Source organism: Idiomarina seosinensis, assembly GCF_003987275.1.
Taxonomy (GTDB): domain Bacteria; phylum Pseudomonadota; class Gammaproteobacteria; order Enterobacterales; family Alteromonadaceae; genus Idiomarina; species Idiomarina seosinensis.
Genome location: NZ_PIQF01000002.1, coordinates 343,124 through 573,809 on the forward strand (window position 1 = coordinate 343,124; position 230,686 = coordinate 573,809).

Below are 230,686 nucleotides of genomic sequence, written 5' to 3' on the forward strand. Positions count from 1 at the left end.
TCACGCCGCCCTTGGCGGTACCATCAAGCTTGGTCATAACAATGCCCGAAACACCGACTGCTTCGGTGAACAGCTTTGCCTGACTGATAGCATTTTGTCCGGTACCCGCATCGAGCGTTAACATCACTTCGTGTGGCGCTTTAGGGTCAAGCTTTTTCATTACCCTTACAATTTTTACCAATTCTTCCATCAAATTAGCTTTGTTTTGTAAGCGCCCGGCTGTATCAGCAATCAACACGTCAATTTTTCTAGCCTTGGCCGCTTGCAAAGCGTCAAACAGTACCGAAGCGCTATCCGAACCGGTCTGCTGAGCAATTACCGGAATATTATTGCGTTCTCCCCAAATTTCTAATTGCTCGACCGCTGCTGCCCGAAAGGTATCGCCGGCGGCTAACATTACCGACTTGCCTTCCTGTTTAAATTGCTTTGCCAACTTACCAATAGTGGTTGTTTTGCCAACCCCGTTAACCCCGGTCATTAAAATGACAAACGGACTATCTGATTGCGGGATCTCTAATGGCTTATCAACCGGAGCCAGAATTTCAGCCAGTTGCTCTTGCAGTAATTCGTACAGCGCTTCGGCATCGTTAAGCTGCTTCCGATCGGCCTGTTTGACCAGGTTATCAATAATTCTGGAGGTGGTAGCAACACCAAGATCCGCCATTAATAACTGAGTTTCTAGCTCTTCAAACAGGTCGTCATCAATTTTCTTGCCACGAAAAACACCGAACAAGCCCGAGCCAATGCTGCCTGAGGTTTTTTTCAACCCACTGGTCAGGCGCTGCCAAAAGCCTTTTTTCTCAGGTTTCTCCACGACTTCTGCTGGTTCTTCTGCTGTGTCTTGCTTTGGTGCCGAGCTGTTAGCTGCTGACTCTGCCGTCACTTGAGCACAGTCTTCAGCGGCCGACGGTAAGTCCTTACTCACCTCAGTTGCTGACGGTTGCTCAGTGTCTGCGGACTCAACTTTGTCTTCATGCTGCTTAGTAGTTTCTACATCTTTTTCTTCTTCATGCTTTTTCTTTTTAAAAAGCGAAAATAACGAACCCTTTGCCATATTGGTTAACCTTGGAACTAATGGTCACTAGTGAGTAAACTATACACTAAGTTTACCACGCTCTTTCCAAACTGACGATGGAGCATGATTGATAAGGAACATTAGTTTGAAGAAAGGACAAGGGCAATTCAGAGTTATTGCCGGGCAATGGCGAAGCCGCAAGTTTGCTGTCGCTGATAGAGAAGGTTTGCGACCGACCACAGATCGTGTCCGCGAGACTTTATTTAATTGGCTACAGTTCGATATCCCAGATGCAACGGTGTTGGATCTGTTTGCCGGGAGTGGCAGCCTTGGATTTGAAGCTGCCTCCCGCGGCGCTCGACAGGTTATTCTAATAGAAAAAGACAAGCATGCGGCGTTACAAATTAGCGAGAATATGTCACGGCTAGGTAGCGACTCATTAAGTTTGATTGAAGCGGACGCACTGCAAATTTTGGCGCAACCGCAGCGATTACCCAGCGCAATCGATGTGATTTTTGTCGACCCGCCTTTTCATCAGGGGCTAGCTGACCAAGCTCTTAAAATTTTACAAAGCGCCAGCTTCGTGACCGAGCAAAGCTTGGTTTACCTGGAGGTTGAGCAACAGGCAACACTTGAATTAGCTCCACACTGGGATATCCTGCGCGAGAAAAAGCACGGCGCGGTGCGTTTTTTATTACTTCAACGGAAGACTTAAAAATGAAGATTGTAATTAACTTAGGGAAACTGGTATTTGCCATTATATGGCTGGCACTGTTCGCAGTACTCGCTGGCCTGTTAGGCGATCTGGATACACAAACTTACGGTCTGGTTGCTCTACTTCTGGCTATTATGGTGATCATGCACCTATTATTACTCGGCTTATTTGTCGCTATGATGAAGCCGCACATGCTGTGGAAGCGCGGCGACAGCTGGCAAATTCTGGCGTTCGGTATTTTTGCCTGGTTAGCTATTTTTAAACGGACCAACGAGCACAATCAGGCTAACTAATCTCGTCTATCTCGAGCCCCAGGCTCGAGACTCCCTCGTCTTTGACCATCATACGTACTTGTTTAATCAACGGCGGAGAAACTTCCGGTTGTGACAATAAAAAGTTAATCATCGCTTGCTGCATGGCAAGTTCGTATTGATAAAGTTCATGCTCTGCGACGTACTGCTGGAGCTCTGCGGCGGGTACTTGCTCTGCATCATTTAGCTCAATAAACTTAACCACGCATGCCTCAGAGACTTTTGCCACATCCGTCAGGTTATCCGGGGCTTTATCGATCAGGCCCTGCAACATAGTGCTAATTGCGGTACAGGCATCCATTGCCGGATAGACTCCCAGCATGTCATGGCCGTACTCACTGGGCGTTACATCATCGACCTTTTCTTGCCAGCGGCTGTAATTGACTTTGCTTTTACCGCCTTGCAGCAAGTCATCCCAGCACGCGTTAAGCGCCCCGCGTAATGGTTTACTGTCGCCAAACGCCGTTATTTGATGAAAAAACTGATAGTTTGGCAGCATCCGCTCGCACAAATAGAGCGCGAGTACAATTTGTTGTTGCCAGCTGAGTGATTGAACTTGTTGAGAGGTATCCACTGGTTTTAAGTCGCAAAAATGTCGGCGTCGCTGTTAAAGGTTTTAAACTCTAACGCATTACCGCAATAATCGTAGAAAAACATCGTGCCCTGCTCGCCGGGTTTCCCCTTAAAGCGAATGTAGGGCTCAATAGCAAATTCAACGCCAGCTGCACGCACTCGCTCAGCCAACTGTTCCCAGTCATCACGTAGTAATACCACACCAAAATGAGGAACCGGAACACTGTGACCATCGACACCGTTGTGGTTTTTCATACCAGCAACGTCAGGAGCCAAGTGAGTGACAAATTGGTGTCCAAAGAAATTCCAATCGATCCAGTGGTCGCTACTACGACCAGACTCTAATCCAAGAATTTCGCCATAAAAACGACGTGCGTTTTCCAACGAACTTACAGGAATTGCAAGGTGAAAGGGACGTACTGCAGTCATTACCGTCCTCTATTATTAATGGCTTAAGTGTGTAGCGGAGCTAGAATTCCCAGCAGCGGTTTGAGGTGAACGCTTCCACATTCTTACCGCAATCCCGGTCATCAGTAGAATCCAGTTTAACGGGGGCACAAAGCCTGCTGTTAACACCGCTAATAAATTCCAAAGTGGCTTTTGCTGATACTGTCCTACCAATCCGTAGAACAACAACGCAGCTACGAGTCCCTGTAGTACCAGTAGGCTCAATAGCATAAGTTTATCCTTTTTGCTGTTTCTGTTTGTATCGTTTTTTCTTGTAATTGTGTCAGCTAAACGCTGATACAGTAAGACTACTCAATTATGACTAAACTGTAAAACTTTGTATAACTTTATGATTTATAAGGAAAAAAGCCGACCCTTTGGCCGGCTTTTTGAATCCTTTAACGTTAGCTTAATCGCAGTTGTCGATTAAAACGCCGATAACGCGCGATCCAGGTCCGCCTTAAGATCGTCAAGATCTTCAATACCAACAGACACCCGCACGAAGTTATCCAGGATACCCAGCTTTTCACGATTCTCTTTCGGTACTGACGCATGTGTCATAATTGCCGGGTGTTCAATCAGCGACTCAACACCACCCAAGCTTTCAGCCAAGGCAAACACTTCAACTGTTTCCAGGAAGGTGCGTGCTGCTTCCAGATCGCCTTTCAACAGAATAGAGATCATGCCGCCAAAACCCTGCATCTGCCGTTTAGCGAGCTCATGTTGTGGATGGCTTGGCAGTCCGGGATAGATAACTTTTTCGACCTTTGGATGTTCTTCTAACCATTGCGCCAGCTCCAACGCAGCCTCGTTATGGTGACGCATCCGCAATGCCAACGTTTTAACACCGCGCAATGCCAGATAAGAGTCAAAAGGACTCGCTACTGCACCCACCGAATTCTGTAAGAACAACATCTGTTCAACCAACTCATCGTTATCACCAACCACAGCAATACCACCAACCATATCAGAATGGCCGTTAAGGTATTTGGTCGCTGAATGCATAACCATATCAGCCCCTAACTCCAATGGACGCTGGTTATACGGTGTAGCAAAGGTGTTATCGACGACGACTATGATGTCTGGGTTTTTTGATTTAGCCAGTTTAACGATCGCTTCAATATCGACCAGCTTCATCATTGGGTTACTGGGAGTCTCCACCCAAATCATCCGGGTTTCCGCTTTAATTGATTGCTCAACCGCGTCTAAATCGGCCAAATCAACATAAGAGAACTGCAGACCCGCAGAGCGCCCACGCACTTTATCAAATAATCGGAAACTACCGCCGTATAAGTCATCCATAGCGACAACATGATCGCCGCTATCCAGTAATTCTAAAATAGTCGATGTAGCTGCCATGCCTGAGGCAAAGGCTAAGCCCTGCTTGCCGCCTTCTAAGCTCGCTACTGCGCGTTCCCAGGCAAAGCGAGTTGGATTGTGCGAGCGCGAATACTCAAAGCCCTTGTGTTGACCCGGGCTCTCCTGAGCATAGGTTGAACTGGTAAAGATCGGGGGCATTACCGCGCCAGTTACCGGCTCTGGTGCTTGTCCACCATGTATTGCCTTTGTCGCAAATTTCATTGTCTTTTGGTTCGCCATGTTCAACCTCTTTTACAGCAAATTGTTTTCGCGCATCCAGTCGTCATTAAACAACTTGGATAAGTAACGGTTACCGGTATCACACGCCAGCGTAACCACACGTTTTTTCTCAGTCTGATCCTGGCAGTAACGCAGTGCAGCAGCAATTAAGGTGCCGCTCGATGAACCGACCATAATGCCTTCTTTCTCTAATACCTGACGCGCCATCTGCATGCCGTCCTTATCAGAAATAGCGTAGGCTTTATTGGCAATACTAATGTCACAAGTATCCGGGACAAAATCCTCACCAATACCTTCGGCTAGCCAGCTGCCGGCTTCGACTTCTTCACCCCGGTTTACCAATGGCTCCAGAATCGATCCCGTCGGATCCGCCAGCACCATATCAATATCGGCTTTTTGTTCACGCAAGTAGCGACCAACACCAGTCAGCGTCCCGCCTGAACCGACACCACAAACAAACGCATCGACATCGCCTTCCATCTGTTGCCAAATTTCAGGGCCGGTTGTTTTGTAATGAGCCGCAATATTTGCTGGGTTCGCAAACTGATTAACGTAAAACCAGCCATTTTCTTTGGCCATTCGTGCAGCCATATCCTGGTAATATTCAGGGTGTCCTTTTTGCACATCAGAACGAGTCTGAACAACTTCGGCACCCATTGCCCGCAGGTTATTCACTTTTTCCTGACTCATTTTATCTGGCATGACGATTTTCAGTGGGTAACCTTTTGTTGCAGCTACTAAAGCCAAACCTAAACCCGTATTACCTGCTGTAGCCTCAATAATGGTATCGCCTTGCTTGAGCTTACCTTCACGCTCAGCGGCATCAATCATTTCTACGGCTATACGGTCTTTTACAGAGCCACCCGGGTTTTGTAATTCCAGTTTTAAATAGAGTTCACATGGGCCTGTGTCCAGGTTGTTAACCCGAACCATAGGAGTATTGCCTACCATTTCCAGAGCATTATCAAAAACTTTCATAATCGGTCGCTTTTTACTTGAGTGTCTGATTGAATTAACACCATTATCCCTATACTTTGCCGACATAACAACCACGAGCTTAGAATGGTTTGCTTGACGTTATAACGGTCACTAACGATGGAGAGATGTTTTGAATCGTTTAGATTTACGCAGCGATACGGTAACTCAGCCAACAGCTGGCATGCGCGCGGCAATGGCTAACGCCGGTGTCGGCGACGATGTCTATGGTGAAGACCCCAGTATTATTGCTTTAGAGCAGCGCGTGGCCCAACTACTGGGCAAAGAGTCGGCATTGCTTTGCAGTTCGGGTACCCAGAGCAATTTGTGTGGGCTGTTAAGCCACTGTCGTAACGGCGAAGAATATATTGTCGGACAGGAATACCACACCTATCGCTACGAAGCCGGAGGCGCCGCCGTTGTCGGTGGCATCGTGCCACAACCGCTAGAAGTGCAGGCAGACGGGACGCTTGACCTTGAGCTGTTAGTCAGCCGCATTAAACCCGATGATCCGCACTTCCCAATTACCCGCTTGCTGGCCTTTGAGAACACCCATGCTGGGCAAGCCATTGATCCGGACTATTTTCAAACCGCCCGCCGTATTGCAGATCAACACAGCCTATCGATGCATTTAGATGGCGCGCGACTGGCAAATGCAGCGGTCGCTTCCAACCGCAGTATGCTTGAGTTAGCCGCCCCTTTTGATAGCGTCTCGATATGCTGCTCCAAAGGTTTAGGCGCCCCTGTCGGTTCTTTGTTGGCAGGCTCTGGCGAGCTGATCGGCCGTGCCCGACGTTGGCGTAAAATGCTGGGCGGCGGCATGCGTCAGGCTGGCATCATTGCGGCTGGGATAGATTACGCCCTGACACATCACTATGCTGGACTACAGCAAGACCATGAAAATGCTCAATGGCTTGCTTCTGCTCTTAAATCCATTAGCAATAACAACAATGTAGAAGTTTCCAACGCTCAGACGAATATGGTTTATGTTCAATTTGATACTGCAGACACTGGTCGTAAGCTACAGCAGTTTATGGCGGAGCAACAAATTATTGTTCCCGCTGGTAAAAAAATAAGACTCGTCACACACTTAGACGTGAGTCGCCAGCAGCTTGAACATTTTGCCGAGCTGTTTGCACATTTTTTACACAAGTTTGTCAGCAAATTTTAATCTTTATAGCTATGCTCTTTATTAGCAGTACATTATGAACAACAAGAGGATTCAATCATGAGTAAGTCATTTAAACCTATTATCGCCTCCGTCGGCACCGCATTTGCAATTGGCGCATCCATGCCTGCCGTTAGTGCCAGCGACAATCCGTTTGCATCGGTTGAGTTAGCGTCAGGCTACGAGACTAGCATAGCTCAGGAAGGTAAATGTGGGGGCGATAAGAAAGAAGAAAAGTCAGAGAAGTCCATGAAAGAAGGTAAGTGTGGTGAAGGCAAATGTGGCGAAGGTATGATGTCTGAGAAAGCCCACGAAGCCAAACATGCGGCAGAAGAAAAAGCCAAAGAAGGTAAGTGCGGCGAAGGCAAATGTGGCGAAGGTATGATGTCTGAGAAAGCCAAAGAAGCTAAGCACCAGGCAGAAGAGAAAGCCAAAGAAGGCAAGTGTGGCGAAGGCAAATGTGGTGAAGCTATGATGTCCAAAAAAGCCAAAGAAGCTAAAGAAGCCAAGGACAAAGCGGAGCAGAAAGCCGAAGAAGGTAAGTGTGGCGGAGCAGCTTGATATACGAGGCGTAGGGCTAGGCTACCGTCGTTCAATGTACCAGGAGCTGGTCGAAAACGATCAGCTCTCTTTGGACTTTCTAGAAGTAGCGCCCGAAAACTGGATGAACGCGGGGCCTCGCCACCAACATCAGTTGCGCGAGTTAACCGAGCGTTTTCCATTTTCAACACACGGCCTCTCACTGTCGATTGGAAGCCCGGTTCCCCTCGATATTGAGTTTGTTCAGCGGGTTAAAGCGTTTCTCGATGAACACCAAATCGATACCTACACCGAGCATCTGAGTTTCTGCTCAGATGAAGGTCATTTATATGACTTACTGCCAATTCCTTTTACCGAACAAGCAGTCGACTATGTCAGCGAGCGGATCCGCAGAGTCAGTGATGTCCTTGAACGGCGTATTGCTCTTGAAAATGTGTCATTTTACGCCATGCCGCCCGGAGAGATGAGCGAACTTGATTTCATTAACTCGGTATTGGAAAAAGCCGATTGCGACCTGCTACTTGATGTCAATAACGTCTACGTCAATAGCGTTAATCACGGTTACGACCCGCTACATTTTATTAATCAATTACCAAGTGAACGTATTCGGTACCTGCATATTGCCGGCCACTATCAACAGGACTCTGACCTGATTATTGATACTCATGGGGCGGATGTTATCGACCCCGTTTGGGAACTCCTAAAAGCAACATATTCACGCCATGGCCAGCGGCCAACTTTATTAGAGCGCGACTTTAATATTCCATCGCTGGCAACGCTGGATAATGAACTCTCTAAGATCCGTCAACTGAAATCACAGGCGGCAATAGCTCCTGCTCAAACGAGTCTGGTATGAAGCAACCGCCAACCCACGAATTCGATGAAGTACAGCGCGCCTTTACCAACTACGTGCGCGATCCTGACTCCCATGCTATCGAGGAAAACCATTTAGCGGGCATCGAACCCCGCCGGCTGGAGGTTTATAAAGAGCTGTTTTTTAACAACCTGCACAGTTTTACCCGAACTGCGTTCCCGGTGGCTTACTCGATTATGGGTAAGGAGTGGTGGTCACAGGCGGTAAGAATATTTTTACAGGAACATCGATGCCACAGCCCCTATTTTAACGAGATCGCCGGCGAGTTTTTAGGTTTTCTGCGCGAGCGGCAACAGCCGATTGGTGATACACCAGACTTTTTACCAGAACTCATGCATTACGAATGGGTGGAATTGGCATTGGATAACGTACCTACTGATACCAATAAATTAGCAGCGACTCTAAGCGACGATCTGGTGAGCGGAAAACCTGTCATTTCACCGGCCGCATGGTTACTGAGTTATGAATACCCCGTTTACGAAATAACGGTTGATAACCAGCCCTCACCAGAACAGAAAAAACCAACCATTGTGCTGGTCTTTCGTAAGCCCGACTTCAGTATCGGCTTTCGCCTACTGACGCCTGTATTTGCAATGCTTTGGCAAGCACTGCTAGACACTGAGGTAAAATCCGGCAAAGAGGCTATTGCCGCAGTCGCAAAACAGCTTCAAGTTGAATGCAATCCTCAATTCGTTAACCACGCCAGCGATGCACTAACCGAGTTGATGGAATGGGGCGCCATTCTTGGTGCCGAGTCGGAAAACTCATAAAGACTGTACCTGCTGAATCAACTGGTCGAGCGCGCGGTAGCCCATTGCTTCTGCTAAGTGCTTTTTCGCAACAATTGGCGACTGTTCTAGATCGGCTACGGTCCGGGCTAAACGCAGCGTGCGATGGTAAGCCCTATGCGATAGCTTTAATTTTTCTATCGCTGCAATTAGAAACTCGTGATCCTGATCGGTCAGCTGGCAATAACCGAGCAAGTCCTTGGCTTTCAGTTCGCTATTTAGGCAGCCTTGTCGTTGATGCTGGCGTTGGTGCGCGCTCTCGACCTGAGCCCTTAGCTCGGCGCTGGTTAATCCCTCTTTAACCGTTTTTTGCTGACGTAAACTGTTGGTCTCTCTGGGTACCGACACCTGGATATCGATGCGATCTAACAGTGGCCCCGAGAGTTTGTTTAAATAGTTAATAATTTGGTCGGGCGTTGAACGACAGCTTGCCAGTGAACCATCAAACTGCCCGCAGGGAGATGGGTTAAGCGCGCACACCAGCTGGAAGTTAGCTGGAAACTGGACTTGATGAGCAGCACGGCTGATCGTTACCTGGCCACTCTCCAGCGGTTCCCGTAAAGAGTCTAAAACGTGACGAGAGAATTCGGGAAGTTCGTCGAGGAATAAAATCGATTCGTGAGCCAAACTGATCTCCCCGGGTTTTGGCGGCGAGCCCCCACCAACTAGTGCCGCGGCAGAACAAGAATGATGGGGATTTCTGAAATCCCGGCGACGCCAGTCTTGTTGTTGCTGAGCAACCTGGGCAATCGAGTGAATTGAAGCCAGCTCCAGTGCTTGCGACTCGGTGAGAACAGGCATTAGCCCGAGTAGTCGCTGTGCGAGCATCGTTTTCCCGGTCCCCGGGGGACCAACAAAAAGAATATGGTGGCGCCCCGCCGCGGCCAGTAATAACGCTCGTTTTGCCTGTTGTTGGCCCATTACATCGGCAATGTCACCAATATCCGGCTGTTGATATTCCTGCCACGCGAGGCTTTTGGTTTTTCGTAATTGCTGATGTTGATGCAAGTGCTCAAAAATACTGACTAAATCCGGCACCAACCAGGAAATCTGATGGTTAATCAACGACGCTTCCTGCTCGTTTTTTAAGGGAATAAACGCCTGCCTCTTAGCCTTGCGGCACGCTAGCAAAGCGGGAACCAAGCCCGTCACTGGTAACAATTCAGCATTTAACGCAAGTTCACCATAAAATTCGGTATCTTTTATTACGGTATCGGAAATTTGCCCGGAGGCAACCAAAATGCCAATCGCAATAGCCAGTTCATACCGAGCCCCCTGCTTCGGTACATCGGCGGGCGATAAATTGACTGTAATTTTAGTCGCGGGAGGAAATTCCAAGCCGGCATTGGTTAACGCCGCTTTTACCCGATCTTTAGCCTCGCGGATAGTCGCGGTCGGCAGACCAACAATCGCGAAACCTGGTAGCCCTCGAGCCAGGTCAACTTCTACGCGGATTTCCGGTGCCTCGATACCCATACTCGCGCGGGTAAAAACGGTTGCTAAAGCCATAACCACTCTCTGTGCAAAGCTTCAATTATAAACCCGGGCCTTATAAACAGTTATTGCAAACACCTATTCTACTGTCGCCGATCCGCTATTTATTTCTTTACCGGCTTCTGTCATTATCCTGCTCTTAATTCAGAATCAAAGCGATTCGCCAGAGGTCTATTAACACCAATGTTCCATCAACTGAATCAACAGTGTCGAAAAACTCAGTATGTAGCACCTTTGCTATTGCTGATTTTTACGTTGTGTTGGGGGCAAAACTTTGGTTGGCTGGAGGGCTGTCCTAAACATCAGGGCGCGCCAGCGGCTGAACAGCTTGCAGGAAGCCATGCGGACCTGGGTACAAAACAAGAGAGCAGCAAAGCCGACTGCGACAAGACCACGCATTTATTGCAGCAGTTCCAGTCCGATATCACCTACGCGGCGCTGTCTTTCTTTATTCTTTTGACTTTGGTGCTGAAAACCTCTGTTAACAAGCAATTAGCGCCCCCGCTATTTTTCTTTTTCTGTAAAAGGCGACCCCACGCCGTATTTTGTTGCTTTCTGGAGTAGCGCTTCCAACCGATTTGCATCGTTGGAATACTAACTTCAGGAGTAATGTATGAATAAAATTTTACCGTTATGGCTGCTATCGCTGATTGCAGCGCTGCTGCTTTATAGCGCTCAAAGTTTAGCGGAGACACCGTCTACCGGTTGGTTAAGTCATAAAGACCACCCGCCGGTATCTGTAAAGCTGGAACTCACTGGCAATTATGAGACTGAGCGCAACCTAATACCCGCCCTGCTACATGTTGAGCTGGACGAGGGCTGGAAAACTTACTGGCGTTCACCTGGCGAAGGTGGCATACCACCGACCTTTGATTGGTCTGAGTCATCCAATATTAAGAATATTGAATGGCACTGGCCGGTTCCTTCACGCTATAGCATTCAGGGTATTGATACCGTCGGGTATCAGGGCTCGTTGACCTTTCCGTTAATGATACAACTAAGGCCCGATGCCCGACGGGCGCGCATTCGTGGCACGCTGACTATGTCGTCGTGTACCACCGTTTGTGTTCTCACCGACTACCCTATTAACTTAAAAGTTGAGCTGGACACCCTGATCGTCGACAGTGACCGTGCCTTTGCCTTTAATCAGGCCATGGGTAAAGTGCCTCGAGAATACGATAGCAATAAGGTCAAGCAGGCTATTTGGTCAGACAAAAGCCAGCGCGTTCAACTGACTATTGAACGTGACAGCGGTTGGCAAGATCCTCAGCTGTTTATACACAGCAACGACGATGCGCTGGCCGATGCAACCTTTTCATCTCCCGATATTCAAGTGGAAGGAAATAGACTCACAGCGCATGTTGATGTAACCCACTGGCTGGAGCTGCCGGATCTTAGCGGAGCTGAACTCATCGCCACGGTCAGTGATGAAAACTTCGCCGCCGAATATAAGGTTCCACTAGCGGCAGGGACCATTGCTGATAACTCACTTCCGCTCTGGGCCATTCTACTTATGGCGCTAGTCGGTGGGCTTATTCTGAACATTATGCCCTGCGTGTTGCCGGTATTAGGCTTAAAAGTGCAAAGTCTTATGTTGTCTGGCGCACAAGAACCTAGAGTCGTGCGTAAGCAGTTTTTTGCATCGTCACTGGGTATTATCAGTTCGTTTCTTATCATTGCCCTGGGACTTATTGCGCTTCGCTGGGCAGGCGGCTCTGTCGGCTGGGGAATTCAATTTCAGAACCCTTACTTCATTGCCGCATTAGTCGCTATTACCTGGGTATTCGCACTGAACCTAATGGGCGCCTTTGAGTTTAAATTACCGTCCTCTATAAACACCAGCGCCGCTACCGCCGGTGACGACAGCTACAAAGGACACTTTCTTCAGGGCATGCTGGCTACGATACTGGCAACACCTTGTACTGCGCCCTTTTTAGGTACCGCGGTAGCCTTTGCTTTGGCCGCTGAGTCATCGGTAATTCTACTGATATTTGCTGCTCTGGGCATTGGTATGGCACTGCCATGGTTACTCATAGCGGTTTTCCCGAAAACAGCGAAGTTACTGCCCAAACCCGGCCGCTGGATGCAATGGGTGAAGCCAATTTTCGCCATTATGATGCTGGCAACGACCGCCTGGCTGACAGCCTTGCTGAAAAACTTTATCAGTCATGAGTTGTTCCTGGCGCTCGCCGTCGGTTTATCGGTTCTAACATTGCTTATTATTGGTAAAATTCATGGCCGCAAAGCGCTGTTTTTATCCATTGGCGGCTTCTTAGTATTGGCTGCAGTTGTCGGCACGACGTTAATACTCACCGCTGACCGTTGGGTCAACAAACTGCCCCAGGACCACCAGTGGCAGGTATTAACGCAGGAGCGTATTGATGCAGCTGTTGCTAACGGTCAAACCGTATTTGTGGATGTGACCGCGGACTGGTGTATCACTTGCCAGGCCAATAAAGTGGGTGTACTGCTACAAGACCCGGTATTTACTGCCCTGGGGCAGCAGCATGTTACTCGCCTTCGCGGCGACTGGACGAAAGCAAACGAGAACATTACCCAATACCTGAAGGCCAACAACACCTTTGGTGTACCATTTAACAAAGTCTATGGACCCGCTGCCCCGGACGGTATCCGCCTGCCTGTGGTGCTTAGTAAAGGCAAAGTAATGGACACCCTGGAGGATGCCCGTGCGCAACAATAAATCGAAAGTGTCATGGGTAAAGCGATTAACAACGGCAGCCCTCTACGTATTGTTGTTCTCGACGGTGGCAGTGGTTGTTGACGCCTTCCGCAATAGTGATGTACCGGAGTCTGTTCCGGCCGAGCTTTCTTCGCTAACGGACATAAACGGCGAACAGTTCAACTTACGTGAAATGAGCAAGGACGGTCCGGTTGTGCTGTATTTCTGGGCAACCTGGTGTCCGGTCTGTCCAGCGGTATCGCCTACGGTTGACTACGCTGGACACTACTACCCCACCATAAGTGTGGGCTTGCGCTCTGGCAGCAACGAAAAGCTAACCCAGTATGCGCAGGCAAAAGGGTATGAGTTTCCTATTGTTAACGACAACCTCAACCGCATTTCTAGTGGCTGGCAGGTCTCTGCTACGCCAACCATTATCATTATTAAAAACGGTGACATTGTCTCGGCGACAACCGGAGTCACGACCCCTCCGGGTTTAATTATTCGCCTTTGGTTTCACCAGTTTTTTAAGTAGGAAAATAGTATGAATTTTATTTATAAAATGTTTTTCATTATTGCTGTTGTGTTTACCAGTAATGTATTAGCACAAGATTTAACCCCGCAGCAAGCAGAGGAATTGGAGAAAGTCGAGCAACTATTACGCGAAAATCCGCAGCTGATTTCAAATATCCATCAAGGCTTGCAGCGCTTTTTAGAGCAACAAAGTGATCAGCAAAATGCATTTTCTGACCATCAGGAGTGGTTATATCAGTCAGCGGCACATCCGATTTTAGGCAACAACGATGCAATGCATAAAATCATTGTCTTCACCGACTACAATTGCCCATTCTGCAAAAAATTAGAGCCCAGTCTGCATAAACTGGTTGAAGAATATCCGTCGATTCAAATAGTGAACGTGTTTGTGCCTTTACGGCAGCAGCAAGTGGATGGTCTTAAAACTAATTCGACGCTATATGGATTAAACCTGTGGCGCAATCATCCCGATGCCTTCTTTGAGGCTCATAATCTGATGATGAAAAAATCGGGCATGCATACGGCTGACTCATTGCAAAGTGTTGCGCAGGTAACCGGTACCGAAGCGTTTTTATCACCGTCCGATGAGAGCGAAGCCGTTATTCGAAAAAACATGTCAGCGTTTCGCGACTTAGGTTTTCGCGGCACGCCGACTATTATCATTGGGCAGCAAGTAACTCCAGGCTACATTCCGTATGACAAGCTTGAAGCTATAGCCACAAAGCAATTTGAATTAGATTAACTGGGCTTTACCAGTAATTCTCAGAAGTCACGTTGCCGGGCTTACGCCGGGTGTTTTTGGCAAGTCCAAGCTCGGCGAAGGCAGAGCGTGACTCTTGGATCATGTCAGGGTTACCACACAGCATCACTTGCGCCGTTGTATCCAACGGCGTTTTTAGCGCGGTTTCTAACTGACCGGACCGTATCAGTTCCGGTATTCGTTCAGCCAGTGCTCCAGGGATAGTCTCGCGGGTAATCACCGGTTGGTACCCTAATCGGTCTGGGTATTGCTGCTGCCACTGCTGTATTTGGTCCTGATACGCAAGATCTGCAGCATGACGTACCCCATGGACCAGATTGATTCGTTTAAACCGGTTCCACGGTTTGTCGGTATGCAGCATCGAAATAAACGGCCCAATACCAGTTCCTGTTGCCAGCATCCATAAGCTGTCACCATCAGGGACCTCATCCAGTGTAAAGAAGCCACTCGCTGGTTGAGTTAGATTGACCGAATCGCCGGGCTGTAACTTAGCCAGGCGCGAACTGACCAGCCCCTCGTGCACTTCAGCAATCACGAAATCTAAAATTGACGCGCCCGGTGGGCTCGCCAACGAATAGGCCCGCAACAATTGTTCGCCACCAACGGTGATACCCAGTCGCACAAATTGCCCAGCCTTAAAATCAAAAGGCTCAGCAATTACTCGTAAACTAAATACCGTATCGCTCCAGCGGTAATTCTCTACCACTTTTCCACTAATCCACTGGATCATAGGGGCTTTAGTCCTTATCGGTTTGAGAGTCTTTCTCTGCTAGCTGCTGTTCAAGCTGAACGACGCGTTCACGCAATCGCAACAGCATCTGTTGCTGCACGTCCATCTCTTCGCGTGTCACCAAATCTAACTTTGACAGCTGGGTTTGCAGCGTCTGTTTCACGCGCTGTTCAACGTTATCAGCCACTTCTTTTACGCCTGCTGGCATACTGTCACTAATTTGCTTCGCAATATTCTCGATCGTCTTGTTGTCCATAATGGTATCCTTTGGGTAGAATCCGATGTCTTTCTAGTCTACCACTCCTTTTAAGGTCTGTTTAATGTTAAACGAACGCCAGCGACAAGCAGTTCACTATATTGAAGGACCACTATTGGTTCTGGCCGGCGCTGGCAGTGGTAAAACGCGCGTTATTACAGAAAAAATTGCCTATTTAATTCGGCAAAAAATTTATACCCCGCGGCAGATTGCAGCGGTCACCTTTACCAATAAGGCCGCTCGGGAAATGAAAGAGCGGGTGGCACAAACGATGGGCAAACAACAGGCCCGCGGCTTAACAGTATCTACCTTCCATACTTTAGGACTTAATATCATTCGACGCGAGCTTGCAGCGTTAGGCTTAAAACCTGGCTTTTCCCTGTTCGACGACCAGGACACTTTTGCTCTGCTGAAAGCGCTGACCGAAGATGAGTGGGAAGGTGACAAACAGACGATTCAAGCCTGTGCTCATCAAATTAGCAACTGGAAGAACGACATGCTAACGCCGGAGCTCGCAGCTAATAAGGCAGCCAGCGATACTGAGCAGGAGTTTGCCCGAGTTTATACTGACTATCAAAGGAACCTAACTGCCTGCAACGCAGTGGATTTTGATGACTTGATTCGGCTACCAACGATGCTGCTCGCCAGCAGCGAGACATCGCTAAAACGTTGGCAAAAGAAATTTCAGTACTTATTGGTCGACGAGTATCAGGATACCAATACCAGCCAATATCAATTAGTTAAGTTACTAGTGGGAGAACGCGCCCGCTTTACTGTGGTTGGTGACGATGACCAGTCGATTTATTCCTGGCGGGGTGCGCAACCCCAAAACCTGGCGCTACTACAAACTGACTTTCCCAATCTCAAGGTGGTGAAGTTAGAGCAAAACTATCGATCACACGGCCGTATTTTGAAAGCCGCTAATATACTGATTGAAAACAATCCCCATGTATTTGAGAAAAAGCTGTTCTCGGACATGCAGTACGGGGTTCCAATGCGAATTATCTACGGCCGTAATGAAGAACATGAGGCTGAACGTGTTGTAGCAGAAATCGTAAAACAACGTTTCTTAAAGAAAACCGACTACCACGACTTTGCTATTTTATATCGCGGCAACCACCAGGCAAGGTTATTCGAAAAGGCGCTAATGAATAACCGTATCCCGTACAAAATAACTGGGGGTCAGTCATTTTTCGCCCGCGCCGAGGTAAAAGATATAATGGCTTACCTGCGGCTGCTGGTGAATCCGACCGATGACACTGCGTTTTTACGCATTATAAATGTTCCTCGTCGCGGCATTGGCCCACAAACTGTAGAACGTGTTGGTGAGCTATCCAAGCAGCTCGGCTGCAGTCTGTTCGAGGCAGCACAATCACCTCATGTAAAAACCTTGCTCGCCAGTAACGTGTTTAATTCGCTGGACACCTTTGTCCAGATGATGAGTTCGCTGGCACGAAAAGCGGATCACCAACCCGATGCGCAAGAAGCGGTTCGGCAACTACTTAATGAAATTGCTTACGAAGACTGGTTGTTTGAGCAAAGCCCTAGTGCTAAAGCCGCTGAGATGCGAATAAAAAATATTTACGAACTGCATCGCTGGGTAACAGAAATGCTCGCCGGTGACGATGAACACGATGCAATGACGCTCGATCAGGTCGTCAGTCGGCTTTGCTTGCGCGATATGATGTCGCGCAATGAAGACGATGACAACTTTGACCAGGTGCAATTAATGACGCTGCATGCTTCCAAAGGCTTAGAATTTCCTCAGGTATTCCTGGTCGGAATGGAGGAAGGCTTATTGCCGCACCAAAGCAGCATCGATTTGGAAGATGTCGAAGAGGAGCGCCGACTGGCTTATGTCGGTATTACCCGCGCTCAACACCAATTAATATTTACCATGGCACGAGAAAGACGCCAATTCGGCGAAGTGATCCAGCCTCAAGCCAGTCGTTTTTTACACGAATTACCGCAGGACGATCTCGAGTGGGAGCATCAACGCAAAGAGAAGTCTGAGGATGAAAAAGAAGAACAGCGTAGCAGAGGTCTTGAGATGCTTAAAAACGCGTTAAATAAGGGAAGTTGATTAGCCAGCTGATTCCGAATTGGACTGGGTTAAGGCGTGTTCATACTGCTCAACAAACTTTCCCTGACCGGCATAAACGCCTAAATCCTGAATATGGGAAAACTCCTCTTGAGTATCAATACCCGCAGCGTATAAAGAAATACCCAGCTCATCACACAAAGTCACTACGTGTTTTAACATAGCGCGGGCGCGTTCATTACTTTTAAGACGCGAGACATAGTTTTGGTCGAGTTTCAAAATAGAAAATGGGTAATTATATAAATATTGCAGTGGACCTGCCCCTCGGCCAAAGTCGTCTATGACTAGAGTAAAACCTTTCTCCGCAAGACGCCGTAAGCTGGCAAGAGAGCGGCGATCGTTCTGTGTTAGTGCGGTTTCCGAAAACTCAAATGCTATCGCTTCAGGAGCAATCTTGTAACGCTCGACGGTTTCGATAAGTTGATTAACATAGCCGGTTTTTATCAGGTGCCGAGCCGATAAATTGACATGCAGTCGCGGCAGTCGATTATGCCGTTCTTTTGCAATTCTCTCGCAGCAGCGTTTCAGTACATAACGATCTAGTTTAATAATTTGCCCGGTTTTTTCCGCCAATGGTAAAAACTCATCGGAACTTAGCGCCTGACGCTCATCATTCCAACGGAGATGCATTTCCACTCCAACGCGTTCATTCGAACGGAAATCGACAATGTCTTCATACTCTATATCAAAGTCTTCTTCTATTTTCGCATGCCGCAGCGCTGTCTCTCGGCGCACAGAATCAACCAATGACTGGTGCATCTGCTCATCAAACAATACATACCGTCCACGACCTTGGGTTTTCGCTTGATACATTGCTGCATCTGCATCGCGCAACAAACGCTCGACCGTATCTTTATCGTCTCGACATAAAGCGATACCAACGCTAGCTCCGGAGTAGTGCTCCTGCCCATTTAAGTTGAATGGGTCACTTAGACTTTTGATCATTCGCTTGGCAATCTCTTTGGCATCTTCAATCGACGACATGGTATCTAGCAGCACCACAAATTCATCACCACCTAAGCGGGCAACCATGTCATTATCGCGGACACAGTCGGTGATGCGTTTACTGACATCTAATAAAAATTCATCGCCTGCGGAATGGCCCAGGGTGTCATTAATGTTCTTAAATCGATCAAGATCCAGAAATAATACCGCGAAATGATGCTCTACGTGCCGCCGTTTATGGGCTAGTGCTTGTTGCAATCGTTCCGTAAACAACGCCCTGTTCGGCAGACCCGTTAAGCTATCATGATGTGCATCGTGAAATAGGCGCGCCTCAATTTTCTTACGTCGCTCAATTTCCGAGACTAACTCTTCGGTCCGCTCGGTCACTTTTTTCTCAAGGAACTGATTAACCCGCTGAATTTCATCAGCCGAACGTTTACGATCGATAGCCACTGCAACATGCTGCGAGACAAAATTTAACAGCTCAAGATCATCGGCTTTGTACAAAAACTCGTTATCGTAGGTTTGTACTGCTATCACCCCAAACACTTCACCATTCAGCATTAGCGGAGAACCAAGCCACTGCTTAGCAAGCTCACCGCCGCCAGTTCCCGGGGTGACTTCGCCGTCTTCTATCAGTTGCTGTCGGTGTCGGGCGTTAATAAAAACAGCTTCTCTTTTTCTGAAAACGTATTCGGTCAAACCGCGGCTAACACGACGACGTTCTGCTTTAGCCCCAGTCTCATCCACATGATAAGGAAAGTGGAGGTGCTTTTTATCGGGCGATAACAAGGCAACATAAAAGTTATCCGCGTGAATCAACGTACCAATCTCTTTGTGCAAGCTCTTATAAAACGTGGTCATGTTGTCAGAGGTATTGGTAAGCTCAGAGATTGCAAATAGCACAGCTGTCTGCTGCTCGGCTTTTTCGCGTTCAGTGATTTCTTTCATCAGGCTTTCGTTGGCATGACGCAGCTCAGCAGTCTGGTGCTCAATTTCATTTTGCATCAACTCTTGCTGTTTTAATCGCTCTAAGGCATTGACCACGTGTTGCGAAACGAAAGTCAGTAAGTCTTCGTCTTTTTCGCTATAACGGCATTCGTCGTTATAGCTCTGCACCACCATCACGCCGATAACCGTGTCCTGACTCTTTAAAGGAACCCCTAGCCAATCGACAGGCGCGGCGCCCATTTCCTTAACTTCGCCATCTTCAATTAATTTTCCAAACACTTCCGGTGGGCATAACAATGAACGACCGGTGCGCAGGATGTAACCCGTCAGACCGCTACTTAATGTTTCTACCGGCAACTGTTCAAAGATGGTGTCCTGATCGACTTCATCAACAAAATAAACAAAGTTAACCACTTCCTGTTGAGAATCGTGTAAGCAAATATAGAAGTTTTTAGCAAACATCAGTTTGCCAATAATTTCATGAACAGATCGGTAGAAGCTATCCATATCGCGAACTTCAGCTGCTAGCTCTGAAATTCTGAACAATGCGTTTTGGATAACTTCGGCGGAGCGATACTGGTTGGTAAGATGTTTTAAGCGACCCACAACTTTACGCAACTTGAGGTTTTCTTCCTCAAGCTGTTGCTGTTGTTCAGACATACGCTCTTTCGCCAACTAACAACTCTCCAATAGAGTGATAAGCCGTGTGTCATAGGGACTTTCGGCCGAATGTTATCATTTATAACAATGCCAGAGTATAAACACCTGTTTTCAACTTGCAACCACTGTATGCAATCTAACCTTGAACTTTCAACACAGGACACAAAAAAAGCCACCTACAGGTGGCTTTTTTGCTTTACGCTAAAAATTAGCAAAACATTCATTATATATCTTCAATCATATAATCAATTGCAGCCTGAATTTCATCTTCAGAACAATCTGAACAAGTCCCTTTCGGCGGCATAGCGTTGTAACCTTCGACCGCATGGCGTAAGACTGTTTCCATGCCCTGTGCCAGCCGTGGTTCCCAGTCACTTTCATTATTTAATTTTGGCGCACCCATAACACCCGAGGTGTGGCAAGCCGCACAGAACTGGTCATAAACAGCCTGCCCTGAACGTGGATCGCCACTTGCTGCCTGCTGTTGATCGCCGTTCTCACCAGCCACATAATGTTGGCCTAATGGCTCAATACGCTTTTCGATGGCGTCTCTGGTCATTTCGTCTTGCACAGAGGCCGCGCCTGCCGCAACCGCAAACAATGCTGCTATAGAGGCAATAAGGCCTTTCGAGGCTAGAGATTTAATACGTTTCACTGGTTTCTCCTAAAATGGCTGGTGATATACATTCCCAGTTTGTGGGATGATTATAACCACAAATGCAGACAGGATAAACAGTTGGTTGATGTAACTCGAAAAATTGCTTTATTGGACTTAGACGCTTTCTTCGCCTCCGTTGAAGTGTTGCGCGATCCGAGCCTGCTACACAAACCTTTTGCGGTCGGTGGCGGTGGCGATCGCGGGGTTGTAGCAACAGCAAACTATTTGGCTCGGCGCTACGGAGTAAAGAGTGCTATGCCGGGCAGTCATGCCCGCAGACTTTGTCCTCAGTTACTGTTTGTTAAACCCGACCAGGCACGTTACCGGCAAATGTCGAATCAGGTTCTTAATCTATTATTAGAAGTAACCGATACCATCGAGCCGGCTTCTATCGACGAGTTTTATCTGGATTTAACCGAAAACACGTTATTTAAAGGCAGTGCCTCCCTAACCATGCAAGCCTTACGTGAAAAGATAAGTTCTTTGGGGATTACCGGTTCCGCCGGCATTTCCAATCAAAAAATGGTCGCTAAAATAGCTAGTGATGAAAATAAGCCCAACGGGCAATATCTGGTGACCCCCGAACAAGTGGTCGATTATATTGCTCAGCTGGAGCTAAAGCGAATACCGGGAGTTGGACCAAAAAGCCAACAACTGTTAGCCAATCATGGGCTACAAATGGGCGCCGACATTCAGCGCACTGAACTACAACAGCTGCAGCAAATTATCGGGGATAAAGCAGGATATGTTTTATTTCAACGCTGTCGGGGCATCGACGAGCGACAAGTTATTACTGAACGGACACGTAAAAGCGTTGGTGTAGAGCAAACATTAACAGCGGATATTACCCAACTAAAAACAGCCCAGGATTATTGCCAGCAGCAGTTACTGGTAAAATTAAAACAACGACTAAAAATAACCTCCTGGCAAGAACAACCGATTCGAACGCAAACGGTTAAATTAAAGTTTTCTGACTTTACTCAGACTACTGTCTCTAAATCCAGTCAGCGAGTGTCACCCAGTTTGTTTTATCAATTATTGGAAGAGGCTTGGTCAAGAGGCGGTCAAAAGGGGGTGAGGCTGATTGGGGTTAGCGTTAGTTTACCTGACCCCAATCAGCAACAACAACTTGAACTCGACCTTGATTAATCTTCTTTAACGGTTACCGTAATTTTTTTGGACATAACAGCCGGGTCATGAGGCACATGATTCTTGTCACCCAGAATCAACTGTAACGTATGTTCACCGGGCTCAAGAGTCACTGTTGTCTCAGTCTGACCTCCGCCAAAGTGAATCACATCACCACCCATAGGTTGGCCCATTTCTGGCATTTCCTGCTTATCAATCAGCAAATGGTGATGCCCGGTGTGCTTGGCATCAATGCCAGCCGGTGCAACCCCCATACCTGACAGACCAAATTTCACCTTAAATGTTTTACCGACGACTTCTCCGTCCTGTGGAGAAATAATATAAGCCTGCGCCCCTTGCGCTGACTCAGTACGAGACATTTCCTGTGCTTCGGCTGTTGCCAGTACCGGCCCTCCCAGCATAGCCAGGGCTCCAATTACTATCGCGCTCTTCATGGTTGTCTCCTTAAAGGGTTTAGTTCAGTTTAAACTTACTGACTAATGATTCTAAACGATCAAACTCCTGTTGTAATTGTTGGCATGCCTCATTGGTTTGCTTCAGGTTCGTCTGATTCTTATCATTTAGCTCGCTAACACTTACAATGTCGGCATCCAGCGACTTAACCACTTTGTTTTGCTGCTCCGTCGCGGAAGCTACGGAGTGGTTCACGTCATCTATTTGTACGATGATTTCATCTATTTCGGTCATGTGTCCGGTTGATTCACCAGCAGACGCGACACATTCCTCGCTAGTCGATTCACTCTGCTTAATAACACCCACTACCGCTTTTGTACCCTGCCTGACACGCTCAATCATATTTTCAATTTCTTCGGCTGAGTCCGCGGTTCGTTGGGCTAAGTTCCTAACTTCATCCGCCACAACAGCAAAACCACGTCCCGCTTCTCCGGCTCGAGCCGCCTCAATAGCTGCATTAAGTGCCAATAAGTTAGTCTGTTCAGTGATGCCTTTAATGACCTCAAGTATCTGACCAATATTTTGCGTGTTTTCATCGAGCTCGCGAATGGCTTCTGCTGATTCTTTCATACTGCTCGATAGTTGCTCAATTTGCTCCATATTATTGCGTAGCGCAGTACGCGCAGAAGTTGATTTGCTGTTCGCCAGCCCCGCCTGTTCAGAGGCCGTTGATGCGCTTGTAGAAATATCATTGGCACTGGCACCTAACTGATTGATTGCCGTAGCAATGGCGCTCGTTCGACTTGCCTGCTCGTCACCTAGCTGTACAGAGTCGTTGTTAGCTCGAACCATAGCGCGAACGTTTTTTTCTAAAGCAACAGATGCTGTTTTAACATCACTTATGGCCGCGTGAATCTTCTCGATGAATTCATTCATACGTTGCGAAAGACGCCCAAACTCATCATCGGACTCAACCGGTAGCCGCTGAGTAAGATCTCCTTCACCTCGGGCCATATCGGTCACCGCGTAATGCAAACGATCCAGTGGCCGCATTAGCAACTTAAGTAACCAACTTAATAAAATAACCACGGCTACTATACCAACCAACAAGTAGATCGCCGCGGTCCAGGCAAAGCTAGCAACACCGGCATAGGCTTTTTCTTCATCGATCGCTACCGCCAGATACCAGTTAACGCCCTCGATACCTTCAACTTTACGAAAAGATACGAGTCGCTCCACTCCGTCTACTGAATAAGCCTGAAACTTACTGGAAATACCAGCTCCTTCACCCAAGTATTGGCTAATCGATGAGTCGATGAGACCAGTATCCGGATGACTCAAAATGCTACCCTGCTGGTCAACTAAAAAAGCGAAACCGAGCCCCATAAAATCGACATCATTAACAATGCCCGAAATGGTATCCAGCATCATGTCGCCACCGGCAACGCCTGATAAGCGGCCATTCTCACGCATTGGCACGACTGCAGAAATTGTCAATTCATTGGTAGTAACGTCAATATAAGGCTTGGTATAAGTGGGCTGTTGCTGTTCCACAGCCAGTTGATACCAAGGACGCGAACGTGCGTCGTAATCATCCGGCAGGTCAATCGAGGTATCGTCAAGAATGAAGGTTCCATCGACCAAACCATAATAAACATTTTTAAAGTTGCCCGCGGCTTTTGACTGTTGCACTTTTTTCAGTGCCTGCGAATTAGAGTCTTCCGCCTGGTAAGCTTGAGCCGTCGCTCTCACAATACTCATACGGTCATTCAACCACTGAGAAATATTGCTCGATACTGATCCCGAAAGCGCCTGCATTTGAGCTTGCAAATCGGTGCGGATCTGCGCTGACATTTGATAAAAGTTAGTCAGTGTAAATACACCAAGGACCAGCACCAGTATCAACGATGCGGCAATAATCACTTTTTGGGTAAACTTAAGCGACTTCAACATGGCTTAGCTTTCTCTCATTATTGTAGTAGTTCAACCGACCTGTATGTCAGTTATCGGGTATCGTACGTACCGCTTCTTAGGTGTCGCTACAAAATATCCCAGGGTCAATGGGCCCAGTCGTCCGGCAAACATTAGAAAAACCAGAATGAGCTGACTCGCACTCGTAACTTCTGCGGTGATACCGCGGGATAACCCAACCGTCGCGGACGCTGACAAAACTTCAAACGCTATATCTATAAACGGCAGCTGGTTCAAAATCATTAATGCAAATATACCGCAGAATATTAAACCAAGGTAAACAATAGTGACCGCCAAAGCTTTCATAACAAGGTCTTGCGGCACGGTACGATCAAATAAAGTGACCGCCTCACGCCGGCGTAAAAACGTGTACGTTGCCATTAACAAAATAATGAACGTGCCAAGCTTTATGCCTCCGGCAGTGCTCATTGAGCCACCACCGATAAACATCAGTAACAACGTAAAAACAGCACTGGATTCTGTCATTGCTCCGGTATCCAGGGTGTTAAAACCGGCAGACCGGGGAGTGACTGCATGAAACCAACTATTCACCGCCTGATCGTACCAAGGCATTCCCGCAATCGTGGCTGAATTGTTTAATTCTAATAGCCACAATATGCCCATAGCGGCGAGATTAATAAATAATGTAGCCAGCAAAATAGCTTTGGTGTAAACGGAGAACTTGTACCAGCGTCGTTGTTCGTAAATATTATATATGACGGAAAAACCCAGCCCGCCAATCACAAATAAAACACTGACCAACAGTGTAATAAAACGCTGCTCCTGATAATCGACCAGCCCGTTGGGGCTTAACACAAAGCCAGCGCTGTTAAACGCAGAAACTGCGTAAAAGGTCGATTCCAATAATGCGTCGGTAAAACCTTTATCTGCTACCCAATAAATTGTCATTGCAATCACAGCAATCGCTTCAGCAACTAAGGCTAACACGACTACCGCGAGGGCCGTCTGTTTAATCGATGCTAAACTGGTCTGCTGCATAACTTCTTTAGCCAGCATTTGCTGCTTCAAGCCGATTTGTCCACCCAGTGATATTGCGGCCAATACAGCAAAAGTCATAAAGCCCAGTCCGCCGGCCTGTATCAAAAGCGTAATTACCGTTAAGCCAAATCCAGAAAAGGTAGCTCCGGTATCGACCACCACCAAGCCTGTCACAGTAACCGCGGAGGTTGCTGTGAACAAACTCTCCAACCATGTGATCGGCTGTTCGGTAGCAAACGGCAGCTTTAACAATAAAGTACCCACTGCAATAAGCGCAGCGAACCCGGCCGATAAAATAACCGGCGGACTAAATTTAACGGTTTGCCTACGATTGCTACGAGGTCGTTTCCGATAAAAGAAGTTTAGTTTCGGTAGCCACTGTTTCATTACTTGTCTTGGCTTAGCTTAGGAGCCATTGATTTAAGGGCTTGCAAGCTACCTGCTAGCACTAGTGTTTCATTCCCTTCAAGAGTCACTGAAATAGATGGGTTGGCAGTTACCTCATCGCGACGCTTTAATAACAGTAAATGAAAATGCTCTAGTTCATCCGGTAAAATATCTTCAATTTTTGTGTCTTTAAGGTTGTCGCCAACATCTATTTCAACACAATACCAGTTGTGGCCAAGCGACATATATTCATTAACCATCGGGTAATTCAACGCTTGCGCCACACGGATCCCCATTTCTTCTTCGGGATGAATGATCCTTGATACTCCAAGTTTGGACAATATCTGGTGATGCTCTTTTGACGTTGCTTTTGCCCAAACTTCTTTTACGCCAATACTCTTCAGATGTAATACACAAAGCAAACTTGACTGCAGATCTTCGCCTATCGCCACCAATACCACGTCACAGTCTTCCAGGCTGAGTTCACGCAGCGCTTTTTCGTCGGTCACGTCGGCTATCGCAGCGTGAGTTAATTGGTCGGCTAATGCATCGACACTTTTTTCATCAGAGTCGACACCAATAACTTCATGTCCCAGGTCCAACAGCTCAAGCGATGTTCGGGCGCCAAACCGTCCCAACCCAACAATTCCAAACTGTGCCATCAAATTTCCCCTCTATTAGTCGGCGATAACTCTATTTCGACCTGCGTCTTTGGCTTGATACAAACGTTGGTCGGCTCGCTCTAGCCAATCGGTCCAATGCTCGCCTTGCTTTAATTGAGCAACCCCAATTGATAATGTCATTGATGCCTCGGCACCTTTTACTTTAAACACTTTTTGCTCAAACTCAGTACGTAATGTTTCTGCCGCCACTACAGACCCGCTTAAATCGGTATCATGCAAAATAACCAGAAACTCCTCACCGCCGACACGGAATACGCTGTCGGTAGCTCGCACCGATTGCTTAATCGTTGCTGCGGCCTGAATTAATAATCGGTCGCCCTGCAAGTGACCGAATTTATCGTTCAGGGGTTTAAACCAATCAATATCACAAATCATGACCGAAACATCGCCCTGACTGCGCTTAAACAATGCCAATATTTTATCCAATTCAACGTTAAGTCGTTTGCGGTTGTAGACCCCCGTCAAGGTATCGGTCGTCGCCAGATCCGTAAAGTTGCGCTGCATGCGCTGTAGTAGTACCAACAAAGTGATCGTTAAAACCACCATGGCGCCCAACGAGAGAATACCACGCCACGCCAAATCAAGAGGCATAGAAACTAACGCGGCCAAGCTGATTAACAGATAAAAAATAAAGGCACTAACGAACGCTAATTTGCGTTTTAGCAAAAACACAACTGACGCCATCACCGGAAAACTCCAGAGAAAGCCATGGATACCATTTATCCAGGTTGAATACGTAGCGGCTAAAGCCAACATGGTGACAAATATTAGCAGGTGAGTCTGCTCTAAACTTGCTTGCCGTGAGCGCACCGCAAGCGTGAGGGAGTATGTGCAAAAGGCCGCCAGCCAAGCGGCCATAAGCCAATTGTTCGCATATGCCTGGACTATCGCCAGTGGTAGCACAACCGCAAATGCTCCCCACTGGGTCCGGTTAGCGACTTTACGAGTAAAAACAGACACGACATCCTCTGTCGTGTGCTGGGTTTGATCGGCACTCTTTCGGAATAGATCCATGCGATTCCTTATCCCCGCATTTAGCGAGTGATGGCTGGTGCCATGAATAACGCGTTCATAAGCACTGTATTCAACCCATCCATGTAAGCTCTATAGGTCGGTTCTTGGGTAAAACTTATAATCATTCCATCCGCCATTGGCTGCCACATTAACAAAGGCTTATAGGGCAGCTGCTTTAAAGTTTCGTCCCACAAAAAGCCGCTGGCAATCAGATCATCCTGACCAGCGAACCAAGCAATATTACGCCCATCATTAATATCTATTGGACTAAAAATATCATTACCATTAAAAATGCTTACCAGATTCCCTCTGAGCCCAGCACTTAACCAATGAGCAGTATCAACTTCAGCATTAACTAGCGCTCCGGATACCCAGTCTGGATCCGCTTTATGCGGTTTAATTTCGGACATAAATTGCTGTCGTGAACTAATAACTGTGCCGTCTACTTTTGTTGTGTCATTTACCTCTTTTGCCTCACCCTCTACTACGGCACGTTCAAGCTTGCTCTTCAATAGGCCTGCTTCCACTGCCCAGGCAGATGCATTACCCAACGTAATCAAGACTCCACCGTCAGCGATCCAGTCTTTTAATTGACTAACTGCAGCTTCGTCCAGATAGCCATCGTAGCCATAGCTCTCCGGCAGAATAAACACATCGAAACCATCCAGACCCGCTGTTTTTATTTGACCGGTACGCACTGCGGTTACCGGGTAACCGATTTGCCGCTCGATGACAAACCGCGTATGACCAGCATTATATTGGCTGACTGGCTCATCCCAGGCCAGCCCAATTTTAGGCGCAAATAAGTTGTGCACATTCTCAGAGCCAAAGTTCGGCCCATCAGTGACCCAGCTGGTATCGACACCTTGTAGAGTCGCTCCCGTTTTTTCCGCTAGCTGCTGCAATAGGACAATCAAGTCTTGTTTTTCAGTATTGTCAGCTTGGGTTAAAATTAGAGAACCACTGTCAAATCGGCCTGCAGTTTCATGAGTAAAGGCTAACTCGCTCTGTTTAACTTCAAGGCCGTGCTGTAATGCGGCAGCCAGAAACCTCCCCGCATTCATATCACCCCAGTCAACCAAATAAGCAACGCTGGCATTAGGATTAATGACCTCACCGGGGCTCACTCTGCCCTCACTAACAGCGACCGTTTCTACTGACGGTAAGTCATCACAAGCGTCAACCTGAACATTAAACATCAACGGCAGTGACCAGCCGGTCACGTCGTATATCTGATCCGGTAAATTGTTGCTGCGGCGTTGTTCTTGCTCCTGCAAAAAGTCACTCGCCATATCAACCTGTTCATCCATTAAGGTTCGGATCATCCGGTAACCCGGTTGAGCCATATCGACAATAAAACTGCCTTTTGGATACTCAACATCACAAACTTCAAACTTGTTTACCGATGCGTCCACATCTATTCCCTGCTCCACCAGTAGCGAGGCCAGTTTGCGGGCTGCAGCAGGGTCATCTTTACCTGCAACCAATAGCGCTCGGCGTTCGTCATTCTGACCCGCTTTCACCGCGCTTTTGCGGTAGTTCCAGAACTTCTGTAAAAGCGCCTGCCGCCGCTCAGCAACCGTCTCGATAGTTGATAGTGATGCAATAAAATGTTGCTGGACACCGTCTGCATAAGTGAGTATCGAACCATCTTCACGCTCAAATCGGTGTCCTCGTGCTGACGCCATTTCGTAAGTCATTGCAACCGAACCGTGGTACAACGGCCAACTTGCACCATACCCCGGATAAAAGGCATCAAAAATTTCACGGGTAAAATAATGAAAACCTTTATCATCAAACCAAGTCGCATTATTTTTCCCAATCCAGTTAAGAGTTTCTCGTTGCTGCTCGGTTATCAACGGGTTATACGGCCGCGCTTCTGGCGTAAAGTAATAGGTTGAATCACCACTCATTTCATGCAAATCAACAAAAACCAACGGGAAATAGGTCAGCAGTGCGTCTACCTGGCCTTTGATCTCAGGCTGAGTCAAAGCAATCCAATCTCTATTCATATCAAACAAATAATGATTGGTGCGGCCACTGGGCCAAGGCTCATTATGTTCGGCACTGCGCCGGTCAGCCGAGTGCTCTAGCCCCACAGTCATATAATAACGCTGTACAAAGCGTGCCCGCCCATCTGGATTCTGTAATGGGTCGATAAAGACAACAGTGTTATCCAACCATTCTTTAGTCTCCTGCCTTTGATCATGCAACAAGTGGTAGCCGGTCATCATTGCCGCTTCAGGAGAAGAAATTTCGTTCCCATGGACACCGTAAGACAGCCAAATGCTAGCCGGCATTTCTTCAATGAGCTTTTCGGCGTCACTATCGCTCAATTTCCTTGGGTCTGCTAATAATTGCATATTATTAGTAAACTGATCGAAGTTGCGGATATTATCTGCACTTGAGATAACTGCGTAATACAGTGTCCGACCTTCCCAACTTTTTCCGTATTCAAGCAGTTTTACCTGCTCCGGAAAAGCCGCAGCTAAAGCTTCGAAATATTGGCTCATCGCTTCAGGTGAAGTTATTTTGGTTCCTATCGGGTAACCTAGTACCTGCTCTACGGATACTGAATCACTACCATAGCTGGCTTCCTCTAACATCGAAGCCTCACCCTTAAGAGTATCGGCTACTGCCCCTGCTGCTGTCAGAGACAACGCAAGAGAAATGGTCAATTGCTTTAATACGCGCATTATTTTGCTCGGCCTAATCATTTTTTAGTATATGTAAGACTAATGTAAAAGCAGAGCGGAACGAAGTGAAGGTTTATTTAATCATTGCGGTAAAGCAGCCAATAAAAAAGCAGCTGTTAAGCTGCTTTTTTTAACACGTTAAAAAGCAAGTTACTGGCAAGAGCCGCAACAAAAGTCTTCCCCGTGTTTTGGCACAGTATCTGAGTCGACAAACAGCACAGTATTTTCTAATTCAATATGATCGTTTAAATCCTGAACTAGTTCCCGCAATCCGCGATACAGCTCCTGCCAAGTGCCACAGGCCCCTTCGGGTGGGGTTAAGTCGTTAGTTATTGCCAAAATATGCTGCAGCTCCTGGTCATGTTGTACATGCTCCTCCTCCATCACAGAGATAGGGCCACTTGGATAAATACCACGCACTAACATTGGAAATAAGATTTGTTCTTCTTTCATCATATGGCTTTCTAATTCATGTAGCATGCTGTCCAAATGCTCAGCCAGGCCAGCTGGCACTTGCGGATGGTCGTCGTGCACCTGCTCCACTTTTAAAGCCAGTTGCTTTAGCTCAGGAATTTGTGCACGATGGCGTTGATGAAAACGCTCAACAACGTACTGCACTAATTCAGTGTTACTTTTATCCCGCCATTGATTTACAATTTCTTGTGACATGTTGACCTCGTCGTCGAATTAAAATGATTTGTAAAATACTTCGTTGACAAACAACACTGCACAAATCAGGCCAACATCTACCCCCTTAGAGTTATTGAGCTACAGCGGCATCCGGGTATTATTAACCCTCCGTTTTTGGGTTTTATTAACCATAAGTGTAAAAATCACCATGCTGCAACAAAGTTTAATGGCTGACCTTGTCACCGATGTTCCCGCTGCCGTCCGTCTGCAGAATTTAGTAAAAACATTGCGCCAGCACTTCCATTGCGGTGCCGTGGTGCTGTTAAAAAAAGAAGATGAGGCGTTGCAGCCAGTAGCAATGCATGGGCTGGTTAATGAAGCCTTAGGCCGGCGTTTTGTCGTTGCGCAGCATCCGCGATTAGCAACCCTTATGGCCTCGCGCAACGCGGTTCTGTTTGAGCCTGGGAGCAGCCTGCCGGATCCCTATGACGGTTTATTAGCTGAGCAGCCGGGAAACGCTATGCCAGTTCACGACTGTATGGGGATTAGCTTGTATATTGAAGGCCAATGTTGGGGGGTGCTAACCCTGGATGCGCTAACTCCAGGTACCTTTAATGATCAATCAACCGTCGAACTACAGCGATACAGCTTAATCGTCGAAGCTGCAATTAGGGTCGGTTTACTCGAACAACAAGTAAGAGCGTTGCGGCAGGGTCAACAACAAACCTCCGCTGGAATTTCCTCGGCTCCTAATCAAGATTCTGAAATTATTGGTAAGAGCCAAACCTTACACCGCGTACTGAAAGAGTTACATGCGGTTGCGAAAGCGGATTTGCCCGTGTTGTTACTGGGCGAAACTGGAGTCGGCAAGGAGCTGTTTGCTCGTGAACTACATCGTTATTCAATCCGTTCTGGCAAGCCAATGATTTACGTCAACTGTGCAGCGCTCCCCGAGTCTTTGGCGGAGTCAGAGCTGTTTGGCCACAGCAAGGGCGCTTTTTCCGGCGCGACCAGCGAACGCGGTGGCCGCTTTGAAGCCGCTCACCAAGGAACGCTATTTTTAGATGAAGTCGGTGAATTACCCTTGTCTATTCAAGCCAAGCTTTTGCGCGTCTTACAAAATGGTGAAGTGCAGCGGCTCGGTTCCGATAAACCCCGAAAAGTTGATGTTCGAATCGTTGCCGCGACCAATCGAGACTTACAGCAGCAGGTTCGCGACGAGCACTTTCGGGCTGATTTATATCATCGCTTGTCCGTCTATCCGCTGCCGATTCCTCCATTAAGAGACCGAGGTGACGATATCCTATTATTAGCCGGCCATTTTCTTGAACTAAACCGGAGCCGTCTTGGACTTCGCGCATTGCGCCTATCCGGTAACGCAGAGCTTGCTTTAAAACAATACCGCTGGCCCGGTAACATCCGCGAACTTGAACATGTTATTAGCCGTGCCGCGATAAAACTTATTAGCACCGGTATCGACCCAAATAGTATTAGCACTATAGAAGACAGTACACTAGACCTAACAATGCCGGTTAGTGCACAAGCACAGCGTGAAGAGCTTAATGACTTTACCGCTAACGGCGCGGCCGATTCCTTGCAGCTACTATCTTTGCGTGACGCGGTTGAGCACACGCAAAGACAGTCGATTAGACAGGCATTAATAGCAGAAAATGGGAAATGGAATAGAGCCGCAAAACGCTTAGGTGTAGACTCCAGCAACCTTCATAAGTTAGCTAATAGATTGGGTATTAAACAATAATGCAATGGGTGTCGATTGTTTTCTGGCGTTGTTTTGCGCTGGTATTTGTTGCTTTGGGGTTTGTTGGCCTATTACTTCCAGTGATGCCAACTGTTCCTTTTTTGATTGCTGCGTTATGGGCAGCCAGCAAAGGCTGGCCCTCGCTAGAAGCCAAACTCTTAAGTCACCCCAAATATGGCCCCGATATACGGGCCTGGCGAGAGCGTCGTTGTATTCGGCGAAACGCGAAGTGGGCTGCCACGATTATGATGGCCGGTGGCTATATTGTGCTCTGGTTTATGAAGTTTCCGCCCACTTATCTAAAAATTATTGTCGGTATAGTGCTGACAACTGTTGCCATTTGGGTATGGCTAAGACCGGAGCCTCAAATACTGCCAAAAACGTCTGGAGTTGCCGATGAAAACCCTAAATCATGAGCAAATGCTTCGCTATAACCGCCACATTGTTCTGCCGGCAATTGACCTTGAGGGTCAAGAAAAACTATTGAACAGTCACGCAGTAGTCGTAGGCGCCGGCGGACTTGGCTGCGCAGCACTGCCCTATCTTGCGGCTTCGGGGGTTGGCAAACTGACTATTTTTGACCACGACCAGGTTGAACTTAGCAACTTACAAAGGCAACCGCTTTACGGTGAGCAGAACGTTGGCCAACCAAAAGCTGTGGCCGCCATGGAACGACTTAAACAACTAAACTCGGGGCTGCATGTTAGCTGCTACACAGAAAAAGCCGATACTTCTTCATTGCACCGATTGGCAAGCAGCGCAACGCTTGTTATCGACTGCAGCGATAACTTAACCACGCGTAACCAACTCAATCAGTTTTGTTATCAGCATAAGATTCCACTGATATCAGGCGCGGCAATTCGCTTTGAAGGCCAGGTAATGGCTTTTTCTATGCAGCACAACAGTCCCTGTTATCAGTGCCTTAGCTTACTATTTGGCGAGCAGGCATTAAGCTGTGCCGAGTCGGGGGTGGCTTCTCCACTGGTCGGCATCATTGGGGCAATGCAGGCGTTAGAGGCTATCAAGCTGCTATCGGGCGCCGGGACACCGCTATTCAACACGATGCTAATGTACGATGGCCTGGCAGCGGAATGGCAGCGCTTTAACATCGCCAAACATCCACGCTGCCCTGTGTGCCATTAGCGTACTTAGCCCGGGTTACCGTCTGCTCTTGGGGTTATAAAGATCTTAAAGTAGACCACGACAAAAATAGCTAACGCCACAGCCCAGCTAACACTGCTCCATAACAGCCAATCGATGGTTAATTCGGGCCATACAGATACAAATATTACTCGTAAAATAGCAGCAACAGCCATTAGCAAAAATGCGACCGACATAATCGGTTTTGGCTTCAAAGGTCGCCCACTATGGCCCAGAGAAACTCGTGCCATCATCGCCAGAATCATGTTACCCATAGCACCAGCCGTTAGCGCGTGCATAGCTGTGCTGCGGGAGAGATCAGCGCCCCAGTAGTGAGCAGCCAATAAACCAAAGCCCAAAGGGATAAACCAATAGCCAATATGCAGCGACCACAACAACGGCACACGCCAGGTTAGCCAAAATTTCCAGCGAGCAGCCCGAACGGCATTAGCTACGGCCGCAGCAGCAAACAGTACCCCCAAACATAAATCAGGAATAAATAACGTTAAATTAAAGAAGTGAACGATGAATATTGCCCAGACGGATCCAACCGAGAGGCGGTCGAGCCATAAGATAGGCGCCACTTTTGGAGTCATTGTACCGTTTGCAGTAAACATCGGCATAACCCGACCGCCAATAATGACCATTAATAAGGTCACCAAAAATATTCCAGAATAAGCGCCGAGCACTTGCCATTCGTATTGGTTAAGGGCAAGCCCCGCATGCATTAGAGCGCTCGTTACGGCAAGCAACAGTAAGATGGGTATAAAAAATAAATTCCGTGTTTGGTTGGCTTTTAAAACCAACCGCGCAAATAACACCGCTGCAACCGGTAATACAGCAACATCAACCGTGATGACTAACCACCAGGGCAACCCCTGCCCAAATAACATGACCAGTCGGCCAGCGCTCCAGAGCAGTGCTAGTATTAGCAGAGTCGGACCATGGGGAGCCCTGAGCCCGGTCCAGTTTTGCACGGCCGTCAACAAAAAGCCTAAGACAATGGCAACCACAAAGCCGTACAGCATTTCGTGGCTGTGCCAAAATAAAATATTGCCATACACCGGCAAGCTAATGGTGCCTAACAGCGCCAGACCCCATAATAAAATAGCCACCGCACTGAAGGCCGCGCCCAGCAAAAACAATGGTCGATACGCTTGTCTGAGAATCGGAGCTATCGCCATTTCTCGTTGTTGGTGAGTTACTTGCATGGCACACACTTTAGTTGTCTGAATTTGCTATATAGTACATTCCAAATGCATTATTTAGCCAGCCCTTTGCGGTAAAAATAAGTTAGTACCCCAAAGTTTATGAGCACTAATCATTCGCGGTAAAAAATACCCATAAAGAGATAATAAAGGCCTGCCCAAAGCTCGTTGGAACTCTCTTTACCGCTACCCCCATTTAGGCAGAGAGCGGCAATCGGCTTCTTCTGTAGCCTTCTGATAATAAAGTATTTTTAGAAAAAACCTCGTAAAGTGTCGGCAACTGTCGTAGGGCTTATTACGGAGGTTTTCATGAACCAGTCCCTGTCAGCGTCCTCAGGTCAGCGCAATTACGCATTGTTGTTATCCACTCTTGCGTTCACATTGTGTTTTGCCGTTTGGACCATTTTTTCAATTATCGGTATTCAAATAAAAGAAGATTTTAGCTTAACCGATACACAGCTTGGTCTGTTAATGGCCACTCCGGTTTTAACAGGCTCTATCAGCCGGCTATTCCTGGGTATCTGGACCGACCGTTACGGCGGCCGTAAAGTATTCAGCCTGCTTATGTTGTTAACTGCAGGGTGTGTCTATCTTCTCACCTTTGCGAATAGCTACATCATGTTGCTCATCGCAGCACTGGGTGTTGGTCTTGCTGGTGGTTCATTTATTGTGGGTGTTACCTACACCGCAGCATGGTTTAACGATGCAAAGGAAAAACAGGGCACAGCACTGGGGATTTTTGGTGCAGGTAATGTCGGTTCGGCAGTAACCAACTTCGGTGCACCGTTTCTGCTCATCGCCATAGGTTGGCAAGGTACTGCACAGATTTATGCGACCGTATTGGCGATCGCTGGTCTGGTTTTTCTGTTTCTCTCCAAGGAAGACCCATTACAAAATACTCGCAAAGAACTCCAGCAACGGGGATTTTGGGAGCAGCTTTCTCCTCTCGGTGATTTAAGGGTCTGGCGCTTTTCGCTTTACTACTTTTTTGTATTCGGTGCTTTCGTCGCATTAGCATTGTGGCTCCCCCACTATCTAATGGGTGTCTACAATCTGGATATAAAAACAGCTGGTATTATCGCCGCTCTTTATACCATACCTGCGTCACTATTCAGGATTCTCGGTGGCTGGATGTCAGACAAGTATGGCGCTCGCCGGGTCATGTACTGGACCTTTATCGCCTCGGTTATTTGTACGTTTTTACTCAGCTATCCCAGCACCGAATACGCTGTTCAGGGTATCGACCAAACTTATAACTTCCACTTAGAAGTAACTCTGATTGGCTTTGTCTTTTTGACTTTCGCGCTCGGCTTCTTTATGTCTCTGGGTAAAGCCGCCGTGTTTAAACATATTCCAGTGTACTATCCGAAAAATGTCGGTGCCGTTGGTGGTGTTGTCGGCATGATCGGCGGCTTTGGAGGCTTTTTACTGCCGCTAACGTTCGGTATGTTAAACGACGTTATTGGCGTCTGGCAAAGCAGCTTTATGCTGTTATTTGTTATTGCTTCAGTGGCTCTGGCCTGGATGCATTTCGCCATTCTTAAAGCCGAACGCGTGGAATATCGCGAGGATCGGGAAGAACGTGACCTACCTGAGTTTTCAACACCAAAATCGATGGTGCTTGACGACTGGCGTCCAGAGGATAAGACTTTCTGGGAAGAAAAAGGTAAACGCATTGCCACTCGTAATCTGTGGATCTCGATCCCTAACCTGTTCCTGGCGTTCGCTGTTTGGACCATCTGGAGTATTCTGGTGGTCAAAATGCCGCAGCTTGGCTTTCCCTATAGCTCTAACCAGCTATTCTGGTTAGCGGCGCTGCCGGCTTTATCCGGTGCAACGTTACGAATATTTTATAGCTTTATGGTGCCGATATTCGGCGGCAGACGCTGGACCGCCATATCCACGGCTTCTTTATTGCTGCCCTGTATCTGGATAGGCGTTGCGGTGCAGGATACCGACACTTCTTACATCGTCATGCTGATTTTGGCCCTGCTATGCGGCTTCGGCGGCGGTAACTTCTCATCCAGTATGTCTAACATCAGCTTCTTCTATCCGCAGAAAGAAAAGGGCGGCGCACTGGGCATGAACGCAGGGCTTGGTAACCTTGGTGTATCGGGTATGCAGCTGCTGGCGCCTTTGGTGATTGCTGCGAGCGTATTTGGTGGTATTGAGGGCGACCCTCTGATTATTCAGGAAGGCGCGAATGCCGGCCAGAAGATCTGGCTACAAAATGCGGCGTTTTTGTGGGTACCGCTAATTGTTATTGGCTCCATCGCTGCATGGTTCGGCATGAATGATATTTCCTCGGCGAAAGCATCATTCAGTGATCAAGCGATTATCTTTAAACGCAAGCATAACTGGATTATGTGTATTCTGTACTTAGGTACTTTTGGTAGCTTTATTGGCTTTGCGGCAGGCTTCCCATTACTATCCGGTATGTTATTCCCTAAAGTTGACCCAACCGCTTACGCTTTCCTCGGTCCGCTAGTAGGAGCTCTGGCGCGACCTATGGGAGGAATTGTGGCTGACAAACTTGGCGGCGCGCGCGTTACCTTCTGGAACTTCCTGCTAATGGTTGCCGGTGTTTTGGGCGTTATCTACTTCCTGCCGATTGCAGGTAGCGAAGCTAACTTCTGGGGCTTCTTTGCCGCCTTTATGGTGCTGTTTATTGCAACCGGTATTGGTAATGGTTCAACTTTCCGTATGGTGCCGGTTATCTTCCTGAACCAGCGCAGACGAGAGCTTGGCGATACCGATGAAGCTATAAAACAGGGCAATAAAGAGTCTGCCGCCGTCATCGGGTTTATTTCAGCGATAGCGGCCTATGGTGGTTTCTTCATACCAAAATCTTACGGCACATCGATTGATTTAACCGGTGGTGTTTCGGCGGCGCTAATAGGTTTTATCGTTTTCTATGTTATCTGCGCTGCGATAACTTGGTGGTATTATTCTCGCAAGCACGCACCCGACCCCTGCTAAAAGCAGCTTTAGCAGACACAAAAAACCCGGCTAATGCCGGGTTTTTTATCAATCATTTGGCCTTGGGGCGAAACGGCTTGATGACCGCTTCATCACATTCAAGATAGGGCCCATCCATTAAATCAATACAATAAGGAACTGCCGGGAATACCGCATCCAGACATTGTCGAATGGCTTTGGGTTTGCCGGGCAAGTTTATAATCAACGATGATCCGCGAAGCCCGGCTGTTTGCCGAGACAAAATTGCGGTTGGTACATACTTTAAGGATTCCTGCCGCATTAACTCGCCAAAGCCCGGCATCATTCGGTCGCACACGGCTTCCGTCGCCTCAGGTGTGACATCCCGTTTAGCGGGACCGGTACCGCCGGTGGTTACCACCAAACAGCAGCCTTGCTCGTCAACCAGGGTTTGTAACGTTTCCTCTATCAGATCCTGCTCATCTTCAATTACCCGGTATACCGGTTGCCAATCCGAGCTCAGGTAATCGTTGAGAGTATCTTCAATCGCAGGGCCAGAGATGTCGTCATATTGACCGCGACTGGCCCTGTCACTAACGGTTAAAATTCCAATTTTGGCGGTTTTATTTGCGCTCATAAGCTTCCTACTCACGTCCGTAAAAGTTACCCTGCTTGTACCATACCGGCCAATTGCAACCAATAGCCATTACTTTCATCGGCGGCTAGTTTTACCGGTGAGCTACCATCCATATTATTGTTGAAACGTTTAACCCATTCTAGGGTTCCCTCTGGTTGCGGACTTAGCCGAACAGAGTCGACCAATCCTTGCATACCCGGTAGCTGATTAATCAGGTTATAACGACGACCAGACTGGGTTTGAATGCCGTTTAGCACAAATATCTGTTTATCATCCTGACTCGTTACTTGGCGCCCTTGTGGATACTTTATACAACACAGCTCGCATTGGTCTTTCTCCCGATTTTCTGAACGGGCGGTAAAACAGCGGCCCGACCAGGCCAGGGGTAGGTGACCAAAGGAAAATACTTCTGTTTTAAATAAATCGCGTACAGACTCTATTATCGGCTGTTGTAATATCTCTGTAAGCCATTGCTGAGACAGCTCGTACGGCACGGCCCAGTGATTCATTCCCATATCGACAAAGCGCCGCAATGCTTCATGATTATAAACATTGATCGCCGAGCCGAGGCTGAAGTTAACACCAAGCTCACGTAGATAAGGAATGGCTCCAACGTCATTAGCCTCTACCTCAAATTCACCGTTATGACAGTACTTTGCCAGTTGCCTGAGCTCTGCTGGTGCTTCTAACAAGGTCATCGTCGACAGACAGACCTGTTTACCGGCTTCCCGTAATTCGTGCGCAATCGTCATGTAGTCGTCCAGCGACAACTCACGACGCTTGCTGCATACGGTTTCGCCCAGATAGACTCGGTCAACATCGGATTCCGCTACCTGCTGATAAAAAGACTTAACCTTTGCTTTGGGCCAAAAGTATAAAATCGGACCTAATGATATTTGCATAACTTACTTCCATTTCCGGTGATACGCACCAAGAGTTGTCTGGCTCCCCTCCGAGAGAGAGGCAAGCACGTTATCCCACTCAGCCGCGACTTCAAACTGGTCAGGGTTAGCACAAACAGCGTCGATTGCTTGCCGCCAGACACGAGTGATTTGAGCAACATAGGCAGGGCTCCGCTGCCGTCCTTCAATCTTTAACGAGGCAATTCCTTCCCGATGAAGCTGCGGCAGCAGAGTGAGGGTATTTAGACTGGTTGGCTCCTCCAATACGTTATACAGTTCGTCGTCAACATTAAAACGCCCTTTGCAAAGGGTTGGGTAACCGGCGTTCTCTCCTTCTGCAAAACGATCAATAACCACCCCGTTTAAACGCGACTCTAGACGGTCCCCTTGGTGTTCCCACTCAACATAAGCTGCCGGTGAACAGGCACCGGCGGTATTCGGAGACTCTCCGGTCATATAAGAACTTAAATAACAACGCCCTTCTGCCATGATGCAAAGGCTACCAAAGGCAAAGACTTCGAGCTCAATATCGGTGGTACGCGCCAGAGCACGTACTTGCTGCATCGATAACACTCGCGGCAAAACGACGCGCGAAATTCCATACTGACGATAGAACTCGATAGCACCTGCGTTAGTAGCAGAGGCCTGTACACTAAGGTGTAATTCAACCCGGGGGTACCGCTCAGCGGCATAACCCAACACCGCGATATCTGAAATAATCAGCACATCAGCGCCAGCAGCCACTGCATCATCAACCGCCTGCCGCCAACGGTGCCAACTGGCGGCATGAGCAAAGGTATTAATTGCAACGTGCAGCTTCTTCCCCCGTCGATGCACATAGTCAGCAGCATCCGACAACTTCATTGCATTTAAATTTAAACCGGCGAAATGTCGGGCGTTGGTCTCGTCCTTTAGCCCCACATAAACAGCATCGGCACCATTCTCGATAGCTGCCTTTAACGCCGGAATGCTTCCGGCCGGACATAAAAGTTCCATTAACACCTCAAACTTTTAGTTAGATTAACTATTTGCTGAATCAGTTGCCGTATTATAAGTATCAGGCGTTCCGATTTGTTTGATTTGGAGAGATATAAGTGGATACCAATAAGTGGGTAATAGGATTACCAAAGGTCATTGCATCGACGCATGAGCTGCTACCGGCAGCCGTCAAATTTAAGCCGTTTCAGTTGATTTTGAACAAGCTGTTTCGTAACGAATTAGCACAGGGTGAATTGGACTTTTTGACGGCTAAAACAGTCACCATAGAAGTGACAGATATCGCGCTCTCGTTTGATGTCAGCATAGTAAACCAGCGCCTTGTAGTGACATATTCGGACCATACTTCGGATGCCAAACTCAGTGCAGACAGTGCTGATTTATTACTCCTGATACACAACAAAGTCGACCCAGATACGCTGTTTTTTAGACGTCGTTTGAAGGTCGAAGGCAGTACGGAACTTGGATTATCCCTTAAGAATTTTTTAGATACTATTGAGGTAGATCAAAAACTGCCAGACCCTCTATATCGCCTGGGTGATAAACTCGCGAGCTACATTCAACAACAAAAAGATGGGATAATAATCGCATCTTAAAACGTTGTGCTTTGATAAGCATCAAGAGGTCAGCATGTCAGCTATTCAATGGGATAAAAAATTAATCGATAAGTACAATATTAACGGTCCTCGTTATACATCGTATCCCACCGCGTTGATGTTATCTGAAGACTTCTCAACGCAGCGTATAGAGCAGGCGTTGAGTAACGCCGATGACGGGCTTTGCCTCTATCTGCATCTGCCATTCTGTCACAAGCTCTGCTATTACTGTGGCTGCAATAAAGTGATTACCCGGCACCAGCATAAAGCTGATAAATATCTCGATTATCTGGCACTTGAAATGGCAATGTACCAGCCAATGGTTGCCGATAAAAAGATTCGGCAAATTCATTTAGGGGGCGGTACGCCAACGTTTTTAACCGAAACACAGTTAACTCGACTGATGTCATTAGTTCACCAGCACTTTAACTTCGCCGATTCACCCGAAATAAGTATCGAGATCGATCCCCGCAGTTGCAGCGATGACAAACTCCGCCACCTGCGTGAACTCGGTTTTAATCGCGTCAGCTATGGGGTGCAGGACTTTGACAAAAAGGTACAAATTGCAATAAACCGGGTTCAGGATGTGGATCTGATCGTGCACCAGCTCAAATTGAGTAAAGAGCTTGGCTTTGATTCAATCAATCTCGATCTTATTTATGGTCTGCCCTATCAGCGCCCGGAAACCTTTAAAAAGTCGATTGAACAAGTTATCGAAATGGATCCAGATCGTATTTCGGTGTTTAGCTATGCTCACCTGCCGCAGCGGTTTGCCGGCCAACGAAAAATCCCTGAAGAATCGATCCCACAACCTTCGGTTAAGTTAAGTCTGCTTGAACAGGCCATTACCCAGCTGAGCGAGGCTGGTTATCAATTCATTGGCATGGACCATTTTGCCAAGCGGGATGACGGACTTGCTATTGCTCAACGGGAAGGCCGCTTACAACGTAATTTTCAGGGTTATACCACTGACGGTCAGGATGCATTATTAGGGTTGGGCGTGTCGTCGATTAGCCAGGTTAATGGCGTACTCTGGCAGCATGAGAAAGAGCTTCCAGCTTACTATAAAATGATTGATAGTGGGCAAAAGCCGATTATTAAAGGTATGGCCTTAACTGAAGAAGATAAGCTGCGCGCTGCTCTAATATCTCAAGTTATCTGCCACTTTACACTAGACATTGAAGAATTCAGCCAACAATGGGAAATAGCCGATTTTTGGGCTCATTTCGCCGAAAGTATCCCATTATTAAAACCCTTTATTGAAGACGGTCTGGTCGACGTATCCGATAAAAAGTTACGTGTTACTGAGCTAGGACGGTTGTGGGTTCGCAGCATCTGCGCCTGTTTCGACGAGTACCTCGATCATGGCCAGACCCGCTACTCCAAAGTGGTTTAGTATTTTTTTGGCGCCAGGGATGGCGCCATCCAAATTAGATATGAAACGTCGCTTCGTTAAGCCATAGATGCAGCAAAATACTGGCTACGTAACCTAACGCTATCACTGGCGTCCACTTTAGATGTGACGCAAACGTGTAATAACCTCGTGCCTGGCCCATCAATGCCACCCCCGCAGCGGAACCAATAGAGAGCAAACTACCACCAGTACCTGCAGTAAGGGTAATCAGCAACCATTGCCCATGAGACATGTCGGGTTCCATTGATAACACAGCGAACATCACCGGAATATTATCGATGACGGCGGACACGACGCCCAGAATACTATTTGCAAGAGTAGTGTTCATCCCGCCATACAACGATTCTGATAGTAGGCTTAAATAACCCATAAAGCCTAGCCCGCCGACACAAAGAACGATGCCGTAGAAAAATAAGAGCGTATCCCACTCTGCTCGTGATACGCGGCTAAAGACATCGAAGGGAACTACACTACCCAGTTGTTCCAGCCGCTTTTTATCACCTGCCTGTTCGGCCATAGCCCGTTTTCGGGCTAAGGAGCCAGGTAACGTCATACGAAGGAAGTAGCCGAAAAACTGCAGGTACCCGAGACCCATCATCATTCCCAGTACCGGCGGTAAATGCAACCAAACGTGACAGGCAACTGCCGTTGCAACCGTGAACAAAAAGAGTGAGGTAATTCGTAGAGCACCGCGCTTTAGCTCAACGTCTGTGTATAAAGTGGTCGGCCGTCTATTTTCAATAAACAGGCTCATAATCAGTGCAGGCACTAAATAATTGACGACTGACGGTAAAAACAAGCGCAGAAACTCAGTAAAGGTGACTTGCCCGGCCTGCCACACCATCAAAGTGGTAATATCACCAAATGGACTAAAGGCACCGCCAGCGTTGGCAGCAATGACAATACTCACGCAACAAAGCGCGACAAATTTCTTATCATCCTGTGCCACTTTCATTACCACCGCGCACATCAGCAAGGCAGTGGTCAGATTATCTGCAATCGGCGAAATAAAGAAGGCGAGCACACCTGTTATCCAAAACAGTTTGCGGTAACTAAAGCCCTTTTTTAACAGCCAGGCTCGCAACGCATCAAACAAACGACGCTCTTCCATTGCATTGATATAGGTCATCGCAACCAGCAGAAACAACATAAGCTCGGCAAATTCAAGTAGGTTGTGCCGAAAAGCGGATTCCGCCAGTTGCGCTTGTTCGCCAGTGTAGACAAAGCCAATAAGGATCCAGATAGCTCCAGCTGCGACTAACACCGGCTTTGACTTTCGCATATGCAGTTTTTCTTCGCCCATAACTAAGATATAAGCTAACGCGAAAATAATCAGGGCGGCATAACCGACAGTAGAGGAGGTTAAGTCGATGCGGCCAGCGGAGGGCTCCGCTGCCAGAGCTGATACCGAAAAAAGCAATAACGTAACGGTAAACAGTAATTTTTTCATGGCGCTTATTCAGCGCAGGCCATGTATTGTCACATAACCTGCACCAACTCTCCTTGTCGGTTAAGAGTTAAAAAGTGTTTAATCATTCCTGCCTGGATTTGCTGAACCATCATTTCTAACGGCTGAGAAGCTTCATCACTAGAAACTGGATGCCCACCACGACCATCCATCGCTGTTACAAAAGCAATGTCCCAGTCAACCTTGGTGTGCTTTGACTCATCCACTAACACGTCAAAGCTTTCAACCTCTTCGGGCAACTTATCAACGCAAAGAACTGGCTCTAAGTTACCACCGGCTTGTTGTTCATACTGCTGTTTTTGAACATCGGTTGGCTGTTCTGGCAGCTGTGCTTTTGCTAACACAAATAATAATCGCTGTGGCTCCGGCTGTTGCTTGGCCATTGCAATAAAATCTTGATAACTGGTTATTTCCATGGCATCACCTGAAAGATCGAAAGTGCGCGCGGAGCATAGCACGATTATGGCAGGCAATTGCATAGCAAAAGAGGGACCCGGGGTCCCTCTTAAGTGGTAGCTCAACCGGCTTTACGGAACCCCCTATTAGCCTGCGCAGCACCCACCGCCACTTCTGCAGGTTGCTTACGGTGGTAATGACGCAGATGGTGTTCTTTTCGACGCCCCGCACTAAAGGCAGAAACGCGCTTTAGATAGCCAATAACACGAGTGCCGTAATCAATGTCCGGCGAACCACAGCTGGAGCATTCACTTAGCGTGCGTTTGTCGATTTGTTCACAGGCGTTACAAATCGTGATTTTGACGTTGATGCAGAAGTAATTACAGCCACTTTTCGCCGCAAGGTTAAGCAGTGATAAATACCCGGACGCATTCAGCCGTTCGTCCAAATTGAGGTGCAAGGCAGAGCCGCCATCTAGGTATTCCACTAACTCCTTACCGTGCAGGACAAACTTATCAACGGCATTAGTTTGTTCGTCTTCGACCACGTAAAAGTACGAATTGTAGCAATCGCGTTCTACCTTGTAGCCATCCGCCCGATCCCACCTAGCATTCTTAACGCCCAGATTTTCAGCCGGGACGAATTCCGTGTTAAACATGTAGCCGTAGGTTTTCTTAGCTTGCTTATTAGCATCGTAAATCACTTTTAGGTGGCGTTGTACAAAGTCCTTATAACCCGCATTATTACCTACCGTTAACCCCTGGGATTCAGCCGCCTCTGCCATGCCGTTAATGCCGATGGTTAAAAATTGCTTATCCAGACTAATGAAGCCAGCGTCATAAACGGTCAACAAACCGGCTTCTTTGTATTCTTCCATTAGTTTGCGGTAAGCAACCTGGTATTTATGAACTTTGGCAATTTCGTCGTCCAGGTCACGACCGTCCTGAACCAGCCGGTTCATGTTAACCGTAACAACATTAATGGAGCCGGTGGCCACACCGCCTGCGCCCAAGGTATAAGAAAAGGTGTTATCACTAATCTCGCTGCGTAAGCGGCAGCAGGAGGCCAAGGAATCAGCATTATCGGATAAATACACAAAGAATGAGTTCCCATCAGCTAATTCACTGGCCATTTTTTTCGCAAACGTCTGATCTTTGCATTGCCCTTGTTCGGTTAACATAGCAACAGTGACTACCGGAAAGGTTAGGATCGTTTTCTCGCGCTCTTTATTGAACCAATTTAAGAAGAAGTCCTGGAGCGCACTAACTGAACTCCATTTGGGTTTGGTAAAGTCCGCCGGAAAAACAAAGTCGCCAAACATGCTGTCAAAGTAATGTTCATCATAGATTGAGATATTCCAGAAGACACTTTGGTAACCTCTCGCTGCAGCGGGCTGATTTAACGCATAGACGACATGTTGCAGATGATTTTCTATTTGATGACGATGGGTGTTTAAGTAGTCATCACCATAGTCTTTGCGGGCAAAGTAATCAAAGTAGGCCAAGAACTCAACCGTCGCGACAGCGCCGGCAAACTGCGAACTGACCGCAAACACAAAGTTAACGAAAGTCCCACAAAAAGACTCCAAATGCTTAGGTGCCTGAGATTCGCCACCGAGCTTTGTTAACCCATCACGCAGAAACGGATACATAGTTACGGAAACACAGTAGGGCTTCAAGCTGGTTTCGTCGTGCACATAAATTTCGTGATCTTCGATTTGCCGAACATATTCATGCGCTAAATCACGACCAAATAATTCAGTAATTTTGTTACTCACTTGCTTGCGATTGACTTGCACAAAAAAGTCTTTCATTAATTCGGCTTCTAACGTCGCTACATTCTTCTGAGTGACGTTCGCGTTGGCATCCATTTTCGAGCCATCCGCAGCATTTTGAGCGCGCAGGTAATCTTGTATAAAGTCTACTTTGCCATTAACTTGTTGTTCTGATAGGCGCAACATGGTGGTTCTCCTTATTGAAATTCAATATTCAGTAATTTTTCCTGAGTTAAATCATAGAACCGTTGGTTCGTCTCAGGGCTATCAAGACCCCCTTGCTCTGCTACCCAGGGTCCGGTTTTTAGATAACTAAGATGTTTTCTTATGGCCAGGGATATGCTTTCCCTGCCTGTATAAAGGCAGGTTTTGAGACCCAACTCCCGTGCCATTTGCAGGCTTTTGATCAATGCTTCTGGGCGCCACTCCCCCCCCATAAACAAGACACAGGTCACAAGCCCTTGATATCGATTAAGCTGCCCGGTTAAATGCTCTCGCGTTAAAACAATACCGCTTCCTACGGGCCAACTGTCTACACTGTGGCAGCCTTTACAACCAACCGGGCAACCGGTCATGGTATAAGCCAATGACACTTCTCCAGGAACCTCCTGAAAGACCACATCTTCACTACAGTAGCGAAACAAGGCATCGTTCATAAAACACCATATATGGTTATCAATCTTTTAATAAGCACTACATATTGTGTTTAAGCCTATTCCTTCTTGAAGCTGTTGCGCTGATCCAGATCAATAAGCTGCCACGCTGAACGTGACTCCTTGATTTGTCGGACTTTTTCTTAAATGGTTCTTTTTACCTTCATGGTCATTTCGACCCTTATTCACTAGGGTTTTTTGAACCCAAAACTCAATTTGTCTTTATTAATCAATAGTTTAATAGTTGGCCTAAGAATTGCTGTAAGCATTGTGTCCTGCAATTTAACTGGAGAGTCAAACAATGATGCAGTATAAGGAGGTCGTGAATGGCCGGTTATCGTAAGTTATGGTGGATACTGATCGCTATTTTAGCGATTACATTTGGGGTGCTTGGCTATTTCGGTACTGAGGTTTACCGGGAAGCGCCACCGATCCCTGACAAGTTTCAAACGTCATCGGGCAAAGTTATTGCCACTGAAACAAGCATTCTTGATGGCCAGACTGCCTGGCAATCGGTTGGAGGAATGCAACTTGGTTCGATTTGGGGGCATGGTGCCTATCAAGCTCCGGATTGGTCGGCCGACTGGTTGCACCGGGAATTAGTTACCTGGTTAGATATCAGGGCAGAAGAAGTTTTTGGGCAAAGTTACGATTCTCTCAATGCTGCACAGCAAAACCAACTGCAGTTTGAATTAAAGCAAGAATACCGCACAAACACTTACGATAAACAGTCCAATACGGTTACCCTGAGCGACCGACGAGTACAGGCGATTGAACAGACTGCCGAATACTATTCGAAGCTATTCAGTGATGATCCCGAGCTAAAGCCAACTCGTGTTAGTTATGCAATGAAGGAAAACACATTGCCGTCGGCGGAGCGCCGCGCAGTGATGACCGACTTTTTCTTCTGGACCGCTTGGGCTGCCTCAACAGAACGCCCTGGGGCTGACATTACCTATACCAATAACTGGCCTCACGAAACACTCATCGACAACGTTCCCAGTGCCGAGAACATCATTTGGTCAATTGTCAGTGTTATCTTGTTAATCGCTGGCGTTGGTTTGTTGATTTGGGCTTGGGCGTTTTTACGCGATAAGGAAGAAGAAGAGCGTATCGCCCCGGAACATGACCCGATCGCTAAAATCAAGCTGACCCCTTCGCAAAAGTCGCTCGGTAAATACCTGTTTATTGTCGTTGCCTTATTTTCCCTGCAAGTATTACTGGGCGGTATGACGGCGCACTACACCGTCGAAGGGCAAGAGTTCTACGGCATTGATCTTTCGCAATGGTTCCCATACTCATTAACCCGAACCTGGCATATTCAGGCTGCTATGTTTTGGATTGCAACCGGGTTCCTGGCGGCGGGGCTATTCCTTGCGCCCATAATAAATGGCGGTAAAGATCCTAAATATCAAAAATTAGGCGTTGATATCCTGTTCTGGGCTCTTGTGTTGGTGGTTGCCGGCACCTTTATTGGTAACTATTTGGCAATCGCTCAAATCATGCCAGAACACCTTAACTTCTGGTTGGGTCATCAGGGTTATGAATATGTCGACTTAGGCCGTCTCTGGCAGATTGGTAAGTTCCTCGGTATCGTCTTCTGGCTGGTATTAATGATGCGTTGTGTCGTTGGTGCCTTCAAAGTTAAAGGTGATAAGAACTTACTCGCCCTATTTACCGCTTCTGTTGTGGCCATTGGCTTATTTTACGGTGCCGGCTTCTTCTATGGTGAACGTACTCACATTTCAATCATGGAATACTGGCGCTGGTGGATTGTTCATCTGTGGGTCGAAGGCTTCTTTGAAGTATTCGCGACAGCATCATTGGCATTCATATTCCACAGCATGGGCCTAGTTTCAAAGCGCATGGCAACGGTTGCCGCACTCGCATCAGCATCACTGTTTATGCTAGGTGGTGTACCCGGAACCTTCCATCACTTGTACTTCTCAGGTACAACAACACCGGTCATAGCGGTTGGTGCAACCTTCTCCGCGCTGGAGGTCGTGCCGCTTATCGTATTGGGCTACGAAGCTTGGGGAAACTACAGCTTGCAAAAACGAGCTGACTGGATGCAACGCCTTAAGTGGCCACTGCTGTGCTTTGTTGCCGTTGCCTTCTGGAACATGCTCGGCGCCGGTGTCTTAGGCTTTATGATTAACCCGCCTATTTCGCTGTACTATGTGCAAGGTTTGAATACCACCCCGACTCACGCACACGCAGCACTGTTTGGTGTGTACGGATTCCTTGCCCTTGGCTTCGTCCTACTCATTCTGCGCTACATCAGACCGACACTTAAGTTTGATGAAAAGCTGATGAAGATGGCGTTCTGGACAATGAATATTGGCCTTGCACTGATGTTGTTTACCAGTTTGCTACCGGTTGGTTTTATTCAATTCTATGCCGCAGCTACTGAAGGTTTATGGTACGCACGCAGCGAAGCCTTCATGCAGCAGCCGCTACTGCAGAACCTACGCTGGTTCCGTACCGTCGGTGATATGGTGTTCATCGTTGGCGCACTCGCCATCAGCTGGCAGGTGGTGAAAGGCTTAAAACATAAATCCGTTTAATCCCCGACTAATCAGGCTTCTGCATATTGCAGAAGCCTGCTTTTGTGTTTAGGAGCTGCCATGCGTAAAAAGCCGAATACAAGAACGGCCATGTATCAGTTACTTGAGGTCATTCAGGAACACATCCCTTTTGGTCTAAAGGAAGCGGATATGTGTCAGGGGATCTGTCGCGGTTGTTCTAAAAAAATGATGGAGATGCTGGATGCTGAAGTCAGTCAATGGCGGGCGGATTTGGACAATCAACTTGCCGAACCAACCCTCGCCGATCTGGTCTTCATGGAAAAACTAGCGCGCCGCACCGAGAAGGTTTTGCGACGCAATCATTTAGTCGATTAATCCAACCTGTAAACCTGTTCAGTAACAGGATTATCTTCTGGCTTTTGATCGTTAATAACGCCTTCACCAGACTCTATCTGCTCGATACTAAAACGCTGGCCATAACCTGCTTCAACCTCGCCTTCCAACACCGAAAAAGGAGGACCATCTTTATACCCAGCAGGATACTGCAGCGTAATCAGTAAGCCTTTTGCAGACCCCGGTAGCTGTTCACACAACTGCTGCACATAGTGGCGTCGCATCTCAGGCGGTAATGCAATCATTGCAGCCCGATCATACCAGGCATCCACACCGGCAAGGTCGTTCTGTTGCAACTTGAAAAAATCACCGACCCATATCACCAGTTCGTCGACAGCATACTCTTTAAACTCTCCTCTCTGAGTAATTTCAGGAGTTAACTGGTTGTCTTCAAAAAACTGCTTCACCGCAAGTTCACTAAGCTCTACACCGAAAACTCGGTAGCCTTTTTGCAACAGCCACAGCAGATCCTTTGATTTGCCACAAAGGGGAACGAACACCGTTGCTGGTGCTTTAATACCATTTAAAAAATGCTTTTTTAGTAATTCGTGTGGCTCTGGCCGGTGAAAACCGATTTGCTGGTTCTCCCAACGTTCGTGCCAAAACGACGCATCCATATTTGCTTTTCCCCTATAAAATAAAAAAAAGGCACCCGCATGGGTGCCTATCGTATCAGAAATGGTTCTCCCCTACTGCAATAGAGGCGAGCCTGTATTGGCAAAATCAAAGCCTTTAATATCGGCTTCGTTAGCCAACGCTTGTATATATTGCGATACCGCTTTACGGTGAACTTTCTCTTCTAAATATTCCGCTATCTTGTCCTTTACCACATCGTAAGGTAACGGTTTTCCGTCAATTTTATGGTCGATAGCCACCACATGAAAGCCATAACGGGTCTCAACGGGATATTTCATCACACCTTCTTCAGCAGCGAATAACTGACGTTCAAACTCAGGTACCGTTTGACCACGGCTCAACTGACCTAAATTGCCACCGGTTTCTTTAGAAGGACATGACGAGTACTGGCGCGCTAACTGGCCCAGATCGTGACCCTGGTTAAGCTGTTCAATCAGTTGTTCCGCAATACGCTTTGCGTTAACTCGCTCTAAATCATCGTCCGGCGCCGCCGCTAACAAAATATGACGGGCCTCGACGATCGGCGATGTTTTAAATCGCTCGGGGTTCTGTTCAAAATACTGGCGGCAAAATGCTTCGTCTGCCGATGGCCGATCAACTTCCTGTTCGATCAGCACCTCTATAAAGTCATCCTTACTGCCATCTTCTGCGTCATCAAGAACCTTGATTCCTAACTCTTTAGCCCGTTGTGTAAACAGCTCACCAATGACTAATGCCTCAGCTGCCTGAGCCATCGCTTGTTCATGGCTGTCCGCGGGGTGGTACTGCATTTCGGCTAAAATATCCTTTTCTGCAATTTCCACACTATTTACTTGTATCATCGTTACCTTCCTTGAGAGGGCTATTATTGCCCTCTCACTGCTATAGGATTATCGAGCGAAACGTTTCCGCACAACTTGGTGCTGACGGGTCAAATACTGTATTGGTGCGCTGAACATGTGTACTAAGCGGGTAAACGGAAAAACTAAGAAAATTGTCATTCCGATAAACACATGCAGCTTAAACACCCACTCAATTATCGGGTTGCTAATAGCCGCCACAGCCTCAACAGGATCCAAGGTAACAATGTTCTGAGCCCACGACATGAGCATCAACATTACCCCTGCTTTTTCACCCTCAGCTCCATATACTACGTGAGAGGTCGAGTAGTAAATTGAGATGAGGCCTAATACTAACTGAAATAACAACAGCCACAGCAACAGAATATCCATTACACTGCTGGTCGCGCGGACCCGGACATTATTCATACGCCGATTAATTAGGATCACCAGGCCGTATAAGCAAATTAATCCAAAAATACCACCGGCAATGATAGCGAGCCATTGCTTGGCTTCGTTACTAACACCCAGTATGTGCCATACCGGCTTAGGTGTTAACAGTCCGACCAGATGACCAAAGAAAATGCCCAGGATACCGATATGGAACGGCAAGCTCCCTTTGCGCAACTGCTTGCTTTCCAGCATTTGACTGGATGACGTTTTCCATGTGTATTGCTCACGGTCATAGCGAATCCAGGTTCCGATAAAGAAGACGGCCAGGGCAATAAAGGGATATACGCCAAAGGCCAACATATTTATATAACTCATGGTACTCTCCTTAAATACCCGATACTTTACGAGGCTGCGACAAGTCGTCCGTATTTAACGGCACATACTGGTCACGACGCTGACCTTCAGATGGCTTATTCTGCGCGGTTGGACAACCTTGCATCTGGTCATTTCCGGTAAAGGTGACCGCCTCTTCTTCCCAAACCTTATCCAACTCTTTCGCCGTATCATCGCGTTTTTCATTAGCAATCTGTTGACGCACATCGTCTAAATCAATTTGAACACCCGAGGCATGCAACAATGTTTCGAACAATAGTGAGTAATTACTTCCTCTTTGATCTAGGCGTGCGGTTAACAACGCTAAAACATGCGCGACTTCTTCCAGACCCAGCCGGGCATTTTCATCGCCTTGAGTCGATAAAAACTCGAGATAAAGCGGAATGTAATCGGGCAGCTCTTTAACGCCCAGTTCCAGACCAGCTTCCTTATACTGGTTGTTCAAATTAACCATCGCCTGACCCCGATCACGCGATTCGCCATGAACATGTTCAAACAACAGTAGTGACAAGGCCCGGCCACGCTCAAATAAGCTGTCATATTCAGACTGCCAATCCATCAAGCTCATTGCACCGCGAGTTTCCAAAAACTCCATCAAGGCGCCTTTGTCACTTTCGGCTAAAGGTGACTGTTGAATGAACGCTTCCAGATCCGCCCGAGCTTCAATAAGCTCGGGTTTCGGGTAATCCAGCAACACTGAGATAACCTGTAGTACTTGCATGCTGATTACTCCTTCATTGTCACTGGGATAACTTGGCGAACAGTCTGCTTCTTCGCGCCAAATAGATTTACGTCGTTGTTACCGTCACTACAGCCGTTGCCAAAACTGAAACCGCAACCACCTTTTATGTCGTACGCATTTTCTGCGTAAGCACGGTGACTGGTTGGAATAACGAAACGATCTTCGTAATCAGCCAGCGCCATATAGCGATACATTTCTTCAACTTGGTTTTTACTAAGCCCAACCTGTTTCAATACATCCAGGTCCTCAACACCATCAACATGCTGTGAGCGCTTGTAGGAACGCATCGCAATCATTCGCTCTAGTGCCCGAACAATCGGCTTCTCGTCCCCTGCGGTCAGCAAGTTTGCTAAGTAGCGCAGTGGGATACGCAGTGATTTAAGATTTGGAATCTCTCCGTCCATACCCACGTGGCCTGCTTCTACGGCACTTTGAATCGGTGATAGCGGTGGCACATACCAAACCATGGGCAGCGTACGATACTCAGGGTGCAGTGGCAGTGCCACTTTCCATTGCATCGCCATCATATAGACTGGCGAACGCTGGGCCGCCTGAATCCAGTTTTCAGCAATGCCTTCTTTGCGTGCCGCTTCCTGTACTTCAGGATCATGCGGGTCAAGGAAGATACCTAACTGCTCTTCGTACAAATCCTGCTCATTAGGCGTATTTGCCGCTTCTTCAATGCGGTCGGCATCATAAAGCAACACACCTAAATAACGGATACGACCAACGCAGGTCTCTGAACAAGTCGTCGGCTGACCCGCTTCAATACGCGGGTAACAGAAAGTACATTTTTCTGACTTACCGGTTTTCCAGTTATAGTAAATCTTCTTGTACGGGCAGCCCGATACACACATCCGCCAGCCACGACACTTGTCTTGGTCAATCAGAACAATACCGTCTTCTTCACGCTTATAAATCGCGCCTGAAGGGCAAGCAGCCACACAAGCCGGATTCAGACAGTGTTCGCACAAACGTGGCAAATACATCATGAAGGTCTTTTCAAACTGACCATACATGTCTTTTTGCACCACATCGTCGAAGTTTTTGTCTTTCTTACGCTTCTCGAATTCGGTACCCAGGATTTCTTCCCAGTTTGGACCCCACTCGACCTTTTCCATCCGCTTGCCGGTGATCAAAGACCGTGGACGCGCAGTTGGCTGGTGCTTGCTCGGCTTAGCCGTATGCAAGTGCTGGTAATCAAAGTCGAACGGCTCGTAATAGTCGTCAATTTCAGGTAAATCCGGGTTACCAAAAATATTGGCCAGCACGCGGCGCTTACTACCAATTTTTAGTTCCAGGTTACCCTTTTTATTGCGCGACCAACCGCCGTTCCATTTGTCCTGGTTTTCCCATTCTTTAGGGAAGCCAATCCCGGGCTTGGTTTCAACATTGTTGAACCAGGCATATTCGACCCCTTCACGCGAGGTCCATACGTTTTTGCAGGTGATGGAGCAAGTATGACAGCCGATACACTTGTCCAAATTCAGCACCATGCCAATTTGAGCTCTTACTTTCATCGTGTTGTCCTCACTCCGATTTATTCAGTATCCAGGAAGTCGACTTTGTCCATCTTGCGGACCACCACGAATTCATCGCGGTTACAGCCTACTGTCCCGTAGTAGTTAAACCCATACGCCTGTTGCGCATAGCCACCAATCATATGAGTTGGCTTCATCACCACGCGAGTCACCGAATTGTGAATACCGCCACGGGTACCGGTTAACTCAGAGCCCGGCATGTTGATGATTCGTTCTTGAGCGTGATACATCATGCTCATGCCTTCTGGCACACGCTGTGAAACCACCGCTCTCGCACAAATTGAGCCGTTCACATTAAAGATTTCCATCCAGTCGTTATCTTCAATGCCTGCCGCCTTAGCATCAATTTCACTTAACCAGACAATGGGTCCACCGCGTGACAGCGTCTGCATCAGCAAGTTGTCAGAGTACGTGCTGTGAATACCCCACTTCTGATGCGGCGTTATCCAGTTCAGTACGATCTCTTTATTACCGTTCTGACGCTTATTCAGCACCGGTGCCACAGTTTTCAGGTTAATTGGCGGTTTATAAGCACAAAGTGTTTCACCAAAGTCACGCATCCACTCATGATCCTGATAGAACTGCTGACGACCGGTGATGGTGCGCCATGGGATAAGCTCATGAACATTGGTATAACCTGCGTTATAGGACACATGCTCGTCTTCCAGACCCGACCAGGTTGGCGAAGAAATAATTTTACGCGGCTGCGCGACAATATCGCGGAAGCGAATCTTTTCTTCTTCCTTTGGCTTGGCAAGATGCGTGTGCTCGCGACCGGTCAACTTACCGAGCGCAGCCCAGGCTTTAACCGCAACATGACCGTTTGTTTCCGGCGCCAGCGATAAGATGGTTTCACACGCATCAATCGCTGATTCAATCTTGGGACGTCCTTGATTAATGCCTTCCTCAACGTGTGTACGATTCAACTTACCGAGAAATTCAACTTCCTCTTTAGTATCCCAGCTAATACCTTTACCGCCGTTACCCAGCTCTTCCAACAGTGGCCCCAACGAGGTGAAACGGTTGTATGTATTCGGGTAATCACGCTCAACCACCGTAATGTTTGGCATGGTTTGGCCTGGAATGGCTTCTACTTCACCCTTCCACCAGGCTTTTCCACCATAAGGCTGGGCCAGTTCACCCGGAGAGTCATGCTGCAGTGGCACGGTGACTACATCTTGTTCAACACCCAAGTGTCCTTCAGTGGCGCGCGAGAACTCTTTCGCGATGCCTTTGAAAATATCCCAGTCACTGCGCGCTTCCCAGACGGGATCGACTGCAGCAGTTAGCGGATGAATAAACGGATGCATATCCGAGGTATTCATGTCGTCTTTCTCGTACCAGGTCGCAGTCGGCAAAACAATGTCTGAATACAGACAAGTCGTCGACATGCGGAAGTCGAGTGTGGTTAGCAGGTCAATCTTACCTTCCGGCGCTTCATCAACCCATTCCACGTCTTCTGGCTTCTTACCGCCAAACTGACCCAGGTCTTTACCGAGTAGACCATGTTTCGTCCCCAGTAAATGCTTCAGCATGTACTCGTGACCTTTACCTGAAGAACCAAGCAGGTTCGAGCGCCAGATAAACATGTTACGCGGGAAGTTTTTAGGATCATCCGGCTGTTCACAAGCAAAACGAACGTTGCCGCTTTTCAGCTGCTCAACCAAATACTCTTTAACCTCTTTACCGGCAGCTTTAGCTGCTTCAACAACGCGTAGTGGGTTTTGACCCAGTTGCGGCGCCGAAGGCAACCAACCCATGCGCTCAGCACGTGTGTTGTAGTCTAAGATGGTGCTCTGCCATTTGTCTTTGTTCGCCAATGGCGAGACAATTTCACTCATATCGAGTTTTTCGTAGCGCCACTGATCCGAATGGTTATAGAAGAACGAGGTACCATTCATATGGCGTGGTGGACGCTGCCAGTCCAGCGCAAAGGCCAGCGGTTGCCAACCCGTCTGCGGCCGCAGTTTTTCCTGCCCAACATAGTGCGCCCAACCGCCACCCGATTTACCGATACAGCCACACATCATTAACATGTTAATCATGCCGCGGTAGCTCATATCCATGTGATACCAGTGGTTAATGCCAGCACCAACGATGATCATCGAACGACCTTTGGTTTTATCTGCGTTACGTCCAAACTCAGTTGCAACACGAATCACATCAGCAGGTTTTACCCCGGTAATATGCTCTTGCCAAGCTGGTGTGTAAGGCACATCATCGGCGTAATCTTTAGCACGATTTTCATCGTTAACGCCGTTGTCCACACCGTATTGAGCCAACATCAGGTCAAATACCGTGGCCACATAAGCGCTTTCGCCGTTTGCCAGTTCAACTTTCTTAACCGGTACTTTGCGGATCTGAATTTCGTCATGGTCCGTGTGCTGGAAGTACTCGTATTCATGCGGAGCGCTGCCAAAGTATGGGAAGCCAACCTCGACCAGTTCATCGCGGCTGTCTTTAAGCGACAATTGCAGATCGACATCGCCATCTTTATCTTTTTGTTCCAGGTTCCATTTGCCGGACTGGCCCCAACGATAGCCAATAGAGCCGTTCGGGCTGGTCAGACGGTTGTCTTTAGCGTTAACAGCAATGGTTTTCCAATCCGGGTTATTTTCTTCACCCAAGTTGTCGACCAGGTCGGCCGCACGCAGGAAACGACCTTGGTTTAGGGCTTTTTCACCAGGCTCCAGCATAACCAGCATCGGCATGTCCGTGTAACGCGTTACATAGTCATGGAAGTACTGGCTTTGCTTATTAATATAAAACTCTTTCAGAATAACGTGACCAAAGGCCATCGCCAGCGCCGAGTCAGTACCCTGGCGAGGTGCTAGCCAGGTATCACCAAACTTAGAAGCTTCTGAATAATCCGGAGTAATTACACAGGTTTTGGTTCCTTTGTAACGGACTTCGGTGAAGAAGTGTGCATCAGGTGTACGAGTCTGCGGTACGTTAGAACCCCAGGCAATAATATAGTTAGAGTTGTACCAGTCAGCAGATTCCGGTACATCTGTTTGTTCACCCCATACCTGCGGCGAGGATGGAGGCAAATCACAATACCAGTCATAGAAACTCAGGCAGTTTGCGCCAATTAATGACAGGTAACGCGCGCCAGCAGCGTAAGACACCATTGACATCGCAGGAATAGGAGAGAAACCACTAATACGGTCTGGACCATATTCTTTGGCGGTATAGACATTCGCCGCCGCGATGATTTCATTCACTTCTTTCCAGTCCGCACGGATAAAGCCACCCATACCACGCGCTTCTTTGTAGCTTTTAGCTTTTTTAGGATCGCTAACAATAGACTCCCAGGCTTTAACAGGGTCTTTGTGTTTTTCTTTAGCTTCGCGCCAAAGCGTCATGAGCTGCTGGCGTACTTTAGGATATTTCAACCGGTTAGCACTGTAGATATACCAAGAGTAGCTAGCCCCGCGAGGACAGCCACGCGGTTCATGGTTCGGCAAATCAGGGCGTGTCCGAGGATAGTCGGTTTGCTGAGTTTCCCAGGTAACCAAACCGTCTTTAACATAAATTTTCCAGCTACAAGACCCGGTACAGTTTACTCCGTGTGTTGAGCGCACGACTTTATCGTGCTGCCAACGCTGGCGGTAGCCTTGTTCCCAGGTACGATCTTGATCAGTGGTCACACCGTGACCATCAGCAAAGGGTTCTTGGCGCGTTTTAAAAAAGCGCAGTTTTTCGAGTAGACGACTCATAATCAGACTCCTAGTCCACGTCTAGCAGGCAATTTGTAATGGATGTCACGGAGTTTGCTGGATAAAGTCCCTTAAAACCAGAGGGTGAAAATGCGTGGGAATCAACAGGAGATAGAAAAAATACCTATTTTGGTAGATGGGGGTAGTTTTTTATCTTATTGAATTAAATGACTTTTTATTTTTTTATTTGATAGTGATTCTTATTAACACAATTGTCGGATAAAAAAGGGGTAGCCCAAAGTTACTTATTCTATTGTGTCTTATTAAATATGCATTAGACTTACATCTATTAACTTAACAAGCAGACGTTGCAGGCCAGTTCAACTGACATGAAGAATACGTCAATTATCAATTTGTTTCGTGTCTCACTCGCGATTATCGTTATTGTCGCCAGCGGGGCTGCGATTACCGGCTTTTTACTACTAGAAAAATCAGAAAAAGATGCTGCTGTCATCAATGCTGCAGGCTCGCACAGAATGCTGGCCTATAAGCTTCTCAGCGCTCACCAGGCCGGTAACAAGGAGTTACAAGACCAAGTAATCACCGATATCAGTGAACGCTGGCAGGATCCACTTTTGACCTTTCACACTAAAGAGCCTGCGTCTAATACTGCAACAACTGCGGTTATCGCCCGGCAACTTTGGCAGCGAATTCAACGCCAACTCGATAGCAGTCAGCAGCTTGAACCAGACTCAATTCATCAATATGTAGACAAACTGCAAAACTTTGTGCGATCTCTGCAACGGCAATCAGAGCAACGCATGACGGTTGTCCGTGGGTCGCTAGCGATTTCCGCATTTATCATTGTCGCCGTGTTCTTTTTCCTGTTAAGCATTTTACGGCGCCGTATAGATGATCCACTCAGTCATTTAATGAGTGTCTGCCGGCGACTCATCCAGGGCGACTTTACCGCTCGTTCTAAAATTGAAAGCAATGACGAAATAGGCCAGCTATCAAAAGCCTTGAATAAGATGTCAGAAACGGTAGGTTATTTTTACGGTGGCTTAGAGCGCAGAGTCGAACAACAAACGGCAGAACTAAGCCGAAAAAACAAAGTATTGTCATTTTTGTATGACACTGCACGTTCAATTATCGTACACAGTTATGATTACTCGAACTATCAAGAAGTTATTGAGAAGCTGCATGATGTCGGCGAAGTTGAGGATATTGAGCTTTGCTTGCTAACCGAAGAGGGAAGCCGCCCCTTCCTGCAGCTTCAACCCCGACCTAATGCAAAAGACCCTTGCAGCGGAGCCAACTGTGCAACTTGTATCAAAGCCGGGCCCGGAGCTTCAATTATTGACGAGCAGCTGGTTTACCGATTTATTCTTAAACGCGAGGAACAAGAGTATGGCGTATTGATTGTTCGCTGTCAGCCAGCACAGCCTTTAGCGGCATGGCAGCAGCAGCTAATGAGCTCTACAGCCGATCAACTGGCGCTATCACAGAGTTTAAAGTCAGAAGAGGAGCAAGTCAGGCGTCTAGCATTGATGCACGAACGTACCGTGATCGCACGCGAACTTCACGACTCTTTGGCTCAGGCCCTGTCTTACCTAAAAATCCAGGTCACTCGTTTACAAAAGGCAGTAGAAAAAGACGACCGCGAGATTATCGATGACGTATCCACTGAGCTTCGCGAAGGCCTTAACTCTGCTTACAAACAATTGCGCGAACTGTTAACCACCTTCAGACTAAAAGTAGATGGATCCGGCCTTTACAGCGCGTTACAAACGACCGTTAAACAGCTGTCTGAACAAGGCAGCTTAACCGTTCACTTAGATTATCGGCTCAATGACATTCCTCTTGCGCCGCACGAGGAAATACATTTACTGCAAATTATTCGCGAAGCCAGTCAAAACGCTGTGAATCACAGTCAAGGCACCGAACTACACATTAGTCTAACCCAGCCAGCAGGCTCTGACATCGAGCTCAGCATCGCTGACGACGGCGTAGGTATTCCGGATAACGCGGAAAAAATTAACCATTATGGTCTTGCTATTATGCAGGAGCGCAGTCGAAATTTAGGGGGAGAATTAAACATGCAGAGACGACCGGAGGGAGGTACTGAGATTGTCTTCCGGTTTACCCCAGATTATTTGCTACAGTAAGTGGATATCAAGGATTATAGAAATCACCGTGTCGGCGAAAGTATAACCAATAATTAGCCAGAAAACCCAGTGAAAAAAAGCCGGTTACTTCAATAAAAATACTATCCACATTGCCGTTTGCAAAAGCCAACCCAAAACGTAGCGGCAAATAAACTGCGCCGATCATAGCAATACTGCCTGCCCAGCTTAAGGCTCGGTTAATGTGGGCCGCGGGAAATATTTTATTGAGGGTTACGACAACCGAGCCATTGCCCATGGCAGAGGTGACTATCAGGCCAACCATACTAATAAAAAATACATCAAAATAACGCATATCCTGTGAAGTTTCAGATAAGCTAATTTGTTGTCCGGCCATCGCCGCAAATAACGCCATTAACAATAAACAGATTTGGGTTACCACAGTGCCGCCAAATAAGGTTCCTAGCCAGTGTCCCAATGGTCTGGAAAGGATCGCCAAAAATGGGGCGATCCATACCAGCATTAGAGTGCTATGACCGTACATCACTTCCAGCACTAACGGGAAGATAAAGCTAAAGCCAATAAAACTGCCTAACGTCATGTTATACAACACACTGCCATACCAAATGTGCCGGTTTTTCGATAGTAATGGCTTTAGTGAAAGTCGGTTTTGAAGCTTAAACGAATAGACAGAAGGTCCCGTCACCCATTGTTTGAGGATAAACAATAAAAATAGAGCAGCTACTACTGTGGGAACTATCGCTAAGGTAATGCCGTCGCCCGCCTCTAGCCGTGAAAAAACATGCCCGCTTGCAACCGTCAAAAACCAATAGCTCTGGTCTATCGGTAACGGTACCATAGTGACTAAAGGCGCCAATAATTGTGCGATAAAGGTGGTCAAAACGATAAGGCCTATAACCCAACCGGCCGGCATCGATTGTCCTGATAGATCAACGGTCGAACCGACCAGACTTAAGTCAAAACCTCGCGAGTAAATAACGCAGCCATAGCCGGAGGCGAAAGCCGCAAAATAGAACCAGGCTATGTCGATTTGCGGTGATAGCATTGTTGTAACACCGATTAAAGCAACCAAAAGCATGGCTAGGCTGTGATACCGCATCAGAACGGTAGACCAATACACACTTGCCAAGGTACCTAGCAACCGCGAACATACCGCTCCGCTACCGGCACATAGCAGTAAATAAAAGCCCTCAGTAACGGTCAAATAACTCGTTTTATAGAGCAGCACCACTAATACCGGCCAACTCGCCCAGTAGCTAGCGCCAACGATTAATTGCAGCCAAGTGAATCGACTTTCTCTATTCAAAATAGTAGGTTCCGATGCTGTTTACACACGTTTCTATTGGTTTATTAACTGTGCTATCTGGCTCAATGTTTAACAAATGATTTTATGTATTAGTAATTGATTTTTATGGGGTAATGGGCTACCCATAAAGGGGTATTTTGAATGTATTTTGTGCCCAATTATGGCACCCTGTGTAGTGACTAATTAAGTTTAAATGGAGAAGACCAATGGCCACCGAAGCAGCGACTATTATGCTAGTCGATGATCACCCCTTGTTGCGCAAAGGGCTAAAGCAACTGATTGCCCTAGAGGATGACATGCAAGTCGTTGCCGAAGCCAGCAACGGCCAGGATGCATTGCGACTCGCGCCCGAATATGACCCTGACCTGATTGTGTTAGATCTCAACATGCAGGGTATGGACGGCATCGAAACGCTCAAAAAGTTGCGTGATGCAGGCGTAACCTCACGTATTATTATGCTGACAGTAAGTGACGCAGACGATGATGTGGTCGCAGCTATTACTAACGGGGCTGATGGCTATCTGTTAAAGGATATGGAACCAGAACAATTGCTTGAGCAAATACATCGCGCGGTTACCGGTAAGATGGTATTGAGCGAAGCGATTACCGAAATTCTGGCAACCGCCTTACGGCAACCTGCAAAAACTCCATCCTCCCAATTAAGCTCTTTAACCAATCGCGAGTACGAGATTCTGAGTTTAATCGCTAAAGGAATGAGCAATAAAGTCATTGCCCGCGAACTGGATATATCTGATGGCACGGTCAAAGTTCATGTTAAACATTTATTGAAAAAACTAGGCTTACGGTCACGTGTTGAAGCCGCGGTATGGATGGTCAACCAGCAAGGGGAGAACTAATGAGCAATATGATATCTGTCCATGACGCAATAACTCGCATGCTTGATCAGGTTGAAAGCCCCTCAGTTCAATACCAACAGGTTTCATTAAATCAGGCTTTAGATCGTATCTGCGCTAAAGATATTACTTCCCCTATCGACGTACCAGGGCACGATAATTCGGCCATGGATGGTTACGCGGTAAACGCCAGCAATTTAAATGTTGGCGATACACTAAAAGTCGTTGGTGCATCTGCTGCCGGCCACCCTTTTAGTGATCAAATAGGGTCCGGCGAATGTGTCCGAATAATGACCGGCGCTACCATTCCAGAGGGCTTGGACGCAGTGGTTATCCAGGAAAACACGGCGATAGACAACGAGGCCGGAACAATCACTCTGCAAAGTCCGGTTTCGGCTGGCGATAATATTCGTTTACAGGGAGCCGATGTGCGCAAGAACAGTACCGTTATTGCCGCCGGCTCTCGCTTATCGACAATTGATATTGGCTTATTAGGCTCTTTGGGAATTGCCGAGGTTCCGGTTCAACCGCAGCTATCGGTTGCTATTTTTTCAACCGGTGATGAGCTGGTGGCTCCAGGAAGTCCGTTAGAAACCGGTCAGATATATGACTCAAACCGCTACCTTATAGACGCTATGCTGCAACGCCTTAGTATTAAGGTTATCGATTTCGGCCATTTGCCCGATGATTTGGAGCAAATAAAGGGCGCCCTGGTAGAGGCCTCTGAACAGTGTGATGCCATCATTACCAGTGGTGGTGTTTCTGTTGGCGATACTGACCATACCAAACAAGCACTGGAAGCGCTGGGGGAAATTGGTTTTTGGAAAGTTGCAATGAAACCCGGAAAGCCTTTTGCCTTCGGACAGCTGAACAGAGCTTGGTTTTTTGGTCTACCGGGTAATCCCGTTGCTGCGGCAGTTACTATGGATCAGTTAGTTCAGCCGGTATTAGCAAAACTTGCCGGTGAGAGTTTTAATCAAGGAAACGCTCTGCAAGTGTCAGCGGCTGAGTCTTTAAAGAAACGTGCAGGCCGGGCAGACTTTCAACGCGGTTACTTTGAACAAACGACAGACGGACAGTTAACCGTAAAAAGCGCCGGGTCGCAGAGTTCAGGGGTGCTAAGCACCATGAAATCTGCAAACTGCTTTATTTATTTAGAGCGCGAACGGGAAAGTGTTAACCGTTCGGAAACCGTCTCTATCTTGCCATTCTCCAGGTTATTCTCTTAACCCTTAATGTAGAGCGGCTGCTTTAAAGGCCGCGTAGACGCAGTAGCCGGCTCTTAAATTGAGCCGCTCTATCGATGCTTTGGTAACTAGCGCTCTCAATTGCTGCTCACCTACAGCGAGCTCTACGACCATTTCTGCATCATGTTGCGCGCGTTCAAAACCTACTATTTGGGCACGCACCTGATTGTTTAACGAGGTATTTTTTAACGGTCCGGTAGCCAGACTAACATCCCGCGCCCACACCAATAGCCTTTTCGAATCTGAGTTAGCTGGTAACCCTGTCGTTGGTAGCCACAGCGTTTGCTGCCCAAGTTGCCAAGCCAACAATCCGTCTTTCTGGTTGTTATCACCAGGTGATATACTTAACACCGAAAGCGGTCCCTCATCGTGCAACGACAATTGACCCACTTGTTGTTGTAAGGTCCCCGTCGATAAGAGCTTCCCTTCACGCATAATCACCACTTCATCGGCCAGTTGTACCACTTCATCAACATGGTGCGACACCAACAATATCGGCAACGCAAACCGCTGCTGAATACGTTTTAGATCCGCCATGATCTGCGATTTTGCTGCTTGGTCCAGGCCGTTCATCGGCTCATCCAGCAATAGCAGTTGTGGTTGCGACAACAACGCTCTCGCAATAGCAACCCGTTGCTGCTGCCCTCCGGATAGTTGGGCAGGTTTACGCTGCATAAATGGTTGCAAAGATAATAACTCGATAATGTCTTCAAACTGCATGGCACAGGCTTTTAACACGCTTGCTCTAGGCATTCCGTAACGTAGATTCGCCTCAACGGTTTTGGTGGTAAACAGGTGAGGCTGCTGAAACACTAGTGCAATACCTCGCTGCTCTGTCTTAACGATACGTTCCTGCGCATGCCAAATATTATTTTGCCAACACACCGTTCCTCTTAAGCCAGGCTCAAGTCCAGCAATACTTCTTAGCAAGGTGCTCTTGCCACAACCAGATGGGCCGAAAATCGCTGTCACTTTATGCGCAGCAAACTGATGCGCTAATTGCAGCCTGAAATCCCCCCGTTGTAATTCAATATCAACGTGCAACATAACGGGCTCCCCCCGTTGGCCTTTTTTGCCAAGTGTAAACGGCCATCAGCACTACAAATGAGAAAAGCAGTAATCCAAGTGAAAGGTTTTCAGCAGCCTGGTAATTCATCGCTTCGGCATGGTCATAGATTAGGACAGATAGCACCTGCGTTTCGCCGGGTATGCTGCCACCCAACATTAGGATGACGCCAAATTCACCCAAAGTGTGAGCAAAGCTTAACGTCGCCGCGATCAAGAACCCTCCTTGGCAGGATGGTACCACTATGGTCCAGAACCTTCGCCACCAGCCGGCTCCAAGAGTAGCCGCAACGTCCAGTTGACCCTGACTGATTTGTCGAAATGACTCTGTTAATGGTTGCACCGCAAACGGCAACGAGTACAAAATTGAACCAATAAGAATGCCTTCAAAGCTAAACGCCAGATGCTGCAACCCGAGTGATTCAAGTGTTGCGCCAACAAAGCCCTCAGGGCCTAGCCAAATTAATAGATAAAAACCCAACACCGTCGGCGGCAATACTAAAGGCAGGGCAACTATCGCCTGTACCGGCGCACTTAACCAACTGCGCTGACGTGCTAACCACCAAGCCAGTGGAGTTGCTATAACCAGCAAAATCAAGGTGGTATAACCCCCCAATTGTAAGGTTAATGTCACTGCCTGCCAGTCGCTACTATCCATTAGTTTTTCACCCGCTCTGGCTCAATACCGTAATGACGTTTTACCTCATCGAATTCTTGTCTTTGTACAAAACGGCTAAACTCATTGGCTAAATTCTTATCTTTAGCTGACTTAAGTACAGCATGCGCCTGGCGAAGCAATGCCTCATTTTCTAGGGCGATTCGATACATTCGCGTTTCGCTTTGCTGCTCTAACGGGATAACAGATAACGCGACAAAACCAAAATCGGCTGCTCCTGAATGCACCATGTGCACGGCCTGAGCTACATTCTCACTGTAGACAAGGTTGGGCTGTATCTGATGATAAATGTGCTGCTGTTCCAAATAGCCTTTTGCGGCCTGGCCAAACGGCGCATGCTTTGGTTGCGCTATAGCCACTCGTTGCTGCTGCAGGAGTTTAACGAGATCTGTCTCGGCCGTTAATTGAGCTTCAGACTTTGACCATAATACCAACTGGCCGTAACCATCAGTAACTACCTCACCAGCAAGCAGATCGTTGTCGCTCAACGCTTTAAGGTAAGCCATATTCGCAGAAAAAATCAGGTCAAACGGAGCTCCGCGTATTATCTGCGTCGCGAGTTTTCCGGATGAACCAAACACGAAACGAACCTGGTGTTGCTGCCGCTGTTCGAACTGCTGCGCGAGATGGTTTAACAGGGGCCGGTAGCTTGACGCTGCCGCAATAGTAAGTTCCGCAGCACTTAACCCAGGAGTCAATAACATCAATAACAATAATAGGCGCTTCACCCGACTACTCCTGCCAGCGTTCTGCAGCTTGCTGATCCGATGCTTTTGCAGCTACCCAAGATGGTTCGCCATGAACGCTATGCTCCTTTTTCCAAAACGGCGCCCGTGTCTTTAAATAATCCATAATAAAATTGGCTGCCTCAAATGCCGCCAGACGATGAGCACTAGCAACGCCAACAAACACAATTTGTTCGTTAACCTTAAGGTATCCAACACGATGGATAACCGTTACCGCATGTAACGGCCAGCGTGCCTTAGCGACATCGACAATATTAGACAATGCCTTTTCGGTCATCCCAGGGTAATGTTCCAGCTCCAGCCCGAGCAGCTGTCCTTCCTCGTCTCGCACTAAACCACTAAAGGTAACCACCGCTCCACTGGCATGCCCATCATTCAGCTGCCTATATTCTGCTTCCAAATCGAAATCTTCGGTCTGGACTTTGATACGCTTTAGCACTGCCCTAGCCTCCCGTTACCGGCGGGAATAGCGCTAATTCATCGCCTTCTTTTACCACCGTCGAGTGATCAGCAAACTCTTGGTTAACCGCACATAACAAATCATAGCGTGATAACTCTTTATGCCAGAGCTGAGACTGCTGTTTTAACTGCTCAACGACTTCACTAACCGATTTTGGTTGCTCTAACGGTAACTGCATCCGGTCGCTGCTCAGGCGCTCTCTTAAAACCGCAAAAAATTTAATCGTCAACATAATTAGACTCCATTAGCGTCATCAAACTGCCAGTGCCCGCGCTTACCACCCTTTTTCTCAAGCAAATGCGTAGCATTTATCACCATGCCAGGATCTACCGCCTTGCACATATCGTAGAGTGTCAGCGCAGCGACAGACGCAGCGGTCAGTGCTTCCATCTCAACGCCGGTATTGCCGTTAACTTTGCATTCTGTGGTGATTCGGATACTGCCTTTTTCTTCGCATACTTCGAAATCGACCGAAACACCGGTGAGCGCCAGCGGATGACACAGTGGAATCAGATCACTGCAGCGTTTAGCCGCCATAATTCCTGCAATCCGAGCGGTCGCCAATACATCGCCTTTTTTATCCGCGGCCTTTTGTAACAGCTGCAATACGTCGGAGCGCGTTTCAAGCGTGCTGGTTGCTTTGGCAACACGCTCTGTTATCGACTTACTGCCAACATCGACCATGTGCGCAGCGCCTTCCTCGTTGACATGAGTAAGTTCATTCATTAAGCACCCCCTTTCAGTAAATGGCCGACGAAATTACATGGTCCCTGACGCGAATCCAGCTGCGGCTTTAATAGTTGATTCCAGGCCAACTGAGCCGCTCCACCTGAGCCTGGTACTGCCGCAATAAATGTTCTATTGGTAATCCCCGCAAAGGCTCTGGACTGCAGCGATGACGAGCCAATATCCTCATAGGAAAGCATCCGGAACAGTTCTCCAAAACCATCGACTTTTGCATCCAATAACGGCTCTATAGCCGCTTGAGTGACATTATCCGGGGCAAAGCCAGTACCGCCATTAGTCAACACCACGTCAATCTCATCAGCAGCAATAAGTTGGCATACTGCGGCTCTTATTAGGTGTTGGTTATGTACAATAACCTCTCGGTGAGCAACGTTATGCCCTGCTTGCTCGGCCCATTGCTGTATCGCGTCTCCGGTCGAATCATTGCTGCTATCCCGCTTATCCGAAAAAGTTAGCACTGCTATATTTAATGCTTTGAATGATTTATTCGCTGCCATTTATAAAATTCCTTGCTCTTCAGATTCTTTAACACTCTGCCACTGCGCTGGAGTATTGGTGTTCATTAAAAGCGATGGTTGTTCTGCGGTTAGCTCTACACTGTTCAAATATCGTAATAACGAGCGTATCGAAAGATCCGAATCGGAGGTGGTTAAACGTGTCTGCAGATAATCAATAGTTAACGAACTACAGGGCAGCACACAAGGCAACGCCGATACCTGATAACAGGCCGCCCTGTTTGACTGAGAAGGTGCGATAAGTCGCTTTAATGTCGGAACGTTCAACTTGGGCATATCAACAGGCACGATCAGCACTTGTTGCACCGTTTGAGATTTCAACGTTATTAACTGCTTAAGCCCGGCATGAATGCCGCCTAATGGGCCTTGTTCTGGATATTCATCAGCAATCCCGCCAAATTTCTCAGCACACACGATAATAGGATTACAGCCAACGGTCTCCAGTACTCGGCGAGTCCGTTCTAGCAATGTGGTTCCATGAATACGAAGTTGAGCCTTATCCTCGCCCATACGGGAGGACTTACCGCCGGCTAGCAGCAATGCCGCAATGTCTGACATCGCGGCTACCCTCCAATCATCGCGAGATTACGGGTTGCTCCGCTATTGCCGTCATGCAATCCATGAGTCGCTTCTTTAAACAACACATTGTTTTGCAATGCCTGCATCAACGGTTCGGGATCGTCGCTTTGTAGGTAATCCCTTATATCCTGATGTTTTTCAGTAAATAAACAGAGGAAAAGCTGACCCCGGCTAGATACACGAAGACGGTTGCAATCATCACAAAAATCGCGGCTGTAAGGCATAATCAAACCCATTTGGCCCGCATAGTCAGGATGAGAAAACTCCTGCGCCGGCCCATCGTTATTGGCCCTTTGTTGCTGGCTCCAGCCTTCGGCTAATAAGCGCTGTTTTATATTTTCACCACTAAAGTGGTGTTTATTATAGTAAGCGACGTTATCTGAGGTTCTCATTAATTCGATGAAACGCAGAGCCACATTACGCTGTTTTATAAAGTCCAGAAATTGAGGTAGCTCGCCACCATTGTATTGGCGTAGTAAAACGGTATTCACTTTTACTTTAGCGAAGTCCATTGCCACCGCTTGATCAATTCCCTCAATTATTTGCTCTAGCTTATTTTGGCCGGTAATTAAATGGAACGTCGAAGGATCCAGACTATCGATGCTAACGTTTATCGCATCAACACCAGCCGCCTTCCAGTCCGGTAAATCGCGCTGCAGTCGATAGCCATTTGTTGTTATGGCTACTTTCTCGATACCAGGCACTGACTTGCAGGTTTCGATAACTTCGGTTAAGTCACGCCGCAAACAAGGTTCGCCACCGGTTAGTCGAATTTTTGTGGTGCCTAACTTAGCGAAGGCTGTTACCAACCGGCGAATTTCGGGCACAGTAATTTCGTGTTTCCGAGAACTACAATCCGGTCCATCCGGTAAGCAATAGTCACAGCGGAAGTTACAGCTTTCTGTAAGAGATAAGCGTAAATACGTAAAGCGCCGCGCAAATCGGTCTTGCAACGTTTTCATAATTGTCACCTTTCCAGGGTCGGGAGGTGAGACCGTTTCCAGTCGCACCCGGTGGTCTGGCTTGACCACGGCTCACGGTTCGTATCTTTCTTAGAAAAGACGTAGATCCCGTCGCTCGGCGAATGTGGAACTCAGAATACGCAGCAAAACGACTGAACGAAATTCCCTTGAATGGGGGGGTGAGATACCTAATCAGGGGTAGTTAACATGAGGGAACATTGACCCAAATCAAGTTTTTATTAGCCTGACTTTGATAATCTCTGCGCGAATTTTCAACAATACTGATCTAGGTCAACCTGTACATGGACTCATACCGGAAACCTGAATTGCTCTGCCCAGCTGGCAACCCCGATGCTATGAAGATTGCGTTCGCATACGGAGCCGACGCAGTCTACGCTGGTGAACCCCGTTATAGCCTGCGCGTGCGTAATAACTCTTTTACGATGGATAATATGGGCGAAGCCATTGATTACGCACATCAGCTGGGTAAACGATTTTATGTCGTCGTCAATATTGCCCCGCATAACTCTAAACTCACTCATTTTGTTGAGCATATGGGCAAAATTATAGAACTAGCTCCAGATGCTCTCATCGTTTCTGATCCCGGTGTGATTTTATTGTTGCGCGAACATTATCCAGACCAGTCATTACACCTTTCAGTACAAGCCAATACGATTAATTGGGCCGCATTAAAATTTTGGCAAACTCAAGGCATAGAGCGAGTCATTCTGTCTCGTGAGCTGGCCATTAAAGAGATTGCAGAAATGCGTCAGCAAGTGCCCGAGCTAGAGCTTGAGGTGTTTGTTCATGGTGCTTTATGCATGGCGTATTCAGGGCGCTGTTTGCTTTCCGGTTATATGAATAAGCGCGATCCAAACCAAGGCGCCTGCACCAATGCCTGCCGCTGGGGGTATGAAGTTCACGAAGCAACAGCCGACGAAGTGGGTCAATATGTCCCGACACAACAAGACCTGGACCCGGTGCTGCTGGGGGACCCCAAACGCCCTGAGGACTTGATGCTGCTGGATGAAGATATGCACGGCAGTTATATTATGAATTCGAAAGACTTACGTGCTGTGGACTTGGTCGAAGATTTAGTCAAACTGGGTGTTCATTCTCTAAAAATAGAGGGGCGCACTAAATCCGACTATTATGTTGCTCGCACCGCCCAGGTTTACCGTCAGGCGATAGACGACGCTGCAGCCGGTAAACCGTTTAATACAAGCCTGTTGAACGATCTTAATGGCATGGCCAATCGCGGGTTTACTCATGGTTTTTTACAACGCCATAGCGCACAGGACTTACAAAACTATCAGCGGTCTCACAGCGAAGGTGAGCAGCTGTTAGTTGGCCAGCTAATACGCGCTATTGAACCCAATCGTTACCTGGTCAATGTAAAGAATGGCTTTGCAGTGGGCGATTCAGTCTTGTTAATGACGCCTTCAGGCAATCAGTCATTTGAAATCGCCGAGCTACATGACGAAAAAGACAATCAGGTCATTCGTGCGCCAGGGTCGGGTTATCAGGTAATAGTGCGAACCCCTTCGCCGATTGCCGAGGATGATATTCCGTACTCTCTTCTCATTAAACAATAAGTGGTTAAACAGTGAGCAAGTCGATATGATAGTCATAAATGAAGATTGTATTAATTGTGACATGTGCGTTCCAGAATGCCCGGTCGAAGCGATTGATATGGGCTCGGAACACTATGAGATCAATCAGTCGGCTTGTGTTGAATGCGAAGGCTATTATGACCAGCCAAGTTGCTATGCGGTTTGTCCGGTCGATGCCGTTGATCTAACCTCAGACTAGGGTGAATTCTCATGCACACAACCAATAAATCAAAACCTGAGGTAGCCATGCGCAACCCAATCCAATGTAATCATTGCAGTATGCAGTCGATTTGTGTACCGGCAGGTCTGGTCTCGAGCGATGTTGAACTGCTCGACAAAAGCAGCCGCGAACCTCATGTTTATAATAAACGGACGATGGTTTACAGCCCAGACCAACCGATGCATTCTTTGTTTGCGATCAAAAGCGGTTCGGTAAAATGCTATACCATAGACAGTGAAGGTAAACAGCAAATCACCAGTTTCCATTTGGCTGGCGATATCATTGGTATGGAGTCGATAGCGCGTGGTGCCGCAGTCACTTACTGCGAAGCACTGGAGACATCAATGCTGTGTGAAATTAAGTTGAGTCGCTTATTTGCACAAAATTTTACCGGTGTTGACAAAAATCTACTGCAACTATTAAGTAAGCGTTTAGGGCAGCGCAATTCGCATTACCTTAATGTGGTGAATACCACAGCAGAGCAAAGAGTCGCCTCATTTATTATGGCAATTAGTGACCACTTTGCCGAGCATGGATTTTCCCGCAGCGAGTTCCGTTTACCAATGACTCGAACCGATATAGCCAATTATCTGGGTCTGGCGGTCGAGACCGTTAGCCGAATTTTTACCTCGTTAAAGCAACAAGGTGTAATTGACACACAACAGTCGATATTAACGATAAAGAATACACCCGCACTGGAGAAGTTAATCGCTTAGTGCGCTTAGTACCTAACAACAAAGCCGGAGAGCTCAATGTCACAACCCGCATTTAACTGGCAAGATCCACTCAACATGAACTCATTACTGAGTGACGAAGAACGCATGGTACAAGACAGTGCCTACCAGTACGCTCAGAAAAATTTGATGCCCCGGGTTCTCGACGCTAATCGCCATGAGCATTTTCATCGTGAAATAATGACTGAGCTTGGCGAAATGGGTCTGTTAGGCGCTACATTACCAGAAGAATATGGCGGGGCTGGCGTTAATCATGTCTGTTACGGATTAATTGCTCGCGAAATTGAGCGCGTAGACAGCGGTTATCGTAGCGCCATGAGTGTCCAGTCTTCGTTAGTGATGCATCCTATTTATTCATTCGGTAACGAACAACAAAAACAGAAATATTTACCCAAATTGGCGACCGGCGAGTGGGTTGGTTGTTTTGGCCTCACCGAACCGGATGCCGGCTCTGATCCTGCCAGTATGCGCACTGTTGCCCGCAAAACTAATGACGGTTACGTGTTAAGCGGCAGCAAAATGTGGATCACTAACTCTCCCATTGCCGATGTTTTTGTTGTTTGGGCAAAACTTGATGGTGAAATACGCGGGTTTATCTTAGAAAAAGGCATGAAAGGACTTAGCGCTCCCAAAATAGAGGGAAAATTCTCGTTACGAGCCTCTATTACCGGCGAAATTGTGATGGACGAAGTTGAGGTATCAGAGGCACACCTTATGCCCAATGTCAGTGGTCTCAAAGGCCCATTCAGCTGTCTTAACAAAGCTCGTTATGGGATTGCCTGGGGATCGATGGGGGCTGCCGAGTTCTGTTGGCACGCGGCGCGACAATATACATTGGAACGCCACCAGTTCGGTCGCCCGTTAGCCGCCAATCAGTTAATTCAAAAGAAGCTGGCTGATATGCAAACTGACATTAGCCTGGGCCTACTGGCCGCTTTGCAAGCGGGTCGCGAGCTGGATAAGGGCAGTCTTAATAGCACCGCTATTTCATTGATTAAACGCAACAATTGCGGAAAGGCACTGGATGTTGCTCGCCAGGCCCGTGACATGCACGGCGGTAATGGCATTGCCGACGAATATCACGTTATCCGCCACGTGATGAACCTAGAGGCTGTCAATACTTACGAGGGCACACATGACGTCCACGCGTTAATTCTAGGCCGCGCTCAAACTGACATCGCTGCTTTTTAAAACAACATAAACAACAGGGAGTCGCGACGATGATGCGGACGGACTTCGAAAGCTGGCAAGCAGACTTTATTGAACGCCTTCAAACTGGTCAATTGCCCCAAGCACACTCTCCCGTTACGACAATTTCAGATTCCATGGTGAGCAGTTGGTACAACAGTCAACTGCTCAGTCGCTTCGCTGATCTCGAGTCTCGACGACTACAAAAACAAGGCAAGAGTTTTTATACTATTGGCAGTGCCGGCCATGAGAGCAACGCCGCAGTAGCGGCCGCACTTAAGATAACCGACCCGGCGTTTTTGCATTATCGTAGCGGCGCCTTTTTTTTACAAAGGGCACACCAAAAGCCGGGGACTCAGCCTTTATACGACCTAATGCTCTCGTTTTGTGCTTCAGCCGAGGACCCAATTTCTGGCGGGCGTCATAAAGTCCTTGGCAGCCTCGAGTTAAATATCCCCCCACAAACCTCAACTATCGCATCTCATTTACCAAAAGCCATGGGTACGGCTCACGCAATAGCAATGAGTAAACGCTTGAAGCTGGCAGGCACATGGCCAAATGACTCCGTCGTTTTATGCAGCTTTGGAGACGCCTCGGCAAATCACTCGACACTCTTGGGGGCATTAAATTCGACCGCGTGGGCAGCCTATCAGGGCATTCCAATGCCCATAATGTTCGTCTGTGAAGATAATGGCATAGGGATTTCCACCCGCTCTCCGAAGGGCTGGATCGCGCAACGATTACAAAGCTTCCAGCCAATTAAATATTTTTACGCAGACGGCCGCGATAGCCAACAAGTATTCCTTACTGCTCAGGCAGCTCGACAATATATTAAAAAATCGGGTAAGCCAGCCATTTTACATCTACAGACAACACGCTACTTCGGTCATGCCGGAGCTGATGCGGAAGTCGCTTATCGCGACAAATACCATATTGCGGCAGACTTTGAGAACGACGTACTGCTGTTCAGCGCTGCGCAGTTGGTAAAGCGGGGAATAACCTCTGCACCTGAACTAGCCAACCATGCCCAGTCAATCAAAGAACGGGTGGCCCGCGTCGCTGAACAGGCGTCGTTGAGACCACGACTAACAACGGCGAAAGCTATAAGTTCGTCGGTTGTCGCGAAAGCCAGGAGTGGAGATGCAAAAGTTCGCAGTGAAACCTCCATCAATCAGGCTTTAGCGTTTGATAAGCGTAATATGCATACACCTCAGCCGCTGGGTAAAATGCTTAACTGGGCGTTACATGAAATTATGCAAGAGCACCCAAATGCACTGATTTTCGGAGAAGATGTCGCCAAAAAAGGTGGTGTTTATCATGTGACCCATCATCTATGCGAACAATTTGGCCCAAACCGGGTCATGAACACGGTACTTGATGAACAGACCATTCTTGGCTTAACCATTGGTGCAGCACAACAGGGTTTCCTACCGATCCCCGAAATACAATTTTTAGCCTACATGCATAACGCAGAGGATCAGCTACGCGGCGAAGCCGCCACCTTGCCGTTCTTTTCCAACGGCCAATATGATAACCCAATGGTTATTCGTATCGCCGGCCTAGCCTACCAGAAAGGTTTTGGTGGCCATTTCCATAACGACAATTCTTTTGCTGTCTTTCGCGACATTCCGGGCGTTATCGTCATGTGCCCGAGTAATGGTCGCGACGCCGCGCTGTTAATGCATCATGCCGTTGACCTTGCACAACGAGAGCGGCGTGTCGTAATTATGCTGGAGCCTATCGCTTTGTATATGGCCCGCGATTTACTCCAGGCTGGTGATAACGGCTGGCTATTTGATTACCCTTCAGCTAAAGAAGCCATACCGAAACTGGGCCAACCAACAGTTCACGGTTCCGGTAAAAAAGTTGCTGTCATTAGTTATGGCAACGGCTATTACCTAAGCCGTCAAGCCTGCGCAGAACTGCAGGCAGAGGACCAAGTCCGTATTATCGACTTACGGTATCTAGTGCCACTAGCTATGGATAGCGTCATGCCTTTTATTGAAGAGTGTGAAAAGGTATTGATCGTCGATGAATGTCGCCAACGAGGATCGCTTAGCGAAGAAATCATCACCTATCTACAGGAACATCAACCAAACCTGTTCAGCCAGGTATCACGGTTAACCGCTGAGGATTGTTTTATTCCGTTAGGTAAAGCCGCTTACGATATTTTGCCATCAGCAAATCAGATAAAAGATCGTTTGCAAACAATGGGAGTACTTAGGCAATGACGGCAATAAACAGTAAGCCCACTGCGGTTGTGGTCTGCCCGGGCCGGGGTGGCTACAACAAGCCCGAACTTGGCTCTATTTTTCGACATCATGAAAAGCAAAAGCCATTAATCGACAAATGGGACGCTCGGCGTGACGCATTGGGGACAGCTACTGTATCGCAACTTGACCAAGCCGATAAATTCGACTTTAACTGGCATCGGCAAGCCGATAACGCAGCAGCGCTGATCTACGCAGCGGGTTACCTGGATTTTAACGCGATTAGAGATGACTACAATATTGTGGCAGTAACCGGCAACTCGATGGGCTGGTACACAGCTCTTGCGTGCGCTGGCGTATGGGACGCAGAACATGCCATGGACATTGTTACCGACATGGCAGTTAATACAGCCGAGGCCGAAGGAGCACAGTTAATTTATCCGTTGGTTGACGAAAACTGGGTTTGGCACGCACCTTATCAACAGGCCATAACCGATGTACTGAAACAGCACCAGGGTAAGCTGTTTGAGTCTATTCGTTATGGTGGCTATATCTTACTTTCCGGAACGCAGGCTGCGATAGCAGCCGCCGCAAAAGATTTGCCAGTTATCGAACAGCGCTTCCCAATGATTTTGCCAGGTCATGCAGCATTTCATTCTTCGCTAATGCAAGCAGCCTCAGATCGGGCATTAAAGAAATGGTCAGTAAAACAGTTTCAGCAGCCGAAAACCCCATTGATTGATGGCCGTGGCTTTTGCTGGCAATTACCTGGTATCGACCTTGACGCGATAAGACAGTATACGTTTCAACACCAAGTGACCGAAACGTATGACTTCACTCGCGCGCTACAAGTTGCAATCCATGAGTTTGCACCCGACCACCTGATCCTGCTTGGACCCGGTAATAGTCTTGGCGGCGCGGCGGGACAAGTCGCATCGATGCTAAACTGGCAAGGCATTACTAATAAAAGTAGCTTTAATAATATACAAAAAAGCGACACCAGAGGAACTCCGATGCCACCTATTGTGAGTTTGGGGATTAACTAGTTAACAATCTGCTCTAGCTCACCCCACGCTGATTCAAATGCTCTTTATACGCCATATCGCTTCCCATGATATGGCGTGTCAGCCATGCTTTGACAAATTCAAGCAGCTCATCAATAACGTCTTCATTGTTATCAACGCGCTGTTTAAAACGCATGACGTCAGCAACTAAGTCTTTGTGCTTCTGCTTGTGATTTTCTAAATCATCGTAGCCGTGGCGCTCCATTAACAATTCTTCATAATTAAAATGGGTGGCGGTGTAATTAATTAACGAATTCACTAAGCGCTGCACAGCATGATGATCGCCGCCGCGCTGCTTAAGCCGGAAGATCTCGTTAGCAATATAAATTAGCCGCTGGTGTTGACGGTTAACCTCCTCGATGCCGACATCCAGCTTATCACTCCATTCAATCAATTTCTGTTGGCGGCGGATACGCTCAGCAATCACATCATCTTCTATGTAATAACGGTCTCCGAGTGACTTAATTTCCCCCCCCAGCGTGGTCAGTTGAGCAGAGCTTTCTAATGCCTCCTGGGAGCGCTGGTCAACCACTTTCGCACTGGCAGATAGCGAGTGAATAGTATTCTGAATATTATAAGTCACTGTCGACTGTTCTTCTGCGGCCGAAGCAATTTGAGTATTAAAGTCGCTTATAACGCAAACATTACTCACAATATCGCGCAGCGAACTTTCAGCGCTCACTGCGTGTTCTACATTATCCGCAGCCAGTGCTTTATTGCTCTCCATACTACTCACGGCAGTTTCCGTATTCTTTTCCAGCTTTCCAACCACGCTCTGGATTTCGCCAGTTGACGCCTGCACTCGCTGAGCCAGTTGCCGGACTTCATCAGCAACCACTGCGAAGCCACGACCTGATTCACCTGCCCTGGCCGCCTCAATAGCAGCATTCAACGCTAACAAGTTGGTTTGATCAGCGATATCATTAATGGTTAACAAGATCTTGGAAATCGCTCTGCTGTCTTCAGACAAAGACTTTATTACCTGTTGTGACTCAGACACCTCGTGTTCCAATTGACGAATTGCGGTGACCATTAGCTGAACCTTTTGTTGACCGTGCTCCGCCGACTCCAGTGTTTTATCAGCCTCCGTCGCGGCTTTCTGCGTCGATTCTGACACTTCACTAATAGCCGCTGTCATTTGTTCAACTGCCGCTGCCGCGCTCTGCATCTGTTCTGCCTGTTCATTAGCTTTTCGAGCCAACTCGTTGATCGCCTTGTAATTTCTGGCACCAAGATCATCCATACCACGACTTGATGCCCGTATCGCATCTACCGAGTAGCTGGTCTCAACCGCGATAGAATTAAGATATTCAGTAATACGTCCAAGCTCATCCTTACTAAAACGCTCACCCAGACTGTTCAGGTCGCCGTTTGCCAGTGATTTAGCCATGTTGATATTGGCATTAACAGCACGATAAATCCCCAGATACATGCTGGTGAATAGCAATAGCTGAACAATCACCATTACTACCAGTAAGGCAATGTTCCAAATAACCACTGACTCCAGTTGTTTTAAGCGATTTTGCTGAACTTGTTGGTAGAGAGGCACGACTTCATCATAAAGTTTGTACAACTGTGCAACAGCCTTTGTGCCTTGGTTAAAGTATTCTCTCGAATTGATGAATGAATCTGTGACCACTGAAGTCGATTGATCGCGGAAGCTACGCAATGCCGCTATCGCGCCCGGCGCCATTTCGAGCTGGGCTAAGCCACTGCGATACTGGTTGAGCACAGCTAAACTTGTAGCAAACGCGTCCGTCTGAGTTTTTAGCGTCACATTTAAGTTTAATATCCGTTGTTTTAAGGTGTCATTAGTGACACCACTTAGCCAACGAGCTCCTAGCCCACGTAGCTGCCCAGTAACCTCAACCAACTCAGGTAGTTCCGCTGTAGCAAGCAGAGACAGATAAAGGGCGTCGAGCTTATCTTCTAATAACTGATTCGAATTTCTGGCCGTTTGCGCTAACAATGTCTGCAACTGGACAATCACACTACTATAAGCGTCAAATTCAGTGCTCTGCTGCTGAGCTTGCCGCCATAACTGCTCAAGTTTCCTTAGCTCCTGTGCAACCAGCATCTGCTCCAGTTGCTGGTTGGCAACGCTTAACTTTTGCAAGTTATTTTCTATTGAAGACTTAAGCGATGCCAACTGCGATGATTTTTGCCCTGACGAGACCAAACCACGATAAGTAGCAACCTCTTCCAGCAATTCACGTATAGGAATCCATAAAGCCACAGCATCTAGCTTAAGCTGTGTTTGTTGCTGCTGCTCCCACGAGTCCTTAACCATTAAGCTACTGAGTACGATAACCGGGATAAACAAAATGATACCGATCAGACTAAATTTACGGCGAAAGCTTAAGCTGTTAAAAAGAAACTGAATAGGCCGCGTTAACCAATTTACGCCCCGCATAGACTGCTCCTTAATAACCGCAAACCGCGGTTTCCAATGCGACCGTAATCATATGATCAAATGAACGTTCTCGCTGTTCTGAGGATAAATGCTGTTGAGTCAGTAAATCATCCGATACAGTTAATATCGCAAGCGCCTCGGCCCGATAACGTGACGCAACTGAGTACAAACCAGCCGCTTCCATTTCAATCGCCAGTATGTGCATCCGGTTAAGAGTTTTTATTAATGTTCGGTTAGGGTGATAGAAACTGTCCGTGGAAAACACTTTTCCCACGTGAACATTTACCCCCTCTCGTTCAGCCTTTTCAACTGCCGTATTTAGCAATCGATAGTCAGCAATTGCGGAAAAATCATAGCCTGCGAATTGTTGTCGATTTGCATTAGAATCGGTTGAAGCGCCAGCAGCCAGAACCATATCATTTAGCGCAACATGCGGGTCGGTAGAGCCACATGACCCTACCCGAATAAGGCGCTTTACATTAAACTCCCGCAGCAACTCTTCGGCATACAACATACAGCTCGGAAGCCCCATACCAGTACCCATTACCGATACCCGAGTTCCCTGATAAAAGCCTGTATAACCGAGCATGTTGCGAGTTTCATTAATCAGTGTTGGTGTATCCAAGTAACGCTCGGCAATAAATTTTGCTCGTAGCGGATCCCCAGGCAGCAAACAACTCTCCGAAAATTGTCCCGGTTTAGCTTGAATATGTGGCGTTGTCATATATTATGCTTTAACCTTAATTGTTTTAATCAATTTCGATGCGCAGGCAAAGGTAGCCTAACCGCTGTCCGAATCACTTGATGTAAATCAACAATACAAACAAAATTAGATCCAATCGGAGTATAGAATGAGTGTCGAAAAAGCAGTAACCGCTTTTGCCGGTTTTATGGTTTTACTATCAGTGGCATTAACCTACTGGCTGCATCCCAACTTTGTCTGGCTAACGGTATTTGTCGGCGCCAACTTATTTCAACAATCCTTTACCGGATTCTGCCCGGCTAGTATTTTTCTGAAGCGAGTTGTTGGCTTAAAAACCGAGCGTGAGCTGGCCAATACAAAAAAAACCGCCAACTGAAGAACCTGTTGGCGGTAGGGGCAACTTCCCTAATCTAGCCCCATAAACTTGCTCGGAAATAGATCTTTAAAAGTGGTAACGCAGGCCAATCATCGCGACATAAGGGTCTATTTGCACGTCAACACTTTCAATAGTAGAACCGTTCAGACGCACATCGCCGGTGGTATCAATATCCATTTTGCTGACCATCAAGTGCACTCCCCAGTCCTTGTTAAGCTCAACATTAACACCAGCCTGAAGCGCTAATCCCCAACTGTTTTCAAGCGCAAGGTCAACGCTATCATCAGTGGTTGCCACGCCCAGAGCTTGCAGCGTCGAACGTAATTCCGGAGCAGGCTGTTCATCGAAAAATGCAGTGTAGTTAACGCCGACACCAACAAATGGTTTAAACAGATCACTGCCCAAATCAAAGTGATATTGTGCTAATAAGGTCGGTGGAAGGTGTTTGGTTTTGCCGATGTTCAATCCGGCTAATGAACCTGTGGCTGTAATATCGTGGCTAAACGGAGTCGCCGCGACAAGTTCAACAACCCAGTTTTCGTCCAACGCGTAATCAAACGTCAAACCCAGTTGGGTATTCGTATTAACGCCGACACCCGTGCTATTCTGTTCTAACCCGGCAACATTTTCGACCACGTTAAGCGAGCCGCTGCTGTCGTCTGGCATAACGCCAATAGCACCAACATTTACAGAAAAATCGTTAGCAAGTGCTGAACTACTTAATAACCCTAATAATACACCAAGAGACAATACAGAACGCTTCATGGGTAACTCCTTGTGAATAGAATACCCATGAATTTTATAAGGTTTTGACTTTACACAACTTGATCTATATCAGTATTTTTACTGATTAGGTCTCCGCGTTGTGGTAAACATTTTGCACATCGTCACAGTCGTTTAGCATGTCCATCAACCGCTCAAACATCGGCATGTCGTCCTCACCTATCGACGTAGTAACATGTGGTAGGAATTGAATTTCATCAGCGTCAAAATCAATTGACTCAAAGGCATTTGTTAAGGCCTGCCGCGCAGCCATGTACTCCGTATGCGGTGCAAATACCGTCACTACGCCACCTTCGAATTCAACGTCAGTAACATCCACATCGGCTTCCATTAATGCTTCTAGTACGTCGTCTTCATTATCATGCTTAAATGCAAAAATGGCGCAATGTTCAAACGAATGCATAACACTGCCCTGCTCACCGATTTTGGACTTACTTTTAGTAAAGCAATTACGTACGTCGCCAAACGTCCGGTTTGGGTTATCTGTTAGGCAGTCAACAATGACCATGCAGTTACCCGGACCATAACCTTCGTAACGGGCAGGTGAAAAATCCTCTCCAGCTCCACCTTGTGCTTTATCAATTGCTTTTTCAATCACATGCGACGGAACCTGATCTTTCTTGGCGCGGTCAATCAAATTGCGTAGCGCCAGATTAGCATCAGGATCTGCTCCGCCCTGCTTAGCACAAACATAAATCTCACGGCCATAACGGCTGTAGACCCTGCTTTTTGCAGTGGCTGTTTTGGCGATTGATTCTTTACGGTTTTGGAAGGCGCGACCCATAAGCTTTCTCTTGTATTTAATTTATGACGATAAAAAGAGTTCGAATTTTACACGCTGGTTTGATCGCGGTCTATTGAAATCAGTAAAGGGTTTGATCAGCACAGTAAACACAATTGCGTCCGGCCTGTTTACCACTATAAAGAGCTCGGTCAGCTATTTGTTGCAAGTGCTCTTCGGTTTCGATATGTTCATTCATTGCCACCACACCAAATGTAGAAGTTACTTTAACCGGGCCGTCATCGTTCGCGACCACCAGCTCTTGCACCGCTTGACGCAGTTTTTCAGCAACTTTCTTCGCTTCCTCAAACGTCGTTTTTGGCAGCAAAATAGCAAACTCCTCACCACCGACTCGAGCAAAAACATCGGTTGCTCTGAGTTGACGGCTTACCGTCTTTGTTACTTCGATTAGGACTTTGTCACCAACCCCATGACCATAGTTATCATTCACTTGCTTAAAGTGATCAAGATCGAAAGTTATCAGGGATAATGGATCTTTGTAGCGCTGTTTGCGGTGAAATTCAGTGTCGAGTGCCTGGCTAAAGTAGCGCCGGTTGTAAACTTCCGTGAGAGGGTCAATAACTGCCTGCCGTTGCAGTTTAAGCTCCAACTCTTTTTGTTCAGTAATATCCTGCACAGTGCCTACCAGGGTCTTTTTGTCGCTTTGTAGTTCGGCAAGTTCATGAACCCAAATAATATTCCCTGACGCCGTCTTCATTCGGTGTTCAACATCATGGGTTCCTGTGGTTCCGGCTTTTGCTTCGCTTTCCAAAACAATAGCTAAATCTTCTTCCGGCACTAAACTCCGGAAAAAATCGATTGTCGGTGTGACTAAGTCACTGTCAAAGCCAAGAATTTCATAAACAATATCGGACCAATACAATTCACCCGTCTCAATATTCGCTTCCCAATGTCCTGTTCTGGCGATTTTTTGCGCTAATTTCAGGTTAGCCTGACTTCGTTCAAGTTCTAACTCCAATTTCTTGCGATCGGTGATATCGATGATCATTCCGTACCATAGGGTCGATCCGTCGATAGAGGTCTGTGGTCGAGCGTGGCCAAAAACCCAACGCTCCATTCCGGAGTGTCGTATCCGGTATTCACAGACCCAGTCATCGCCTGTTTCTGCCGATTTTCGAATACTTGTTCTTACTCGTTCAAAATCATCCGGATGAAGGGTTTCGAAGACGGATTTAGCGGTTATTCTGGCCTGCTCTGGTTTAACACCATATATGTCTTGCAGGCCTTTGCTCGCAAACGGGAAGCGTGAAGTGCCATCAGGAGCTAGTTCAAACTGATAGACAACGCCCGGTAATAAATCAGCAAACACTTCAAACCGCTGGCTAAGTTCGACCAGTGCAGTAATATCGATATGAGTGCCGACAACCCATTCGGGCGCGCCACTTGCTGTGCGCGATACGAGCTTGCCATAGTCTCTAACCCAGACCCAGTGACCATCCTTATGACGTATTCTTGCTTCGCATTCGTAGAAGTCTCGTTTCCCGTCAAAATGTTCCTGCAAAATTTGGTCGGAAACTTTTCCGTCCTGCGGGTGCACCAAACGCTGCCAGGTATCGATACTGATAGGCTCCAACTCACTTAACGAGTATCCAGCAATCTGTGCCCAGCGCTGATTAAAGTGACATTCGCCGGTTTGCACGTTCCACTCCCATGTGCCGGCCTGTGTTGCTTGTAACATCGTGGCCAGACGTTCACTAAGCGGCAGGTTTTGATACTTTCCGTAGGGCATGTTGGTACCTTCATAAAATACTTTTCAACAGAATATTACAGATTGAACACTAAATGCCACCACAGATTTGCTGGCCTTGTGAGTCTTTTAAATTGTCCAATCAGCGACTTTTTCTGTCATTCAACGTATAATATGCGCCCAGTTGCTTTAAGCCAAAGTAAAGCACCTCAGATAAAGTTGAGTGTTTTAGTCAGGTATTTTATAATATTGAGCATTCGCAGTTCAGCAAGGTGGTAAACATGAGCGAACAAATTGATCAGGCCCTAGAACGTAAATACGATGCGGGCTTCGTTTCTGAGATTGAATCAGAAACCTTTGCACCCGGTCTCAACGAAGATGTTATTCGTCGCTTATCTGCAATGAAAGACGAACCTGAGTGGATGACTGAGTGGCGTTTACAGGCTTATCGCAAGTGGTTGAAAATGGAAGAGCCGGAATGGGCTCATGTCGATTATCCTAAAATAGATTATCAATCCATTTCATACTATTCCGCGCCGAAGAGCATGAAAGATAAACCCAAATCTCTGGACGAAGTTGACCCCGAGTTGTTGCGGACTTATGAAAAACTTGGTATTCCACTGCACGAGCAAGAAATGCTTGCGGGCGTGGCAGTCGATGCGGTCTTTGACTCTGTTTCCGTGGTGACCACCTTCCGCGAGAAACTGGAAGAAGCCGGTGTTATATTCTGTCCGATCTCCGAAGCTCTGCACAAATACCCGGATCTGGTTAAAAAATATTTGGGTACCGTGGTACCAAAAGGCGACAACTACTTTGCTGCATTAAATAGCGCAGTGTTCACCGATGGCTCGTTTGTTTATATCCCGAAAGGAGTACGGTGTCCGATGGAACTGTCGACCTATTTCCGAATTAACGAGCAGAATACCGGCCAGTTTGAACGCACACTAATTGTTGCCGAAGAAGGCAGCCACGTTAGCTACTTAGAAGGCTGCACTGCCCCTCAGCGAGATGAGAACCAGCTGCACGCGGCAGTGGTAGAACTTGTCGCGTTAGATGATGCAGAAATTAAGTACTCAACCGTGCAGAACTGGTACCCCGGCGATGAAAACGGCAAAGGCGGTATCTACAACTTCGTCACTAAGCGCGGCTTATGCGAAAAGAACGCTAAGATTTCGTGGACTCAAGTCGAAACTGGCTCCGCGGTAACCTGGAAATATCCGAGCTGCATCTTAAAAGGTGATAACAGTGTTGGCGAGTTCTACTCAGTTGCATTAACTCGCGGCAAGCAACAAGCAGATACTGGTACCAAAATGATTCACTTGGGTAAAAACACCAAGTCGACCATCATTTCGAAAGGCATATCGGCCGGGCGTAGTAACAACGCCTATCGAGGTTTAGTCCGTATGGGACCTGGTGCCGAAGGCGCTCGAAACTTTACTGAGTGTGACTCGCTGCTAATTGGCGACCAGTGCGGCGCGCATACGTTCCCATATATAGAAAGCAGCAATCCGACCGCGATTGTAGAGCACGAAGCCACCACCTCTAAGGTGAGTGATGACCAATTATTTTTATGTCGGCAACGAGGCCTGGACCCTGAAAAAGCAGTCTCAATGATTGTTAATGGCTTCTGTAAAGAAGTATTCCGCGAGCTACCTATGGAGTTCGCCGTAGAAGCCGGTAAGTTGCTAGAAATCAGTCTTGAAGGTTCAGTGGGGTAATACATGCTATCAATTAAAAAGCTGCACGCACGTGTAGAAGAAACAACCATCTTAAAAGGCCTGGACATGGAAATTAAGCCAGGCGAAGTTCATGCGGTTATGGGCCCCAATGGGGCCGGTAAAAGTACCTTAGGTTATGTTTTATCAGGTCGCGATGGTTACGAAGTAGAAAGCGGCACTGTTGAGTTCGAAGGTAAAGATCTATTGGATATGGAAGTCGAAGAGCGAGCTCAAGCTGGTTTGTTTCTGGCGTTCCAGTACCCGGTTGAAATTCCTGGGGTTAGCAACATGGAGTTTATGAAAGAGTCTGTAAACGCGATGCGTGAAGGTCGCGGCGAGACTCCGCTAAGCTCAGCTGAATTTTTGAAAAAAGCCAAAGCGGCATGCAAACAAGTTGAACTGCCACTCGACTTTTTAAAGCGTGGTGTTAACGAAGGCTTCTCGGGCGGCGAGAAGAAGCGCAATGAAATTATGCAGCTGATTTTGCTAGAGCCTAAACTAGCGATTTTGGATGAGTCAGATTCCGGGCTAGATGTTGACGCGTTACAAGTCGTTGCTAAAGGTGTTAATAGCCAACGCGACGGCAAAAGAAGCTTCATCGTCGTTACCCACTACCAGCGCTTGTTGGATTACATCGAACCCGACTACGTACATATTTTGTCAAACGGCAAAATTGTAAAAAGTGGCGGCCCAGAGCTGGCGAAAGAAGTTGAGAGTTCTGGTTACGCTTGGCTGAAGGAAGGAGAGAACGCATGAGTCAATGGTTAGCACACGTCATAGACCGTGCCGCCAACGTTGACGACTGGTTATCTCCGGTACGCGCTAATGCACTTGCTGAGCTTAAGCAAAAAGATTGGCCAGGGCGTCGCACCGAAGCGTGGCGTTACACATCACTGCATAAGGTAGCTGACCTAAATTTAGCCACCAACAGTCAACAAACGGCAGAAGCCCCGCTAGTCGATGGGCTGAATAGTATCGACCTCGTTTTTGTTGACGGCCGGCTAACGACGGATATTGCTGCTTTAAACTTGCCAGCAGGCGTGTCTGTTCAATCATTAGAAACTAAAAATGAAGCGGCCGACAAGTTGTTTGGCAAAATTAAGCCGGAGCATCATTTATTTGGTTTGGTGAATGATGTGCTGGCACAACAAGGCGTCGTCATCGATATAGCTGACGCAGCCGAAGTTGACCAGCCAATTCGGATAGTAAACGTTGCTACCGACGGTATCGAATCACACCATCGAACTCTGGTTCGCCTGGGTAATAACGCCAAAGCCAAGATCATTGAGCATGGCGTTGGTAACGATCACAGCCTTAATACGGTGTTTGCAGAATACGATATCGGTGACAATGCCAAGCTTGAACACTACCGACTTGCGCTGCATGAAGGTAACGCGATTCACGTTGGCGGTAGTCACTTTCGCCTACACAACCAGTCACGCTTAAACAGCACTTTGGTTGGTTATGGGTCGCAGTTAACTCGCTTAGATGTTGATATTGAGCACGCTGGCGAACACGCCTTCGCTAAATTTAATAATATTTATTTATTAGCTCCGAACGAGCATTTCGATTTGCACAGCACGATTGAACATGCTCAACCAAATGGAACTACCGAAGAGAACGCCCGCGGTATTATTGGCGATAAGGCAAAAGCGGTATTTAATGGCCGTATTCATATTCATCGTCACGCTCAGAAGACGTTAGCGGAACTTAACAATCGCAACTTGTTACTGACCCGGGGCGCCCAGATAAATACCAAGCCTGAGCTCGAAATCTATGCCGATGACGTGCAGTGTGCGCATGGTGCAACCGTTGCAGAGATCGATGAAGAAGCTCTATATTACTTGCTGACCCGAGGCATCGACAGACAGCAAGCATTGATTATGCTCAACTTTGGTTTTGTCCAGGAACTGCTGTTTCAAATGCCCAACCGGGCGCTAGCAGATTGGTTACACCCCATTCTTAAGCAGCGCTTTGAACGTATGATGGAGCAACGATGAGTCTTGATGTCGCCTCAGTTCGAGCACAGTTTCCAATTCTGTCACGACAGGTTAATGGGCAACCGCTTGTCTATTTAGATAATGCAGCGACAACGCAAAAGCCACAGGCTGTGATTGATGCATTGGTGGATTACTACACGCAATGTAATTCCAATGTCCACCGTGGCGCTCATTTCCTATCGGACGAAGCAACTAAGCGCTATGAAAATGCGCGAGCAACGGTAGCGCATTATATTAATGCTTCGCGTAATGAAGAGGTTATCTGGACCAGTGGTACCACCGAAGGTATTAACCTAGTCGCTAATGGCGTTGCACAACGCCTCAAGCCAGGCGACGAAGTGATGGTTACCGAAATGGAGCATCACGCTGACTTAGTAACCTGGCAGCAGGCTTGCAAACGTTCAGGGGCGACGTTAAAAATCGTTCCGATTCATGATAGCGGCGAGCTTAATGTTGACGCTTTTCATGAATTACTCAGCGATAACACTGCGTTTGTCGCTATGCCGCACGTGTCTAATGCGCTTGGGACGATTAACCCGATAAAGCAGCTAACCGCGGCTGCAAAAGCCAAAGGCGCTCTGGTTTTAATTGATGGGGCACAAGGTGTAGCGCATGGTGCCATTGATGTGCAAGACATTGGTTGTGACTTCTACGCATTTTCTGGGCATAAACTATTCGGACCAACCGGCATCGGCGTGCTTTGGGGTCGCTATGAAGTGCTCAATGACTGGCCCGTTTGGTTAGTGGGTGGCGAGATGATTGCCACAGTTACCTATCAGAACTCGACCTGGGGCGAGTTGCCTAACCGGTTAGAAGCCGGAACTCCCAATATCGCGGGTGTTATTGGCTTAGCAGCAGCGATAGAGTGGTTGTCTCAGTTTAACGCTGCTGATATTTGGGCGCACGAACAAGCATTGTTAACCCGGGCAACGGAGCTAGCGGAACAGACCGAAGGACTCAAAATTATAGGTACTGCACCAAACAAGATTGGGGTTCTTAGTTTCGTTATCGACGGCTCTCATCCAGCCGACATCGGCTTTATCCTGGATAAACAGGGCGTAGCTATTCGCACCGGTGATCATTGTGCACAGCCGCTAATGAAACGTCTCAATGTACCCGGCACTGCACGCGCGTCATTTACTTTATACAATACTTTAGACGAGGTTGAGACGCTATTTAAAGCTATCAACAAAGCTCGTATGATGTTGGCTTAACGGCCGGAGGATATTATGTCTGTAGAATCATTCGTACCCTCGAACGCGCTCATCTCGATGACCGATAATGCGATTCGTTATTTTGAGTCGCGCTTGCAAGATCAACCTAATACACTTATTCGCTTATCGACTAAAGCCAGTGGCTGCACCGGCTATGCCTATGTGCTGGATCCTGTTGAGGGAGCCCAGGACGGCGACGAAATAGTGTCTATTAATGACAACATCACAGTAGCTGTTGCCGCAAACGCCATTGAGCTGCTACGTAATACTGAAATAGATTACGTGAAAGAAGGTATTAACGGGGTGGTTAAGTTCAATAATCCCAATGTGGTCAACGAGTGTGGCTGTGGCGAGAGCTTCAGCGTTAGTTAACTTTTTAGTAAACCTAGAGTAGCTGCTCATCATGCAACAGAAAATGGTCAATACCATACGCGAGGTAAAGGCTCGTAGAGTTCCCTCAGGTGAACCCAAAGTTATTCCGAAGGGCGAATTTGTTAATATTACCCAAGACTTAGGTGGCAACTACACTGTTACCTGGCAGGGAAATATGCTGCGTATCGATGGTACTGACGGCGATGCTATTGGCCGTAAGCCGGAAAAACTAGATTTTGAAAAGCCCGCTGATGGTAAAATATCCGAGCAGCAAGTCTGGGATGCTCTGGAAACCATTTACGATCCGGAAATTCCAATTAACTTAGTCTCATTAGGTCTAATCTATAAAGTCGATATTGATCAAGAACAGCAACAAGTGACGATTGATATGACATTAACAGCACCCGGCTGTGGTATGGGGCCTGTGCTGGTGGGAGATGTGGAATACCGCGTCTCGCTCGTGCCTTTCGTGGAAACAGTAACGGTTGATTTGGTTTTCGATCCCCCCTGGTCACGAGATATGATGAGCGAAGAAGCCCAGCTTGAAGCCGGCGTGTTTTTTTAGTGCAAAGGATTACGTAACACATGAACTTACCAACAACGGATGAAATTCTCGACGATCTTGAGTTCCTTGATGACTGGGAGCAGCGCTATCAGTATATAATCGATCTTGGTAAGGCATTACCGGGCTTGCCGGTAGAGCAGCATAAAGACGAATATCTGGTGCGAGGTTGCCAGAGTAATGTGTGGCTTATCACTGAAGAAAAAGACGGTAAACTACTGTTTCATGTCGACAGTGACGCGGTTATCGTACAGGGACTACTGACCCTTGTGATGGCTGCTTATCATGATAAAACGCCAGAGCAAGTTCTTGCTTTTGACATCGACCAGTACTTTAATCAGCTTGATCTGGAAAATCATATTACCCCTACTCGAGGCAATGGGCTGCGAGCCATCGTCAATAAAATACAAACGACCGCAAAAACCTATTAACGTCGCTTACCTGTAAGCATTGGGCGTATCAACTGAATACGCCCCCACCAGCCCATTATAATTACCGCGCACACATGAATTAAAACACCAACAAACAAAGCATCCGCGATTAAGCCATGAATGGCTTCAATTAAGGAGCTACCAAAAAAGTAATCAGTCTCCTCAAGCAAAAACCCAGTTATCCCCTGGGCCAGGAATAACAGCCAAAAAAGTAAAATTAACAGTCCACCCAGTGGATTGTGACCTTGCTCTTTAGGTAACTGTCGCTGCTTAAGGTGGCAAAAGTGTTGCCGAAGACGAGTTGGGGTGGGGAAGAACGACGATATCCTGGCATTATCAGGGCCAATGAAGCCCCAGACAATACGGATAGCTATCAAGCTAAAGGCACTATAACCGACCCACTGATGGACCTGCTCTCCAGGCTCGAGTAAGAAATAATTGAGACTAAAAGCAACAACAATGAGCCAGTGATAACATCGAACGAAACGATCCCACACCTTCACTGCTGTTGCTACCACGGGTTATTCCACTTCTTGTTTAACAACACTACCGTCTACAGGGTTAAAGTAAATTTCGACTTTTTCTCCTGAGCGATTTTTACCATAGACTTCGTAACAGCTACCAGGCGTCACTTTAAATTCATTAATTTCATAGCCCTCTTGCTCAAGGCCCGCCTGGAACTGCTCTTGATCCATCCACTCAGTTTGTGACGCAGTAGTACATTGCGTAACAGACTCCTCGGCACTACAGGCAGCGAGTAATACCAAGGCAGTTGCGCTAGTAAGTACCTTTAATTTTGTCATATCCTACCCCTTCTTTTCGGTGTCCGATTTTTCGGCTCGAGTCGCTTCTAACGCGGCCATCAAGTCGGTCGATAATGAGTCCAATTGCCCAGTCGGCTGCGGCAACATTATGACTTTGCTTGATGCCGTATCAAAAGAGCCTAGCACGTCAACATAGTTGGTAAATTTAAGTAGGTCAATGACGTCCCGAGAGGTAATATCTGCACTCTCATTGGTCACCATCGCAATAGAATCTCGCAAACCTTCAGCAATGGCACGTCGTTGACCGGCAATCCCTTCACCTTGCAGAATTTTTGACTCTTTGTCAGCTTCTGCCTGCTTGACCATGATAATTTTCTCGGCTTCTGCTTTATGCTCAGCCGCCCGACGCTCTCGCTCTGCTGCATTAATCTGGTTCATTGAGTCTTTTACCGATTGGTCCGGATCAATGTCGGTCACCAACGATGCAATAATCTCATAACCATAGCCTTCCATCGTTTCTCGCAGCTGCATTTTAACGTCTTTAGAAATGCTGTCCTTGTTATCAAAAACAGCATCCAGGTTTTGCTTTGGTATTTGCGCACGCACCGTATCAAACACATACGACTGCATTTGCCACTCTGGATTTTCCAATTGATAAAATGCGTTGTACACAGCATCTGCAGTGCTTACCCGGTATTGCACCGAGACTCTGACGACCACAAACACGTTATCATTGGTTTTGGTCTCAACATCGACGTCCAACTGCCGGGTTCTCATCGATTGCTTGTGCGCTACTTGTTCAACCAGCGGAATAATAAAGTTTAATCCTGGGTGCAACAATCTACTGAAACGCCCAAACAGCTCGATGACAAACACGCTTTGCTGGGGGACAATTCTTATCGAGCTCACCACTAAGGCGAGCACGATTATTGCCACGATAACCCAGAGAACTGGAAAATCTGCACTATTACCCATGAGCTTTACTCCTCAGGCAATTGCTCATACCCCATGTGGTACAAGGTAAACCCGAATATATCTGAATATTGCTCAATCGTTTTTGAAACCGGTGTTCCGGCACCATGACCGGCATTAGTCTCAATGCGAATAAGCTGTGGATCGCTACCGCCTGCTTTATCCTGCAATTCTGCGGCAAACTTGAACGAGTGCGCCGGCACAACGCGGTCATCATGATCCCCCGTTGTTATTAGTGTTGCCGGATATTCAACACCTTGTTCTACGTTGTGAACTGGCGAGTAGCCCAATAGATAGTTGAACATTTCTTCGCTGTCTTCAGCTGTACCGTAGTCATATGCCCAACCCGCTCCCGCAGTAAAGGTGTGATAACGCAACATATCCAATACACCTACAGCAGGCAGTGCAACAGCGAAAAGCTCAGGCCGTTGTGTCATGACCGCACCCACCAGTAAGCCACCGTTAGAGCCGCCACGCACGGCTAGCTGCTCGGATGAGGTGTACTCCTCTGCGATTAGGTACTCTCCTGCGGCAATAAAGTCATCAAACACATTTTGCTTCTGCATCTTAGTGCCTGCTTTATGCCACTCTTTGCCGTATTCGCCGCCGCCCCGCAGGTTAGCAACCGCATACACACCGCCCATTTCTAGCCAGGCAGCATTAGCAATGCTAAAGCTAGGCGTTAGGCTAATATTAAAGCCGCCATAACCATATAGGATGGTTGGATTATTACCATCCAGTTCCATCCCTTTTTTGTGGGTAACAATCATTGGCACTTTAGTGCCATCTTTCGAGGTATAGAACACCTGGTTGCTGACATATTGGCTTGAGTCAAAGTCAGCACCGGACTCTTCGTAGACCACTGATTCTCCGGTATCCGGGTTCATCTCATAAATGGTCTGTGGTGTGCTGTAGTTGGTGAAGCTGTAATAAACTTTTTCGGCATCTTGCTTCTCGCTGAAGCCGCTGGCACTGCCAACGCCGGGTAAATCGATATCGCGTACTTTGTTACCATCGTAGTCGTACTGTTCTACTTTAGACACCGCATCAACCATGTATTCAGCAAAGATATAACCCGCCCCGGTTGAAGGGTTAAGTACATGCTCACTGTGAGCAATAAAGCCCTGCCAGTTGTCGGCTGTTGGGTTACTTGCATCAACAGTAACAACACGACCATTTGGCGCATCCATATTCGTTTCCAGATACAACGTATTACCACGACTGGTTAATACGGATGTGTCGTAAGCCATATCACCATCAACCACAACTAACTCAGCATCAGCATCCGTTAGATCCTTCATATAAAGTTTATTGCCAGATGTGGAGTTCGCAGCTGATACCACTAAGAAGCGATCATCTTCCGTAACATAGCCGCCAACATAGCGGTGTTTTTCTTCATCCGTACCGCCAAATATCAGCTCATCGTCTGATTGTTCGGTACCAAGCTCATGATAATAGAGCTTGTGTTGATCAGTTTTTGCAGAGAGTTCACTGCCTTCCGGCTTGTCATAGCTTGAATAGTAAAACCCATCATTGCCTTTCCAGGAAATACCACTGAATTTCACATCCACTAACGGCTCTTCAAGCTGCTCACCAGTTTCAGCGTCAATAACGATAATTTTACGCCAGTCACTGCCGCCCTCAGAAATTGAATACGCGGCAATTGAACCATCTTCGCTAAAGGTTAGTTGCGCCAACGAGGTCGTTCCATCTTCGCTAAAAGTATTTGGATCGAGGAACACCTCTGCTTCTGCCTCTTCGCTCTGCTTGCGATAGACCACGTACTGGTTTTGCAGGCCATCATTTTTATAAAAATAAATATAATCACCTTCAAAACGCGGCGCACTGACTTTTTCATAATTCCACAATTCCGTCAGGCGCTGCTCAATTTTGTCACGAAACGGAATACTTTCCAGATGTTCAAAGGTCACTTCATTTTGCGCTTCTACCCAGGCTTCGGTTTCTTCGCTGCGATCATCTTCCAACCAACGATAAGGGTCTGCGACTTCAGTGCCAAAGTAGGTATCGACAGTGTCGCCTTTTCGAGTTTCCGGGTACTGCATATCATGCCCTTGTTCTGCTGATTGAACCTGTTCTTTTGAATTCTCTTGTTGCTCGCTACCCTGCTGCGGTGAGCAGGCTGCCAATACGCCTGCCGCGACCATGCTTATCATTAATCTCATTGTTATTGTTCCTCTCTAAACTATTTTTGTTATTAGCTTACGTTATCAGAAATCCACTGGTTACTCATTGTGTTTATGTTGATGAAAGCGAGCCAATGTCTCAGCATAGACATAGCGAACTTCCCTAGTAAAATTCTCCACTGAATGCGACGCTGCGCATTTAACCGCCTGTTCGGCAAGTTGTTTTCTTTTATCTTTATCCTCAAGTAAAAGCTGAACCTTATCGAGCCACAGCTCCTGCTTTGCAGGTGTCTTGTAGCCATTGGTACCATCGGCAACGACATCATCGATACCACTAGACCTAACTGCAACCACCGGCAGTCCCGCAGCCATCGCTTCCAGTATGACCATACCCTGAGTTTCCGATTGTGAGGCAAATAAGAAAATATCGCCTAACTGATACCAATTAGCCATTTCCTCCGGCGGCACCGACCCAACTAACGTCACATTCTCACCAAGACCTAACGAGTCGACTTTTTCCTGCAGTCTTTGCCGCTGATGTCCATCACCTATCATCAAAAACCTAAAGGGCTGGTTGGTTTGCCGCTTAAGTTGCGCCAGCGCATCAATGATAAAATCAATATTCTTCTCATTGGAGAGTCTCGCTACACTAACAAATACCGTTTCTTTGGTAATTTTTTGCTGTTGTTTTAGCCGCTCAACCACACTCTGGTCGACAGCCTGAAAACGTTCGAACTCAATACCCGTAGGCTGCACATAGATACTGCTTTTTACCCCGATCATGCGCAAATACTCTTCCGTCGACTGAGTCGGCACGATCACACTGTCGCATTTATTAGCGAACCGACGCACTAAGAAGTGCGCAATAATGTTACGAAATAAGCTGCCCGGTAAGAAAACAAAATGGGCGTAGTGTTCGAGACGGGTATGATAGGTATAAACAACTGGGATCTTTAACCGGCGCGCCATATAGACACCTAGCGAGCCGATCCAGAAGGGATGGTGAGAATGAATGATGTCCGGCTTAAATTGTTTAACTTTTTTGCGCACGTAACCCGAAAAAATATTAGCAAACCGAAATTCACTCTTATCACCAAAGGAAAATAAAGAAGGCATCCGCACCACATTATTTTCCTGTTTGGTTTTTTTTCGGTAGCGTGGCGCAACAATCATCACTGTATCTTTTACTTGCGTTAGGCCATATCTCAAACGCTCAATAGAGATCGGAACCCCGCCAATAAAGGGTAAATAATTATTAGTAAACATGGCCACTTTTAGTCGCTTATTAAGCCATGGAGTCGCATCGAGGTCATAGTTAGGATAGTACGACTTACCAACAAAAACAGCGTTATAAAGTTTAATACTGATCGCCAAGAATAAACTAACCAACAAGATAAAATTGATATAGCCCACGTAGAATAACGAATGGATAAAGAACCAAAAACTTTCAAATTGCTTGAGTATCGGGTGTTGCCCCACCGGCAGTTCAATTATTTCATGAGTAATACCTTTGTCGGCGCTAACAGTCACTTTTACGTAGTGATAAAAACTCTCGTCCTGATTAAGCACCAGCCCGCCAGCTCCGCCAGTAGTTATAAACGGTGTTTCGGCGTGACTTTTCTCAAAATACATCGCCACATTAGCCGAGAAAACTCGGTCAACCTTAAACTGCTCCAGAGTCGACAAAAGCGCATGACGAAACTCAATAGGCTGCAAATAATCTTCTGATTCAGCCAAAATAAACTCTTCTTCAGGCTCGAACAATGGATGTCCAATAAACAGAAACCGGTGTTTTGAAGTGTCAGCCTTAAGTAAATCAGTTATCCACCGAATCTGCCACTGCCAAGGAGTTTTGCCGGTGCTATCAAGGAAAATAAACCGACTGTCACCGGCATTAAAGCTGAAAAAGTGAGGCCCGTAATGGTCATAGAAACGGAAGCTACCAAATTCGTCATACTCGTTTTCGCCAAAGGTTAGCAGATAGGGCTTATTTAGATGAGATAATGTCCCATTAAGTGCTCGGTACTTATCCTCTCCTCCTCCGCTTACCGCATTACCGGCCGAAATAACAAAGTCGATGTTGCTATCGTTTAGCTGTGGAATAATTCGTCGTTCAAAAATGCCGACCGAATTATTGATGTTACCCAGCACCGCAAAACTGTAATCACTTTGGCCTTCAACTTTTGCATTGATAGACGCTAACTGCTCACTGTGAACAGAAGAGAACTCCGGAGTTACAACGTTCAAATAAAGCTTATAGGAGACTAACCCCGCCACAATGGCGACATTAAAGTAAAATAGAAATTTCAGCCAGCGCCTTTTATTCACTAATAAGTCCTTATTTATTGAACTGACTTCGCTTTATTAAATACCGCTGCAGCACCAATAAGCCGAAAACCATACCAAGATAAATCGTTAAGAATCGCCAGCTAAATGTCACCAAAAGTAAATGTTGTTGCTCTAGTATGCCACTAAAGAAACTGCCAAACACCCCCTCAGAGATACCTGAAGCACCGGGTGTCGGAGAAAAATACATAATAAAAGTGGTTACTACCAATAACCCTAAAGAGGCCAGGTAAGGGACATCATAGCCCAAGCCCCACATTAGTAGTGCCGGGAAACTAAATAAACTGAGAAGAAAGACAGCAGTATAAAAAACCGACAATAAGATAGCCAGTTTAGGCCCTTTAATGTAAACCGAGAAGCTACGAGAAAACTTCAGCATTTCTCGCATTACTTTAAAGTACCAAAGTCTGGCTTTGCCATCACTGATAAAATTTAGACGGTTGAGAAATTTGATCATGTTGGCTATTGGCGTTATTAACCAATGCGACTTTAATAAAACAACGGCAAAGAAAACGAGATATAAAACAATAAAGATGGCCAGTGCCGCACTGAGGTCACTGATAATAGAGGAGTTCTGTAATGGCGCTAACGTTAATAGAAAAACCGGTGTCAAAGAAAAGATAAATAATATGGCCAGCACAGTTCTGATGGTCGTAGCCGCGGTTGCTTTCCCCAACGACACCCCATGATCATACAGGTACCAGACCTGTGCAAATCCTCCGCCAGTAGCCATTGGCGTAATGTTCGAAAAGAAAATATTTATAAACACTAGCTTCGTCATTGCCTTAAGCGGGATTCGAAACCCTAAAGCAACCAACGTGTAGTAAAAGCGTAACCCATCAGCGGCAAAATAAAGCAGCAATAAAGCGATGGCGGCTACGATTAGCTTGGGCTGTAGAAGCTGAGCGTCAAAGCTGAAGCTTCTTTCAGAGAAATGTTCAAATACGGTATAAAAGCCAGCCAGAGTTAACGCAGTAAAAAGAGCAGCAAAAAGGGCTAACCGTTTCCATGACACTTTTGGCTTGTGCCCTGATAACTCTTTTTCTTCCTCCACTGAAGTATTCATTTACTGCTGCCGTCACCGATAGATAGGGAGATTATGTGGTGACGACAGCAGGATGTCAAAAAGCTAAGGCTGGAGCACTAGTTATAAGCAGGCATTAAGAATACTTCACGCACACAATTTCTTGGGTTTGCCGATAACGCATAGAGAACTGCATCAGCCACATCATCAGGATCAAGCTTGTCGGGCTTAGGCTCATCAAAGAAGGGGGTGTTGACCATACCCGGCGCTATTGTCGTACACCGGCCATTCCATTCTTTCATCTCTTCTGCCAGGTTTTGCGCGAAACCGTGTACAAACCATTTAGTTGCTCCATAAACAGAGCCTTTCAAGGTGATTCTGCCTGCAGCTGAACCGGTCATTAAAAAATGCCCGGTGGTTTTGCGCAAGTGGGGCAGGGTCAACTTAGCCGTATAAAGCAACCCGTTAATGTTTACATCGATCATGGATTTCCACTCGCCGGGATCGCCATCTTCGGTCCCTGCGCTCGACACACCTGTCCCGGCGTTTGCAAACACCGCATCTAACTGACCAAATTTTTCTACGCCTTGCTCTACCACTTGCTGAAGCTCGTCGTAGCTCCCGGCATCGGCTGCGACGCCAATTGCTTTATCGCTACCAAACTCGTTAATTAATTCATCGAATAGCTCTTTGCGCCGCGCAGTTAAGATCAGCCGGTGGCCTTCAGCTGCGGCCTTTTTTGCAGTTGCCTTACCGATACCGCTTGAGGCTCCAGTAATCAATACAACCTTAGACATACTGTCTCCTTTTTTGCCAGATTAAAAATCATCCAGCTATTTAAACTCTTTACTCGCTGCCTTTATCGCCGTTGCTAACGACTGAGTGGCTGACTCAAGCCCACCACTAATATCCGACCAGGCATCTTTGCTCGATTTCTTAAGGCTATCAAGTCGCTCTTCAGCTTCATCTTTCAACGTTTCGAGTTCTTTGATTTTTTGCTCATACTTGACCTGAGACTCTGCCTCTGCCTGTCTTGCTTTGGCTTTCAACCGGTCAATTTCTGCTTTCATCTCATCAATTTTTGCTTGATGCTTTTTCTCAAATGCGTCTTTATCATCGTTCTTGTGGCTCATACTTACCTCCAGAGTTCGCTGATTTAGCAAGTGCCTACGCTATTTAATAAGGATAAATCGTGGAATTTGATCACTTGGTAGGCGCAGTTGACTATTTAAGCTAACGTTTTCTACGCGATCTCTTTGACCGTCGCTGCCACCATAGGTACCCGCCGGTTATAGCCAATAGTAAAGGAATCACACCAACCACTGCCCAAATAACTTTGGTTGTCATTCCTGCGAAAGTCCCAAAGTGTAAACGCCGGGTGCTGTCCAGCGTTTTAGCCAGCAGCCCTTGTTCGTTTAAATTATAAGTACTTTGATACTCACCGCTTTGCGAATCGAAGTTCACCACACTGCCATAGTTACTCAATAAGGGATTAGCTGTTGGAGCCCGCCCAAAAACAGTAAAAGGCAAGTCAGGTTCAAACGGAAACAGGAGATAGGTTGGTTTAAAGCCATCTAGCCGCTGTTTGCTTTGCTCAACCAATCGGTCGATATCAACCGAATCCGAGTAGAGCCTATCCTGCATTATGTGATGCTCTTCGCCGGCACTGTGCTCTTTCCACTCTTCATAGTATATGAGGCCGCTGTAGTAACCGCCAGTAATGCCAATTACCAAGAGCACAGGGGAAGCTAGCGTGCCCCCCATTTTATGCAGGTCACTGAATACCACCAACAGACGCTGATTCCAACGCAATGTAAACAGTCGCGCCCAAAATCGCCGATAAATAATTAGCCCCGAAACGCCCATAAAAACCAAAAATACGGCAAGTAAAAAGCTGATAATAACACCCAGCTGTTCATCAAGACCGTCTATATCGTTCAACAACAGCGTATAGTGCAGCTCAACCAGCCAGTCAGTTAGGTAGTGTCCAGACTCTTTCGGTTGGCTTTGTAATTCGCCGGTATAAGGGTTCAGGTGGGCCTTATACCAGCTGTCAGTGCCTTCTTTGATAACAAAAACACGATCAGCTTCCGTGTGACCCGGTGGGAAGATTTCCCAACTACCAATCTCGTAGTCAGGCAACTGCTGGTTAATACTGTCTTTTAATGCATCGTAGGACTGTCGGTCTCTGCCTTGAGCATCTACCGTTGCCACGCCTTCCATGAGCCATGCATCAATTTCGGTTTTAAAGACAACAATGCTGCCGGTAAGGCATACAACAAGAAACGGGATCATAAGAATGATCCCGGTCCAACCATGAATTTTATGAAGCTGCTTTTTCATGTTTTAAAACGTATAAGTTACTGTGGCTGAATAATTAGCAGGTGCGCCATAAAAACCTTGCGCCCAATACAAGCTATTCAGGTACTTTTCGTCGGTCACGTTATACCCGTTGACACGAAAACTTAAATGGTCGTTAACCTTGTAGCTGGCCATTAATCCTAGCAAGCCATAGGCAGATTGACGGGTAATAATGGTTTCGCCGGCATTTTCGTACATATCACCAACCGTTCCCTGCACTCGCGACGTTGCATCTTGCCATTGATAAGTAGCTCCGATCTTAAGTTCAGGCATCGTTGGTAGCTGATAGGTCAATGATGAACGGAACAGCTTCTCTGCTGTGTAATCTTCTACCAAAGAATCGCCGTCAACATCGAACACCGTTGCAGAAGCACTGCCTTGCAAACCTTCGATAATTTCACCAGCAAGTTCAAGCTCTATACCATCACTACTGACGCCATCAGCAGCGCGATAAACCGGCTCTGGCACACCAGTTTGCGGGTTGATGACATCGCCGTCACTTACCGCCAGGTTCTCTTGCTCGATGTGGAAATACGCTAAGCTCAAAAGTGCACGCTGGTTAAATAAATCAGCCTTAATTCCAAGCTCTGAATTTTTACCGGTTAGTGGCTCCAAACGCTCGAAGTTACGATTACGCTCGGTCTGAGCCAAAAAGGTTTCGGTATAAGACGCGTAAGTAGTTAACGAGTCCGAAACATCATAAGTCACGCCAAAATAAGGGATGAACTGCGCGTCGTCTCGAGACTGATCAACACCATAACCTACCCCATCAGTTTCGAAGTCGTTATAACGGCCTCCTACTAATAGCTTTAAATCGTCAGTCAACGAGAGCCGAGCTTGGGCGTAAACCGCTTTTTGCGTATTATCTATAACACTACCAGCCTGACTATCGGTAAACTCTGGTAAAGGCGTATCACCATCCCATTCATTCAGCGCAGGCATTACTGGAAATCCATTGCCTGTATGGTAGTCGTAAACTGACGAGTCAACGTAATCAAGTCGCGAGTAGTTAGCACCCACTACCACATCATGTAATTGTCCCCAGGCGCTAAAGCTACCACTGGCATAGACATCCAGCATATCCTGCTTATCATCAAGATCGTATTCACTGCCGTAGCCGATTAGACCCAAGCCGGTTTCAGGGTCCAGCCCAACTCCCGCATCGGCCAAATATGTGTAAAACAATAAGCTATCTTCGTCTGTTCTTACTCGGTTGTATGCTGCACGCAACGTCCAGTTATCACTAAGCGCTGCCTCTAAATCAACAAAACTGCGGCTTTCACTTACTTTCCATTCTGACCAATCCGCAGCTACGTTCGTTGATTCGTGGTAGTTTGTCGGGGTGCCATCACCATAATACAGAGTTAACGCGCCCCACATATTACCGTCGGTATGACTTTCATGCTCGCTGTGACCAACCGTAACGAGCGCATTATCCGTCAAGGCGAAATCTGCTACGGCATAGAACACCTTGGTGTCATTTTCGTACCGGTCGAGGTAAGACTCACCGTTATCTAACGCAGCAACCACTCGCCCGCGAGTACGTTGGCTTAGTTTGCCTGAAGCATCGATCTCAACCCGCTTTTGATTCCATGAGCCCAGCTTTCCTTGCAGGCTCACTTGGGTATCGGAGGTCGGGCGCTTGCGAACCATATTAATGGTCGCCGCCGGACTACCGACACCCGTCATAATGCCATTAGCACCATGAATAACTTCGACCCGCTCATATAAAGCAGTATCGATACGGCCATGGGTATTATTGTTGACCAAAGGCAAACCTAAACCGTCAACCTGGAAGTTATTAAGCTCAAACCCCCGAGAGGTATAATACACGCGGTCGGTCTCTACATTCTCAACGTTGACTGCTGCGGCACTTTCTACCACAGAGTTAATATCGTCCAGCCCAAAGTCTTCTATTTGCTGACGAGTAATCACGGTCACCGTTTGGGGTGTTTCTTTCAGCGTCAAACCCAGCTTAGTAGCACCTTCCGCTGAGGAGCTGCGATACCCCTCTTGCTGTTGACCGGTTACCTTTAGTCTCTCCATCACCTTATCGGTGTCCTGAAACTCCTCGGCGGCAAGGGTTAGTGGCAGTCCTGCCAAAGTTAATGATAATGCAATTTTAGACAGCTTGTTCACGAGCAACCTCTGTTAGTAATCGAAGCAATTCAAGTTGGCGCAAACGATAATACAAATGAGAGTAATTCGCAATACCAATTTTTGGATACTTTATTTGTGCCGGCAATCCAATTCGCTACATAAACGTATTAACGGGCACGATGAATCATTAACGGAGAACACAATGTCTGACGTAGCAGGAAAAGTAGTCATTATTACAGGTGCCAGTAGCGGGCTCGGAGAAGCCTCGGCGAAAATGTTAGCGGCAAAAGGCGCAAAACTGGTTCTGGGTGCTCGTCGTGAAGAGCGTTTAAAGGAGTTGGTTGGCGAGATTAAGCAACAAGGTGGCGAAGCCATTTACAAAACAGTTGATGTAGCCAAACGTGAACAAGTAGAAGCACTGGCGAAGGCGGCTCGAGAACAGTTTGGCCGCATTGATGTGTTGGTTAATAATGCAGGTTTAATGCCTCTTGCGCCGTTAGACGAGCTTAAAGTCGACGAATGGGATCAAATGATTGACGTTAACATTAAAGGTGTGATGTACGGCGTTGGTGCCGTATTGCCAACAATGCGCGAACAACATAGTGGGCATATTATTAACTTATCGTCTGTAGCAGGTCATGTTGTGTTCCCTGGAGCAACGGTCTACTGTGCTACTAAGTATGCCGTTAAAGCTATTAGCGAAGGCATTCGTCAGGAGTCTAATGGTGAAATTCGGTCAACCAATATTTCTCCAGGCGCCGTTGCCACCGAGCTGACTGACCATATTAGTCATAAAGACTCAAAAGAGATGGCAGACGACTTATACAACGACGCAATTGACTCAGACGCAATAGCTCGAGCTATTACCTTTGCCATTGAACAACCGGGTGAGGTTGATGTAAACGAAATGATTATTCGACCGACCAAACAAGAACTTTAATTGCCAAATAAGCAAGGAACAGAATGAACACATACAAAGCGATTAACTTGGTGAAACGACCACAGCCTGGTCCAATCACCGAGGAGATATTCGACGTGGTGGAAAAGGAGCTTCCGCCCGTCGGTGACAACGAAATACTCATTAAGCAAACCCATATGTCGTTAGATCCTGCCATGTTTGGCTGGATGAGTCCTGATACAGAAAGCTATATACCGCCTGTTGAACTGGGATCTGTAATGCGCAGTTCTGGTGTTGGCCAAGTGGTTGAGAGCAACCACCCTGATTTCGCCGTTGGTGACCGGGTAATGGGAATGATGGGCTGGCAGGAATACGCTCTTAGTAATGGTCAGGGCATCAACAAAGTGGAGGCTGACGTTCCCGATGAAACAGTGTTGTCAGTATTCGCACTGCCCGGCTTAACAGCTACTCAGGGGCTATTTAATGTAGGAAAGCCACAACAAGGAGAAACGCTTGTTGTGACCGGAGCCGCAGGCTCGGTTGGTTCAATTGTTGGGCAGCTGGCAAAAGCTGAAGGTTTAACCGTTATCGGGGTCGTTGGTAGCGACGAAAAGGCCAACTGGATCGTTAATGAGCTCGGTTTTGACGGAGCTATTAATTACAAAGAAGGTGATCTGCATGATCAGTTAACCAAATTGACTCCTGACGGCATCGATTTATACTTTGAAAACACCGGAGGACCCATTCAACACTTGGTTTTCGAACGTATGAATGCCCATGGTCGAGTGGTTGTCTGCGGAATGATCGCTGATTACGGTAAGCAAGTTCCCGATCCGGGCCCAAACTGGATTCCTATCATCAAAAAACGTTTGACCATTCAGGGCTTTACCATGCCCGATCATTTTGACGAGATTCCAAGTTTACTGGCTAAGCTCACCCCTTACGTTATGGAAGGTCAGGTTAAATACCGAGCACATGTGCTGGAAGGACTTGAGTCGGCCATTGATGGGTTAAACCTGTTTTTCACTGGCGGTAACCAAGGTAAATTAATGGTGAAACTATAGTTTTTCCAGGTCTTCCAAGCGTTGAGGTTTGGAAAAGTAGTACCCTTGATAATAAACACAGCCCATTGCCTGTAGGGTAGTAAGCTCAGAGCTAGTCTCTACCCCTTCCGCAATAACAGTGAGGCCTAGCCCGTAAGACAGCAATAATATAGCTTCAACTATTTGGTAGTTGGAGCTAGTTCGTTCCAGCCCCTGAATAAAGCTTTTATCAATTTTTAGTTCGCTCAGCGGGAGTTGAGCCAGGTAGCGCATAGAAGAATAGCCGGTGCCGAAATCATCCAGCGAAAAAGTAATGCCAGCCATGTTTAACGCGGCCATTTTCGCAGAGACATCTTCGGTACTATCGACCAATAGCTGTTCCGTCAGCTCTAAATGCAGACGCTTAGGGTCAATGTCTCGCTGTCTCAGCTTATCGAGTATTTCATCCACGAACTGCGTTTGTCTAAATTGTAGTGGGCTAATATTTATCGATAACCGCACCGATTCATGATCCGCCCTTGCCGACATCCATTCAATAAAGTCACATGCCTGATCGAGCAGCCAGCTACCTATCTTTAAAATCGTACCATTATGTTCGGCGATTGGAATAAATTCATCAGGCGCAATCATTTCGGTGCCCGACTTCCAGCGTAATAGCGCTTCGTAGCCAATAAGCTGCCCCCCAGCCTGATACTGAGGCTGAAACATTAAAAACAGCTCAGATAGTAGTTCGGGGGATTTAAGTTTTTGATCAATTTGCGCAGAAAGCCGGTAATTATCGCCAATTTCCGGCTCATAAATTGTTAGCTCGCCGCGGTTTCGCACTTTTGACCGACTCAGCGCACTTTGGGTGTTATGCAGTATTTCTAAAGCATTACTCTTGGGGCCATCTACAATGCATCCACCAGCAGAAATTGAAAATGAAATTCGCTCGTTTTCAAAGGATATAACTTGTTCTAGTGTTTGTTTGATTTGATTAAACTCATTGAGAAGCTGTCGTTTGTCGGAAATATTTTTAATCAGTACCGCAAACTCGTCTTCTTGGACTCGCGCTGCAGTTACATGAGATAACGAAGCTAATCTCCCGCCTACCTGGGTCAGCACCTTATCTCCTGCATCTACGCCAAAACCCTCGTTGATCAAGGTGAAATCATCGATATCAAGACAAATTAATGCATGGCTTTCTGCTTGAGTTGCAGCGTAATCGTCGACTAAGGCCCCTAATTCGACTAATAAAGCATTTCGATTAAGCATTCCAGTCATTGAATCGGAATCGCGTAAAGATTGTAGTTCTTGTTGTCTTTCTATATTAGGCCGCAAATCACGGAGCGTTCCCATAAACCTCCGTTGACCTTCTTGAAAGTATTCACAAATACGCAGCTCGACAGGGATTACTTGATGCTGTCGGTCGACCACTTCAACATTCAGCATGCTGCCAATAATCTGGGCACTACCAGTTTCTATGTAACGTTGAATGTAGCTGTCATGATTTGCTTGATGATGCGCCGGCATGATGCTGCTAATGTTTTTGCCCAGCAATTGTTCCTGAGAAAAATCCAGTAGCTTTTGCGCAGCCGAGTTTGCAAATAAGATGACACCACCCTCGTCGGTGGTAAAAATGGCATCAAGAATATTGTCGAGGATTTTGTCCGCTGTATTGCTATATTCTCTGAGCTCGTTATTAGCGTTTTCCCGCCGGCTAACGTCATAGACGAAACCGGTCCATACCACCACCCCGTCATGTTGGCGTTCTGGGTATGAACGAGCTTCTAACCACAGCTCTTCACCTGAGGCTTTAATGACTGGAAAAACAAAGCAAAACTCACTCAGGTTTTGATAAGATTCCTGAATTAATTGCTGCATCTCAGCTTCGTAGCTGCGTGGAATAAGATCAAACAAAGCATTTTCATTTTCGATAATGAGATCGCGGCTAACCCCGGTAAAGTCCTCTATTCCGAGGCCTAAATGGGTAAACCGAGATTTACCATCCGGACTAACCTGAAACCGATAAAATGCTCCCGGCGTCAAAGCTGCAATCTTTTCAAACATGTTGAGCTCCCATCACGCGATACATAGGTTGCGCCGATAGCGAGAGCCTCACTCTATTACTTTGACCTAACCACGCTGCTGCTTTCCTAGCCAAACCTATCCCCTGGTCTTTATTACTTGCTTCCGTCAAGTACTTACTGCCAAATAACAAAACGAGATTCAGTGTAGTACTTTATTTTTTTATTATACAAGTAGTGTTGCTTTAGTCATTTTTTTTATAAACTGAAATACTCATTCTAACTCGTAAGCTTAGTCAAATGGAAAGACGCAAAAGCAATAGACGACTGCATCGCAAGGAAAGGTTAACAACAGCCCTGTTAATAAAAATTAGCTCTTGGGCTATTTCTATTGTACTAATTGCTTCGGCAATTACTTTTATCATCACCTACCAAAGCGCTCATCGCCAAGTCATTGATAGCCTACAAGAAGAAATTGCTTTAACGCTAAAGCACAATCAACGTCGATTTAGCCAAGTCGAGCAGCGCGCCGAAGTTCTCGAACAACAGTTTTTGTTGCGCTATCAAGTTATGCGAGACAACCAACAACAAAGTCTGCAAAAGTTTGACAGTTGGTATCAGACAACATCACCTGGAGTCGTGCGTTTAAGCCCCAAGTTTAATGCGGGGATTCAGTTCGGCGATCAATATTTTAAACATTTATCCGCTTTTTTAGGTCCTCGCTCGCAGCCCATTAGCGACGAATTAAAAATAAGAACTATTGCAGCTCAATACACCTTAAACGCATTGGGTCCAGGGTGGCAGAATCACGTTGCTAATAGCCACTTTTCGATGCCTGAAAACGTGTTGATACTTTACTCCAAAACCAAGCCTTGGGGGCTACTAGCCGACGAAAAGTTAGTTATTACGGATTTCTCAGTAGTAAAATCAACGCTAACCACCGAAAATCCGAAGAGAGAACCCAACTGGACTGGGCTTTACCATGATATATCGGTCGATGAATGGACCATCACCTATCAGCGCCCTGTTGATATAAATGGTCAGCACTTGGTTAATGCCAGTTTCGATATTACCTTAGATCGATTACTTACTGATTTAACATCAAAAAATCGCTCTAGTGCAGAGCACATGGTGTTAAATACAGAGGGCCATTTAATTGCCGCTTCTAATTTATCAGCGGAGGCAATGGCAGAAAGCGCAAAGCTAACCCCAGACAGTTATCAAGAGCCGACTTATCAAACGGTTAGCAAAATAATCGCTGAACAAGATATATCAACATTACCGAATAACCTAGAGCTTGAAGGCAACGATAAACTAGTGATTATTAATAAAATAGATGGGCCTAACTGGTGGTATGTGACACTTTACCCACTCGCAGAGATACAAAAAGAAGCTCTTGCATTACCCATAAAACTTGTTGCTGCCGGTACTGCCCTTGTAGTCATTATACTGTTGATGGTTTATTGGCTAGTGACAAAGGAAGTGTCTCGACCACTGCATGCGGTTGCCAAGGTAGCCTCGTTAATGGGTGAAAAAAACTACCAGGATGCTTTGCATGAGGAAGCCGCCAACATAAATGCAAAAGGAGAGGTAAAGCAGGCTCTGAATGCATTTAAAACGATGGCATCACGATTTATTACCGCTCAACACGACTTAGAAAAGCAGGTCGCAATTAGAACTGCAGAGCTAGCTACAGCCAATCAAAAACTAGATGCGTTAGCACATATGGACGGCTTAACAGGATTGCTTAATCGCCGGGCGTTTGATCGTGATTTACTCGCGGCAACGCAAGAAAGCGACTTGAGCCCCTATCTAGTATTATTTGATATTGATAGCTTTAAACCCTATAACGACAATTACGGGCATGAAGCTGGTGATCAGGCATTGAAAAAAATTGCCGCTTATTTAAAAAGTAATACCGCGTTTAACACATACCGATACGGAGGCGAGGAGTTCGCCATCATTATCTTTGAAAAACATGTGGATGACATTAAAAAGCTTTTAAATGAAGTTCTCGACGGCATCGTAAAACTAGCTATTGAACATCGATATGGCCAGACCGACACCGGAGTACTAACAATAAGTGCCGGTGCCGCTCCTATCGTAGCAGACGATTCACCCGAGCATGCGATCCAGCGGGCAGACAAAAAACTATACGAGGCCAAACACAGTGGCAGAAATCGTGTTTGCGTCGGACACTCATAAAAGCCATCAGGATATTTACGATTACTGAAACTTTCTTTGTAATCTGTCGCTAAAACACGTAGATTACGCGCCTATTTTTTGTTCGGGTGCTCAATAGTGATTTCTGCTGCAAACATCACCATGCAATTTGGTGCAAAACCTCTTTTCGAAAATATCTCTGTTAAATTTGGCGAAGGGAATAGATACGGTCTGATTGGCGCAAATGGCTGCGGCAAATCTACGTTTATGCGAATTCTCAGTGGTGAACAGGAGCCATCAGCCGGTAATGTATCGATTGAACCCAACATGCGCGTGGGTAAGTTGCGCCAGGACCAGTTTGCCTATGAGCAATACAGTGTCATTGATGCAGTAATCATGGGCCATGAACAGCTATGGCAGGTTAAATCAGAGCGCGACCGCATCTATGGCCTCTCCGAGATGAGCGAGGAAGATGGCATGCGCGTAGCGGATCTGGAAGTCGAGTTTGCAGAGCTTGATGGTTATACCGCTGAGTCGCGAGCCGGTGAACTCCTGCTAGGTGTAGGAATACCATTAGAGTCTCATTTCGGTTTGATGAGTGACATTGCTCCGGGCATGAAGTTACGGGTATTGCTGGCACAGGTGCTATTTTCTGAGCCCGACATCATGTTACTGGACGAGCCCACCAACAACCTGGATATCAATACTATTCAGTGGTTAGAAAATGTTCTTAACGAACGCCAGGCTACCATGATTATTATTTCGCACGATCGGCACTTCTTAAACAGTGTTTGTACTCATATGGCCGACATTGATTACGGTGAGCTTAGGGTTTACCCGGGTAACTACGATCAATATATGTTCGCAGCAACTCAAGCCCGCGAACAGCTGCTTAATGAAAACAACAGAAAGAAAGAAAAAATAGCCGAACTGCAACAATTTGTCAGCCGCTTCTCCGCCAATGCATCAAAAGCAAAGCAAGCAACCTCTCGTGCGCGGCAAATCGAAAAAATTGAACTGTCTGAAGTAAAAGCGTCGAGCCGTGTTAGCCCGTATATTCGCTTTGAACAAGAGAAAAAGCTTTACCGACTGGCATTAGAAATGGAGAACGTCAATAAGTCGTTTGATGATTTGCACGTGTTAAACAACGTCAGTGCGATGATCGAAGTCGGCGAAAAAGTCGCTATTTTGGGCCCTAACGGCATTGGTAAAACCACGTTGCTGAAATCCTTAGTTGGCCAACATAGCGTTGATAGTGGGCTAATTAAATGGTCAGAAAACGTCAGTATTGGCTACTATGCGCAGGATCACGCCGACTGGTTTAAAGATAAAATAAGTGTATTTGACTGGATGAGCCAGTGGCGACAACCACACCACGATGATCAGGCAGTACGTGGAGTATTAGGTCGCATGTTATTTTCACAAGATGACATTAAAAAGCCGGTAACGATTTTATCCGGTGGCGAAAAAGGCCGAATGATCTTTGGTAAATTGATTATGCAACGCCCTAACGTATTAATTATGGACGAGCCCACCAACCACTTAGATATGGAGTCTATAGAAGCCCTTAACCTGGCGCTCGAACACTACGACGGAACTTTGTTGTTTGTCAGCCATGACCGCGAGTTTGTCTCGTCATTGGCCTCTCGAATTATAGAGCTTACAGACCAGGGAATGCGCAATTTCTCTGGCACTTACGACGAATACCTGCGCCAGAACAACGGGGTCAAGACGATCAGTAACTAAGCATTACTATGAAAACCCTCTATTAGCTGCTTGTATCAGCGATAGAGGGTTACGTTAATCCCACTCAGTTATAACCACTCTCTAGTTGGCCCGACCGTAGGGCGAAAATTTCTTCAGTTTCCTCTGTAAGGTTCTGCGGTGCATACCCAACGCCTTCGCTGCCGCACTAATATTGCCTTCGTAAGTAAGTAACACACGCTGGATATGCTCCCATTCTACCTGCGCGGGCGTCATAGGAGTGTGACCCAGTGCGCTACCTTGTTTTTCTTTAGTGCAGTCGTGATGAGAGATTCGCTGTAATAGCTCTGACAGTCCTACAGGTTTCGCCAGGTAATCAGTGGCTCCGCGGCGCATGGCTTCTACCGAAGTTGCTATGCTCGCATATCCGGTAAGCATGATTAGGTGTCGCGGGTTAAATTGCTCGCGTAGTCGAGCAATTGCATCCAACCCCGAACTATCCGCTAAGCGCATATCCAAAAAAATAGCATGCACACTGTCGACTGATTCTCTTAACGCCGCGCACTCGTTATCAAAGGCCAGGACATAATAAGACGTTTGCTGGCTCAAGCGACGCTGAAGAACATCACGAAACGTAGTATCGTCATCGATAATAATAACGACTGAACTCATTCGTCACTCTCCGCTAAAGGCAAAATTACCTTTGTAACGATGTGTTCACCCTGTAACTGCCAGCTGACCGAACCACCGAACTTTTCGATAGTTGCATTACTCACCACTGCTCCCACGCCAAATCCTTTTTCACTTGCACTAACACGCGTACCCAACCAGGCTAACTGCTCTTCATCCATTGTTTTTTTGTTATTCTTAATTGTTAAGTTAAACTCTTTGAGATTAGTAGCTATAGTCACCAAGACAGGTGTGCTCTCCCCGTTCGCTGCATCACAACCGTTCATAACAATACTAGAAAGCGCAGGCACTAAGGTGGCATCGGCATAAACCTTAGCCTGACTTTTCAGGCTCTGTTGCTCCCACACAACGTTCGCTTCAGGACGATTTAAACTAATAATATGTTGCAAGGTTTGGCAAATATTACCCGCAAAATAAACAGACATTCGCTGCTCCCGAACATCGTCAGCAATACGCCGCCAGCTTCGCAAATGTTCCTCAATACGTGAAAACTGTTCAACAATCGGTTGTAACCAGGCCGGACTAGGTTGTTGTTCCTGAGCTTCCTCAAGTAGCAAACGCAAAGACTGAGCTGGCGTAGCAACCTCATGCGCCAACTGAGCCGCTGCCGTACCAATTGCAAGCAACTGCTCATCGCGTAATTGGCGCTCCCTTAACTGGCGAATAGCCTGCTCTCGCTGTGTTAGCTGATACCTGAAATAGCTGATAACCAATGACACTAGACCGCTCGTTATCACGAAGCTAATCACCATTGAGTAATAGTGTTCTTCCATACCTGAAACGTGGTAGTGCAGCGGCAGTAGTAACAACTGAATGCCTTGCGCAGCTGCACTTATCAGAAGTACACCCCCCGCATACACCAGCGGAAGTACCGTAAATGCAAGCACCACAGGAATCAGCAGAACCGCATTAAAGGGATTGCTGGCAGCACCATAGATTGCAATAACACTGTTCAGTGCGATCACATCTATCACCAGCATTAGCCCCACAAGCCAAGGAGCTAGACGGACTGAGCGCCGGTATAACAAGATCAGCAGCAATGACATAAACGTATCCTGGTTAAAGAACCTTTTTTAAGGCACTAGAATGCATAACCTACCGCCAAGTTTATAGAGCGCCCCGGTCCGGAAAGCTGCTTAAAATCTTGTGCATTATCTGATTTGAATTCAGCGACACTGATCCCTCCCAACGGCTGTTCATAATAATCGTCAAGTAAGTTTGTGACTTCGAGCGATAACATGAGCCGCTCGTGACGCCAACGGGTGCCAGCGGTAATAATTGCGTAGCTACCGGTTTCATTTTCCAAGCGCCGCAGATCGACATCGTCTTTTTCTCCCGCCCACTCCCAGGTTAAGTGGTTACTGAAATTTCCCAATTGGTGCTCAATACCTAAATCTATCGTCAACGGACTAATTTGGTACAGAGGTGTGCCGGTATCTACACGCTCACCCTTGGTTAAAGAAAATTTGCCATTGAGCTGCCAATCACCATAATTAGGATGTTGTAGCAGCGTCGAGCTCATTGCCGCGTCTAGTCCGACAAGTTTCGCGTCTAAGTTGGCAAACTGTAAGATATTTCGTTGCCCGTTTGCTTCGTCTGACCGGCTGAAGCTTCTTACTACCTCTGCATCGATATAGTCGTTTACGTGAGTATAATAAGGTGTCACTTCAACGCTAAAATGCTGGTCAACACTCTCTTTTTTGTAACTTACACTCAGGGTGTGAGCCGTTTCCGGTTTTAAATCAATACGCCCGATATAACCGTTACCATCGCCGAACCAACCAATCATTGTGCTCGCCATAGTGCCTCTGCCCCAGGAGTAGCGTTCATATAAATTGGGCGCTCGATTTTTGCGGGCCAAGCCAATACTTAAGGTATTTTCACGATTTATTTGATGGCTTGCCATAACCGAAGCATCAACCACCAAGTCAGTCTGTTTACGGTCTGCCTGATTAAAGTCAGCAGCTGCTTCAGAGTCAAGGTTCGGCATTCCCATGACATTGGGCATTGCGTTATAGGGCCGCACTTTATCTGCATCGGTCCGTATCTGTTCAATCCGCACACCGGCCGAAGTTTGCCAACCACCTGACCACATGCGTTCAGACTCAAGGTAACCGGTAATACGCTGACGCACTCCATTATTTATATTAATGTAGTCATTAGGCCCCATCATCATTGAATCCGGCACTGCTGGCCACCAATCATCAAGGCGATAATGATACAGCTCTTGACCAATACGCACCTGATGATTACTCGATAGATTTATATTCCAGCGCAACTGGTAGCTGTAATCATCCGCTTCGGTTTCCATGGGCATCTTGCCGGGCTTTTCGTCGGTGAAAAAGCCCATTTGGTGGTTAACCTGTTGCCAATTGAGCTGGCCCTCAAATTCAGTCGAATCAAATTCTCTTTGATAAAGCGCAGTCAACCCGAAGCTTTCGTTATTGGTCATGTCCATATATTGATTCGGATACCCCTGGAAGGGTATCGACTGGTAAGATACTTTTACTGCCAATTGCTGCTGCTCACTTTTCCCAGCGACGGTAACACTGTGGTTTTGCGCGCGATACAAGGTATCGAGTACCTTATTGCCGTCCCCATCTTCATAGCTCTCAGCGTCTTCAAATGAACCATTATAAGCCAAGCTAAATGAGTCATTTGCCAATCGCGTTTTTAGGCTATAGGTTTGTGCCTTGTCATTGCTGCTATAAGCTCCCAAAATAACGCCCTCAAGCCAGGTCATGTCCTCGGTATTACCGAACCTCGGTGACATGGTATTCAAGGTAATAACCCCCGCAATATTATCGCCGCCCATACTAACTGGGGTAACCCCAGCGATGACTTGGGCGCTTTGCACCTGTCCAGCAGCAACATAAGAAAGTGGGGGGTTCATTTGATTAGCACAAGAAGCAGTGATCTCGGCGCCATCAATCAGGACCTTAATCCTATCCCCCATCATGCCCCTCATTACAGGTAATGCAGATACCCCGCCGGCCGCGGAAAAGTCCACGCCCTGTTGACGTAACAATTCATCAACGCCACCCATTTCTATCAGTGCGGGTACCTTTTCACCACGTATTTTAATAATTTCAACTGGTTCAGCCCAAGCAACAGAGCTCACAGGCATTGCTATTGCAAACAAGGTCGACAACGGTGCTAACTTCATAGGTAACGTCCTTTTGTATAGATGCGACTGCATTATAAGGAGTCACCGTCATCACCATAACGTGGCAAATTGTCGCAGCGAGAATAACGCTTACCCTGCTCTACCTAACTGTTTTTTGCTACCCACTGTTGCAACTGGCTTGCCGACATGACACCAGCCTGCCTGGTAACTTCTTGTCCGTTTTTAATCAGTAAAGTTGTCGGAATACTCCGTACCGCATATTGCTGAGCTAAGTGAGGCTCTGTTTCTGTGCTTATTTTCAAAAACTGAGCATCGTACGGCATCTGCTTTGCAGCTTGCTCATAGTGGGGCCCATATTGCTGGCAAGGTCCGCACCAACTCGCCCAAAAATCAATCACCAGCGGAAGCTCGGCCGTTTGGTGAGCACGAAACTGGTCGCTATTCACGACAATTACATCACCGTTAAACAATGTTGATTTGCATTGCCCACAAACAGCGCCAGCTTCTCGTTTTGCAACCGGTATGCGATTTTTCTTGTGGCATGCAGGACATGCCACAACTATGTTTTCGGCCATGCTCAAGCACTTCCTTTTGGTTTATCGGTTGAAGCCCCAATCAACTTGTAAAGTAAACAGAATTTAAACACTGACGTCCCCAGTATCACCGCACCCAGGATCCACCAAAAGTTACCAGCCTGCACTGACCAAACGATCAGAGCGATACCCAAAATCGCTCGCAAAATGCGATCAATACCACCTACATTTGCCATGATAATGCTCCTTTAATAAACAATGTGAACTATAAATTATGCTTTTTACGTAATTGTAGTACTGCTTTTAATTAATTAAAGATTTATTCAATGCTAAATTTAGACTTTTCTCAAAGAGTGATCATAAAAACGGCTGAACAACCCTGGATTGATAGTCCTGCGGCAGGAGTTCGTCGTAAGCTGTTAGAACGTGAAGAAGCAGAGCGCGGCAGAGCGACAAGCATCGTAGAGTATAAACCTGGCGCTTCGTTTAAAACGCACCAGCACCCATTGGGTGAAGAAATCTTGGTGCTTGATGGTGTTTTTTCCGATGAAAACGGGGATTACCCAGCAGGAACTTACATCCGAAATCCTCCCGGTACCGCCCATGCGCCATTTAGTCTTAATGGCTGCAAATTGCTGGTCAAACTTCACCAGTTCCAACCCGACGACTCAAGAACGGTGCGGATTAATACCAATACGGCTAAGTGGCTACCGGGCCAGGGTGACTTACAGGTTATGCCACTGCATAGCCACGGTACCGAGCATGTTGCACTGGTAAAGTGGCCTGCCAGGGAGGTTTTTAAACCACACCGACATATGGGAGGCGAAGAAATACTGGTTCTGTCGGGTGAATTCTGTGATGAACGCGGCCGCTACCCCACAGGCACCTGGATGCGCAGTCCGCATATGAGTACTCACCACCCCTTCGTTGATGAAGAGACCATCATTTGGGTGAAAACCGGACATCTTCCCGATTAGCGATAAATTCTGGCACAGCAGTGTTACTTATGCTCACGCCATATTCTAAAACGCGTAATGATGTACCAAAAAAGGCCGCCAACAAACATAATCAGGGCAACGATATTTATCTCGTCACGTTGCCGATATTCGTCAGCTGTCAGAAAAAACCAGACCACACCAATGGCAAGCAGAATAATCGAAATAACGCCCTGCACCTGCAAACTTTTTGAGGTGTTTTCAGTGGTAATGTTGGTTTCTCCGGGTTGGTTATGCTGCTCTTTTTCTTCGGCTTTTTCACTTTTTACGTAGCCACAGGCGGGACAGCTGTAGTTATTATCCAACACCTGATCTTCACACTTGGGACACTTCTCAAATACCATAAAAGCTCCTGCCTGTTTTCATTGCTAAATTTGTTCGCCCTCTTACCAACTCGTACTGCCGGTATCTCTTCAGATATAACCAACCACCGGCGGGTGAACACTGTTTAATCACAATCCGCTGATGTCCGTAATACTGCGGATACTGGCGTCTGAGATAAGCCACTGCCTGAACACTGGCCGAACCGGTGGCTGCATCCTCAGCGGGTCCGTATTGCGGCGCGAAGTAACGCAATTGCAGCTCGCCTGATGGCGGTCGGTATACCAAAATTAGTGCGCGTTGGCTAAAACGACATAATACACCGCTATTTAACTTAAATTTAGTCAGTGACTGGCCAACTTCAAGCAGCACATAATCGTTACGACCACCACAGTAACAACCGTTAATGACAGGCTGACGAACCAATCGTCGCCAAAACCCTAAATTACGCAGTGGTCGCTGTGCTAAGGGTTTATCGAAGTAATAAGCGGACCGATGATCAAAGCCCAGTTTAACCTTACCCGCAGGGGTCAATAGCAACTCGTTAGAAGGGCTATCGGTTAGCTGATCGTTTATAAACGCTGCAACCGCAAGGTTACCGGAACCGCACCGTTGTACTGGCCTGCCACCATTTAAAAACTCAGCCTTAAACGCTCCCGGCTCGCCACTCATCAGTATTAAATTTGGAACTTGCTGGTATTCCTTAGGGACGTCAGACCAAGCTGATGCCCCACGATAAGCTATGTAGTGCCGGTTGCCGGACGCTTTCGGACCATAAAAAACATCGGCAGTGCAAAGTTCTTGCATAGCAGGCACCGGTTATCCCCCAGCATTACGTAACAACATAATCGCAAAGATTCCGTCCGGCGCCAGCCAGGTTTTTTCGCCTTGCCAGCCAGCAGAGCTTGCCAATTGCTCAAATTCTTCGGGGTGGTATTTATAAGAGTTCTCGGTATGGATGGTTTCATCCTGGTCGAACAGAATTGCTTCGCCGGCAATTGTCACCTCTTGCTGAACAAGACTGCGTAAATGCATTTCTATACGCCCTAGCTTCTGGTTATAGACGGCAACATGCCGGAACTGATCTAAATTAAAATCCGCATCAAGCTCGCGGTTCATCCTCGCCAAAATGTTTTTATTAAAATGAGCTGTAATATCTTTACTGTCGTTGTAAGCACGCTCAAGCATTTGCCGGTCTTTTTTGGTATCCACTCCCAATAACATATAACTATCTTTGCCGAGCGTGGTACGCGCATTACGTAAAAAGTCGACAGCTTCTTTAGGCTCGAAGTTGCCAATAGTCGACCCCGGGAAAAAACCGATTGAAGTGGCTTCGGAAAGCTCGAGCCGTATCGGCTTTGTAAAGTCTCCTTGAGCAACCTTAATCTCTATCTGCGGAAACGATTGGGCAAGGTCGGCCGACGCTCTTTTTAGATGCTCGCCCGATATATCGAGCGCAACAAATTCTCTCACCATCGGCAACTCTTGCAGTAACGGTTTTACTTTGTGCAGTGACCCAGCACCAAACTCTACCAGCTGAACATTATCGAGAGAATGTTGTGTAAAAAACTGATTGAGCTCCTGAGCGACGTCAGGAAGCAGCGCTAGCTCAGTACGATAAGGGTAGTATTCTTCTAGCTGACAAATCTGGTCAAAATACTCAGACCCTTGCTCATCGTAAAAGTATTTTGGCGATAGCGCTTTTTGAGACAGTCGCAATCCTGCAAGAACATCTTGCAAAAAACCTTGGTTCATAGAGCTCCCAGTTTTTACTTTATTTAGCCAAACGCAGACTGCTAAATTGCCAACGTTGATGCGCATAACAGAAGTTTCGGTACGTCGAGCGCATTTGTTGTTTAGCGGTGGCGCATGAACCACCTCGCAATACCCACTGGTTTGCCATGAATTTGCCGTTATATTCTGCTAAGGCTCCCTCAGGAGTTTTGAAACCCGGATAAGGTGTAAACGGACTCTGCGTCCATTCCCAGGCATCACCAAACATTTGCTTAAGTCCTTTTTTCCCAGTTGCCGGCTGCGGCAAGGAATATCCTTGCTCCAAAAAGTGACCACGGCACTCTTCCGACTTTGCAGCATGTTCCCACTCAAACTCAGTCGGTAAACGGCAACCGCGCCAGCGGGCAAAAGCGTCTGCTTCGTAATAGCTAATATGACAAACCGGAGCATTTAGATCTAAAGGCTGCCGCCGCTGATGAGTGATCGTGAGCCATTGCCCATCTTCCCGATGCCAATATAACGGCGCCTGCCAACCTTCCTGCTGCGCCATGGCCCAGCCGTCCGAAAGCCATAGTTTAGGACGCTTATAGCCATCATCGGCCATGAAGTCTAACCACTCTTTATTGGTGACCAAGCGCTCGCACAAGCTAAACTCGGGCACGAAAACCTGATGCTTTGGCTGTTCACAGTCATAAGCAAAGGACGACTCGGCATCAGTACCAGCAAAGGATAAACCACCTTTAAAATGAAGAAACTCAGCCGCTTTAAGGCGTTCAGAATTGCCTGAGTGCATTGAGCCTTCAGGATCTAGCGGCAGCGCATGAGGGTTTAGTGATAAAGCATGTTTAATATCGGTTTGTATCAGCTCCTGATGTTGCATCTCGTGGTGCAGCCCAATAGTAACACCTGTTTCGATTTCAGCACTCGGCGCATGCAATAACAAGTTCATGGCGTCATCAACATACTGTCGATAATCAACAATCTCTTCTAACGACGGTCTCGATAGCAGGCCTCGCTGGGGTCGGGGATGACGCTCACCCACCGTTTCATAGTAAGAGTTGAATAAATATTGATAGGCCTTGTCATACGGTTTGTAGCCCTCCAAATGAGGCTGCAGCAAAAACGTTTCGAAAAACCAGGTTGTATGCGCTAAATGCCATTTAACCGGACTTGCATCAGGCATCGACTGCAACATCATATCTTCAGCACTTAGCGAAGCGATCAATTTCATGGTTTGTGCGCGTACACACAGATAGTCGTGCTTCAAAGTGTCTTTAGCTAAGCCAGATTTTTCTTGAAGCTGAGCGATATCTCCCATTTTTTAACACTCCCTAGGTAAACGATTGCTTCCCCTATGCTGCCTCTTTACTGAGCCGTATAACCGCCATCGATCACCAACTCCGTGCCAGTAACAAACTTCGATTCGTCAGAAGCCAAATACACTACGGCATAAGCGATATCCTCAGGTTCTCCGACATGTCCTATAGGATGACGTTTATCCAGCTGCTGTCGAAACTCATCAACACCTCCCGGTGACTCTTTGCCGAGCTGTTCAACAAGCGGAGTCCAAATAAAACCAGGATGGACCGAATTAACTCTGATTTTGTCTTTTGCGTAAAACAGCGCATCATTTTTGCTCATCAATCTGACAGCCCCTTTAGACGCGTGATACGGAGGTAGGTCTGCGGCTCCTATCAGGCCATAAATTGACGACAAGTTAATGATACTGCCAGCGCCTGCCTGTTTCATTTGCGGGATCGCATACTTGGTACAAAAAAATACGCCGTTCACATTAACGCCAATGACGTTTTCCCATTCATCCTTAGTCACTTCATGAGTTGGCTTGTTCACCCCAGCAATACCTGCATTATTAACCAGGACGTCTATAGCGCCATATTCCTTGGCTATGTCGAAAAATACAGTATTTACATTGTCTTCGTCAGAGGTATCAATATGCCAATAGTGCGCTGTTCCGCCTGCGGCTCTAATTTCATCGACGACCTTTGCGCCATTTTCGTCGTCGATGTCAGTAACAGCGATTTTGGCCCCTTCTTTAGCTAGCGCTATGCAGATAGCTTGGCCAATGCCCAACGCCCCGCCAGTCACTACTGCAACTTTGCCTTCTACTCTGTTCATTCGAGTTTCCTCTCATACCTATTATGCCCAGTCCTACTTGAAAGGTTTAGCATAGCTTGGAGAGATATGCTAAAACCTAAAATACCCAGCAAATACCAGACAAAAAAAACCCAGCGCAAATGGCTGGGCTCTGAATTGCGTAACTAATTACGCTTTTTTTGCCGGTGTTGGTTGAGGTTGCTTCTGACCTTGTTGCTGGCCAGGGGTAGCTTGCTTTTGCTCACCAGGTTTGTTCGGCGTTTGTGAACCTTGATTTTTTTGCGTATCCATTATTAACTCCTTTAAGAGCTTATCAGCATCACTCAATTATGACGCTGTCCTGAATTATAGATAGCTGTCGACACTACGTCTGTTCGTTACCGCACATAGCGCAAAGCAATATTGTCATCTTTTACCAACCCTTCGCCGTAAAAGACGTAGTGAACAAAACAAAAGACTGGAATTACAATAATGAAAATCATCGCCTTTGATGTTTACGGAGCGCTGATCGCAGTCGCTAAGTCTCTATGTACTTAAGTATATTTCTGACGGCATTTTTGGCCGCCACAATACTGCCGGCTCAATCTGAGTTTGTGGTAGTGGCTGCCCAGCGGATGGAATACGATGTTTGGATAATCTGGTGGTTGGCTTCAGTCGGCAATACGCTGGGTTCAGTGGTTAACTATATTCTGGGGCGGTTTTTGGTGCAGTATCAGGATCGCCGCTGGTTTCCATTCAAACCAGCATCCCTTGCCCGTGGTCATCAATGGTTTGAACGCTTCGGCAAATGGTCACTGCTAATGGCCTGGGCACCGTTCATTGGTGATCCTCTCACCTTTATCGCCGGAATGCTGCGATTAAGCTTCTGGCAATTTTTAACTCTGGTGTTTATTAGTAAATCTGGCCGCTACGCTATTTTACTGGGGATCACGCAGATGTTTTAAAGCTCTGTTTACGGCCTGTTCCAGAACCCCGGTGGCACTCTATCGCTTTTCGTCGTCGCTCCAACGACTCTGCATGAATATGTAAACCAAATATATTAACTTACTTGCATTACCGTACTAAGAGTACTAACTAAAACAGGCAACTTACTATGAAACGTTTGGTTACAAGCCTCCTTGTTTCTGCGGCATTTGGCGCATCTGCGTCTGGTGGCTCGTCGGAACAACCTTTAATTATGCAACCCGAAATCAGCCCCGACGGGACTCAAGTTGCATTTAGTTACCAAGGCGATATTTGGACAATGTCGACGTCCGGTTCTAATCCCAATCGCTTAACCATCCATGAGGGCTACGAAAGCTCACCGAAGTGGTCAAAAGATGGTAAATCCATCGCATTCAGTAGCGACCGTTTTGGTAATGATGATGTATTTATTATGCCAAGCCAAGGTGGTCGTCCGGATCGCCTGACGTATCATAGTGCCCCGGATCGGGTTTTAGGGTTCAACAACGATAACCAGGTACTATTTAATACTCGCCGCTTGTACGCTGAAGTTGAGCGCGAGTGGGAGGTTTATAGCGTTGCACCGACAGGTGACGCAACAGAGTTCCGTTTTATGGATGCCTTAGGCTTTGATGCTGTGGTATCACCCGATGGCAAAAAAGTCGCCTTAGTGCGCAGTACGGCCAGAGTATCACGCGAGGATTACCGTGGCCCCGCTAACCGAAATATTTGGGTTTATGACACCGAGACCGATGAGTACCAGCAGTTAACGGACTTTGATGGCAATGACTTTATGCCTCAATGGTCGAGCAATAATGAGCTGTACTTTATCTCTGCCCGTGCGGGTAAATACAATGTGTTTAAGCAAAAGCTCGACGCTACCAAAGCAACACAAGTTACTAACGAACGTGAGTTTGGTGTCGAGCATTTTAGTATCGATGAGCAAGCAAACAGCCTTGTGTATCAAGCAGCTGATAAAGTGAAGCTAATTACGGGTGGTCAAAGCAAATCACTTGACCTCTCCATTCCTACTGATTTTCGGTTTGATCCTGTCACTCAAAAGTCAACGAAAGACTCACTTGATGAATATAGCGTTTCCCCTAATGGCAAGTTGATTTCTTATGCCGTACGTGGTGATTTGTTTGTTAAGCGTAACGATAAAGACGATGAGCGTTCGGTAAGGTTAACAACCGGCGCCGCAAGAGACAGAGACGTGACTTGGTTAGACGACAATACCTTATTGTTTGTTTCTGACCGTGATGGCCAAAACGATATTTTCGCTGTTACATCGGCGGACTCTGGAGAGCCTAACTTATTTAAGTCGTTAAAGCATTCTATAACGCCGATAACTCGTACTGATGCACAGGAGCGTGAACCTTTAGTTTCTCCTGACGGCAAAAGAGTTTCCTACCGCGAAGGGCGCGGTAAGTTAATTGTCGCGGACGTTGCCGAAGACAAATCACTAACCAACACGACTGTTTTATTAGACGGTTGGGCGACACCTAGTGGTGTAAGCTGGTCACCGGACAGTAACTGGTTGGCTTATGCAAAATCTGATTTGTCATTTAACAGCGAAATCTTTATTCATGCAGCAGATAACTCGCAAAAGCCAGTTAATGTCAGTATGCATCCGAAAGGTGATTACAACCCAGTTTGGTCGCCAGATGGCAGTAAGCTTGGCTTTACCTCAATGCGTAACAATGGCGACTACGACATTTGGTTTGCATGGTTAAAAGAAAGCGACTGGCAGCGCTCTCAAGAAGAGTGGAAACGCGATGAACTTGTAGCCAAACCTGATGACGCTAAAAAAGATGAAGAAGCGTCAGCGACGACAGTGAAAGATGCTGAACCCATGCAGATTGACCTGAACGACATTTATGAGCGACTGGTCCAAGTCACGCGTTTTGCAGGTAATGAGTCCGGCTTAGCATTCGACAAAGAAGGCGATCACGTTTATTACACTATTGGTGGTTCCGGTCGTCAAAACTTTAAAATGGACCAGGACTTATTCAAGATTAAGTGGAACGGTGAAGACAAAAAGCATGTCATTGAGGGTAATAAAAGACCACGCAGCTTATCGTTAAGCAAAGACGGAAAACACTTGTTTGCGTTAACCGGTAAAGGCCAGTTAGTCAAAATTGACACCAAAAAAGACGAATCCGAAGCCTTACCGACCGTGTCTCAGCAAACCATTGAACACATGGCTGAACGCAAACAGATCTTTGATGAAGCCTGGCAAGCACTGAACGCCGGATTCTACGATCCTGAGTTCCATGACAATGACTGGCAGGAACTGAAAGAAAAATATCGTCCTTTAGCATTGAAAGCATCAACGAAAGAAGACTTTCAGTACATCTTCAATTTAATGCTGGGTCAGGTCAATGCGAGCCATATGGGCTTGTATCGTGGTGAGAACCAAAAGCAGACACAAGAAACAAAAACCGGTTTAGTGGGCGTCGAACTTTTGCCCACCGATGCTGGATTATCGGTTGCCTCCGTGTTGCATAATAGTCCGGCGGCGCGCGATGACAGTCGCCTGCAAATCGATGACATCATTACGCATGTGAACCAACAGCCTGTCAGCAACATGAACTTTTATGCGGCATTAAATGGCGATGCCAACCAACGTGTTCTGCTGAATGTAAAACGGGACGGTCAAGATACGGAAGTGGTGTTATGGCCAACAACCAGTTTACGTGACGAAAAGTACGACAACTGGGTCGACACACGCCGAGCGATGACCGATGAGTATTCTGATGGACGCCTGGGTTACTTGCATATCCGCGGCATGAACTGGACCAGCTTTGAACGCTTTGAACGCGAACTAATGGCCGCTGGTTACGGCAAAGAAGGTATCGTGATTGACGTGCGCTATAACGGCGGCGGCTGGACGACCGACTACCTGATGGCGGTATTAAATGTTGAGCAGCATGCTTACACAATTCCGCGTGGCGCCACGGACGACCTGGACAAAGACCAAAAGAAATTTAGAGACAAGTATCCCTACTCTGAACGGTTACCGTTATCCGCGTGGACTAAGCCATCCATTGCAATGAGTAACGAAAATAGCTACTCGAATGCTGAGATCTTCTCCCATGCCTATAAATCATTAGGCATTGGCAAGTTGGTTGGTCGCCCCACTTTTGGCGCCGTCATCAGTACTGGCGCGGAGCGTCTCGTTGATGGATCGATTATCAGGATGCCGTTTAGAGGCTGGTGGGTTAAAGACTCCGACGCCAATATGGACTTTACCCCAGCACAGCCGGATATTGAGGTATTTAATCCACCGGCTTACAAAGCCAAAAAAGTAGATCCTCAGTTAAAACGTGCGGTTGATGAGCTTATTAAGACACTATAATGCAGTCAATTAGCGTTTAAATATGAAAAGTGAACTCTTTAAAAGGGGTTCACCTTTTTTGTTTTACCCTATCCGATACCTCCAGAGAGCACTTTAATGTGTCGCAAGTAGCTTGAAAAACATTCGTATGGCTATCTCACTATTTTTAGCCCATTATCTGGTGTTAAGTTGACTATGGAGATTCACCGATGACATTCAGAGTCGCGATTTGGCATTCTGTCTTTGCATTCACCCTCTTCATTATTCTCGTGGATGGAGTAGATGCTAAAAACATTTCTCAGTTGCCTCATATCGAGCGGGTCGACACGAGGATCAATACTCTAATGGAAGAAGGGCATTTCCCTGGAGCCGCGATCACCGTCATACGCGCAGGCCAGCCTTTGCATGTAAGCACCCACGGCATGGCAAACCTCGCTCACGAAATACCCGTTACCACACAAACCGTTTTCGAGATTGCGTCTTTGACTAAACAGATGACGGCTCTAGCGGTGATGACACTGGTGGAGGAAGAGCGTTTGAGCCTTAACGACCGACTCGTTGATTGGATCGAGGACGCGCCTCCAGCTTGGGACAAGATTACGGTCGATCAGCTTTTGAGCCACACGGCCGGACTTACCCATCGCTTCGAGCGGACGGAGCACGATGTGCTCCTGCTCGAATATTCGCGTGACGACATGCTGGCATCGGCGAAAAGCACGTCTATGCTAGCGGACCCAGGCACCGATTGGAACTATTCTGACCAGGGATATTTTTTGCTCGGTATCATTATCGAAGAGGTCTCGGGGCAGTCGTACGCAGAATTCATGGAAGCTACCTTCTTTCGGCCTCTGGGCATGGATCAGACGCATCTCTTGGATCAGCGGAAGATTGTACCGCACTTGGCGCAGGGCTATGCTTGGAGTAACGGCAAGCTACAACGAAATCGCCGAGTTTGGCAGTTTGCTCTGACGTCCCACTTTGGTGTGATGTCCTCACTTGACGACTTGATTCGCTGGGAGGCGGAACTTTCGAACCCGAAGCTTATCAATCGGAAGGCGCTGGAAGCCACATGGCAGATCCAGCGTCCGTTCGATACTGGCCGGCAATGCGACACTTGGGGCTATGCCCGTGGCTGGCAAGTGTTGATCGTGAATGGGCGCCGCATCCTCAATCATGGTGGCTATTCCGGTACGGCTTATATTAGAGATGTCGACACCGGACTATCGGTTATCGTACTGACTAATCGTGAAGATACGTCAAATGCGCTGCATCCACTTTCGCTTGGGTGGGAAGCCGCTCACGCCGCCGACTCTTCCATCCCCAGCGACGGTTACAGGTGTTGGGAATAGGTTAAATAATCGCATAACAATTGTTGCAGCGGACGTAGGTGCGTAATATTGCTCGTCGTAGCGCAGGTCAATTTTTCGCTTTCCCGGCTGAACTTTTGCGTAGAAAATTTGACCTTTAGTCGTTACAAAAATTTATCTTCGCGTTCAAAAACCTGAGTTTCGATGTCGAAATTTTTCGACATCAAATAGCCTGATATCAGTGCCGAAACCACTTTTTTTGGTGGTCAGATCTAGTGCTCACTGTGTGCTCTTTATTTCTCATTTTATCGAGCGAACTCTAAAGTCGTTGGCTGTACCTGCGCATACCATTGAAAATTGGCTCAGCAATAAAGCTGGGGAACGACTCAGGTAAGTCGCGAGTAACCTGTTCTATGACACTCTCAGTCCTTGCAGCCATATCGTCTAATATCTCGTTCATGGAGTCTTGGCTGAAGCCAACCTCTTTAGCGGTTGCCAGGAAGTGCTCTCGACGGATCATTCGGCATTCATGCTTTCTTCCATGGCTACCCTTAAGCGACATGGCAAGCTTCAGATCTTTTTCGTGCAAACCCTTTTTATTAATAGCAGGAAACGCCGACAGGATATCGTAGAGTGGCGTTAAGCGATATCGGTTTTCACGTTCTATGAAAACAGAAAAGTTTTTGGCATGGCCGTCTGTCGCGCCCAGCAGCCAAAATAAGACTTGCGCACGCATGAAGGTATAACGCTCCTCAATAGGTTTAACCGACCCTAGCAGCTCTTTCATAATTTGCGAAACTGTCGAGCCACCATGTGTTTCATATTTTCTTGCCGGTGATGTACCAGTGGCCTGGCAAAAGTCTTCTTGCGGAAGACGTATTATCCATGATCCGTCTGGACTTTGCTTTCGGTCAAAACGCTCTACGGCAAGCGCTTTTACGCCATCAGGTGTAATTATTTCGCAATTTGCGGCTTCGAACCCATAAGCTTTTGCAATTTGCAGGCACAAATATTCGTTCTCAACGCTATGCCTCATGTCAATAACTCGGTCATGAGACTGTATCTCACCGATGGGTAGCTTGATAATGTGAGTTGTGGGTGTCGCGTTGTGTGGCAAGCACCACTGCCCTTTATGAAGCAGTAATGCTGTTTTTTCCTGAGCACCTGCAAGAGAAATACGGAAATCCGCCTCATCTTTTAACATACCCAGCGGGGTTTTAGATTGATATCCCCTCAGGATTTTCGCTAGTTGTTTTTCAGATAGGGGACTCATGTCAATGCGCTTTACATTGGGGGGCTGTGCCTTATGAGGTAAGAGCTGTATGGCGCCAACACAGTCGCGTCCGATTTGGCTTAAAATATCAAATGGCTCAGTAGAGTCAGCTTGAAAACGCGCAACGATGCGCTCTCGAATTTCCCGGGAGTCGGGAAGTAGGTTGTCAAAATAATTATAAACTTCCGGCCCCGCATAGGGATTGCTCCGAAGCGGCAATGATAGTGATATACAGCGTCGCCCCGGCGACTCCAGCCAGCTTTCATTATAGGTAAACGTATTCGCCCCAGTGCGGCTACGCGCGTACTCACCCACTTTTAAGCCGTTCATGTAAACATCTAGCTTATCCATTGTTTACCACTCTTCAGTCCATTCTGATGAACCGACTTGGCTTCCGGAGTCTCGCGTATCTATATCTATTTTTAAATTAAGCGCAGCCAGAATTTTAAAGAAGGTTTCTAGTTTGCAGGATTGGGGTTTATTCTCGAAATCCGATACTGTGGCAACACGAATACCCACAAGCTTTGCAATATCAGACTGGGTGAGGCCACTTTTACTGCGGTAGTCCTTGATAAAAGCGCTAAGCTGCTCAGGTCTTGTGATATTCATGGTATTTATCCGGATAGTCGCCGTTCAGATTAGATTTTAAGTATACGGTAAAGCGTAATATTAGCAAGTATACTCTAGACCGTATATTGGAGAGGTATACGCTACAAAGTAAAAATAGTTGGCCAGATTTTGTTAACCACGACACCACTATAATTGGACTCCCCCAAACGGTTTAACTCGCGCAGCGTAACGCGAGTTAATTGCGCTGTTTATAGAAATGGCGAACCCCACCACCAATGTGTAATATCAGTAGCGACGGCAATATATAAGTACCCACTACCTTGTGCACTTCCTCTGCCGGTTCATGAATCCACTCGAGAACTCTCAAGTCAAATGATACGGCAAACCAACCAAAAACTGACAGTGACTCATTTTCAGTAAATAAATACAGTGGTCCCGTTACAATTAAAATCAGCATTGTTAATAGCAGAGCGTAATGAAGGTATCTGGCAACCCTTTCTGTGGAAGTGTGGGCCGGCTCAGGGAACCCCTGATACAGTCGTAATACACTGCGCCAGCCTATTAATAAGAAGGCAAAAAAGCCAACACCAATGTGGGCAGCTTCAGAAAAATGTTTTACCTCCCGGGAGTCAGCAAAAAACATCATAAACCCGAGTGTCAGCATGACAATAACTGCCATGGCGCCTAGCCAGTGCAATATGCGCGATAATGGTGAATAATGCCTATCCATAATGTTACTCCTTCTAGTCATTGACTTCAGAGTAACAGGACAATATTAAGCCAACATTAAGGCTTTCTGGAGATTCCAGGCTTTTCAAGCAATGCTTGATCAGCCTCAACTTTTGCAACAAACCAATCGTCTTCAAGAGCAAGAGTCAACTTTAACCCTAACTGTTTGGCTAAATTACTGACAATACTCAGACCCAATCCAGCGCCTTCTTCTCTCAACTGCCCACCACGATAAAAACGCTCGGTCAGTCGTTTAGCGTCAACATGGTGAGATTTTTCAATACGATTGCGTATCGTAAATGAAGAGCCATGGCATTGAATGTCAATCGACGATTGAGGTGCTGCATATTTAATCGCATTATCAACAAGGTTACTGAATAACATCGTTAGATAACGCTCTTCTGAGCGCCATAAAACGGTGTTGGGAAGGTTGACATCCATCACTAACTGCCGCGAATCAGCCCACTGGTAATAATCTGAAATGACCTGCCGAAGAGTAGCGGCAGCATTGACCTGCTTCCAATGCTGTGGCGGTAGTTCCGTTTTGGAAAGTAAAAGCAGGCTTTCGACCAGACTTACTAACCTATCAGTACTGGCTAAAAGAGATTTCAGCTCTTCTTTTTGCTGCTGAGTTGAAGCCTTTTGCCACTGATTTTGCAACTGCGCTTTCAGGCTCGCCAGTGGCGTTCTGAGCTCATGCGCGGCATCCGCAGAAAACTGCTTTTCGCGCAAAAATGTCTGCTCAATACGCGTCAGATAATGATTTAACGCCCCTTTCACCAACGACACTTCCTCGGCATCATTCGACTCAATGAACGGCCTGTAATCATCTGAACGCTTGCGTCTAAGTTCTTCTGCCAGCCTTCTGAAACTGGCAAAATTTTGGTTTATAGTCCACCAACCTAGCCACAACATTAGCGGTAATAACGTTAAGATAGGCACAACCATATCAGTCGTCAGATCACCGCGTATTTCAGAACGAAATTCATCTTGCTGCAAGAGAAGAATACGGTAATCTCTAGCTGGAGAAGTTAAACCGAGGCTATGCCAAAGGTCATTGTCTACCGCTTTAACTGAAAAACCTTCTTTGAAAGGTATAACAGAGGGATCCAAAGATCCTTCCGTTTGCATTATGCGCTCGCCGTCCCTCGTCTCAATACGATAGGAGAGCTTGTCTTCGTATGAATGCGCATTGATACGACTAATAGTTATTTCACGCGCCACGCCAGCTCCATCGCGCGGCAACAATGCCAATAGCGTTTTTGCCTGCTGAACCATCTCTGCATCAAATAGCTCATCAACCTCGTGACTTATCTCTGCGTAAATCCATATAGCAGATACCGTCGCACTCAACAAATAAACGGCGGAAACAGCGACAAGAATTCGCCGACGTATCGAGTTGAGTTTCGTTTTTACCCTACTCTTTAGCCACATGCTAAACGATACCCCACGCCGCGAATGGTCTGCACCCACTCCTTATTACCAAGCTTTTTGCGCAAGTTGTGGACATGCACTTCCAATGCATTACTCTCTACCTGCTGCTCATTACGAAAAACGACTTGCTCCAGCTTATCGCGACTATGAACACGCTCCGGCGCAGCCATCATTGCACGCAACAACTCAAATTCACGTTTCGACAAGTTCACTGGCTGCTGATTAACAAGCACCTGAAAATTCACCTCATCCAGGCTAATAGGCCCGCAAACCAACTCTGGTGTTGCATAGCCTCGTTGACGCCTTACTAAGGCGCGCAGTCTCGCGGCAAGCTCGTTCATATCAAAAGGCTTTATCATGTAATCATCAGCCCCAAGATCCAGCAGCTTTACAGTTTCTGCGCTGTCATCTCTCGCTGTCAGCACCAATACCGGCAGCACTTGTCCTTTTTTACGCAAGGAGGACAATACGCGACTACCATCTAAATCGGGCAGACCCAGGTCAAGCACAACGACATCGTAATTAACCCGCTGACTCTCACTAATAGCAGCCGCACCAGTACGAACCCATTGCACGTTAAATTGCCGCTCGGACAAACCGAGTTCAACGGCTTGCCCGAGCATTGCATCATCTTCAACCAACAATAGATCCATGTAGCCAATATCCTTACTATTTATTGTTCGCGTTGTATTTTAGCCAACAACTGATTCACCTCGGCACGACGGGCTTCGTCCGCTAATGGTCGTTCAGGTCTGGGAGCCGCTTTTAATGCTTTTTGAGCGTAATGCTCTGCCTTTGCGTAATTGCCGTGCTCAAACCAATAATCAGCGTAAAAGTAGTTAGGGTCAATGCCACCGGGGTTAATTGTTAAGGCTTTTTCCAGCAGTTGCTGGGCCTTATCATCGTCACCAAATCCGAACGGCCAACCCGGAACTTTATAATACAAGGTGCCTAGAGAGGCATAGGCTGAACCATCGAGCGCATTCGGATCTAACTCAAGCGCTTTCTCCAGCGACTTTTTCGACTCTTTCGCCAAACTCAGCGCTCCTAACCCACCTTTTGCACCTGCGTAAGTGCTTTTAATAATACCCAACCATATGTGTGCGGGAGCGGACTCAGGTTCTTGCTCAACCCACTGCTGAGCATCTGCGACAAGCGCTTCAAACTCTTGCTTTTGTCTGTCATTTTCTAACTGATAATTCACCGTTGCCCAGCGCTGCTGAAGGTCATGCAAGCGTTTCTGGCTGTTATCGCTGCTATTAAATTCAGCCGATAACGCTGGTAGCCCCAATAAACCAATTAGAACAAATGCGTATAATTTAGTGCTTTTCATGGCGGTATTCCTCAAGTAATTGATATAAAGTATCTCGTGCTTTTTTCAAACTCCGTCCTACCTGTTCAGGCCACAGCCCGTTTAGGCGAACAAATAGCCGCTCCGGCCATCCGAGTGTTCGCAACCACGATTGGTTCTCTATTTGAGTGGCAAGCTGCTGCGCAACCTGCTGCGGAGCATCCTGTTTCGTTTTTAGTGTTGTATTTAACCGGCTAATCAAACCATTATTCAGTGAGGTCTTAATGGCACGTGGGGCTGCGTACATCACATTAATATCGCTGTTCAGCAACTCCCTATTCAACGCTTCGCTAAAGCCTCGCAAGCCGAATTTACTGGCACAGTAAAGGCTTTGCCCCGGAAAACCGATAGCACCGAATACCGAGCCGATATTTAACACCCACCCTTTATTTGCGCTTAACACCGGCAGAAAATCATGAGTCAATGCAATGGGCACCATTAAGTTCGTAGTAATGACACGCTCAATATCATCGGCAGTAGCATTACCGAACAAGCCTTCATGAGTGACTGCGGCATTGTTAATTAATCCGGTTACCGCTGCGCCCTGCTCTGTTATAAATTTAAGCAGCCGCGCACGTTCACTCTGTTGGGTCAAGTCAGCCTCAAATGACGTCTGATTAAGCCGCTTTGCCAGAGCGTCAAGCGTGCCACTGGTGCGCCCTACCATAATAAGCCTGGCCCCTCGTTGACTCAGTGCTTCGGCAAGGGCTTGACCAAGTCCGCCCGCCGCACCGGTTAGTACAATAGTTTGCTGTTGCCAATTAAACTGACTCATAGCGGCTCTCCGGCCAGTTCAGGAAGAGCGCGAAACATGTCACCGTAAAGCCGATAAACATGCTTCGCTGTACGCACAATGACTTGCTGAGCTTTTTCATCGGTCACTTGGTTCATCAGCTGTTCAAAAAACTGCACATGCTCCTGGTCTAAGTCACCGTGCGATAATAAATAACTGAACGCAGAGTCTGGTAATTGCAGTGCGCCTTTTGTTTTGCCAGCAGCCTGTGTTGCCAGCTTAACGCTAGTGCCTTCCAGCACATGCGCCATGCCGAAAAATGCCGCAGGGTGCTCATTGTCGATAGCTTGATAAACCAGTGATACCATCGCTTGGGTTGATGTATGTGGTTCACTCGACTGCGCGACTTCAACGTCACCGCCAGCCGCCTTAATATCATTAAGTATCCAGCGTTCATGGCCATATTCTTCATTGATATACTCGATGACTGCTTTACGCAGCCACTCATCCCGAAACGAGAGTTTGCTGCCACAACGCATTAATAATGGCGTGGTGTGCTTAACGTGGTGGTAAGCCTGAGTTAAAAAAGCACGATACCTTTCTATGGTTATCTCACCCTGCAACGCTTGTTGAATGGCAGGCGCGCTCAGTAAATAGCGTTGTTCGTTTTGGGTTTGTTCGCATAAAGTATTAAAGAACTTCATCGTATACCTCGTTAACAGATGAATAGGTTTTAGGGTCAATAACAACCTGATAAGCGTCTTTGATAGCGAGACGTCGTAAGCGCCCGGTGCCGGTTAACAAACCGTTGCTGACGGTGAAAGGTTCTTTCAAAACAACATAGCGTTGGATACGGGCGTAGTCCGGGAGTTGTTGGTTTACCTGATAAATAATCGAGCTAACCTGTTCAGCTGTTGAAGGGCTCGTTAACACCACCAAAGCTGTCAGCGGTGTTTCTTCATCGCCAAATACTGCCGCTTGGTGAATCGCTTGCTGACTGCACAGCTCTGCCTCTAACCACTCAGGGTCAATATTACGGCCATAGGCATTCACAATGATGTGTTTGCGTCGCCCTAAAATAATTAATCGCCCGTCTTCATCAAACTGCCCTAAATCGCCTGTGTTAATCTCGCTGGGAAACCAGCTTTCAGGGCTGTCCCAATAACCCAGCATGCTGTTTCCTCTGACGACCACATCCCCATCGCGTATTGTGACAACGGCATGGTTCAGAGGATGTCCAACAGTTCCTGGCGCGACCGCAGTAGGCGAATTCAGCGCAACCACCGAACTGAATTCAGATAACCCATACCCCTGAACAACTGGTAGCCCCAACGCCAGTGCTTGTCGTTCAAGTGTTGCACTCAGACGAGCACCACCGACGGCGAGTAACTTGAACTGTTTCGCATCAATAGCCCCGCGTTTAGCTCCTTCAACAAGAGCATTAAGCAACGCCGGCGTGAGAATTAAGCTATCGGGTTGATAGTGAGATAATGCCGAAAAGAACGTATTAGCGTGTATTGAGGACGAGCCTTTCAGCCCTAGTGTTTCGCCTTTAAAAAGCAAAACTTCTGCTCCTAGCCACAATGCCAGATAAACACCCGCAATATTCTCCAGAAGAATAGATAACGGCATAATAACCATGTGGCGATTGACACTAACCTCACTAACACGCTCAGCCAAAGCAGCAACCGTGTTGAGTTGGTTTTCGACAGATAAGCAGACACCTTTGGGTTCGCCGGTACTACCTGAAGTAAAAGTAACTTTTGATGTTCCAGGCGGAAGCGGTTTGTTATCACTTACCTTTTTCTGTAAGTAGGCCTGCTGTTGCTGACTGAAAAATGGCGGCACCGGTATGCATACCTTATTAGCCAGCATGAGCGCTAAATCTTCAATCACCCATGCAATAGGGTCTGGGGTTTGTAAAAGAAATATTCTCTGAGGTTCCCGGTTAAGCTGATCAACTCGTTTATAAACCGCGTCTACAAGCGCTTGGTAACTCAGCTTTTGCTGTTCAGAGGACAGTGCAATTGCATCAGGAGCAGTTACCGCCTGCTGCTGTATTCGTTGGAACAAAGCATTCATAAGGCAACCTCGCGAACAGAGACATGATTTGAATCTTGTGTCGTAATAAGCTGTTCAAAAACGCCGCCTTGCTCTAACCACCCGGCCAACACCACCGGCTGATGCTGGTAATAGTTGCCCCAGAAGTCTCGTGTTGACTCAGATAGCGCGCTTTGTTGTGCGGTTTCTAATGCTGTTAATGCGATACCCAGACGACTAAAGTACTTTTGCAGCGCGCGAGTGGCGGTAAATATCACAGCCGTTCGGTTATGCGAGTTCAGAAGTCTAACTACCGCACGAAATAATAAGGGTAAGTAACTCGGAGCTAATGCCGCCATTGACCCAACTTCTGCCACGCGCTCCGGGGGAGGCAGAGGTCTGGAGTTCACCTGATAGCCAGTAATAGGTTTGGTTAAATACGCTTGCGAAAATAGCGGCTGTTCGTCAGCCAACTGAACTCCGCACGCGGCAATCAGCTTAGCGTCATCGAATACAGCGATAAGTAAACGCGGCAAAGAGCGCAGACAGGCATTGAAGTTAAGCCAGTAACGTTCACAAATAAATGATTCAACCTGCTCACGTAACGGATGATCCGGTAATATCCAGCAGTGGCGCATCTATTTACTCCTTAAGTCAGCCCTGAGGCTGAAACAGCTTCGATGCTGTCACTTTATAAATAAAGACTTAAGGAAAGCTTAAGTTGCAGTCAGCAATCATGGCTTAAGCGTTTGATTAAAAGTTCCAATTTTTTTAGAAAATTAGAAAAACAAAATACTGATCCAGGTAACTATTAACAGCAGCAACGCAAAGAATACAGCAGCTGACGCTATATCTTTTGCACGACCACTCAACTCGTGAAACTCAGCACCAATACGGTCAATAACCGCTTCTACAGCCGAATTAAGTAGTTCGGTAATGACTAAAATAAATAAGCTAATAATGAGCAGTAGGCGTTCTGCAACTGATACATCAGCGAGCAGTGCAACCGGTATTAGAGCGGCACACATAAGAGCTTCCTGTCGAAACGCGGCTTCATAACGCCAAGCAGTTTTTATCCCTCGTAGTGAGTTAAACGTCGCTTTCCAAATTCGAGTCATACCGGTATGGGCTGGCTTCATTGTCTATCCTCTCTTGGACTCTGATTTAAAGTACTCAGCACAGTTTATTAAAGCAGTCTTAAGCTTTACTTAAGGAGTGGTTGTTAGTTTCTTCACGTAGTCAGTAAAAAAAGAGCTAACATCTATGTGGGCAGCAACGTCTAACAATACCTTATGGCAAACTCTAGCACTGTTTAAACCCGTGACCTATTTCGCAGGAGCCACTTTGGCGCTGTTAACCTGCTGTCGTTTATTACTTGCTGGACTCTATGCAGAGCGCGTTGAAAGCGCAATTAACTGGCTCGATTTTATTGTACTTGGCGTACGTGCAGACTTAATTCAAGTAGGATACTTTACGCTGATTCCATTATTAGTATTGTCGCCATTAAGTATGGTTTTACACAAATCGATAGCTCAGCGGTGGTGGCGGCGGTTATGGACAGTTTGGTTTTTGATTTGTGCATTAGTGTTGTGGTTCATGGAAGTCTCAACACCCGCATTCTTAGCACAGTATGATACTCGCCCAAACCGATTGTTCTTTGAGTACCTTGCGTACCCAAAAGAAGTTTTCTCTACCCTAATACATGGCTTTGCTGGTTGGCTTTTCACCGGAATTGCCTCAACACTGGTATTCGTTTACCTTTCATATCGTTGGTATAAGAAATCCGAAGCTAACTTTCAACCAAGAGTCATAAAACGGCGTTACCTAATAGCAGTCATTCCAGTATTAATCGTTACAACATTGTTCGGCATTCGATCGACTCTGGCACATCGGCCTGCCAACCCGGCATTTTTTGCGGTCACCTCCGATGCAATGGTTAATTCATTAATTTTAAACTCCACTTACACCCTTGAGTACGCACTGTATAACCTAAAGCACGAAGCACAGGCAAATCGTGTTTACGGGAAACTCACTGACGAGGAGATCATTAATGAAGTACGAAAAGTGCCCTATTTAGCCAATTTGGAGTTCCCTTTTGCCGATTATCCTACCGTGCATTACCAATCAGCTTCAGCCAAGCGCAAAATACCTTTGAATATTGTGGTCATTCTGGAGGAAAGCCTTGGTGCGACCTTTGTTGAGTCGCTAGGTGGTATGCCGTTAACGCCGAACCTCGAGCGTTTAAAGAAACAGGGATGGTGGTTTGAAAACCTCTACGCAACCGGTACTCGCTCAGTCAGAGGTATCGAAGCCGTAATTTCCGGCTTTTTACCAACCCGTGCCCGCTCAACCGTCAAGCTATCGGGGTCACAGCGTCAGTTTTTTACGCTCGCAGATACGCTTTCCAGAGAAGGCTACAACACTGAGTTTATATACGGAGGACAAGCCCACTTTGACAATATGGCGAGTTTCTTTATTGGGAATGGATTTCAGTCTGTCATCGACCAGGACGACTATGAATCTCCCCAATTTGTAGGTAGCTGGGGAGTTAGTGACCAAGACTTATTGAATAAGTTACATCAACGCTTATCACAAGCCGATAACTCAGCCCCCCAGTTTACTCTTGCGTTTACCTCGTCAAACCACGAGCCATTTGAGTTCCCTGATGGTGAGATTACATTAGCAGAACAACCTAAGCAGACGGTCAACAATGCGGTTAAATACGCAGACCATGCGTTAGGCGAGTTCTTTGCAAAAGCACAGAAGAGTGACTACTGGCAAAATACATTATTTCTAGTGGTCGCTGACCACGATACCCGAGTTTACGGGGATGAATTAATCCCCGTCAGCAAATTCCATATTCCGGGACTCATTCTGGGGGCGGATATTAAGCCAAAAACCATTTCTGCAATCAGCAGCCAAATCGACTTGCCACCAACGCTTTTATCTCTTGCAGGCATATCGGCCTACTTACCGACGGTAGGGCAGGATCTCAGTCAACCCGATGTGCAACCGGAAAATCGAGCTATGATGCAATTTGGCGACAATTATGGCTGGCTGGAACAGCACATTAACGGTCCACGTTTAACTCTGCTGCAAGTCGATAAATCAGTAAAACAATTTTGCTATCAATCATCGCCACAATCACTAGCGCTGATTGAGGACAGACCGCAACCGGAGCATATCCGCAAAGTCCAGGCTTTTGCGATGCTGCCGTCTATTTTATACCAGCAACGAGCGTACTTTGTGCCCAGGCAATAAGAGGGGGTTGTAGTAGTTAAGTAGAATTGGCACCGATTGATAGTCACTCTAAAAGCATATCAATTAACCAGCCTGAAAGATTATTACGACCACCCAACCCCGACTTAGAATAAATGGATGATGCCTGCTGCCGAACGGTTTTTTCTTTTGTGCCGCGCACATCGGCAATTTCGTTAAAGCTAAGTCCCTTAATTAGTAAAACTGCAACCTCCTGCTCGCTAGAAGACAAGCTCCATTGTTTAAACCAAGACTGAACATCCGAGTAAGAGCCAAAGGACTGCTGCGGTGTTTGCTTTTTCCAGTCCGCCTCTTGCTGCTGATGTCGCAATAGCGCAGACTTTAACTGCTGCAATTGTTGATTTCGACGCAATACCCGTCGCCAAAGCACAATAAACGCCGCAATTGAAATAACCACGGTTATTCCCTCTATGGCCAAGTGCCAAGTAGCCACTTGCATATGATAATCCGCCACGACATCAGAAATATTAGCAAACGCGATAAGTAATAAAATTACCATTAATAGTCGGTCAATTGTCATAAATTCCCCTTAACATACTACGCTTAGGACATCTGCCCGATGCATTAATCCCTTAAAAACCCTAATCTTTAGGATGATATTAACCGATGGAGGTTTTGATGTCTTTGTTCCGCGTCATTCCCGGTAAGTTGTTTTTTAGTCTATTGGCTGTTGCAGTATTGTTGCTTAGTCTCCCAACCAGAGCCAATAATCCATCACAACAAACTTTACTGCGCTCGACTGTTGAGCGACTCAAAACAGATGGGATGGTTATAGCCACTGACTTTAGCCAGCGCCGATGGCTATCTGCAACGCCGCGATTAAATCTCATGCATTGGCAGACTAACGCCGACAGCTTTGGCGCTAACGAGACAGAACTTGTTTTAGAGTTGGAGTTTTTAAATCCCGACCAACGCCAGCTTGGTCATCATTCCCGACAACTTATTCAACAATACCAGCAGCTTCAAAACCTTCAGTTTAAGCTGGCCGCAAGCGGTGTTTTACGTGAACTGTTCTGGAATGCCAAACAACTGAGTGCTGAACTCGCTTATGCCGAACAAGTCGTTGACCAATTAAGTCAGCTGCAGCGCCAGACCGAGTCGCTAGTAGAAGCTGGGGAGCGGCCGGTGTATGCAGGTATTATTGTTACGCAACAACAGCAAACTGCGCAGAGCCAGGTTGTGAAAAAGCAGATAGCTTTACAACAGCTCGAACGCCTGTGGCAAAAGCTAACCGGTTTTAATGCATTGCCAACGTCACTTGATGAACCTGAACTGGCAAAACATGCCATACCAACGCACCCCGAATTGCAACGTCTACAGTTGCAATGGCAATTGACGTTAAATGCAACCCAGCAGAGCATCGCCGCACAAAAAAGCTGGGGCGTTAATGCGGGGTATAAATACATTGATGCTCCCAACCAAAGCGAAAACCAATGGGGACTGGGTTTTAGCCTACCGCTTAGTTTTTCGCAGTCGCTAAATGCAAGTGAACTTGCTGCCATGCAACAGCAACAAAGCGAGTTGAACCAGTCACTAAGACAGACGCACGTGCGCCTTGAGCTCGACATCGTTGACGCACAAAGTCAGTTAGCACAACTAAAACAACAACATCAAAGTAACCGCCAAAATGCCAAGTTAACTCATCAAGCCATCGAACAGCTCGACAACCTTTACCAACAAGGTCAAATTGATACGCGCTTGTACATTGATCGTTTACTGGAGCAATTGTCCTATCAACAAGCGGCACAGCTTAGCCAAATTCGAGTTAAGCAAGCCCAGGCACTCGTTAATCAAGCAAAGGGAATTACTTTATGAAACGTCGTCCCCCTTCTAATCTAACCACTTCTATTAAGTGCATCACTAATATATTAAGTCTTGCTTTATTAGGAGTTGCAACTGCAACGAATGCTTTGGCCGCACAGTCCATTGCTGCCGAGCAAGTCAGTAACTACGAGCTACGCCCGCAAACTGCAGAAACAGCCGAAACTGTGACTTTTGCCCCCGTGACCGGACGTTATCAAACCACACCAGGTAGCGTATTAACCTTATCCAACCCCTTTGACAATGCCGCGATCGACTATGCTGTTGTTGATGGTCAGACACTGGAGCTGGGCACCCTGATTGCACAATTAAATGGCCCCTCGGTAGAGCACTTCTTCCACCGTGTTGACATGCTACAAGAGCAATACGATGTTGCCACTAAACAATATCAAAGCAAAAAGCGCTTATACGAGAATAACGCGATTGCTGCTGACGAGTGGCAGCAGTTTTTAACGCAATACATAAACCTCAGTGATACCATGCACGATATTAATGTGGTGCTACGGCGAGTCACGCAAACAGGTGAACAATCAGCACAACTTATAGCAACAGAATCCGGCATTTGGCGTACCAGCTCCAATAGCCAACAATTAGGCTCGCTACTTACACAAGAGCGACTCGCTGTGGTCGTAGAGATTCCTATGGCACAGGCCAAACGCATCACTCACTTACAAATTAACAGCCGACAATTACCAGTAAGGCAACGCGAGCAAACCGTCCGTAATGGCTTTGTTCGCGTTTGGAGTGAGTCCCCCGGACAAGTGGCATGGACAATTGACCAACGTTTTACCGTTGACCCCCAAGCGAAACTTGAAAATGCCTATCGTGTGCCTGCCAGTGCCATTGCCACACTACAAGATCAAGTCGTGGTATTTAGTATGGACAACTCGACGATTAAGGCAGTACCGGTTGAATTACTTAGCTTGCAAAACACGCATTACTTTGTGCAATCAGCAACCTCGTTAAACCGCATCGCAACCAACTCTGTGGCGGCTCTTAAAGTGATTACTGAAGAGCAGGAGGCACAGTAATGATTGGCCGTTTACTGAGCTTTTCGCTAAAAAATCGTTTATTTGTTTTTATTACCTTTTTATTGTTAATAGCCGCTGGCATTCAATCTGTTCGGCAGTTACCCGTAGACGCCTTCCCGGAGATCTCGCCGACTCAGGTTAACGTCATTTTACGCGCCCCCGGCATGGCCGCCGAACGGGTAGAAAATCAAGTCACTCACCCATTAGAAACAGAGCTACTGGGTATACCGAATCAAACCATTTTGCGCTCGACGACTAAATATGGGATTACCTCCATTACGCTGGACTTTGAAGAAGGCACAGATATTTATTGGGCGCGCCAGCAGGTTGCAGAAAAGCTCGCCGCGGTGAGTAAAGACTTGCCTACCGGTATTCAAGGCGGTATGGCTCCAATGAGCACGCCGTTGAGCGAAATGTTTATGTTCACGGTAGAAAACCCGGACATGAGCCTCACACAAAAACGCCACTTACTGGATTGGGTTATTCGGCCGGCGTTACGCACTGTCGAGGGTGTGGCTGACGTAACCAATCTAGGCGGTAAAGTTAGGACTTTTCAGTTTACCCCGTCAGTGACCAAGTTGAGCGATGCAGGGATTTCTCTACAAGCCATAAAGGAGGCCCTGGCTGATACAAATCAAGTGGGTAATCTCGGCCGTATCACGCAGGGCACCGAAACGTTCAGCGCAAGAGTGACTGGGCGTATCGTTTCGCTTGACGATCTGGCCTCAATTAACGTAGCTAATCAACAGCAACAAGTGTATCGGCTGGGCCAGCTTGGCGACGTTACGCTCAGTTATCTGCCGCGGTTTGGTGCCATTACCAAAGATGGTGAAGAAGCCGTTGAAGGCTTGGTTGTCGGCTTAAAAGGCGCCAATGCGGCTGCTGTTGTAGACGCGGTAGAGCAGAAACTAGCGCAAATACAACCGAGCCTACCGGAAAATACCAATATTAACGTTTTCTATAACCGCAAAGGCCTTATCGACAAGGCTATTAACGGCATCTCTGATGCGCTGATGCAGTCCATTGTTTTAGTTGTTGCGGTATTGGTGTTCTTCTTACGCAATGTACGCGCCTCAATTTTGGTCTCCTTATCAATTCCCGTAGCGGCGTTAATTACCTTTATTTGCCTGCAATTACTAGGATTATCCGCAAACTTAATGAGTTTAGGCGGGCTGGTGATAGCCATCGGCATGATTGTTGACTCGTCCGTTGTGATTACTGAGAAAATCGAAACCGAGTTAAACTCCCAGAAACAACTCCCCCTGCTACACAAGATTTACCGTGCAAGCCTGGCTGTTGCTCCGTCGGTGGTTAGCGGGACTGTGATCATTATTTTGGTGTTTTTACCCTTACTCACGCTGACCGGTCTAGAGGGTAAGTTGTTTTCGCCGGTGGCTTTGACCATTGTTATCGCCATTACCGCAGCGTTAATCACTTCACTAACACTTATTCCAGCGCTTGGCTCTTTGTTAATGCGTCCTAAAGAACGCCGCAATAAATCTCTTGAACGCATGCAAAGTCGCTACCAACGTATTTTATCCGGCGTTATTAAGCGCCGAAATGCCACCCTATTGGGGTTTGCCGCCGTGCTTGGTTTAAGCGTTTTTAGCTTTATCATGGTTGGTAAAATCTTTATGCCTACCATGGATGAGGGCGACATCATCGTACAACTGGAAAAGTCGCCAACCATATCGCTAAAAGAATCCGTCGCTCTCGACAGTCAGGTAGAGCGTGAACTACTCAGTAAAATCCCCGAGATAAAACAAATTGTTGCCCGCACCGGTTCAGATGAACTGGGTTTAGATCCTATGGGGCTTAACGAGACAGACGTGTTTATGGAGTTAAACCCCAAAGACAGCTGGCGCTTTGATACTAAACAGGAGCTCATTGGTGCCATTCGCGAGGTTGTATCCACCTATCCGGGCATGAATGTTAACTTCACCCAGCCCATTCAAATGCGTATTTCGGAAATGCTAACCGGCAGTAGTGGTGATGTTTCGATTAAGGTGTTTGGTGATGATATAAATAACCTAGCGATGATTACCGATAATGTCATTGAGCAAGCTGAACAGGTACAAGGCGCGGTCGATGTGCAGGCCAGTGTTATAACCGGCGCTCGCTTTTTAAGCATCGTACCAAATATGCAGCAACTTCGTTATTACGGTATTTCCAAACAAAATTTTAGCGAGTTTATTCTGTCACAACTCAGCGGTTTTCCTGTCAGTGAGGCCGTTGACGGACGTATTCGAACCCCTATCGTGATGGGCTCACAAAAGTCAGCGGGTAACTATCATTCGATTAGCAACATCGAATCGTTGCCGATTGTAACTGAAAACGGCGAAACCGTTGCTCTTCAACAACTTGCTGACATCAGTTTTGACCATGGTCCCGCCATTATCGAACGTGAAAACTCCAATCGCTATGCATTAATTACCAGCAATGTGGAAAATCGCGACGTTGTCGGCTTTGTTAACGAATTACAACAACGAGTGAATGCTAACGTGAGTCTTGAACCGGGCTACTTTATTGATTACGGCGGTGAGTTTGAAAACCAGGCACGTGCCAGTGCCAATTTACTGATGGTTATTCCGGTTGCCTTGTTATTGATCATCATCTTATTGTTTAGTTCGATGGGATCAATGGGCCTAACGACGATTGTGCTAACCAACATACCGTTTGCCTTAAGTGGCGGCGCCATTTCACTGTGGCTGAGTGGCGAATACATGTCCGTACCCGCCTCGGTCGGTTTTATTGCATTGATGGGTGTTGCCATCCTCAACGGCATCGTGATGATTAGTCACTTTGAGCAGACCCTCGTGCATTTCAGTGACTTTAATAGTCTGGTTATTGAAGGCGCAAAAGACCGCCTACGACCAGTACTCATCACTGCTATTACCGCTATTTTTGGCCTGATCCCTCTATTAATGTCCAGTGGTCCCGGTTCGGAAGTGCAAAAGCCACTGGCCGTAGTAGTTATCGGAGGGCTGATTACAGCGACTCTAGCCACCTTATTATTGCTGCCTCTTTTATACTTACTCGTCAACAGGAAGTCCGCTGATGCCAAATAAGTTAATAAAGCTCTACTTTAGCTGCGAACAAAAAGTCGATTTGGTTGATAGTCTGATCCAGCTCGATATTATCAGCGGCTTCAGCCTCTATGCTATCGATGGTTTTAGTCGTGATCATGAGCGCTTTGATATTAGCGAACAAATTAAGGGCTCGCGACGCATGATGGTGGCTGAAATCATTTGCTCTGACGATGACATAACTACAGTCCTTAAGAGTCTATCAAACCTACACTTTAGAGAGCCGATCCGTTATGTCATTCAACCAATAGAGAATACTGGACATCTTGAGGATATTTGAAACGAATAAAGAGACCGGTGGTAAGGCACTATGTCACATGAGTGACGTATAGGTTACTGTAGTGGTCAAGAAAAACTGGCCACCGCTCTATAGCTCCGATTAAATATAATATTCGCATCGCGATGCTGACAACAGGACCTCCCGGTTTTCGATATTATTATGGCATTATTTTTTGCGAAAACTCCCCAATGCAGCGGTGTAGGATGTGACTGATTAATCTTATTTCAGCGCCTTTTTCCGGATAACTAGGTTGTTGTTGTAATGTTTCAAGCATGGCTCTAGAGTGTTTTAAGCATAAGCGAGTTAGTTCACGCACCTCTTTAATCGCGAGTTTTTCTGGCATTCCGATTTCAGAAGCGAACTGCAATAAGTGTTTAATCGTGACATCGCCAAAGGTGGTGGCTCCGCCTAAGGGTTGAGATAGTTCGGCGTGCATGTGGTTGACGCCATTCTCATACACTGCTGTGCTTAACAGATCATAGTGTGGCATGAGTACGCAGTCGTTAGTGCCATATCTAAAGCTGATATTTTTAAGGTGTGCGTCGCCATTTCCAATTAGATAATTGAACACTACCCACTTAAATAAGTTAATGATGGTTTTTGCAGGCTGTCGTGAGAGCTTCGCTAGTTTTTTCAGGTTTCCCGCATGACTGGCGCGATATTTACGTTGCGCAGAAATATCGAGCACCTGACAACCATCGAGTACATGAAGGCGTTCTTGCCTGGGGTATTGGCCTATTCGATCAAAGCGTTCGATCAGGTAAACCGGCGCTGGTACGTAATCGATGCTGACGTTGGGGACGGTAAGGCCACAACTCTGAGCCAGTCTCATGCAGAAATATTCGTTTCGGACTGTGCACCAATATTGATCCGGATTTTGGTGCTCCGGTTTCAGTATATGCGTTGAGGGTGTCTGACCGATAGGCTCGTAGTATTCACCTTGGTCAATTACCAGAAGCATTTTATGCTGAGCTCCTGCAATCGACATTCGCTTATGTTGTTTGTTGTTAAGCTGTTCGTGTGGCAAATTCTTGATGCGTTCGTTAAGTTCAGCTCGCGGTAAGGACGCTAACCCGCCTTCGGGAATTTCAGCCCCAGGTGGCAGTAGTGTGAGCGCTCCGGCCGTTTCAGAGCCTACACTCTCGAGCATCGAAAATGCATCATCTTTATCGAGACTGTTGTCTCTCGCTATAAGTTCTCGAGCGCCTTCCTCGGGTAATAGGTTGTCAAAGAACCATTGTACTGGGCGCTTCGAGCCTGTATCGATGTGCGGCTCTTCTCGTAGGGTTAGACTGGGCGTTAACGGAAACTTAGCAGAGTCTCTTAGCCATTTTTCATCATACTGGAAAGACCATAACCCGTTATTCTCTCCAATAACTCCGATAAGCGTAGTGTCTATGATGACTGATAACTGGCGCTCGTCCGTCATTTTTTATCCTTGTTATCTTGATAGTGTCCTTTCAAGAGCGTCGAAAATTCGTTATCAAGTTTCGATTTTGCTTTTTCAGATCCCCAAGTTAGGTTATACCTCTCCCATGGCGGGAAGTAATCGCTAACTGCCTGTTTTGGAGGTGAATCGCTGATTAATGTTTGTCGCCACGGAGATTCCGTATTGCCCCATACCTCTTTTGCAATAAATTTAAGCATATCCTGCGATACGCTATCAGGAATATTTAAGAGTACTTCAATACCCAGTGCATTGAGCAATTCTAATACACGACCGAGTTGTACGGTGGGTTTTCCACGCTCAAACTGGCTGACAAAATTAATGCTACTGCCTGAGAACGCACCTGCAGTAGTTTGATCCATGTTTTGTGATTTCCTAACAACCTTGGAGATTGTTCCCATCATTTCTGGGGTGGTTGTTCTAATAAGCATGAACCCTCTCAATTCAGTTAATCCTGTGAAAAGCATAGTGAAAAGCTTTAAAATTAAAAAATTCACACGGTGGAGTTAATTTATCTGTTAAACACTACTTATTCTAACTAATTCATTCGATCGAATGAAAACAACAGCGTTATATTTTAAAAATAAAAAATTCATACGATAATGTTAATTTAGTTATAGAATACTGCAAAGTCAATTTTATTCACACTATCGAATGAAAAATCATGGTGTGAAAAGGAGTTGCTAAATTATGAAGGGTTCCTGAGCAGTCAGCTCTCTACGAATTCGATGGACGTATTGAGCTTACCTTCTTCGAGGAAGGTGCTGACGATAGAAGAGAGGGAGTGGGCTTAAACAAGTTGACAGATTCTCTGAACAAATTTTAGCCTAGACTGGATGTGATGAATCACGCCGGTAAATTCGGAGGCTTATTTGTTTGGGTCATACTGCCTCATCTTCTGCTAGTTGTCGACAATGGCTTTTTTCATACTCAGCAGGTGGACTATCTCACGACCGGACTCAAAAGACGCTTATTGTTGAACCATCCTACCCAACCCAGTGTTGCCAGTTCGACTTGCTCAAGCCCTCTCTAGGGAGCTTCTTTGACAATGACGCGAATATATTAAAAAATAATTGAAGATTAATGCAACTGAAAGGATGAAGAAATAATGTACCTACCGGATGGTTGGGAAGACATTTAGAAAACAAAACAGTCCGCCGTATAAATGGAGCTGACGCCAGTTTGGCGTATATGCTCTACGGCCTCCCGTTTAAATTCTGTGCTGTATTTTCTTCAATTGGTCATGAACACTCTGTATAGGCATATTATCCCTCTTTCTGAATGTGTCCATAAAATCTGGGTAGAACCCGTTATACTGAATCACACAAGCACCGACTTTCCTTATGAAGAGATAAGAGTTTTTTGACAGAAACCTGGGAGCGAGACAAGGACGAAATAACAATCCATCGCAGCGTCCGCTCTTCGCTCATTGCTGACCTTCGGCTTTGTGCCAAGAGCGGACCGTGGAATCACCAAAAGTCATTCTTGATAAATATTTTCTTTCGGAATCCTTGAACAAGAGTGACGACAACAGAAAGTATTGTTGTAATAGATACAAAGTTTTTTAAAAAGTAAAAAGTGGAGGGCTCAATCAAGCCTTTTTCATGCCGATCGAAAAGCATAAATAGCGTAATGGCGTTGACCAAGCAAACTAAAGATAGGCCAATAATCAACCGTCTTCGTTTAGCTTTTAGCTTTGTCGAGGAGATTGGATAGCTCTGGGGAGTTTCCTCGAAAGCGTCATTATCACCTTTTAGAATGTCTGACGGATTGACTTCAAAAACTGAAGCAAGGCTCTTCACTGTCTCTAGCGACGCTGTCGAAGTTTTTTCAACTCTTTGAAGAGTCCTCAGGCTAAGTCCTGCCATATCGGAAAGTTGTTGCTGAGACCACAAATTTTGTTGACGACGATTTTTTATAAATTGAGCGTTAACGTCCATTTTGAATTCTTTTATGTTGGCGTTAACGCTACTTTAACAGCTAATTTTACTTTTGAGTATTCTCTGCCCATTTTCTTGCCAAAATAGCAATTACCCACGGAGCTAATAGTTTTAATGACCCACTCATGAGCTCTTCCGACGGAGTTACTAATATACTGACAAGACCGTAAATTGATAAAAAACACGCATAAAACCAAATAGTTTTAGTCTGTGTTTCAAGTGTTTTCCGTGCCAACCAGTAGGCCACTAAAATAGCGGCAGTGAAACCAATTAATGGTTCTCCAATATCAAAAATTGTAGCGGTAGGCTGCACCGTTTTTAGCTGGCTGGGGTCGATATGTCCGAACATAAACATGACGGCAATGGAGAACAGCGCACTCGCTACTATACTGCTTGCGATGTAAGAAAGAATGCCAATTAAAAGCCATTTATAGTTAACGTGTTTCATAAAGTATTCCTAGATTGTTTTGTGAAAGCCCGATTAATTCGGGTAACTCAACAATAGTGAGGACTGCTTTAAAGGGTGACGTTAAATACCCGAAAGCGTTATGTAACCTATACGTCACTCATGCGACATCGTGCCTGTGTATGGCCTTCCCCGTAACTAACATCACCTCACCGATGAAACTGACAGGCACCCATTACTAGAAACAAACGGGTTTAGTTGAGGCTTTAGTTTTCAATAAATGCCCATAAACATCGTTGTTAAGTGGATTAAAATTTTAACTATAAGCTCCGGCTGGTGCCAGTAGCGGAAGTTAACGCTTTGCTAATTGGATGCCGCAGAGCAACGTAAGCATTGCACTGGAGGCCACTCTTTTTGTAGTCGGAACGGAATTAATTAACTTGTTAGGCATTTCTGTCACCTAAAACCGCCCACTGCTGCCAAGTACCTACAGCAAACAGGCCGCCAATAAACAAGCATATACCAGAACTAATTAACCAAAACGTCAGGCTATTTTCTGGAAACATTGGCATTAACCCAACGAAGGAAACGCCACGCAGTAAAAATATACTGGTAATGAGGATTAGCGCTAGTTTTGTCAGAGGTAAACGTTTAATTTTACATGCGCCCGACAGTCCATAAAGCGTCCAAACTAAAAGCACCAAGACGATGAAAGAGGTAACGATCGTCGGATACCAAAGTCCTTGCTCTGCCATCCGAGCCATCTGCTCACCTGCGCCAAAGAAGCGATACCAATCGCCTCCGAAAACAATACAGCCAAGATGAGCCAGTGCGGCAGCAAAACAACATATTGCCGCAGCCAGAAGATACTTATTATTAGCAGTCTGCATCTTTCCTCCCTGAACGTCCAAACTGCTATGCAATTCAACTCTGATGCCAATAATTTCTTTTAGAGATTGGCCTCGATCTCGGCCGTGCAGTAAGGACATCGGGTTGCCTTCTGCGCAATCTCGTTTGTGCAGTATGGGCACGGACGTGTTATGGAATCAGGTGTATCGCCTTTTTCTTTTTCACGTCGCAGGCGATTGATAAACTTTACGATAAAAAAGATAACCCATACTACCAGCAGAAGTGCGACCAGCTCATTTAAAAAACTACCGTAATTGACCGTCGGCGCGCCGGCAGCCTGTGCCGCCTGCAAACTATTATACTTTTGAAAACCAAGATTGACATATAAACTCGCGAAATCGGTACGGCCGATAAGCCAGCCGATCGGCGGCATGATCACGTCCTTGACCAGCGAGGAAACAACACTGTTAAACGCTGCGCCGATACTGATACCAACCGCAAACTCAATCAAGCTTCCCTTGACCGCAAACTCCCTAAATTCTTTCAATATTCCGATCATACCGTTCCTTTTCAAGTTGCTGTTGCAATTCAAATGCCGTGTTCAGCCGCGTGATCTCCGCCGGCAGGGGGAACGAGGTCGGGAATGGAGTCAGGTCTTGCTAATACAATCAAGATTCTTCCTTTGCATAACATCTATGGACGCTCCCAATTGAATAGTTGCGAGCTTTTAAGTTGCTGATTAAGCGACCATAGCTACCTTTTAAATGGTCTGAGTTAGTAAAGTAATTTGAGCATGCTCAATTAGAGTCTGATGGGCGCACAATATTTAACTTTCATTTTTCATTATGTCATTGACAGTAAACGACTTAAATACACAACACAATAACAAAACGCGCACTATTGCTGAGGTAATTGTGCCGTGCTTGGTTGGCGCCATCCAGACTTATTAATAACAGCGAGGCGAGTTACTCGTTGAATTAGGCAAAAAGCCCGATGGTCCGCTCTTCGCTCGTAGCAGACGTCACTATTAAAATTACAGTCATACTCCCATGGCTTTGGAATAATGATAAAATGGATAGTATTTAATATATAGAACTCAAGGGAGAACTTAAGATGCGAGATGAAGAGTTAGAAGGCATCCTAAGCTTTCTTCGGGCAACCGAGGAGCTGAAAAATGCGCTTCGTTCGTCAAGAACATCTAATGGTAGGCATGAAAGTACGGCTGAGCACACCTGGCGCTTGTGCCTGATAGTCTTACTGTTTGAAAAGGAATATCCCGAGCTAAACATTCTAAAACTTTTGAAAATATGCGTTATTCACGATTTAGGCGAGGCGATAAGCGGTGATATAGCAGCAGTCGATCAAGTTGAAGGAGTAGATAAGGGAGCTAACGAACGAAGAGATCTTCAAGTACTTATTCAGCCACTGCCGGAACGTCTTCGCTTAGAAATCCTCGAACTGTGGGATGAGTATGAGAATGCCTCATCCGAGGAGGCTAAACTGGCTAAGGCCTTTGATAAGATCGAGACGATTTTGCAACATACGCAGGGTAAAAATCCAGAAGACTTTAATTATAAATTCAACCTTACGTATGGCAAAAAGTACACCGATTACGATGCACTTACGTTAGCAATAAGGGCGTTAATTGATAAAGATACGAAAGCATTGGCAGACGGCAATATTACAATGTAATAGTAACTGCTTAGCGGCTGCTATGAGCGATGAGCGGACGTTGGACTTTCTGACCTTACAAGGTAATCTAGCTAGCAAGGAAGCTGACCTTGCATGGTTGGTATAATACGCTGTTAGACTTCTATGCCCCGACGAAAGAAGAAATAATTCATGACATCACGTAAAGCAATATCAACTGAAATCAAACTGCGGTTATTTTCTGATTCAGCAGGTTATTGTCAAAACCCTGATTGTCTTCAACCACTCTACCCAGCAGAAATGGGCGGAGACAAACATATTGCAGAAATGGCTCATGTAATACCTCATGGCGAAAAAGGGCCTCGTCATGAGGAGCGCCCAATGGAAGGATTTGAAGCAGACTCATTTGAAAACCTCATCTTGCTGTGCCCAACATGTCATACCGTCATCGACAAGGCACCAGATGGTTATAGTAGAAGTACACTACTAGATTGGAAGAATAAACACTTAGTAGCATTGGCTTACAGCCAAGGAATCCAGACTTACGAAGATCGTAGTCAAGCTAGAGAGGCTGTGGCTACAGCTATGGCTGAAAACAACGCTATATGGAAAGAGTATGCTCCAGTAGACGGTTCTAGTTTCGATTACAATCCAGAATCTGAAGCAGCAAAGACGTGGGAAAATAGAATGCGAGGAGTTATCCTTCCAAACCATTTTCGCATCGAAGCAATTATCAAGAAAAATCAATGTCACATGAATGGTAATGAACAAGAAGTTTTTGCTCGATATCAGGAGCATGTTAGGGGGTTATCAGCACGACATATTTGTGGTGTCGCTGGAGAAGCAATCCGCTACCCAGAAGCTATGGATGGGATTTTCACATGATGTGGCAAATTAGATTTGCTCTCGAGTATCTTCAAAAGAACGTCAAATTAAATTTGGCAGAACATATCCGCGGTGATGCTATTAAAGTAGAACTTCATGATGGTGCTGAAGTAATTGCGATTATCTCTGCTTCATACAAAATCACACGAGAGTTAGTAGCTCAATACCATGCCGATTTTCCAAGCATGAGCTTTCTTTGCGGCTATAGAAAGGAATGCATATGGGAAGGTGGGGCCATAACTTATGCACAAGAAAACCAAATTGGATGGGGTAACGCTGGCTCACTGAGTGATGCCGTTGAATCTGGTGACTTCATGAACGCTGAGCATAAGCTCTACTTTTTCTCATACAGGCTGATAAGGCAAATGAGCTCAATCACTAACTTGGATAGAGAATACGACCGAGTGTTTACCATGTCGCTAAGAAATGGTAAATCCTACCGTGTTGGCATGATTATGGAGTACGAGCCTACAGCAGATGCTATTCGAACTTTTTGGGATCAATTTGGCTCAATTGATGTTGCCTGGAATATAAATCCCAATGGCAGCCCAACTCAACAAGCAATTAATGCAGGGCAGGAGCTTGGGTGTAAAGTAGTAAAATGGGAAGAGTTAAAACAATTGATGCGAAACCGTTAGCGAATGAAAGCGCCTGAAGTAGCAAAACACATATTGATGTCTTGCCCATCTTTATCTGAGTTTCAGGCTTACATGTTTGGGTCATCTCTTATTGGTGTCGGTAGGGACTTTGATATTCTCATAATTGGGCCCTCAGGGAGTGCCTTATCTCAGCTCAAGTTAGAAATAAGAGCTGCGGGAAGCATGTTACCTTTAGATGTTTTATATATGCTTCCTGAGGAAGCTGAAGAAACCAACTTTTTAGAAAGAAAAAAATGCATATCATTTGAGAAGCTATGCAGACTCAATAATAAGACATGAAAACGATCTTCACTAGTGTCGAGTAAAAGCAAAAACAGAGTTTATTACATTGAATTAGTTCGCAATTCTAACAAGCGCAAACGGTCGGAAAAATCAATCGCTGCGCTCCCAATTTCCCGCTGTTGCGGGCGTTACTGAATGTCCGCTGTTGGCACTAAGCGGACAAATACGATTGGTGGCTCTCTTCTTTTTTAGACTAAAACTTGGCCCAATTTCTGCCGATAGCGTTTTTAGGGTAAAGGTCAAAATAACCCGGTTCGAAAATTCAATTAAAATTTTTTGTCACGGATTTGTCACGCATGTGTCACGGACTGTTTTTTGAGGAATTTGAGCGGTTTTGAGCAAAGGTCATTAGCGTTTTGAGGGTGACTTCAACTCAACATCAGGAAAACAATAGAAATCGTAAGGGAAAGTGTGCTGAAAGCCTTTAATGGCGCGCCCGGCAGGATTCGAACCTGCGGCCTCTGCCTCCGGAGGGCAGCGCTCTATCCAGCTGAGCTACGGGCGCATTTACTAATTTTTGACCTTTACTTTCGAACCCATTTTGCCGTCCGACCTTTACCTCCGGAGGGCAGCGCTCTATCCAGCTGAGCTACGGGTGCACATGCTTTGGGAAAGCGAGGGCATTATAGGGATACTGACCCCACCTGTCCAGCGTTTGCGGCAACTTGAATTGGTCGCAGTTTTTTCTGGATTGACCTTAAACTTTTGCCCTTCTGTCTCTCATCCCTTTATAGTAAGCAGCATTAATTCAAAAAAGGAAGTATTATGTCTATAAAACAACTCATTAGCGCCGTTGCTGTGTCATCAGCGCTCGCTTATCCTGCTGTGGCCAGTGATTACTTAGATACCAGCACGGTCTTTTCGGACCAGGATAAAACCGCCGAGATGCGTGTTATTTTTGTCCCGGAAGACTCAGCAATTTCTAGCCCTGAATGGTCAGCTGACGCACGAAAAGCTGTAGCCCGAGCGGCTTCAATCGAAGAGTTCGACGGTAAGGCAGATCAGTTAACTTCGATTATTGCCCCCGAAGGAACAAAGGCAAACCATTTGTTGCTGGCGGGCGTTGGTAACCCAGCAGAGCTTTCTCGTTTCGAGGCAGAAAAGATAGGGGCCGCTATTGCTGCTGCTTTAAAGCCTGAGCTTGATGAGGTGGTTTTTGATGCCCGCTTAATGTCTAACCCGGGTATTGCCGCTGAGGTTGCCGCTAATGTCGCCCACGGTATCGATTTAAGGAATTACCGCTTTGATCGTTATCAATCAGAGCCAAAAGCACGCCCTGCAACACAATACCACTGGCTGGTGAAAAGTCCTAAGAGTGCCGAAAAGCAATACGCGATAACCCGAGGCATTGCCGAAGGTGTGTTCGTCGCTCGTGACATAACAGCCCTTCCCGGCAGCGACGGTTATCCAGAAGCCATTGTTAAACTCGCTCAGGCAGCAATGAAAGATTTAGACATAGACGTAACTGTCGTGACACCCGCCCAGGTAAAAGAAATGGGCATGGGACTTTTAACCAGCGTTAGCCAGGGTAGCCAACATGGTTCGTATTTGCTGGTCGCACACTACAAAGGCTCTGATGAAACCCCTATTGCTTTGGTCGGCAAGGGTAATACCTTTGATACCGGCGGCTATAACCTAAAAACCAGCTCATCATCAATTCTACGCATGCAAACCGATAAAGCGGGCGCAGGCGCAGTCATTGGCTCAGTTATGGCTCTGGCTGCACAAAAAGCACCGGTTAACGTTGTTGCTGTTGCTCCACTGTCACATAACTTAATTTCTGGCAGTGCCACTCTTCCCGGCGACGTGGTTAAGGCCGGTGACGGTACTTTGGTTGAAATTGCCAACACCGACGCCGAGGGGCGCTTAATCCTTGGCGACGGAAACTGGTACGCAAATGATAAATTTGCACCTCGTGCCATCGCTAATATTGCAACACTGACGGGCTCTAAAGTGGGTGCTTTAGGAACTGGTTATGCCGCTATGTTCGCATCCGATAATGAACTGCGCACTACAATTAAAGAAGCCGGTAATATCACCGGTGAAAAAGTCTGGGAATTGCCGTTAGAAGGCTACCCTGGGATCATCGACAGTCCATTAGCCGATATTCGCAATATTGGCTCACCCGGGACTCAGGCAGGTGCAGCGTTCCTGAAACACTTTGCCGGTGATACGCCGTGGGTTCATATTGATATGGCTGCCGATGCCATGGTTAGCAGCCCGACAGGCATTCACCCGGCCGGGCCGACAGGCTTTGGTGTACGCTTATTAACTGAGTGGGTACTGCAACTCGATCAATAAAGTACCATTTGCGCGCGGTTTACTGATAAGCCGCGCGTATTTCCTCTAACTTACGATCAATTTCCTGCTTGGCCAGCCATTCTCCACGAGCCATCACGCCCTGTATCGTTTTTAAAGCATCAGCCGATTGCAGTGGATTGTTTTTAAGCACCATAAAGTCCGCCCGCTGACCTTTACTAATTTGTCCAAACTGGTCGTTATCCTCAAAATAGTTGCCCGCGGCTGCGGTCGCATAGTAATAGATATCCGCTAGCGGAATTCCGGCTTCCCGCATTTTGCGTATCTCGTGGTGGATTGAAAAGCCGGGCACGCTGAACAGCTGCGGCGCATCGGTGCCAAAAATTATCTTCGCGCCAGCATCGTGCAGCGCTTTTAATAACTGCTGCCGGTTGTCCTGCTGAACTATGGCGTTATCTTGGTTAAAGTATCCCATGCTCGGCTGCTGGTAATAGTTTACCCAGCCATCACGCACCGATTCCGGCACCAAATCCAGCTCCGGGTATTTTGCTAGCGACTCCGGATCTTCCGCGCCAATTAAGGTCGACCATAAGGCCTGGGTAGGTACCACTCCCACGTCATACTCTAGCGTTAAGTCGACTAATTCTTGCAACTCTTGTTCTGTAATTGGCCGGTCTATCGCATCAACGTACTCCAGGTAACCGTCCATGTGGTCGATCGTTCGCTGACCCTCTTGTAAGGCCACCTCTAAGCCAACATCCTTAGGCACATGACCGGCAAAATCCATATTATGCTCTCGCGCCGTTTCGGCTAACGCCCGGTATTCTTGCAGCGTTAATCCCGGATGAATCTTCAGCAAATCCCAGCCTTGTTGGCGCTGTTCAATAACACGGCTTGTTGCCTGCTCCACTGATTCAACCGTATTACCATTAAAACTGGGGCCGGCTAAGTAGAGGGTTGGCCCGGTTCTCTCTCCCGCCTCAATATCGCGTTTTAGTTGCAGTTGATGCGGGTAGCCCAACATTCCTCTGACCGTTGTCACGCCGTTAGCCAGGTACAAAAACAGCATGTCGTCCGCATAGCGCTTCGGAAGCTGACCAAAGTCGGTCGCCGGCGGCACATGACCGTGCATTTCTGTAAAGCCGGCCAGTACGTAGCCATCATTTGCGTCCACCAGGCGCACAGATTCTGGTAAATTTTCAGCTAACGCCATTGGTACTACCTGGCTAATTTCGTCGTCTTTAATTAACACGGCACGTTGACTGAGCAACTGCCCCTCGCGGCCATTAAAAGTGACAATATTGGCATTAATCACCGCCATGTCGGCATCAACATCTGTTGTTGTCGAAGTTTGGGCTTGCTGACATGCACTAACTAGTGCGGCCATTAAAAAAATGAATAAACCACGTCCCGGACTCATTAATAACCCCTCTCACTGTCCTAATTAACAGACTAACCAATACGTTCAGTGTCGGCGACAAGGGTCAGTTTCGCAACTAAGCTTTTCAACTTTATTCAGCACTGGAGATATAAAATGAAGCGGTTCTTAATAGGTCTGGTCATGGCGCTGAGTTGTTATTCAGCCGTGGCCAGCGAGCAATACCTTATCAATGAAAATGACGTGCAGCGGTTCTTTAAGACCATAGCCGCTTTTAAAGCCTACGGCGAGAATATTAAATCGTCCGAAACAGAAGACCAGTGGGAATACGACGAATACGACGAATACGACGAATACGATGAGTACGAGGCTGAAGAATATGCTGAAAAATATAATGAGGAACAGTTCCGTGACGACTTCTTTAATTTAATGTCGGTGGAGGGTTTTGAGCAGGGCTTTTTAAACAGTTTCGACGAAGACGACAATCATATAGCGTTAGAGATTGCACAAGACCATGGTTATTCAGATTTAGAAACTCTGGCCTTGCACTACGGGATTATAATGGTCGCAAGCAGTCAGTTATCGTATAAAAAGCAAATTGAAAAAGACCCAACTGCTGCTGCGTTCATAGGTATGTTTATTGGCCCTTTGCTCGACCAAACGTTTCCAGAAAAAACACTGGCAGCAGTTAGTTCGCACCTTGAGGAGCTGGAACAACTAACCTTTGACGACCCGAGGGACTCGGACACTGGTTCCCGTTAGCAGGTGCCAGGAAATGGTGTCCGCGCAGCGAGCAACTTCGCGGACATCGATGTTTTCGCCCCAAAGCTCAACATCATCCCCCATCGCAACGTCATCAATATGAGTGATATCAATGGTGATCATATCCATCGAAACTCGCCCCACCAGTGAGGCTCTCTGACCGTTAACAAAGGTTGGCGTGCCATTCATACATTGCCTTGGGTAACCGTCCGCATAACCGATTGCCACTGTAGCTATGCGGGTATCGGCGGCGGCTGTCCACTGGCTGCCATAGCCGACCGAATCACCTTTTTTCAGATCATGTATAGCGATAATCGGCGCTTTTAGCGACATTACAGGAATTAATTCCTTCTGAATTTCAGTCAACTCCGAAGGATTTACGCCATACATTAACAACCCGCTGCGGACCCAGTCCTTAGACTCTGGCTCACCACGCAGCTGCGGATTTAACAACGCAGCAGAATTGTGCAACGAACGACGGTGCTCAGGATAAGTCCGCTTGATGGCTTCGTATTGCTGCCGCTGAAAGTGGTTAAGTGGTAACCCTGTGTCAGCATTCGCTAAATGCGACATTAACGTCACACTGGCCACATTCGATGAAGCTTCCAGCCGTTTCACAAATAAGTCTGCTTGATCGGTCGCAATGCCTAACCGATGCATACCGGTATCAATTTTCAGCCAAATATCCAGCGGCTGCTTTAACGATGCCTGCTCTAGTAGCTCTAACTGCTGCAGACAGTGCACCACCGTACTGAAGTTTTTATCAACACATAACTTTAGTTCTTCCGCAGTCTGGCAGCCTTCCAGAATGAGTACTGAGTGCTTCGACGCAGGGCAAGCAGCCCGAAGCGCTAACGCCTCGTCGGTAAATCCAACTGCAAATGCGTCAACCTCGTGCTCAAGTGCATCACAGACGGGCTTTATGCCATGACCATAACCATCAGCTTTAACCACGCCCAGTATTGACGCGGAGCCACTGGCGGCTCGAACCCAACGAAGGTTATGTTTTAAAGCGGCTGTATTTATCTCAGCGCGTGTTTTGCGATAATTCATGGGCGGTTTGTTATTACTCATGTTAGCAGCGAGTTTATCCTATTTTTCCTCGAGTTTAACGGAAGTCTTTGCACTTCGTTAGAGGCTTCAGTAACGTTAAGCCATATTCAGTTTAAATAATTAATAATTTGAGGAAATCGTTATGTGGTTAAAAGCGTCCGCACTGGCTGTCGGCATTAGCTTGCTTGCCAGTCCCTATACTGCTGCCGAGGCAGAAACATTTAAAGCCGAAGATATTTTTCAGCTTGAATACGCCAACCAGGTAACCATCTCCCCGGACGGTAAATACATCGCTTACATCAGAACCAGTTTTGACGATATGAAAGATTCTACGCGTGGTTCATTATGGCTGATTGAGACCGACACCGGTGAAGCTTTACCCATTTTTGACGATGGCCATAGCTACGGCAACCTCAGTTGGTCCAATGACAGTGGTCGACTGGCTTTTACCTCAAACCGAAACGAGAAAAACCAAATTCATGTTTATTGGGTGGAACAGCAGAAAGTCGCCAAAGTGTCGCAGGTGCATGAATCGCCTTCGAGTTTAAGCTGGTCAAACGATGACTCAACGATTGCCTTCATGATGTCAGTAAAAGCACCGCCGACTGATTTCGCCAAATCAGTAAAAATGCCGAGCAAACCTGAAGGCGCAGAATGGTCCGGCAACCCGGTCATCGTCGAAGAAACTTATTACCAACGGGATGGCAAAGGTATTTTAGATCCCGCCCACCAACAGGTTTTCACCGTGCCAGCACTGGGTGGTACAGCCCGGCAGTTGACGGAAGGACCTTACAGCCACCGCGGTCCACTAACCTGGACAGCCGACGACAGTAGCATCGTATTTTCAGCTAATCGCAATGAAGATTGGGCGTATCAAGTTAATGAAAGCGATCTTTATTCGGTGTCTGTCAATGATAAGAAGCTAAGCCAAGTCACTGATATCCCTGGGCAGGAGCATTCGGCTCAGTTTTCGCCTAATGGCGAGCGGCTGACCTACTTACATAGCGGTAACGAGCCGGTGCCATATCATAAAAGTCAGCTGTGGGTTATGGATTGGGACAGCCAAGACAGCCAACAACTGCAAACAGAGTTAGACCGTTCATTCAGTAATCCGCAGTGGACAGGGCAAGAGAGTATTGCAGTACAATTTGCAGACCGTGGTAAAAACGTGATTGCGTCGGTTTCTCTTGACGACCAGATGACCCGTCTTACCGACGATGTCGGTGGAACTTATGTTAGCCGCCCTTACACCATGGGCTCATTTAGCGCCGCCGAAAATGGTGCTATTGCTTATACCCAGGGCAGCGCTTATCGACCTGCGGACGTTGGTTTCATCAATCCAAACGCTGAGCTCACAGCGTTAACCGCGCTGAACGAAGATTTACTCGGCTATCGCGAATTGGGTGAAGTTCACGAAATTGAATTTGAATCTCGTTACGACGGAGAGCCGATTCAAGGCTGGTATATTACGCCTCCGGGATTCGATAGCAGTAAAGAGTATCCTTTACTACTGGAAATCCACGGCGGGCCTCACCTATCTTATGGTCCGCACTTTGCTGCCGAGCACCAGCGTTACGCAGCCGAAGGCTACGTTGTATTGTATGTTAACCACCGCGGCAGCACCTCGTACGGCAAAGATTTTGCCATGCTACTCGATGGCAACTATTCCTCTCCGTACGATTTTGCTGATCACATGAGTGGTGTTGATGCACTTATCGACAAAGGCTTTATCGACAGTAACAACCTATTTATTGCGGGTGGCTCGGCAGGTGGCATCGCCACCGCCTATGCCGTTGGTATGACCGATCGATTTAACGCAGCGGCCGCCACTAATCCGGTGATCAACTGGGTCAGCAAGGTGCTTACTGCGGATAGCTCGGTAGGACAAATTCATAACCAGTTCCCTGGCATGCCCTGGGAAGAGATAGAGCACTATTGGGAGCGTTCGCCGCTATCACTAGTCGGCAATGTTAAAACCCCTGTGCTGTTATTTACCGGCGAAGATGATCGGCGCACACCAATCTCAGAAACCGAACAATTTTATCAGGCGCTTCAATTGCAACAGGTAGACACCGCTATGGTAAGAGTGCCCGGCGCCTCTCATGGCGTGACTGCGCGGCCGTCTAATATGATTGCTAAAATTGAACACGCGCTGGCGTGGTTTGCTAAGTATAAACAAGACTAATGCAGGTGACGGAATCTCAACTCGTTACTTTGGGGCCTGCCGGCACGTTCTCGGAGCTTGCCGCGCAGACTTGGTTAAAGCAGCAGTCTCTGGATTTAACGATTAACATACAGGACTCGTTGCCGGCCGTTATCGAGGCCGTCAATGAGTCACAGCTGGGGCTTACACCGATAGAGAACCTCAGTGAAGGCTTTGTCTCGCCAGTGGTTGACTCGTTGGTGCATAAATCGCTGCACATTATTGCCGAATTAACCCTACCGGTAGAGTTTCAGATTCTAACCAATCACCCCAAGCCAAGGTCAATTTATGCACAGTTCGTGGCTGCCGGTCAGTGTCGAAAGGCACTCCAGCAGCTGGCATTACCTGTAACCCATACCAGTAGCAATAGTGAATCGCTAAACAGCCTACTGGGGACATCGGAACCCTCTGCTGCGCTTGTGCCAAGCCATATACAATGTCCTGATCAACTAACTTTATTAAGCTCACGAGCGGCCGACATCGCGCATAACGAAACTCGCTTTGTGGTATTATCAGCAAATAATTTGGCCCCTGCATACGACCCCAACAGACGTTGGAAGAGCAGTGTGCTGTTGATTGATGACAACGACCATCCAGGACTGTTGGTGGATAGTTTGTCGGTTTTTGCGCGGCGAGCCATAAACTTAACATCAATTGTTTCGCGGCCAACCGGCGGCGGTTTTGGTCAGTACCACTTTTTCATTGATTTTGATGGCCATATTCAACAGCCTCACGTGCAAGAAGCCCTGGAGCAGCTTGCTAAATTAAACCATTTACGCTGGTTGGGCAGTTACCAAGCTGCTTAACCCGATACTTTTAAAAACAGGAGAGTACATGTCACTGGACGTTATAAAGCATGAGCCAAACCAACCGGCCGACGCAGTAATTATCTGGCTACACGGACTTGGCGCATCGGGTAATGATTTTGTTCCGATGACTGAACATTTGCAGTTTGACAATGCCAACCTGCGCTTTTTGTTTCCTAACGCTCCGCAACTACCGGTGACAATTAATCAGGGCATGGTCATGCCTGCCTGGTACGATATTACTGACATTAGTATCGATCGTACGATAGACAGCAAGCAGCTAAGAGAGTCTGCGCAACAGGTGCATGCATTAATTGATCAACAAATAGCGGCAGGAATTGATAGTCGCCGTATTATTATTGCTGGTTTTTCGCAAGGTGGCGCGGTCGGCTACGAAGCGGCATTAACCTACCCTAAAGCATTGGGTGGCTTAATGGCCCATTCGACTTACTTTGCAACGGCCAACGATATACAGCCAAGTGACGCGAATAAGGCGTTGCCGGTATTGGTCCAGCACGGCACCCAAGATCCGGTTGTACCGGAAGCATTGGGCCGTAAAGCCGCAGACGAGCTAAAAAGCCGCGGCTATCCGATGACTTATCAGACCTACCCCATGCCACATTCGTTGTGTCTGGAGCAGGTACAGGATATGAAGCAGTGGCTGGCGGCACGGTTCAACTAGATTACCCGCTACGCCAATACCTGAAGCTCGTTACACCATTGTGAAGCGAGCTTCTCGCCCCGCTCAAAGGTATCGATCATAAAGTTTACATGCCCGACTTTGCGGCCCGGTCGGGGGTCTTTACCATACCAATGACAATCAGCTGCCGACGCCTCCCAAAGGACTTCTGGCAAGCCATCAACACCGATCGCATTAATCATCAGTGTCGGCGCTACTAAAAAGTCCGGTAGCGGTAACCCGGTAATACAACGAATATGCAAATTGAACTGGTCACAGTTGGCACCGCTCATCGTCCAGTGTCCAGAGTTATGGACTCTGGGTGCAATTTCATTAACCAACAATTGCTGATTATCTCCATCACCCACCACAAAAAACTCGATAGCTAAAACGCCAATGTAATCAATGTGGTCGGTTAGCTTCTGATGATATTCCTGCGCTTGTTGTTCTAAAGCTTCCGAAAACTGCTGAGCACCGGCCATGCTATAGGCTAAAATTCCGTCCTGATGGACATTGACCGTCAAAGGATAGCCACGCTGTTCGCCGTGATGATCGCGGGCAGCAACAACAGATACCTCGTGAGTAAACGCGATCATGTCTTCAACGATACCTGCCCGCTGTCCCGCATCCATCGCCAGCGGCGAAATATCTTGTCCTGGCTTCCAACGCCACTGACCTTTACCGTCATAACCGCCCCGAGCTGACTTAATAACAACCGGTTTTTCGGTGTTTTCCAGGATTTGCTGCAATTGCTCTGCATCCTCAAACGCCTGCCAAGGGGATGTCGGTATACCAAGCTCGTCACACAATGCTTTTTGCGAACGACGGTCAGTTAACTGTTTAAATCGCTCGGCTTTCAATAAGAATTTGTCCTGGGTCCGGCTAACAAGGTCATCAGCAAGGTGTTCATGCTCCCAGGTCACGACATCAGCCCAATTTTTGGCTTCGTCTAACGACAGGCTTAACGCCTGCTGACTGCCAAGCGCCATCACTTTATGTTCGCGATCACTGTAGAGCACACATTGATGTCCCTGCTGGATAACAGCTTTACCCAGCATTTGCCCCAACTGTCCGTTACCCAGAATCAGTATATTCATTTAGGCAGCTCCAGATCCGCATTGGCCATTACTTTATCGCGCTGTTGCTGACGAAACTGTATCACCCGCTCGCGCACGGTTGCATCGAAAGAACCAATTATCTGAGCGGCCAACAACCCGGCGTTAGCTGCTCCAGCGTCGCCAATTGCCAGGGTACCCACAGCAACACCTTTAGGCATTTGAACGATAGATAGTAGACTATCCATACCTTTTAACTGCTTACTGGCTACCGGAACACCAAGCACAGGGATTGCCGTATGCGCCGCTAACATTCCGGGTAAGTGCGCTGCACCACCGGCTCCCGCTATCACAACTTTGACATCGTCAATTTCTGCCTGCTCCATGTGCGACTTTAATAAGTCGGGCGTACGATGAGCAGAAGCCACTTTTGCCTGCCAGTCGACGCCGAGGTCATCGAGCATTAATGCTGCTTTTTGCATTGTTGGCCAGTCAGACTGAGAGCCCATAAGAATTAGAACGGAAGCCATGGAACACCTTTTTGATTGGGTAGATTTCAACCACTTGAAAAGCACGGAATTGTAGCCATCGCGGGCCAAAACTGCAAATAAATCGCAGCTTTTTTGGTCATCTGTTGGTAGCAATTTAGACCAATGGAGGGTGGCAATGAGATTATTTTAAGGTATGGTTTTAATCTGTTGATTTGTCTTTTAGAGGCCTTACTATGCTTTTATCCGCAGAAAATTCATTACTGCTGATTGTTGACGCGCAAGAGAAGTTATTACCGGCCATCCATCAACGCGACAACGTTACCTCTCGCATGCGCTGGCTATCGGAAATAGCTCTACAACTGAGTCTACCTGTACTTATAACTGAGCAAAACCCGAAGGGGCTTGGCTACACAGTGCCCAATCTGCAGGAAATAATCGAATCTGCAAGAGTGGTCGAAAAGACCCACTTTAGTGCGATGAAAGAAGAGAGTTTTCGAGAAGTACTCAGCGAATATAATAAAAACCAAGTGGTAGTGATGGGTATGGAAACCCATGTTTGTGTCATGCAAACAGCCATGGAAATGAAAGCAGAGGGCTATCAAGTTTTCTTACCTTCAGACTGTGTGGGCTCTCGTCGCCCCAACGACAAAGAAACCGCAATAGAGCGTTTACGTAATAATGGTGTGCATATTATTACTTCTGAAATGGCTGCTTTTGAGTGGTTAGAGAAGTCTGGTACCGACACATTTCGGCATATAAGTCGAAACTGGCTGAAATAATTTGGCTTTTCATTGACAGAGCTTTTGTAGTGTATATACTCGGAGGTGCTGAGAAAATTCGGCTATTGATTTGAGATTTGTGTACGAAGTCCTCCTTTTTGCTGTACCTCGTTTTGTAAGTCCAAGTAATACCTAAGTTTCTGAGCAATTGATTTTTAACATGCACTACGAGGAAATATCAGCATGTCTACTACGACTGGTAAAGTAAAATTCTTTAACGAAGCGAAAGGCTTCGGTTTCATCGAGCAAGAAAATGGCGCGGACGTTTTCGTTCATTTCAGCGCTATCCAAGCAGACGGTTTCAAAACTTTGGCTGAAGGCCAGCAAGTTTCTTTCACCGTAGCACAAGGTCCTAAAGGTCCTCAGGCTGAAAACGTCGTTCCTATGTAAGCAACGCGTTTAAAGAATTCTTAAAAACGCCGTTCTGGTTTCAGAGCGGCGTTTTTTTATGTGAAATACACTTAAATTTAGTAGGGTTTTAGCCGATAATAGCTTTATTGATACAAATCAACGCAGCAATGCTACTCAGCTAAGTTATAAAATTATGAGAGATAACGGGCCCGTAACCCAGAAAGAAAAACACATTCCCGCGCATTACCGGTTGGTCTCATCAACCGATTTAAAAGGGGTCATTACTCACTGCAACCAAGACTTTGTGGATATCAGTGGCTATACCGAGCAAGAGTTAATTGGCGCCCCCCACAACATTCTGCGTCATCCTGACGTGCCCGCTCCTGTATTCGAGAATATGTGGAAGACCATCAAACGGGGCAAGCCCTGGATGGGGCTTGTTAAAAACCGCAGTAAAAACGGCGACCATTACTGGGTTAGTGCGTATGTCACCCCGATAATGGAAAACGGTAAGCCAAAGGGCTTTGAGTCAGTCAGAGTCCCCACCACGGATGAACGAAAAGAGCGGGCAATGGCCGTCTATGCACGGTTAAATAGCGGTAAGCAACCGCTCCCAACAATTAAGCGCCTGTGGTTTTCAATTAAGAACCTGTCACCGGTGATAATACCTGGCTTATTATCTACAGCAGCGCTGTGGGCGGTATCCGGTGGTACAGCAGCGACAATTTCACTGGCAGCGACGCTGGTTTCTGCGGGCTTTTACCGCCACTACATCAGCTCCATGATGCAACGCCTTCTAGATAGCCGGCCAGAGGCTTTCGATTCCGAATTGGTCGGTATGACCTACTTTCCGACGCATGGCCGCGAAGCCAGGCTGGCCATGTTACTGCACAGTGAAGCGGCTCGAAATTATACCGCGCTAACTCGCATCAAAGACGCCGTTGCCGGCATTCTCTCAGTGGCAGAAGATACTCGTCAGCAAGCTCGTAACAGTCACGAACAAGTCGGACGTCAAACAGCTGCGACCGACCAAACTGCTACAGCAATGAACCAAATGGCTACGGCCATTCAAGAAGTCGCTGGCACCGTTGAAAAGAATGCTGAACAGGCTGACTTTGCCCGACAAAATGTTGAGCGCAGTGTCGCTCTGGCACGTGACGCCAGCAGCGTTATCATCGACTTACATAAAGCAGTAGAGCAAATAGCGACTACCGTTCAAGCTCTGGACGAATCGACAGGTGCGATTGGCGAGGCCGCTGATCTTATCTCATCGATAGCTGACCAAACTAATTTGCTGGCTCTAAACGCCGCCATCGAGGCTGCACGTGCGGGCGAGCATGGTCGGGGATTCTCAGTTGTTGCCGATGAAGTCCGAAACTTAGCCTCTCGGACTACCGACTCAACGGACAGCATTCACCAAGTCATCGCCCAGTTACGCGAGCGTGCAAAAGATGCCGTAGAAGTTTCTAAGCAGGGAGAATCTGCGGCAGCAGACGGCGTTGAGAAAGTTCGTAAAGCCGACGAGGCGTTAGGTGAAATTGCCGAGGCTATTGAGCAAATTGCAGCAATGTCGACGCAGATGGCATCAGCCGTAGAAGAGCAAAGTGGTGTGGCTGAGCATATTAGTGAGCAGGTCACCGAAATTTCGGACATTGGCCGACAAACCCAGAGGACCTCTGAAGACACAGAATCCTCTAGCCAAGAGCTAGAGAAGACTGTGAAGGAGCTCTATGAATTAATAGAGCGCTTTAATCTGAAGAATTAGTGTTTATCTTACCGTCGCTTTGATGAGATTCGCGTCGCTCTGCGGCGCGCGCTGTTTCCTCTAAGAATTCCACATCTTCTACATCAACTTTTGGAATTTCACCGCAAACATCACCACCCAGCTTGTTGACTGCCTGGCACAAATCAGAGACTTTTTGATCCAACACGTCGACATGATCAAGCATTCGACCGATTGCTGTAGCAACCGGATCCGGGTTATCTGCAGCAATGGCATAGGCATCAAAGCCATAAGCTTTAGCCATTTTCTTACGACGCTCTGAAGTTTCTTTGTCTATATCTGATTTCGCCACTCGAGCTGGAATGCCAACCATCGTAGCTTTTTCGGGAACATCTCTAACCACAACTGCATTTGAGCCTATTCTAGCGGCTTCACCGACGGTAACAGGGCCTAATACTTTAGCCCCAGCACCAATAACCACCCCATTTTTTAATGTTGGGTGACGTTTCCCTTTGTCCCAGCTGGTACCGCCTAAAGTAACCCCGTGATACAAAGTCACGTCGTCACCAATATCGGCAGTTTCACCGATAACGACACCCATGCCGTGGTCAATAAAGAATCGGCGCCCTATTTTAGCACCGGGATGTATTTCGATACCGGTCAACCATCTCGCAATGTTCGATAAAAACCGCGCTAACCAATACATCCGCCAACACCAAAGTTTATGGCTTATTCGGTGGAACCAGATGGCGTGCAACCCTGGGTAATTAAACAACACTTCAAACGCATTACGGGCCGCCGGATCACGTTCAAAAACGCTGCGAATGTCTTCCCTCATACCGCTAAAAAAGGCCATAATTTTTCTCTATCACTAGCCGAACTGCTTTAAGAGCTTGTTAACGTCAGCAAGAATCGCGTCTTTCATGCTAACTTCGTAGCCCTCTCGTTCTTTATCCATTTCCCGTATTTTCTTTTTAGGAAACTTCTTTCTATTTTCATGAGTTGGCATATGTTTAATTTTTTCATACATTTCATGCATTGCAGGATAGTCTTTCGCGTAATCATATTCCACCGCTTCTGGACGGTGATCAAGCAGCACAACAATACGTAAACAACCTTCGGAGAAAGGGCACTGTTCTTGCTGCATTGCCTTAGCAATAGTAATGATACTCTCGTCAATACGGTCTACCCGCTTCTGTACCGAGTCCCGACGAAGCTGATTTTGCTGCTTTAACCGGCGTAATAGTTTGCTAGCGTAAAACGCCAGTCCAACAATAATCAGTACACCCAAAATAATTATTAATAACATTGTCGCTGACATTAGTACTCCTCGTCGTCCAAGTCGTCTTCTATATCAATACCCAGTTGCTGTGCTAATTGTTCATAACGCTCAGACTTTTTATCCAGGTAACGCTGTTCATCCACGGTCAGCTCCTCACCCGCTTCAAACCGTTCGACTAATGCTTGTAGTTGAACATCTTGCTCTAATTGCTTGAGCTCTTCCGCGGGTGTGATTTCACTGGGAGTATTCTGTCCCTGCGGAGTCACTAATGGAATTTTTCGACGACTGCCTTTGCGTGGGTCCTGTTTTTCTGAAACCTGTTGCTCACTATGCGATTTTCCACCAGAGTGCCGTTGTCCCGGTTGATGCCCTTTGCCCTTTCGCTTGCCTTTAGCCGCTTTATCCGGTGTTTTTTCGTCGCGAGGCTTTTTACCGGGAGCTAGTGGACCCGGCTTTCTAGATTTCTTTTGGCGAGTCATACTCACTCCTTATCATGTGCAATATGCTTATTGTAACGCATTGCGGGATAATTCGTCAGTGAATGAGTGAAGAGAAGATGATGGGGATTAAAAAGAAAAAAGGCGATGCATTTGCATCGCCTGTCTCTCTCATATTTGGCAGCGCACTGCAGCTATGAGAATGGTTGTCACTGCTTCCGAGTTTTTATTGTGGTCTTCCGTAACCGGTCTTTTATTATTGTTTTTATTATATAATAAGGAGATCCATAGCCAAAAGCATTTTCACTCCCTGGATTATCGAACATTTTTTTGTTGTTCTTAATTATCGATAATCAATCTCGACCTCTTGTTATTTTTTTGTGTCGAGCAACGCCGTCTTTTTAATCAACGATCTTATTATTTTTAGCCTGAAGCCCTTCTTATAAATGAAGGTTTCCCTGCAGACGCTGTAAAGACTACTGCAATGAGATTTTTATTCAATGATTTTATTGATCTAAAAAACTGATTTTTTATTACTTTTTGTTGTAAAAGCGTATAGTTTAATAATTTCTATGCTTTTTGTTATGTTTTTAGGTCTTAAAAAAGGGCGGTTAAAACCGCCCCTCTATTAAATCAGTTTTTTAGTATAAACCGTGTAAGTACTTTGACAGTAACTCGATTTCTTCATCGGTCATTTTTTCAGCAACACCACGCATCATACCGTTTGGATCATTTGCTCGCTCGCCACTGCGAAACATCTTAAGCTGAGAAATAACGTAGGCTGGATATTGCCCTGAGATATCAGGGAATGCTGCTAATCCCATGCCGTTACCGCGCGGACCATGACAGCCTGCGCAAGAAGGGACTTTACTCTCCGGGTTGCCGCGCCGATATAAGTCTGCTCCTTTCGCAATCACGTCCTCAGCAGTGTCGCCCTTCGGTTCATCCTGAGAGGCATAAAACGCAGCTAAGTCAGCCATATCTTGTTTCGACAAACTGGCTACCTGACCCATCATAATCGCATTGTTACGACCTTCTTCGCCGCCAGTCTCTGATGCCGTTTTAAAATCCATTAACTGCTTATACAGATACTTTTCGTGCTGACCGGCAAGGTGAGGGTACATATCAGTAGGGGCCGTTCCCTGCGGTCCGTGACATGCCGCACAAACTTGTGACTTATTCTTACCTGCTTCAGGATCGCCTTGCTGGGCTAAAGCCACACCGGTTGATCCTAGAAATAATCCCAAAATAATCGCGAATTTTTTCATGTTTGCTTCTCTTGTATCTCTAGTGGCGAGCGTCGCCGACATACATCGCTATAAACAGTCTGCTATTTTACACAAAACTCGTGTGGATTAAATGATTAAAACACATTCAATACCGATTTGATCATTGGCTGATGGGTTGTAATCCGTCATAATGGAGGTTCGAATACGCCATTCCCAACAATAGAGTGAATCTTGCACCGTGCCGGATAGTAAACCAATTAACTACCAAACCGCTAAATTTATTACCAGCGCCCCGGATATCAGCAAGTTACCTGATGACACCGGCATTGAAATAGCCTTTGCAGGGCGCTCTAATGCCGGCAAGTCTAGTGCGTTAAACACACTTACACGTCAAAACTCACTAGCCCGAACCAGTAAAACGCCGGGACGTACTCAGTTAATCAATGTCTTCGAATTAGATAGTGGACAACGACTTATTGATTTACCCGGCTATGGCTTTGCTAAAGTTCCGTTGGCCGTTAAAGAAAAATGGCAACAGTCGTTGTCTGAGTATCTGCAAAGAAGAGACTCATTAAAGGGGTTGGTGGTATTAATGGATATAAGACATCCCTTTAAAGAAACCGATCAGGAACTTATTTACTGGGCCGTTAGCTGTGAAATTCCGGTTTTAGCGTTACTCACCAAAGCCGATAAACTGAAGCAAGGTGCCCGAATGAATATGGTGCTTAAAGCCCGTCAGGCGGCGATTGCCTTTAACGGTGATGTTACAGTAGAAGCGTTCTCGTCACTAAAGCGGTTTGGTGTCGACAACGTCGAAAATGTATTAAACCAGTGGTTTAACAATGACTCAGACGCACAATAACCCGCCTCTAAAAGCCTGGTTGTTGTTAGGGCTGTTAGCACTCATTTGGGGTAGTTCGTTTCTATTGATAAAAAAAGGCTTAATCGCATTCGGGGCGATGGAGGTCGGCGCATTAAGAATATCGTCAGCGGGATTAGTACTGGCCCCGTTAGTTGCTAAACGACTGCATCGGATTACAGCCAAGCACTGGGCAAAGCTGGCCAGTGTGGGTTTGGTCGGTAGCCTGATACCCGCCTTTATGTTTTCGATTGCACAAACTCAACTAGAAAGTGGTATTACCGGGGTATTGAACGCCCTGACTCCAATCTCAACTTTGATCATCAGCGTCTTATTATTCCACCAACAAGCTAAAGTCGCGCAGGTAATAGGCGTGCTTATCGGCTTGTTCGGCACCATCCTGCTAATGACAGCAGGAGCCAACGGTACCTGGACATTCAACGCCTATGCTTTACTGGTGCTAGTGGCGACAGTTTGCTATGGCCTGAATTTAAACCTTATTAAGCATAAGATATCTGATCTTAGCCCTTTGACAATAACCGGCGTGTCACTTTTGATGGCTAGTATCCCAGCCACGTTTTATTTGTTTGTCGGCACTGATTTTATTCAGCAAGTTCAGCAACCTGACGCCCTACTCTCACTAATATCAGTACTTGCCCTTGGCATTGTTGGTACAGCCGGCGCGCTGGTTATCTTTAATCATGTGGTGCAACTAACCAACACCGTATTTACCAGTTCAGTGACCTATTTAATCCCCGTGGTCGCAATGTTGTTAGGAATTCTCGACGGCGAACCTTTTTGGCTTCAACACGGCGTCGGTATGCTGGCCATTCTTGTCGGTGTTTGGTTTGCGAATCGAAAAGGAAGAAGCGGACTTGCGGGTATCCCCAGAAAAGAAAAAAGCCCGACTCAATGAGCCGGGCGAAAATATAATCCAGGGAGAACAAATTCTGAGAGCTTAAGCACTAGCTTAATTATTGCCCTCACATACTCCGACCGGGGTGGTTAAAAAAAGTTCATGTTTTTTTTAACATTAGTGAGCTTGATCCCAGTTGTCTCCCTTTCCGGCCTCTGCAACCAATGGCACATCAAGGCTTGCGGCTTTTTCCATAACCTTAGCCAGTGCCGGCATATAGTCATTTAGCTTCGACTCTTTAATTTCGAACACCAATTCATCATGCACCTGCATTAACATGCGCACATCCTGCTGGCATTGTTGCTCTTCGATCCAGCCATCAACCAAGATCATCGCGCGTTTGATAATGTCCGCGGCGGTTCCTTGCATTGGTGCGTTAATAGCGGCCCGCTCAGCCCCTTTACGGCGAGCACCATTAGACGCTTTAATTTCAGGTAAAGGCAGTCGACGGCCAAACAGCGTTTTAACATACCCCTGCTTTTTCGCCTTTTCCCGGGTATCTTCCATATAATTAAGTACACCAGGAAAGCGCTCAAAATATTTATCCATATAATGCTGAGCTTCGTGCCGGGGGATGTCCAATTGACGGGCAAGACCGAACGCCGACATCCCATAAATCAGTCCAAAGTTCACCGCCTTAGCTCGCCGCCGCTGCTCATTGCTCACTTCATCAAGCGCGCATCCAAATACTTCTGCTGCAGTCGCCCGGTGAATGTCCTTGCCCTCCGCAAAGGCCGTTAGTAATGCTTTATCTTGCGATAAATGAGCCATTATCCGTAACTCAATCTGGCTGTAGTCAATAGCCACTATCTTGTAACCGGGTTCCGGCACAAACGCTTGCCTTACACGGCGGCCTTCTGCTGTTCGAATCGGAATGTTTTGCAAGTTGGGTTCGGTAGATGACAGCCTGCCGGTTGCTGCTACGGCCTGTTGATAAGAGGTGTGTACTCGCCCAGTAGTCGGGTTAATCATTCTGGGTAGCTTATCGGTGTAGGTTGATTTTAACTTAGACAAACTACGATGCTTTAGAATCACGTCCGGCAGTGGGTAATCGTGCGCCAGCTCATGTAAAACATCTTCAGCGGTAGACGGTGCTCCTTTCGGAGTTTTCTTTATTACCGGTAATTCGAGCTTTTCAAATAAGATTTGCTGAAGCTGTTTAGGAGAACCGAGATTAAACTCTTCGCCGGCAATATCAAATGCTTCACGCTCATACTGAACCAGTAGATCGGCTATTTCGTGGCTTTGTTTAGCCAGCATATCCGCATCAACTCTAACGCCGTACTGTTCCATATCAGTTAACACCGGAATTAAAGGTACTTCAATCTCGGTTAGTACGGTTAACAGTTCATCACTGGTTGTTTTGATTTTTTCCCATAAAATTTCATGCAACCGCAGAGTAACGTCGGCATCTTCCGCGGCATAGGGGCCAGCCTCTTCTAAGGCAATTTGATTAAAGGTTAGCTGCTTAGCCCCTTTACCGGCAATATCCTGAAACTTAATCGGCTTGTGGTTCAAGTACTGCAAACTCAAAGTATCCATATCATGCCGAGAGCCGACACTATTGAACACATAAGAAGCCAACATGGTATCGTTTTTTATGCCCGCAAGACGGATACCATAGCGCCGCAAGATGTGCGCATCATACTTTAAGTTCTGCCCCACCTTGCCCGGCTTTTCACTCTCAAGTAGTGGTCCTAATTGTTCAAGTAACCAGTCTCTGGATACCTGTTCTGGTGCATCCATATAGTCGTGTGCAACCGGAATATAAACGCCTTCGCCCGGCTCAGTCGACAAACTGACCCCGACTAGCTCAGCGTCAATATAATTAAGGCTTGTTGTTTCCGTATCAAATGCAAAGTACTCAGCGCTCTTAACTTTCTGTAAGTACTCACCAACCTCGTTTTCTGTAAACAGCACGCGGTAAGCATCTCGGACAACCGCAGTGCCGGGTTCGTCGGCTGGCTCCTCTAGCCCCAGCGCTTGATCTGTAGCCGCGCCTTTTTCAAGTAGCTCTTCCAACCAACGGCGAAACTCACAACGACCGTACAGTTCAGCTAATTGATCATTGTCTGCGGAAGAAATAGACAACTGCTGCGGATTAAAATCAAGCTCAACATCACACTTAATAGTCGCCAACTCTTGCGACATCAACAGCTGCTCACGGTACTCTTCGAGCTTTTTCGGCATAGTCTTCGCGCCCCTAAATTCCAGCGAAGCTACTGCGTTGATGTCCTCATAAATCGCCTCAATCGAAGGAATCCCTTGCAGCAAGGCCTGTGCCGTTTTATTACCAACTTTTGGCAACCCAGGAATGTTATCAGAGCTGTCTCCCATCAATGCCAGATAATCAATAATCTGCTCAGGGCTAACTCCAAACTTTTCTTTTACGCCTTCTTCATCGAGCAACGTATCCGTCATCGTGTTAATTAGCATAACGTGCTCATTGACCAACTGCGCCATATCTTTATCGCCAGTGCTAATCAAAGTAAAACGGCCTTCCTGACTGGCTTGACTGGCTAACGTACCAATCACATCGTCTGCTTCCACTCCGTCAATGCACAACAACGGTAAGCCCATTGCTTTAACAATTTCATGCAATGGCTCGATTTGGGTTCTTAAGTCATCCGGCATCGGCGGCCGGTTTGCCTTATAATCCGAGTAAATATCACTCCGAAAAGTTTTACCTTTCGCGTCAAAGACCACCGCCATATTTTCTGGCTTATAGCGCTTTAGCAAGCTACGGAGCATGTTGACGACTCCGTAAATAGCGCCGGTAGGTTCTCCCTTAGAGTTTGTTAAGTGAGGGGGAGCGTGGAATGCGCGAAACAAATACGAGGAACCGTCCACTAAGATAAACGGGTTCTCCGGTACACTTTTGGTCATGAGAGTTAAACCTTAACTGAGGTACTTAGATATAGCATAAAGGATGCCATAGGTCGGTCTTTAACGCTAGCAACTCGCTGTTTGTAAGTTGTGGATAAGTCTGTTGATAATAGTTAATTCCACAGCGAAAGAGTTACTCTTTGCCGTGTGGGTGGCATCTCTAAGTTATTGATAATGAGGGTTTTTATTACTGCGGGCATCCCATACTGCCCATCTTATTATAATACTGGTTTCGCTGTGGAAACTTATTTTCAGGCTTCGCTTGGCAACTCTGCATTACTAGCTAACCGGCCAAACAGATTACCACAAACTCGACATTGGTCTACTGCTATATGCTATTTTCTTAGACCATTTTGTAATCCTTTTTCCGGCTCTTTATAAGCAAGCCCAACTTTCTTTAGGAAATCAATGTATTGGAAAGCAGCAGACGTCGATGACCCCGTTTACTATTGGAAAAACTTTAAGTTAGTACAACAGTGGGTAACAACCTATCACGACAACTTAATCAGCCCATCGTTAGCCGTAGCATTACAAGATTACGGCCAACTATCCGGCAATGCTCAAAAGCTGTGGCTGAGATTATATTCCCGTAAAGGCCACTATTTCCGGAGCGATAAGTTAAGTTACCCAGAGATTGATATTGCCGCAGCAGTTGAAGAGCTAGAAGACCAGCATTGGTTAACCTTTGCCGACTCAGCAAGCCAAGCTGAATGGCTGGACAAACTGGTCAAGAGCGAGCTTCTGGAGCTCGCAAAAGCACTTCAGATATCGGTCCGTAGCACTGCAGCTAAACGCACTTTAGTCGATTTAATAATGACCCACAACGTGGAACCGCCAGTTGCTATTTTGCAGCTTGAAAAGAAAGAACTATTTAGCCAGCTAGCCCTGTTGTTTTTCGGTAATTCAAGACAACAACTATCTGAGTTTGTCGTTACAGCGCTGGGACATCGCTCCTATGAAAATTATAAAATTCGTCCTCAGGGAGTTTTCCGCAATTTGGATGACTTTCAATTGGTGTTAAAGCTTGAACAGTGGCAAAAGGAGTATAAGGAGCTAGAATCTCCTGAGTTCCGCGTTGAATTTGCCCGCCAGTTGCGATTAAAAAACTTTTCAGCAAACATACCGACGCATCACGTGGGTAAATTCAGTCGTTTTCTCAATAAGATTGGTCGCGACGCCGAGCGAGCTGCAAACAACGATGTTGCGATGGAAGTATACGCCTTATCAAGGCGTTCGCCCTCACGGGAACGACAGGTAAGACTGTTAAAGAAACAGGGCGAACTTGCGCAAGCCCGCCACTTGCTTGAACAAATGCAAGCCTACCCATGGGATGAACCGGAATTGGCGACTGCCAAAAAACTGCTGGCTCGTTGGTTCAACACTGATGCTCAAAGCGACTTCGAAATGCTTCCAAAAAGCCAAAAGTCACTATCATTTGCACCTCGTCAGGTTGAGCAGGCAGTCCTTAATGAGTACCGTAAAAGTGGCTGGGTGGGCGAGCATTGCGAAAACTTGATACCGCAGATACTGTTCGGCTTGTGCTTTTGGGATATTATTTTTGCAGATATTGATGGCGCCTTTGTTCACCCCTTTCAACACGGCCCGCGTGATCTAACCTCACAAGAGTTTTATCAAAACCGGAAAAACTTAATTGATCAACAAATTCACCGCATTAGAACGGCGCCCGAACAAGTACTTGATAAAATTAAACAAACTGTTATCGAGAAGGAAGGCCTAAACAATCCATTTATTCCGTGGAAATTAAAATTAACCGATTGTGCAATTCGCTGGTTTAGTTATTTACCAGGCGAGGTATGGGCGCAGATATTCGAACGCATCGCTTTTGACATAAAAAACAATCGCAGTGGTTTTCCTGACTTATGGTTACAAAAAGACAATGGTGAAAGACTACTATTAGTTGAAGTTAAAGGTCCCGGCGATACTATACGCGCTAACCAATCCCGCTGGCTGGCTTATCTGCAATCACTTGGCGTGCCAATAAAATTAGTTACTGTGCAGCAAGCTGCTGACGAACCTGCTGAATAACAGGGTCTATTTGAGGTAGCTCACAATTCCACCAAAGCCTATAACTCTCGGCCGCCTGCCCGACTAACATGCCTAGTCCGTCATAACATGCTGGTTCAGCGATCTTCTGCACATGCCGAATAAAAGGCGTTGCCGTTGCCGCGTACATCATGTCGTATATTACAGCTGATGAGGCTAACAAACTATCTGGAACCGCCGGCAAATCACCGTTCAGCGAAGCGCTTGTGGCATTAATAACCAGCTCAACTCCCGTAACCGGTTGCCAATGGGTCACTGCTTTTATCCGACTACGCCCGGCAGCCAGTGCCTCAGCCTTGGCCGGACTGCGATTATATAGCCAGATTACTTCGGGCTTCTCATCCAACAGATTCCTTAGTACACCCCGGGCAGCACCTCCGGCACCAATGAGCAATACCCGTTTACCAGACAGATCAACGTTTAATCGTTTCAAGTCATAAAGCAAGCCTAGCCCATCCGTATTAGCGCCCAATAGACCATGTGCTGCAGTGGCAACCAAAGTATTAACAGCGCCAGCATCCCTGGCTTCAGGAGTAACCGTATTCGCCAATCTAAAAGCCTGTTGCTTAAAGGGTAGAGTAACGTTAGCTCCCGTTAAGTTTTGTCTAAACAACCGAGCTACTGTGGATGCAAAGTTGTACTCAGTTGCTAACTGACGTCGGTAGCTTAACGCATGGCCAAATTGGTTCGCGAATAATTCATGAATAAACGGAGAGTAACTATGAGCTATAGGGTTTCCAAAAACGCAAAAATGCTTAGTCATTACTCTTCGACGCCCAATCTTGTGGAATTAAAAAATACTCTGTTAGTTGTGCCTCAGCCGAGTCAGGAGTCGGCTGCCAGTCATATTCCCAACGCACCAACGGTGGCATAGACATTAAAATGGACTCGGTTCTGCCACCAGTCTGCAAGCCGAATAATGTTCCGCGGTCCCAAACTAAGTTAAATTCAACATAACGTCCGCGACGATAGAGTTGGAAATCACGTTGTTGCTCGGTATAAGGCTCATCTTTTCGTTTCTCGACAATCGGACAATAAGCATCGCAAAAGGCATCGCCAACAGCCTGAATCACTGCAAAGGCATCTTCAAACGACCGATCGTTAAGGTCATCAAAAAATATGCCCCCTACACCCCTGGCCTCATTCCGATGCTTTAAGTAAAAATAATCATCGCACCAAGTTTTATATTTCGGGTATAAAGACTCATCTAACTGATCCAGCGTGTTTTTTGCCTTTTTATGCCAGTCAATGATGTCCTCTTCAACCGCGTAGAATGGCGTTAAGTCAAAGCCTCCACCAAACCACCAAACCGGCTCTTCGCCTTCCTTCTCAGCAATAAAAAAGCGAACATTCATATGTACCGTCGGGACGTGCGGATTATTAGGGTGAAACACCAGCGATACACCGCAAGCGTTAAAGTCTCGCCCCTCAAGCTCCGGACGATGAGCCGTAGCGCTTTTGGGTAGCTGTTCGCCGTGCACGTGCGAGAAGCCAACTCCTGCTTGCTCAAATATATTACCCTGCTTTAACACTCGAGAACGACCACCGCCTCCTTGCTCGCGCTGCCATTCATCCTGTTTAAAACTGCACCCATCAATTGCTTCAATACGGGCACAAATGCTGTCCTGTAGTCCTGTTAAATAGGCAATAACCGGTTTCAGGTACTGTTCATTCATTATCTCTAACTACCTTTTTCGAAAGCGGATCAATTATTCTAGTGGGTGAGGTTGCTCCGCCGGTGGGCGCATCAAATATCCAGTTCAATTGGTCAGCAAAATAATTACGCACCTGTTCGGCTGTGCGGGCAGGCTCTTCACCTGCCGGATTAGCACTGGTTGAAACTAAAGCAGTGCCTAGTTTGCGGCATAACTCCCGGGCCGGCTCAAAGTCAGTTACTCGCACCGCTATAGTGTCTCTGCCACCGGTTAATAACTTTGATACGGACGCTCTGGCCGGCAGAACCAAAGTAACCGGGCCGGGCCAATGTGAGAATACGGTAAAGCGCTTATCCTGGCCTATTGCCTGATCATCAACATACGGCAGTAACTGACTGTAATCAGCAGCAATTAAAATTAACCCTTTATCTGCCGGCCGCTTTTTTAACGTCAAAATTCTTTCTATCGCCTGCTCATTCGTAGGGTCACAGCCAAGCCCGAATACGGCTTCCGTAGGATAAGCGATAACCCCTTCTAATAAGGCTTCGCGAGCGGCAGTTAAATCAAATGTAGTCACGTTAGGTTACTCCAGAGAATCGTATTGCAATTATAGAGGTTCCGATTTGTACTCACAGCTTTTTTGCGGACAAATATGGCGCACCAACCCACCTTGTTTTTTGCGCAACAATAATGGGAACTGGCAAATTGGGCAGCTTTTCGAAACTGGCGGTAAATTAACTGAAAAATCACAGTTTGGATATTGAGCGCAGGCAAAAAATGAGGAGCCCCGGCGGGACGTTTTCTGAATAAGCTGTCCGTTACGCCCATGCTTGGAGCACTCGGGACAGGCAACGCCGTGCTCGGCCGTGGTGGCATCAGGCTCGGTAATAAAATCGCACTCGGGGAAGCCGCTGCAGCCCACAAATAAACCATAGCGACCACTTTTCAGTTGTAACTCCAGCCCGCACTGCGGGCAAGGCACATCGAGTCCTTCCGGCTCAATTTCTGATTGCTCCCGCAGACCGCGGGTAAAATCACACTGAGGAAAGCCCGAACACCCTAAAAAGCTATTTTGACCTTTGTGTTTTACAACGAGGTCTTTGCCACACTGTGGGCACGTTTGCATGACTCTCCCTTAGAATCAGTGCAATGGACCCTCAGGCTCTTCAAACAATAGCCCTTCCATCTGGTCGTAAGCAGTCTCATGTCCCGGCAGATTAAACAGCACCATCAACACAACCCACTTTAAATCGTCCAGATTAAAGTTAGCCGTCTCCAGCTCCATCACACGGTCAATGACCATTTCTCGTGTTGCGAAGTCTAACACGCCTAAGTTTTCCAAATAAATTAAAAAGCCACGACATTGACTATCTAACCGGACAACTTCTTGCTCTGTAAACACTCGCGTCGATTGTGATGGCTGAGAAGACAAGTAAGACTTGCCGTCTGAGTCCTGCAAATCAGCTAAGCGTTCTAGCCAAGCCAATGCCTTCTGGATCTCCTGACGGTGAAACCCCGCTCGTGCAAGCTCATCCGTTAACTCGTCGTGGTCGACCACGACTTCCTGCTCGGAATGTATGTAGTTCTCGAATAAATACATGAGGATATCAAACATGGTTTAGCGCCTCCCCACTTTTATGTAACCGCCCGGAACAGCCGCAACAGCCCCTTGTAACTCAAGTAATAGTAATTGTTCAGTAACCTCTGCAGCTGAGAGCCCACTTCTACTAACCAGTTGATCAATAGTGGCAGGTTCTAGTCCCACATTAGCGAACAAAGATGAGTTTGCCAAGCTTTCTTGGTCATTCATTTCTTGCTCTATCGGCCCCGCTTGTAGCGGACTCGAGAGATCGAACCAAGCAAGTATATCGTCGGGGTGAGTCACCACTTCAGCCCCTTGCTTAAGTAGCCAGTGACAACCTTCCGACTCTTTTGCAAACACTGAACCCGGAACGGCTCCAACGTTTCTTCCCTCACTAATTGCTGCTATCGCAGTAGAAATAGAACCGCTACGTTTTGCGGCCTCTACCACTACTGTTCCTTTACTGATTCCACTAATAATACGGTTCCTTCGCGGAAAATGATCCATTCGAGCCGCAACTCCCGGTGGAAACTCAGAAATTAACAATCCTTGGTGAGCAATCAGACGATGCAATTGGCGGTTACGCGGAGGGTATATTTTATCGATGCCGGTACCAAGAACCGCAACGGTTAAACCATGCTCGACAGCCGCTTTATGAGCTTGGGCATCGATCCCCATTGCCAAACCACTAACGACCGTTACTCCCCGGTTAGCGCTCTGTTTTGCCAACCAATCAGCCATTTGCAAACCACTGTGCGACGCTTTACGACTGCCAACAACAGCTACCATTGCTCCCGCTAACAACTCCTTCCGACCTTGCCAAAATAAAAGCCAGGGTGGATTAGAGATAGTTTTTAACAAGACGGGATAGTCTCTATCAAAATAGCTGATGACACCCTGATTGGCTTGTTCTTGCCACTTTAACGATGCATTAACCAGACGGCTATCAACCGGTTTCAGCGATTGCTGCCATCGTTCCAGCACTTCCGCGGGACAGGCTAGTTCCTTCGCAGCCAGCTTAACTTCTTGTTTTGCACGATTTAACCCCAATAGAATGCATAAATCCTGTTGATTCACAGACTGTCCTTACCCCCCATAAATGCGTTAAACTAAGGGTAGTAAAAGCAGAGGAGCTAAAGTTATGTCTAAGTTAACGGTTCTAAAATATCCGGATGAGCGGTTACGCAAGGTAGCAGAGCCGATAGCTGGTGTTGATGACGCGCTACGTAGCACTATCGATGACATGTTTGAAACCATGTATGAATCTCAAGGTGTTGGGCTGGCCGCGACTCAAGTAGACGTTCACCGTCGCCTATTCGTTGCTGACTGTAGTGAAGATCAGAACGAGCCCATGGTGTTTATTAACCCTGAGATTACAAAAGCTGAGGGTCACTTTACCAATGATGAGGGGTGTCTTTCTTTCCCCAACGTTTACGCTAAAGTCGAGCGCGCGGAACACATCACGGTGAAGGCGATTGACCGTAACGGCGAAGAGTTCAGTCTGGACGCAGAAGGGCTATTAGCGATTTGTATTCAGCACGAAATTGATCACCTTAACGGTAAACTTTTTGTCGATTACTTATCACCATTAAAGCAAAACCGCATTCGGAAGAAGCTAGAAAAAGAACAACGTATCCAGGAAAAGTTAGAGGCGGACGCATAACTGATGAAGCAAGCTTTGCGGGTAGTTTTTGCCGGGACTCCGGACTTTGCAGCCAGGCACTTACAAGCGCTGATAGGCTCTGCACATGAGATAGTTGCTGTTTATACACAGCCCGACCGACCGGCCGGGCGAGGTAAAAAATTACAACCGTCGGCGGTCAAGGTGTTAGCAGAGCAATACGATCTGCCCGTTTTTCAACCGCAAAGTCTTAAACCCCAAGAGCAACAACAACTGCTCGAAACGCTGAATGCGGATGTCATGGTAGTGGTAGCCTATGGTTTGCTTCTGCCGCAGGCTATTCTTGATACACCAGTACTTGGTTGTATCAATGTACACGGCTCGTTGCTCCCGCGTTGGCGTGGAGCCGCCCCCATTCAAAGGGCGATTTGGGCTGGTGACACAGAGTCAGGAGTCGCTATCATGCAAATGGAGGCTGGGCTAGATACAGGACCGGTTCTGTTGGAGCACCGGTGTGCCATTACAGACGACGAAACTAGTAGCTCTTTGTATCATAAACTGGAACAGCTAGGTCCTAATGCTTTGTTGTCCGTCTTAGAAGACTTGCCGGCAATGCAACAAACCGCTGAACCTCAAAACGAGACTTTGGCCACTTACGCCAAAAAGCTCAGCAAAGAAGAAGGTAAAATTAACTGGGCACTTGATGCCGGCCAATTAGAACGAAATGTTCGGGCATTTAACCCTTGGCCGACTGCATTCTTCTCTATTGATGGCTTTAAAGGAAACCAGTCGACGGTAAAAGTATATGCCGCCGAGGTACTGCCAACACACCCCGACGCAGTTCCCGGAACTATAGTAGAAGCCTCAACCAAGGGGCTTGATATTGCCTGTGGTGAAGGCGTTTTACGCATCCTTGAAGCTCAGGTTCCCGGTAAAAAACCACAGCCTATAGCAACCATCATCAACGGTTACGGCACCGTATTCAGCGAAGGTAAACAACTCTCTTAATGACAAATAAAACGACCCAGGCTTCTGGCGCTGAAAGCCGAGCAGCAGCGGCAAAAATACTCTTTCGCATCCTTGAGCAAGGCGAAAGCTTATCAACGGCTTTTCCTGCAGAAACCAAAGCTCTGGACGCTGGCGACAAACGGCTAGCGCAGGCCATTAGCTACGGTGTATTAAGATTCTTGCCAGCTCTCAACAAGTTGGTGGCCGCTAAGCTGGACAAACCCTTAAAAGGCAAGTTTAAAATATTAAACTCTCTTTTGTTAGTTGGCGCTTACCAACTGTATCAACTACGTACAAAAGACCATGCTGCCGTAAGTGCAACCGTAGAAGCGGCTAAACGACTTAAGCGAAAAAATCACACGGGTCTGATCAATGGTGTATTACGTCAATTACTACGCGAAGCTCCAGAACGCGATGAAAATGAACAGCGCCCTCTGCCCGATGATCCACTACAAAATCATCCTCGTTGGCTTGTCGACATTATAAAATCCGATCACCCGGAACACTGGTTGGAGCTTTTACGAGCCAATAATCAGCATCCACCTATGTGGTTGCGTGTGAACCAAAACAAGATTTCCCGCTCCGACTACCAGAACCAATTAAACGATAAAGGTATTAATTCAAACGCTGACAGCTTGGTCACAAGCGCGCTGCGGCTGGATAAAGCAGTTAGCGTTGATCAGTTGCCGGGGTTTGACCAGGGGCTTGTATCGGTTCAGGACCGTTCCGCACAGATGGCGGCTTTTCTGCTAAATGCTAATCCCTCTCACCGAGTCTTAGATTGCTGTGCAGCCCCTGGCGGGAAAACACAACACCTACTTGAGCAACATCAGTTCGTGACGCCTTTGACCGCTATCGATATTGAACCGCGACGGCTGGTGCGAGTCGAGGAAAACTTGGCCCGCCAAGAGCAGCCCGCCAACGTCATTTGTGCAGATGTCGTCGACACCGAAACCTGGTGGGACGGACAGCTTTTTGATCGGATATTATTAGACGCACCCTGCTCTGCAACCGGGGTCATTAGGCGTCACCCGGACATTAAATGGCTACGTCGCTCATCAGACATCGACTCATTAGTCGCGCTTCAAGCTAAAATTCTTGACCATATTTGGCCATTAGTTGCCAACGGCGGTGAGCTGCTGTACGCAACCTGCTCTGTTATTAGCAAAGAAAACCAGCAGCAGGTCGATAGCTTCCTAGAACGAACAAGCGATGCTAATCTGATACCTATAAACGAGCAGACAGACACATTGCAAATTCTCCCGGCGGCAGATGGTGGCGACGGGTTCTTTTACGCAAGGTTTAAGAAGCAACAATGAAAATTATCATATTAGGTGTTGGCCAGGTTGGAGGCACGCTAGCGGAAAACTTAGTCGGCGAGCGCAACGACATTACCGTTGTCGATACCGATACCGAGTTACTTGAAGAGCTACAGGATAAACATGACCTACAAATTATAGTGGGTCACGGCGCGCACCCCGATACATTGCGCCGAGCGGGGGCTGATGATGCTGACCTACTCATCGCTGTTACTAACAGTGATGAAACCAATATGATTGCGTGTCAGGTTGCTTATTCCATATTCAACACGCCGACCAAAATTGCCCGGATTCGCTCGGAAGAATACATTCGTTACCGGGACCAGCTGTTCCATAAAAACGATGCGCCGGTCGACTTTATTATTTCGCCAGAGCAGTTGGTCACCAACTACATCAAGAAGCTGATTGATTACCCTGGCGCACTGCAAGTAATGGAATTTGCCAGCGGACGAGCCAGCCTGGTGGCGGTGAAAGCGTACTATGGCGGTAAATTAGTAGGCCATGCAATTTCTAACCTGCGTGAACATATTCCAAACATTGATACCCGTGTGGCAGCAATTTATCGCCAGGGGAAACCCATTCGGCCGACCGGTACTACGGTTATCGAAGCAGACGACGAAGTGTTTTTCATCGCCGACACGCGTCACATCAGCACGGTAATGGAAGAGCTCCAGAAGCTTGAAACAAAATACCGTCGGATAATGATTGTCGGCGGCGGTAATATAGGCGCAGGTCTTGCCAAGCAGCTAGAGAGTGATCATCGCGTTAAGTTAATAGAGCGAGATGAGGCACGTGCTGAAGAGCTGTCACAACGATTAGAGCATACCTTAATTTTTAAAGGTGATGCTTCTGATCAAAAGCTGTTAGAAGAAGAACACGTCGAAGACATAGATGTCTTTATAGCCGTCACTAACGATGACGAAGCCAACATTATGTCGGCAATGCTCGCAAAGCGCATGGGTGCCCGTAAAACAATGGTACTTATCCAGCGCAGCGCCTATGTAGACCTAGTTCAGGGTGGCGAAATTGATATAGCAATATCGCCACAACGAGCGACCATTTCTGCACTGTTAACCCATGTCCGTCGCGGCGATATAGTAAATGTCTATTCGCTTAGAAAGGGGGCGGCTGAAGCGATTGAAGCGATAGCTCATGGCGATGAAAAGACTTCTAAAGTGGTGGGCAATGCTATCAAAGATATTAAGTTGCCGCCCGGCACGACTATTGGCTCCGTCGTTCGAGGTAATGAAGTGTTGATGGCTCATAGCGAGACCATTATTCAGTCTGACGACCACGTGATCCTGTTTTTGCTGGACAAAAAATACATTGACGAGGTCGAGCGGTTATTTCAGCCTAGCGCCATGTTCTTCTAAAAGCTTTACACGCCCTTGCGTAGCGGCATCTAATTTGCTTTGCAAATCTAACGCCTGTGCGGGAATTAATGCCAGGCGTTGTTCGACCTCTGCTCCAAAATCACTAGTTATTACTTTTACACCAAACTTACTCCAGAGCGCTTCGATAGCCCCCTGATCAGCATAAGGGTAGCGGACCCAGAAAGTCTCACGGTAAACCCGCAGCTCTGTTTGCAGATTTTCCAAAGCATCTGATACAGCTTGGCTATAAGCGCGTTGCAACCCCCCGGTACCTAACTTGACCCCGCCAAAGTAGCGAACAACAACAGCCGTAATTTCGCCTATCGGTCTATTTTGCAGCACCATTAACATAGGCCGCCCAGCCGTTCCTGAGGGCTCGCCGTCATCACTACAGGTCAGAACTCTATCATCATAAGGAGAGCCAACAATACTGGCTGTGCAGTAGTGGTTTGCTTTCGGCCAACGAAGTTGTACCTTCTTTAAAAAGTCACTCACTTGCTGGTCGTTGCTGGCTGGCGCCAGACAAGCGATAAACCGGCTGTTCTTTACCTCAAGCTCAGATTCCAGAGATGTCACTGGGCGGTAATAATCTCTAGTCATAGCTTGGTTGAATCATCATCGACTCGATGGCTTCAAACAAATTGCCTTGGTTATTGTGCAGCAAATAATAAATTTGCTGGTAAGACAACACGGCTTTTAAATAATCCCGAGTTTCGTAATAAGGCACTTGCTCAATCCACTCGTCGGCACGGGTGGGCTCATCGGGAAGCCAGTCGAGTACTTTATAATAACCGGCATTGTAGGAGGCAGTAGCCAATAAGTGATTGTCGGCGAATCGGTCTTTTAATTGGCTTAAATAATAAGTACCCAGCTCAACATTCACTTTAGGCTGATGCAGCTGTTTAAAGCTAATATTGTCGTTTTTAAGCCGTTTAGCGGTGCTGGGGAGGATCTGCATTAACCCACGGGCACCGGCCCCCGAATACGCGTCCGCGCGGAACGCGCTCTCTCGCCGCGTAATAGCCATTGCCCACGCTGGCTCAATGCCAACCTTATTTGAAGCCTGGGTCAACAAGCTTCCGTAGGCCATTGGGAAGCGGATATTAACAGCATCGAAGTAGCCTATTTGTGCCAGTGTCCAAATAGCCTGATCATGCCACTCCCACTGACTGGCCAGCAATGCGGCCGCCTTATGCTGTTGACCATCAAGCTCGGTCAATAGGTGATTCCACTCTCGTCGGGCATCGACAAAACGTTCTAACTGAATAAATTCGTACGCGCGTTCTGCGCTGGGATGGCGTCGAACTTCCTCAACCTCCATCAGGCTCACATTAATTGGCTGTTGCTCAAGATTGACCGGTTGACCAATGTGAGCGGCTGCCAGAAAACCATAATAATGACGTTCTTCAGCGAGCTTTTGATAGAGCTCATTAGCAGTAAGTTCGTCACCCGTCTCCTCACTCGCCCGAGCTAGCCAGTAGCGCCATTGCGATCCGCTAGCAATAGCCGGAGGCAAACTTTCTATTACTCTTTTTAATGCGGCAAAGTCACCATCGCTTAAATAGGTTGCCAGACGCCATTGCAGAGTTCGCTCATCGAGCGCGGACGGTGGAACTCTTTGGTGCCATACTCTTGCTTCCGCGTGCCCCTTTAAACTCAAAGCAACCGCAAATTCCTCAGCAATATCTTGTCGTTGCTGAGCTGAAAAAGGAAGTCTAGTACTCAGTTTTTCGTAGGCATTAAGACCGATATTTTCTTCTCGCCAAATTAATTTTTTTAGCCCGTAAGCGGCTATCTCGGCTTCTTTTTGCCTGTCGACCCCACGCCATGGTTTATCAGAATTAAGTACTGCCGGCGAGTAGCGAACTTTATGATAAAGCTCACCCAGGTACTGTATTCCCTGAGGCAGCAAACCGGTTAAATAGGGAATTAATGTTGGGTTTCCGCCATCTGCTGCTAAGCCAATCCGTTCCCAGATTTTTTCTGGTGTGCGACCACCAAGCTCGGCCCACTCGGCCAAGATAGCATTGCATGCTGTAGGGACCGAAAAGCCGTGCTTCCAAATAGTATCGACTTTCTTAATAAAGGCTTGATCGGCAAGCCCCCGGTTGCGCTCTGCTTCTATTAACTGGCAACGGTGCGTCAACGTACCGGGGTGTCGGAAATCGCGAATAAAGCGCTGCTCTTCTCCTTGCCCAGCAAGATAAGTTAGCCACTGACGTCTGAGTTGCCAGTCCAGAGGCGTCCCCTCGTATCGGTCTAAAAAAGACAGGACTCTATCTTCGTTCGCTAAATAGCCAACTTGCTGTAATCGCTCGAGCTCTAAATAAGGCGCCAAAGGATACTCTTTGAGTCGATTTAACAACAACCGGTACTCACTTAAGCGGCCTCGTTTTGCGGCATACTCTGCTTTTAAAAATAACTCGCGTTGCTCTGCTCTAGTATCCGCAGATGTCTCTGCAGCCTTTACCGGCGCAGCCATGCACAATGCTGTAGTCAGCACGCTGACCACTAAAGAGCGACTGTAACGAATCATAAACGACTGTTTTTTCATTAATTCAAACGCATGTTTAAATAACCGTTGAAAAATAAGCGTATTCACGCCAAACTCTCTTTACCTTAACCTAAAGCTATCTTAGATTCAGTTTCTTTATAGCTATAGCTCGAAATTAATGGATGTCGTGGGAGACCCAACATGATTTACCAAGGTGAAAGCATTCGGGTCGACTTTATTGAACCGGGATTTGCCGAACTTCAGTTTGATGCAAAGGGCTCAGTTAATAAATTCGACCAGGCAACATTAGAAGAATTCAGTGAAGCACTGACAAAATTAAAAAACACCGACGACTTACGCGGCGTCATTATTACCAGTAGCAAATCGACCTTTATCGTAGGTGCTGACATTACCGAGTTCCTGACATTATTCTCTGATCAGGAAAAAACACGCAGCTGGGTAGCAAAAGCGTCGCGTGTATTTGACCAACTGGAAGACCTGCCAGTGCCAACCGTTGGTGCCGTTAAAGGTTTCGCCCTAGGTGGCGGTTGTGAAGCATTACTAGCTTGTGACTACCGTGTAGCGGATACCACAGCAACTATTGGTCTGCCAGAAGTAAAACTGGGTCTTATCCCAGGTTTTGGTGGCACCATGCGTTTACCCCGTGTTATCGGCCCGGACAATGCGCTGGAATGGATAACGACCGGTAAAAACAACAATGCCCAAGCGGCTCTTAAGGTAGGCGCTATTGATGCAATAGTGGAGCCAGAAAACCTAACTCATGCGGCGCTTAATTTGGCAAAAGCGGCTGCAGCCGGCGAGCAAGACTGGCAAGCGAAGCGTCAGCCTAAATTGGAACCGTTAAAAGCTAACGATACCGAGTTGATGATGACTTTGGTTACCGCTAAAGGCTTAATTGCAGCGAAAGCGGGTAAACACTACCCAGCCCCGCACAAAGCGTTAGAAGCGATTGAGAATGGTGCCCGCGAGCATCGAGAAGGCGCCTTGAAGGCGGAAAACAACGCGTTTTTCGACCTCACCCAAACTGACGCATGTCGGGCCCAGGTTGGTATCTTCCTGGCAGACCAGTCAGTAAAAGGTAAGTCGAAGAAGTACGCCAAAGCCGCAACCAAAGAAATTAAAACAGCCGGTGTTATAGGCGCAGGCATTATGGGCGGCGGTATCGCTTACCAGTCAGCGCTTAAAGGCGTCCCAGCAGTCATGAAAGACATCAAACAAGACGCTTTAGACTTAGGCATGAAAGAAGCCGGTAAGATCCTGAAAAAAGGCGTTGAGCGCGGTAAAGTAAATAATGAGAAGATGATCAAAGTCTTGTCGTCTATTACACCAACCTTGTTGAATGACGCCGTTAAAGACGTCGACATTGTCGTGGAAGCGGTGGTTGAAAACCCGAAAGTTAAAGGTTCTGTACTGGCAGAAATTGAAGGTGTCATTGGTGATGATGCTATCCTGACGTCAAATACCTCGACCATTTCGATTACTGAGTTAGCGAAAAACCTGAAGCATCCAGAAAAATTCTGCGGTATGCACTTTTTCAACCCGGTACACAAAATGCCGTTAGTTGAAATCATCCGTGGTGAAAAAACCTCGGATGATACCGTCAATGCGGTGGTAGCCTATGCACTGAAGCTAGGCAAAACGCCTATCGTTGTTAATGACTGTCCTGGCTTCTTAGTAAACCGCGTATTGTTCCCTTACCTGGCAGGCTTTGCCGGTATGGTAGATGAAGGCGTTGATTTTGTCGGCATCGACAAGGTAATGGAAAAGCAATTTGGTTGGCCAATGGGTCCTGCTTACCTAAGCGATGTTGTCGGTATCGATACGGCTGATCATTGTACCGTCGTTATGGAATCCGGCTTCCCGACCCGCATGAAGCGCGATGAGTCCAGCGCAATAGCTAAGCTCGCCGCGGCCGAACGTTATGGCCAGAAAAACGGCAAAGGCTTTTACGTTTATGGCACTGACAAAAAAGGGAAGCCAACCAAGGATGCCGATCCAGCTACATATGAGCTGTTAGGCTGTGAGCAAGGCAAAAAGTTAGACGCTGACGAAGTGATTGCCCGCTGCATGATCCCAATGGTAAACGAAGTGGTTCGTTGCCTGGAGGAAGGTATCGTTGGCTCTGCTGCAGAAGCTGATATTGCTCTTTTATACGGTCTTGGTTTCCCTCCGTTCCGAGGCGGCCCTTTCCGTTACCTGGAAACGCTGGGTATGGACAACTTTATTCAACTGGCTGATAACTACGCTCATCTTGGTGAAATTTACCAAGTTACTGATGGCATGCGTGAGATGGCGAAAGCCGGTAAATCTTACTTTGACACAACCAGCGCGAAGTAAGGCTTGAGGAGGTTATTAAAATGAAAGACATCGTCATTGTAGATTGTATTCGTACGCCAATGGGGCGGTCAAAAAATGGTGTTTTCCGCCATACTCGTGCCGAAGACCTCTCAGCTGCGCTGATGAAGGGCTTACTTGAACGTAACCCAGAAGTGAACGTTGAAGAGCTGGAAGATATTTACTGGGGTTGCGTGCAGCAAACTCTGGAGCAAGGTTTCAATATCGCGCGTAACTCTGCATTAATTGCTGGCATTCCTCACCAAGTTGCCGGAGTAACCGTTAACCGGCTGTGTGGCTCCTCAATGCAGGCACTGCACGATGCCACACGCGCAATTATGAACGGCGACGGCGAAATTTTTATGGCCGGTGGTGTTGAGCATATGGGCCACGTACCAATGGACCACGGTATCGACTTTCATCCGGGTATGAACAAGTCAGTTGCGAAGGCATCCGGAAGCATGGGCATGACCGCAGAGTTATTGTCTCGTAAATTTGGTATCACTCGTGAGCAGCAAGACGCCTTCGGCGCCCGGTCACATAGGAAAGCACACGAGGCTACTGTCTCGGGTCGCTTTGCCAAAGAAATCTATCCGCTTAATGGACACAATGCCGACGGCGAACTGGTTCGGGTAACCGAAGACGAAGTCATTCGCCCTGATACTACGGCAGAAGGACTCTCACAGCTTCGTCCAGTATTCGATCCTGCCAACGGTACCGTTACTGCTGGCACCTCATCAGCTCTGTCTGACGGGGCCGCAGCAATGCTGGTTATGTCTGCTGACAAAGCTAAAGAGCTAGGCTTGACGCCACGCGTTAAGGTACGATCAATGGCGGTTGCAGGCTGCGATCCATCGATTATGGGTTATGGCCCCGTTCCAGCAACGGAGAAAGCACTAAAACGTGCCGGTGTATCTATTGACGACATCGACGTTGTTGAACTGAACGAAGCCTTTGCCGCACAGTCTTTACCTGTTTTAAAAGGCTTAAAACTGTTCGACAAGATGGAAGATAAAGTAAATCTAAACGGCGGCGCTATCGCTCTTGGTCACCCCTTAGGCTGTTCTGGTGCCCGTATCTCGACCACCCTAATTAACCTAATGGAAGAGAAAGACGCTAAATTAGGTTTAGCAACCATGTGTATCGGTTTGGGTCAGGGTATCGCAACTGTCTTTGAACGCGTATAACTTGCGTGTTTGTTGCATGTTGAAGCACAATAAGCGGACAGATTCTCTGTCCGCTTTTTTTAGGCCTGAATTAAATGAACGCAAATAAACAACTCGACACCTTGGGGCTTCGCTGCCCTGAACCTGTAATGCTGCTACGCGCCGCAGTCCGTAAGATGAACGTTGGCGAGATCTTATTAATCATTGCAGATGACCCTGCGACAACCCGTGATATCCCCGGTTTTTGCGATTTTATGGACCATGAGCTGGTTGCTCAGGAAGTTAACGAGACTCCTTACCGCTATTGGGTAAAGAAATCCCATTAAACTTATTCGGTAGCCAGGTAGCCAAACTATGGTTACAAATACATTTCCCAAAATTCGGCTTGACCAACATCACCTAGCTCGTAGGGTTCAAATCCAAACTTTTTATAGGCATTTTTAGCCCGGTCATTTTTATCGAGAACTTCTAGAGTTAGTTTTACGCAGCCGCGGAATTGGGCCAGAGTCTTAACTTCCTCTAGCAGCTTCTGAGCAACACCTTCCCCTCTATATTCGGGAACCACTGCAATATCGTGAATATTCATCAGTGGTTTCGCTGCAAATGTCGAAAAGCCTTCAACACAATTGGCAACACCGACTGGCTGATCACCATCAAAAGCTAATAATGAAAAAACGTGGTCTCGTTTATCCATTTCCTTAATCAGATTTTCTTTCACATCCTCGCTAATACCTTCGCTGCCACCCATCGGGTCTCTGGCATAAGCATCAAGCATAGCAATAACTGCCTGTGCATGGGCTGGGTTTGAGTAATCTGCTAACGTTATTTCTATCATTATTGTTCCAACTAACTGGTTATCGAAAAATGTCGCATTTGCTCATTCACGGGGTGATAGCAGTGACAATCCACTAAATGGTCATTCATCATACCGACTGCCTGCATAAAAGCATAACATATCGTAGGTCCAACGAACTTAAATCCATGTTGTTTTAACGCCTTTGCCATGGCCCTCGACGCTTCACTCTCGGTTGGAACCTCTGCTAATGTCTGGTATTCATTAATGATCGGGCTACCGCCGACAAACTGCCAAAGCCACGGGGCAAAATCTATACCCTGCTGTCTCATTTTGATGTACGCCGCCGCATTCGTGAAAATCGCATCTATCTTCGCCCTGCTGCGGATAATTTCCCGGTTGTCGTATAGCTTCTCCCGATCTTCTTTGCTCATATCGCAAATTGCGTCGGGATCGAAATTTAAAAACGCCCGCTCATAACCGCCCTGTTTTCTTAATATTGTTAGCCAACTCAGACCTGCTTGCTGCCCGTCCAGACATAATTTTTCAAACAGTTCTATCGGATCAGCGACAGGCCTACCCCACTGCTTATCATGATAAAGTCGATAATCTTCTGCTTGCTCACACCATGGACATCGTTTAAGTCTCGGATTTGTCATTAAGTCCCCTATAACCAAGCCGCATCAAAGGGTATAATCTAGGCATATTTTCTAGTCAGTGGTCAACTGTCATCACGTTTTAAGAGATTTGTTATGTCCAAATACGATGTGAAAACCTTTCAGGGATTGATTCTTGCACTGCAAGACTACTGGGCTCAACAAGGCTGTGCCGTAGTTCAGCCACTTGATATGGAAGTTGGTGCCGGAACCTTTCACCCAATGACCTTCTTGCGCTCGATTGGCCCTGAACCATCCAGTTTTGCCTATGTTCAACCCTGCCGCAGACCAACCGACGGTCGTTACGGGGAAAACCCTAACCGACTGCAACATTATTACCAGTTTCAAGTCATCATGAAGCCGTCCCCTAAAGACATTCAACAGCTGTACCTTGGATCGCTTGAACTGCTTGGTTTTGACACCTTGACCCACGACATCCGCTTTGTTGAGGATAACTGGGAATCCCCTACTCTGGGCGCCTGGGGCTTAGGCTGGGAGGTCTGGCTAAATGGTATGGAAGTAACTCAGTTTACTTATTTCCAGCAGGTTGGCGGACTTGAATGTAAACCCGTCGCTGGGGAGATTACCTATGGCCTTGAACGTTTAGCCATGTACATTCAGGGTGTTGATAGCATTTACGACTTAGTCTGGACTGACGGACCACGCGGTAAGATTTTCTATCGGGACGTGTTTCATCAAAATGAAGTTGAGCAATCCACATATAATTTTGAATATGCCGATGTCGATGTTTTGTTCCAGCGATTCGACCACTGCGAACGTGAATGCCAATTATTGATTGATAAGTCATTAGCTCTTCCGGCCTACGAACAGGTAATGCGTGCATCCCATGCGTTTAACCTACTCGATGCCAGGCATGCTATTTCGGTTACCGAAAGGCAACGTTATATTTTGCGTGTTCGCACCATGGCAAAAGCGTGTGCGGAAGTCTATTACCAGTCTAGAGAAGCGCTCGGTTTCCCACTTTGCCAACCCCAGTCAGAAGGAGCATAACAATGAAGACGGATAATTTACTGATTGAGATTGGCACCGAGGAACTACCGCCAAAGTCCCTTAAATTGCTGGGGGATAGCTTTGCTCAAGGCATATCCAAAGGGCTTAAAGAGTCAGGACTTGCTTATTCATCGGTTAAAGCTCTAGCAACTCCTCGGCGTCTCGCGGTACAAGTTTCACAATTGGAAGCTGAGCAACAAGACAAAGTCGTCGAAAAAAAAGGACCTTCCGTGGATGTTGCCTTCGACAGCACAGGTACACCAACTAAAGCAGCTGAGGGCTGGGCTCGCTCGAATGGCATAACCATTGATCAAGCACAAAGACTTAAGACCGATAAAGGCGAGTGGTTGTTGCATAAAGCGGAAGTCAAAGGTGAGAAATTAGAAAATATCTTACCGGGAATTGTTGAATCTGCTTTAAAACAGCTACCAATCCCTAAGCCAATGCGTTGGGGCGACTCAGATGCCCAGTTCATACGCCCTGTACATACGTTGACACTGGTATATGGCAGTGACCTGATTAACGCAGAAATACTTGATACTAAAAGCGACCGGCACATACTCGGTCACCGCTTTCACTCGCCAGAAGGTTTTGAGCTGCACCATTCAGACGATTACGAGCAGCAACTGAGAGAGCACTATGTTATAGCCGATCAACAAACCCGAATGCAGACAATTACTGATGAAGTTAAAAGGTTAGCAGCGGAAGTTGGCGGAACTGTCGTTCACGACCCCGACCTCATTGAGGAAGTGTCTGCACTTGTCGAATGGCCGGTCGCTTTAACAGCGACTTTTGACGCGGAGTTTTTAGCGATTCCTAAAGAGCCTCTTATCGGCACGATGAAGGACGACCAGCGGTACTTTCCAATAGAAGACGATAGCGGTTCATTACTCCCCCGATTTATCTTTATCTCTAATATAGAAAGTAAAGATCCTAAACAAGTTATCCAGGGCAATGAAAAGGTAATACGCCCTCGTCTTGCCGATGCCCAATTCTTTTTCGAAGCGGATAAGAAGTCCTCACTAGCATCACGCGTTGATAAACTGGCTTCTGTGCTTTTCCAAAAGCAACTAGGCTCAATAAAAGATAAGTCAGATAGAATTTCGCAATTGTCCGCTGTTATTGCCGAAATATTACACACTGATGCGGATTTAGCTCGCCAAGCTGGTTTTCTATGTAAGGCCGATCTTGTTACCGAAATGGTTCTTGAGTTTCCTGATACACAAGGCACGATGGGTAAGCATTATGCACTCAACGATGGTGAGCCCGAGATTGTAGCCAATGCTATCGAGCAACATTATTGGCCGCGCTTTTCAGGCGATGACCTTCCGACCTCTGATGTTGCTTGCGCGGTTGCGTTGGCAGACAAGCTAGATACCTTGATAGGAATTTTTGGTATCGGCCAGGTGCCTAAAGGCGACCGAGACCCGTTTGCTTTACGTCGAGCCGCTTTGGGCTTAATTCGTATTATCGTAGAGAAAGGGCTTAACCTGGACCTTCATCAATTAATAGAAGCTGCTGCTGAGCAGTTTGACGAGAAACTGACAAATAAAACCTTAAAAAATGATGTATTTTCATTTTTAATGGGCCGCTTCCGTCCATGGTATCAAGATCAGGGCATCCAAGTTGATGTTATTCAGGCTGTCATAGCAAACTCACCGTCGCGCCCGGCGGACTTTGATGCTCGAATCAAGGCCATAACTGCATTTAAGCAATTAGAAGCCGCAGAGAGCCTTGCAGAAGCCAATAAGCGTGTCAGCAACATTCTTTCAAAGGCACATGTTGAGCTTACCGGTATGGTGAACCACGATTTATTAATTGAGCCACAAGAGCAAACCTTAGCAGCGAAGATTGCAGAGACCGAATTAAGTTGTAAACCTGAATTAGAAACGGGTAATTATGAAGGAGCGTTAAATCGTATGGCGTCGCTTAAAGACGATATAGATGCCTTCTTTGACCACGTAATGGTTAACGCTGATGATCAGAACATTAAGCAAAACCGTCTTAACTTGCTGCACCAGCTTCGTGAACTCTTTTTGAGAGTTGCTGATATTTCTTTATTAAACAAATAGTTACCTATAGATAATAAAAAACCTCGCTTATGACAGCGAGGTTTTTTTATGTCCGGTTATCAATAACCGCTAGACGTCAAGGTTAGCCACTTTAAGTGCATTCGACTCTATGAAGTTACGACGCGGCTCAACTTCATCGCCCATTAGTGTGGTAAACAATTGATCGGCACCAATGGCATCTTCAATCGTAACCTGCAGCATGCGACGAGTCTCTGGATCCATCGTTGTTTCCCAAAGCTGTTCAGGGTTCATTTCGCCCAAACCTTTATAGCGTTGCACATACAATCCGCGTTTAGACTCCCCAATGAGCCACTCAACGGCATCGACAAAATGATCCACCGGTTGCTTTTTATCGCCTCTTACAACATAAGCACCTTCTTCGACCAGGCTATCAATTTCATCCCCAACAGTAACAATTTGTTCGTAGTCCTTAGACATTAGGAATTCGTAGCTTAGAGGATAATCCGTATCCACGCCATGCTGACGAATGCTCGTCGATGGTAACCACATATGACGTTCTGAATCTTCCACGAGTGAAATGGTATAGCTTGCAGAATCAACCTCACGGGCCGTCAAATCGTCATTAAGCGTTTTAACCCAAGACTCCATATAGCTCTTATCTTTTAAACGCTCGTCAGTAAGACGAGGTGCATAAAAGAGCCGTTGCAGGAACTTAGTAGGTATCCGACGACTTAAACGTTTAATCGTTTCCTGAGCCAACTGGTAGCCATTAACGAGATGCTCCAAGTGTTCTCCGGTAATACCAGGTGCATCTTGATTAACATGCAAGGAGGCATTGTCTAGTGCAAGGCTGGTTAAATACCGTATAAGCGCTGGATCATCTTTAATGTAAGTTTCTTGCTTGCCCTTTTTCACTTTATATAGAGGCGGCTGGGCGATATAGATATAGCCACGCTCTATGATTTCTGGCATTTGTCGATAGAAGAACGTTAATAACAAAGTACGTATGTGAGAACCATCGACATCGGCATCGGTCATTATGATGATGCGGTGATAACGGGTCTTATCGGGGTTATATTCGTCTCGCCCTATTCCGCAGCCCATTGCTGTAATCAGCGTTCCAACTTCTTGCGAGGAAAGCATTTTGTCAAAACGAGCTTTCTCAACGTTTAGAATTTTACCCTTTAGCGGCAAGATGGCTTGGTTTTTACGATTTCGACCCTGCTTAGCTGAGCCGCCCGCAGAATCACCCTCCACAATATACAGCTCAGATAAGGCAGGATCCTTTTCTTGGCAATCAGCCAATTTTCCAGGTAATCCGGCAATATCGAGTGCGCCTTTGCGACGAGTCATATCTCTCGCCTTACGAGCTGCCTCGCGAGCTCTTGCCGCATCAATTATCTTATTAACGATATTTTTGGCGTCTTGTGGGTTCTCCAAAAGATAGTCGGAAAGCTTTTCATTCATCGTCTGTTCAACAGCAGTTTTAACTTCCGACGATACCAACTTTTCTTTTGTTTGTGACGAGAATTTGGGATCTGGAACTTTGACAGAAACAACAGCGGTTAGGCCTTCCCGCGCGTCGTCGCCAGTAGCAGATGTTTTAGTCTTTTTAGTATAGCCTTCTTTCTCCATAAAGCTGTTCATTGTGCGAGTCAGCGCAGCTCTGAAGCCAGCCAAATGGGTTCCGCCATCCCGCTGAGGAATATTATTGGTGTAGCAATAAATATTCTCTTGGAACGAGTCATTCCATTGCATCCCGACTTCCACAGAGATTCCGTCTTCTCTCTCTAAAGTAAAATGAAAAGCTTGTGGATGGATTGCCGTTTTAGCCTTGTTTAAGTAAGTAACAAAAGCTGCTATACCACCTTCGTACTTGAAATGGTCTTCGCGCTCATCTCGTTCGTCGCGTAAACGGATAGAGATACCGGAATTTAGAAACGACAGTTCCCGTAGTCTTTTTGCCAAGATATCATAGTGAAACAGCGTATCGGTGAAGACCTCTGAACTCGGCCAGAAACGAAGTTCCGTACCAGTATGATCAGTATCACCTGTTTTTTGCACGTCACTCTCAGGCACACCGAGATGATAAGTCTGCTCGTATATATGCCCCTGCCGGCGTATAGTCAACGTCAGCTTATCTGAAAGCGCGTTAACCACAGAGACCCCAACACCGTGAAGCCCGCCCGAAACTTTGTATGAGTTATCGTCGAACTTCCCGCCTGCGTGGAGCACCGTCATGATGACCTGTGCTGCCGAAACACCCTCTTCTTCGTGAAGATCAACGGGAATTCCACGGCCGTCATCTCTAACAGAAACAGAGCCGTCCGAGTGAATAGTTACAAGTATATCGGAACAGTGGCCGGCCAAAGCTTCATCGATTGAGTTATCGACAACCTCAAAAACCATGTGGTGCAGACCGGTTCCGTCATCTGTATCACCAATGTACATTCCTGGACGCTTTCGTACTGCGTCTAGGCCTTTTAAGACCTTAATACTGGACGAACCGTAGTTATTTTCTTCCATAATTAGTTCTCAATATGACTTTTCAAGATACCGTGTTCCACGTGGAACACTTGGGGTTCTTTAGTAAATTTATCACTCAGCTCCGTCAAGCTGACCGTCGTAATAAAAACTTGATTACCACTCGCTTCCAATAAATGGCAAAACTTTTTTTGATTTATAACATCAAGCTCTGATGTTAAATCGTCAACAATAATAATGCAGCTCTTCTGCATCCTATCTTTAAAAAATTCAGCTTGTGCCAACTTCAAACTCGCTACCACAACTTTTTGCTGGCCCCTGGACAACCGCTCTTTAGCCGGCAGTCCATCCGCCGATATAGCAAGATCTGCTTTATGTGGTCCCACGGTTGTATGGCCGTAGCGTAAATCGCTCGCTAACGAGCCCTGTAGCGCATCCTCGAGCGTCTTACTAGAGTCCCAACCGCTTTTGAGCGAAACATCTAGTGTAACATCAGGAAGGAAGGAATGGGTCATTTGCTTCAGATATTTACTCAACTCAGATACATAGTCAGAACGTAACTGCGTAATCTGTTCACCAAAGCCACTAAGTTGCCTTTGCCAATACTGGTCGTCTATAGCTCTACGACCTTTGGAATTCTTTAATAACTTATTTCTATGTCTAAGAACTTTATTGTAGTTCGACCATAGTGGGAAAAAAGAAGGTTCCACGTGGAACACTCCCCAATCCATGGCCTGTCTTCTAATCCCGGGACCGCCAACGATTATCTCTACGGACTCAGGAGTGAACAGCTGCACAGGCACATTCATCGCTAAATCGGCGAGGCGAGGTGCGTTAGAGCCATTTATTCGCAGCTCTTGGTGGCCGGCCAAGTTTCTACTGAGGCCAAAACGATCAAGACGAGTTTGTCCGCGCTCGCCCAAGGTCTCAGTAAATAAAGTAAACCCTTGTTTACCTTCCTTTATTAATGGCCTAAAACCGCCGGGCCGAAAACTTCTACCAAACCCGAATAAATAAATAGCTTCCAGCAAGCTGGTTTTCCCAGAACCATTTTCGCCATAGATAACATTGATTTTCTCTGTTGGAGAAAAAGAAAAAGAATCAAAGTTTCTAAAGTTCTCACCGACTAATCGTGTCAACCGCATAGTTAGCTAAACGCTACAGCCTCATCGGCATAACAACATAGCAACAAGAATCATCGTTATGTGGCTCGATTAATGCGCTACTGTTTGAGTCCGCTAAAGTAAAACTAACTTCCGAGTCATCAAGGTTATTGAGCACGTCTAATAAGTAGCTAACATTGAAGCCTATCTCTAGGTCTTCTCCTTGGTAGTCCACTTCAATAACCTCTTCGGCCTGCTCTTGCTCAGGGTTAGTAGCCGTAATACAGAGTTCGCCACTCGACAAATTCAGCCTAACACCTCTAAATTTTTCATTCGATAGAATTGATGCCCGACCAAACGCTTGTCGCAAAACATCCCTGTCGGCCACGACTACTTTGTCTCCGCCACTCGGTAGTACACGTCGGTAATCTGGGAACCTTCCATCAACTAATTTACTCGTGAAAACAATATTCTGTGTTTCAACACGAATATGGTTATTACCGATGGCTACTGCAACCTCAAGCTCCTCGTCGCCAAGCAAACGTAAAAGCTCTACTACCCCTTTTCTTGGGACTATCACCTGCCGCTGAGTCAGACCAGGTTGTTGTATGGAGCAACTGCTCATCGCAAGCCGGTGTCCATCAGTAGCAACTGACCGCAACATGCCATCATCTGTTTCAAATAACATACCATTGAGATAGTAACGAACATCCTGATTAGCCATCGAAAAATGTGTCTTTTCCATTAATCGCTTAATGACCACTTGATCACTGACGAAATTAATTTCGCTGGTCCAGTCGTCAATATTTGGGAAGTCTTCGGAACTTAAGGTACTCAACTTAAACTTGCTTCGTCCTGACTTAACGAACGCTTTATCTTCTTCCGCAGAAACTTCTATATTTGAATCTTCAGGTAGGCTCCGAACAATATCCAAAAGCTTTTTAGCAGGTACCGTTACTGACCCATCACCTCCCGATGACTCAACATTAACCGAGGAAATTAACTCAACCTCTAGATCGGTACCCGTTAACTTTAACTCATTACCCTCTACCTGAAGTAACAAGTTAGAAAGAATCGGCAACGTATGTCGACGTTCCACTGCACCACTAACTACTTGTAATGGCTTTAGAAATGCGTCTCGGCTAACTATAAATTTCATCTAGATATCCCCTGGTTCTACCCGATCGCACTACGACGATAACGTACGAATTAGGTTGCGATAGTCTTCTTTTATATCGTGTTGTTCTTCTTTTAATTTTTGAATCTGACGGCACGCATGTAACACTGTCGTATGGTCACGCCCACCAAACGCATCACCAATTTCCGGTAAGCTATGATTCGTTAATTCCTTTGCGAGCGCCATTGCTAATTGTCTGGGGCGAGCAACAGACCGACTGCGACGTTTCGACAGTATATCTGCTAGCTTTATGTTGTAATACTCAGCAACCGTTTTTTGAATATTATCGATAGTTACTAATTTCTCTTGCGCCGCAATCAAATCACGCAAAGCTTCCCTAACAAAATCAATCGTTATCGAACGCCCGGTCAATGAGACATTTGCTACAACTCGATTTAACGCGCCTTCTAACTCGCGTACATTCGAACGCAATCTCTTTGCGATAAAGAACGCAACTTCGTGCGGCATGTGCAACCCGCGTTCTTCAGCTTTACGAATTAATATAGCTACTCGAGTTTCGAGCTCAGGCGGCTCAATAGCAATGGTTAAACCCCAACCAAAGCGGGATTTCAAACGATCTTCCACACCATCAATCTCTTTTGGGTAAAGATCACTTGTCATAATGATTTGTTGATTTCCTTCCAACAACGCATTAAAGGTATGAAAAAACTCCTCTTGGGAGCCTTTTTTATTGGCAAAGAAGTGAATATCGTCAATCAATAAAGCATCGACCGAACGGTAATATCGCTTAAATTCATCCGTAGAGCTATTACGAATCGAGTTAACCATATCCTGCACAAACCGCTCTGCACGGATGTAAAACACCTTCGCGTCTTTCTTATGAGCGATTATACCGTTGCCAACAGCATGTAGTAAGTGAGTTTTACCTAAGCCAGTACCACCATACATAAACAGCGGGTTGTACACCCCACCAGGATTTTCAGCGACCTGAATAGCTGCTGCTCGAGCTAACTGGTTGGATTTACCCTCGACAAAGTTATCAAATGTATACTCCGGGTGAATATTACTTTCAAAAGTCTCTATCTCGCTAGCTGACGCCGACCGACCAAATGTAGGTCCAGTGCGCCTGGTAGGTTTCTCTGAACGCTTAGAAGTAACACTTGAATTAGATTGAGGGGATTGCCTTACATTACCCACCTTAAGTACGACTTTTGGCGGCTTATTATCAGTCAACGAGGTTAAGAGTGAATTAATTGACTTGAGATACTTATCTCGAACCCAGTCAACTGAATAAATATTGGGTGCGTATAGGGTCAGTGTGTCGCCAGATTGATCCGCCTGAATCGGACGAATCCATGTGTTGAACTGTTGCAAAGGTAGGTCCGACTGCAATCGTTCAGCACATTGCTGCCAAAGCGAATTATTCACACTAACATCTCCACTCTCTTTATAATTATTTATGCGATTAATTGTACTTCAGAGCTCTAAGGATCGCTACCTTTAAACGATTAAATCACCACATATTTATAAATCAAACAATGCCTATAAATGTGGGTAACTACACTCATTATCCACATAAATGAGTTTTATATCGACAACTTTGTGGATGAAATATTTCAATTTTTAACCACCTTACCGCACTATTAATGTTGACTACACCGTTAAAGATCGGTAAGATCCGCGCTCTAAAATTTAAGCTCTGACCGATGGAATAAATGTTATGAAAAGAACTTTTCAACCCAGCGTATTAAAGCGCAAGCGTTCTCACGGTTTCCGTGCTCGCATGGCAACAAAAAATGGCCGTAAGGTTATCGCACGTCGTCGTGCTCGTGGTCGCAAAGTATTAAGTGCATAAGGTATTGGTAGCGGTCACCTAGTGGCTCACTATGCCTGATTATGCCTATGGAAGGGAGTTGCGACTGCTAACTCCCTCTCACTTCCAAACCGTTTTCTCCAATCCTCCGGTTAAAGCTGTAACAGCTCATGTAACTATGTTGGCTGTACCCAATCTCCTTGATAATCCAAGAATCGGCGTTACTGTCAGCAAGAAAAGAGCTAAAACAGCAGTCCAGCGTAACCGCATAAAGCGACAAATCCGCGAAACGTTTCGCTTGCGACAGCACAAAATCCCTAATTTCGATATTGTTGTCATTGCGAAACAAGGTATTGTTGAACTCAACAACGATGAACTTAGAAACACATTGAATTATTTATGGCGAAAATTGGCAAAGCGTTGCGAACAATACCAATCGCGCTAATTAAAATATACCAATGGACAATATCTCCGATATTAGGGCCTCGTTGTCGATTTTATCCAACTTGTTCGCAATATGCCTGTGAGGCAATAGAGAAACACGGTACAATCAGGGGAATTGGTTTAGCCAGCAAACGCTTAGCCAAATGTCATCCAGGCAGTGAAGGTGGCTTTGACCCTGTACCAGAGCAAGACTCAGCACAGGCTAAATCGAATCATTCACACGAACATTAGCAACTTAGAGACGAAATCACTATGAATTCGCCACGATCGATACTTTTTATTGCTTTTTTAGTGGTGTCCTTTTTCCTATTCCAAACTTGGATGGTCGATACGGCGCCAGGAACCCAGGCATCAAGCGAAACCACTTCGTCAAATTCTGCAACTGCAGCTGACAATAGTAACAACACAGTTCCAGAAGCTCAGGGCGCTGTCAGCTCCGATTCATCGGTACCCGACGGTGACCGTCCCGTTGCCAATACAAACTCCGGGCAGTTAGTTGAAGTTAAAACTGACGTGCTGGATGTTGTTATTGACGCTAATGGTGGTGATATTGTCTCAGCTAAATTACTTAAATTTGCTGAGTCTTTAGATTCCGAAGAACGCTTCCAGTTGTTACAAAGAGAGCCGGGTAACCTTTATATTGCTCAGTCTGGTCTAATTGGACCTAACGGAATCGATTCAAGCGGCGGTCGCGCCAATTTCTCGGTTCAGCAAAACAACTACACCCTAAACGGTGGCACGTTGGAAGTCCCGTTAACTTACACCAGCGAAGATGGCAGTCAGGTGACAAAAATCTTTAGTTTCGAACAGGGTAAATACCACGTCGATGTTCGTTACGAAATACGTAACCAGGGTCAGCAAGCCAAGCAGATGCAGTTTTACGGTCAGCTACAGCAGACTATGAACGCTGGTGAAGGTGGTAGCATGATAATGCCTACCTATTTCGGTGCCGCCTACTCTCACGATAATGACAAGTTTGAAAAGTATGACTTAGATGACATGCAAGACCAACGTCTGAATATATCAACGCAGACGGGTTGGATAAGCATGCTAGAGCACTACTTTGTTTCTGCCTGGATTCCTACCCAACAACAAGACAACCGTTTGTTTTCCCGAGTTGCGGGTAATTCCCAAGCTATTATTGGTGTCATTTACCCAATGGTGCAAGTCGATTCAGGCCAAACAGAGACTATCGAGTCAACTTTGTATCTAGGTCCTAAGGACCAGGATTCAATGGCCGCGCTGGTCGAAAACCTAGACTTAACGGTCGACTACGGCTTCTTATGGTGGTTGGCACAACCCATATTTAAGTTACTGCAGTTCTTGCAAAGCATCGTCCTGAACTGGGGTCTTGCCATTATCCTGACAACTGTCGTGGTCAAAGCAGTGTTATTCCCACTGACTAAAGCACAGTACGTGTCTATGGCGAAAATGCGTATGCTGCAGCCTAAAATGACTGCTCTACGTGAACGTTATGGTTCAGACCGCCAAAAAATGTCTCAAGCCATGATGAAGCTCTATAAAGAAGAAAAGGTGAACCCTCTAGGGGGCTGTTTACCTATGTTGTTGCAGCTACCGATCTTCTTGGCCCTATATTGGGTACTGCTGGAAAGTGTCGAGTTACGCCACTCACAGTTTGTTTTCTGGATTCAGGATCTTTCAACCAAAGACCCTTACTATATTCTGCCAATTCTTATGGGCGCGAGCATGTTCTTGATGCAGCGGTTGCAGCCAACACCGACTGCCGACCCAATGCAGCAGAAACTGTTCCAGTACATGCCGGTTATCTTTACCGTATTTTTCCTATGGTTCCCATCCGGTCTGGTACTTTACTGGTTAGTCAGTAACTTAATCACCATTGCTCAAATGCTGATTATTTATAAAGGCCTTGAGAAAAAGGGCATAAACGTCCGAGGAAAATAGAAACAAACAAGCCCGGCTATCAGTCGGGCTTTTTTATATCCTCGATATGTAATGACGACTGTTTCTAAAAATACCGTTACAATACGGACAGCATTTAAGAAATAAGTTAACGCCAATGCAAACTGAATCCGATTTTACAGATACCATAGTCGCACAAGCTACTCCTCCGGGCAGAGGCGGTGTTGGCATCGTGCGTGTTAGTGGCAAAGCCAGTGAAGCAGTTGCTAAAAAGCTCCTCGGCCACTGCCCCAAACCACGAAAAGCAGAGTACCTTCCCTTTAGAGATTTAAACGGCGAAATGCTGGACGAAGGTATTGCTCTTTATTTCCCCGGTCCTAATTCCTTTACAGGCGAAGACGTTCTCGAGTTACAGGGTCATGGCGGACCCATACTGATTGATATGATCATCAAGGCTATCCTTGAAATTCCTGGTATCCGCCCTGCTCGTCCTGGTGAATTCAGCGAGCGTGCGTTTCTTAACGATAAGCTTGATTTAACCCAAGCCGAAGCTATCGCGGATCTCATCGACACTAATTCGGAACAAGCCGCGAAAGCCGCATTACAAAGTCTTAAGGGTGAATTTTCCCATAAAATTGACCAACTGGTGGACGCTGTCATTCATTTAAGAATGTACGTTGAGGCTGCAATCGACTTTCCGGATGAAGAAATTGACTTCTTATCCGATGGTAAAGTTACCGGAGATTTAACAGAAATTATCGAGCAGTTGTTCCACATAGAACAACAAGCCAAGCAAGGCACATTAATGCGCGAAGGTATGCGTATCGTTATTGCTGGCCGTCCAAACGCCGGTAAATCTAGTTTACTTAACGCGCTGGCCGGGCGTGAATCAGCTATTGTAACTGAGATAGCTGGAACAACTCGTGACGTATTGCGAGAGCATATACAAATAGATGGTATGCCACTGCATATTATTGACACTGCTGGATTAAGGGAGTCACCTGATCAGGTTGAAAAAATTGGCATCGAAAGAGCCTGGGATGAAATCCGCCAGGCCGACCGAGTGTTGTTTATGGTTGATAGCCAGGAAACAAGTGCCATACATCCCGATGACATTTGGCCCGAATTCTTTGCCCAGTTACCTGACGATATGCCTTACACCGTTATTCGTAACAAGGTCGATTTGACGAAAGAATCAATTGGCCTGGAAGAACACAATGGTATCCCATTGATACAACTTTCAGCGAAAACGGGCCACGGTATTGACCTACTCCGGGACCATTTAAAGCACTGTATTGGCTATACAGCAACCTCGGAAGGCAGCTTTATGGCACGCCGTCGACACCTGGACGCTCTGGAAAAAGCAAAAGCTCACTTGTTGATCGGACAAGAACAACTCGAGCTGAGTATGTCCGGAGAACTGCTAGCCGAAGAGCTGCGCCTTGCACAACAACACTTAAACGAAATAACCGGTGAATTTACCTCAGACGATCTTCTCGGCCAAATATTTGGTTCGTTTTGTATCGGTAAATAACTTTCTAACTGTAAAACGAGAACAATAATGACACTTATTCTAAAACTAATAGCCGGCATTGCTGGCGGTATCGTTATAGGTTTATTTGCTCCAGATTGGATTAGCCAACTGTTAATTACCTTTAAAAGCCTTTTTGGCCAATTGTTATTTTTTACCATACCACTATTAATTCTGTTTTTTATAACTAGCGGCATAGCGAGCCTTCCCAATAATTCCGGCAAATTACTGGGCAAAACTCTTGGCGTCGCTTATTTGTCGACAATAACTGCCGGTACCATCGCCTTTTTTGTCGCCAGTGCAGTTGTTCCTATGTTGAGTGCAGACGCTCAAACAGTTTCAGAGCAAGCAACTAAGACACTCGAACCTTTTATTAGCCTGGATGTTCCGCCGCTAATGAGCGTCATGTCAGCGCTTGTAATGGCCTTTATATTTGGTCTTGGTATTGCCGCCACAAAAGCACAGCAATTAAAGCAGTTATCCGATCACGGGCGAGATATCATAGAGCTGTTACTGGTTAAGGTAATAATCCCTCTATTACCATTTTATATTGCTGGTGTTTTTACCGAGATGGCTGTAGCAGATACGGTTTTCGATACTTTAAAAACCTTCGGCATCATCCTGTTGTTAGCAGTAGCTTTACACTGGGTATACATCACCAGCATGTTCATTATTGCGGGTATTAAAAGCCAGCAATCACCACTAAAGCTGATTAAAAATATGTTGCCAGCTTATTTTACCGCCTTAGGCACAATGTCCAGTGCTGCAACAATTCCGGTAACGCTGCAAAGTGTTCGCAATAATAATGTTAATGATAACGTGGCTAACTTCTCAGTCCCTTTATGCGCGACCGTTCATTTAGCCGGCTCAACCATTACTATCGTGAGCTGTGCTGTTGCCGTTATGGTACTGCATAGTGCATTGGCTATTCCTTCATTCTTGACGGTACTGCCGTTTATTATGATGCTCGGCATCGTTATGCTTGCTGCCCCTGGCGTGCCCGGCGGGGCTGTTATGTCAGCCGTTGGACTGCTTGGTTCAATGCTTGGCTTTGGTGAAACCGCGATCGCGTTGATGATTGCGTTATACATGGCTCAAGATAGCTTTGGCACGGCTTGCAATATAACCGGTGATGGTGCAATTGCAGTGTTAATAGATGACTCCGTTAAACGCTAAATTTGCTCACTTCGGATTTGACTACACGCGGTTCCGATTTGGTTTCCGAACCGGAATCGCTGCCTGCCTGTCATTAGTAATTGCCTGGGCTCTCGGCCTCGAACACCCGCAATGGTCCGCTATGACCGTTTGGGCAGTATCTCAACCAACACGCGGGCTACTACTAGAAAAGGCTGCCTATCGAATACTAGGCACTCTTATCGGCACAGTAGTGGGCATGGTATTGGTGGTTACTGCTGGCGATAACATTATTGCGCTTGCGCTTGGCCTTACAGTTTGGGTTGGGCTGTGTGTTTATGTTGGTAACCTGCTGCACGGGCTTATTTCCTACGGTGCTATTTTAGCCGGCTACTCTGCCTCGATGGTAGCACTGCTGACGCGGACCCCTGATGCCCTGTTACCTCTTGGAATAGACCGTTTATTAACAGTATTTATTGGTGTGATTACCGCGCTTTTTATTGGTTGGTTATTTACCTATAAAAAAGCAGAGCAAACATTGGTTAACCAATTTAGGCGGCAAACTGCCGAGAACCTAAAGCTCTTAGCAACTGCCTACCAAACGGGTTCTTTAAGACAGCTGAACACTCATGATCGTTTATCACAACTCGCACACCTGGAAGCTCAGCTCATCGAGCACGGTACGGGCTCTCCGGCAGCTCACCTCTCAGCAAAAACCATCAGGCGAGTTCTAAATGCTCAGATGGGATTATTTGCCCAGCTTGAGGCGAAAGGGATCATCCAGTCTAAAACAATAAGTGAACACTTACATTCTTGCTCGGAGTCTTTGGTCAAGAATCAAACCAAATCAATCCGGTATCACCTTAAACAAACCCTTAAGGTATTTAACCACCAACCAATGACAGGATATTTTAAAGAGTTTGTCGAAGCCTCCTTAGCCCGTCTGGAGTTCAGAGATACCGGCACCACTGCGCGCTCGGTTCGTGGCGTTTCCGTGCTGTTGCATCGAGACTGGCGTGGTGCCCGACAGGCCGCTATCAGAACCATTATTGCAATGACCATTATTAGCGTTATTTGGGGCTACACCGGGTGGTTTCAAATCGCCTACCTGCTGTTGGGAGCTTCGGTCATGCTGACCTTATTCTCAACCGCAGAGAACCCCGCAAAAACGATGTATTATGTATTTTTAGGACAAACCGCCGGGGCTATTACAGCTTTGGCTATGCAAGCGCTAGTCTGGCCTTATGCTGGCTCTATATTGAACATGTTGGTCTGTCTAATGCCGGTTATTTTACTGTCAGCACTGCCAATGTCTCACAATCGAACCGCTCCCGGTGCCATGGACTTTAATCTTGTGTTCTTATTGCTCATGCAACCGGCACTGCAATACCAGTTTGAACCAATTCAGGCTATCACCATTGCGCTGGCTGTTATTGCTGCGCCGCTTGTTGCGATGGTAAGTTATCGGCTCGTATTCCCCACTAATCTTCGTAGCCGTCAGCAGCAACTTATTGTTTCCCTTGAAAGAGACCTTAACGAACTACAACGGCAGCAACTTAGCGGAACAAACTTAACGCGCTATCGGGCGCGACTTTATCATCGTTTATTTAAACTGTTCTTAATGGCAGATAAATTGGGCGTTGATGCTAAAGTGACTGCAACACATTATTTATTCCGCGTACAACATCAGGTTAACCAACATGAATGACGAATGGGTCGTCGCGTATTACGCTAAAGATCCGATAGAGGCTGAGCTGCTCAAAGGCCTATTAGAAAGCCAGTCGATTGAGGCTCAAGTAAGCAGTAATGGTATGATCGGAGGGGTTGGTGAGCTTCCGGCGGACGCCATTGAAACATCAATTAAAGTAATGGCTGAAGACTACAACCAAGCTCGGCAAGTACTGGAGTCTTACGAGAAGGATGACAGTCGGGAGATATTTTGTCCTGACTGTGGCGAGACAAACTTTACTAACTTTGAGCTGTGCTGGTCTTGCGGTAAAGCGCTTGCTTCTGCTTAACGGGTAATCGCTTTAATTGCCATTCACGACTCGTCGCTGATGCTCGGCTATCATGTGACTCTTGATATACGACAGTAACCGGCCGTCGGCTTCGGGTATACCGAGCACCACCAACTAATTCACCGTTATGTTGCTTGACCCGCCTTTCCAGGTCGGTGGTAATGCCACAGTAGAGACTGCTGTCAGCACATTTAACAAGATATACCTTCCACATACACCCGTCTTGAAACTTTATCGACTTAACCCAAGTATAAAGATTAACACGCATTCACGCTTAAAGGAGCGATTATGAGTCGACATTACGACCAGGCCAAAGGTTTATCGGAACAGCATGACGAAGAAACACATCATTACGTCTTCAATCAAACGATGATGCGTATTAAAGATCCAGCGCGGACATTAAAATTTTACAGTGAAGTTTTGGGGATGACATTGGTTAAACGCCTGGATTTTCCTGAGATGGAGTTCTCGCTTTACTTTATGGCAGCAATATCGCCCGAACAACGTAAGCAATGGTCAACCGATCACAATCAACGGATTAAGCAAACCTTTTCAAGGCCAGCGATGCTTGAGCTCACTCACAACTGGGGCGATGAAAAAGACGACTCGGTCGAGTTTCACAGCGGTAATAGTGAACCTAAAGGATTTGGTCATATCGGTTTTGCGGTACCTGATATCGATGCCGCCTGTGAGCGTTTTGATAAAATGAATGTAGAGTTTCAAAAACGACCACAGGACGGCAATATGAAAGGTATCGCCTTTATCAAAGATCCTGACGGCTACTGGATTGAGATCTTCGCGGCCGACAAAATGCCGGATTTACTCAGCAAGCATCTTTGAAACTTTACTTTCAAGTGATCTCATACCATGTTGGCGGCCAATTTCGAGTGCTTTTTCCTTCGATTGGCCGTCCAGCCACGCAGCCCGCAACGCAAATAACGCGCCTACCCGGTTAGCCGAAGCGCAATGCACCAATACCGTTTTATCAACGTTCATTAATAACAATTTATCCAGCGCCCGGGCATTGTCAAAAGTAACTCCCATAGCCCCATCAACCGGTACATGATAAAAAGCTAGTTTGTTACTGGTTGTCCACTGAGTTTCAGCACTACCCGCCATTTCTTTAATTGAAAGCAGGCTAATAACAACCTCACCACCCTGCTCTTTAAAATATTCAATGTCCTGTTTGTCGGGTACACCCATAACCCAGATTCTGTCAGTTACCTGAGTTGGTTCCTCAATGCCCTTAGCCTGAGCTGGCATAGAACTACCAGCGGCAGAGACCATGACAAACGCCAATGTCCACATTAATGATTTAAGCATGTTGCTTCTCCTGTAAAATAAACCCAAGTATTCATATTTAAGCTTGAGACAGATTATCTATTATGGCAAACATTCAAATACTGGTTGGCACCACTTCCGGAAATACCGAATTCTTAGCGGACCACGCAGCGGACTTACTAAAACAGCAAAGTTTCGATGTCGAGCTGCACTACGAACCTAATCTTAGTGCTATTGACCAAACTCAGCCCTGGCTAATCTTTATAGCAAGCCACGGTGCCGGAGACTACGCCGATTCGATGCTCGATTTTCATCAACAATTACTCGACAGCAGCGGTCTAAAGGCTTTCCCTTATACCGTTATTGCTATTGGCGAGTCTTGTTACGACACTTATTGCGCCGCCGGTCGAGATATCGATCAACGGCTTGATAACCTTGGCGCAAATCGGTTTAGCGATCGGTTAGAAATCGATATGTTGCAAGATGATCCGGAAATTATGGTGGAAAACCAAATTTCTTTTTGGATCGAAAAACTGCGATCATATACACAAAAATGATCGTTAATTTCGGGACTCTTAATGCCGATCGTAGATCCTGTCCACTGACTTACGCACAGCCCTATTTGCTTGTGGTTAGATCGGGTATAAGATCAGCTAAGGACTGTAGCCCGGTTGGGCATATCTGTGGGGATAACTATGGTTGTGTATAAACAGGGTAGTTATCCACTAGCTATGATCCCAATTCAAAGCCCGTTACTCACACCTTTTGATCACGCTGTAAATCTTTATCAATAAGGCTTATAGCGATCTATACACAGAAAACCGAAAGCTAATAGAAGTAATAATAGAAGATCTATAAAGATCTTAAACTGATCTTTCTTAGATCTTTAAACAACAATCTCTTCGTTTAAATCATTGGCTAAAAAATAACCTTTTCGATCTGAGTCAATTCGCGTTAAAATGCCTGGCTCGATTACACGTTTTAACCTAAAGGTCTATTTTTAATGCCACGCACCAGTTCCCAACAGTTTGATGTCATCGTTGTCGGAGGCGGCCATGCAGGTACCGAAGCGGCTCTTGCAGCAGCCCGAATGGGAAGCCGTACGTTATTGTTAACTCACAATATCGATACGTTAGGTCAAATGTCCTGCAACCCAGCCATTGGTGGCATCGGTAAAGGTCATCTGGTAAAAGAAATAGACGCGTTGGGCGGCGTAATGGCTAAAGCTGCTGACCGAGCTGGTATTCAATTTAGAACCCTTAACTCCTCGAAAGGACCAGCAGTAAGAGCAACTCGCGCACAAGCAGACAGACAACTCTATAAACAAGCAATTCGATATGCGCTCGAAACTCAACCAAACTTGACCTTATTTCAGCAAGGCTGTGATGATCTGATCGTCGAAAACGATCGAATTTGCGGTGTTGTTTCGCAAATGGGTTTGAGTTTTTACGCTGACAGCGTCGTCTTAACCGTAGGTACCTTCCTTGGCGGACAGATCCATATTGGTTTAGACAATTACCAAGGTGGTCGCGCTGGCGATCCACCGGCAAACGCTCTCGCAAAACGGCTTAGAGCTTTACCATTGCGTGTGGAACGCTTAAAAACTGGCACCCCACCGCGTATAGCCAGCCGGTCAATAGATTTCTCCGGAATGCAGGAACAGCCTGGCGATAACCCGACGCCAGTATTTTCCTATATGGGATCGCGCGCCGATCACCCACAGCAGATTTCGTGTTACATCACACATACCAATCAACAAACTCACGATATTATTCGCTCAGGGTTGGATCGCTCGCCAATGTATTCAGGCGTTATTGGTGGTGTTGGACCAAGATATTGTCCCTCGATAGAGGATAAAATTGTACGCTTTGAAGATAAAAGCTCTCATCAAATATTTGTCGAGCCAGAAGGGCTTGATACCTTTGAAGTGTATCCAAACGGTATATCAACCAGTTTACCTTTTGATATTCAGGAACAATTAGTTCGCTCGATTAAAGGTTTTGAAAATGCCGTTATAACCAGACCTGGATATGCCATCGAGTATGATTACTTTGATCCTCGTGATCTGAAACAGTCACTAGAGACCAAAGTTATTGAGGGATTGTTTTTTGCCGGACAAATTAACGGCACGACTGGCTATGAAGAAGCAGGTGCTCAAGGCTTAATTGCTGGCCTCAACGCTTCATTAAAAGCACAAGGCAAAGACAGTTGGTCACCGAGACGGGATCAAGCTTATGCCGGCGTGTTAATCGATGACTTATCAACTCTGGGTACTCAGGAACCCTACCGTATGTTCACCTCTCGAGCTGAATATCGTTTGTTATTAAGAGAAGATAACGCCGATATTCGATTAACTGAAAAAGGTCGTGAGCTGGGATTGGTTGATGATCAGCGCTGGTCTGCGTTTAATCAAAAGATGGAATCGATAGAGCAAGAAAAGCAACGCCTAAAAACCACTTGGGTGCATAAGGACCATGAAGCTGTGGGCAGCATTAATGCCCTGGTAAAAAGTCCTATTACCAAAGAAGTTAGTGGTGAAGAGTTATTACGTAGACCTGAAATTCACTATCAGGAGCTGGTAAAAACACCGTTTTTTGAACCAGGCCTGAACGATCCTGCAGCAGCGGAACAGGTTGAAATTCAGACCAAATATGCCGGTTATATTTCGCGACAGCAAGACGAAATAGCAAAACAACAGCGGCATGAAAATACACTGCTGCCTGCAGGATTCGATTACGCAGGTATTAAAGGTTTATCCAACGAAGTTATTGCTAAACTGAATGACCATCAACCAGAAACGGTTGGCAAAGCGGCTCGTATTTCCGGCATTACTCCGGCGGCAATTTCAATGTTGTTGGTTCATCTTAAAAAACAAGGGTTGTTGCGTAAAAGCGCGTAAGGGTTTGTTTTGAAAACGGAATTGAAAAAGCTCATCGAGCAAACAAGATCTGATCATTTAATTGCATTAAACGATCAACAGTTAGACAAACTGACGGCCCTGGTTGAACAGCTGCACAAATGGAATAAAGCGTACAATCTAACCAGTGTCCGTGATCCTAAAGATATGTTGAGCAAACATATCGTGGACAGCTTGGTGATAGCGCCTTATTTAACAGGTAGGACTTTCATTGATGTCGGCACTGGTCCGGGCTTGCCAGGCTTACCTTTAGCCATTGCAGAACCCGATAAGTCGTTTGTATTGCTCGACAGTCTGGGCAAACGCATTCGTTTTATCCGCCAAGTGTGCCATCAGCTCAATATAGACAATGTAACTGCTGTGCAAAGCAGAGTTGAAGACTACCGACAACAGGATTTTTCCTTTGATGGTGTGTTAAGTAGAGCCTTCGCCTCACTTAATGATATGCTCAGCTGGTGTCAGCATTTACCAAAAGCTGACGGCAAGTTTTATGCGCTTAAGGGACAATACCCGCAGCAAGAACTGGACGAATTATCTCAACAGTATAAGATTGACCAGATAGAAAAGTTACAGGTACCCGGTGTCGATGGCGAACGACACATTGCGATTATATCGCCAGCGCATTAACACCCGTATAACGATAAGAGGTTAAACACCCGTGGCCACTACCATTGCGATAGCGAACCAAAAAGGCGGTGTCGGCAAAACCACCACAGCAGTAAATTTAGCAGCCTCAATGGCTGCCACACGCCGAAAAGTCTTGTTAATAGACCTCGACCCGCAAGGCAATGCCACTATGGGCAGTGGTGTTGATAAGTACGACGTAGATAATACGGTTTACGAATTGCTGGTCGAAGAGAAACCGGTTAAAGATGTGGTGGAAAGTGATACTACTGGTAAATACCATTTAATCGCCGCGAATTCCGATGTAACGGCAGCAGAAATTAAATTGATGGAATTTTTTGCTCGAGAAGTACGCTTGCGTAATTCATTAAAAGCGGTTCAGGATGACTACGATTTTATATTTATTGATTGCCCTCCATCGTTAAACTTATTGACTGTTAATGCTATGGCTGCTGCCGATTCGGTGCTAGTTCCCATGCAGTGCGAGTATTATGCGTTAGAGGGCTTAACCGCTCTAATGGAAACCATTCGCCAACTGGCTGAAGTCGTCAATCCAGGGCTTTCAATTGAAGGTATTTTGCGAACCATGTACGATCCTCGTAATCGTCTGGCTAATGATGTCTCTGAGCAATTAAAACAGCATTTTGGTGATAAAGTTTACCGTACGGTCATCCCCCGCAATGTACGTTTAGCTGAAGCGCCGTCGTTCGGTGCCCCTGCCATGTACTATGATAAATCATCGACAGGAGCTAAAGCATACCTATCTCTGGCCGGCGAATTAATTCGTCGTTCTGAACAACGGGCTAGTGCCGAAGTAAGCTCTTAACGGGTTATTAAAATAAGGAAATAGACAACTTATGTCGGCAAAAAAACGAGGTTTAGGGCGTGGGCTAGATGCCTTGCTAACTAACAATAATGCGAGCCAACAAAAACAATCCCAGCAGACATCTGAAGAAATAACAGATGCGGTTGTTAAAGGCGAACTGCAAAAATTGCCAATAGAGAGTTTAAAGCCGGGCCGTTATCAACCTCGTAAAGATATGTCGCCTGAGGCATTAGAAGACCTTGCTGCATCAGTAAAAGCTCAAGGCATTATCCAGCCTATCGTGGTGCGTCCGGTTAGTGATGGCGAATATGAAATTATCGCCGGCGAGCGTCGCTGGCGGGCAGCTCAGTTGGCCAAGCTGGAATTAGTTCCTTGTTTGATCAAAGAGGTTACCGATGAAGCTGCTGTTGCCATTGCGTTAATTGAAAATATTCAGCGCGAAGATTTGAATGCAATGGAAGAAGCAAACGCTCTACAACGGTTGTTGGACGAATTTAAAATGACCCATCAGGACGTTGCTCAGGCAGTGGGTAAATCGCGTACTACGGTAACCAATTTACTACGCTTGAATAACCTCGAATCCGGCGTAAAAACCTTACTTGAACGCGGCGACATAGACTTAGGCCACGCTAAATTGTTATTGGCACTACAGGGTGAGCAACAAACCGATGTAGCACAACAAATTGTTGCTAAAGACTTAACAGTGCGCGAGTCTGAAAAATTAGTTCGCAAAACATTAGAACCCCCAAAACCGACCGAAAAACCAGAGCCTGATGCTGATATTGAGCGACTTCAAACACAACTGTCAGAAACGCTCGGTGCTAAAGTAGCGATCAACCACGGTCGTACAGGTAAAGGTAAAGTTGTTATTAATTACACTAATTTAGATGAGCTCGATGGCATTCTTTCTCATATAAAATAACAGCTTTAGCTTAGTCTCTGCGTCACTTGTAGAACTTTTGTTAAATAGCATTGAAACCATAGCCTGTAGCCAAATTTGTTTGCAATTAATCGGCAGATCTTTATACTAGCGCGAGTTTCATACTGACTGCTAAATAGCGAGTCAGATGGTAGGCCAACGACCGAGGGTAATGTCAGTGTCTCAGTCAATGACCAGAGCAGGTAGACAGCTAGCTCTAAAAACAATTTCAGGTCAGTTGGTTATCGTTGCTCTGCTAACTTTAATAGTAGCATTGAGCTTAAGTGGAAAAGCAGCCATCGCGTGTTTTGTTGGCGGACTGGCTGCTGTTGTTCCCAATACCTTGTTTGCCGTTATTGCGTTTCTGCACGCAGGCGCTAGAGCAAACCAGAAGGTCGTAAAAAGTTTTTTTGTTGGAGAAGGCGTTAAATTATTACTCACTGCAGTTTTAATTAGTGCTCTTTTCCTAACAACAGATTTAAATCCAATGTGGTTACTAACTGGCTTCGTTGCTGCGGTTTTAGCACAGTGGATTGCGCCAATTTTATTTTTAAAATCAACGTAACTGGGAAACAACATGATAAGTGGAGAGCAAACTCCGACTCAGTATATCCAACACCACCTTCAGAACTGGACTGTGGGCGAAGGATTCTGGGCGGTAAACGTCGATACTATCTTCTGGTCCGTGTTACTGGGTGTGCTTTTTTTGTGGAGCTTCCGCAAAGTAGCTAAAAAATCCTCGGCTGGGGTACCTGGTAAATGGCAGTGCTTTGTCGAAATGATTGTCGAATTTGTCGATAACAGCGTCAAAGAATCCTTTCACGGCAAAGATAAATTGATAGCACCTTTAGCCTTAACCATCTTCGTCTGGATATTTCTGATGAACTTGATGGATTTGATCCCTGTTGACTGGCTGCCAACTGCTGCTATGTATGGTGGTTATTGGTTAGGCTTTGTTGACGACCCACATGATGTTTATATGAAAGTGGTACCAACCACCGATTTGAACACAACCTTTGCATTGAGTTTGAGCGTATTCGCGCTGATCATTATTTATTCAATTAAGTACAAAGGTGTTAAAGGGTTTGCTAAAGAAATGACATTAACTCCTTTTAATCATTGGGCGTTAATGCCGGTCAACTTTGTATTGGAAAGTATTACATTACTAGCAAAACCAGCGTCATTGGCACTGCGTTTGTTCGGTAACCTGTATGCCGGTGAATTGATCTTTATTCTAATTGCAATGATTGGATTTTGGCAGCTACCAGCGCACTTTGCCTGGGCGGTATTCCATATCCTGGTCATTACGTTGCAAGCATTTATATTCATGATGTTGACCATTGTTTATCTGAGCATGGCTTCATCTGAACACTAAGTTTTAGTTTTATTTTTTAACTTTAATCTACTGAAAAACTGGAGAAATCAATGGAAACTGTAGTTGCTTTTACTGCTATCGCTGTATCAATCATGATCGGTCTGGCTGCACTAGGTACAGCACTAGGCTTTGGTATTCTGGGTGGTAAATTCCTGGAAGCTGCGGCTCGTCAACCTGAACTAGCACCTCAGCTGCAAGTTAAAATGTTTATCGTTGCAGGTCTTATCGATGCTATCGCAATGATCGGTGTTGCAGTTGCATTGCTGTTCACTTTCGCAAACCCGTTCTTAACTCAGTTAGGCTAAGCGCGATTCGACGGTCACCAGATAAAGGAGGTCCGTTGTGGATTTAAACGCAACTATAATTGGACAAACGATCGCGTTCATCGTGTTCGTGTGGTTCTGCATGAAATTTGTGTGGCCACCGATCATCAATGCCATCGAAGAACGTCAGAAGAAAATTGCTGACGGGTTAAATGCGGGCGAGCGCGCTCAAAAAGACTTAGAGAAAGCCCAGCAAGAAATTGCTGAGCAGCTCAAAGAAGCTAAACAGCAGTCTGCTGAAATCATTGAACAGGCGAAAAAACGTGGTGCCAAAATTGTTGAGGAAGAAACTCAACGCGGCCACGAGGAACGTGAAAAAATCGTTGCGTCTGGTCATGAAGAAGTTACTGCTGAGCGCAACCGTGCTCGTGAAGAACTGCGTAAACAAGTTGCGGTACTTGCCGTAACTGGTGCGCAAAAAATCATTGAGCGCGAAGTTGATAAAGACGCTCATAGCGACATCGTTGAAAAACTGGTCGCTGAACTTTAATTAAGGGGTTAGAGCTTATGTCAGAACTGACTACGGTCGCTCGCCCTTACGCAAAAGCAGCTTTTGATTTTGCTTTAGAACAGGGAGCGCTCGATAAGTGGGCCGATATGCTCGAATTTGCCGCTGTGGTGGCAAAAGACGAGACCATGGCATCGTTTTTGAGCAGCTCCTCGACTGTTGAAAAAACATCTGAAGTTTTTATTGGTGTCTGTGGCGACGAGCTAGACGACAGCGCAGAAAACTTTATTAAGGTGTTGGCGGAAAACCAACGTTTACCCGCTTTATCAGCAGTTAGTGAGCTTTATCGGACATTCCGTGCTGACTACGAAAAAGAAGTTGTTGTTGATGTGAAATCCGCAGTTAAACTGCTAAAAGCACAGCAAACAGCATTGAGTAAAGCATTGGAAAAGCGTCTGCAACGCAAAATTAAGCTGAACTGCAGTGTCGATAAGTCCATTCTCGGTGGACTGGTTATTGAAGCAGGTGACACCGTGATAGATGGCACCTTGCGCGGCAAGTTGGATAGACTTGCTTACGCACTGCAATCCTAATTGGGGACTTGAGCATGCAATTGAATTCAAATGAAATCGCAGAACTGATCAAACAGCGAATTGAGAAGTTCGAAGTCACCAGCGAAGCTCGTAACGAAGGTACCATCATGTCTGTGCAAGACGGTATCATTCGCATTCACGGACTTGCAGACTGTCTGCAAGGTGAAATGGTTGAGCTGCCTGGTAATCGTTACGCTATCGCACTGAACCTTGAACGTGATTCAGTTGGTGCGGTTGTTATGGGTCCTTATGCAGATTTGCAGGAAGGAACCAAAGTAAAATCGACCGGCCGTATCCTTGAGGTACCGGTTGGTGAAAAGCTTCTAGGTCGTGTTGTTAACACATTGGGTCAGCCTATTGATGGTAAAGGTCCAATCGAAGCAGACGGCTATGAGCCTGTCGAAAAAATCGCCCCCGGTGTTATCGAACGTCAATCAGTTGATCAGCCTGTACAAACTGGCTACAAATCAATTGACTCGATGATTCCAGTGGGTCGTGGCCAGCGTGAGCTTATCATCGGTGACCGTCAAACCGGTAAAACAGCTTTAGCCGTGGATGCTATTATTAACCAGAAAGATTCTGGCATTAAATGTGTTTACGTGGCAATTGGTCAGAAAAACTCAACCATCTCTGCGGTAGTGCGCAAGTTGGAAGAGCACGGCGCATTGGAAAACACCATTGTTGTCGCTGCTTCTGCTTCAGAATCAGCAGCGTTACAATATTTGGCAGCATACTCTGGCTGTACTATGGGTGAATACTTCCGTGACCGTGGTGAAGACTCGTTGATCGTCTATGATGACTTGTCTAAGCAGGCTGTTGCCTATCGTCAAATTTCACTGTTGTTGCGTCGTCCTCCGGGTCGTGAAGCATTCCCTGGTGACGTTTTCTACCTTCACTCTCGTCTACTTGAGCGTGCAGCGCGTGTTAACGCGGACTACGTAGAGAAGTTCACTGATGGTAAAGTAAAAGGTCAGACTGGTTCTTTAACTGCTTTGCCTATCATTGAAACTCAGGCAGGTGACGTATCGGCATTCGTACCGACTAACGTTATCTCAATCACCGATGGTCAGATCTTCCTTGAAACTGACTTGTTTAACTCAGGTATTCGTCCTGCGGTTAACGCGGGTGTTTCGGTTTCTCGTGTTGGTGGTTCAGCACAAACCAAAATCATCAAGAAATTGGGTGGCGGTATCCGTCTTGCTCTTGCTCAGTATCGTGAATTGGCAGCGTTCGCCCAGTTCGCATCTGACCTTGATGAATCGACTCGTTCACAGTTGGAACACGGTCAGCGTGTTACCGAACTGATGAAACAGAAACAGTACAAGCCTATGAGTGTGTCTCAGATGGCTGTATCAATTTACGCCGTTGAAAAAGGCTTCTTGAAAGACGTTGAAATCGACAAAATCATGGATTTTGAAGAATCACTGCAATCTTTCATGTCGAGCGAATACGCCGAGCTAATGGCTGAGATTGATAAAACTGGCAACTATAACGACGACATCGATGCGCAATTGAAAGCCGCGCTTGAGAAATTCAAGCAAACGCAATCATGGTAATCGCACGTGGCCGCAGTTGCGGCCATTTGTCGTTGAGTTAACAGGAGAATCGTCATGGCCAGCGGTAAAGAGATAAAAACTCAGATCTCGAGTATCGGTAATACTCAGAAGATCACCAGTGCTATGGAAATGGTCGCTGCGTCGAAGATGAAGAAGGCGCAGGAACGTATGGAGGCGAGTCGCCCCTATGCGGACACCATTCGTAAGGTGATTGGTCATGTAGCGCGCGGCAACCTTGAGTATCGTCATCCATTTATGGAAGAACGTCAGGTTAAGCGCGTTGGTTACATCATTGTTTCTACCGACCGTGGTTTGTGTGGCGGCTTGAACGGTAATGAGTTCAAAAAAGTCGTTAAGCACGCTAACGAATGGAAAGAGCAAGATGTAGAAGCAGATTTTGCCGCGATAGGCAGCAAAGCAACCGGTTTCTTCAAGCGCTTTGGTCAATTAAAAGCGCAAGTATCAGGGATGGGCGATAAGCCAGAACTGAAAGAAATTACTGGTTCAATCCAGGTTATGCTGGATGCTTTCGAAGAAGGCAAAATCGATCGCTTGTACGTTGTATTCAACAAATTTGTGAATACGATGACCCAAGAGCCGACCATTCATCAATTGTTGCCATTGCCGCAAACAGGATCGGACGAGAACGTCCAGACAGGTAGCTGGGACTATCTGTACGAGCCGAATCCTGAAAGTATTCTAGATACGCTAATTCGTCGCTTCGTAGAAATGGAAGTGTACCAGGGCGTAGTGGATAACTTTGCTAGCGAGCAAGCCGCTCGGATGATTGCAATGAAAGCTGCAACAGATAACGCCGAGGACATTATTGACCAACTGCAGTTGCAGTATAACAAGGCGCGTCAGGCAGCAATTACGCAAGAAATTTCGGAAATCGTGTCCGGCGCCGAAGCGGTATAACGCGGCAACGGTTAACAGAATTGAAGAGTTAGAGGAAACGTCATGAGTCAAGGTAAGGTCGTACAAATTATCGGCGCCGTTGTGGATTTAGAATTTCCACAAGACGCTGTACCAAAAGTATACGACGCACTGAAAGTGACCGAAGGTGGCTTAGAAGGTTTGGTTCTTGAAGTTCAGCAGCAGCTGGGCGGCGGAATCGTACGTGCCATCGCAATGGGTACAACTGACGGTCTGCGTCGTGGTATCACCGCGGAAAACTCCGGTGAACCAATCATGGTACCAGTGGGCAAAAAGACACTGGGCCGTATTATGGATGTATTAGGTAACCCAATCGATGAAGCGGGTCCGATCGGTGAAGACGAGAAAATGTCTATTCACCGTGCAGCACCAAGCTACGAAGAACAATCAAACACTAACGAACTGTTAGAAACAGGTATCAAAGTTATCGACTTGATTTGCCCGTTTGCTAAAGGTGGTAAAGTTGGTCTGTTCGGTGGTGCTGGTGTTGGTAAAACCGTTAACATGATGGAGCTTATCCGTAACATCGCTATCGAGCACAGCGGCTACTCAGTATTCGCTGGTGTTGGTGAGCGTACTCGTGAAGGTAATGACTTCTATCACGAGATGAACGATTCAAACGTTCTGGATAAAGTATCGCTGGTTTATGGTCAGATGAACGAACCACCGGGTAACCGTTTGCGTGTTGCGTTGACTGGTTTGACTATCGCTGAGAAATTCCGTGACGAAGGTCGCGATGTACTTTTCTTCGTTGATAACATCTACCGTTACACCCTGGCCGGTACTGAGGTATCAGCACTATTAGGCCGTATGCCTTCAGCAGTAGGTTATCAGCCTACCCTAGCGGAAGAAATGGGTGTTCTACAGGAACGTATCACCTCTACTAAGACAGGTTCAATCACGTCTGTACAGGCTGTTTACGTACCCGCGGATGACTTGACTGACCCATCTCCGGCAACAACCTTTGCGCACTTGGATGCGACTGTTGTACTTAACCGTGACATTGCGTCATTGGGTATCTACCCTGCGGTTGACCCGCTGGATTCAACGTCACGTCAGTTGGACCCTCAGGTTATCGGTGATGAGCATTATGATACGGCTATGGGCGTTCAGGAAGTACTGCAACGCTATAAAGAGTTGAAAGACATCATTGCGATCCTGGGTATGGACGAATTGTCTGAAGAAGACAAACTGTCAGTATCTCGTGCTCGTAAAATTCAGCGTTTCTTGTCGCAGCCTTTCTTCGTAGCCGAAGTATTCACGGGTGCTCCAGGTAAATATGTATCTTTAAAAGATACTATTGCTGGCTTTAAAGGCATTCTGGATGGCGACTACGACGATATGCCGGAGCAGGCCTTCTACATGGTTGGTACCATCGAAGAAGCGGTAGAAAAAGCCAAAAACCTGTAACCGACCGGGAGGTTTGAATGGCCACAGAAACATTAGACTTGAACGTCGTTAGCGCAGAAGACAAATTGTTTTCAGGCGCAGTACAAACGGTTCAAGTGTCTGGTAGCGAAGGTGAACTTGGGATTTACCCCGGTCACGCGCCTTTGCTGACTAAAATCAAACCAGGTATGGTTCGGTTTGTCAGCGAAGCGGGTGAAGAAGAGTTCATGTACGTTGCTGGTGGTGTATTAGAAGTTCAGCCAGGTCAGGTTATTGTGTTAGCTGATGTGGCGGTTCGCGGCGATGATCTGGATGAACAGCAAGCTGAACAAGCACGTAAGCGTGCAGAAGAAGCTATTGCTGACCAGAGCTCTGACGTAACCTATGCAGAAGCTATTGCAGAACTTTCTAGAGCACTGGCTCAGCTGGAAGTAATTCGTAAGCTTAAAAAATAAGCCTGCGTAAAAGTGATTAAAAGGCCTTGTTGTCCCTACAACAGGGCCTTTTTTATCTGTATTATCGTGAACTACAGAGTCGAACGAAAAAATAAGGACATAGCCCCATGAAGCTACGAGTGGTTATTTTAGCCGCCGGCAAAGGAACACGGATGCGTTCTAATTTGCCTAAAGTGCTGCATACTGTCGCAAACAAGCCGATGGTTGAGCATGTCATTGATTGTGCCCGGCAACTTAATCCGACTGCCATAGACCTAGTGTACGGTCATGGAGGGGAAGCCTTAAAAGAGCGGATAACCGGTGATGATCTCAACTGGGTAGAACAGGCGGAGCAGCTAGGAACCGGCCACGCAGTGCAGCAGGTTTTACCGCTTTTGCAGGATGATGAAAAAGTTCTCGTACTTTATGGGGATGTGCCTTTATTAACGAGTCAAACCGTACATCGTTTGCTGACTGCCAGTCAGGACACCGACCTGGGTCTATTGACTATGTACCTGACTAATCCGACTGGCTACGGCCGCATTATTCGAGATAATGACGAGCTAATACAGGGAATTGTCGAGCAAAAAGACGCAAGTTTAGACCAGCTACGAATTGATGAGGTTAACACCGGTATAATGGTGGCTTCGGCGTCGCGCATGAAGGTTTGGCTAAATGATTTAAGTAATGACAACGCGCAGCAAGAATATTACTTAACCGATATTGTAGCTATGGCCGCCGAGCAGGGTGTTGAAATAGCCTCCTCTCAGCCGGAACAAACGACTGAAGTTGAAGGCGCAAATAACCGCCAGCAACTTGCAGCACTGGAGCGGGCCTATCAGTGGCGTATTGCCGAGCAAGTAATGACCGACGGTGCAACACTAATGGATCCGGCAAGATTCGATTGTCGGGGTCAGTTATCGGTCGGCCAGGACGTGGTGATAGATATCAATGCCGTGTTTGATGGTAACGTTATCTTAGGTAACGGGGTCGTTATCGAACCCAACTGTGTGATTAAAGATTCGGTAATCGGCGATGGAACCGTTATCCGAGCTAACAGTCACATAGAAGGTGCTAAATTGGCCGCCAACTGCAAGGTGGGACCATTTGCGCGGCTTCGGCCTGGTGCCGAACTGGCTGACGAAGCACAAGTTGGCAACTTTGTAGAAATGAAGAAAAGTCGTTTAGGCAAGGGCTCAAAAGCAAGTCACCTAACCTATCTTGGTGACACTCGGGTTGGAGAATATGCCAATATTGGTGCTGGCACTATTACCTGCAATTATGATGGTGTTAATAAAGCAGTGACAGAAATCGGTAATGGCGCTTTTATTGGATCAAATAGCTCACTGGTCGCACCGGTAAAAATTGGCGACAAAGCAACAATCGGTGCTGGTTCGGTAATAACCCGCGAAGTTGCTGATCAGGAATTGGCAGTAGCACGCGGAAAACAACGCAATATTAGTGGCTGGCAACGCCCTCAGAAAAAAGGAAGTTAATTTATGTGCGGTATCGTAGGAGCGACGTCGGAGCGTCGCGTTAGTGGTATTTTACTCGAAGGCCTAAAACGGCTTGAGTACCGAGGATATGACTCGGCGGGCGTTGCTATCATTGATAATGCAAAAAAACTGCAAAGTACCCGACGTACCGGTAAAGTTCAGGAGTTAGCCGATGCGATTAATGCCAACCCATTAGACGGCACTATTGGTATTGCGCATACGCGTTGGGCAACTCACGGTGGCGTGACCGAAGCTAACGCACACCCGCACCTGTCGGAAAGTGAAATAGCTGTCGTTCACAACGGGATTATCGAAAATCATGAGTCGCTTAGAGAGCAATTGCAGGCGCTCGGCTATGAGTTTAAGAGCCAAACCGATACCGAAGTTATTGCTCACCTAATTCATCATGAGAGTAAAACCCACGAAGACCTATTAGCCGCTGTTAAAGCCGCAGTTCGCCAGCTTGAAGGTGCCTACGGAACTGTCGTAATGGATACCAAAGATCCAGAGCGCTTAGTGGTCGCCCGTTCTGGCAGCCCATTAGTCATCGGTCTGGGCATTGGTGAGAATTTTGTTGCCTCGGATCAACTTGCATTATTGCCGGTAACCCGCCAGTTTATTTATCTGGAAGAAGGCGATGTTGCTGATGTTAATCGCACCTCTGTGCAGATATTTGATAGCAATGACCAGCGGGTAGAGCGCAATGTCGTAGAGTCCGACGGAAATTATGATGCCGGTGGTAAAGGCGAATACCGTCACTTTATGCTGAAAGAAATCCACGAGCAGCCAATCGCCGTGCGCAGTACTCTGGAAAACCGTTTATCCGACACCACTGTTCTTGATGATGCGTTTGGTAAAGGAGCCAGTGAGTTATTTAAGACCGTAGAGCATGTTCAGATTATCGCCTGTGGCACCAGTTACCACGCGGGTATGGTCGCGCGTTATTGGCTCGAGTCATTAGCTAACGTTTCCTGCAGCATCGAGATTGCATCAGAATTCCGCTACCGGAAGTCCTATGTTCACCCAAACAGCTTGTTGGTCACCATCTCGCAAAGTGGTGAAACCGCTGACACGCTTGCGGCCCTGCGTTTATCAAAAGAACTGGGTTACAAAGGTAGTTTGACGATTTGTAATGTCGCGACCTCGTCTATGGTGAGAGAGTCTGATCTGGCGTTTATGACACGTGCTGGTGCTGAAATTGGAGTCGCTTCGACCAAAGCGTTTACGACTCAGTTAACGGGCCTATTAATGCTAACGGTGGCCTTGGGTAAATACCGTGGCATGTCAGAACAGCAACAGAGCGCCATTGTTAAATCGCTGCAGGCGTTACCGGCAAAAATGGAAGAGGCTGTCGCATTAGCAGAAGAGATCGAAGCGCTGGCTCCCGACTTTGCGAATAAAGAGCACAGTTTGTTTTTAGGGCGTGGTAACCAATATCCGATTGCTATGGAAGGCGCGCTGAAGTTAAAAGAGATTTCTTATATCCATGCCGAAGCCTACGCCGCTGGTGAGTTAAAGCATGGCCCGTTGGCGCTGATTGACGAAGAAATGCCAGTTATCGTGGTTGCACCCAACAACGAATTGCTGGAAAAACTGAAATCGAACGTGGAAGAAGTTCGGGCCCGAGGCGGTCTCATGTATGTGTTCGCCGACAAAAATGCGCGCTTTAAGAGCGACGACACTTTAAACGTACTGAACGTTTGTCATTGTGACGAAATTATCGCGCCAATTGTCTACACCGTCCCACTACAATTATTGTCCTATTACGTAGCAATAATTAAAGGTACCGATGTCGACCAACCCCGTAACTTAGCAAAATCCGTTACGGTAGAATAAAAAAAGGGCCTGCGGGCCCTTTTTTTGTCGGTGTACATTAAAGTTCTTAAATTTTAATACCTCAAGAATTCCTACCTGTTATTTATTTGGAGACTTTCTCTGAAACGGAAGGATCATCCTTGCTTTCCTTATAGAGCAAATAAACCTCTCCTTCTATAGCTTCCAGCTGTGCATCGTAAACAGCATTTTCTATCAGGCGGACCCTTTCTGGTTTCATAATGATCTCATTGTTGGCTTTGTGAACACTCAAAAAGCTCGTGAAGTATGAACGCTCTATCCAGTAAATTTCGGAGTCCGATTTTAACGTGCTGACAACAGAAATGTTTTGTCTAACAGGTAAAAACATCAGAGCCAGTATAGCTAAAGACAATAATGGGACGACTGCTTCTTTTAAACCAAAAGCGAGTAGGGTTAGGATGATAAAATACAATGATATGATTACTGTTACTATCAGCCCTACCCCGTGATTTCCAGTGACTTCGTTTATAAAACTGAACTGAAAAAAATAAGAAAATAAACTGGCAATAAAAGGTAAAGCGTAGAAAAGTAGGATGCTTTTTCTATTTAACATGCAGGTGTACCTTAATTGATTTTAAGGGGGAATATTTCCCCCTTTCCTTGAAAGACTGCCCAAAAAAGCGCTCCATTGGCGCATTATCCCAGCAGTTACCCCGTCGACTTAAGCTTTGCTTTATCTGGCATTTTCTGAGCTGGAGAACCCATTTATCCATGGTCGATACACCGACGTTCATAGCCTCGGCTACCTCCCGAGCTTTATAGTTCTGATCGACCGCCAGTTTGCTATTTATTGAAACGTTAGAAACGTTAGAAACGTAAAAATAGATAGCAAGAAAGGAACTCCGAAGAGAGCCAGCCCAATGAGAGTAACAGCGAAATTTACTTTGTAGAGGAGATTCCAAGCACCTTCAGATGCAAACATATCTTGGTTATGTTTTTGTTTATACAAAACAAAAGTTGTTACAGCTGTTGTAAATGTATAAATCAAAAAAAGCGGGACGACCTGTACTAAATACAGAGGCAATAACATCCCAAATCCTATAGCTTCATCATTACCAGCCAATGATGCTCTAAAAAAATTCAGCGAAACTAGGGCTATAAGAATTCCGATTACTGGACCCAAAACCTGCCCTATTTTTAAAAAAATATCTTTATTCATCACGTAATCCGGTTAACATTAAATAAGTCTTTTTTCATACTTATAGGAAAAATAATTGTCGTTTAAAACATTTGCATGCTCTATTTTTATGCTCATTATGACGTCGTGTTCTTCACAACTATCGAGTGACGCCCAGATAGATAGAAGTAAGGTCGATAGACCCGTCTGGCTCGAAGATGGTGACGCAAGCTATGTTGGTAGGATCTCAAGTGATAACAATAGCCGATTGTTTGATATCTTTGAACAAAACATATTTAAGACATTGCATATAAGCTCACCCGGAGGCTCTGTTGAGGATGGCATCGCTTTGGGCAAATGGGTTTGGCAAAACGACATAGAGGTGCATATCGATGGAATCTGTGCATCATCGTGCGCCAATTATGTATTGCCAGCAGCTAAAAAAGTTTACTTATCGAGTAATTCGGTTTTGCTCTGGCATGGCAGTTCTTATCAACCTGATGTGAGCAAAGCTGTGATTAATCGAGAGCCTTTTGCCGTTCGTTGGAGAAAGGCCGAGAATGAATTTTTCACATTAACCGGAATATCTCCGATGCCTACTGTCTGTGGTTTTGACGACGTAAGTATTTGGGATAAAAGTTTAAACTGGCTTGGTTTATCCGAAATAGCTGGGTTTAACTACCCGTTTGAAGATTTGAGACGTTTTGGGTTAAATAATATGGTATTGCCAACGGATGGTTGGAAACGAAAAGAGGAATACATGAACAAAAAAATAATCGAAGCCCATTATTGTAGCAATACAAGCTGGGACTTCGAGTGAACCACTTCTGTTTAGACTTCTTACCCGACAGGGCCATCGTTTTAATAACTGATTTACCCGAACCAACATGTGTATTAACAGCACAGATTGTGGTATCAAAGATTATTAGATTTAGTAAGCAATCGTAAGTGGAGAATGATCATGGAACTATTTGGCAGTTATACCTCGCCTTTCGTGCGGCATGTGCGCATTGCGATGGCCGAGACAAAGACAGAGTTTTCGTTGACGGAAACCGATCATGAGATGAGCGCGAAACTGTCGCCGGCTAAAAAGGTTCCGTTTTTACATCACAAAGAATTGCGCTTACATGACTCCAGCAGCATCTTAAAATATGTTCGCGATAAAGCCGGTGAGCGGTATTTTGCTGACACCAAAGACTACGACCAGTATTGTCTGGTTAATACCGCATTGGATGCGAGTATTAATTTATTTCTGTTAGAGCAAGAGGGCGTAACGCCAGATAACAACAGCTATATGAAGCGCCAGCAACAGCGGGTCGAGCAAATTCTCGAATTGATGGAAAACAAAGACCATGCGGTCGCGTATGAAGGTCCCCACCCGTTCAGTGACGGCGAACTTCGCTTAGGCTGTTTTCTTAGTTGGGGATTGTTCCGTAAGCGCATTACTCTGGATAAGTATCCGCGGCTGCAAGAGTTTGTCGACAAAATTAACGACTACCCTATTTTTGCGGATACCCACCCAGAGAACCGTCCGGAGGTTACGGAGTAATTTCGGACGCTTTTTGCGGAATTTCATGGTTCAGTAACAAATTATTCATGGAGTAGTCGACCGGTACGTCAATTAAATGCACACCGCCCTGCTCCATGCACTTTTGCATTAGCGGTTGAAGCTCATCGGTTTTACTCAACCGATAACCTTTAGCGCCATAGGCTTCAGCGTATTTAATAAAGTCGGGATTTTTAAAGTCCAGGCCGAAGTCACTCAACTCCATGTGCTGCTGCTTCCACTTAATCATGCCGTAAGCACTGTCATTGAGCACCAAAACAACTAAGTCCTGACCCATTCTGACGGCAGTTTCCATTTCTTGTGAGTTCATCATAAAACCACCATCGCCGCAGATAGCCACTACCTTTTTATCTGGGAAAACAAGTTTCGCAGCCATTGCTGATGGGAGCCCGGCACCCATTGATGCCAACGCATTATCAAGTAGTACGGTGTTAGGCTGGCGCGCTGGATAATTACGAGCAAACCATATTTTATAGATACCATTATCAAGCGCGATAATCCCGTCATCGGGCATTACTTCCCGAACTTCTTCGACCAACCGCTGCGGTAATACTGGGAAACGATCGTCATTTGCGCCTTCGTCGGTATGGTCGCGCTGGTGATCGCGGATTTTCAGCATAAAATCAAAATCCCAATGGGGCTGCGGCTCAATACCTTCTTTTAACTGCCAAATACTATTGCCGATATCACCAATCATACTGGCATGTGGAAAGTAGACAGAGTCGACCTGAGCCGACTGGAAATTAATATGAACAACCTTGCGTGAATCGGCATGCATCATAAAGGGAGGCTTTTCAACCACATCATGACCGACATTTAAGATTAAGTCAGCGTATTCGATTGCGCGGTGAGGATAGTCGCCGTCAGATACTGCGGCATTACCAAGCCAGCGAGGATGATCCTCGTTGATAACACCTTTACCCATTTGTGTGGTTATAAATGGAATATCGGTTTTATCCACAAAGGCGCGCAGCATTTTAGCGGTGATCTTCCGATTCGCTGCTGCTCCTATCAGCAATACCGGGTGCTTAGCTTTCTTAAGTAGGTCAAGCACATGTTTAACGGATTTATCTTCAGTGATAGGCCGCCGTGAGTAGCTTGCTTCAATCGGTACGGCATCTACTTCTTCACTGGCTATATCGTCGGATATTTCCAGATGTGAAGCGCCGGGTCGCTCTTCTTCAGCGCGGCGAAAAGCTTCACGAACGTGAGCAGGTATCGTTTTAGCGCTTATTATTGCTTGTGTGTATTTTGTGATCGGGGTCATCATATCGACCACATCAATTATTTGGAATTGTCCTTGTTGCCGCTCTTTTATCGGTTTCTGACCAGTAATAACGACCATCGGCATGGCACCAAGCTGCGCGTAGGCAACGGGGGTCACTAAGTTAGTCGCGCCTGGCCCCAGGGTTGATAGACATACCCCAGGTTTGCCGGTAAGCCGGCCATAGGTGGCTGCCATAAAGCCAGCACCCTGCTCGTGTCGAGTGATAATAAGTTCAATCGATGACTTTGAAAGAGACTCAAGCAGGTCCAGGTTTTCTTCGCCGGGAATGCCAAAGATGTACTCTACGCCTTCGTTTTCGAGCGCTTTAACCATCAAATCCGATGCTTTCACGTCGCGTTCTCCTTGCGTCTTAATTCATTTAGTGTAAGTAGCTACGTAAAGCATAGGCCATATGATCAAAAAAGGCGGCCAAAAAGGCCGCCTTTCTAATTCAGTTTCGTCGCTCAATTAAGAGTCTTCGCCGGTCATTTCCTGTAGACGGTTACGCAGCTCTTCATCATTTTGCGCCTGTTGAATAATCATGTTGTACTCTTGCGGAGTTAAACCTGCACCTTCAACTGCAGCAATCATTTCTTCTTGAGCTGATTGCTGGATTGTTTGAGCTTGCTCTTGATTTTCTGCGTTTTGGAATTTCTCACGATATTTCTCAGTTACCGACTGCACGTCTTCCATTGCAGTTACAAATTTGACCAGCATGCCTTCAGTAATTTCTTGAGTTTGCTGCTGTTGCATCTGCTGCGGTGTTTCTTGCTGAGCGATTGCGGCAGTCGAACCAAAGCTCATTACGGCTGCTAATGCGATAAGTGTCTTTTTCATTGTAGACTCCTAAAATTTAGGTTTGGAATTAAATTTGCTCAGTAATACAGTAGCGAAGACTGTGCCAACTTTTTAACTTACTGAAAAACAAAGGAAATTAGTTTTATCGGAAATCGACTTCGTCAAACTGAGGAAAAAGGTGTATCGTTTTGATACACGCAAAGGAGTTATTTTGACAAAAAGATACAGTTTGAATTTATCAAGTCTGCAAAAACGTTTACTGGTTTACGTCATAGTACCCATGATCGTGATATCTGGTGCTGCCATTTCCTTTGGCCTGCAATTAGCCGCAAAACAAGAAGAACAACGGCTTAAAGCCGATTTGGAACTCTTAGGTCGAGCCATCAGCCTACCGTTGAGCGACGCATTATTAACCAACAATTTGTCAGCGGTTCAAACCAATCTTGATTCGGTGTTTTCGATTGGCCGGGTTTACGGGGCCTCTGTATATAACGTGAAAGGCGAGCAGGTGGCAGAAGCTGGTATTACAGAAACCGATTTATCAAATAGTTTCCTGGCACAACAAACGGTCAAAACTGGTATTACTCAGGACGATTACCGCCGAGTTGAGGGCAAAGAAGTATTTTCTCAATTCATGCCAATAATAGACCGCGGCGGTCGCATTATTGGTTTGTTACAGATTAATCGCAAAGCCAGTGACTTTGAGGATAGGTTTTCGCAATTAAGCCAGGTTGCATGGCTAAGTTGGGCTGTGTTTGCTTTGGTGACCATAGCGGTACTAATTTTTGGTCACTATCGCGGCGTAGGTCGACATGTTGTTAAGTTAAAAAATGCAATGAGGCGAGTTGCTGAAGGGGATCGTAGCATTCGGGTAATACCTGATGGACCTAGTGAGATAGCGGAAATTAGTGATGGGCTGAACCGAATGCTGGACAGTATTTCTCGGGCTGAAGATGAATTAGAGCAGCGCCGTGTGCAGGAAGAAAAATTGCAACAGGCGTTACGAGAGCAAGAAAAAATGGCGGCAATTGGTAGTGTCGCAAGTGGCGTCGCGCACGAGCTTGGAGCCCCGCTCACGGTTATTGATGGGCGTGCAAAACGACTGCTAAAAAAGCAGAGCGATGAGGACGATAAAAGGCAGTTGAATGCAGTACGCGGTCAGGTACAACGACTAACCGGGTTGGTTAATCAGCTATTGGCATTTTCGCGAACACCTGTGCAAGAGCGGTCAATTGTTGAGGCAGAATTAATCACCAAACGCGCGCTGAACAATTTGAGCTATGAACGTGACGATGATGACATAACTATTGAGCTGCAAGAGGCAGTTCCAGTGGTAATAAGTGTCGATGTAAAGCGGTTCGAGCTGGCATTAATTAATGTTTTACGAAACGCCTTACAAGCAGCACATCACAACGTCGCTGTTGCAATAAAAGAGCATGGCCAACAAGTTGAAATAACGGTCTGTGATGACGGGGACGGCATTGCTGAGGAGATGAAAGAACGGGCAACTCAACCATTTAGTAGCGGTAAACCACAAGGCAAAGGAACAGGGCTGGGGTTAACCATTGTCAGCCATGTTATGGCTGATCACGGTGGCTCAATGGAGTTATCCAATAGCCCCAATGGCGGTTGCTGTGTGCGCCTAAAATTGCCTAAGGCTGAGGAGAAATAGTAAGCGATGAGTTATAAAAACGCACGATTGGCAGTAGTCGAAGATGACTCAGCTCTGAACGAATTGTTAGTCGAAGAATTAGAAGCCGAAGGTTACCACGTTAATCATTATGGCAGTGTTGAAGATTTTCTTAAGGATGGCTCCAGCGTCGATCTGGTTGTCAGCGATATTCGGCTGCCCGGTATGTCAGGATTAACCTTACTAGAAAACTTACAGCAACAGAAAAATCCCCCTGCACTGCTGCTTATTACCGCTTTCGGTACCGTAGACCAGGCTGTTGACGCACTAAAAAAGGGAGCTGCGGATTTTCTCACTAAACCCCTGGATATCGAACATTTATTATTGAGCGTACAACGGGTTTTAGAGCATCGAACATTAAAACAGGAACTTAAGCGTTATAAAGGTCAGCAATTAGGTCCCGCTGGAATTATTGGGCAAAGCCCTGCAATGCGGAAACTGTACGAGCAAATCGAACAAATCTCGGCGGTTGATGGCAGTGTTCTTATTTTAGGAGAAAGCGGCACAGGTAAGGAGCTTGTCGCTAAGGCGATCCATCAATTAAGTGCCCGAGCGGATAAATCATTTCAGGCTGTTAACTGTGCTGGTATTCCCGCGGAACTTATGGAAAGTGAATTTTTTGGTCATGAGGCCGGCGCGTTCACGGGAGCAAAAGGAAAACGCAGTGGGTTATTAAAACAAGCTGATGGCGGTACCCTTCTGCTCGATGAAATTGCCGAAATGCCAATGGCTCTGCAGGCAAAGTTATTGCGGGTATTGCAAGAGGGCACGATCAGAGCGGTCGGTAGTGATAAAGAAGAAACGGTTGACGTAAGAATTCTTGCAGCAACCCACCAAAACCTAGAACAAAAGGTGAAAGACGGGAGTTTTCGACAAGATTTATTTTACCGGTTAGAGACATTTTCGTTGCGCGTTCCGCCGTTAAGAGAGCGTGGAGAGGATATTGAACGACTGGTATGGCACTTTATTAATGGATTACGTGAGCAAACCGGGAAAACGGTTAATGATATTAGTAGCGACGCGCTTGATGCATTATTTAAGTATCCTTTTCCAGGTAATGTCAGAGAGTTGCAAAACGCGATAGAGCGGTCTGTAGCGTTCAGTAAAGACGGTGTAATTAATAGCGCTGATTTGCCATCCCGGATTGTCGATTATAATTCGGATATCACTGATGGCCCAGATCCGTTATGGCCAACCTTACAGGAACTGCAAGAGCAATATATTGACCGGGTCATGGATTACGTCGAAGGTAATAAATCGAAAGCTGCGGAATTATTGGGCGTGACGCGGAGAACGCTTTACCGCTGGCTGGATGAAAAAGGTGATCAAAGTGAGTCATAACACCGTAATTTAAGGGTATAGATATAGTGTTCTAAGGAGTCGGATAAAGTGAAAATATTAATGGTACTTACGTCGCACGATAAATTAGGCGACACAGGCAATAAAACCGGGTTTTGGATTGAAGAGTTTGCCTCGCCTTATTACGTATTTACAGATGCTGGCGCGGAAGTTACTCTTGCCTCCCCTGCCGGAGGGCAACCTCCAATAGACCCAAACAGTCAAACTGAAGACGCACTGACAGCAGCGACTGAACGCTTTGAACAGGACGACAAAGCAAAAAATAAATTAGCATCAACCTGTAAATTGGAAGAAGTGAATGTCGATGATTTCGATGCCATATTTTATCCGGGCGGGCACGGTCCCTTGTGGGATCTGACTAACAATGAGTATTCAATTTGCTTAATTGAACAGTTTTGGAGTAAAGGCAAGCCAGTAGCTGCTGTTTGCCACGCCCCTGCCGTGCTGCTTAACGCGAAAAGCCCAGCAGGAGATCCAATTGTACAGGGTCGCACGGTCACTGGTTTCAGTAATTCAGAAGAAGAAGCCGTCGGTTTGACCAACGTAGTACCGTTCTTGTTAGAAGATGCACTGAACGACAACGGCGGACATTATCGTAAAGTTGAAGACTGGCAACCCTATGCGGTGCAAGATGGGATGTTAATTACCG

219 protein-coding genes, 1 tRNA gene and 1 riboswitch (2 of these 221 cut by a window edge) are annotated in these 230,686 nt (G+C 46.6%); of the genes, 104 read left to right on the plus strand and 116 right to left on the minus strand.

All coding sequences use genetic code 11. The features are described from left to right. On the minus strand, positions 1 to 1,054 hold the 5' portion of the coding sequence (ftsY, locus tag CWI81_RS07985; protein WP_126784778.1) for a signal recognition particle-docking protein FtsY. Its footprint begins 158 nt before the window's first position; only the first 1,054 of its 1,212 coding nucleotides appear in the window; the start codon lies at positions 1,052 to 1,054; its stop codon lies beyond the left edge, outside the window. Positions 1,055 to 1,160: 106 nt separating this feature from the next. Here ftsY and rsmD point away from each other — a divergent pair, with 106 nt between their 5' ends. Then, entirely contained in the window at positions 1,161 to 1,730 is a 570-nt protein-coding gene (gene rsmD / locus CWI81_RS07990; protein WP_241970390.1) for a 16S rRNA (guanine(966)-N(2))-methyltransferase RsmD, read from the plus strand. 2 nt (positions 1,731 to 1,732) lie between these two features. Continuing rightward, on the plus strand, positions 1,733 to 2,023 hold the full coding sequence (locus CWI81_RS07995; protein ID WP_126784779.1) for a DUF1145 domain-containing protein: 291 nt from the start codon (positions 1,733 to 1,735) through the stop codon (positions 2,021 to 2,023). On the opposite strand, the gene CWI81_RS08000 is transcribed toward CWI81_RS07995, so the two are convergent. The 4 genes from CWI81_RS08000 to CWI81_RS08020 all read right to left on the minus strand — a co-directional run bounded on the left by CWI81_RS08000 (position 2,016) and on the right by CWI81_RS08020 (position 5,638). Then, positions 2,016 to 2,615 carry a YjaG family protein gene (locus CWI81_RS08000; protein ID WP_126784780.1) on the minus strand — a complete coding sequence of 200 codons (600 nt, stop codon included), beginning with the start codon at positions 2,613 to 2,615 and terminating at the stop codon, positions 2,016 to 2,018. The genes CWI81_RS07995 and CWI81_RS08000 overlap by 8 nt on opposite strands. A 5-nt stretch (positions 2,616 to 2,620) precedes the next feature. Continuing rightward, a complete protein-coding gene (locus CWI81_RS08005; RefSeq protein WP_126784781.1) occupies positions 2,621 to 3,043 on the minus strand; it encodes a VOC family protein in 423 nt (140 codons plus the stop codon). A gap of 444 nt (positions 3,044 to 3,487) precedes the next feature. Next, positions 3,488 to 4,660: a cystathionine gamma-synthase gene (locus CWI81_RS08015; protein ID WP_126784783.1), complete on the minus strand. Its 1,173-nt coding sequence runs from the start codon at positions 4,658 to 4,660 to the stop codon at positions 3,488 to 3,490. A 12-nt stretch (positions 4,661 to 4,672) separates the two neighbouring features. Continuing rightward, entirely contained in the window at positions 4,673 to 5,638 is a 966-nt protein-coding gene (locus CWI81_RS08020; protein WP_126784784.1) for a PLP-dependent cysteine synthase family protein, read from the minus strand. A gap of 181 nt (positions 5,639 to 5,819) precedes the next feature. Between CWI81_RS08020 and ltaE the strand changes: the two genes are divergently transcribed. From ltaE to CWI81_RS08040, 4 genes are read left to right on the plus strand one after another with little or no spacing between them, the layout of a single operon-like run. Continuing rightward, positions 5,820 to 6,806, plus strand: coding sequence for a low-specificity L-threonine aldolase (gene ltaE / locus CWI81_RS08025; protein WP_198678667.1), 987 nt, complete (start codon positions 5,820 to 5,822; stop codon positions 6,804 to 6,806). A 57-nt stretch (positions 6,807 to 6,863) separates the two neighbouring features. After that, positions 6,864 to 7,364: an HvfA family oxazolone/thioamide-modified RiPP metallophore gene (locus tag CWI81_RS08030; protein WP_126784786.1), complete on the plus strand. Its 501-nt coding sequence runs from the start codon at positions 6,864 to 6,866 to the stop codon at positions 7,362 to 7,364. After that, positions 7,348 to 8,199: an HvfB family MNIO-type RiPP peptide maturase gene (locus CWI81_RS08035; RefSeq protein WP_276567843.1), complete on the plus strand. Its 852-nt coding sequence runs from the start codon at positions 7,348 to 7,350 to the stop codon at positions 8,197 to 8,199. The genes CWI81_RS08030 and CWI81_RS08035 overlap by 17 nt, the downstream gene beginning before the upstream one ends. Then, positions 8,196 to 8,987 (plus strand): HvfC family RiPP maturation protein, encoded by a 792-nt coding sequence (locus tag CWI81_RS08040; RefSeq protein ID WP_126784787.1) that lies wholly within the window; start codon positions 8,196 to 8,198, stop codon positions 8,985 to 8,987. Before CWI81_RS08035 ends, CWI81_RS08040 begins: the two co-directional genes overlap by 4 nt. On the opposite strand, the gene CWI81_RS08045 is transcribed toward CWI81_RS08040, so the two are convergent. After that, positions 8,982 to 10,514: a YifB family Mg chelatase-like AAA ATPase gene (locus CWI81_RS08045; protein WP_126784788.1), complete on the minus strand. Its 1,533-nt coding sequence runs from the start codon at positions 10,512 to 10,514 to the stop codon at positions 8,982 to 8,984. The genes CWI81_RS08040 and CWI81_RS08045 overlap by 6 nt on opposite strands. 168 nt (positions 10,515 to 10,682) lie before the next feature. Between CWI81_RS08045 and CWI81_RS08050 the strand changes: the two genes are divergently transcribed. From CWI81_RS08050 to CWI81_RS08065, 4 genes are read left to right on the plus strand one after another with little or no spacing between them, the layout of a single operon-like run. Then, positions 10,683 to 11,063, plus strand: a complete 381-nt coding sequence (locus CWI81_RS08050) for a hypothetical protein (RefSeq protein WP_126784789.1) — start codon at positions 10,683 to 10,685, stop codon at positions 11,061 to 11,063. A 49-nt stretch (positions 11,064 to 11,112) separates the two neighbouring features. Continuing rightward, positions 11,113 to 13,200: a protein-disulfide reductase DsbD family protein gene (locus CWI81_RS08055; protein ID WP_126784790.1), complete on the plus strand. Its 2,088-nt coding sequence runs from the start codon at positions 11,113 to 11,115 to the stop codon at positions 13,198 to 13,200. Next, a complete protein-coding gene (locus tag CWI81_RS08060; RefSeq protein WP_126784791.1) occupies positions 13,187 to 13,714 on the plus strand; it encodes a protein disulfide oxidoreductase in 528 nt (175 codons plus the stop codon). Before CWI81_RS08055 ends, CWI81_RS08060 begins: the two co-directional genes overlap by 14 nt. A 9-nt stretch (positions 13,715 to 13,723) precedes the next feature. Beyond that, positions 13,724 to 14,455: a DsbA family protein gene (locus CWI81_RS08065; protein WP_126784792.1), complete on the plus strand. Its 732-nt coding sequence runs from the start codon at positions 13,724 to 13,726 to the stop codon at positions 14,453 to 14,455. 7 nt (positions 14,456 to 14,462) lie between these two features. Here the strand turns inward: CWI81_RS08065 and CWI81_RS08070 are convergent, their stop codons facing one another. Further along, a complete protein-coding gene (locus tag CWI81_RS08070) occupies positions 14,463 to 15,203 on the minus strand; it encodes a ferredoxin--NADP reductase (protein WP_126784793.1) in 741 nt (246 codons plus the stop codon). A 7-nt stretch (positions 15,204 to 15,210) separates the two neighbouring features. Next, positions 15,211 to 15,459: an accessory factor UbiK family protein gene (locus tag CWI81_RS08075; protein WP_126784794.1), complete on the minus strand. Its 249-nt coding sequence runs from the start codon at positions 15,457 to 15,459 to the stop codon at positions 15,211 to 15,213. A gap of 64 nt (positions 15,460 to 15,523) precedes the next feature. On the opposite strand from CWI81_RS08075, the gene rep reads away from it, so the two are divergent. After that, entirely contained in the window at positions 15,524 to 17,542 is a 2,019-nt protein-coding gene (rep, locus tag CWI81_RS08080; RefSeq protein WP_126784795.1) for a DNA helicase Rep, read from the plus strand. Here the strand turns inward: rep and CWI81_RS08085 are convergent, their stop codons facing one another. Both CWI81_RS08085 and CWI81_RS08090 read right to left on the minus strand, forming a co-directional pair. Next, the gene (locus tag CWI81_RS08085) at positions 17,543 to 20,131 is read right to left on the minus strand and encodes a bifunctional diguanylate cyclase/phosphodiesterase (RefSeq protein WP_241970391.1); all 2,589 of its coding nucleotides are present in this window, start codon (positions 20,129 to 20,131) and stop codon (positions 17,543 to 17,545) included. A 208-nt stretch (positions 20,132 to 20,339) separates the two neighbouring features. After that, positions 20,340 to 20,771: a c-type cytochrome gene (locus CWI81_RS08090; RefSeq protein ID WP_241970392.1), complete on the minus strand. Its 432-nt coding sequence runs from the start codon at positions 20,769 to 20,771 to the stop codon at positions 20,340 to 20,342. Positions 20,772 to 20,852: 81 nt separating this feature from the next. Here CWI81_RS08090 and dinB point away from each other — a divergent pair, with 81 nt between their 5' ends. Then, complete coding sequence (gene dinB, locus CWI81_RS08095; protein WP_126784796.1) at positions 20,853 to 21,923, plus strand: DNA polymerase IV; 1,071 nt, start codon at positions 20,853 to 20,855, stop codon at positions 21,921 to 21,923. On the opposite strand, the gene CWI81_RS08100 is transcribed toward dinB, so the two are convergent. The 7 genes from CWI81_RS08100 to CWI81_RS08130 all read right to left on the minus strand — a co-directional run bounded on the left by CWI81_RS08100 (position 21,920) and on the right by CWI81_RS08130 (position 30,735). Then, a complete protein-coding gene (locus tag CWI81_RS08100; RefSeq protein ID WP_126784797.1) occupies positions 21,920 to 22,357 on the minus strand; it encodes a DUF4399 domain-containing protein in 438 nt (145 codons plus the stop codon). The two genes, dinB and CWI81_RS08100, sit on opposite strands and share 4 nt — an antisense overlap. 19 nt (positions 22,358 to 22,376) lie before the next feature. Then, positions 22,377 to 24,269, minus strand: a complete 1,893-nt coding sequence (locus CWI81_RS08105; RefSeq protein WP_126784798.1) for a methyl-accepting chemotaxis protein — start codon at positions 24,267 to 24,269, stop codon at positions 22,377 to 22,379. Between the two features lie 30 nt (positions 24,270 to 24,299). Continuing rightward, on the minus strand, positions 24,300 to 25,673 hold the full coding sequence (locus CWI81_RS08110) for a TrkH family potassium uptake protein (protein WP_126784799.1): 1,374 nt from the start codon (positions 25,671 to 25,673) through the stop codon (positions 24,300 to 24,302). Beyond that, positions 25,673 to 26,335: a potassium channel family protein gene (locus CWI81_RS08115; protein ID WP_126784800.1), complete on the minus strand. Its 663-nt coding sequence runs from the start codon at positions 26,333 to 26,335 to the stop codon at positions 25,673 to 25,675. The genes CWI81_RS08110 and CWI81_RS08115 overlap by 1 nt, the downstream gene beginning before the upstream one ends. 15 nt (positions 26,336 to 26,350) lie before the next feature. Next, positions 26,351 to 27,370, minus strand: a complete 1,020-nt coding sequence (locus CWI81_RS08120) for a GGDEF domain-containing protein (RefSeq protein ID WP_126784801.1) — start codon at positions 27,368 to 27,370, stop codon at positions 26,351 to 26,353. Between the two features lie 20 nt (positions 27,371 to 27,390). After that, the gene (locus CWI81_RS08125) at positions 27,391 to 30,066 is read right to left on the minus strand and encodes a M14 family zinc carboxypeptidase (protein ID WP_126784802.1); all 2,676 of its coding nucleotides are present in this window, start codon (positions 30,064 to 30,066) and stop codon (positions 27,391 to 27,393) included. A gap of 150 nt (positions 30,067 to 30,216) precedes the next feature. Continuing rightward, positions 30,217 to 30,735, minus strand: a complete 519-nt coding sequence (locus tag CWI81_RS08130; RefSeq protein ID WP_126784803.1) for a hemerythrin domain-containing protein — start codon at positions 30,733 to 30,735, stop codon at positions 30,217 to 30,219. 169 nt (positions 30,736 to 30,904) lie between these two features. On the opposite strand from CWI81_RS08130, the gene norR reads away from it, so the two are divergent. From norR to CWI81_RS08145, 3 genes are read left to right on the plus strand one after another with little or no spacing between them, the layout of a single operon-like run. Further along, on the plus strand, positions 30,905 to 32,455 hold the full coding sequence (gene norR / locus CWI81_RS08135) for a nitric oxide reductase transcriptional regulator NorR (RefSeq protein WP_126784804.1): 1,551 nt from the start codon (positions 30,905 to 30,907) through the stop codon (positions 32,453 to 32,455). Further along, positions 32,455 to 32,871 (plus strand): YbaN family protein, encoded by a 417-nt coding sequence (locus CWI81_RS08140; protein ID WP_126784805.1) that lies wholly within the window; start codon positions 32,455 to 32,457, stop codon positions 32,869 to 32,871. Before norR ends, CWI81_RS08140 begins: the two co-directional genes overlap by 1 nt. Further along, the gene (locus tag CWI81_RS08145) at positions 32,852 to 33,598 is read left to right on the plus strand and encodes a HesA/MoeB/ThiF family protein (RefSeq protein WP_126784806.1); all 747 of its coding nucleotides are present in this window, start codon (positions 32,852 to 32,854) and stop codon (positions 33,596 to 33,598) included. The genes CWI81_RS08140 and CWI81_RS08145 overlap by 20 nt, the downstream gene beginning before the upstream one ends. Before the next feature lie 5 nt (positions 33,599 to 33,603). Here the strand turns inward: CWI81_RS08145 and CWI81_RS08150 are convergent, their stop codons facing one another. Further along, positions 33,604 to 34,806, minus strand: coding sequence for an NnrS family protein (locus CWI81_RS08150; protein WP_126784807.1), 1,203 nt, complete (start codon positions 34,804 to 34,806; stop codon positions 33,604 to 33,606). A 306-nt stretch (positions 34,807 to 35,112) separates the two neighbouring features. On the opposite strand from CWI81_RS08150, the gene CWI81_RS08155 reads away from it, so the two are divergent. Beyond that, the gene (locus tag CWI81_RS08155) at positions 35,113 to 37,782 is read left to right on the plus strand and encodes a nitrate/nitrite transporter (protein ID WP_126784808.1); all 2,670 of its coding nucleotides are present in this window, start codon (positions 35,113 to 35,115) and stop codon (positions 37,780 to 37,782) included. A 52-nt stretch (positions 37,783 to 37,834) separates the two neighbouring features. Here the strand turns inward: CWI81_RS08155 and mog are convergent, their stop codons facing one another. Genes mog through ubiU form a run of 3 tightly spaced genes read right to left on the minus strand, consistent with a single transcriptional unit; the run spans position 37,835 to position 40,275 of the window. After that, positions 37,835 to 38,377, minus strand: a complete 543-nt coding sequence (mog, locus tag CWI81_RS08160; RefSeq protein WP_126784809.1) for a molybdopterin adenylyltransferase — start codon at positions 38,375 to 38,377, stop codon at positions 37,835 to 37,837. A gap of 26 nt (positions 38,378 to 38,403) precedes the next feature. Next, positions 38,404 to 39,279: a U32 family peptidase gene (locus tag CWI81_RS08165; protein ID WP_126784810.1), complete on the minus strand. Its 876-nt coding sequence runs from the start codon at positions 39,277 to 39,279 to the stop codon at positions 38,404 to 38,406. Positions 39,280 to 39,282: 3 nt separating this feature from the next. Then, a complete protein-coding gene (gene ubiU, locus CWI81_RS08170; RefSeq protein WP_126784811.1) occupies positions 39,283 to 40,275 on the minus strand; it encodes a ubiquinone anaerobic biosynthesis protein UbiU in 993 nt (330 codons plus the stop codon). Positions 40,276 to 40,373: 98 nt separating this feature from the next. Here ubiU and ubiT point away from each other — a divergent pair, with 98 nt between their 5' ends. Then, positions 40,374 to 40,871: a ubiquinone anaerobic biosynthesis accessory factor UbiT gene (gene ubiT, locus CWI81_RS08175; RefSeq protein ID WP_126784812.1), complete on the plus strand. Its 498-nt coding sequence runs from the start codon at positions 40,374 to 40,376 to the stop codon at positions 40,869 to 40,871. Between the two features lie 34 nt (positions 40,872 to 40,905). Beyond that, the gene (hemN, locus tag CWI81_RS08180; RefSeq protein ID WP_126784813.1) at positions 40,906 to 42,267 is read left to right on the plus strand and encodes an oxygen-independent coproporphyrinogen III oxidase; all 1,362 of its coding nucleotides are present in this window, start codon (positions 40,906 to 40,908) and stop codon (positions 42,265 to 42,267) included. A gap of 34 nt (positions 42,268 to 42,301) precedes the next feature. Here hemN and nhaD read toward each other — a convergent pair whose 3' ends face one another. From nhaD to nrdG, 4 genes are all read right to left on the minus strand, one after another. Next, positions 42,302 to 43,735, minus strand: a complete 1,434-nt coding sequence (nhaD, locus tag CWI81_RS08185; protein ID WP_126784814.1) for a sodium:proton antiporter NhaD — start codon at positions 43,733 to 43,735, stop codon at positions 42,302 to 42,304. Between the two features lie 29 nt (positions 43,736 to 43,764). After that, the gene (locus CWI81_RS08190; RefSeq protein ID WP_126784815.1) at positions 43,765 to 44,169 is read right to left on the minus strand and encodes a ribonucleotide reductase subunit alpha; all 405 of its coding nucleotides are present in this window, start codon (positions 44,167 to 44,169) and stop codon (positions 43,765 to 43,767) included. Positions 44,170 to 44,270: 101 nt separating this feature from the next. After that, positions 44,271 to 46,109: an anaerobic ribonucleoside-triphosphate reductase gene (gene nrdD / locus CWI81_RS08195; protein WP_126784816.1), complete on the minus strand. Its 1,839-nt coding sequence runs from the start codon at positions 46,107 to 46,109 to the stop codon at positions 44,271 to 44,273. An 11-nt stretch (positions 46,110 to 46,120) separates the two neighbouring features. Next, on the minus strand, positions 46,121 to 46,579 hold the full coding sequence (gene nrdG / locus CWI81_RS08200; protein ID WP_126784817.1) for an anaerobic ribonucleoside-triphosphate reductase activating protein: 459 nt from the start codon (positions 46,577 to 46,579) through the stop codon (positions 46,121 to 46,123). A gap of 323 nt (positions 46,580 to 46,902) precedes the next feature. Here nrdG and CWI81_RS08205 point away from each other — a divergent pair, with 323 nt between their 5' ends. Together CWI81_RS08205 and CWI81_RS08210 are read left to right on the plus strand one after the other, a co-directional pair. Continuing rightward, positions 46,903 to 49,143 carry a nitric-oxide reductase large subunit gene (locus CWI81_RS08205; RefSeq protein ID WP_126784818.1) on the plus strand — a complete coding sequence of 747 codons (2,241 nt, stop codon included), beginning with the start codon at positions 46,903 to 46,905 and terminating at the stop codon, positions 49,141 to 49,143. 60 nt (positions 49,144 to 49,203) lie between these two features. Further along, positions 49,204 to 49,479: a hypothetical protein gene (locus tag CWI81_RS08210; protein WP_126784819.1), complete on the plus strand. Its 276-nt coding sequence runs from the start codon at positions 49,204 to 49,206 to the stop codon at positions 49,477 to 49,479. Here CWI81_RS08210 and tmpT read toward each other — a convergent pair. The 6 genes from tmpT to CWI81_RS08240 all read right to left on the minus strand — a co-directional run bounded on the left by tmpT (position 49,476) and on the right by CWI81_RS08240 (position 57,739). Continuing rightward, positions 49,476 to 50,114: a thiopurine S-methyltransferase gene (gene tmpT / locus CWI81_RS08215; protein WP_126784820.1), complete on the minus strand. Its 639-nt coding sequence runs from the start codon at positions 50,112 to 50,114 to the stop codon at positions 49,476 to 49,478. The two genes, CWI81_RS08210 and tmpT, sit on opposite strands and share 4 nt — an antisense overlap. 72 nt (positions 50,115 to 50,186) lie before the next feature. After that, positions 50,187 to 50,954 carry a peptidylprolyl isomerase gene (locus CWI81_RS08220; protein ID WP_126784821.1) on the minus strand — a complete coding sequence of 256 codons (768 nt, stop codon included), beginning with the start codon at positions 50,952 to 50,954 and terminating at the stop codon, positions 50,187 to 50,189. Between the two features lie 48 nt (positions 50,955 to 51,002). Beyond that, positions 51,003 to 51,719 (minus strand): respiratory nitrate reductase subunit gamma, encoded by a 717-nt coding sequence (gene narI, locus CWI81_RS08225; protein WP_126784822.1) that lies wholly within the window; start codon positions 51,717 to 51,719, stop codon positions 51,003 to 51,005. A gap of 10 nt (positions 51,720 to 51,729) precedes the next feature. After that, positions 51,730 to 52,458 carry a nitrate reductase molybdenum cofactor assembly chaperone gene (gene narJ / locus CWI81_RS08230; protein ID WP_126784823.1) on the minus strand — a complete coding sequence of 243 codons (729 nt, stop codon included), beginning with the start codon at positions 52,456 to 52,458 and terminating at the stop codon, positions 51,730 to 51,732. A gap of 5 nt (positions 52,459 to 52,463) precedes the next feature. Further along, on the minus strand, positions 52,464 to 53,999 hold the full coding sequence (gene narH / locus CWI81_RS08235) for a nitrate reductase subunit beta (protein ID WP_126784824.1): 1,536 nt from the start codon (positions 53,997 to 53,999) through the stop codon (positions 52,464 to 52,466). A gap of 20 nt (positions 54,000 to 54,019) precedes the next feature. Continuing rightward, positions 54,020 to 57,739 carry a nitrate reductase subunit alpha gene (locus CWI81_RS08240; protein WP_126784825.1) on the minus strand — a complete coding sequence of 1,240 codons (3,720 nt, stop codon included), beginning with the start codon at positions 57,737 to 57,739 and terminating at the stop codon, positions 54,020 to 54,022. Positions 57,740 to 58,068: 329 nt separating this feature from the next. Here CWI81_RS08240 and CWI81_RS08245 point away from each other — a divergent pair, with 329 nt between their 5' ends. Further along, a complete protein-coding gene (locus tag CWI81_RS08245) occupies positions 58,069 to 59,847 on the plus strand; it encodes an ATP-binding protein (protein ID WP_126784826.1) in 1,779 nt (592 codons plus the stop codon). A 7-nt stretch (positions 59,848 to 59,854) separates the two neighbouring features. Here CWI81_RS08245 and CWI81_RS08250 read toward each other — a convergent pair whose 3' ends face one another. Continuing rightward, positions 59,855 to 61,132 (minus strand): MFS transporter, encoded by a 1,278-nt coding sequence (locus tag CWI81_RS08250; protein ID WP_126784827.1) that lies wholly within the window; start codon positions 61,130 to 61,132, stop codon positions 59,855 to 59,857. A gap of 206 nt (positions 61,133 to 61,338) precedes the next feature. On the opposite strand from CWI81_RS08250, the gene narL reads away from it, so the two are divergent. Both narL and moeA read left to right on the plus strand, forming a co-directional pair. After that, the gene (gene narL, locus CWI81_RS08255) at positions 61,339 to 61,989 is read left to right on the plus strand and encodes a two-component system response regulator NarL (RefSeq protein ID WP_126784828.1); all 651 of its coding nucleotides are present in this window, start codon (positions 61,339 to 61,341) and stop codon (positions 61,987 to 61,989) included. Further along, entirely contained in the window at positions 61,989 to 63,215 is a 1,227-nt protein-coding gene (moeA, locus tag CWI81_RS08260) for a molybdopterin molybdotransferase MoeA (protein WP_126784829.1), read from the plus strand. The genes narL and moeA overlap by 1 nt, the downstream gene beginning before the upstream one ends. Positions 63,216 to 63,218: 3 nt before the next feature. On the opposite strand, the gene modC is transcribed toward moeA, so the two are convergent. From modC to moaA, 9 genes are all read right to left on the minus strand, one after another. Next, a complete protein-coding gene (modC, locus tag CWI81_RS08265) occupies positions 63,219 to 64,280 on the minus strand; it encodes a molybdenum ABC transporter ATP-binding protein (RefSeq protein WP_126784830.1) in 1,062 nt (353 codons plus the stop codon). Then, entirely contained in the window at positions 64,267 to 64,956 is a 690-nt protein-coding gene (gene modB, locus CWI81_RS08270; RefSeq protein WP_126784831.1) for a molybdate ABC transporter permease subunit, read from the minus strand. Before modB ends, modC begins: the two co-directional genes overlap by 14 nt. Then, positions 64,956 to 65,702: a molybdate ABC transporter substrate-binding protein gene (gene modA, locus CWI81_RS08275; protein ID WP_126784832.1), complete on the minus strand. Its 747-nt coding sequence runs from the start codon at positions 65,700 to 65,702 to the stop codon at positions 64,956 to 64,958. Before modA ends, modB begins: the two co-directional genes overlap by 1 nt. A gap of 4 nt (positions 65,703 to 65,706) precedes the next feature. Then, positions 65,707 to 66,159, minus strand: coding sequence for a molybdopterin synthase catalytic subunit MoaE (moaE, locus tag CWI81_RS08280; protein WP_126784833.1), 453 nt, complete (start codon positions 66,157 to 66,159; stop codon positions 65,707 to 65,709). Positions 66,160 to 66,163: 4 nt separating this feature from the next. Beyond that, positions 66,164 to 66,412, minus strand: a complete 249-nt coding sequence (locus CWI81_RS08285) for a MoaD/ThiS family protein (protein WP_126784834.1) — start codon at positions 66,410 to 66,412, stop codon at positions 66,164 to 66,166. A 2-nt stretch (positions 66,413 to 66,414) separates the two neighbouring features. Next, positions 66,415 to 66,906: a cyclic pyranopterin monophosphate synthase MoaC gene (moaC, locus tag CWI81_RS08290; RefSeq protein ID WP_126784835.1), complete on the minus strand. Its 492-nt coding sequence runs from the start codon at positions 66,904 to 66,906 to the stop codon at positions 66,415 to 66,417. Next, a complete protein-coding gene (locus tag CWI81_RS08295; protein WP_126784836.1) occupies positions 66,906 to 67,424 on the minus strand; it encodes a molybdenum cofactor synthesis domain-containing protein in 519 nt (172 codons plus the stop codon). Before CWI81_RS08295 ends, moaC begins: the two co-directional genes overlap by 1 nt. Further along, positions 67,425 to 68,000: a molybdenum cofactor guanylyltransferase gene (gene mobA, locus CWI81_RS08300; RefSeq protein ID WP_126784837.1), complete on the minus strand. Its 576-nt coding sequence runs from the start codon at positions 67,998 to 68,000 to the stop codon at positions 67,425 to 67,427. A 5-nt stretch (positions 68,001 to 68,005) separates the two neighbouring features. Then, positions 68,006 to 68,983, minus strand: a complete 978-nt coding sequence (gene moaA, locus CWI81_RS08305) for a GTP 3',8-cyclase MoaA (RefSeq protein WP_126784838.1) — start codon at positions 68,981 to 68,983, stop codon at positions 68,006 to 68,008. Then, a riboswitch (molybdenum cofactor riboswitch) is annotated at positions 68,974 to 69,116 on the minus strand. It overlaps the preceding gene by 10 nt. Before the next feature lie 169 nt (positions 69,117 to 69,285). Here moaA and trhP point away from each other — a divergent pair. From trhP to CWI81_RS08335, 6 genes are read left to right on the plus strand one after another with little or no spacing between them, the layout of a single operon-like run. Further along, positions 69,286 to 70,578 (plus strand): prephenate-dependent tRNA uridine(34) hydroxylase TrhP, encoded by a 1,293-nt coding sequence (gene trhP / locus CWI81_RS08310; RefSeq protein ID WP_126784839.1) that lies wholly within the window; start codon positions 69,286 to 69,288, stop codon positions 70,576 to 70,578. A 25-nt stretch (positions 70,579 to 70,603) separates the two neighbouring features. Next, entirely contained in the window at positions 70,604 to 70,795 is a 192-nt protein-coding gene (locus CWI81_RS08315) for a 4Fe-4S binding protein (protein ID WP_126784840.1), read from the plus strand. Positions 70,796 to 70,806: 11 nt separating this feature from the next. Beyond that, positions 70,807 to 71,532, plus strand: a complete 726-nt coding sequence (locus CWI81_RS08320; protein ID WP_241970394.1) for a helix-turn-helix domain-containing protein — start codon at positions 70,807 to 70,809, stop codon at positions 71,530 to 71,532. A gap of 36 nt (positions 71,533 to 71,568) precedes the next feature. Then, positions 71,569 to 72,741 carry an acyl-CoA dehydrogenase gene (locus CWI81_RS08325; RefSeq protein WP_126784841.1) on the plus strand — a complete coding sequence of 391 codons (1,173 nt, stop codon included), beginning with the start codon at positions 71,569 to 71,571 and terminating at the stop codon, positions 72,739 to 72,741. A gap of 29 nt (positions 72,742 to 72,770) precedes the next feature. Further along, positions 72,771 to 74,969 (plus strand): dehydrogenase E1 component subunit alpha/beta, encoded by a 2,199-nt coding sequence (locus tag CWI81_RS08330; RefSeq protein WP_241970395.1) that lies wholly within the window; start codon positions 72,771 to 72,773, stop codon positions 74,967 to 74,969. Next, positions 74,966 to 75,994 (plus strand): malonyl CoA-ACP transacylase, encoded by a 1,029-nt coding sequence (locus CWI81_RS08335; RefSeq protein ID WP_126784842.1) that lies wholly within the window; start codon positions 74,966 to 74,968, stop codon positions 75,992 to 75,994. Before CWI81_RS08330 ends, CWI81_RS08335 begins: the two co-directional genes overlap by 4 nt. A 13-nt stretch (positions 75,995 to 76,007) precedes the next feature. Here the strand turns inward: CWI81_RS08335 and CWI81_RS08340 are convergent, their stop codons facing one another. Then, positions 76,008 to 78,425 carry a bacteriohemerythrin gene (locus CWI81_RS08340; RefSeq protein ID WP_126784843.1) on the minus strand — a complete coding sequence of 806 codons (2,418 nt, stop codon included), beginning with the start codon at positions 78,423 to 78,425 and terminating at the stop codon, positions 76,008 to 76,010. A gap of 10 nt (positions 78,426 to 78,435) precedes the next feature. Next, a complete protein-coding gene (deoD, locus tag CWI81_RS08345) occupies positions 78,436 to 79,149 on the minus strand; it encodes a purine-nucleoside phosphorylase (RefSeq protein WP_126784844.1) in 714 nt (237 codons plus the stop codon). A gap of 127 nt (positions 79,150 to 79,276) precedes the next feature. Here deoD and CWI81_RS08350 point away from each other — a divergent pair, with 127 nt between their 5' ends. Then, positions 79,277 to 79,504, plus strand: coding sequence for a YgaP family membrane protein (locus CWI81_RS08350; RefSeq protein ID WP_126784845.1), 228 nt, complete (start codon positions 79,277 to 79,279; stop codon positions 79,502 to 79,504). A gap of 66 nt (positions 79,505 to 79,570) precedes the next feature. Here CWI81_RS08350 and CWI81_RS08355 read toward each other — a convergent pair whose 3' ends face one another. The 3 genes from CWI81_RS08355 to CWI81_RS08365 form a co-directional block, all read right to left on the minus strand. Beyond that, on the minus strand, positions 79,571 to 80,269 hold the full coding sequence (locus tag CWI81_RS08355; protein ID WP_126784846.1) for an OmpW/AlkL family protein: 699 nt from the start codon (positions 80,267 to 80,269) through the stop codon (positions 79,571 to 79,573). A gap of 85 nt (positions 80,270 to 80,354) precedes the next feature. Beyond that, positions 80,355 to 81,071: a YebC/PmpR family DNA-binding transcriptional regulator gene (locus tag CWI81_RS08360; protein WP_126784847.1), complete on the minus strand. Its 717-nt coding sequence runs from the start codon at positions 81,069 to 81,071 to the stop codon at positions 80,355 to 80,357. A 79-nt stretch (positions 81,072 to 81,150) separates the two neighbouring features. Then, positions 81,151 to 82,818: a GGDEF domain-containing protein gene (locus CWI81_RS08365; protein WP_126784848.1), complete on the minus strand. Its 1,668-nt coding sequence runs from the start codon at positions 82,816 to 82,818 to the stop codon at positions 81,151 to 81,153. Positions 82,819 to 83,057: 239 nt separating this feature from the next. Here CWI81_RS08365 and sufB point away from each other — a divergent pair, with 239 nt between their 5' ends. The 7 genes from sufB to CWI81_RS08400 are packed head-to-tail and all read left to right on the plus strand — an operon-like array spanning position 83,058 to position 89,073. Continuing rightward, entirely contained in the window at positions 83,058 to 84,494 is a 1,437-nt protein-coding gene (sufB, locus tag CWI81_RS08370) for a Fe-S cluster assembly protein SufB (protein ID WP_126784849.1), read from the plus strand. Between the two features lie 3 nt (positions 84,495 to 84,497). Next, on the plus strand, positions 84,498 to 85,250 hold the full coding sequence (gene sufC / locus CWI81_RS08375; RefSeq protein WP_126784850.1) for a Fe-S cluster assembly ATPase SufC: 753 nt from the start codon (positions 84,498 to 84,500) through the stop codon (positions 85,248 to 85,250). Then, on the plus strand, positions 85,247 to 86,494 hold the full coding sequence (sufD, locus tag CWI81_RS08380; protein ID WP_126784851.1) for a Fe-S cluster assembly protein SufD: 1,248 nt from the start codon (positions 85,247 to 85,249) through the stop codon (positions 86,492 to 86,494). The genes sufC and sufD overlap by 4 nt, the downstream gene beginning before the upstream one ends. Then, positions 86,491 to 87,708 carry an aminotransferase class V-fold PLP-dependent enzyme gene (locus CWI81_RS08385; RefSeq protein ID WP_126784852.1) on the plus strand — a complete coding sequence of 406 codons (1,218 nt, stop codon included), beginning with the start codon at positions 86,491 to 86,493 and terminating at the stop codon, positions 87,706 to 87,708. Before sufD ends, CWI81_RS08385 begins: the two co-directional genes overlap by 4 nt. 15 nt (positions 87,709 to 87,723) lie before the next feature. Next, complete coding sequence (locus CWI81_RS08390; RefSeq protein WP_126784853.1) at positions 87,724 to 88,080, plus strand: HesB/IscA family protein; 357 nt, start codon at positions 87,724 to 87,726, stop codon at positions 88,078 to 88,080. Positions 88,081 to 88,111: 31 nt separating this feature from the next. Continuing rightward, entirely contained in the window at positions 88,112 to 88,645 is a 534-nt protein-coding gene (gene sufT / locus CWI81_RS08395; protein WP_126784854.1) for a putative Fe-S cluster assembly protein SufT, read from the plus strand. Positions 88,646 to 88,665: 20 nt separating this feature from the next. Continuing rightward, positions 88,666 to 89,073 carry a SufE family protein gene (locus tag CWI81_RS08400; RefSeq protein ID WP_126784855.1) on the plus strand — a complete coding sequence of 136 codons (408 nt, stop codon included), beginning with the start codon at positions 88,666 to 88,668 and terminating at the stop codon, positions 89,071 to 89,073. Here the strand turns inward: CWI81_RS08400 and CWI81_RS08405 are convergent. From CWI81_RS08405 to CWI81_RS08450, 10 genes are all read right to left on the minus strand, one after another. Further along, the gene (locus tag CWI81_RS08405; protein ID WP_241970396.1) at positions 89,070 to 89,591 is read right to left on the minus strand and encodes a cytochrome b/b6 domain-containing protein; all 522 of its coding nucleotides are present in this window, start codon (positions 89,589 to 89,591) and stop codon (positions 89,070 to 89,072) included. The genes CWI81_RS08400 and CWI81_RS08405 overlap by 4 nt on opposite strands. Positions 89,592 to 89,594: 3 nt before the next feature. Continuing rightward, positions 89,595 to 89,876 (minus strand): PepSY domain-containing protein, encoded by a 282-nt coding sequence (locus tag CWI81_RS08410; RefSeq protein WP_126784856.1) that lies wholly within the window; start codon positions 89,874 to 89,876, stop codon positions 89,595 to 89,597. Between the two features lie 3 nt (positions 89,877 to 89,879). Beyond that, a complete protein-coding gene (locus tag CWI81_RS08415; RefSeq protein WP_126784857.1) occupies positions 89,880 to 90,812 on the minus strand; it encodes an SPFH domain-containing protein in 933 nt (310 codons plus the stop codon). A 5-nt stretch (positions 90,813 to 90,817) separates the two neighbouring features. Further along, positions 90,818 to 92,992, minus strand: coding sequence for a prolyl oligopeptidase family serine peptidase (locus tag CWI81_RS08420; RefSeq protein ID WP_126784858.1), 2,175 nt, complete (start codon positions 92,990 to 92,992; stop codon positions 90,818 to 90,820). Positions 92,993 to 93,052: 60 nt separating this feature from the next. Next, positions 93,053 to 95,281 (minus strand): glycosyltransferase, encoded by a 2,229-nt coding sequence (locus tag CWI81_RS08425; protein WP_126784859.1) that lies wholly within the window; start codon positions 95,279 to 95,281, stop codon positions 93,053 to 93,055. A gap of 10 nt (positions 95,282 to 95,291) precedes the next feature. Further along, positions 95,292 to 96,365, minus strand: a complete 1,074-nt coding sequence (locus CWI81_RS08430) for a lysylphosphatidylglycerol synthase transmembrane domain-containing protein (RefSeq protein WP_126784860.1) — start codon at positions 96,363 to 96,365, stop codon at positions 95,292 to 95,294. A gap of 77 nt (positions 96,366 to 96,442) precedes the next feature. Further along, entirely contained in the window at positions 96,443 to 97,120 is a 678-nt protein-coding gene (locus CWI81_RS08435; RefSeq protein WP_126784861.1) for an SDR family oxidoreductase, read from the minus strand. 36 nt (positions 97,121 to 97,156) lie between these two features. After that, positions 97,157 to 97,456 (minus strand): sll1863 family stress response protein, encoded by a 300-nt coding sequence (locus tag CWI81_RS08440; RefSeq protein ID WP_126784862.1) that lies wholly within the window; start codon positions 97,454 to 97,456, stop codon positions 97,157 to 97,159. Positions 97,457 to 97,556: 100 nt separating this feature from the next. Then, positions 97,557 to 98,666: a PepSY-associated TM helix domain-containing protein gene (locus tag CWI81_RS08445; protein WP_126784863.1), complete on the minus strand. Its 1,110-nt coding sequence runs from the start codon at positions 98,664 to 98,666 to the stop codon at positions 97,557 to 97,559. Between the two features lie 3 nt (positions 98,667 to 98,669). Then, positions 98,670 to 100,823: a TonB-dependent siderophore receptor gene (locus tag CWI81_RS08450; RefSeq protein ID WP_241970398.1), complete on the minus strand. Its 2,154-nt coding sequence runs from the start codon at positions 100,821 to 100,823 to the stop codon at positions 98,670 to 98,672. A gap of 163 nt (positions 100,824 to 100,986) precedes the next feature. On the opposite strand from CWI81_RS08450, the gene CWI81_RS08455 reads away from it, so the two are divergent. Beyond that, positions 100,987 to 101,724, plus strand: coding sequence for an SDR family oxidoreductase (locus CWI81_RS08455; RefSeq protein WP_126784864.1), 738 nt, complete (start codon positions 100,987 to 100,989; stop codon positions 101,722 to 101,724). A gap of 23 nt (positions 101,725 to 101,747) precedes the next feature. Continuing rightward, a complete protein-coding gene (locus CWI81_RS08460) occupies positions 101,748 to 102,746 on the plus strand; it encodes an NADP-dependent oxidoreductase (RefSeq protein WP_126784865.1) in 999 nt (332 codons plus the stop codon). On the opposite strand, the gene CWI81_RS08465 is transcribed toward CWI81_RS08460, so the two are convergent. Further along, complete coding sequence (locus tag CWI81_RS08465; protein ID WP_126784866.1) at positions 102,741 to 104,774, minus strand: sensor domain-containing protein; 2,034 nt, start codon at positions 104,772 to 104,774, stop codon at positions 102,741 to 102,743. The genes CWI81_RS08460 and CWI81_RS08465 overlap by 6 nt on opposite strands. A gap of 257 nt (positions 104,775 to 105,031) precedes the next feature. Here CWI81_RS08465 and CWI81_RS08470 point away from each other — a divergent pair, with 257 nt between their 5' ends. Both CWI81_RS08470 and CWI81_RS08475 read left to right on the plus strand, forming a co-directional pair. Beyond that, positions 105,032 to 106,936, plus strand: coding sequence for a diguanylate cyclase (locus tag CWI81_RS08470; RefSeq protein ID WP_126784867.1), 1,905 nt, complete (start codon positions 105,032 to 105,034; stop codon positions 106,934 to 106,936). 96 nt (positions 106,937 to 107,032) lie between these two features. Further along, positions 107,033 to 108,640: an ABC-F family ATPase gene (locus CWI81_RS08475; protein WP_126784868.1), complete on the plus strand. Its 1,608-nt coding sequence runs from the start codon at positions 107,033 to 107,035 to the stop codon at positions 108,638 to 108,640. Between the two features lie 81 nt (positions 108,641 to 108,721). Here CWI81_RS08475 and CWI81_RS08480 read toward each other — a convergent pair whose 3' ends face one another. The 5 genes from CWI81_RS08480 to CWI81_RS08500 all read right to left on the minus strand — a co-directional run bounded on the left by CWI81_RS08480 (position 108,722) and on the right by CWI81_RS08500 (position 113,184). Next, on the minus strand, positions 108,722 to 109,270 hold the full coding sequence (locus CWI81_RS08480; protein ID WP_126784869.1) for a response regulator transcription factor: 549 nt from the start codon (positions 109,268 to 109,270) through the stop codon (positions 108,722 to 108,724). Next, positions 109,267 to 110,334: an ATP-binding protein gene (locus CWI81_RS08485; RefSeq protein ID WP_126784870.1), complete on the minus strand. Its 1,068-nt coding sequence runs from the start codon at positions 110,332 to 110,334 to the stop codon at positions 109,267 to 109,269. The genes CWI81_RS08480 and CWI81_RS08485 overlap by 4 nt, the downstream gene beginning before the upstream one ends. Positions 110,335 to 110,369: 35 nt before the next feature. After that, a complete protein-coding gene (locus tag CWI81_RS08490; RefSeq protein WP_241970399.1) occupies positions 110,370 to 112,454 on the minus strand; it encodes a TonB-dependent receptor in 2,085 nt (694 codons plus the stop codon). Positions 112,455 to 112,558: 104 nt separating this feature from the next. Continuing rightward, positions 112,559 to 112,990 (minus strand): thioredoxin TrxC, encoded by a 432-nt coding sequence (gene trxC / locus CWI81_RS08495; RefSeq protein WP_126784872.1) that lies wholly within the window; start codon positions 112,988 to 112,990, stop codon positions 112,559 to 112,561. 2 nt (positions 112,991 to 112,992) lie between these two features. Beyond that, complete coding sequence (locus CWI81_RS08500; protein WP_241970400.1) at positions 112,993 to 113,184, minus strand: YgaP family membrane protein; 192 nt, start codon at positions 113,182 to 113,184, stop codon at positions 112,993 to 112,995. Between the two features lie 90 nt (positions 113,185 to 113,274). Between CWI81_RS08500 and CWI81_RS08505 the strand changes: the two genes are divergently transcribed. Further along, positions 113,275 to 113,925, plus strand: coding sequence for a cupin domain-containing protein (locus CWI81_RS08505; RefSeq protein ID WP_126784874.1), 651 nt, complete (start codon positions 113,275 to 113,277; stop codon positions 113,923 to 113,925). A gap of 23 nt (positions 113,926 to 113,948) precedes the next feature. Here the strand turns inward: CWI81_RS08505 and CWI81_RS08510 are convergent, their stop codons facing one another. The 6 genes from CWI81_RS08510 to CWI81_RS12890 form a co-directional block, all read right to left on the minus strand. Next, positions 113,949 to 114,287 carry a zinc ribbon domain-containing protein gene (locus tag CWI81_RS08510; protein ID WP_126784875.1) on the minus strand — a complete coding sequence of 113 codons (339 nt, stop codon included), beginning with the start codon at positions 114,285 to 114,287 and terminating at the stop codon, positions 113,949 to 113,951. After that, the gene (locus CWI81_RS08515; RefSeq protein WP_126784876.1) at positions 114,277 to 115,071 is read right to left on the minus strand and encodes a PhzF family phenazine biosynthesis protein; all 795 of its coding nucleotides are present in this window, start codon (positions 115,069 to 115,071) and stop codon (positions 114,277 to 114,279) included. The genes CWI81_RS08510 and CWI81_RS08515 overlap by 11 nt, the downstream gene beginning before the upstream one ends. Positions 115,072 to 115,083: 12 nt before the next feature. Then, positions 115,084 to 116,019, minus strand: coding sequence for an L-histidine N(alpha)-methyltransferase (egtD, locus tag CWI81_RS08520; protein ID WP_241970401.1), 936 nt, complete (start codon positions 116,017 to 116,019; stop codon positions 115,084 to 115,086). A gap of 19 nt (positions 116,020 to 116,038) precedes the next feature. Continuing rightward, positions 116,039 to 117,316 carry an ergothioneine biosynthesis protein EgtB gene (gene egtB, locus CWI81_RS08525; RefSeq protein WP_126784878.1) on the minus strand — a complete coding sequence of 426 codons (1,278 nt, stop codon included), beginning with the start codon at positions 117,314 to 117,316 and terminating at the stop codon, positions 116,039 to 116,041. A gap of 47 nt (positions 117,317 to 117,363) precedes the next feature. After that, positions 117,364 to 118,134: an SDR family NAD(P)-dependent oxidoreductase gene (locus tag CWI81_RS08530; RefSeq protein WP_126784879.1), complete on the minus strand. Its 771-nt coding sequence runs from the start codon at positions 118,132 to 118,134 to the stop codon at positions 117,364 to 117,366. Positions 118,135 to 118,281: 147 nt separating this feature from the next. Further along, positions 118,282 to 118,404: a hypothetical protein gene (locus tag CWI81_RS12890; RefSeq protein WP_276567844.1), complete on the minus strand. Its 123-nt coding sequence runs from the start codon at positions 118,402 to 118,404 to the stop codon at positions 118,282 to 118,284. Between the two features lie 236 nt (positions 118,405 to 118,640). On the opposite strand from CWI81_RS12890, the gene CWI81_RS08535 reads away from it, so the two are divergent. From CWI81_RS08535 to CWI81_RS08545, 3 genes are all read left to right on the plus strand, one after another. After that, the gene (locus CWI81_RS08535; protein WP_126784880.1) at positions 118,641 to 119,057 is read left to right on the plus strand and encodes a YqaA family protein; all 417 of its coding nucleotides are present in this window, start codon (positions 118,641 to 118,643) and stop codon (positions 119,055 to 119,057) included. A 149-nt stretch (positions 119,058 to 119,206) separates the two neighbouring features. Next, positions 119,207 to 122,413 (plus strand): S41 family peptidase, encoded by a 3,207-nt coding sequence (locus tag CWI81_RS08540; protein WP_126784881.1) that lies wholly within the window; start codon positions 119,207 to 119,209, stop codon positions 122,411 to 122,413. A 188-nt stretch (positions 122,414 to 122,601) separates the two neighbouring features. Further along, positions 122,602 to 123,741 (plus strand): serine hydrolase domain-containing protein, encoded by a 1,140-nt coding sequence (locus CWI81_RS08545; protein ID WP_126784882.1) that lies wholly within the window; start codon positions 122,602 to 122,604, stop codon positions 123,739 to 123,741. Between the two features lie 277 nt (positions 123,742 to 124,018). On the opposite strand, the gene CWI81_RS08550 is transcribed toward CWI81_RS08545, so the two are convergent. The 11 genes from CWI81_RS08550 to CWI81_RS08600 form a co-directional block, all read right to left on the minus strand. Further along, positions 124,019 to 125,323, minus strand: a complete 1,305-nt coding sequence (locus CWI81_RS08550) for a type II toxin-antitoxin system HipA family toxin (protein WP_126784883.1) — start codon at positions 125,321 to 125,323, stop codon at positions 124,019 to 124,021. A 3-nt stretch (positions 125,324 to 125,326) separates the two neighbouring features. Continuing rightward, positions 125,327 to 125,581: a helix-turn-helix domain-containing protein gene (locus tag CWI81_RS08555; protein WP_126784884.1), complete on the minus strand. Its 255-nt coding sequence runs from the start codon at positions 125,579 to 125,581 to the stop codon at positions 125,327 to 125,329. Positions 125,582 to 125,777: 196 nt separating this feature from the next. Continuing rightward, positions 125,778 to 126,272: a cytochrome b/b6 domain-containing protein gene (locus CWI81_RS08560; protein WP_126784885.1), complete on the minus strand. Its 495-nt coding sequence runs from the start codon at positions 126,270 to 126,272 to the stop codon at positions 125,778 to 125,780. Between the two features lie 56 nt (positions 126,273 to 126,328). Beyond that, complete coding sequence (locus tag CWI81_RS08565; protein WP_241970402.1) at positions 126,329 to 127,705, minus strand: histidine kinase dimerization/phospho-acceptor domain-containing protein; 1,377 nt, start codon at positions 127,703 to 127,705, stop codon at positions 126,329 to 126,331. Then, positions 127,696 to 128,358, minus strand: a complete 663-nt coding sequence (locus CWI81_RS08570; protein ID WP_126784886.1) for a response regulator — start codon at positions 128,356 to 128,358, stop codon at positions 127,696 to 127,698. The genes CWI81_RS08565 and CWI81_RS08570 overlap by 10 nt, the downstream gene beginning before the upstream one ends. Positions 128,359 to 128,378: 20 nt before the next feature. Then, on the minus strand, positions 128,379 to 129,038 hold the full coding sequence (locus tag CWI81_RS08575; protein WP_126784887.1) for a tetratricopeptide repeat protein: 660 nt from the start codon (positions 129,036 to 129,038) through the stop codon (positions 128,379 to 128,381). Then, complete coding sequence (locus CWI81_RS08580; protein WP_126784888.1) at positions 129,025 to 129,831, minus strand: SDR family oxidoreductase; 807 nt, start codon at positions 129,829 to 129,831, stop codon at positions 129,025 to 129,027. The genes CWI81_RS08575 and CWI81_RS08580 overlap by 14 nt, the downstream gene beginning before the upstream one ends. After that, on the minus strand, positions 129,828 to 130,493 hold the full coding sequence (locus CWI81_RS08585) for an iron-containing redox enzyme family protein (protein WP_126784889.1): 666 nt from the start codon (positions 130,491 to 130,493) through the stop codon (positions 129,828 to 129,830). The genes CWI81_RS08580 and CWI81_RS08585 overlap by 4 nt, the downstream gene beginning before the upstream one ends. Then, positions 130,480 to 131,871, minus strand: a complete 1,392-nt coding sequence (locus CWI81_RS08590) for an AMP-binding protein (protein WP_126784890.1) — start codon at positions 131,869 to 131,871, stop codon at positions 130,480 to 130,482. The genes CWI81_RS08585 and CWI81_RS08590 overlap by 14 nt, the downstream gene beginning before the upstream one ends. Further along, positions 131,868 to 132,467 (minus strand): thermostable hemolysin, encoded by a 600-nt coding sequence (locus CWI81_RS08595; protein WP_126784891.1) that lies wholly within the window; start codon positions 132,465 to 132,467, stop codon positions 131,868 to 131,870. The genes CWI81_RS08590 and CWI81_RS08595 overlap by 4 nt, the downstream gene beginning before the upstream one ends. 141 nt (positions 132,468 to 132,608) lie before the next feature. Further along, positions 132,609 to 132,968, minus strand: a complete 360-nt coding sequence (locus CWI81_RS08600; protein WP_126784892.1) for a diacylglycerol kinase — start codon at positions 132,966 to 132,968, stop codon at positions 132,609 to 132,611. Between the two features lie 124 nt (positions 132,969 to 133,092). Between CWI81_RS08600 and CWI81_RS08605 the strand changes: the two genes are divergently transcribed. Further along, positions 133,093 to 135,090 carry an LTA synthase family protein gene (locus tag CWI81_RS08605; protein ID WP_126784893.1) on the plus strand — a complete coding sequence of 666 codons (1,998 nt, stop codon included), beginning with the start codon at positions 133,093 to 133,095 and terminating at the stop codon, positions 135,088 to 135,090. A gap of 43 nt (positions 135,091 to 135,133) precedes the next feature. Here the strand turns inward: CWI81_RS08605 and CWI81_RS08610 are convergent, their stop codons facing one another. Then, the gene (locus CWI81_RS08610) at positions 135,134 to 135,628 is read right to left on the minus strand and encodes a helix-turn-helix transcriptional regulator (RefSeq protein ID WP_126784894.1); all 495 of its coding nucleotides are present in this window, start codon (positions 135,626 to 135,628) and stop codon (positions 135,134 to 135,136) included. Positions 135,629 to 135,726: 98 nt separating this feature from the next. On the opposite strand from CWI81_RS08610, the gene CWI81_RS08615 reads away from it, so the two are divergent. From CWI81_RS08615 to CWI81_RS08630, 4 genes are read left to right on the plus strand one after another with little or no spacing between them, the layout of a single operon-like run. Then, positions 135,727 to 136,923 carry a TolC family protein gene (locus CWI81_RS08615; RefSeq protein ID WP_126784895.1) on the plus strand — a complete coding sequence of 399 codons (1,197 nt, stop codon included), beginning with the start codon at positions 135,727 to 135,729 and terminating at the stop codon, positions 136,921 to 136,923. Then, complete coding sequence (locus CWI81_RS08620) at positions 136,920 to 137,960, plus strand: efflux RND transporter periplasmic adaptor subunit (RefSeq protein WP_126784896.1); 1,041 nt, start codon at positions 136,920 to 136,922, stop codon at positions 137,958 to 137,960. Before CWI81_RS08615 ends, CWI81_RS08620 begins: the two co-directional genes overlap by 4 nt. Beyond that, positions 137,960 to 141,028 carry an efflux RND transporter permease subunit gene (locus CWI81_RS08625; RefSeq protein ID WP_126784897.1) on the plus strand — a complete coding sequence of 1,023 codons (3,069 nt, stop codon included), beginning with the start codon at positions 137,960 to 137,962 and terminating at the stop codon, positions 141,026 to 141,028. The genes CWI81_RS08620 and CWI81_RS08625 overlap by 1 nt, the downstream gene beginning before the upstream one ends. Next, the gene (locus CWI81_RS08630) at positions 141,018 to 141,326 is read left to right on the plus strand and encodes a DUF3240 family protein (protein WP_126784898.1); all 309 of its coding nucleotides are present in this window, start codon (positions 141,018 to 141,020) and stop codon (positions 141,324 to 141,326) included. The genes CWI81_RS08625 and CWI81_RS08630 overlap by 11 nt, the downstream gene beginning before the upstream one ends. Before the next feature lie 157 nt (positions 141,327 to 141,483). Here CWI81_RS08630 and CWI81_RS08635 read toward each other — a convergent pair whose 3' ends face one another. From CWI81_RS08635 to mscL, 6 genes are all read right to left on the minus strand, one after another. Then, complete coding sequence (locus tag CWI81_RS08635; protein WP_126784899.1) at positions 141,484 to 142,755, minus strand: HipA domain-containing protein; 1,272 nt, start codon at positions 142,753 to 142,755, stop codon at positions 141,484 to 141,486. Continuing rightward, positions 142,752 to 143,204 (minus strand): helix-turn-helix domain-containing protein, encoded by a 453-nt coding sequence (locus tag CWI81_RS12785; protein ID WP_198678660.1) that lies wholly within the window; start codon positions 143,202 to 143,204, stop codon positions 142,752 to 142,754. The genes CWI81_RS08635 and CWI81_RS12785 overlap by 4 nt, the downstream gene beginning before the upstream one ends. Positions 143,205 to 144,242: 1,038 nt before the next feature. After that, positions 144,243 to 144,713 carry a helix-turn-helix domain-containing protein gene (locus tag CWI81_RS08645; RefSeq protein WP_126784900.1) on the minus strand — a complete coding sequence of 157 codons (471 nt, stop codon included), beginning with the start codon at positions 144,711 to 144,713 and terminating at the stop codon, positions 144,243 to 144,245. Between the two features lie 46 nt (positions 144,714 to 144,759). Then, positions 144,760 to 145,161 carry a hypothetical protein gene (locus CWI81_RS08650; RefSeq protein WP_126784901.1) on the minus strand — a complete coding sequence of 134 codons (402 nt, stop codon included), beginning with the start codon at positions 145,159 to 145,161 and terminating at the stop codon, positions 144,760 to 144,762. Between the two features lie 401 nt (positions 145,162 to 145,562). Further along, positions 145,563 to 146,009 (minus strand): hypothetical protein, encoded by a 447-nt coding sequence (locus CWI81_RS08655; protein ID WP_126784902.1) that lies wholly within the window; start codon positions 146,007 to 146,009, stop codon positions 145,563 to 145,565. Between the two features lie 59 nt (positions 146,010 to 146,068). Then, positions 146,069 to 146,527, minus strand: a complete 459-nt coding sequence (mscL, locus tag CWI81_RS08660; protein ID WP_198678661.1) for a large conductance mechanosensitive channel protein MscL — start codon at positions 146,525 to 146,527, stop codon at positions 146,069 to 146,071. Between the two features lie 554 nt (positions 146,528 to 147,081). Here mscL and CWI81_RS08665 point away from each other — a divergent pair. The 4 genes from CWI81_RS08665 (at position 147,082) to CWI81_RS08680 (ending at position 149,441) form a co-directional block, all read left to right on the plus strand. Then, positions 147,082 to 147,660 carry an HD domain-containing protein gene (locus tag CWI81_RS08665; protein ID WP_126784903.1) on the plus strand — a complete coding sequence of 193 codons (579 nt, stop codon included), beginning with the start codon at positions 147,082 to 147,084 and terminating at the stop codon, positions 147,658 to 147,660. A gap of 150 nt (positions 147,661 to 147,810) precedes the next feature. Beyond that, positions 147,811 to 148,503 carry an HNH endonuclease gene (locus CWI81_RS08670; RefSeq protein WP_198678662.1) on the plus strand — a complete coding sequence of 231 codons (693 nt, stop codon included), beginning with the start codon at positions 147,811 to 147,813 and terminating at the stop codon, positions 148,501 to 148,503. Then, positions 148,500 to 149,141 (plus strand): hypothetical protein, encoded by a 642-nt coding sequence (locus CWI81_RS12790; RefSeq protein ID WP_198678663.1) that lies wholly within the window; start codon positions 148,500 to 148,502, stop codon positions 149,139 to 149,141. Before CWI81_RS08670 ends, CWI81_RS12790 begins: the two co-directional genes overlap by 4 nt. 3 nt (positions 149,142 to 149,144) lie before the next feature. Further along, the gene (locus CWI81_RS08680) at positions 149,145 to 149,441 is read left to right on the plus strand and encodes a hypothetical protein (RefSeq protein ID WP_198678664.1); all 297 of its coding nucleotides are present in this window, start codon (positions 149,145 to 149,147) and stop codon (positions 149,439 to 149,441) included. A gap of 431 nt (positions 149,442 to 149,872) precedes the next feature. On the opposite strand, the gene CWI81_RS08685 is transcribed toward CWI81_RS08680, so the two are convergent. Further along, positions 149,873 to 149,949, minus strand: a tRNA-Arg gene (locus CWI81_RS08685). Positions 149,950 to 150,209: 260 nt separating this feature from the next. Between CWI81_RS08685 and CWI81_RS08690 the strand changes: the two genes are divergently transcribed. Continuing rightward, on the plus strand, positions 150,210 to 151,745 hold the full coding sequence (locus tag CWI81_RS08690; protein ID WP_126784904.1) for a leucyl aminopeptidase family protein: 1,536 nt from the start codon (positions 150,210 to 150,212) through the stop codon (positions 151,743 to 151,745). 19 nt (positions 151,746 to 151,764) lie between these two features. Here CWI81_RS08690 and CWI81_RS08695 read toward each other — a convergent pair whose 3' ends face one another. Beyond that, positions 151,765 to 153,123: an amidohydrolase family protein gene (locus CWI81_RS08695; RefSeq protein ID WP_126784905.1), complete on the minus strand. Its 1,359-nt coding sequence runs from the start codon at positions 153,121 to 153,123 to the stop codon at positions 151,765 to 151,767. Positions 153,124 to 153,237: 114 nt separating this feature from the next. Here CWI81_RS08695 and CWI81_RS08700 point away from each other — a divergent pair, with 114 nt between their 5' ends. Next, complete coding sequence (locus tag CWI81_RS08700; RefSeq protein WP_126784906.1) at positions 153,238 to 153,843, plus strand: hypothetical protein; 606 nt, start codon at positions 153,238 to 153,240, stop codon at positions 153,841 to 153,843. Here the strand turns inward: CWI81_RS08700 and alr are convergent. Then, a complete protein-coding gene (gene alr, locus CWI81_RS08705) occupies positions 153,799 to 154,917 on the minus strand; it encodes an alanine racemase (RefSeq protein ID WP_241970403.1) in 1,119 nt (372 codons plus the stop codon). The genes CWI81_RS08700 and alr overlap by 45 nt on opposite strands. A 121-nt stretch (positions 154,918 to 155,038) precedes the next feature. Here alr and CWI81_RS08710 point away from each other — a divergent pair, with 121 nt between their 5' ends. Genes CWI81_RS08710 through CWI81_RS08720 form a run of 3 tightly spaced genes read left to right on the plus strand, consistent with a single transcriptional unit; the run spans position 155,039 to position 158,587 of the window. Continuing rightward, positions 155,039 to 157,081, plus strand: a complete 2,043-nt coding sequence (locus tag CWI81_RS08710) for a S9 family peptidase (protein WP_126784907.1) — start codon at positions 155,039 to 155,041, stop codon at positions 157,079 to 157,081. Continuing rightward, the gene (locus CWI81_RS08715) at positions 157,081 to 157,905 is read left to right on the plus strand and encodes a prephenate dehydratase (RefSeq protein ID WP_126784908.1); all 825 of its coding nucleotides are present in this window, start codon (positions 157,081 to 157,083) and stop codon (positions 157,903 to 157,905) included. Before CWI81_RS08710 ends, CWI81_RS08715 begins: the two co-directional genes overlap by 1 nt. A 28-nt stretch (positions 157,906 to 157,933) precedes the next feature. After that, positions 157,934 to 158,587, plus strand: coding sequence for an alpha/beta hydrolase (locus CWI81_RS08720; RefSeq protein WP_126784909.1), 654 nt, complete (start codon positions 157,934 to 157,936; stop codon positions 158,585 to 158,587). A gap of 8 nt (positions 158,588 to 158,595) precedes the next feature. Here CWI81_RS08720 and CWI81_RS08725 read toward each other — a convergent pair whose 3' ends face one another. Together CWI81_RS08725 and purE are read right to left on the minus strand one after the other, a co-directional pair. Continuing rightward, positions 158,596 to 159,681, minus strand: coding sequence for a 5-(carboxyamino)imidazole ribonucleotide synthase (locus tag CWI81_RS08725; protein WP_126784910.1), 1,086 nt, complete (start codon positions 159,679 to 159,681; stop codon positions 158,596 to 158,598). Then, entirely contained in the window at positions 159,678 to 160,169 is a 492-nt protein-coding gene (gene purE / locus CWI81_RS08730) for a 5-(carboxyamino)imidazole ribonucleotide mutase (RefSeq protein ID WP_126784911.1), read from the minus strand. Before purE ends, CWI81_RS08725 begins: the two co-directional genes overlap by 4 nt. Positions 160,170 to 160,363: 194 nt before the next feature. Here purE and CWI81_RS08735 point away from each other — a divergent pair, with 194 nt between their 5' ends. The 3 genes from CWI81_RS08735 (at position 160,364) to CWI81_RS08745 (ending at position 163,025) form a co-directional block, all read left to right on the plus strand. Next, positions 160,364 to 160,909 (plus strand): hydrolase, encoded by a 546-nt coding sequence (locus tag CWI81_RS08735; protein ID WP_126784912.1) that lies wholly within the window; start codon positions 160,364 to 160,366, stop codon positions 160,907 to 160,909. Between the two features lie 183 nt (positions 160,910 to 161,092). Then, positions 161,093 to 161,299, plus strand: a complete 207-nt coding sequence (locus CWI81_RS08740) for a cold-shock protein (RefSeq protein WP_006954095.1) — start codon at positions 161,093 to 161,095, stop codon at positions 161,297 to 161,299. Between the two features lie 154 nt (positions 161,300 to 161,453). Next, complete coding sequence (locus CWI81_RS08745; RefSeq protein WP_126784913.1) at positions 161,454 to 163,025, plus strand: methyl-accepting chemotaxis protein; 1,572 nt, start codon at positions 161,454 to 161,456, stop codon at positions 163,023 to 163,025. Here the strand turns inward: CWI81_RS08745 and cysE are convergent. The 4 genes from cysE to CWI81_RS08765 form a co-directional block, all read right to left on the minus strand. Then, positions 163,009 to 163,839 carry a serine O-acetyltransferase gene (gene cysE / locus CWI81_RS08750; protein ID WP_126784914.1) on the minus strand — a complete coding sequence of 277 codons (831 nt, stop codon included), beginning with the start codon at positions 163,837 to 163,839 and terminating at the stop codon, positions 163,009 to 163,011. The two genes, CWI81_RS08745 and cysE, sit on opposite strands and share 17 nt — an antisense overlap. 15 nt (positions 163,840 to 163,854) lie before the next feature. Then, entirely contained in the window at positions 163,855 to 164,304 is a 450-nt protein-coding gene (locus CWI81_RS08755) for a DUF2489 domain-containing protein (RefSeq protein ID WP_126784915.1), read from the minus strand. After that, on the minus strand, positions 164,304 to 164,744 hold the full coding sequence (gene yihI / locus CWI81_RS08760) for a Der GTPase-activating protein YihI (RefSeq protein ID WP_126784916.1): 441 nt from the start codon (positions 164,742 to 164,744) through the stop codon (positions 164,304 to 164,306). Before yihI ends, CWI81_RS08755 begins: the two co-directional genes overlap by 1 nt. Before the next feature lie 599 nt (positions 164,745 to 165,343). Further along, on the minus strand, positions 165,344 to 165,970 hold the full coding sequence (locus tag CWI81_RS08765) for a c-type cytochrome (protein ID WP_126784917.1): 627 nt from the start codon (positions 165,968 to 165,970) through the stop codon (positions 165,344 to 165,346). A gap of 199 nt (positions 165,971 to 166,169) precedes the next feature. On the opposite strand from CWI81_RS08765, the gene yihA reads away from it, so the two are divergent. Both yihA and CWI81_RS08775 read left to right on the plus strand, forming a co-directional pair. Next, positions 166,170 to 166,793, plus strand: coding sequence for a ribosome biogenesis GTP-binding protein YihA/YsxC (gene yihA / locus CWI81_RS08770; RefSeq protein WP_126784918.1), 624 nt, complete (start codon positions 166,170 to 166,172; stop codon positions 166,791 to 166,793). After that, a complete protein-coding gene (locus CWI81_RS08775) occupies positions 166,774 to 167,706 on the plus strand; it encodes a DMT family transporter (protein WP_126784919.1) in 933 nt (310 codons plus the stop codon). The genes yihA and CWI81_RS08775 overlap by 20 nt, the downstream gene beginning before the upstream one ends. A 117-nt stretch (positions 167,707 to 167,823) precedes the next feature. Here CWI81_RS08775 and polA read toward each other — a convergent pair whose 3' ends face one another. Then, positions 167,824 to 170,592 (minus strand): DNA polymerase I, encoded by a 2,769-nt coding sequence (gene polA / locus CWI81_RS08780; protein WP_126784920.1) that lies wholly within the window; start codon positions 170,590 to 170,592, stop codon positions 167,824 to 167,826. A 408-nt stretch (positions 170,593 to 171,000) separates the two neighbouring features. Between polA and CWI81_RS08785 the strand changes: the two genes are divergently transcribed. Then, positions 171,001 to 172,638, plus strand: a complete 1,638-nt coding sequence (locus CWI81_RS08785; protein WP_126784921.1) for a VRR-NUC domain-containing protein — start codon at positions 171,001 to 171,003, stop codon at positions 172,636 to 172,638. Here CWI81_RS08785 and aroE read toward each other — a convergent pair. From aroE to dprA, 6 genes are read right to left on the minus strand one after another with little or no spacing between them, the layout of a single operon-like run. Continuing rightward, on the minus strand, positions 172,601 to 173,419 hold the full coding sequence (gene aroE / locus CWI81_RS08790; RefSeq protein WP_126784922.1) for a shikimate dehydrogenase: 819 nt from the start codon (positions 173,417 to 173,419) through the stop codon (positions 172,601 to 172,603). The genes CWI81_RS08785 and aroE overlap by 38 nt on opposite strands. Beyond that, the gene (hemF, locus tag CWI81_RS08795; protein ID WP_126784923.1) at positions 173,412 to 174,332 is read right to left on the minus strand and encodes an oxygen-dependent coproporphyrinogen oxidase; all 921 of its coding nucleotides are present in this window, start codon (positions 174,330 to 174,332) and stop codon (positions 173,412 to 173,414) included. Before hemF ends, aroE begins: the two co-directional genes overlap by 8 nt. Continuing rightward, complete coding sequence (tsaC, locus tag CWI81_RS08800; protein ID WP_126784924.1) at positions 174,325 to 174,888, minus strand: L-threonylcarbamoyladenylate synthase type 1 TsaC; 564 nt, start codon at positions 174,886 to 174,888, stop codon at positions 174,325 to 174,327. Before tsaC ends, hemF begins: the two co-directional genes overlap by 8 nt. A gap of 30 nt (positions 174,889 to 174,918) precedes the next feature. Next, complete coding sequence (locus CWI81_RS08805; RefSeq protein ID WP_126784925.1) at positions 174,919 to 175,437, minus strand: DNA topoisomerase family protein; 519 nt, start codon at positions 175,435 to 175,437, stop codon at positions 174,919 to 174,921. A 15-nt stretch (positions 175,438 to 175,452) separates the two neighbouring features. Then, positions 175,453 to 175,926: a DUF494 family protein gene (locus tag CWI81_RS08810; RefSeq protein WP_126784926.1), complete on the minus strand. Its 474-nt coding sequence runs from the start codon at positions 175,924 to 175,926 to the stop codon at positions 175,453 to 175,455. A 3-nt stretch (positions 175,927 to 175,929) separates the two neighbouring features. Continuing rightward, positions 175,930 to 176,970, minus strand: coding sequence for a DNA-processing protein DprA (gene dprA, locus CWI81_RS08815; protein WP_241970404.1), 1,041 nt, complete (start codon positions 176,968 to 176,970; stop codon positions 175,930 to 175,932). 64 nt (positions 176,971 to 177,034) lie between these two features. On the opposite strand from dprA, the gene def reads away from it, so the two are divergent. Genes def through trkA form a run of 4 tightly spaced genes read left to right on the plus strand, consistent with a single transcriptional unit; the run spans position 177,035 to position 181,214 of the window. Next, complete coding sequence (gene def, locus CWI81_RS08820; RefSeq protein WP_126784927.1) at positions 177,035 to 177,556, plus strand: peptide deformylase; 522 nt, start codon at positions 177,035 to 177,037, stop codon at positions 177,554 to 177,556. Positions 177,557 to 177,559: 3 nt separating this feature from the next. Then, positions 177,560 to 178,522, plus strand: a complete 963-nt coding sequence (fmt, locus tag CWI81_RS08825) for a methionyl-tRNA formyltransferase (RefSeq protein ID WP_126784928.1) — start codon at positions 177,560 to 177,562, stop codon at positions 178,520 to 178,522. Beyond that, complete coding sequence (gene rsmB, locus CWI81_RS08830; protein ID WP_126784929.1) at positions 178,522 to 179,841, plus strand: 16S rRNA (cytosine(967)-C(5))-methyltransferase RsmB; 1,320 nt, start codon at positions 178,522 to 178,524, stop codon at positions 179,839 to 179,841. The genes fmt and rsmB overlap by 1 nt, the downstream gene beginning before the upstream one ends. Next, the gene (gene trkA / locus CWI81_RS08835; protein ID WP_126784930.1) at positions 179,838 to 181,214 is read left to right on the plus strand and encodes a Trk system potassium transporter TrkA; all 1,377 of its coding nucleotides are present in this window, start codon (positions 179,838 to 179,840) and stop codon (positions 181,212 to 181,214) included. The genes rsmB and trkA overlap by 4 nt, the downstream gene beginning before the upstream one ends. Here trkA and CWI81_RS08840 read toward each other — a convergent pair. Together CWI81_RS08840 and CWI81_RS08845 are read right to left on the minus strand one after the other, a co-directional pair. Continuing rightward, positions 181,185 to 181,814: a YigZ family protein gene (locus tag CWI81_RS08840; protein WP_126784931.1), complete on the minus strand. Its 630-nt coding sequence runs from the start codon at positions 181,812 to 181,814 to the stop codon at positions 181,185 to 181,187. The genes trkA and CWI81_RS08840 overlap by 30 nt on opposite strands. Next, a complete protein-coding gene (locus tag CWI81_RS08845) occupies positions 181,807 to 183,816 on the minus strand; it encodes a transglycosylase SLT domain-containing protein (protein ID WP_241970405.1) in 2,010 nt (669 codons plus the stop codon). The genes CWI81_RS08840 and CWI81_RS08845 overlap by 8 nt, the downstream gene beginning before the upstream one ends. Positions 183,817 to 183,909: 93 nt before the next feature. Between CWI81_RS08845 and fadB the strand changes: the two genes are divergently transcribed. From fadB to tusA, 3 genes are all read left to right on the plus strand, one after another. Next, entirely contained in the window at positions 183,910 to 186,066 is a 2,157-nt protein-coding gene (gene fadB, locus CWI81_RS08850; protein WP_126784932.1) for a fatty acid oxidation complex subunit alpha FadB, read from the plus strand. A gap of 20 nt (positions 186,067 to 186,086) precedes the next feature. Next, the gene (gene fadA / locus CWI81_RS08855; protein WP_126784933.1) at positions 186,087 to 187,250 is read left to right on the plus strand and encodes an acetyl-CoA C-acyltransferase FadA; all 1,164 of its coding nucleotides are present in this window, start codon (positions 186,087 to 186,089) and stop codon (positions 187,248 to 187,250) included. A 74-nt stretch (positions 187,251 to 187,324) separates the two neighbouring features. Beyond that, a complete protein-coding gene (gene tusA / locus CWI81_RS08860; RefSeq protein WP_126784934.1) occupies positions 187,325 to 187,555 on the plus strand; it encodes a sulfurtransferase TusA in 231 nt (76 codons plus the stop codon). Positions 187,556 to 187,587: 32 nt separating this feature from the next. Here the strand turns inward: tusA and CWI81_RS08865 are convergent, their stop codons facing one another. Beyond that, positions 187,588 to 188,064, minus strand: coding sequence for a GNAT family N-acetyltransferase (locus tag CWI81_RS08865; protein WP_126784935.1), 477 nt, complete (start codon positions 188,062 to 188,064; stop codon positions 187,588 to 187,590). A gap of 11 nt (positions 188,065 to 188,075) precedes the next feature. After that, positions 188,076 to 188,681, minus strand: a complete 606-nt coding sequence (locus tag CWI81_RS08870; protein WP_126784936.1) for a DNA-3-methyladenine glycosylase I — start codon at positions 188,679 to 188,681, stop codon at positions 188,076 to 188,078. Positions 188,682 to 188,774: 93 nt separating this feature from the next. Here CWI81_RS08870 and glyQ point away from each other — a divergent pair, with 93 nt between their 5' ends. Both glyQ and glyS read left to right on the plus strand, forming a co-directional pair. Then, complete coding sequence (gene glyQ / locus CWI81_RS08875; RefSeq protein WP_126784937.1) at positions 188,775 to 189,689, plus strand: glycine--tRNA ligase subunit alpha; 915 nt, start codon at positions 188,775 to 188,777, stop codon at positions 189,687 to 189,689. 2 nt (positions 189,690 to 189,691) lie between these two features. Continuing rightward, positions 189,692 to 191,761: a glycine--tRNA ligase subunit beta gene (glyS, locus tag CWI81_RS08880; RefSeq protein WP_126784938.1), complete on the plus strand. Its 2,070-nt coding sequence runs from the start codon at positions 189,692 to 189,694 to the stop codon at positions 191,759 to 191,761. A gap of 69 nt (positions 191,762 to 191,830) precedes the next feature. Here the strand turns inward: glyS and gyrB are convergent, their stop codons facing one another. The 4 genes from gyrB to dnaA are packed head-to-tail and all read right to left on the minus strand — an operon-like array spanning position 191,831 to position 197,875. Further along, positions 191,831 to 194,248, minus strand: a complete 2,418-nt coding sequence (gene gyrB, locus CWI81_RS08885; RefSeq protein WP_126784939.1) for a DNA topoisomerase (ATP-hydrolyzing) subunit B — start codon at positions 194,246 to 194,248, stop codon at positions 191,831 to 191,833. A gap of 2 nt (positions 194,249 to 194,250) precedes the next feature. Continuing rightward, positions 194,251 to 195,351 (minus strand): DNA replication/repair protein RecF, encoded by a 1,101-nt coding sequence (recF, locus tag CWI81_RS08890; RefSeq protein WP_126784940.1) that lies wholly within the window; start codon positions 195,349 to 195,351, stop codon positions 194,251 to 194,253. A gap of 13 nt (positions 195,352 to 195,364) precedes the next feature. Next, the gene (gene dnaN / locus CWI81_RS08895; protein WP_126784941.1) at positions 195,365 to 196,468 is read right to left on the minus strand and encodes a DNA polymerase III subunit beta; all 1,104 of its coding nucleotides are present in this window, start codon (positions 196,466 to 196,468) and stop codon (positions 195,365 to 195,367) included. 30 nt (positions 196,469 to 196,498) lie between these two features. Further along, positions 196,499 to 197,875 carry a chromosomal replication initiator protein DnaA gene (dnaA, locus tag CWI81_RS08900; protein ID WP_126784942.1) on the minus strand — a complete coding sequence of 459 codons (1,377 nt, stop codon included), beginning with the start codon at positions 197,873 to 197,875 and terminating at the stop codon, positions 196,499 to 196,501. 292 nt (positions 197,876 to 198,167) lie between these two features. On the opposite strand from dnaA, the gene rpmH reads away from it, so the two are divergent. The 8 genes from rpmH (at position 198,168) to CWI81_RS08940 (ending at position 205,268) form a co-directional block, all read left to right on the plus strand. Then, positions 198,168 to 198,302 carry a 50S ribosomal protein L34 gene (gene rpmH, locus CWI81_RS08905; protein ID WP_126784943.1) on the plus strand — a complete coding sequence of 45 codons (135 nt, stop codon included), beginning with the start codon at positions 198,168 to 198,170 and terminating at the stop codon, positions 198,300 to 198,302. A gap of 31 nt (positions 198,303 to 198,333) precedes the next feature. After that, on the plus strand, positions 198,334 to 198,705 hold the full coding sequence (rnpA, locus tag CWI81_RS08910; protein WP_126784944.1) for a ribonuclease P protein component: 372 nt from the start codon (positions 198,334 to 198,336) through the stop codon (positions 198,703 to 198,705). Then, positions 198,660 to 198,935, plus strand: coding sequence for a membrane protein insertion efficiency factor YidD (yidD, locus tag CWI81_RS08915; RefSeq protein ID WP_126784945.1), 276 nt, complete (start codon positions 198,660 to 198,662; stop codon positions 198,933 to 198,935). The genes rnpA and yidD overlap by 46 nt, the downstream gene beginning before the upstream one ends. A 21-nt stretch (positions 198,936 to 198,956) precedes the next feature. After that, positions 198,957 to 200,627: a membrane protein insertase YidC gene (yidC, locus tag CWI81_RS08920; protein WP_126784946.1), complete on the plus strand. Its 1,671-nt coding sequence runs from the start codon at positions 198,957 to 198,959 to the stop codon at positions 200,625 to 200,627. 115 nt (positions 200,628 to 200,742) lie between these two features. Continuing rightward, on the plus strand, positions 200,743 to 202,119 hold the full coding sequence (gene mnmE / locus CWI81_RS08925) for a tRNA uridine-5-carboxymethylaminomethyl(34) synthesis GTPase MnmE (RefSeq protein ID WP_126784947.1): 1,377 nt from the start codon (positions 200,743 to 200,745) through the stop codon (positions 202,117 to 202,119). Between the two features lie 27 nt (positions 202,120 to 202,146). Further along, entirely contained in the window at positions 202,147 to 203,292 is a 1,146-nt protein-coding gene (locus CWI81_RS08930; RefSeq protein ID WP_126784948.1) for a dicarboxylate/amino acid:cation symporter, read from the plus strand. Further along, positions 203,273 to 204,958: an FUSC family protein gene (locus CWI81_RS08935; RefSeq protein ID WP_126784949.1), complete on the plus strand. Its 1,686-nt coding sequence runs from the start codon at positions 203,273 to 203,275 to the stop codon at positions 204,956 to 204,958. Before CWI81_RS08930 ends, CWI81_RS08935 begins: the two co-directional genes overlap by 20 nt. Further along, positions 204,951 to 205,268 (plus strand): putative signal transducing protein, encoded by a 318-nt coding sequence (locus tag CWI81_RS08940; protein ID WP_126784950.1) that lies wholly within the window; start codon positions 204,951 to 204,953, stop codon positions 205,266 to 205,268. The genes CWI81_RS08935 and CWI81_RS08940 overlap by 8 nt, the downstream gene beginning before the upstream one ends. Here the strand turns inward: CWI81_RS08940 and CWI81_RS08945 are convergent. Next, on the minus strand, positions 205,219 to 205,536 hold the full coding sequence (locus tag CWI81_RS08945) for a GIY-YIG nuclease family protein (protein ID WP_338067607.1): 318 nt from the start codon (positions 205,534 to 205,536) through the stop codon (positions 205,219 to 205,221). The two genes, CWI81_RS08940 and CWI81_RS08945, sit on opposite strands and share 50 nt — an antisense overlap. A 20-nt stretch (positions 205,537 to 205,556) precedes the next feature. On the opposite strand from CWI81_RS08945, the gene gloA reads away from it, so the two are divergent. Then, positions 205,557 to 206,108, plus strand: coding sequence for a lactoylglutathione lyase (gene gloA, locus CWI81_RS08950; protein WP_126784952.1), 552 nt, complete (start codon positions 205,557 to 205,559; stop codon positions 206,106 to 206,108). Here the strand turns inward: gloA and CWI81_RS08955 are convergent. Continuing rightward, positions 206,088 to 206,591: a protein tyrosine phosphatase family protein gene (locus tag CWI81_RS08955; RefSeq protein WP_126784953.1), complete on the minus strand. Its 504-nt coding sequence runs from the start codon at positions 206,589 to 206,591 to the stop codon at positions 206,088 to 206,090. The genes gloA and CWI81_RS08955 overlap by 21 nt on opposite strands. A 62-nt stretch (positions 206,592 to 206,653) precedes the next feature. Here CWI81_RS08955 and CWI81_RS08960 point away from each other — a divergent pair, with 62 nt between their 5' ends. The 16 genes from CWI81_RS08960 to glmS all read left to right on the plus strand — a co-directional run bounded on the left by CWI81_RS08960 (position 206,654) and on the right by glmS (position 222,221). Next, complete coding sequence (locus tag CWI81_RS08960) at positions 206,654 to 207,106, plus strand: flavodoxin domain-containing protein (RefSeq protein WP_126784954.1); 453 nt, start codon at positions 206,654 to 206,656, stop codon at positions 207,104 to 207,106. A 446-nt stretch (positions 207,107 to 207,552) separates the two neighbouring features. Continuing rightward, complete coding sequence (mnmG, locus tag CWI81_RS08965; RefSeq protein WP_126784955.1) at positions 207,553 to 209,448, plus strand: tRNA uridine-5-carboxymethylaminomethyl(34) synthesis enzyme MnmG; 1,896 nt, start codon at positions 207,553 to 207,555, stop codon at positions 209,446 to 209,448. Between the two features lie 9 nt (positions 209,449 to 209,457). Next, positions 209,458 to 210,093, plus strand: coding sequence for a 16S rRNA (guanine(527)-N(7))-methyltransferase RsmG (rsmG, locus tag CWI81_RS08970; protein WP_126784956.1), 636 nt, complete (start codon positions 209,458 to 209,460; stop codon positions 210,091 to 210,093). Positions 210,094 to 210,124: 31 nt separating this feature from the next. Beyond that, entirely contained in the window at positions 210,125 to 210,916 is a 792-nt protein-coding gene (locus CWI81_RS08975; protein WP_126784957.1) for a ParA family protein, read from the plus strand. Between the two features lie 31 nt (positions 210,917 to 210,947). Further along, a complete protein-coding gene (locus tag CWI81_RS08980) occupies positions 210,948 to 211,838 on the plus strand; it encodes a ParB/RepB/Spo0J family partition protein (RefSeq protein ID WP_126784958.1) in 891 nt (296 codons plus the stop codon). Positions 211,839 to 212,073: 235 nt separating this feature from the next. Continuing rightward, positions 212,074 to 212,400, plus strand: coding sequence for an ATP synthase subunit I (locus tag CWI81_RS08985; protein WP_241970406.1), 327 nt, complete (start codon positions 212,074 to 212,076; stop codon positions 212,398 to 212,400). Positions 212,401 to 212,412: 12 nt separating this feature from the next. Continuing rightward, positions 212,413 to 213,210 (plus strand): F0F1 ATP synthase subunit A, encoded by a 798-nt coding sequence (atpB, locus tag CWI81_RS08990; RefSeq protein WP_126784959.1) that lies wholly within the window; start codon positions 212,413 to 212,415, stop codon positions 213,208 to 213,210. 50 nt (positions 213,211 to 213,260) lie between these two features. Next, positions 213,261 to 213,515 carry a F0F1 ATP synthase subunit C gene (gene atpE / locus CWI81_RS08995; protein ID WP_126784960.1) on the plus strand — a complete coding sequence of 85 codons (255 nt, stop codon included), beginning with the start codon at positions 213,261 to 213,263 and terminating at the stop codon, positions 213,513 to 213,515. 37 nt (positions 213,516 to 213,552) lie between these two features. Continuing rightward, positions 213,553 to 214,023 (plus strand): F0F1 ATP synthase subunit B, encoded by a 471-nt coding sequence (gene atpF / locus CWI81_RS09000; RefSeq protein WP_126784961.1) that lies wholly within the window; start codon positions 213,553 to 213,555, stop codon positions 214,021 to 214,023. A 17-nt stretch (positions 214,024 to 214,040) separates the two neighbouring features. Further along, a complete protein-coding gene (gene atpH, locus CWI81_RS09005) occupies positions 214,041 to 214,574 on the plus strand; it encodes a F0F1 ATP synthase subunit delta (RefSeq protein ID WP_126784962.1) in 534 nt (177 codons plus the stop codon). A gap of 14 nt (positions 214,575 to 214,588) precedes the next feature. After that, complete coding sequence (atpA, locus tag CWI81_RS09010; RefSeq protein WP_126784963.1) at positions 214,589 to 216,130, plus strand: F0F1 ATP synthase subunit alpha; 1,542 nt, start codon at positions 214,589 to 214,591, stop codon at positions 216,128 to 216,130. 54 nt (positions 216,131 to 216,184) lie between these two features. Further along, complete coding sequence (gene atpG / locus CWI81_RS09015; protein WP_126784964.1) at positions 216,185 to 217,048, plus strand: F0F1 ATP synthase subunit gamma; 864 nt, start codon at positions 216,185 to 216,187, stop codon at positions 217,046 to 217,048. Between the two features lie 42 nt (positions 217,049 to 217,090). Then, positions 217,091 to 218,476 (plus strand): F0F1 ATP synthase subunit beta, encoded by a 1,386-nt coding sequence (atpD, locus tag CWI81_RS09020; RefSeq protein ID WP_126784965.1) that lies wholly within the window; start codon positions 217,091 to 217,093, stop codon positions 218,474 to 218,476. Between the two features lie 17 nt (positions 218,477 to 218,493). Beyond that, positions 218,494 to 218,910: a F0F1 ATP synthase subunit epsilon gene (locus CWI81_RS09025; RefSeq protein WP_126784966.1), complete on the plus strand. Its 417-nt coding sequence runs from the start codon at positions 218,494 to 218,496 to the stop codon at positions 218,908 to 218,910. Positions 218,911 to 219,017: 107 nt separating this feature from the next. Then, positions 219,018 to 220,385 (plus strand): bifunctional UDP-N-acetylglucosamine diphosphorylase/glucosamine-1-phosphate N-acetyltransferase GlmU, encoded by a 1,368-nt coding sequence (gene glmU, locus CWI81_RS09030; protein WP_126784967.1) that lies wholly within the window; start codon positions 219,018 to 219,020, stop codon positions 220,383 to 220,385. A gap of 3 nt (positions 220,386 to 220,388) precedes the next feature. Continuing rightward, positions 220,389 to 222,221 (plus strand): glutamine--fructose-6-phosphate transaminase (isomerizing), encoded by a 1,833-nt coding sequence (gene glmS, locus CWI81_RS09035; RefSeq protein WP_126784968.1) that lies wholly within the window; start codon positions 220,389 to 220,391, stop codon positions 222,219 to 222,221. Positions 222,222 to 222,303: 82 nt separating this feature from the next. Here the strand turns inward: glmS and CWI81_RS09040 are convergent, their stop codons facing one another. Beyond that, positions 222,304 to 222,792, minus strand: a complete 489-nt coding sequence (locus CWI81_RS09040; RefSeq protein WP_126784969.1) for a hypothetical protein — start codon at positions 222,790 to 222,792, stop codon at positions 222,304 to 222,306. 234 nt (positions 222,793 to 223,026) lie between these two features. Beyond that, positions 223,027 to 223,398: a hypothetical protein gene (locus tag CWI81_RS09045; RefSeq protein WP_126784970.1), complete on the minus strand. Its 372-nt coding sequence runs from the start codon at positions 223,396 to 223,398 to the stop codon at positions 223,027 to 223,029. Between the two features lie 55 nt (positions 223,399 to 223,453). On the opposite strand from CWI81_RS09045, the gene CWI81_RS09050 reads away from it, so the two are divergent. Then, complete coding sequence (locus CWI81_RS09050) at positions 223,454 to 224,176, plus strand: Clp protease/crotonase-like domain-containing protein (RefSeq protein ID WP_126784971.1); 723 nt, start codon at positions 223,454 to 223,456, stop codon at positions 224,174 to 224,176. Positions 224,177 to 224,317: 141 nt separating this feature from the next. Then, entirely contained in the window at positions 224,318 to 224,905 is a 588-nt protein-coding gene (locus tag CWI81_RS09055; RefSeq protein ID WP_126784972.1) for a glutathione S-transferase family protein, read from the plus strand. Here CWI81_RS09055 and CWI81_RS09060 read toward each other — a convergent pair. Beyond that, entirely contained in the window at positions 224,895 to 226,541 is a 1,647-nt protein-coding gene (locus tag CWI81_RS09060; RefSeq protein WP_126784973.1) for an acetolactate synthase large subunit, read from the minus strand. The genes CWI81_RS09055 and CWI81_RS09060 overlap by 11 nt on opposite strands. Before the next feature lie 117 nt (positions 226,542 to 226,658). After that, complete coding sequence (locus tag CWI81_RS09065; RefSeq protein WP_126784974.1) at positions 226,659 to 227,027, minus strand: DUF4168 domain-containing protein; 369 nt, start codon at positions 227,025 to 227,027, stop codon at positions 226,659 to 226,661. A 172-nt stretch (positions 227,028 to 227,199) separates the two neighbouring features. On the opposite strand from CWI81_RS09065, the gene CWI81_RS09070 reads away from it, so the two are divergent. The 3 genes in view from CWI81_RS09070 to CWI81_RS09080 are tightly spaced (at most 48 nt apart) and all read left to right on the plus strand, a layout consistent with a single transcriptional unit that may run on beyond the window. Continuing rightward, entirely contained in the window at positions 227,200 to 228,660 is a 1,461-nt protein-coding gene (locus tag CWI81_RS09070; RefSeq protein WP_241970407.1) for a sensor histidine kinase, read from the plus strand. A gap of 6 nt (positions 228,661 to 228,666) precedes the next feature. After that, the gene (locus CWI81_RS09075) at positions 228,667 to 230,019 is read left to right on the plus strand and encodes a sigma-54-dependent transcriptional regulator (protein ID WP_126784975.1); all 1,353 of its coding nucleotides are present in this window, start codon (positions 228,667 to 228,669) and stop codon (positions 230,017 to 230,019) included. Between the two features lie 48 nt (positions 230,020 to 230,067). After that, a protein-coding gene (locus CWI81_RS09080) for a type 1 glutamine amidotransferase domain-containing protein (protein WP_126784976.1) crosses the window boundary here: on the plus strand, positions 230,068 to 230,686 show its 5' portion. It continues 68 nt past the right edge of the window; 619 of the gene's 687 nt are visible here — the first part of the coding sequence; it begins with the start codon at positions 230,068 to 230,070; the stop codon falls past the right edge of the window.

Coding starts and splice junctions, on each gene's coding strand:
- CWI81_RS08580 (WP_126784888.1), bottom strand. CDS start 129,831: ATGAGTCAGTTTAATTGGCAACAGCAAACTATTGTACTAACCGGTGCG.
- gyrB (WP_126784939.1), bottom strand. CDS start 194,248: ATGGAAGAAAATAACTACGGTTCGTCCAGTATTAAGGTCTTAAAAGGC.
- CWI81_RS08335 (WP_126784842.1), top strand. CDS start 74,966: ATGACGGCAATAAACAGTAAGCCCACTGCGGTTGTGGTCTGCCCGGGC.
- CWI81_RS08045 (WP_126784788.1), bottom strand. CDS start 10,514: ATGGCTTTAGCAACCGTTTTTACCCGCGCGAGTATGGGTATCGAGGCA.
- CWI81_RS08550 (WP_126784883.1), bottom strand. CDS start 125,323: ATGGATAAGCTAGATGTTTACATGAACGGCTTAAAAGTGGGTGAGTAC.
- CWI81_RS08960 (WP_126784954.1), top strand. CDS start 206,654: ATGGCAAACATTCAAATACTGGTTGGCACCACTTCCGGAAATACCGAA.
- CWI81_RS08210 (WP_126784819.1), top strand. CDS start 49,204: ATGCGTAAAAAGCCGAATACAAGAACGGCCATGTATCAGTTACTTGAG.
- sufC (WP_126784850.1), top strand. CDS start 84,498: ATGCTATCAATTAAAAAGCTGCACGCACGTGTAGAAGAAACAACCATC.
- CWI81_RS08480 (WP_126784869.1), bottom strand. CDS start 109,270: ATGAGTTCAGTCGTTATTATTATCGATGACGATACTACGTTTCGTGAT.
- mnmE (WP_126784947.1), top strand. CDS start 200,743: ATGCAAACTGAATCCGATTTTACAGATACCATAGTCGCACAAGCTACT.
- CWI81_RS08190 (WP_126784815.1), bottom strand. CDS start 44,169: ATGGAAATAACCAGTTATCAAGATTTTATTGCAATGGCCAAGCAACAG.
- CWI81_RS08285 (WP_126784834.1), bottom strand. CDS start 66,412: ATGTTGACGATTAAATTTTTTGCGGTTTTAAGAGAGCGCCTGAGCAGC.
- CWI81_RS08030 (WP_126784786.1), top strand. CDS start 6,864: ATGAGTAAGTCATTTAAACCTATTATCGCCTCCGTCGGCACCGCATTT.
- CWI81_RS08455 (WP_126784864.1), top strand. CDS start 100,987: ATGTCTGACGTAGCAGGAAAAGTAGTCATTATTACAGGTGCCAGTAGC.
- CWI81_RS08625 (WP_126784897.1), top strand. CDS start 137,960: ATGATTGGCCGTTTACTGAGCTTTTCGCTAAAAAATCGTTTATTTGTT.
- tmpT (WP_126784820.1), bottom strand. CDS start 50,114: ATGGATGCGTCGTTTTGGCACGAACGTTGGGAGAACCAGCAAATCGGT.
- CWI81_RS08635 (WP_126784899.1), bottom strand. CDS start 142,755: ATGACGGACGAGCGCCAGTTATCAGTCATCATAGACACTACGCTTATC.
- CWI81_RS08040 (WP_126784787.1), top strand. CDS start 8,196: ATGAAGCAACCGCCAACCCACGAATTCGATGAAGTACAGCGCGCCTTT.
- CWI81_RS08670 (WP_198678662.1), top strand. CDS start 147,811: ATGACATCACGTAAAGCAATATCAACTGAAATCAAACTGCGGTTATTT.
- CWI81_RS08570 (WP_126784886.1), bottom strand. CDS start 128,358: ATGGATCTATTGTTGGTTGAAGATGATGCAATGCTCGGGCAAGCCGTT.
- CWI81_RS08740 (WP_006954095.1), top strand. CDS start 161,093: ATGTCTACTACGACTGGTAAAGTAAAATTCTTTAACGAAGCGAAAGGC.
- CWI81_RS08715 (WP_126784908.1), top strand. CDS start 157,081: ATGCAGGTGACGGAATCTCAACTCGTTACTTTGGGGCCTGCCGGCACG.
- sufT (WP_126784854.1), top strand. CDS start 88,112: ATGCAACAGAAAATGGTCAATACCATACGCGAGGTAAAGGCTCGTAGA.
- rpmH (WP_126784943.1), top strand. CDS start 198,168: ATGAAAAGAACTTTTCAACCCAGCGTATTAAAGCGCAAGCGTTCTCAC.
- CWI81_RS08595 (WP_126784891.1), bottom strand. CDS start 132,467: ATGCGCCACTGCTGGATATTACCGGATCATCCGTTACGTGAGCAGGTT.
- glyQ (WP_126784937.1), top strand. CDS start 188,775: ATGTCCAAATACGATGTGAAAACCTTTCAGGGATTGATTCTTGCACTG.
- CWI81_RS08710 (WP_126784907.1), top strand. CDS start 155,039: ATGTGGTTAAAAGCGTCCGCACTGGCTGTCGGCATTAGCTTGCTTGCC.
- ltaE (WP_198678667.1), top strand. CDS start 5,820: ATGCGCGCGGCAATGGCTAACGCCGGTGTCGGCGACGATGTCTATGGT.
- CWI81_RS08690 (WP_126784904.1), top strand. CDS start 150,210: ATGTCTATAAAACAACTCATTAGCGCCGTTGCTGTGTCATCAGCGCTC.
- rsmB (WP_126784929.1), top strand. CDS start 178,522: ATGACAAATAAAACGACCCAGGCTTCTGGCGCTGAAAGCCGAGCAGCA.
- CWI81_RS08315 (WP_126784840.1), top strand. CDS start 70,604: ATGATAGTCATAAATGAAGATTGTATTAATTGTGACATGTGCGTTCCA.
- CWI81_RS08130 (WP_126784803.1), bottom strand. CDS start 30,735: ATGTCACAAGAAATTGTAAATCAATGGCGGGATAAAAGTAACACTGAA.
- narJ (WP_126784823.1), bottom strand. CDS start 52,458: ATGCAAGTACTACAGGTTATCTCAGTGTTGCTGGATTACCCGAAACCC.
- CWI81_RS08015 (WP_126784783.1), bottom strand. CDS start 4,660: ATGGCGAACCAAAAGACAATGAAATTTGCGACAAAGGCAATACATGGT.
- CWI81_RS08940 (WP_126784950.1), top strand. CDS start 204,951: ATGAATGACGAATGGGTCGTCGCGTATTACGCTAAAGATCCGATAGAG.
- hemF (WP_126784923.1), bottom strand. CDS start 174,332: ATGAATGAACAGTACCTGAAACCGGTTATTGCCTATTTAACAGGACTA.
- CWI81_RS09075 (WP_126784975.1), top strand. CDS start 228,667: ATGAGTTATAAAAACGCACGATTGGCAGTAGTCGAAGATGACTCAGCT.
- CWI81_RS08445 (WP_126784863.1), bottom strand. CDS start 98,666: ATGAAAAAGCAGCTTCATAAAATTCATGGTTGGACCGGGATCATTCTT.
- CWI81_RS08350 (WP_126784845.1), top strand. CDS start 79,277: ATGAGTGTCGAAAAAGCAGTAACCGCTTTTGCCGGTTTTATGGTTTTA.
- CWI81_RS08810 (WP_126784926.1), bottom strand. CDS start 175,926: ATGTTTGATATCCTCATGTATTTATTCGAGAACTACATACATTCCGAG.
- CWI81_RS08400 (WP_126784855.1), top strand. CDS start 88,666: ATGAACTTACCAACAACGGATGAAATTCTCGACGATCTTGAGTTCCTT.
- CWI81_RS08205 (WP_126784818.1), top strand. CDS start 46,903: ATGGCCGGTTATCGTAAGTTATGGTGGATACTGATCGCTATTTTAGCG.
- nrdD (WP_126784816.1), bottom strand. CDS start 46,109: ATGTTGCGCCTATCAGAACAACAAGTTAATGGCAAAGTAGACTTTATA.
- ubiU (WP_126784811.1), bottom strand. CDS start 40,275: ATGGAACTTTTATGTCCGGCCGGAAGCATTCCGGCGTTAAAGGCAGCT.
- CWI81_RS09045 (WP_126784970.1), bottom strand. CDS start 223,398: ATGAATAAAGATATTTTTTTAAAAATAGGGCAGGTTTTGGGTCCAGTA.
- CWI81_RS08415 (WP_126784857.1), bottom strand. CDS start 90,812: ATGGGTAATAGTGCAGATTTTCCAGTTCTCTGGGTTATCGTGGCAATA.
- aroE (WP_126784922.1), bottom strand. CDS start 173,419: ATGACTAAGCATTTTTGCGTTTTTGGAAACCCTATAGCTCATAGTTAC.
- CWI81_RS08630 (WP_126784898.1), top strand. CDS start 141,018: ATGCCAAATAAGTTAATAAAGCTCTACTTTAGCTGCGAACAAAAAGTC.
- CWI81_RS08365 (WP_126784848.1), bottom strand. CDS start 82,818: ATGCCCTACGGAAAGTATCAAAACCTGCCGCTTAGTGAACGTCTGGCC.
- CWI81_RS08585 (WP_126784889.1), bottom strand. CDS start 130,493: ATGAAGTTCTTTAATACTTTATGCGAACAAACCCAAAACGAACAACGC.
- CWI81_RS08245 (WP_126784826.1), top strand. CDS start 58,069: ATGAAGAATACGTCAATTATCAATTTGTTTCGTGTCTCACTCGCGATT.
- CWI81_RS08655 (WP_126784902.1), bottom strand. CDS start 146,009: ATGCAGACTGCTAATAATAAGTATCTTCTGGCTGCGGCAATATGTTGT.
- alr (WP_241970403.1), bottom strand. CDS start 154,917: ATGAGTAATAACAAACCGCCCATGAATTATCGCAAAACACGCGCTGAG.
- CWI81_RS08535 (WP_126784880.1), top strand. CDS start 118,641: ATGTACTTAAGTATATTTCTGACGGCATTTTTGGCCGCCACAATACTG.
- CWI81_RS08510 (WP_126784875.1), bottom strand. CDS start 114,287: ATGGTATTTGAGAAGTGTCCCAAGTGTGAAGATCAGGTGTTGGATAAT.
- atpG (WP_126784964.1), top strand. CDS start 216,185: ATGGCCAGCGGTAAAGAGATAAAAACTCAGATCTCGAGTATCGGTAAT.
- glyS (WP_126784938.1), top strand. CDS start 189,692: ATGAAGACGGATAATTTACTGATTGAGATTGGCACCGAGGAACTACCG.
- CWI81_RS08840 (WP_126784931.1), bottom strand. CDS start 181,814: ATGACTAGAGATTATTACCGCCCAGTGACATCTCTGGAATCTGAGCTT.
- CWI81_RS08865 (WP_126784935.1), bottom strand. CDS start 188,064: ATGATAGAAATAACGTTAGCAGATTACTCAAACCCAGCCCATGCACAG.
- CWI81_RS08165 (WP_126784810.1), bottom strand. CDS start 39,279: ATGCAAATATCATTAGGTCCGATTTTATACTTTTGGCCCAAAGCAAAG.
- recF (WP_126784940.1), bottom strand. CDS start 195,351: ATGCGGTTGACACGATTAGTCGGTGAGAACTTTAGAAACTTTGATTCT.
- gloA (WP_126784952.1), top strand. CDS start 205,557: ATGAGTCGACATTACGACCAGGCCAAAGGTTTATCGGAACAGCATGAC.
- CWI81_RS08070 (WP_126784793.1), bottom strand. CDS start 15,203: ATGATCCAGTGGATTAGTGGAAAAGTGGTAGAGAATTACCGCTGGAGC.
- CWI81_RS08470 (WP_126784867.1), top strand. CDS start 105,032: ATGGAAAGACGCAAAAGCAATAGACGACTGCATCGCAAGGAAAGGTTA.
- CWI81_RS08155 (WP_126784808.1), top strand. CDS start 35,113: ATGAACCAGTCCCTGTCAGCGTCCTCAGGTCAGCGCAATTACGCATTG.
- yidC (WP_126784946.1), top strand. CDS start 198,957: ATGAATTCGCCACGATCGATACTTTTTATTGCTTTTTTAGTGGTGTCC.
- narH (WP_126784824.1), bottom strand. CDS start 53,999: ATGAAAGTAAGAGCTCAAATTGGCATGGTGCTGAATTTGGACAAGTGT.
- CWI81_RS08620 (WP_126784896.1), top strand. CDS start 136,920: ATGAAACGTCGTCCCCCTTCTAATCTAACCACTTCTATTAAGTGCATC.
- CWI81_RS08680 (WP_198678664.1), top strand. CDS start 149,145: ATGAAAGCGCCTGAAGTAGCAAAACACATATTGATGTCTTGCCCATCT.
- CWI81_RS08575 (WP_126784887.1), bottom strand. CDS start 129,038: ATGAAAAGCACTAAATTATACGCATTTGTTCTAATTGGTTTATTGGGG.
- narL (WP_126784828.1), top strand. CDS start 61,339: ATGGCCACCGAAGCAGCGACTATTATGCTAGTCGATGATCACCCCTTG.
- CWI81_RS12890 (WP_276567844.1), bottom strand. CDS start 118,404: ATGGATACGCAAAAAAATCAAGGTTCACAAACGCCGAACAAACCTGGT.
- CWI81_RS08430 (WP_126784860.1), bottom strand. CDS start 96,365: ATGAATACTTCAGTGGAGGAAGAAAAAGAGTTATCAGGGCACAAGCCA.
- mscL (WP_198678661.1), bottom strand. CDS start 146,527: ATGATCGGAATATTGAAAGAATTTAGGGAGTTTGCGGTCAAGGGAAGC.
- CWI81_RS08125 (WP_126784802.1), bottom strand. CDS start 30,066: ATGCGCGTATTAAAGCAATTGACCATTTCTCTTGCGTTGTCTCTGACA.
- CWI81_RS08220 (WP_126784821.1), bottom strand. CDS start 50,954: ATGATACAAGTAAATAGTGTGGAAATTGCAGAAAAGGATATTTTAGCC.
- CWI81_RS08590 (WP_126784890.1), bottom strand. CDS start 131,871: ATGAATGCTTTGTTCCAACGAATACAGCAGCAGGCGGTAACTGCTCCT.
- CWI81_RS08700 (WP_126784906.1), top strand. CDS start 153,238: ATGAAGCGGTTCTTAATAGGTCTGGTCATGGCGCTGAGTTGTTATTCA.
- CWI81_RS08610 (WP_126784894.1), bottom strand. CDS start 135,628: ATGACAATTGACCGACTATTAATGGTAATTTTATTACTTATCGCGTTT.
- CWI81_RS08105 (WP_126784798.1), bottom strand. CDS start 24,269: ATGTTGAAGTCGCTTAAGTTTACCCAAAAAGTGATTATTGCCGCATCG.
- CWI81_RS08150 (WP_126784807.1), bottom strand. CDS start 34,806: ATGCAAGTAACTCACCAACAACGAGAAATGGCGATAGCTCCGATTCTC.
- CWI81_RS12790 (WP_198678663.1), top strand. CDS start 148,500: ATGATGTGGCAAATTAGATTTGCTCTCGAGTATCTTCAAAAGAACGTC.
- atpE (WP_126784960.1), top strand. CDS start 213,261: ATGGAAACTGTAGTTGCTTTTACTGCTATCGCTGTATCAATCATGATC.
- moaA (WP_126784838.1), bottom strand. CDS start 68,983: ATGAAAACGTTGCAAGACCGATTTGCGCGGCGCTTTACGTATTTACGC.
- purE (WP_126784911.1), bottom strand. CDS start 160,169: ATGGCTTCCGTTCTAATTCTTATGGGCTCTCAGTCTGACTGGCCAACA.
- narI (WP_126784822.1), bottom strand. CDS start 51,719: ATGAGTTATATAAATATGTTGGCCTTTGGCGTATATCCCTTTATTGCC.
- CWI81_RS08765 (WP_126784917.1), bottom strand. CDS start 165,970: ATGAAAAAATTCGCGATTATTTTGGGATTATTTCTAGGATCAACCGGT.
- CWI81_RS08745 (WP_126784913.1), top strand. CDS start 161,454: ATGAGAGATAACGGGCCCGTAACCCAGAAAGAAAAACACATTCCCGCG.
- CWI81_RS08360 (WP_126784847.1), bottom strand. CDS start 81,071: ATGGGTCGCGCCTTCCAAAACCGTAAAGAATCAATCGCCAAAACAGCC.
- dnaN (WP_126784941.1), bottom strand. CDS start 196,468: ATGAAATTTATAGTTAGCCGAGACGCATTTCTAAAGCCATTACAAGTA.
- rep (WP_126784795.1), top strand. CDS start 15,524: ATGTTAAACGAACGCCAGCGACAAGCAGTTCACTATATTGAAGGACCA.
- CWI81_RS08065 (WP_126784792.1), top strand. CDS start 13,724: ATGAATTTTATTTATAAAATGTTTTTCATTATTGCTGTTGTGTTTACC.
- atpD (WP_126784965.1), top strand. CDS start 217,091: ATGAGTCAAGGTAAGGTCGTACAAATTATCGGCGCCGTTGTGGATTTA.
- mog (WP_126784809.1), bottom strand. CDS start 38,377: ATGAGCGCAAATAAAACCGCCAAAATTGGAATTTTAACCGTTAGTGAC.
- CWI81_RS08945 (WP_338067607.1), bottom strand. CDS start 205,536: ATGCGTGTTAATCTTTATACTTGGGTTAAGTCGATAAAGTTTCAAGAC.
- CWI81_RS08935 (WP_126784949.1), top strand. CDS start 203,273: ATGACTCCGTTAAACGCTAAATTTGCTCACTTCGGATTTGACTACACG.
- CWI81_RS08440 (WP_126784862.1), bottom strand. CDS start 97,456: ATGAGCCACAAGAACGATGATAAAGACGCATTTGAGAAAAAGCATCAA.
- sufD (WP_126784851.1), top strand. CDS start 85,247: ATGAGTCAATGGTTAGCACACGTCATAGACCGTGCCGCCAACGTTGAC.
- trkA (WP_126784930.1), top strand. CDS start 179,838: ATGAAAATTATCATATTAGGTGTTGGCCAGGTTGGAGGCACGCTAGCG.
- CWI81_RS08805 (WP_126784925.1), bottom strand. CDS start 175,437: ATGCAAACGTGCCCACAGTGTGGCAAAGACCTCGTTGTAAAACACAAA.
- CWI81_RS08650 (WP_126784901.1), bottom strand. CDS start 145,161: ATGAAACACGTTAACTATAAATGGCTTTTAATTGGCATTCTTTCTTAC.
- CWI81_RS08490 (WP_241970399.1), bottom strand. CDS start 112,454: ATGAAGTTAGCACCGTTGTCGACCTTGTTTGCAATAGCAATGCCTGTG.
- CWI81_RS08465 (WP_126784866.1), bottom strand. CDS start 104,774: ATGTTTGAAAAGATTGCAGCTTTGACGCCGGGAGCATTTTATCGGTTT.
- CWI81_RS08775 (WP_126784919.1), top strand. CDS start 166,774: ATGACTCAGACGCACAATAACCCGCCTCTAAAAGCCTGGTTGTTGTTA.
- CWI81_RS08615 (WP_126784895.1), top strand. CDS start 135,727: ATGTCTTTGTTCCGCGTCATTCCCGGTAAGTTGTTTTTTAGTCTATTG.
- moeA (WP_126784829.1), top strand. CDS start 61,989: ATGAGCAATATGATATCTGTCCATGACGCAATAACTCGCATGCTTGAT.
- CWI81_RS08055 (WP_126784790.1), top strand. CDS start 11,113: ATGAATAAAATTTTACCGTTATGGCTGCTATCGCTGATTGCAGCGCTG.
- mobA (WP_126784837.1), bottom strand. CDS start 68,000: ATGTCAGACATTGCGGCATTGCTGCTAGCCGGCGGTAAGTCCTCCCGT.
- def (WP_126784927.1), top strand. CDS start 177,035: ATGTCTAAGTTAACGGTTCTAAAATATCCGGATGAGCGGTTACGCAAG.
- CWI81_RS08530 (WP_126784879.1), bottom strand. CDS start 118,134: ATGAACAGAGTAGAAGGCAAAGTTGCAGTAGTGACTGGCGGGGCGTTG.
- trhP (WP_126784839.1), top strand. CDS start 69,286: ATGGACTCATACCGGAAACCTGAATTGCTCTGCCCAGCTGGCAACCCC.
- fadA (WP_126784933.1), top strand. CDS start 186,087: ATGAAAGACATCGTCATTGTAGATTGTATTCGTACGCCAATGGGGCGG.
- trxC (WP_126784872.1), bottom strand. CDS start 112,990: ATGGCCGAAAACATAGTTGTGGCATGTCCTGCATGCCACAAGAAAAAT.
- CWI81_RS09065 (WP_126784974.1), bottom strand. CDS start 227,027: ATGAAAAAGACACTTATCGCATTAGCAGCCGTAATGAGCTTTGGTTCG.
- CWI81_RS08720 (WP_126784909.1), top strand. CDS start 157,934: ATGTCACTGGACGTTATAAAGCATGAGCCAAACCAACCGGCCGACGCA.
- CWI81_RS08600 (WP_126784892.1), bottom strand. CDS start 132,968: ATGAAGCCAGCCCATACCGGTATGACTCGAATTTGGAAAGCGACGTTT.
- atpH (WP_126784962.1), top strand. CDS start 214,041: ATGTCAGAACTGACTACGGTCGCTCGCCCTTACGCAAAAGCAGCTTTT.
- CWI81_RS08755 (WP_126784915.1), bottom strand. CDS start 164,304: ATGTCAGCGACAATGTTATTAATAATTATTTTGGGTGTACTGATTATT.
- mnmG (WP_126784955.1), top strand. CDS start 207,553: ATGCCACGCACCAGTTCCCAACAGTTTGATGTCATCGTTGTCGGAGGC.
- egtD (WP_241970401.1), bottom strand. CDS start 116,019: ATGAACCAAGGTTTTTTGCAAGATGTTCTTGCAGGATTGCGACTGTCT.
- CWI81_RS08485 (WP_126784870.1), bottom strand. CDS start 110,334: ATGTCATTGCTGCTGATCTTGTTATACCGGCGCTCAGTCCGTCTAGCT.
- CWI81_RS08145 (WP_126784806.1), top strand. CDS start 32,852: ATGAAAACCCTAAATCATGAGCAAATGCTTCGCTATAACCGCCACATT.
- CWI81_RS08545 (WP_126784882.1), top strand. CDS start 122,602: ATGACATTCAGAGTCGCGATTTGGCATTCTGTCTTTGCATTCACCCTC.
- CWI81_RS08980 (WP_126784958.1), top strand. CDS start 210,948: ATGTCGGCAAAAAAACGAGGTTTAGGGCGTGGGCTAGATGCCTTGCTA.
- CWI81_RS08870 (WP_126784936.1), bottom strand. CDS start 188,681: ATGACAAATCCGAGACTTAAACGATGTCCATGGTGTGAGCAAGCAGAA.
- norR (WP_126784804.1), top strand. CDS start 30,905: ATGCTGCAACAAAGTTTAATGGCTGACCTTGTCACCGATGTTCCCGCT.
- egtB (WP_126784878.1), bottom strand. CDS start 117,316: ATGGGAGATATCGCTCAGCTTCAAGAAAAATCTGGCTTAGCTAAAGAC.
- CWI81_RS08665 (WP_126784903.1), top strand. CDS start 147,082: ATGCGAGATGAAGAGTTAGAAGGCATCCTAAGCTTTCTTCGGGCAACC.
- CWI81_RS08695 (WP_126784905.1), bottom strand. CDS start 153,123: ATGAGTCCGGGACGTGGTTTATTCATTTTTTTAATGGCCGCACTAGTT.
- CWI81_RS08050 (WP_126784789.1), top strand. CDS start 10,683: ATGTTCCATCAACTGAATCAACAGTGTCGAAAAACTCAGTATGTAGCA.
- CWI81_RS08115 (WP_126784800.1), bottom strand. CDS start 26,335: ATGGCACAGTTTGGAATTGTTGGGTTGGGACGGTTTGGCGCCCGAACA.
- CWI81_RS08955 (WP_126784953.1), bottom strand. CDS start 206,591: ATGCTTAAATCATTAATGTGGACATTGGCGTTTGTCATGGTCTCTGCC.
- atpA (WP_126784963.1), top strand. CDS start 214,589: ATGCAATTGAATTCAAATGAAATCGCAGAACTGATCAAACAGCGAATT.
- hemN (WP_126784813.1), top strand. CDS start 40,906: ATGTCAGCTATTCAATGGGATAAAAAATTAATCGATAAGTACAATATT.
- polA (WP_126784920.1), bottom strand. CDS start 170,592: ATGACCAAAAGTGTACCGGAGAACCCGTTTATCTTAGTGGACGGTTCC.
- CWI81_RS08565 (WP_241970402.1), bottom strand. CDS start 127,705: ATGTGGCTAAAGAGTAGGGTAAAAACGAAACTCAACTCGATACGTCGG.
- CWI81_RS08295 (WP_126784836.1), bottom strand. CDS start 67,424: ATGGCAGCGAATAAATCATTCAAAGCATTAAATATAGCAGTGCTAACT.
- CWI81_RS08420 (WP_126784858.1), bottom strand. CDS start 92,992: ATGAGATTAATGATAAGCATGGTCGCGGCAGGCGTATTGGCAGCCTGC.
- CWI81_RS07995 (WP_126784779.1), top strand. CDS start 1,733: ATGAAGATTGTAATTAACTTAGGGAAACTGGTATTTGCCATTATATGG.
- CWI81_RS08240 (WP_126784825.1), bottom strand. CDS start 57,739: ATGAGTCGTCTACTCGAAAAACTGCGCTTTTTTAAAACGCGCCAAGAA.
- glmS (WP_126784968.1), top strand. CDS start 220,389: ATGTGCGGTATCGTAGGAGCGACGTCGGAGCGTCGCGTTAGTGGTATT.
- CWI81_RS08605 (WP_126784893.1), top strand. CDS start 133,093: ATGTGGGCAGCAACGTCTAACAATACCTTATGGCAAACTCTAGCACTG.
- yihI (WP_126784916.1), bottom strand. CDS start 164,744: ATGACTCGCCAAAAGAAATCTAGAAAGCCGGGTCCACTAGCTCCCGGT.
- CWI81_RS09055 (WP_126784972.1), top strand. CDS start 224,318: ATGGAACTATTTGGCAGTTATACCTCGCCTTTCGTGCGGCATGTGCGC.
- CWI81_RS08645 (WP_126784900.1), bottom strand. CDS start 144,713: ATGGACGTTAACGCTCAATTTATAAAAAATCGTCGTCAACAAAATTTG.
- CWI81_RS08505 (WP_126784874.1), top strand. CDS start 113,275: ATGCTAAATTTAGACTTTTCTCAAAGAGTGATCATAAAAACGGCTGAA.
- CWI81_RS08330 (WP_241970395.1), top strand. CDS start 72,771: ATGATGCGGACGGACTTCGAAAGCTGGCAAGCAGACTTTATTGAACGC.
- CWI81_RS08355 (WP_126784846.1), bottom strand. CDS start 80,269: ATGAAGCGTTCTGTATTGTCTCTTGGTGTATTATTAGGGTTATTAAGT.
- nhaD (WP_126784814.1), bottom strand. CDS start 43,735: ATGAAAAAATTACTGTTTACCGTTACGTTATTGCTTTTTTCGGTATCA.
- CWI81_RS08785 (WP_126784921.1), top strand. CDS start 171,001: ATGTATTGGAAAGCAGCAGACGTCGATGACCCCGTTTACTATTGGAAA.
- CWI81_RS08735 (WP_126784912.1), top strand. CDS start 160,364: ATGCTTTTATCCGCAGAAAATTCATTACTGCTGATTGTTGACGCGCAA.
- CWI81_RS08340 (WP_126784843.1), bottom strand. CDS start 78,425: ATGCGGGGCGTAAATTGGTTAACGCGGCCTATTCAGTTTCTTTTTAAC.
- CWI81_RS08005 (WP_126784781.1), bottom strand. CDS start 3,043: ATGACTGCAGTACGTCCCTTTCACCTTGCAATTCCTGTAAGTTCGTTG.
- CWI81_RS08100 (WP_126784797.1), bottom strand. CDS start 22,357: ATGAAGAGCGCGATAGTAATTGGAGCCCTGGCTATGCTGGGAGGGCCG.
- tusA (WP_126784934.1), top strand. CDS start 187,325: ATGAACGCAAATAAACAACTCGACACCTTGGGGCTTCGCTGCCCTGAA.
- modC (WP_126784830.1), bottom strand. CDS start 64,280: ATGTTGCACGTTGATATTGAATTACAACGGGGGGATTTCAGGCTGCAA.
- CWI81_RS08020 (WP_126784784.1), bottom strand. CDS start 5,638: ATGAAAGTTTTTGATAATGCTCTGGAAATGGTAGGCAATACTCCTATG.
- glmU (WP_126784967.1), top strand. CDS start 219,018: ATGAAGCTACGAGTGGTTATTTTAGCCGCCGGCAAAGGAACACGGATG.
- CWI81_RS08460 (WP_126784865.1), top strand. CDS start 101,748: ATGAACACATACAAAGCGATTAACTTGGTGAAACGACCACAGCCTGGT.
- rnpA (WP_126784944.1), top strand. CDS start 198,334: ATGCCTGATTATGCCTATGGAAGGGAGTTGCGACTGCTAACTCCCTCT.
- CWI81_RS08110 (WP_126784799.1), bottom strand. CDS start 25,673: ATGAAACAGTGGCTACCGAAACTAAACTTCTTTTATCGGAAACGACCT.
- CWI81_RS08120 (WP_126784801.1), bottom strand. CDS start 27,370: ATGGATCTATTCCGAAAGAGTGCCGATCAAACCCAGCACACGACAGAG.
- CWI81_RS08930 (WP_126784948.1), top strand. CDS start 202,147: ATGACACTTATTCTAAAACTAATAGCCGGCATTGCTGGCGGTATCGTT.
- sufB (WP_126784849.1), top strand. CDS start 83,058: ATGAGCGAACAAATTGATCAGGCCCTAGAACGTAAATACGATGCGGGC.
- CWI81_RS08385 (WP_126784852.1), top strand. CDS start 86,491: ATGAGTCTTGATGTCGCCTCAGTTCGAGCACAGTTTCCAATTCTGTCA.
- modB (WP_126784831.1), bottom strand. CDS start 64,956: ATGGATAGTAGCGACTGGCAGGCAGTGACATTAACCTTACAATTGGGG.
- CWI81_RS09025 (WP_126784966.1), top strand. CDS start 218,494: ATGGCCACAGAAACATTAGACTTGAACGTCGTTAGCGCAGAAGACAAA.
- CWI81_RS08320 (WP_241970394.1), top strand. CDS start 70,807: ATGCACACAACCAATAAATCAAAACCTGAGGTAGCCATGCGCAACCCA.
- CWI81_RS09040 (WP_126784969.1), bottom strand. CDS start 222,792: ATGTTAAATAGAAAAAGCATCCTACTTTTCTACGCTTTACCTTTTATT.
- yidD (WP_126784945.1), top strand. CDS start 198,660: ATGGCGAAAATTGGCAAAGCGTTGCGAACAATACCAATCGCGCTAATT.
- CWI81_RS08555 (WP_126784884.1), bottom strand. CDS start 125,581: ATGAATATCACAAGACCTGAGCAGCTTAGCGCTTTTATCAAGGACTAC.
- nrdG (WP_126784817.1), bottom strand. CDS start 46,579: ATGAACGATGCCTTGTTTCGCTACTGTAGTGAAGATGTGGTCTTTCAG.
- CWI81_RS08540 (WP_126784881.1), top strand. CDS start 119,207: ATGAAACGTTTGGTTACAAGCCTCCTTGTTTCTGCGGCATTTGGCGCA.
- moaC (WP_126784835.1), bottom strand. CDS start 66,906: ATGAATGAACTTACTCATGTCAACGAGGAAGGCGCTGCGCACATGGTC.
- fmt (WP_126784928.1), top strand. CDS start 177,560: ATGAAGCAAGCTTTGCGGGTAGTTTTTGCCGGGACTCCGGACTTTGCA.
- CWI81_RS12785 (WP_198678660.1), bottom strand. CDS start 143,204: ATGCTTATTAGAACAACCACCCCAGAAATGATGGGAACAATCTCCAAG.
- CWI81_RS08560 (WP_126784885.1), bottom strand. CDS start 126,272: ATGGATAGGCATTATTCACCATTATCGCGCATATTGCACTGGCTAGGC.
- cysE (WP_126784914.1), bottom strand. CDS start 163,839: ATGGCCTTTTTTAGCGGTATGAGGGAAGACATTCGCAGCGTTTTTGAA.
- CWI81_RS08390 (WP_126784853.1), top strand. CDS start 87,724: ATGTCTGTAGAATCATTCGTACCCTCGAACGCGCTCATCTCGATGACC.
- CWI81_RS08500 (WP_241970400.1), bottom strand. CDS start 113,184: ATGGCAAATGTAGGTGGTATTGATCGCATTTTGCGAGCGATTTTGGGT.
- CWI81_RS08325 (WP_126784841.1), top strand. CDS start 71,569: ATGTCACAACCCGCATTTAACTGGCAAGATCCACTCAACATGAACTCA.
- CWI81_RS08515 (WP_126784876.1), bottom strand. CDS start 115,071: ATGCAAGAACTTTGCACTGCCGATGTTTTTTATGGTCCGAAAGCGTCC.
- CWI81_RS08140 (WP_126784805.1), top strand. CDS start 32,455: ATGCAATGGGTGTCGATTGTTTTCTGGCGTTGTTTTGCGCTGGTATTT.
- CWI81_RS08435 (WP_126784861.1), bottom strand. CDS start 97,120: ATGTCTAAGGTTGTATTGATTACTGGAGCCTCAAGCGGTATCGGTAAG.
- atpB (WP_126784959.1), top strand. CDS start 212,413: ATGATAAGTGGAGAGCAAACTCCGACTCAGTATATCCAACACCACCTT.
- deoD (WP_126784844.1), bottom strand. CDS start 79,149: ATGACAACGCCACATATTCAAGCTAAACCGGGACAATTTTCGGAGAGT.
- fadB (WP_126784932.1), top strand. CDS start 183,910: ATGATTTACCAAGGTGAAAGCATTCGGGTCGACTTTATTGAACCGGGA.
- CWI81_RS08725 (WP_126784910.1), bottom strand. CDS start 159,681: ATGAATATACTGATTCTGGGTAACGGACAGTTGGGGCAAATGCTGGGT.
- CWI81_RS08075 (WP_126784794.1), bottom strand. CDS start 15,459: ATGGACAACAAGACGATCGAGAATATTGCGAAGCAAATTAGTGACAGT.
- CWI81_RS08410 (WP_126784856.1), bottom strand. CDS start 89,876: ATGACAAAATTAAAGGTACTTACTAGCGCAACTGCCTTGGTATTACTC.